This is a genomic window from Rhizobium sp. PL01, from assembly GCF_033447125.1.
In the GTDB taxonomy this organism is placed as follows: domain Bacteria; phylum Pseudomonadota; class Alphaproteobacteria; order Rhizobiales; family Rhizobiaceae; genus Pararhizobium.
Genome location: NZ_JAWQUM010000011.1, coordinates 1 through 230,686, shown reverse-complemented (window position 1 = coordinate 230,686; position 230,686 = coordinate 1). Strand labels below are relative to the sequence as shown.

The following is a 230,686-nucleotide window of genomic DNA, read 5'->3' as shown; positions in this document are numbered from 1 at the left end:
GAAACGGTCCGGATCGAAGCCTCGGCCGATTCAAAGATCGAGCCACGCGACCTTGTGGAGGTGATCGCCGGCCCTTCGAACGGCTCGAAGCTGCGGGCGACAGTGCCAAGCACCACACAGCACGATCTCGCCTCCGCCAACAATCCGAAGAACTAGAAGGACGGTCTCTCTCAGCCATCCTTTTTGCGAAAGGAATCGATACGCTGCTGCAGTTTCGGGAAAGGCAAGAGAACACCGGCCACATAGGCAAGCTGCATTACCACGAACAATCCGGCGACCGGCACGAGTGAAACGAAGGGGGAGCCGGATTGATATGTCAGCACGCAGTAGATCAGGCTGACAACGACCGCAAAAATGAAAAATGCACCGATGCGCAAAACAAACGCAGCAGCAAAGGACACAAAGCCCGCCAAGATCAGTGCAAAAATCATCCTTCAATATCCTCGTTAAGCATACCGCATGTCAGCAGACATCGTTCCGGGAGAAGACATACCATAAAACCAAAATTGAAAGAGGGAGTCCCCCCGGAAATCCCCATGCGCCTGAATATCTATACTCGACCAATTTCGCAGCATACATGCCCATTTTTCATGTCTTCCAGCAGTTGTTACATTTCATAGACCGAATGGAGGCGCATCTGATGCAACATGCCGAGAATGAACCACGAGTGTATGATTACATCATCATGGGTTGCGGAATCTCTGCCTTGACTGCAGCAAAACATCTGCTGGCTAAAAATGCGATCCTGATCCTGGAAAGCTACGGCGTGCCGGGAGGCAACCATCAGTCTTATGTGATCGACGGGATGGAGTTCGATATCGGTGCTATCTGCTTCAATACCACCGACGAACAATTCAAGCATTTTCCGGAATTGCTGGACTCGTGTTTACCCAAGGCTGTCGACGTCAGGAAAATCTGCACCAATGGTTCCGTGGGCCAATACCCCTTCGACTGGAAAACGGAAGCGTCGTCGCTGACTTTGCGCGAACGCCTATCATGCCTTGCCAGCCTGCTGGCATGCCGCTTTCGCAAGGACAGGCAAGACGACGCTCGCAGCTATGCCCGGTCGCGAATTGGCGACTTTCTGTACCAGCGCGTCGGCCTCGACCTCTATATAAAGCGTCTATTCGGGGTCGATGCGGCAAATATCGATTACGATTTCGCGTTGAAACGCATGCAATGGCTTTCCCGCGAGACCTCGCTCAGTTTTCGCATTGGCAGGTTTGTCCGCAGACAGATGAAAAAAATCCCGTCGTGGGGCGAGACCGTGGTGAGACCGCCCGGGGGATTTGGCCGCTACTATGAAAAGGCTCTTTTCCGGTTAAGGGACCAGGGCGTCGAGTTTGTTCTCGACGAAAAGGCGCTGAAGATCGAAACCACAGCCGGCATCACGGCGGTGACCACGGCGAACAGGACGTATCTCGCCAAAAAGCTGATCTCGACGATCCCTTTGGATGAAGCGTCGGGTCTATGCGGGCTGCCTGAAACAAAACTGCCGACCGTAACGCTCCTCAGCCTGTTCGTGGCGCTACGCGGATCCTGGCTGCCGGGCTGCTCAATCCTCTATAATTTTCACAAACTCGGGAATTGGAAACGCATCACCGTTCATTCCGACTTTTATCCCGGCCCTGGTTCCTACGACAAGCACTGCACCGTCGAGATAACCGTCCCACCTGGGATGATGGCACCGGCACCGGCAGACGCATTTGCTGAGGTGGAAGCCCATCTTCGTGCCATGAAAATCATCGAGGGTGAATTTGTCCTGATCGGCAGCTCCGTACTCAGAAATGCTTACCCAATTCCGGAAAAGGGCTTCAAGGCACGCCGTGATGCGGCCATCGCCCGGCTGGCAGCCAAGGATGTGACTTGCCTGGGGCGGCAAGGCAAATTTGAGTATATCCCGCATTCGAATGTCGCCGCCAAGGAAACGATCACCACCTTGAACAAGGCGCTCGAACCGGCTGAATTGCCTCAGCAACGAGAGCCTGTAGTCGTTGAGTTGCGCACCGATTTGCCCCAGCTGACCGTCCCGACGTGACGTCCGTACGCCTAAAGCCGTGGTCAGCTTGATTGCGCATGTTCGTGGTGTTGCGGTGCAATATATGCTACCGTGCTTGATGACCTTCCGAGTGTCGGGCGCGCGATTTGCCCCGGAATTTGAAACTCTTTGGCGCGCGCCTTCATCATCTTTCATGACCTGTTTTGTTGCGAGGGAAACATGCCCGTACCAAACAATTATTCCGTTGTCTTTGCTGATGAATTCGATCGGCTGAGCATTGCCAACACGGCAACGGCAACGGCCAACTGGTACACAGCGCAGCCTTGGGGTGGCGGCTTTGGCAGCGCCCAGTTCCTGCCGGCGGGGGGCGCCAATTCTCCATTTTCGATCGTGCAGCAGGGAGGCCAGACTGCGCTGCAGATCGAAATGACGCGCAACGCTGCCGGCCAGCTCCAGAGCGGGCTGATCTCGAATACCTTTCCAGACGGAACGAGCACCACGCCCCAGGATGGCAATCCGTACGGGTACTACGAAATGCGCGCGTGGCTGCCCGCAGGCCAAGGAGTTTGGCCCAGCTTCTGGGCCAGCGAAAAGGAACGCCTCTCGGCAACGAGAGATCACGTGTTTGAAGTCGATGTTCTGGAGCAGCACGGCAGTGCAGTACCGGATCGATACGCCAGCATTCTGCACGACTGGAATTGGAAAGGGACAGTGCTGGAAGGCCACACCAGCCAATACCATCACGACGTCGTCGGAACCGGCGTCATGACGACCGGATGGCATACATACGCCGTCGAAATCAAACCGGATGTGATGACATTCTCCTTCGATGGCCGTGTGCATTTTTCTGTTGCGACGCCAGCGGGCCTCGACACGGACCTGATGTTCATGATCAATCTGGCTGCGGGCGGCGGCTGGCCAATCGATCCAGCGCTCAATCATCAGAAGATGTATATCGACTATTTTCGCGCATGTGAATTGGACGATGCAGTCCCGATACCACCCGGCGTGCTCCTGGGCACGAGCGGCAACGACACGTTCCACATTTCTGCGCCCACAACGCAAATCAAGGAACAGCCCGCAGGCGGCTTCGATACCGTTTACGCCACTGTCTCCTACACATTGCCCGACAACGTCGAAAAGTTGCGATTTTCTGGTCTTGGCGCGCTCGACGCGACTGGAAACGGCGGGAGTAACCAGCTCTACGGGAATGGGGATGCCAATATCTTATCGGGTCTGGCGGGCGATGATTATCTCTACGGGGACGCCGGCAACGATGTTCTGCTCGGAGGGACCGGAAACGATAAGCTCTTTGGCGGAAACCAGAACGACCTGCTGATCGGTGGTCTTGGTATCGACCGGCTGGACGGCGAAGCGGGAGCTGACACGTTTCACTTTGATAGCGTCCCGGAAAGCCCCTATTCTGCACGGGACACCATCATCGGCTTTTCCGGCGCGGATGGAGATCGCGTTGATCTGAGTGCGATTGACGCCAACTCTCTCATCAGTGGAAATCAGGTTTTCAGCTTCATCGGCTCGAGCGCCTTTACTGCGGCAGGCCAGATCCACTTCAGCGACGGAGTGCTTTCGGCCGACGTCAATGGCGACAAGATCGCCGATTTCGGCGTCAACCTCGGCTCGTCATCTCTACAGTCCGGCTTTCTCATTCTTTGAGGATTTTCGTAGAACGTCGTCGGGGCAATATTGCGCAACAGGCTTTCGGCGGTTCGGATGGCTGCTTGCGTCCCCGCGGTCCGTCAGACGATGCGAAAGGGTCAACCTCCCGAAAAGCAGGTCGGCGATCATTACTGCTCAGAAAAGGCCCTGGACATACTGTCGGTAACCGGCTTCGCAAGATAACTGAAGAAGGTTCTCTCGCTTGTCTGGATCATGACTTCCACGGGCATGCCGGGCGTTGGTGAAAAGCCGTGGACTCTTGGGAGTTCTCCGGGTGCGATATTGATACGCGCAAGATAGACGTCATGGTCATTCGTGCTTGTCTTGCTGTTTTGCAGAGCGTCAGCCGAAATGTAAAACACCTTTCCCTTTAACACTGGTGTGGTCCGCTGGTTAAGAGCAATCAAACGTATTGTCGCGACCTGACCGAGCTTTACGCTGTCGATGTCGTTGCGCGAAATTTGTGCTTCGATGATCAGAGGCACGCCTGCCGGAAGTATTTCGAGGATTGCCTTGCCGCTCTCGATGACGCCGCCCGTGGTATGGTAGTGGGTACGCACAACAGTACCGGAGACGGGGGCATTAATCGTTGCCCGTTGGACCACATTTTCGGCTTCGCGGAGTTGTTCGCGAACTGTATCGCGTTCACTTTGAATGGCTTGCAGCCGGTCGAGAGCTTCTTCCCGGTAGGCGCCCTCCGCTCTGAGAACTTCCTGCCGTTCCTTGACGGCCTGGGCTTGTGTCTCCGCGATCTCTGCTTCCAACCGTCCGACCTGGCCATCTGCTTCGGCAATCGCTCGCTGTATGGCCTTCACGTCATTGCCGCGCACCAATCCCTTATCAAGCAGGTCTTTCTTGCTTTCAAACTCGTCCTTGAGCAATTCCAGCTGCCGCGCCGTCGCATCGCGCTGACGTGCATAACCCACCTCGCGAAATTGCAAAGCCTTGATGTTTTGCTCAATGAGCGAAAGTTGGCTCAGGAGCTTGTGCTGCTGGGCCCTGAAGTTGAGCTGCTGACTGACGAGGATTGACCAGACGTCCTGATCTCCGCGATTCTCGTTCAGCATGCTCGATATTTCGAGAATTTCCTTGCGCTCGAACTGAGCCGTCAAACGTGCTGCAGTCACATCCAACCGGATTCGCCGAAGAAAAAGCTCCCGTCTTTTTGATTCCGCCGCAGTTTCGTCGAGCCGCACGAGCGGCTGATTCTCGACCACCTGATCGCCCTCATTGACCAGAAACTGCTTGATAATGCCTCCCTCCAGATGCTGCAGTATCTTGTTCTGACCGGTGGCGACGAAACTGCCCTGAGTAATGACTGCCGCCGCCAAGGGAGCCGTGGATGCCCATATCCCGAAGCCACCAAATGATACGCCCAAAAGGATCAGTCCTACCGTCGTCTGCTTCCAGATCGATCTCGGGACATCAGCATACCATTCGATATCGTGGACCTTGGCAATGTCAGACATCGTAACCGGCTCCTATTGCAGTTGATGGCCGAAGACGCCGGTCTCGATGTTGATCCCCCGGCCCTCCAGGGCTTTCAAGACATCCGCGCGGGCGCCAAACAGCGCGACCGTTCCGTTCACAAGCAGGAGTATCTTGTCGACACTTTTGAGAAGTGAGGGACGCTGGGTGATGGTTATCACGGTAATTTTCTGTTCCTTCGCATGCTCCAGGGCCCGGGCAAGCGCGGCATCGCCTGCGTTATCGAGGTTCGAGTTGGGTTCATCCAGCACGACGAAATGCGGATCTCCAAAAAATGCGCGTGCCAGGACAATGCGTTGCTTCTGGCCGCCGGACAGTGGCGATCCGTCGGCCGAGACCACCGTCTCATAGCCGTGGGGCAGGCCAGCAATCATCTCGTGAACATCCGCCAGCATGGCCGCGCGATACACCTGCTCATCCCCGGCATCTGTCCTCATCCGGGCAATATTCGCCTTGATAGTGCCGGGGAATAGCTGAACGTCCTGTGGCAAATAACCGATATTCTCGCCGAATTGGCGCTGGTCCCAGTTGCGCAGGTCCATCAGATCCAGCCTGACGTTTCCGGACGTGGGCAGGATCGAGCCTACCAGCATTTTCCCAAGCGTGGTCTTTCCGGCACCGGAGTTGCCGATCACAGCGAGAGAGTCCCCAGGCTGAAGGGCGAAGGATATGCCGTTGAGCACAACCCGTTTCGTTCCATGCGGGACGTAGAGCAATCGCTCGACGTCAAGGCGTCCTTCCGGCTTGGGCAGATTGAGGCGCTCGAAATTGAAAGGAGAGGCCTTGAGCAGGGCCGCTATCCGTCCATAGGCAGCGCGCGACTGGCTGAACTGGTTCCATCCTTCGATTGCACCTTCAATCGGGGCCAGCGCGCGGCCTGCAATGATGGACGAAGCGATGACCATGCCCCCGGTCAATTCCCCTTCAACCGCGAGATAGGCGCCCCATCCGAGCATTGTGACTTGCGTTAAAAGCCGCGTGCCCCTTGATATTGCTGATATCGCGATGTTCCTGTCCTGCGCAATGACCTGCGCTCTCAAGGAAGCCGCAGTGTCTTTTCCCCAGATCTGGACGGCCTCTGGTATCATCGCGAGTGCGTTGATGATCTGCGAGTTCCGCGTCATCGAGTCCAGATGCAGGTTGGCTTTTACCTGCGCGGCGTTTGCATCGGCAAACGGTGTCGCTGTCATTCGCTGATTTATTTGCGTCAAAATCAGAAGCAGGATGGCCGTCGTGATGACAATAAAGCCGAGATGGGGGTGAATGAGAAAAACCGCAAGAAGAAAAACGGGGGCGATGGGCGCATCGAGAAATGAAAGCAACGTTCTCGAGACGAGAAAAGAACGAACCTGTTGAAGATCGTTAAGCACCTGGTATTCGCGGCCATTGCCTTGCAACGAGGCACGAGCTGCGGCGCTGAGGATCGGTGCGCCAAGTTGAGCGGCAACCTCCACGGCGGTGCGCATCAGGACAAAGCGGCGCAACGCATCAAACATCGATTGTAGAATGATTGCACTGACGATCACGATCGTCAGCATGATCAATGTATCGATTGATCTGCTTGTCAAAACGCGGTCGGAAATCTGGAACAGATAGACCGGGATCGCCAGGACGAGCACATTGCTCGCGATCGTGAAAAGCATCACGATCATCAAATTGTGCCGGACTGCGTTGACGCCTGCCTTGAGGCTGGCATTGAAATCGACAGGCGCAAGGCGTTTGTGGAAGGTCCCTCCGCCATTATTCGAGCCCTTGCCGCGTCCATCGTGAGGTTGCTTGCCGGTGGCGTCGGCAATTAAGGGGCCGCGGTCGCCCTCCACGATCTTCATACCCTCGACTGTTTTGGCCTCCGGCACGTCGCGCGCGGCGGGCTGCGGCTGCGTCTTGCCTAACGGTTCGATGGAGACATTGTCTTCACCTAGGGATGGAGCGGGAATGTTTCGACGCTGCGGTGGTAAGTGTATCGATTGCGCCAAGCCCATAGGGGGCTGGCTGGTTGTGCCCTCTACCACAGTGAGTGGCGCCAAATTCGCCCTCAGGCATTCTTCTACAGCGAGATCCAGCTTCGAATAGGCTACTTCGATATCGTCATGCGTGTCCGGCAGTCGACTAGGGCTCCCTATTTTGGCCTCTAGCCGTCCGGTGGGAGCAGCGTAGCGATTGCGAATATCAAACATCCATCCCCCTAATGTCCGAGCACGCTGTTCACACCGTCACCCGGGTGCGCATCGTATTCTGCTGCAATGTAATGTTCGGACGCCGCATTAGGCGCATCTAGCATGGAATCGTCGAGGAAAAGCACAGCCTCGTTGACAAGCATATCTGGGTTGGGAACACCAAAATCGGGCTGATGCGATATCAATTCGGCTTGATAGAGCGTTTCCTGAGAATATTGCTCCCCGCCGACATATGTCTTTCCGAAGGAATCGAGGTCGATAATGACGGCATTGTTCACGAGTGCATTCGAGCCTGTTGTGATCGTCCACTCCGCATCAAGATGGGGCGTTATCGCATTCATCGCCAGTGCGATCTGATCACTGTCGCCGAGGATGTTGACCTGTTGTATGGATTGGAGTTTCAGCAGATCGCCGGTGATGTAGAGAACACGCAGTCCGGAAAGGCCCGCGAATGCATCATCGGACAATATGTCATGCGAAAAATCCTTGCCTCCATTCGCAAGAGAATTGGTGGTCTCCAGGTATGCCTGCGGGAGCGTATCAAACCTGTCAGCATTGCCGATATTTAGAATATGCGCCTGATTCCACAGCAGATTGTCGGAGGACGAGAGAGTACCCTGTCCCGTCGTCTGAAACCCGGGCGCACCCCACAGGGTGTCGTTATCGAACAGGACGTTCATTTGCTGAATGATGTTTGCATCGTAAACCGATCCTCCGACCAAAACGAGGTCGTAGGAGAAACCCAGATTGAAGATGGATGTGTGGTTGATACCGAGATTGTTGCCGCTGACGACGCTCGTCGTGGCGCCGGACGAGGACAGGACACCGACGTCATTGTCGCTCATGAAGGTGAATTGCTTGAGCCAGTTCACAATCATCAGATCGCCGTCGATCTGCGTTATTGACCAGAATTTTGGATAGATTCCCGCATCTACAGAGCCAGTGTCAGGGGGATCGGAAGCATCGATCCGTTCGAACGTTGCGATATTGAACAGTTCGTTGGCGTCAACGGTCGCCGAGTTCCCAAACGCGGAGGTGATTGTGTCTATATCCCACAGCGCGTTGATCTGGGTAATGACATTTGACTCAACATGATCGCCGGCAACTGCGGTCACTGTCCCTCCGGTCCACAAACTCTTCAGGACTGCGTCGTTGACCAGCGTGTTTCCGCCGGCCTCCAGCTTGACTGCCACCTCAATGGAGATGGATCCATCTTCCATGATCGAAACATTCGAGCTTGGGCCGTCTTCGGTTTTTTCACCGTCATCCCAGGAATGGTGATCTTGAAGCTTGGGTGTGTCGATGACCTGTTGGCCGTTGACGTACACACCTTCGATGGTCTCTGCATGTGAGAAAACTTGCGTCGCGTCATTCGTCCGGGGCTCAGGGACTCCAACGTCACTCATTGTAGCCTTGACGACGGCGATGATCTCGCTGCTCGAACCTGGCTGAACCAGAGCGGCAATGGGTGACAGTGATGCGGCCAATTGCGCACCTTCGAGCAATTTGGAATTGTCGATGTGCCCTGGTGAAAAGACAAGGCTGTGCCCGCCAACTCCGAAGTCATCGTCATCAGAAAGGCCGATGGCCTGATTGATGTAGTTGACGACCGATCCGGGTGGTTCAAGCTCCGGCTGAATGAAGCGGATGGCGCCATGAGAGGTGACATGTATCCCCTCCTGCGGCCAAAGGGAGCTTACATTGCGGGGGATGGTTTCTTCACCGTTTTGGGGGTGAGGAATGGTCCTGAATTCCGGCGTCCGCGGGAAAAGGTGCCGAAGTTCGGGCCAAGGAGACCGGTAATTGAGGTCCGGGTCATAATCTAGAAGTTGAAACGGCGCTGCGAAACCTGTTTCAGGAACAGGCGGAGTATTTAAATCTGACTGGGGAGAATTGAACGAGAATTCCTGATAGGCCTCCCTCACTCGAGCGTCTTCGATGCTGATATGGAAGACGCCAATGAAGTGCGCGATCTCTTCTGTGATTTTGTCAAACATCGACACGACACAAACCTCTTGGCCAGTACAACCGCCAACGATGAACGATGTGGCGGGATGGGTAAGCTGCGCAGAAGCCCTGCGCAGCCCAGATTGTGTGTTTCACAACGGATCGAAGTCTGTTCGGGGTTAGGAGCCGTCGTGGGTATCTTCTCCAACCACGGAACTCGTCAGGTCGCCTCCGACCACGGTCATATCGACCGCGTTTTGCTGAAGGTTTGCACCCATGACGATTTCCTGGTTGAAGGCGCTGGTGTCGATGACGGCGTCAGCGTGGGCCGCACTCGTTCCGGTGACAAAGCCGTCGTCACCATTGTCAGAGCCCCACGATCCGCCGTCGCCAGCACCACCGTCGCCAGTCATGGCCATGCCGCCGTCGCCGCCAGCGCCGCCGGCCCCGCCATAGGACCAGCCGCCGTAACCGTCACCGCCAATGCCATCGGCCCAAGCACCACTCAAGGCAGCGCCCCCGTCTCCACCGCCGGCTTGAGCCCAGCCGCCATAAGCGTCGCCGCTCGTGGCACTGCCACTCATCGCTTCGCCGCCAGTGCCGGCTGCGCCGTCGCCACCGTAGCCACCGGTGCCCGTGCCGCTTCCGTCGCCTGTGCCGGTGCCTGTGCCGGAGCCAGATGCGTCGCCGCCACTGCCGCCGTCACCGGCATCTGTCGCAGCGCCACCTGTGCCGCCAGTGCCGCCTGCCGTATCCCCACCGGCTCCGCCGGTGTTCCCGGCACCAGCGCCACCGGTGTTGTCACCACCGCCATCACTGTCAACGCTGACAGGATTTATCAGGCCAAGAACGGCGCCAATTCCGGTATTCGCTGCGCCGCCAGTGGCGTCACCACCGTCGCCGGCGTCTGAGGCTGCGCCGCCGTTGGCATTGCCGCTGTCTCCGCCGTCAGCTCCGTTACCGGCTGTGTTGTCGCCCCCGTTGCTGCCGTCACCGGCAAAGGCCAGCCCTGCACCAAGCCCAAGGCCGAGGCCCAAGCCGACGCCAAGGCCTTCGGCTCCGTTCCCGCCGCGGCCGCCATCACCGTTGCCGCCGTCGGCGCTGCCGCTTGCAGCGGCACCACTGGCGCCAGAGCCACCGCTGGCGCTGCCGCCTTCACTGATACCGCCCGCTGCAAGGCTGGCGGCAAGACCGCCGGTGCCTGCGCCGGCGAACCCGAAGCCACCTATGGAGCCACCACCGCTTGCACCGCTGCCGCCGTCGGCATTTGCATGGCTACCGCCATTGCCTCCGGAACCGCCACCACTGATACCTTCAGAGGCTGATGCTGTTCCGCCATTGGCGTTGTTGTTCAGCGCAAAACTGCCGTCGTTGCTGACCTGGGCATTGTCCAGACTATCGTTGTCCTGCAAGTTGGCGACTTGGTTGATGACATTTGCGACGTTGCCATCGCCACCCATGGCGTCATTGAGAACGTCGTTAAACTGGATGTTGAACATTCCATCGATCGAGCTTCCACCGCTGACATCAATGTCGGCGAAGTCATTATCGGTTGGCAGGTAGCCCTCCAACCCAACATCGACGGTTACACCGACGTCAACGGTCGTGGTGTTGACGTTTTCGTTGAGATTATCGCTGGTGTTGGAATTGGCGTTGTCATTCAGGTTGGAGTTTTCTGACTGACTGCTCTGGCTTTGATCTTGTTCGCTGCTTTGATCCTGGTCCTGGTCCTGGTTTTGATCCTGCTGTTGTTCTTGTTCCGGGTCGTCGTAGAATTTCAGATCATGATTATTCCTGAACTTGTCCGACATTGTCGTGTCCTTCGTTTCTAGGATCCGCGACAGTTTGACCGCTATTCATCTTTTATACGGCCTTGGCCTCGCAGATGTTGACGTTGATCTCTTGGTCGAAAAGCGGACGTGCATTGCAAGACCGCTCGATGCTGCTTCTTGGTGATGGATTGATTGAACTCTCCTCCCGAAAATGTTGGTGAGAGGACGCCTACCGGCATGGTGTGCAAACCAGACGCGTCCCCGAGCGGCCTGGGAACCCAAACCGCTCTACAAGACTGTGCTCATTGGTAGGGGAAGGTAAGCCGCTACTTAGAGCTAGCCGCTTTGAATTGCGCTTCGCGATGGATATGCGAGACGCGCTGACTGTACCGCCTGATTTAGCCCAATCGATCATGGCCGGAGCGACGGCTTTTGAAGGGCGGGCGCCTGTTCCCTTTCAAAAGGTGGATTGGCAAGGTGTGGCTAAGCGAGGCTTTGAAGCCACTGTCCGGGCCATCGATATCGCGGATTGGGGTTGCCTCCAGGTGATCGTTGCTCGGTGGCCAATTTTAAAAGAGCCGTGTAGTAAGATAGGCAGCATCCCTGGCTACCACTTAGAATGTAGCTGGCACGCACTTTGATGCCTCGAATTGCTACACCGGGCTAGTTTTCACGATTATGACCTCTTTTGTTCCCACTCTGATCGGCCAGAGCGCGCTAGCGTAGCTCCTTCGATCTATTTCAAACCCGGCTCCTTTGGATTAGATTTTCCTAAATAACAAGCGGAGGTGGTTCAGCGCACTCCGCGATAATCGTTGGGGGACATCCTAAATGACGCATACAGCGGCTCATCGACCAGATGTCGGCATCGATAGGGTGGCGTCTTTAAAGGCCATTCCCTATCTGCGGACACTGTTGTTCGTCGGTCCCCCGGATATCATCTCCGCAGCAACAACGGCTGCTATCGAGCGGGAATTTCCCTGTTTGAGCGTAAAATACGCCGCCAACATGCAGTCCGTGTTGGTTGATTTCGAAGCCCCTCTACGGCTCCTGCTGGTTGACATGCCGCTTGCATATGAGCTGAGCAGTTGCGCGTCAGACGTACTCGCACGACACCCGTCGGCCACATTCGTCATCGTCACCGATGGTGACCTGAGCGGAGTGACTGAATGGCTTCCTGCGATAGATGCCCGGCTTGTTCGGGGCGTTCTGCCCCTGAACGTTAGCCTTGACGTCTTGCTCTCGATGTTGAGAATTATCATCAGGGGCGGGACATATTTTCCCACCACGGCGGCTCATGACCCATACGCCATATCGCGGGACGGAAACAGGACCCGCCCTGGCCCCGCCATAAGACCCAACGTTGAGCAAGAAATCCAGGGTAAAACAATGGATCAATTGACGAAACGCGAAAATGAGATTTTGGCGAGAATGGCGTTGGGCAATCCAAACAAGATCATCGCAGCGACATTTTCTCTGTCGGAACACACGGTAAAAATCCACATCCACAACATCATTACCAAGCTCGGTGTCCATAACCGGACAGAGGCTGTCGCGTTTTATTTCGAGCAGAAGGAAAAGGACGCCCGTAATAATTCGTCAGACGGCCACCTCCGTTCGAGCGGCAATTCGGTGCCGGGCGGCGATGCGTAAGTTCCAAGACATCCTGCTGCTCTTGGGGCAACTGAATTATACGTGGACAAATACCGAAAGCCTCCTGATTCATATGATCGCTGGGCTTGCCTTGTCCGACAAGGAGACCGCCATTGTCATTTTCCTCACGCTGAACACGCCGCGTGCGCGGATTGATCTCGTGGAGCGCCTGGCAAAGATGCAAAAAACTCCAGCCGGTTGCCGAGGCGAGATACTCAAGGCAACCGGCCGCTTGTCTGAAGAGGCAAAACTCCGAAACAAGTACAACCATTGTATCTATTCGTTTGACCCCGACAGTGGGCGGGGACTTACGCAGTCAATGCGAATTTTCGAGGGTAAGGACGACATAAAGTACGGTAAAATCGAAGAGCTCGACGATCGGGAGATGGATAAAATCAAAAAGAGCATAAAATCACTGATCGAGATAAATCAGTGCTTCTGGAGCATTACGGAAAAATACGGATTTCCGAAATAGGTGGCAAGGGACTGAATAGCCAGCGGCTGTCATCCTCTCACGGGATCGCGCAGGTCGATGCCCGGCCCGATAACGCTTCTGCTCAGGGTCGTCACTCATTCAGCTGAAATTTAGACGCACTACCGCCGGTTAGACGGGATGGTGCAGGACGCTCAGGCCGCCGTCAATGGTCAGGCAGGTGGCGTTCATGAACGGGCATTCGTCGGAGATCATGAACAGAGCTGCCAGCGCGATTTCATCTGATGTGGCGATGCGGCCACCAGGGTGCAGTTTCATTGTTGCGGCTTCGGCTGCCACCGGATCGGGGAAACTGTTCCAGTATTCGGTCGCCTTCTGCGTCAACACATAGCCCGGCGCCAGCGCGTTGACCCGCACGCCCTTCGGCGCATATTCGATACCGAGAGACTTGGTCATGCCCAGGAGCGCATGCTTGGCGACCGGGTAAGGGAACGTGTGCGGGATGATGGTAAAGGCATGGGTCGAGGCGATGTTGAGGATCACGCCGCCGCCCTGCCCGATCATGCCCGGAAGCACGGCCTTGGAGCAGTTCCACGCGCCCTTCAGATTGATGTCGAAGCAGCGCTGCCATTCCGCGTCGCTGGTTTCCAGCGGCTCGTAGAAAACATTGACACCGGCATTGTTGATCAGGGCATTGATCGGGCCAATCCCGGTTGCGGCACGTTCGACGGCCGCGGAAATTGCAGCCGTATCGGCGATACTGGCAACAGCGTAATCGATGGCGCCGCCGCCGGCCTGCAACGCCTTTGCTTCCGTCTCCAGCAAGCCGGCATCGAGGTCGACGAGAAACAGGCTCGCGCCTTCCTTGACGCAGGCCCGCGCGATTGCAAGGCCGATGCCTTGCGCCGCGCCAGTGATCATGATCCGTTTGCCCTTGAGCCGATCCGTCATCGTCCTACTCCCCTTACATCACCACTCGGCAAAGCTGCCGTCTTCATGGCGCCAGATCGGGTTGCGCCAGCGATGACCTTCCTTGGCGCGCTCGATGACATAGGCCTCGTCCACCTCGATGCCGAGACCCGGTCCCTGCGGGATCGAGACGAAACCATCGGCATACTGGAAGACGTCCTTGTTGGAGATGTAGTCGAGGATATCGTTGCTCTTGTTGTAATGAATGCCGAGGCTCTGCTCCTGGATGAAAGCGTTGTAACTGACGGCGTCGATCTGCAGGCAGGCGGCAAGGGCGATGGGGCCAAGCGGGCAGTGTGGCGCCAGCGCCACGTCATAAGCTTCCGCCATCGCCGCGATCTTGCGGCATTCGGTAATGCCGCCGGCGTGGGAGAGATCCGGCTGGATGATATCGACAAAACCGTCGGACAGCACTTGCTTGAAATCCCAGCGCGAGTAGAGCCGCTCACCGAGCGCAATCGGCGTCGAGGTATGATTGACGATATCGCGCAGGGCTTCCTTGTTTTCCGACAGAACCGGTTCTTCGATGAACATCAGCTTGTAGGGATCAAGCTCCTTGGCCAGAACCTTAGCCATCGGCTTGTGGACGCGGCCGTGGAAATCGACGCCGATGCCGATGTAAGGACCGACCGCCTCACGAATGGTCGCAATGGTCTGGACGGCTTTTTCGACCTTGTCGTAGCTGTCGACGATCTGCATCTCTTCGCAGCCATTCAGCTTGATCGCCTTGAAACCGCGGGCAACCACGTCCCTGGCATTGTTGGCAACGTCGGCCGGCCGGTCACCACCGATCCAGGAATAGACCTTGATCTTGTCGCGCACCTGTCCGCCGAGCAGCGAATGGATCGGCTGACCAAGTGCCTTGCCCTTGATATCCCAGAGCGCCTGATCGATGCCGGAAATCGCGCTCATGTGCACTGCACCGCCGCGATAGAAGCCGCCGCGATACATGATGTTCCAGTGATCCTCGATCAGGAACGGATCCTTGCCGATCAGGTAATCTTCCAGTTCGTGGACAGCGGCCTGCACCGTCAGCGCCCGTCCTTCCACCACCGGCTCACCCCAGCCGACAATGCCCTCGTCTGTTTCGACCTTGAGAAACAGCCAGCGCGGCGGAACGATATAGGTAGTCAGTTTGGTGATCTTCATCAGCGAAGGTCCTGTGTCGAAGGAAAAAGTAGGTCCAATATCGTCTCGAGGTCGCTAAGGCGCCCTTGAGGCGGACAATTAGGAGGATGGCTGCGGCACGTGTCTTTTAACGGCAACGGCAAGATCGCGCGCAGCTAGAGACAGCAGCTGGAGAGAGCAGTTCCGCGCCGCCGCCGTGTCGCGCATGCGCAGCGCTTCCACCAATTGCCGGTGTACATCCAGGGCTTCGTCGCGCTTGTCGACCACTTCGTTGGAAGCATGCAGCGAGAACTCCAGTGCCACCTGAATAATGCTGGCCAATTGCAGAAACACCTGATTGTGGCTGGCCTTCAGGAGGCTGGTATGGAAGGCGACGTCCGCTTTGGTAAAGCGCTCGATATCGCCGTCGGCATCGCGCATCTCATGCCAGGCGCGTTCGACATCGGCGATCTCCTGCACTGTCGCTCGTTCGGCAGCCAGTTCGGCCGCGGCAGGCTCGATCGCTCGGCGCGCTTCCAGGATGCAGTTCAGGAGATCGAATTCGAAAATCCTGGGGCCAATCCATTCCAGCACCTGCTGGTCGAGAATGTTCCATTCGTCCTTGCGGCAAACAACAGTGCCAACCCGCGACCGTCCGCGAACCAAACCCTTCGATTCAAGGATCTTCAGCGATTCACGGATGACTGTGCGGCTGACACCGTAGCGTTCACACAGGTCGTTTTCCGTTGGAAGGAAATCGCCCGCCGAAAATACATCGGCGCAGATATCGGCGGCGATAGCCCGTGTCACGTTCTTCTGGACGCGCGGCCGCCGAACGGATTTGTCGCCGGCGTCTTCCGCTGATCGTTCCTGTTGTCCTTCCACCGGCATCTCCATCCCGTCGCCGCATGCTCAATGAGCCTCTGGCGATGCATATCGCAGTTTGAATTCCATGGCGACCGCTGCGAACGATCCGTCACGCTCATTATCAATATCATACATAGATATTTCAATCATCATACAATGACAATTGACCAGTATGATGTTTCGTCATACATAAATAGGCACTGCAGGGAGCAGTTTGAACTAGGGAGAGAGACCATGCGCTTTTTTAAAGCAGCCATCCTGGCTGGCACCGTCGCAGTTGTCGCTGCCACGTCGGCTTTTGCCGCCGATGTGAAAATCGGCTTCATCGTCAAGCAGGCTGAAGAGCCGTGGTTCCAGGATGAATGGAAGTTCGCGGAAGTCGCCGCCAAGGAAAAAGGCTTCACGCTCGTCAAGATCGGCGCCGAAGACGGCGAAAAGGTTCAATCGGCGATCGACAATCTCGGCGCACAGGGCGCGCAGGGCTTCATTATCTGCACGCCCGACGTCAAACTCGGCCCCGGCATCATCGCCAAGGCTGCGGCCAACGACCTCAAGTTGATGACGGTCGATGACCGTCTGGTCAACGCCGATGGTAGCCCGATCGAAGACGTGCCGCATATGGGCATTTCCGCCACCAAGATCGGCGAAGCCGTCGGCCAGTCCATCGTCGACGAGATCAAGAAGCGCGGCTGGAACATGAGCGAAGTCGGCGCGATCCGCGTTTCCTACGATCAGCTTCCAACAGCGGTCGACCGTATCGAAGGTGCTCTCTCGGTGCTGAAGGCCAACGGCTTCCCGCAAGCCAACATATTCGATGCGCCGCAGGCTAAAACCGATACGGAAGCTGCGCTCAACGCATCGACGGTCGTTCTCAACAAGAACGCCAATATCAAGAAATGGATCGCGGTTGGCCTTAATGACGAAGCTGTCCTCGGTGCCGTGCGCGCCACCGAGACGGTCGGAATTCCGGCCGATAGCATGATCGGCGTCGGCATCGGTGGTGCGGATTCGGCGATCAACGAGTTCAAGAAGCCAACGGCAACCGGATTCTTTGGCACGATCATCATCTCGCCGAAGCGCCACGGTTACGAGACGGCCCTAAACATGTACGACTGGATCGCCAACGGCAAAGAGCCGGAAAAGCTGATCCTGACGGCAGGTCAGGTCGCGCTGCGCGACAACTATGAAGCTGTACGCAAGGAACTTGGTATCGAATAATCGTCGCGTAGACGAAAAATGCCCGGCGGTGACAACCGCCGGGCGCCTCGATACGGAGCGCGCCTATGCAAGATTTTCTTGAATTCAAATCCATATCCAAGGGATATCCCGGCGTTCAGGCTCTGTCGGACGTTTCCTTTTCCGTCCGCAAGGGTGCCGTTCATGGCCTTATGGGCGAAAACGGAGCCGGAAAATCCACCCTGATCCGCGTCCTGTCTGGCGATCAGGCCGCCGATGCCGGCGAAATCCGTATCGGCGGCGAACAGCAGCAGTACAAGTCCGTGCGCGACGCTTTTCAAGCCGGTGTGATCGTCATTCACCAGGAGCTGCAGCTGGTCGCCGAACTGACGGTTGCCGAGAACCTCTGGCTCGGCCGTTTCCCGGCCAGGGCCGGCGTGCTCGACAGGCGCAAGCTGATCGGTGTCGTGGCGGAAAAACTCGCCGACATGGGGATCGATGTTGATCCGACGGCGAAGGTTGCCTCCCTCTCCATCGGCGAACGCCAGATGGTCGAGATCGCCAAGGCGGTGATGGTCGATGCGCGCGTTATTGCGCTGGATGAGCCAACGTCCTCATTGTCTTCTCGCGAAAGCGAAATTCTGTTTTCGCTAATCGACCGGTTGCGTGCAAACGGCACCGTCATTCTCTATGTTTCGCATCGTCTTGATGAAATTTTTCGTCTCTGCGACAGCCTGACCGTGCTGCGCGACGGCAAGCTTGCAGCACATCATCCGGATATTTCAAAGGCCACGCGCGATCAGATCATCGCCGAGATGGTCGGCCGTGAAATCGCCAATATCTGGGGCTGGCGGGGCCGCCCGTTGGGTGTCACACGGCTGCAGGTCGATGATCTCGCCGGTCCCAAGCTCCCCCAGCCCATCAATTTCAAGGTGCGAAAAGGCGAGATTCTCGGCTTCTTCGGGTTAATCGGGGCTGGGCGCAGCGAAATGGCGCGGCTCCTCTATGGCGCCGATGCGCGGTTACAGGGCACGGTCACGGTCGACGGAACACTGGTCACAGCCGATAGCCCGGCGCACTCGATTCGTGCCGGCGTCGTTTTGTGTCCGGAAGATCGCAAGCTGGACGGCATCATTCAGGGCCGGTCCATCGAGGAAAACATGACGGTTTCCTCGCGCCGGCACTTTTCTCCCTTCGGTATCCTCAATCCGAAGAAGGAAGGCGGGCTGGCCGAGACTTTCATCGCTAAGCTGCGCGTGCGCACGCCGTCCCGCAAGCAGGACATCATCAACCTGTCCGGCGGCAACCAGCAGAAGGTGATCCTCGGCCGCTGGCTTTCCGAACAGGGCGTCAAGGTGTTGCTGATCGACGAACCGACGCGCGGCATCGACGTCGGTGCCAAATCGGAAATCTACGACATCCTCTATGAACTCGCCGCCCAAGGCATGGCCATCATCGTCATCTCCAGCGAACTGCCGGAGGTCATGGGCATTACCGACCGGATCGTCGTCATGTGCGAAGGCCGCATTGCCGCCGAGATCGAACGCTCCGATTATGACGAGCGGCGGATCCTTGCCGCCGGCCTCCCCGACGTTTCGAATGCCAACGACCTCCCCACTCAACAGGTACAGAGCCGATGACATCCTTGAAAAAACTCCTTCTTGGCGAACAGGGACTGGTCGTCATCTTTGCGCTCGCCTTCGCAATCGTCTCGCTGACGGTTCCAAACTTTCTGACAGAGCGCAACATGCTCGGCCTGCTGCAGTCGGTGGTGACCATCGGCATCGTCGCCTGCACCATGATGTTTTGCCTTGCTTCCCGTGACTTCGATCTTTCTGTTGGCTCGACAGTCGCATTTTCCGGCATGGTCGCCGTCATGGCATCGAATGCCACCGGATCGATCGTTCTCGGCCTGCTGGCGGCGCTGGTTTGCGGCGGCTTCGTCGGACTGGTCAACGGCGTCGTGATTGCCCGTTTCCGCATCAATGCGTTGATCACCACACTGGCGACCATGCAGATCGTTCGTGGACTGGCACTAATCGCGTCTGACGGCCGGGCGGTCGGTATCAACGATCCCGGCTTCTACCAGCTGGCGCTGTCAAAATTCCTCGGCGTGCCGACGCCGATCTGGGTCATGGGCGCGCTGTTCCTTGCCTTCGGATTTTTGCTGAACCGCACTGTTTTTGGCAAGAATACGCTGGCGATCGGCGGCAATCCGGAGGCTTCACGGCTGGCCGGGGTTAATGTCTCCCGCATGCGCATCTGGATCTTCATGTTGCAAGGGCTGGTCTGTGGCGTTGCAGGCGTATTGCTGGCCTCCCGGATCACTTCCGGTCAGCCGAATGCGGCGACGGGTCTTGAACTCTCGGTCATTTCAGCCTGTGTTCTCGGCGGTGTCTCGTTGGCTGGCGGCCGCGCCGCCATGGCCGGCGTCGTTGTCGGCGTCCTGATCATGGGCATTGCCGAAAATGTCATGAACCTCCTGAATATTCAGGCTTTTTATCAGTATGTCGTACGCGGATTGATCCTGCTACTTGCGGTTCTGCTTGATAACTTGCGTTCCGTGGCTGTCGGCCGGCGCGGGTAAGCTGGATATGACACAGGACATTCTGTATCTGCGGAATGGCGATCTCTCGGTAGACGTGAGCCGCTTCGGCGGCTCGCTTATCTCCGCAAGCTTTCGCGGCATACCCTTTCTGAAACCCACGCCGACGGCTGGCATCGCATCTCGCAAGTTTGGAGCAGAGGCGAGCTTCCCGCTGGTTCCGTATGGCAACAGGATCGAGGCGAATGCCTTCGATTTTGGCGGCAAGCGATTTTCGCTGCAGCCCAATACAGCCGACCCTTCTTGTCTGCACGGCGACGGTTGGCTTGCAGAATGGGAAATCGTGTCGCAAAGCAATAGCGAAACGGTGTTGCGCTATGTCCATCGAGAAAATGCATCAAGCCCCTATGCTTACGACGTCATCCAGACTGTGCGGCTTGAGGATGACGCTTTGACACTGGCGCTAACTGTTACCAACACTGCCCACAAGCCGCTGCCGTACGGCCTGGGATTCCATCCCTTCTTCCCGCGCGCACCACAAACCCGGTTGAAGGCAGAGGCATGGCGATTTTGGACCGAGCGCAGCGGCCACTTGCCGGATGCTCCCACAGACATCCCCGAATACTTGGATTTTACAGTTACGAAAACTCTTCCCCCGCACTGGATCAACAATGCTTATGACGGCTGGGATGCAACAGCGTGGATGGAGTGGCCCGAACATGGCCTTGGTCTCAGGCTGACAGCCGTCGGGCCGTTCGACTGTTTCATGATCTATTCGCCCGATGCTGGGACTGACTTCTTCTGCTTCGAGCCTATGACGCATCTGCCAAATGCCCATAACATGCCGCCAAGTGCAGGCTTGGTGACGCTGGAGCACGGACATAGCCTCTCCGTTTGCATGGTTCTGCGTCCGGTTGCGTTGCCAGTTTGAGGATTTAGCGGTCGAGGTGTGGAGCTTATCAGGACAGAAGGCGGCTGGGCTGTCCTAATGCAGACAGCAGCCTAACAGCCTTCTTGTCGAACGACACGAAAGTCTCGCCACCAAGCCAACTTCCTTCAAAGGCAATAATACCATCTGCAAAATCACCGCCGGCATCCAGAACTGCCAGCCCCGCATCGACGGCGGGTCGATTAACGACGACATTTTCAGTGTTTAGCAGAGCGCTGATCGCCGCTGAAACATCTTCCCGGGCAGTCTGATACTGGCGAACCAAGACCCATACAAATTCACACACGGATTGCAGGCTCACAGCAACGGTTTCGGCATTGGCCAGAAGGTCAACCGCAGCCCTTGCTTGCGCGACATCATCGGCAACATAAGCACGCAACAGCACATTGGTGTCTGCAGTCACCTTCATGTTTTGTTGGCTCCGGCCGCCGCGCCGGCGTCAGCAATGGCGTCGTTTAACTCCTCAATACTGAGAACCCTGCCATTCGTCTTACCTTTGAGGAAGCCATGGAGGTCCCGGAACGACCCTTTCGGCCGAACAGCGACCAATTCCGCTTTGCCATCCGGCAACAGGTTCAGTTCTATTTTTTCGCCAGGCCGGATACCCAGATGCTGCAATACTTCCTTGCGAAACGTTACCTGCCCGCGTGTCGTTACAGTGAGTGTGGTCATGGGCGTTTCCTTTCCGTGCATTAATGTAATGCAAAGTTGCATTACATTCAACGCGTCCGCCTGCACCGGCAATGGTCAGAGTAGCCTGGAACTGGAATACTCTGACGCGTGTCGAGGTTCGTGTCGATAATACGCCTCGAAACGCCGATAGTGAAAGCCGGACGCGGATGTCAGTACGCCCAACTATTTCCGCATATTGGCGGTATATGTTCCCACTTTACTAGAGGCGTGTTCTATCCGCTGACCATGAAAGCCAGGCGGGAAGTCGGGCCGGGACGCGGCCGTTCAGGGCAGCCTCGACGCAATCAGCCAAGCTGCCAAAGCGGACCACCCGATTGCTGAGGCCGGGGCCGTAATGGGCGTACTTGCCGGAGTTGGTGATGAGCGTGCGGGTGCGTGTCGGGAAAACCGGCTCGCTGATCGAACACCAGCAGAGATCGGGCACGATTTGCACACCGCTTTGTTCAAGGTTCTCCAGCGTGCCATCAGCGCGCGCCTCGGTGATCACCTGATGACCTGCCGTCACGATAACAGCAACATCAGGGTGACGGCTGCGGCCGGCGAGCGCTGTTGCCAGTGCCCGGCATTCGCTCAGCGAGGCATGCGGGCTGCCGATGGCCACGAGTTCAACCTGCTCCGGTCCCGAGTTCAGCCGCGTCCATGCATCCGTCATGTCGGCGCGGGTGATTGTTTTTCGTTCCGCGCCAGCGGTTGCTGCGCCGTCGGCTTCCGGCGTGACGCCCTCGACGTGCAGCATCGGTACAGCGGACGTGGTGCCGAAGGCGGCACACAGCGCCTTGAGGTCATCTCTCGAGGGGCGCGCTGACGCGAGACCCCGCAGCAAAGGGATGCGATCGGGCGCAGCATGACCGGCGAGATAGCCAATCAGCGGCCAGAAGGCGTCATCGACATTGTCTGGCAATTCGATATCGACGATGCACCGGGCTTGGCGATGTTCATCCAGGTAGACCCCGGAAAGCGGCGCGCGTCCGGTCATGGCGATGCAGAGGTCGAGGAAATCGGGGTGTTTTGGCGTACGGGCGCCGAGCACGGTGTTGGCGAAAATAACGGCGTTGGATTCCGCCCACGCGATCGCTTGGCCCGCCTGCGGCGCGCTGGCCAGAAGATAGGGGGAACAGGTGAAGGTCGGACGGCAGCCCATGCGGACATAGGCGTCGGCGAGCCTTGCGGCCGGATCACCAAACGAGTTCGGAACACCTTGCGCCTGCCAGTTGGCACGATCGACCGAGATCGCGTTCATGGTGGTTGGCACGCGAACTTGTGCGCCCATCTCAGCCATGCGCTCTGCAAAAACAAGGTTGGCCGGACTGGCATAAATGCAGCCGTCGATATGCCCCTGCGTCACGTCGATCAGACAGTTTGCGCCCTGCTGGGCGGCCATGGCGCAGATGATCCGCATCGCCTGCTGGATCGCTTGGCCCTGCTCGCCGTCCAGCATTGCACGATCGGTATTGGTCAGATCGAGTGTCGTGATGCGTGGCGGCGTCACGGGGATCGATAGACCGCCCGCCTCGATCGAGGTCGCAGTGATCCGCGCAGTCTTTGCGCGTGACAGTGCAGCAAAACTCTCCGGCGCAAGGCGAAGGACAGGAAGCGGCTTGCCGAACATTTCTGCGGCGATCAGTGCGCCCAGCGTGAGCACATCCTCGGCTTCGCTGAACACCAGCGCTGCGGGGGCGCGGCCGGTCAGGATAAGATCAAGAAGTACACCAGAGCCTGTGCAGGACCCCCGGCTCGACGGCATCATCAGGATGCCGCCGGTCAGACAGACCCCATGGAGGGGGTGATGCACATCAATTATCCCTCCCGTCTCAGGCGAAACTCCACCCCAAAAACTCAAGGGCTCGGCCGATGTGATGATCGGGCCTTCGGCGTTGCCGCCAAGGATGCTGGAAGCTTGCATCGGATCACTCACTTGACGACGAAACCGTGGGCGAAGGGATCGCGGTCGTCGATGAAAATCGTGTTGATTCCGGTCATACGCGCCCAGCCGGCGATCGAGGGGATGATCGCGTCGCGCCCGGCAACCTTGGTGGCCGCTTCAACCCGGCCCTTAAACAGCGAACCGATGATCGACTCGTGGATGAATTCATCACCGACGGCCAGCTTACCCTTGGCCGCGAGCTGCGCCATGCGTGCCGAGGTTCCGGTGCCGCAAGGCGATCGATCGATGGCCTTGTCGCCGTAGAACACGGCGTTGCGGGCATGCGCGGTGGCGTCGTTTGGCTTGCCGGTCCACTGGATGTGGCTGAGGCCCCGGATCTCGGGATGCTCAGGGTGAAAGAACTCGTATTTCTCGTTCAGCGCAGCCCGCAGCTTGGGGCTCCAGCCGATGAGCTCGCCTGCCGTGTGATCAGCCATATCGCGGAAATTCTTCTGCGGTTCGACAATGGCGTAAAAATTGCCGCCATAGGCGACATCGACCACGATCTCGCCCAATCCCTCGACCTCTGCCGTCAGGCCTTCGGCATAGAGAAAACCGGGTACGTTGGTGAGCCGGACTTCCTCGACGAAGCGGCCTTCCTGGCGATAGGTGATATCAACCTTGCCGGCCGGCGCGTCGATCGACAGCTTGCCGGGCTCGCGCGGCATGATCAGGCCGTTTTCAATCGCCATGGTGATAGTGCCGATTGTGCCGTGGCCGCACATCGGCAGGCAGCCGGAGGTCTCGATGAAGAGAACCGCGACGTCGCAGTCGGCGCGGGTCGGCGGATAGAGGATCGAGCCAGACATCATGTCATGGCCGCGCGGCTCGAACATCAGGCCTGTCCGGATCCAGTCGAATTCCCGCAGGAAATGGGCCCGCTTCTCCAGCATGTTGGCGCCCTCAAGGCGCGGCCCACCGCCGGAAACGAGGCGGACCGGGTTGCCGCAGGTGTGCCCGTCAAGGCAGGAGAAGGTGTAGGTGGCCATGGTGAAAGACCTTTGTCAGAAGCGTTGAGGCGAAAGGGATGCAATGTCGATCGGCGGTGTTTTATCAGTCAAGAGATCAACGACCAACCGGGCCGTTCCGGCCGATTGTGTCAAGCCGAGATGACCGTGCCCGAAGGCGTGGATGACCCGCGGCGTTGCCCTGGAGCGGCCGATGGCCGGAAGACTGTCGGGCAGCGAAGGACGGAAGCCGAACCATTGCGTGCCGCCTTCGGTCTTCAGCCCGGGAAGAAAGTTCTTGGCTTTCTTCAACATGGCCTCGGAGCGGCGGAAATTCGGCGGCAAGTCCAGTCCGCCAAGCTCCACGGCGCCGCCAACGCGGATGCCCGTCGACAGGCGTGTGACGACAAAGCCATGACCGCCGAAGGTAATCTGTGTTCGCACGTCGAACGCATCGGCCGGTAGCGTCGTGTTGTAGCCGCGCTCGGTTTCCAGCGGAATGCGCTCATCGAGGCTGCGAGCGATGCGGTGGGAAAAGGCGCCGGCCGATAGCACGACCTGCAGCCCGTGACGAGTTTCGCCGCCCTCGCTCAGAACCTCGACTCCCCCCTCGACCGGCCGCAGCGCGGTGACGTTGGTGCGCTCCAACAGGCCACCCTGGCTGCGAAAATAATCCGCCAGTGCGAGCGTGTAGAGTTTTGGGTCGGCAATCGAGAACCAGCCAGGCGTGAAGGTGCCATGGGTGAACCGTGGGTCGAGCCCCGGCTGGATATCGGCCATACGGGAGGCATCGACATGGTGGAATTCGATGCCGTGCGCTTCGCGGACCTTCCATCCGGGTAGCGAGGCATTCAGCTCCGCTTGGCTTTCGTAAACCTGCAGATTTCCATCCTTGCGCAGCATGGGCAACGTACCCGTCTGCTGCAGGAACGGCTCAAGCTCGGTTTTGGAAAGGTCCATCAACGCGGTCTGCACGGTCGTGGACCTTGCAACCTGATCGGGCGAGCAGGCGCGCCAGAAGCGGAACATCCAAGGGGCGATCTTGAACGCGTAGGCAGGCGGAACCGACAGCGGCCCGAGTGGGTCGAGCAGCCATTTCGGTGCCTTTTTCAGAATTCCCGGCGAGGCAAGCGGCAGGATATCCGTGAACGCGAACGCCCCGGCATTGCCGGCGGATGCGCCAGCTGCCGGGCCTTCGCGGTCCAGCACGGTAACCGTCATCCCCCGGGCCTGGGCAGCGATCGCCACGGACAGCCCGACGACGCCGGCACCGATGACAATGACGTCCGGATGCGCCATTAGCGAACGCTCGCGAGAAACGCCTGAGTATCGGGATGTTGCGGCGCGCCGAAGAGCTGATCCGGCGTGCCGATTTCGGTCATTACCCCATGATGGAAGAAAGCGACTCGATCGGACACGTCGCGGGCAAACGCCATTTCATGGGTGACGCAAATCATCGTCATGCCCTCTTCCGCGAGCATTTTCAGCGTGTCGAGCACTTCGCCGACCAGCATCGGATCAAGCGCCGAGGTGACTTCGTCGAACAGCATATATTCCGGCGACATTGCCAGTGCCCTGGCAATTGCCATGCGCTGTTGCTGGCCGCCCGACATGCGGTTCGGATAGACCGACAGCTTTTCGGCCAAGCCGACATGGGTCAACTGCCTGACTGCGATCTCCTCGGCTTTTTCCTTCGCAAGGCCCAGCACCTTGCGCGGTGCCAGCATGACGTTTTCCAGGACCGTCAGATGCGGGAAAGCGTTCCATTGCTGGAAGACGATGCCGACCTTGCGCCGCAGCTTGTTGAGATCGGTATCCTTGGCATGGACGACCGTGCCATCGATGGTGATCTGACCCGCATTGATCGGCTCGAGCCCGTTAATGCAGGTCAACAGCGTCGACTTGCCCGATCCGGAACCGCCGATAATGGTGACCACCTCACCCTTGTTCACGGTGAGGTTGATCCCCTTCAAAACCTCCAGCGTGCTGAAGGATTTGCGAACGTCTTTAATTTCAATCATTGGGGGACCACCGTCTTTCGAGATACCCGCCAAACCGGGCGATGGGGAAGCTGATGACGAAGTAGATTACGCCGCAGATCAGAAGGATGAACAGCGGCTCCTGCAGGCGGGTGACGAGGATTTGCGAGGCACGCAGAAGCTCGATCAGGCCTAGCCAGAGCACCAGTGCTGAATCCTTCATGACGCCGAGCGTCAGGCCGATCCACGCAGGAAGCGAAACGCGGGTCGCGAGCGGTGCTACGATGTATCGCATGTCCTGCCACCAGGTCATGCCGAGCGAGCGGGCCGCGCGGCGTGTCGTCGCTGGAACGGCACCGATGCCGCCGCGGACGATTTCCGAGCAATAGGCTGCCGTATAGAGCGACAGCACGACGCAGGATGTGGTGAAAGGTGCCCAGCCAAGTTTGGCGATGGCTTGAAGTGCATTGCCAAGCACGAGCTGGATCAACAGCGGCACTGAACGGAAGATGTCCAGCACGAATGTCAGCGGGGCGGACCAGATGGCGCCAAGCTGAACACGAAGAACACCGAAGAGAATGCCAAGCACGGTTCCGGCCGTTACAGACACAGCAGTGACCGCAAGGGTCATCGCTGCGCCCTGCGCCAGAAAGGCAAGGTCACTCCAGGAGAGGGCGGTATCAAACATTTCTCACCTCTCTCAATATCTGAACATGCGCGCGGCAACCAGACGGGCGGCCAGCGTCACGAGTTTCGCGATGATGTAGTAGATCACTGCAGCAAGGGCGAAGAATTCAAAGGTGCGGAACGATCGTGCATTGAGTTCCTGAGTGATGCCTGCAAGATCGGTGTTCATGCCAACCGTTACGCCGAGCGACGTCATCAGGATGGCCCAGACCATCTGGTTGGTGGCCGGCAGGAAGGCAACACGCAGCATCTGCGGCAGGACGATCAGCCGGAAAGCCTGGATCGGTGTCATGCCAAGCGAACGCCCGGCGCGCGCCTGGGTGTCGGGAATGGCTTTCAGCGCACCGCGGAAGTTTTCCGCCAGATAGCCTGCATTGTTGAAGGCAATCCCGATCAGAAGCGCCGTATAGGGGCTGAGATGGATGCCGAAATTGCCGAGCCCGAAATGCGCCATGTAGATCTGAAACAAAGCGGGCGTATTGCGCGCGATTTCCACCCAAGTGGTCGCAAACCCGCTGAGGATACGACTGCCGGACATGCGGAATGCCATCAGGGTCAGGGCAAGCGCCAGCCCGAGGACCATGGACAGAAGCGCGATCTGCAGCGTGACCACAGCGCCGTCGAGCATCTGCGGCAGCGCCTGTAAGGCCTGGTTCCAGTGAAATGTGTAATTCAACATCGCCGTTTCATCTCCTGAAGAAGGACAGCGGCGCGGGTATTTCCCGCGCCGCCAGCGAAACGATTTGATTAGCGATAGACGCCGTTGACCGAAAGGTTCGGTGCCTCGCCGCCGACCCACTTCTCATAGAGCTCAGCATAACGGCCGGTGCGAACCTGCTGGTTGATGAAGAGGTTGAGGAAGTTGATGAGGCCGTATTCCTCGCGGTTGGTGAACAGCGCGACATAGTCGATGTCGAGCGGTGCCTTGCCGACGACTGAGATGCCGGGGAACTTGCCGGTCTTGACGTTGGCCTGTGCCACGGTCGAGGTGGACACAGTCGCATCGAGCTGACCTTGGCTGAGTGCCAGGAACACGTCCGCCTGCGTCTGGTACGGGCGGAATTCGCCAGTGCCCCAGGCCTTGACCTGTTCTTCCAGCGCAATGGCTTCGTAAGTGCCGGCAGTGGCGCCGACGACCTTGCCCTTCATGTCTTCAAATGACTTGACGCCCGATTTCTCGTTGGCTGTCACGGCCATTTCAAAGGCGAAGTAAGGGATCGTCATGCCGACAGTCTTGGCACGCTCGAGCGTGTCGGAGGTCGAGGCAACACCGACATCAACGCGGCCCGACATCAGCGCAGGAATACGCTCAGGGAATGGGGTTTCGACGATTTCGGCGGTGACGCCGAGAGCCTTGGCCAGATCGTTGCAATAGTCGACATCGAAGCCGATGGCGTTGTTGCTTTCGTCACGCGCGCCCATCGGCGGAAAATCCAGCACAACGGCGCAACGCAGTGTTCCCGAGGCGATAATATCGTCCAGCTTGTCGGCGTGAGCCTGGCTGGTCAGAGCGGTTGCGGCCAAGAGGCTGAACGCGAGGACCGAAAATTTCATCTTAATCTCTCTCCCTAGATTGATGTGCCGATCTGCGGCTGAGGCACTATTTCGATTCCCAGTCCGCAAATCAATCACAAAATACAAGACGTATACAAAAAGTACGCAAAAATGCGTATTTTCCAATTTCCGCGCAATAAACGCCAAGGGGAGCCCAGTCTCGCCGCACTATTATTTTAGCAGATCCTTGGGTAGTAGCGCCTCCGGCAGGTTCTGATAGGAAACGGGACGCAGGAAACGGCGGATCGACATGGTGCCGACACTGGTCGCGCCGAAGTTGGTGGAGGCTGGATACGGGCCACCGTGGACCATGGAATCGACCACCTCGACACCGGTCGGGAAGCCGTTGACGAGAATGCGGCCAGCCTTCCGCTCCAGCAGTGGCAGCAGGCGTTTCGCGGCCTCGATATCGGCGTCATCCATATGCAACGTCACTGTGAGCTGGCCTTCGATCTGCCGTGCAACGCTTTCCATTTCTTCCTGCGAGTTCACCCGCACCAGAAGGCCAAGCGGACCGAAGACCTCTTCGCTCAGCGCATGATCCGACAGGAACCGCTCACCCGTCGTTTCAAACAGGTTGGGGGACGCGGCGCGGCCGGACGATTCCGTGACCAATAGCGGCTCCACGGTGTTGCGGGAGGCAAAGTTCGCCTGCCCGTCATGATAGGCCTTGGCAATTCCATCGGTCAGCATGACCTGCGGGGCAACCTTGCCCAGTGCCTCCACCGCTGCCGCTGAAAACCGGTCGGCATCGGCACCGTCGATGACAACGGCAACGCCGGGATTGGTGCAGAACTGCCCTGCGCCCATGGCAAGCGAACCTGCCCAGCCCTGGCCCAAAGCCTCGGCTTTTTCTGCTAGTGCCGAAGGCAAAAGGAACATCGGGTTGACGGAACCGAGTTCACCGAAGAACGGGATCGGTTCTGGCCGGGCAGCGCAAAGATTGAACAGTGCGCGGCCGCCGGCCTGCGAACCGGTGAAGCCGACCGCCTTGATCAGGGGATGCTGCACCAAGGCGTGACCCACGTCGCGGTTGCCGCCCTGAATGAGCGAGAAGACACCCGGATGAACGCCGGTGCTGCGAATGGCCGCGTCGATGGCCTGGGCAATGATCTCGCCAGTGCCCGGATGGGCCGAATGACCCTTGACGACGACCGGGCAACCAGCCGCGAGCGCTGCGGCCGTATCGCCACCCGCCGTGGAGAAGGCCAGCGGGAAATTCGACGCGCCGAACACAGCAACCGGGCCGACGGGCCGCTGCATCAGCCGGATTTCAGGGCGCGGCGCCGGCTGGCGATCCGGTAATGCTGCGTCGAAGCGGCGATCCAGATAGTCACCGCTCTCGATGTGGCTGGCAAACAGCCGCAACTGACCCGTCGTGCGGCCGCGCTCACCAATCAGGCGGGCCTCGGGCAGACCGGTTTCCTGGCTGCCAATTTCCGTGATCTGGTCGGCGCGCGCGTCGATCTCATCGGCAATGGCACGCAGGAAAGCCGCACGCGTGCTGCGGTCTGAGGCGCTAAAGCTCCAGAAGGCGGCCTCAGCAGCCTCGCAGGCGCGGTTGACCAACTGTGCGGTTCCGACGGCGAATTGGTGCACGGGGCCATTGGCCGGCGTGGAGGCAAAGGTACCGGCGCCGTCCAGCCATTCGCCGGCGACGAGGTGTTTTCCGGTGGGGATGAAGGGCATGGGCAGATCCTTTTCTCTCAAACAGGTGCACGCGGCAGATATGCCGGGCCGGATTATGTCTGCCGATATTGTATACTTTTTGTATGCAGGGTATCAACCCATTTGGATGTTACTGCGCCTAAAAAGGAGGGGCACACCATGAGCGATACCCACACCCTGACGATCGCCGGACTGGAGGAGCGCGTAAAAGCCATCTTCATCAAGGCTGGGCTGAGTGCTTTACAAGCCGCTGCCATTACCCGGGTGATTGTTGCCGCCGAACGGGACGCTTGCAAATCCCACGGCATCTACCGGATCGAAGGCGCGCTTCGCACCGTCAAGGCTGGCAAGGTCAACCCCGTCGCCAAGCCCGAACTGCTGCCGCAAAGCCGTTCCGCCGTCGTCAAGGTCGATGCCAAGGGCGGCTTTGCCAATGCAGCGTTCGAACTCGGTCTTCCGGTGCTGGCCGAGCGCGCCCGTTCCAGCGGCATTGCAGCCCTCGCCATCAATGACTGCACCCATTTCTCAGCACTCTGGCCGGAGGCAGAGGCGCTGACGGAGCTTGGACTTGCTGGCATCGTCATGTGCCCCAGCTACGCCACGGTCGCACCGAGCGGCGGAACGAAACCGCTACTCGGTACCAACCCTCTCGCCTTCGGCTGGCCCCGTGTTGGAAAGCCGCCCTATGTTTTCGACTTCGCAACATCGGTCGCGGCGCGTGGCGAGATCGAGCTGCATAGGCGGGCTGGGAAAGCCCTGCCGGAAGGTTGGGCGATCGATTCCGAGGGCCAGCCAACCACCGACCCGGAAGCAGCACTTTCCGGTGCGATGTTGCCGTTCGGCGAGCACAAAGGCTCGGCAATTTCGACGATGATCGAGCTTTTGGCCGGCATCATGATTGGCGATCTGACCAGCCCGGAAGTGCTGGAAGCGCTTGGCTCGACAGCACTTGCGCCCGCCCATGGCGAGCTGATCATCGCCTTCTCCCCGGAAGGTTTTGGTGCTGATCGTCCAGTAAATCCGTTTGCCCGCGCCGAAGTCCTCTTCGAGGCCATGGTCGGCCAGGGTGCCCGTCTGCCCTCGCAGCGGCGCTACGCCGCCCGCGCGAAATCTGAGGCCGGCGGTATCGTCCTGTCCGCTTCGGAGATGGAACAGCTCGACCGGCTGCACACGCTCGGGCTGGACGCGGTTTAACGCCGCCCCGGCATCGGCCTGCGCAATGGCACCGCAGGCCTCACAAATGCAAAAGGCCCTCCGATTGCTCGGAGGGCCTTTGTCAATTCAGGAGAGATTAAGCTCAGCCCTTGTACTTCTGGACCGCGCCAGCGAGCTTGCTCCATTCGGCATACCAGCCGTTGAACAGCTTGAACTGGGCTTCGACATAACCACGCTGGCTGTCGGTGAGTGCGTCCGATGCGTTGAAGTGCAGCGCGTATTCCTTGTCGCCCTTCATCACCATCATGTGCTTGAAGTAGAGAACGAGGTCCGGACCTTCGTCGAAGGAGGACAGAACGGCAAGTGCCTGTTCCAGCTCCAGGGCGCGCAGGCGCGCATCGGCGTCACCTTCGGCAGCAGCCTGCGACAGGTTGCAGAGGTGAATGACTTCCTTCGGCAGAACGTTGCCGATACCGGTGATGGCACCGGTCGCACCGCAGTTGACGAAGCCGTGGAAGACGGCGGTATCAACGCCGATCATCAGGGAGACGCCGTCCTGGCTGGTAATGTGCTCGGCTGCATAACGCATGTCGGCCGGGCCGCCGAATTCCTTGAAGCCGATCAGGTTCGGATGTTCAGCGCGCAGAGCGAAGAACAGGTCCGCGCGGGTGGCAAAACCATAATAAGGGCTGTTGTAAATCACGGCCGGAAGGTCTGGTGCTGCAGCTAGGATCGCCTTGAAGTGGGCCTTCTGTGCAACAACGGAAGAACCGCGCGACAATACCCGCGGGATAACCATGAGGCCCTGCGCGCCAACGGCCTGCGCATGGGCTGCGTGTGCGACAGCCAGTTCGCTGTTGACGGCGCCAGTGCCGACGATCACAGGCACACCGGCTTTCACCAGGCGCTCGACGCCTTCCATGCGCTGCGCATCGGTCAAGAGTGGCCAGTCACCCATCGAACCGCAATAGACAACGGCAGACATTCCCTGCGCAATCAACTCTTTTCCCTTGCGCACGAGGGCGTCGAAGTCCGGGGTACGGTCTTCTTTGCAAGGGGTCATCAGCGCGGGGATCACGCCAGAAAAGATTTTGGCCGTCATAACAAACTCCTTTTGACCTTGCCGGACAGGCAGAGAACGGCGCGCACCTTTGCAGCTCCAATCCTGTGCCTCTGGAGCCATATTGCACGTTGTATTTTATTTGTCGACAAGAATTTCTCTCATCACAGCGTCATGTCGAGCCTGTCTTGGCGGGCAAACAATTTCTGGATTTGCTGAACGATCTGCTCCGCGTGTTGTCTGGCCAAGCGGTCAGCCTCTTCGACATCGCGGTTGGCAATGACGGCAATCATGACATCGTGCTCTTCAACGAAGCGTTGCGGTAGCCGGTCGTCGTAGGACTGATAATACAACCGCAACATACGCCGTCCCTCATCCAGAAGCCGGTTGAACAGCCCGGTGAAATACGGATTGCGCCCCGCGTCGGCGATGGCTGAATGGAAGGCTGCATTGGTGGCGATCATCGCCAATGCGTCCTGCGCCTGCACGGCGGCAGCGAATTCGGCCTGATGGGCGCGGATGACTTCCAGGTCTTCCGGCCTGTGATACTGAGCTGCCTGTTTCGTCGTGACGCGGTACATCAAGACAAGCGCATCGAAGAAGGTGTGCATGTTGAGGAAGTCGATATTGGCGACCATCGTCGACCGGTTGGGCAATGTGTCGATCAGTCCCTCGCCTGCCAGCCGCACCAACGCTTCGCGGATCGGTGTGCGCGACATCTTGAAGCGTTCGGCCAGTTGCACCTCGTCAATCGGACTGCCGGGCGGCAGTACAAGGTCGAGGATCTCGTCACGCAAGAGGTCATAGACCATCTTGACGCCGGAACCGCGCTTGCGTTCGGGAAGGGGGCTGGTGTCGATATCTGTCATGTCTTCAATCCTTTGTCGACAAAAGGAATACTTTTCCCTGAAGGCGGGATCAACCGTTTCTGGCAAGTTGGGCGGAAATGACGAAATAAATCTGGCGGCGAGGCATTCCCAAATTAGGAGGAGATTGAAAATACAAATTGTATATTTGATTTAATTTTCCTATCACTCGAATTGCCATGCGGCATCGGGGCGGAAAAACAGTCTCATTTTGCCGTCATGGGGCAGTTAAAAGGTTTTCTGGAGGAGAGAGCGATGCGCAGCAGCAAGGTAATCCATATCGTTTCCTGCCACGCCGAAGGCGAGGTCGGGGATGTGATTGTCGGTGGTGTTGCGCCGCCTCCAGGAGCGACCCTGTGGGAACAGCGGCGGTTCATCGCCGAGGATCAGACACTGCGCAATTTCGTCCTGAACGAACCGCGCGGCGGCGTGTTCCGGCACATCAACCTGCTGGTCCCGCCAAAAGATCCACGCGCGACGATGGGCTTCATTATCATGGAGCCGGAAGATACACCGCCGATGTCGGGCTCCAACTCGATCTGCGTTTCAACCGTGCTGCTCGACACTGGCATTGTCCCGATGCAGGAGCCGGAAACCAGAATGGTGCTCGAAGCGCCGGGCGGCCTGGTGAATGTCGTCGCCGCCTGCCGTAACGGCAAGGCCGAGCGCATCACCGTCACCAACGTGCCGTCCTTCGCAGCCCGACTCGATGCCAAGCTCGAAGTGGAAGGCCTTGGCACCCTCACGGTCGACACCGCTTACGGTGGTGATAGCTTCGTGATCACCGACGCCCGCACGCTCGGTTTTTCGGTCACCCCTGACGAAGCACGGGAGCTGGCCGAAACCGGTATCCGGATCACCCGTGCAGCTAACGAACAACTCGGCTTTTCCCATCCGGAAAATGCAGACTGGAACCACATTTCCTTTTGTCAGCTGACCCTTCCCGTGGAAGAACGCGACGGCATCCTACATGGGCGCAACACCGTCGTGATCCAGCCGGCCAAGCTCGACCGCTCTCCAACCGGCACCGGTTGCTCGGCCCGGATGGCGGTGCTGCATGCGAAGGGGCAGATCAAGATCGGACAGATGTTCCGCGGCGAATCGATCATCGGCTCGCATTTCGACTGCCAGATTGTCGGCGAAACGACGGTGGGCGGACAAGCGGCGATCATACCCGAAATCTCAGGCCGCGCCTGGGTGACCGGTACCCATCAGGTCATGCTTGACCCCGCCGATCCATGGCCGGCCGGCTACCGGCTCGCCGACACCTGGCCACGCAAACAGTAGATTGTCGTCGCTATAAACTGAAAACTGTCCGGACGGTGGCGACGCAGAGTGCGTGCACCTGCCCGGAGCCGATATTGCGAGCCCAGTATCGTAAGGACGAAGGAAATGGCTTGTCGCAGGCATTGCGCCATGGGGTCTTAGGTATTAGCCCTGAGCGGGACCTCGATCGTCCGGGCTTTGACATGTGCCGTGCGCCCGGCACCCCAACCGGCAATGCCGGCGCACAGCCCAAGCGAAATGAAGAGAATGGCGCTCGCGCCAAAACTTCCCGTCCAGGAATGGATGAGGCCGACGATCAGAGGCCCGATCGCTGCAAGCAAATAGCCGACGCATTGCGCCATGCCTGACAAGTGGGCTGCGACATGTGCATCAGGTGATCGCAGGACGATGATCGTCATCGCAACAGCAATGAGCCCGCCCTGTCCTATCCCCTGCAAAGCCGCGCAAAACCAGACTATGGACAACGGAGCAAACAGCAGCCCGAGCAGGGCGATGACGGCTGCAGCAAGAAGGGCCACGACGACGATCCGCTGATCCCGGCAACGCACGGCGATATGGGGGATAACAAGGCAGGCCGCGGCCTGGATCATGACCGATACGGACACGACGGCGCCCGCTGTAATCCCGTCGAGCCCGCGCTCGCGCAAAATCGGGACCAACCAACCAAAGACCGAATAGGCAAGTGCCGACTGAAAGCCCATGAACAGCGTAACCTGCCACGCGAGCGGATCCCGCAAGAGACCCTGAACGCGAAATCCCGATTGCTTGGGACGGCGGCTCAGCCACAACGCCTGCGGCAGCCAAAGCAAGAAAACAAGTAAGACAGGGAGCGCCCATGCACCCAGTGCCGCCGAAGCCGAGCCATCGAGAAAATGTTCAATCGGCAAGGTGAAACCGGCCGCTGCTGCTGCACCGGCGCAGAGCGCCATCGTGTAGAAGCCGGTCATCAGGGCCGTTTTGTCGGCGAAATCGCGTTTGACAAGGCCCGGCAGAAGCACGTTTCCGACGGCGATGCAGGCACCAGCGAGCGCCGTCCCGAAAAACAGTGCAGGAATGGAATTGAAACTGCGAAGAACGGTTCCAAGCGCCAGCAGCGCAAGCACACCAAGAAGGGTGCGTTCCGCACCGATCTTCTGGGCTAGGCGTGGCGCAAGCGGAGAAAAAAGACCGAGGCAGACGACTGGCAGGGTGGTGAGGAGACTGAGACCGGTCGATGACAGACCGAACGTGCGGCCGATTTCAGGAAGCAGCGCAGACGCGCTGGAGAAGACGGGTCGAAGATTGAATGCGATGAGCACGAGGCTGGCGCCAAGCAGGAAGCGCGAAATGGCGCTCGGCGGTGCGATAACACGCGGCTGCGGTACACTATCGACCTCTGCGTCGATCAGCGGGTCATCACCATGTTGGGCGGGGTTCAACGGTTTCTGGTGGGCTGTCATGATAAGAGCATTCTATCCAACGTGGCCAATATCGGCGCCATGAAGCGGCGTGTTGCCGCATCGGCTTGATCCGGAGAGCCCGATGCAATGGCATCAATGATATCGGCATGGGCCTGCATATCGGGCTCGGGTAGCTGGTCGCCGAGTGTCGCTTCAATCGTTTCCCTGATCGACGCGGAGAAGAATTCGTAGATTTCGACCATCGCCTGGTTGCCAGAAGCAGCAATGACGGCTTTGTGGAAGGAGAGATCGCGAACGACATACTCCGCGCGGTCGCCCTCCCCACTCGGCCCACGATGGGCAAGGAGCGCGCGTAACTCGGTGATGATTTCCGGTGTATGACGGATGGCAGCCAGCCGTGCGGCTTCGACCTCGAGGCCACACCGTGCCTCCAGAAGGTCCTTTAGGCTGGCACTTCGGGCGCGCGAAAGGGTTTCATCGGGATCAATCTTGGAGCGAACGTAAGTGCCGGAACCCTGGCGGGTTTCCAGATACCCCTTGGCCACTAGGACACGCACGGCCTCGCGCACAGTGCCGCGGCTCACTGATAGCACGGAGGACAAGCTGGCTTCATTCGGCAACCGGCCGCCGACCGGCCAGCGACCCGCGTGGATTTCGGCCCGGATGGCTTCAACCGCAGTGTCGGCAAGATTGGTTCGAGAGAGAGGTCGCATCGCACTATTCATAAAGTCATCGGATGACTTTATGAATAGTGCGACGGCTGACGCGCGTCAATTGACTTGTTGTGCTTCTTCGGTATTTGGCTTGCTGATCGATGCGTTCCGCCCGATTGTCATGCGGGGCTCACAGTGTTTGTTCTGCCGGCTAACCTGTGACCGACCGCACAAAGCCGGTGTCATGCTCGCGCACAAAGTCGACCCGAGAGCCATTCCAATGGTAGCAGTAATGTCGTCCCTGAACCGGAATTGGGATGACGTCCGGCCAAAATATTCCAATGCAACGACCGCCGGCCATACGAACGCTGTCCCAAACCAAGCCATTACTTCCAGTGCTGCGGAGGCGACTTCCTTCCATCCGAGAAGGGCCATAGTCAGCGGGATGCAATAGGTTGGGTGCATCGCCGATGTCATCGAGCTCGCAGTCCACGCTGCCTTTCAGGACACGAAAGTGAGAGGTCCAGCCAGCACTTTCATTCGTCGCACGCATGAACTGTTCATGGTGATGAATGGTCTCCGCTACTGCGACATCTTCCCTGTTGCCTGCATAATAGATGCCGTAGCTTCCATCGGTGAAACGCCCCGGCCTCAACGTGGAGCAATGGACGAACGGCGCCATGAGGTAACTCGCGCCGGGGCCTGAAACGCGCCGTGCCAATGGCACCTTGCCGAGCTCGCCAATCTCAAAACGGATACGTGGGTTTGTCTTCTCCTCGACAGCAACCAGCGCTTCCCAGTCATGGGGATCGGCAATGTCCTCAAAAAGATCGATAGGGGGGTAAATCGACCGGATGACGCGAAAGGTTTGAGGCCAAGTGACGCGAACGCGGATTACAACTTCGCTTACCACGCCCCCCTCTCCGCATCGAGCCATTCACGCATTGCGGCGATATCCGACAGCTCTCCACGAAGCATGAGCGCCAATGCCGTCTCACCGGCAAAAGCGGTATTGGGTTTGCGAAGCCAATCGTATCCACGAACAGGCTCCTTGAAAAGGTAGCGGAGCCCTTTGTGAATACCCATCAAATGGGCCATTCTCATTCTGAGATCCCGATCGATCCTGCCAATCTTGCCGTCTTTCCAGCGGGCCCAGGTTCTGGACGACATGCCGCCAAGAAGAGTGCATGCCTCTACGTCCGACACATCCCAAACCTTGAAAAGGTTCATAGTGGTGCGTGCGAGCGCGCCTGCTTCTTCATCCGTGATAATGCTCGAATGCGCTGACGCGGGCGTGGCTAAGACAGGCTCAAACAACATCATATTCTCCTTTTGGCATAAATATATCATTTAAATGCCAAATGGCAACGCGTTATCGCGGCCTCGGAGTGGTGACAACTTTCCGGCGCCTCAGTCATACCTTTCCTTCACCCATCGCCATTTTCCGGGCGATTAGATGATCGATCGAGAAGGTGCCCGGTCCTTTGGCAATTAGCAGCAAAAGGCATGCGGCCCAGGTGCCGTGGGTTGGCCAGGCGCCAGGATAAACGAAAATCTCGATGACCAATGTCATGCCAAGAAGGGCGAGTGCGGCAAACCGGCTTGCAAAACCGAGCACCAGCAATAGCGGAAAAAAATGTTCGTTGAAGGCTGCCAGATGCGCGGCAAGCCACGGATCGATCAAGGGTAGCTTATATTCATTTTCGAACAGATAGATGGCACTGTCGTTGACGTGCCAGCCATCGACCTTGGTCTGCCCGGATTGCCAGAAGACGGCCCCGATCGACAGGCGGGCGATCAACGCCGTCAGGTCGTAGGGAATACGTTCGAACATCCCGATGAGATTGCGGAAGCGGTTGATGAGCGGGCGGGATGGTCCCATCGCCGTGGCGATCATGTCCTGCATGGTTCTTCTCCTTGGCTTGGTTCAGCGAATGGCGATAAAGGCACCGGCTTGCAAAACTCCGGCGAGATTGGCGGACAGATCAAAGGCCTCGGTTTGGGCGATCGCGGCCTGGAAGGCGGTCCCGAGCGATGCGCCAGTCATCAGTGCACTCATGAAGATGGCACCGCCGGGCGGCAGTGTTTGAACATTGACGGTCATCTGCGGGCGCACGATCAGTGCGTCTTCCGCGATCCAGTTTTCTATCGGCTCAAGTGGCAGATCGCCGGCATTCATCGCCCAGATCGTCACGACCGGATGAGGCGAACGGAGGATCCCGAGCGACGGATGTGGTTCGAACATCACGGATGCGAGCTCCTCCGGCGGAACGGCCGCTAAAAGGGTGGGGTCGAGCGGCACACAATCAGCCGCATGGTAGGCCCGGCCGCGCGCGGCTTCGAGCCGGATGACATCTGCCAGATAGGGCAGCTCCGATGCCGGCTCGAAGGTCTCGACGAAATCACCGAAATCGTCGCCATAGTGGAGAAGCAGCGGCGATCTCGGCGGGAAAGCCGCGACGAAAATGCGCGCCATCCCGATAAAGAAAGCCTCGCCGACTATCTGTCCCGCGACCGGAAAACGCGAGGCAAGCGCACCGGACAGGCCGACAGCAACATTGTTGCGGTAAACATCAAACCGGCGTTGTGGTACTGGCAGGTTCCAAGAAGTTAAGCCCTCTGGAACGGCCAGCGCATCATCGCGCAGCGCATCGGCAAAGCGGCTTTGGGTGGCAATGGACATGACAGTTCCTCACGCCGCTCTGCGCTTAGCTATATGATCGATGGTGCTTTGCGCGGCCACGGCCTCGCTGCGCAAGACCGGCCAGTCCGGCACATCATTGCCCCATTCGATCAGCGTCGCGACCGGTCCAATGCGGCCAAGCAATTCTCCGTAAAGCGCCCAGACCGGGTCTTTGACCGGCGTGTCGTGACTGTCGATCAGAAGTAGAGCGCCCGCATCGTCGATGGTTTCGGAATGGCCGCTCAGATGAATTTCCCTGACGGCCTGAACCGGGAAATCGGCGAGATAGGCGCGCGGATCGAGCTTGTGGTTGGTTGACGCGACGAAGACGTTGTTGACATCAAGCAGCAAGCCGCAACCGGTGCGCTTGACGATCTCGGACAGGAAAGCTGTTTCCGGGATCGTGCTTTCCTCAAACAGAAGATAAGTCGCCGGGTTTTCGAGCAGCATCTGGCGGCCGAGATGGCTCTGCACCTGGTCGATATGCTCGACGATGCGGGCGAGCGTTTCCTGTGTATAGGGCAAAGGCAGCAGGTCGTTGAGGAAGACCTCGCCATGGCTCGACCAGGCGAGATGTTCGGAAAAGCTTTCCGGCTCGTAGCGATCGCAAACCGTCTTCAATAGGGTGAGGTGCTCAAGGTTGAGTGGCTGCATGGAGCCGATCGACAGGCCGACCCCGTGAATGGAAAGGGCATAGTCCTCCCTCAGCCGGGACAATTGCGCATGCGGCGGCCCCCCTGCCCCCATATAGTTCTCGGCGTGTACTTCGAAGAAGCCGATAGGCTGGGCGTCCGCATTGATTTCGGCAAAATGTTCGGGCTTAAAGCCGACGCCGGCGCGGAGGGGAAGTTGCGAGCGTTTCATGTCACACCTCTTGGAACCTGGCATAAGAATGAGAAAAAGCGGCGGCGCGGCAGAACCGCGCCGCAAACAGGATTAGCCAAGCCGGATTAGGCTGGAGCTTTGCCCTGTTCAAGCGTGCCCATCCCGTTCGGCGTGGTCATGGTCGTGCATGTGCCGGCCGGAACGAGCTTCCAGGCATTGGTTTGAAAGTCGATCTTTGACGTGCCTGCGCAGGTGGTACCGGCGCCGGCAGCGCAATCATTCTGCCCCTTGAGAGCAACGCCGTAGCACTTTTCCTTGGAGGTATCGGCAGCCGAAGCGGGTGCGCCGATGAGCGTCAATGCCGTTGCGATGGAGGCTGCGAGAGCGAGAGTTGCAGGAATCTTGGTCATAATAAACTCCGATGTTGATAGATGTGAAACTTGGAAAAGAGGGATCCGGCCGGGATCGAGGCCGGATTCGGAAAATCAGGCGGCGTGAAGCGAACCCTTGATCGTCTTGCAGGTGCCCTTCGGAACTTCTTTGAAGGATGCCTTGTCAAAATCCATTTTCGACATGCCGGCGCAGGCATGTTTTCCGGCGGCGCAATCATTCTGACCTTTGAGGGCGATGCCGTAGCATTTTTCCTTGGCATCGGCGGCAGATGCAGGCGCTGCCAAGGAAGCCAGAGCGGAAGCCAGCGAACCGGCGAGAGCAAGAGCGATCAAACGATTGTTCATTGTGGTGTCTCCGTAAATTGGGCAAACCGGCATTGGCCTGCATCAAGGTCTACGGAGGCGGCACCGCGAATATTACAGGCCTCCGAAATTATTTTTTGGGAGGGAAATATTTGTAAAATCGCACCGCTTATGTGTAACAAAGCCCAACGCCGATCCGTAGAGGGGAGTATCGCGTGAAGCATATCGAGCGCGAGAAGGAATGGGCGTTATGGATGCGTGCCGCAATTTCCGGAGACGAGAAGGCCTATTCCCGCTTTCTGGTTGCGGTGACGCCGCATCTTCGTGCTATGGCACGCAGGCGTTGCGAGAGTTTTGGCGCGCCGGTTTCGGACGCGGAAGATGTGGTCCAGGAAGTGCTGATCACCATTCACCTGAAACGGGGAACCTGGGATACGGCGCGGCCAATTGGCCCCTGGATTTCAACGATCGTGCGCAACAAGCTGATCGACAGCCTGCGCCGGCGCGGTCATCGCGTAAACGTCCCGATCGAGGATGTGATCGATATTTTGCAGGCAGAAGATCAGCCGGATGGGCTCGATATGCTCGATGTCGATCGCATGCTGGAAGAATTGAAGGAACCCCAGCGCGATATTGTTCGCTCCATTTCGGTCAATGGAGCCAATGTGCGCGAAACGGCTGAACGGCTCCATATGACGGAGGGTTCGGTGCGGGTCGCGCTACACCGTGCACTGAAAACACTGGCCGCCCTCTATCGGAGTAAATCCGGATGAAAACCGACGATCTGATCAAAATGCTGTCGCAAGATGCCGCGGTGTCGCAGACGCTGGCGCGCGCGGTCGGCTGGGCAATCGCCGGTGGCACGCTGATCGCGGGGCTGGCATTCTTCGCCATCATCGGCTTGCGCCCGGATATCGCGCAGGCGGCAGAAACTGTTCGCTTCCTTTTCAAGTTCGTCATCACCATCTCGCTGGCCATCGCCGCAATCGGCATGGTGCTTCGACTGGCGCGTCCCGGCGTTCCCTTGAGCGGATGGGGCTGGGCACTGGCCGCAGCCCCCGTCCTGCTCGGCGCTGCCGTCCTCATTGAGCTTGCCGTCACACCGGCAGCGGACTGGGGCGTGAAGATGATCGGCACCAATGCCCGCAACTGCCTGACGATCATCCCGCTTCTGTCGATCGGTCCGCTCGCCTGTCTTCTGTTCGCGCTGAAGCAGGGAGCGCCGACGCGGCCGGGGCTTGCCGGAGCCATCGCTGGCCTGGCATCAACAGGCATTGCCGCGACGTTCTATGCGTCTAATTGCACGGACGACAGCCCGCTTTTCGTCATCACCTGGTATCCGCTCGCTGCAGGTATCGTCGTGCTGGTTGGCTACCTCGCGGGAAACCGCCTGTTGAAGTGGTGAATGTTGAAATAGAGGGAGCCCGATGCGTCGGCGGTGGGTCTGCGTTCTTCGTGAATGCCTGCGACGGTCTTTGTCCCCTCAATGCCAGGAAGCCGTACTCGACACCGTTGCGAATTCCGATAGTGGTATCGTGCATTTCGGTGTCCTCATATGATGAAGCCTTCTAAGGCCAAAGGCGCCAATTGTGTGCAGTTCGACGTGGTCCGTCTCAAGTCGAACTGCATGCACTGCGCATGCAAGCGTGTGAAGATACCCACACCGCCTGTTTGTTTCCGCCCTGGCTGGAGAGGGGTTTTTACCTTAAGGTTTGCCGACAGTTTTGGAATGGCCGAACCAACGTCTTGTCTGCCGCGCCAAACGGCGCCTTCTTCAAAACGCCACGGCTATCTTGGAGAAAATGTCGCTTTTGCGCGGTATTGACATTCGCTGCGTGCCCTCCAAGGTCCTTAGACGTCGGAAGGTCTGCCAATACGCAGGCAGCCACATAGGCAAAATCTCCAAGTGATTCTCTTGCGTTAGGTCGTTTTGGTCTCATATGCGGTCTAAGCGCTGCCACTCGGTGACGATAGCACGTCCGAAATTTGAAGATGGCTTGCAATGGCGAGAGACCGCTATTAGACGACTAACAATCTGATAATAAATGTTAATTCCGCTTTCGACGATTATCGAGTGCACTCATAACCGTGGATGTTCAGATTTCTTAGCCAAGTAGGGTTTGACCCGCGTTGGGAATCAGACAATTGTTCCTCGACGGAAAATCAACGACGATCGATTAAAAACCGTCGTGAGGTCAAATGAACACAAAAATGAGTACAAATGGCTTGGTTGAATCGTCAGCCGATAAGATCAGCAGGCAATCCCAATTGCTTTCTGCTCAGCTTCAATCGATTCGTGAGCGCATTTACGAGCCCGAGGCGGCAAAAACGCTGAAGACGTATACATCACGCGATGTTGCCAGTCTTCTAGGTATTGCCGAGTCAACGCTGCGTCAAATGTCGCTGGACGGCGAGAGTGCTATTCCCGATCGGCTGGAAAACGGCCGGCGTATTTACACGCTGCCCCAGATCAACCTGCTTCGGGAGCATTTGGCGCAAAGGCGTCCAGCAGAGGCGTTGAATTTTTTGCCGCGCCGCCGAAAGGGCGACAAGCTGCAGGTCATCACGGTTGCCAATTTCAAGGGCGGGTCGGCAAAAACAACGACGACGGTTCACTTGGCTCACTATCTCGCCATCCAGGGCCTCAGGGTGCTGGCAATCGATCTGGACCCTCAAGCTTCGCTTTCGGCGATGTTTGGGTATCAGCCGGAGTTCGATGTCGACGAGAACGAGACCGTCTACGCGGCGATCCGCTACGATGAGAAGCGACGTCCGATCCGAGAGGTTATTCGCACAACCTACTTCGATGGAATCGATCTGATTCCGGCTAATCTCGAGTTGATGGAATACGAACATGAGACCCCCCAGGCGATTGCCGGTGGGCACGGACGAGGAGATGAAATCTTCTTCAGGCGCCTGAGCGCGGTTATCGGCGATGTCGAAGCCGACTACGACGTGGTTTTGATCGACGCTCCCCCGCAGCTCGGTTATCTCACCCTTGGTGCGCTTTGCGCCGCCACAGCTCTCTTGATCACGATCCATCCAGCAATGATCGACGTGGCGAGCATGAACCAGTTCCTCGCCATGATGAGCGATTTGATGCACGTCATTGAGGAGCGGGGAGGCGTGCTCACCCATGACTTCATTCGCTATGTGCTAACTCGGCATAATCCGAACGATAGCCCGCAGATCAACGTTGTTACGCTGCTGCGCTCACTGTTCAAGGACGATGTTCTTGCACCAGCGGTCGTCGAAACAACAGCGATTGCGAGTGCAGGCCTTGAGAAGAAAAGCCTTTATGAAATGACCCGCGGCAGCGTCGGGCGCGACACCCTCAACCGTGCTCTCGAATCCGTCGATGCCGTCAATGGCGAAATCTTTCAGCACGTTAAACAAGTCTGGGGGAGAACATGACCAATCCTCGCGAACGCAATCAACGGATGAAAAGCCTCTTTGCGAATGTAACTGCCGAAGACACTGCCAAACCTGCAGTACCGCTGACGCCAGAAGCAGAACGACGGCGCGTGGGGTCTTCTGCAGTTAAATCGATGGATCGCGCCTTCGTATCGATCGAGGAGGAAAATAAACGTCTCCATGATCAGCTTGTCTCGGCAGAATCGATTATCGAGATTGATCCTGACCGCATCATCGCGTCGTTTGTGAATGATCGCTTGGACATTGAGGGCGACCGGAGTTTTCAAGCTTTCGTTGACGGCATAAGGGAGGCCGGCCAGAAGCTCCCGATTCTGGTGCGCCCCCTCCCCGGCAAGCCCGGTCACTATCAAGCGGCTTATGGCCACAGGCGTCTTCGAGCCTGCCAGATTCTCCGGCGGCCGGTCAAGGCGATCGTCCGCGAGCTTTCGGACGAAGAGCTCGTTGTGTCTCAAGGCATTGAAAATTCGGAGCGCCTCAACCTCTCCTTCATCGAGCAGGCACTGTTTGCCCTGACACTGAAGGAGCGCCGGTACTCACGCGAGACAATCTCGGATGCCTTGGGACGCAAGGAAGGGCAGCGACTCGCATATATCTCGATCCTGACCAACATCGCCGGCATGATCCCCGCCGACCTCATTCGCAAGATTGGCCCAGCTACCTCGATTGGCCGCCCGAAATGGGAGAAACTCGGGGCTTTGTTTCAAAACGGGAAATTGTCAAGCGCGCAATCTTTAGTTGTAAGTTCAGTTATTAATTCGGTTGAATGGGGTGCGAGCGACAGCGATAAACGCTTCGCGTTGATCCAGGCAGCACTGGATCCGTCCGTAAAGCGCGACACAGATGTTATCGAAGTTTCCGTCGCTGGTGGCAGCCTAATTGTTGCGAAGAAATCGGCAAGTACCACCCAGATTGCCATTCCGGATGGCCGGTTGCCCGGGCTTTCCGCTTGGCTGATCGCGCGCCTTCCTGCGCTCGTCGAAGAATTCCAGGCAATGCCGAAAGAGGACGCTGACATGAGATGATCGCACGCACGAAAAAGGGTCTGACGACGCCAATCATCAGACCCCCAATCCATTAGCCAACGGAACGAAAGCGAACCGTCAACATCAGCCTTAGCAATCTGATTCTATGACGGTTGTGGCGCTTAATCAAGCCTCTGTTACTTCTCAGAGCGCTTTTTTGTGCCCTGTTTTCCGCTGGCCTCCCGACACACGACCTATTGGGACTGTGGTTCTGCGGACCGCAGCGTGAAAGCTATGACCGAAATCACCTCCGTTGCGTCCTTCAGACGCGTAACCCCCGGGATTGTTGCCAGTGCCCGTTTGGCAATGGCAAACGATGTCCCGGATACAACCAAGGGCGAGATTTCCCTGCTCCTCAAGCGAGCCGCCCCGGTGCTGGGCATCGATGGCACAACCTATCATGTCATGGACATCTTGCTAGGGTTGTCTCGCGCTGACGACTGGAAGGGCGCGGCACGCCCCATCGTCGCGATCTCCAACGCTAAACTTGCCGAATACACGATGCGATCGGAGCGGACTGTCATTCGTTGCATTCGCCGCTTGGTTGAGGTTGGTATCGCAGCGTACCGTGATAGCTCAACCGGCCGGCGGTTTGTTTACCGTGACAACCAGGGCGATATCGCCGTTGGCTTTGGGATCGACTTTACTCCTTCACGTGTACGGGTGTCCGAGCTCAAAATGGCCGTCGAGCAGTATCACATGAAAATCAACCGGGAACTGGCGGCCAAGAGGGACGTTTCACGTCTTTCAAGGGCCATTACCGATCTCTGCAAGGCCTTCCCGGAAGCGTCCGCTGGATGGGAAGCCCAGTCGCGTGACGTACAGGCGGCGGGGGTGAGCGTCGAGGACAGAGCCGAAGCGTATCGTGTGTTGCATGCGAGCATCGTCGAGGAAAGCACAAGGCATGCAGAGTTTCACAATTTGTCACCCGAGCATGACATTGATGTCATCCCTTATATTAATACAACCCATGAATCTCATCTTGGAAGTATGAAACACCGGACCCGCTCAAGAGAGCGGGAAGATCCAACACAAAACAGCGGCACAGCCGCTGAAGAGGCTTTTGAAAAAAAGCCTGCGGCAAAACCGAGAGCGTCGCAAGCGGTAGCAGAGGCTGGCACCGATCGAAACACGGATACTGTGCAGGGCGAAGTTCTGGCGTCCGTGTCTATCGGGCTACTTCAGCTCGCCTGCCCCGAAGCCCAGGCGATGATTGGCGCTAAATTTGATTCTTGGTCTGCCCTTGGGAGATCCGGCGAGATGCTGCGCCGGATGATTGGACTTTCGGAAGCCGGCTGGGCCGATGGCTGCAACAAAGTTGGCTTGTACGCAGCGAGCGCAATCTTGACCACTGTGCTTGAGAAATCCATCCGCGACCCGGACCAAATATCCAAGCCGGCTGGATATTTCAGGGCAATGGTGGATCGTGCGATAGACGGCAAGCTTAATCTTGAGCGCTCGTTGTTCGGGTTGGCGGAAGGAGTTTATCCATCGACGGAAAAGTAACAGCTGTTACTTTTCCGGTTGCCTAGGCTATCAGCGGTATCATGCGCTGAAATTTCCAAGGTTGCTGTTGAACCAATGTAAGGCAATTATCGGGCTTTTTGGAAGTAGGCTGACCCGCCAATTGTGCGAGAATTTGGAAGATCGATGTAACGGTCCGGTAATCGACCAAAACGGACGTGAGGCAAACACATGCTGGCCCTGCTGGGAGGTTCGGTCAGCGTACACGACAGTGGTTAACCCTGCTGCCGCCAAACTCTTGAAACAAACTGCATCGACGATACCGCAAATCAGGAGCGAAGGAATCAAAAGAAAAGTAACAGCTGTTACTTTTCTGGCCGTGAGGGAAAACGAATTCAATTTGGTCGTGAGCTTCCGACGCTACCCCCCCCCCACCCTCTCATTGACATTTCTCTTTCTAGAATAACTGATGCACCAATCAGAAAGAATGAGACAGATATCGATCGTGCCGTGACAGAGTAGGCTGCACTTGGTTGGGGTCAGAACAAATCCATCTGGCTACTGGACGCTGGCCAGAGCCTGATCATGAGACGACAGATTGCTGAATTCGCTCCGCCGTTATCGAAGGCGCAGTGATAGACGCCACCAGCACAAACAAGGTTCGTTAGCAGAACTTGCCGTGTGGGACAGACGTGGCCACGATCAAGCTCAGGGACATTATCTGGAAGAGCCGAAAGCCAGGTTCCCTGCCCGCAACGGTTTTGAATTCATTTCGCACGAACGCGGCGGCTTCCATGTCAATACGACTGGGAAAGAGATCAGCTGCGAAATATGCCCGTAAACAGCGACTAACGCGCAATGCATGGACATTCTGCTCGCGCAGAGGTCAATCAGAAAGACCGCGAAAACCGTTGCCGGATTGAAGGTCGCAGTGGACGTATAGCCTTCAACGATGTTGGGGCCAAGGGCGCTAACTTGACCGCTCTTGCAGTAAGCCTCGCTCCCATTTCCTGGTGGTCGTTCTGCGGTCGTTGGGGATGTTTTTGGATGCCCCCTCGCCTCGGCCGCCAGAAATTCGAAGGCCAATAGCCAAGTAAATCGAAGGAACCAAGGAACACCAATTCACTCGAAACAACTGCGTGGTCGCGGCTGTCGGAAAACTAGGGCAATCGGCGATTGTTGGCAGAGGTGTCAGTCAATGGCCGATCGGATGTACTTCTTCACCAAGGTGTCGAAATCCTACTATCGTCGCGGAACCGAATGGGACCCGTGTTGCGGAAGACCAACGACGATATTGCTCTCCAGCCGGTCGGGCGGATGTGCCGCGCGCCCTACCCGCCATCAAGCACATGATGGCGCAGCGGACACGAGCGGCACGCAGTCCATATTGCCGCGATGGAACGAAAACCCGGCAAGAGGCTAACGATGCAAGGCGGTCTGATGTGCCTGGTGAAAGGAATGCCCTGCCGGCAGAGAATGTGCGGTTGTTTTGATGTCGGGCGCTTCAGTCTGTTCCAGTCCGCGAGAACCGCTGCGTCACTGGTTTAGTTGTCCAAAGCGCCGCCGCACATGCCCTGGCGCCTGAGGCGAAACTGTAGCATGAAGCCGGGTGTCCGCCCTCCTCCGGTTTAAGCGCCTTGCGGCCAGCAGTGATAGAGAAAGAAAGGTGATTGATCGCATATCGGATTCCGGCATCCGGATAAGGATGCAGGAACAGCCACGGCGCACGGCGAAGCGGAATGAAGCACTAGCCTATAGTAGGTCGCTGATGTTTCCAGCTGTAGTGGAGTTTGTGCGGTTCCGCCATCGCAGTCAAAGCTCCGGATGGGGTCGAGTTTAGAAGAGTGGCGGTCTTCTGGAATTCGGGATAGCGTTCCCGCCAGCCATAAGCTCCAAACCATGACACGTGAACGCGGACGTACCAGTCAAGGATCGGATCGTCGTTTCAGTTGGCTGCAGCTACCAAGCATAGGCCAGTATCAGGCATCATTTGGATTGTCGCAATCCACACTCTCGCAGCGTTCACGGGCCTACTCCAATGGAGATTCCCGACAAAAAGCACGTTTCTGACCCGGTCCGTTTCACGAGGCGGCCAGGTCAAAGAGCCGCGCGTCGAAATGGTCAACCGCCCTGCCCGGCGGCGGCGCGCAACGTGGCGACCCCGGGCAGTTGGTTGTCGCGGTTCGCTCTGTTTGGGCGTCAAGTCTAGACGTCAGTTGAACACGCCGTTCAAACTTCCGCACTGGCCAAGCACGAAAACTGGAGATTAGCGCTGACGCACAAGCCGGGCGACCGGTGGAGTAGTCGTGTTCGATCATAGGTTAGATGATGACAACGCCCGCAGCGAAAATGTCTGGAGAAACCTGTAGCACCCACCCCGGCCTCAAAGCGCTGGGGTTGCCGGGATTTACCCGATCAAACACTTTGGATTGGCGTGTCGTTCGTTCCCTTTGACGTAGCGCGAGGAGAGTTTCGCTAAGCTGGCTGCAGGACGCTGTAGCAGGCGTGGGCAGCAGTATCGCTTGCTGAACGCCCCCCTGCCCGCACCTGCAGACCTTTCCAGTTCAGATCGGCTAACTCGAGCCAGTCGCAGGAACTTTATACAAGGTGAGAGCGCACTGTTGATCTGATTTATAGGAAATTCCAGTAGGCGGGGACCAAAGAGAGCCAGATATGGGGTAGCGATGCTGTGTCACGGGTACCGTTGAAACCGAATGGATGTGAATAGCCGCGTCTCTTGCCTTGGCGGTGCCGCTTGCGGATAGACTTTGGGCGCGTGTGTGCGGGGCCGATCGGACAGGTCGGAAGGCCCCCGTTTCGGTATAATCGACAACGCCACGAAGGTCCTCAAGCCTGCGCTGGGTCACCGCATCGGCCAGGGTGTAGGACTGAGTAAGACTATAGCATCACACGCGTTCTGCACTGCTTGGCATGTCAAATCGCTGCCAGCAGCGCGTGGTTTGTATCCCTGACAAGGCGATGGAAAGCGGTTAACCGAGGAGGGAACATCGTCCTCCGAGCGTGGCGCCGAGCCAAGCTGTATTCTATCGGGTCGAAAGGGCGAATTTAATGGCAGTTAATCGCTCTCGGAGAACCGTGAATTTCCAGTTTTAGGCATGTCACTAAGCCTTTCGCGGGACGGGCATTGTGTTCTGGCGGAAAACGTCGAACTGAGGTACGCCGAGCACTTAGGAGGTGGAATTGCCATAGATCAAACCGGTAGTTTGTTGCCCGTTGCCGAACTCATACAAAGCCCAGTGAGCAGCATTCATTTGACCAACATCGACTGCTATCGTCTCTAAGATGCCCTTATGTTGTTTTGGTATTCGCCTTGCCGAGTGCGCAATTTTCTGCGGTTATGGTGAGTGAAATCGCCGGCATGAAACGCACCAGCACTTGCGCGGTCTTCTGCGCTCCTGCATTTCCGAGTCTGATCTTTTAGGCATTGAAACGATCACCGATGTGCCGTCCTATGGACTCCGTCAGGGAATTCTTTTTTCGTGTCGTCCTACGTGCGACAGCGATATCTGACGGACCTCCCCGTTGAACGCATCCACCACAGGCCTTGCCGCTTGGCCCGCCTATTGATCTTTGGTGCGCTGAAAACGAGCGCACAGGGGCTCCAGCTTCTGTTTGAAGCGTTCGCCGAAGGGAAATAGTGGGTCGACTTCCGGAAGATCCTCTGTCGTTAGGGAGAAGTTAGAAACTTCAGCGAGAGATGGAGCGGTTCTGGTAGCCCGGGCGGTGAGGTCTGATCCCACCGACAAAACGACCCTCAGTCTGTCGTCGGAGGCGCGATAGGCAGCACCATTATTATAAACTGCCGGCGGTGCCAGGAACATTGCGGTCGAAGCGACGTCAATGACGTCACTGCTGATCCCACCGTTTACGATCCTGCACGGTCGCGCGGAGCCAAGATATTGCGCGCCTCAGCCTCCTTAGATACTTCTGCAGCCGTTTGAACGTTCCAATACGAGTGTAATCTCTGCTCGTTCATGCGGCAAGCGTTACGGGGCCCCGCATCGACAGTTCGGGGTGATCTCGCTCCGTATTTCGCATGGGACGATGAAATCGCCCGTCTGGCTCAGCACATGGCTATGGCGCGAGCCTTAGCGCGAGCTGGAACGGGCATTGCGTGAGGCCTAAAGTATTCTCTTGGCCGTTGAAGAGATCGCATGAGGCCTGAGATGTTGCACCAATTTCCAGCATTCTGGGTGCTTACGGGTCCGCGGGAACGATACAAACTCGTGGAAACCGTGGATACCCTCGAAACCGTCGATGCTGCAGCGTGGTTATTGATGCACCTTTGGCCCTCAAATAAGGGGGGTGAATACATCGATGCACTGGACGCCTACCGCGATGCGCTCTTTGGTGTTGCTTTGGCTAACACAGGTCGCGAGGCGCCGATGCGGGCCGCGGATGAAGCCTGTGTTGCTAGGGGAGGGGCTTTAAGTTGCCGCTAAGCGCGGGGTATCGCTCGCAGAGCGCACTGAAAATGCCGGGCCGGTTCGGGATCATCATCCATGATGAAGCGGCTCACGCTATATTTCATACTTCCGGGCAGGAAGGTTGGCTCTTGGCAGGCCTTAATTGCTTCGCGCCTGCCTTGTTCGTCATATTGGTTGCCATAGAGAAGCGGGCGGGGTTCTATCAGATGCCAGTTACTTCGATATTTGTGTGGGAAATTCACAGCCTTTGAACAGTTGCGGTTCACGGCGAACTGGTTTGGGCAGCATAGCCTTATTCCTCTGGCTTAAAGAAAATGGAGACTGTCTTCCAGCGTACCCCGCGTTGCCAAAGTGAAGGTTTCACCGGTCTTGTCTTCTAACACTTCGCGGGGGCATTCCGCTTGATCGTTTTTACTAAGGCCTCTGCGACGGTTGCCTTGTCGGATAAGCGCCAATGCAACAGGCGGGCAACTGCCCGGTGCTCTTCAACCTTCTGTTAGTCGGCGGCAATACCGGAATTTTGGTGCGGAGTTTCGCGCTCGACGCGGGAGCAGATGATAGAACCATTTCGAATGGAGATGGAAAGCGGATCCCACCGCATCAGTGAACATGGTTGGCCAGTGTGGCCGGTCAAACTATTGAAGGCGGTTCTTTGACTGGTGGTTTGCTGCATGGGTTTGGGTATCCATGTTACAGACATCAGTTTGATTGTCAGTTGACCGTCTTTCCCGAAATCGGACATCATTTGATTTCAATGGATTAGCTGATTCAGCTGTCGTGAGCCCGCTTCGGTTTCATTGAGACTGAACTGTCACGCGATTCATATGTGGTGAGATTACCTCGATGCCAAGCGGGAGAAGGCTATGCGACGTGATCAGCTTAACGAAGAAGAATGGCGGGACGTGGTTCGGAATGCGGACGTTCTACGACGGCTGCCGCTGCGGCCCACCGCTGGGGAAATCGCCGACGCGATGGCGGAGCTTGCGATCAGCCGAGCGACGCTGTTCCGCTGCCTGTAGCGGTACAAAACAGAGGAGCGTGCCGCAGCGCTTATTAACCGGAAGCCAGGACGGCGCGGTGGCATCGACGCATTTGATCCGGCTTTTAAGGCAATTGTCGATCGCAACATTACGACGTTCTATGCCACCCCAGAACGCCCGACGTTAACCCGATTACGAAAGCGCATTTTTGCCGATTGCCGTGCAGAACGTTTGCCGCCTCGGTCGATCAGGCGCCTGAAGGGTTATCTTGCGACTTTAGATGTGAAAGCCATGAGCTCGTGGCTGGAGCGGATCGCGGACTTCTATCTAATTTCCCTGGATGAGCTGCAGGGGCATGTCGGGTGGGCTCCACCCGCGCTGGAACTGGAGCGAGAACCCGTGCTGCGCGATCTGGAGTGCTTCGCCGCGGCAACAAGCAGTTCGGTGGAACGCCTGCTCGCTATGACTTTCCACGGGCTGGCGTCACGCTATTGTAACCTTCTCCGGTGGAGAGCTGGAGAGACCTGCTTTGTTTGCTCGCGGGGCATGCGACGACCGCCGCGGCTTGGAATGTGGTCCTTCGCTTTCTCCCTCTGGTGCGCACGACACCATCAGCCGCTGTCCAGCCTCGACACCCGCGGTGTCAGTATTTTCGGTGATCATTGGGCAGGTCGCAGGGGAGGGGAGATAATCACCCGATGGGCATTGGACAACGAAGCCGCGGGATTCCCTGCAGGGCTATTTTTGTCGCTGCTGCTGTCGCCGATACGCAAAGCTCCACCCGCGGGCGGCGCCGTGGGAACTGGCCAGATTGCCGACGCCGCGTCGGCACGGGCATTTGGGTCGCTCGAAGTGCTACCGGCGTCTTGCCTTAACGATCTTGGTCTCAGAATTCAGGGTAGCAGTGCCGGTCTATGATCAGCAACTGCCTTCGCGCATCGCTGCACTTCCGGCTACACCATGGGCGGAACGGTAGGCGCTTGCCATCGGCGTTGCTCTCGTGCTGAACAATCCGGCCGATGCGATCGACCGCATCCTCGAAGCATCCGATGAGCATGGCCGGAAGAAGACGATGGCTTTAATTGATCAGTGACCGGCGGACGTGCGCAACGCTGTCAGTCCCCAGCTTATCGACCAACGGAAGAGATGAATTGACCGTTCTAAAGATGAAAAGAGGAATTTTCCGACCCTCACAAATGGCTGTACAGGGGCTTTCGTGGGTAGGGATGACCCAAAGGGTGTAAAAATTCTAAAACGCGCCCTGAGTCATCCTTGGCCGAAACTGGGCCGGTCGGATCTTGCCGCCGCCGAAGCGTCGAGGAAGGCCGCAAAAATGTAAGGAGATGCTCTATTTGGCCTCTTCAATCTGCCTGGGCACGGATTTGCTGAGACTAACCGCGCCCGAGTCAGAAATCAGTGAGACTGATTGACAGACGCCCCTCGGCGTATCAGCGTCGAAGAAAGTGAAGAAGATAAGTGCAGTATCCCCCCCAGGCAGGGCGTCTGCAGCGAATGCTGCTCACTAAAGCCGCGGCGGAATCTCATCAATTTCGGTCAACTGACAATACCATCGCTATATGATCGCGATCACATGCGCGCGTTGGAAGTGATAGGAGGCCGCCGGCTCAGCTATGCGTAACCCTATTTTTAGGGACCGGCGCGATGATATGCACATTCTTGCCCACTCTGGCTAAAGCGAGCGATAATGCAACATTATCGGTCTTTATCACGCGACGGCGGGCGGTGCGGTTTTTTTGATCAGGGCCACCTAATGCGCACACGATATACCCCTGGTCGGCTCCCTTGGCGCCGGAAATGCCTCCTGATAGGGAGTCTCCGTATCGACAGTCGGCCCGTCCAGGCCGACTTCACCGCGACTGGCATGTGAGGAAGGATATTAACTTTTGCATCAATTTAACCCAGTTTTCTAGTTCACCCTAACCCGGTCATAGGCGGGTTTAAATGTGCTGAACATGGCTGGAGAGACGCCAGTCGATGATCGCCGGAGAGCGTTGGCAGCAGCGCACGCGGGCGTTTTCTGAAGCGCGAAGCGAACGCTCACCAAGTCAAGCCGTGCTGCTGTTAGAAACAAACAAATCCATATCGCTTGGTGGACGACCAACCGTTCGTGAGATAGGTTGCAGAGAATGTCGAACACCCATCGCGTTTGGTATTTCCTCGGCGCTATCAGGATTTCAGGCAAGTTTTATGATTGAGCAGCACGTGCTTCGACAAGAAGGCGAAATATAAGTGGCCGAACAGATTCATCCAGCTGCCATCGAACACTTACCAGTGTTCATAACGCAGCCTGGGCAAACAGATTACCTCTTCAATGGGGTGGTGGTTTTTCTTCTAGTTGCGGTCCTCGTCGTTGGGAACCTGTACTTTCAGCTCCATTCCATTCCCGAGCGTCGGGCGCATCGAACGAGCAAGGTGCAGATGGAGATCGTTGCGATCCTGGCACTGATCTCGCTGTTCACCCACAATCATCTCTTCTGGATCGCTGGTCTTTTGCTTGCCTTCATTCAAATCCCTGATTTTTCGTCACCGCTCTATTCGATAGCTCAGTCTCTGGCGAAACTTTCAGGCCGTGATGCCGAAGCAACAGGGGATCCGGCGCTCGTGTCGGAAGAGTCAGTGAACGCGATCGATCCAGCGTCCAAGATGGACACGCATGGCGGGGGTATTTGAGCCATGTTTGAATTGATGCTCTGTTCGATGCTGACAGTCCTGCCCGACTTCCTTTTTCGCCGATATGTCCAGGGAAAGCGGATCGGCCGCGAAATCAACTAGCGTGTGGTACGAGCTTCGCTGGGGCATCACCGCTTGTCTGCTCCTGACCGTTTTGCTGATCACGATGATTTTCTATTTCCACCCCTCCACGAAGAGCGTCACGGCGGTATTCCGAACAGTGACGATCCTGCCTGAAACGATCGGTCGCGTCGAAGAAGTTTTCGTCGGTATGAACCAGAAGGTTGAGGCTGGGACACCGCTCTTCCGGATGGATGGTTCCGAGCAGGAAGCAGCCCTCGAAACCTCCCGGCGGCGGATCACGGAAATCGAGGCCGAGACAGCCGTGGCGCAGACCGAACTCGCTGGCGCGGATGGCCAAATCAAGGAGGCGCAGGGCGCCTATCAGATGGCTGTCGACGAATATGAGATGAAGGCACAACTCCTCAAGAGTGACGCTGTGGCCAAACGGGAAGTCGAACGTCTGGAATCGACCATCGAAAGCCGGAAGGGCGCTCTGGATGGAGCCTTGGCGAAGAAACGGACTCTGGAGACCAAGATCGCTTCGTTGCTCCCCGCACAAAAGGCGAGCGCCGAAGCGGCGGTAGCTCAAGCGCAGGTCCAGTTGGACAAAACCGTTGTCAAGGCGGGTGTTGCAGGCTCGGTCCAGCAGTTTACGTTGCGCCCCGGAGACATTGTCAATTCGATGCTGCGCCCAGCTGGTATCCTTGTGCCAAGCGAAGCGGGTCGGGTGGCCCTCATTGCGGGTTTTGGGCAGATTGAGGCGCAAGTCCTGAAGCCGGGGATGATCGCGGAGGCGACCTGCATCGGCAAGCCGTTCACCATCATTCCGATGGTAGTGACCGTCGTCCAGGATGTCATTGCTGCCGGACAGTTGCGCCCGACAGATAAGCTTCTTGATATTGCCGAAACTGGCAAGCCGGGAACGCTTACCGCTTACCTGGAGCCGCTCTACCCCGGACAACTGCAAGGTATTCCTCCAGGAAGCAGCTGTATAGCCAATGCCTATACCAACAACCACGATGCGCTGGCCGACAAGAACATTGGTACGCTGCGTTGGACTTTCCTGCACATGGTGGATGCGGTCGGGCTCGTGCATGCGATGATCTTGCGAATGCAGGCAGTCCTTTTGCCAGTACAAACACTTGTGTTTTCAGGTCATTGATGGCATCCCTGCGATAGCAAATACCCGTACGCGTCACACCCTTCCGCTACCCAACTCCGATGTTCAAGCGGCATTGTGGGTGGCTGTCAGGGAGGCCATTATTCAGCTCTGCGTGGAAATCAACAGCCGTTGCAAACACGCCCAAGAAGGTTACGCGCACCGGCCCCTATAGATATCACAACCACTCGCGTTAACGCCGGCCGCCTAGCAACGCCGGGAACAGGAGCAATGTTAATGATACTGTAGCCACGAGCATCCGTTGTGGCGACCCCAGAGCCCAGTAGCGGTATCATTTGCTGGCAGCGAAATCGGCGGACGACTGCAATGCAGAGCGGAACCGTCGAATGCGAAAGAAGCGAGGATGCGCAAAGAGAAATTCCCGTCCCCAACTTGAACGAGCGGCGCAGCGCTCGCCGCTGACAGCTTCGCTGCGACAAATGGTAAAGTCGGCACGACGCAAGGAGGAGTGTTGTGAGATGTTTTGTTATTTTTGCCCGATAGCGCGGAGCCATCATGGACACCCCAACGATTATCAGCGACTACGCAGATGCCATTCAGACCTCCCTGGCCCCGGTTTTCTTGCTTGCTGGTACCGCAGCGTTTGTGAGTATCTACTGTACTCGCCTCGGCAGGGTATCCGACCGACTTAACGAGATCGCAGACAAGAAATCATCAGGTGAAAAGTCACGACGGCAGCTCGTTTATCTGCGGCGACGAACTCTGGCCCTTGAAGTGGCGGTTATCCTTGGTTTGTTGGCTGGCATCTGCACGTGCGCGTCGATTTTGAACCTGCTCTCGGGTGCGCTCGCCATCCGCCTTCGGCCTGAAAACCTCTCCTGGTTCTTTGGTGGAGCGATAATCTCGCTCATGCTCTCTCTGCTCGCGTTCCTGTTTGAACTCCTGGCAGCGGGTCGAAGCATGCTTTTGCAAATCCGTGGAGACCGAAGCTCTCAAGAGCCGTGATCGCACAGTTGCAGGCGTGGTTACGCCTTCAGATGCCCCAACATATTGGGAATGGCAAAATCCATCGCCGCAGCCCCCCCTCAGGTCCGACGTTTATTCCAACGAGGTAACCGCTCGCTTCTCGTCTACAGGCTCGGCGGCGCGTATTTCATTTCAGACGGTGAACTTGTAGTTTCTGGTTGAGGGTTCTGATCCCTTCGAAGCGCCAAAGCGCTGAATGCAACCAGCACATATGAGGCAAGACAATACACCTGAGCAAACGTCCGCATTTCATGTAATCTTTGCTGAGTAATGTCACATTGAGGCCGGGCTACAGAGCCAACCGGCACATTGCTGAGTCCACCTCATAAGATCATCCCATTTACTACCGCTAATCGCAGGTAGTGATCGCGCCTACCTCTCGGTCAATGCTGGCCGCGGCCATGCAGAACATTCCTTGTTCAACCTGGAGGTTTTATAAATGAAACATTGGAAACTGAACGCAGGTGCCTACGATCTCAATGGGTTGGTGCAGGAAGAAGTGGCCAAGCCGGAACCCGGTCCGGGCGAAGTCCGAATCCGCCTGCATGCGGTATCGCTGAACTATCGCGACCATCTGGTCGTTACATCGCCGATCGGACGCTGATGTCGTGCTGGTCGCTGATGGTGCCGACATCATCGACTGGGCGGTCGGCGATGCAGTCATCAATCTCTATATGCGCGATTTCTTCGTCTGGCCGCCACTCGCAGATCTGGGCATGGGGCTGAGAGCAGGTGCCGAGAATGGTCTCCTCACCGAATATACCGTGTTGCCGGCAAAGCGTCTGGTACGGGCGCCAAAATCCTTGTCGATGAGCGAGGCTGCGACGATCCCTTGCGCAGCACACACTGCATGGACGGCGTTGACGAAGCTTAGCCAGGCTCGCCCCGGCGACACCGTCCTGAGCCTGGGCACCGGGGGCGTCGCGCTGTTCGCACTGGCGCTGTGCCAGAAGCTCGGCATCAAAGGCAATCGTTACGACAAGTCAGGAAGATAAGCGCCAACGTCTGATCGATATGGGTACGACTGATGTCGTCAACTATCACGACGATCTTAAGTGGGGTGAGACCGTCAATTTCGGTGCGGGGACATCGGAAAGCGACGCCGACCCACCCCATAGGAATAATCCTTGAATTGCGTCAATGAAGGTGATGGTGGTGGCAACGAGCCACTAGTCTCTGACGCCGATTTCGAAAAAAGAGGTCGCGATCCGTGCTATCATTCCGGAGGGGACAAGTGATGTCCCAGAAGGAATATCCGATGATCTTGAAAGAGATGACCAGCGAGGACTGCGTTGACGTCCTTGCGCGCGGCCATATTGCCCATCTTGCCTGCGCCAGGGACCACCGGCCCTATGTCGTTCCGATCCAGTATGCGTTTGAATCCCCTAGCCTCTATGGCTTCTCCATGCCCGGCCAGAAGATCGACTGGCTGCGAACCAACCCTCTGGTCTGCATCCAGGTAGGCGAAATCGAGAATAACGAGGTCTGGCGCAGCGTTGTCGTCGAGGGACGCTACGAGGAATTCCCGGACAACGAACAATGGCACGACGAACGGCTGCATGCCTGGTCGCTGCTGGAAAAGCGAAGCAACTGGTGGGAGCCCGGCGCCATGAAGCCCAGCCCGGCTGGAGAGACCGGCAAAACCGTGGCGCCGGTCTTCTTCGTCATCCATATCGAAGGCGTCACCGGCCGGCAGTCGGCTGCGGGCGGAAACTGATAGATTGAATGACCCGCTAAGCGGATGCGGGATCGGTGCGGGCGCGGGCTGGCACAGATGGAGATTGCGGAAGAGCTTTGGCTCTTGATGTCGATCGATCCGGCAGGCGTGACGGTGTTCTGTCTCTGCAAGGCTGCAGCGATATCCTGGGCGGATACACCAAGTGTTGCTAGCTTGGCAAACGAGAACTCGACGAAGATCGGTTTGGGGCGTTCCCCGATGATGTTGATCTTCTTGACACCCGGAACATGCAGCAGATCCTGACGGATGATCTCCGCCTGTCGCACGAGGTCGCGCATCGGCATTCCCTTTGCCTTCAGGGCATAGAGGCCAAAGCTGACGTCGGAGTATTCATCGTTCACAAATGGGCCCATTACGCCCGCAGGCAGATTCCTCGCCTCGTCACCAAGCTTCTTGCGCGCCTGGTAGAACTCCTCTTCCACGGCCGATACTGGCGTATTGTCCTTGAGGGTGGCCGACTGCATCAAACTTGGCGACGCTGAAGGCATCCGATGAGGACACTGCTGGCATGCAGCATCCCTGCCCGCCTAACGAGTTCGCCCATGGCCGCGAATAAGGGGGAATATCGCTCTAATGCAACAGCTCCCCCCGCACTTCATGTGGAGCCACAGGCTGGTAAAAAAACGGTCTTGAAGGATTTATTGGGACCGCTAAAATCTCCCGATGTTCTGGAAGAAAAAGCCCAAGGCTGTAAAAGTTCTGCGATCCAAAATTGTGACGATTTCGGAGGCGCCGGAATTGGGTTTGCTTACGATCCAGACGGATCAAGATCAAGTTCGCTTGATAATCGACCAAGCCAATGCTCGTCAGCTCATGGAAGAGTGTCTGAAGCTGCTGGGCTATCCGGCAACAATGAAGTAAGCGCCAGCGCTGCACCCTCACGAGATGTGGATGCTCGCGCCGAAGCTCTTACTCGGCAAATCTAGGGCTACTTCAAAGGTGACAACACAGGTGGAACAACTGCTATGCAGTGGCTCGACCACAACAAGCTGCTCGGTGGTCCTGCTCACATTACCGCGGTTTGTCGCAATGCGATGACGCCACCCCCCGCGGAGCAAGTGAAGGGCATCTCCTTATACCCCGTTGGGCACTCCTTCGGGGGAAAGCTTAAGGTCCAACCAATCAGCATACTTCGCCAACTGCATCGACAAGTCCCGTGCGGCGGCGGCCGAGATCGAAACTTGAATTTGATGAGGAGCTCTGTCTGTGCCGTTGTAGATTTCTTGCTCGCGCTGCGAGCGAACGTATCCCACGCGCATCACCATCTGCCCCAGCTCGGATGCGACGCCCCATTCGACCAGCCGATTTGTCTTCACGTCCCCGTTTTCTTCAAAATCCCACTTAGACATGTCGGTATCGGCCATCGCAAAACTCCTGTTAGGAGGACGTTATGCGATCACATTACGCTGAGCCCACCTAATCCCCTACCAACCATTAGAGGTAGGCTGAGTGCACGGGCAGTGCCTCCCGACCATGCGAAAAGCGAGTGTTCGGGCGACTCTGAGCAAACGAGTGCTGAGTTCGTCCTCGTTTCTCATCCCCACCTGGAACAGCTCGATGAGGCTGCTAGCAAGCATTTGACCTTCGACACTATCGGGGGAGATGCCCAAATAACGGCATCGTTTGCTCAAAACTCGCTCGAGCAAGGTGAGGTCGTCAGCAGAAAGCACACAATCGGACGTGGCACGCTCCCACATCTGAGCCTGACCAAAATGTGATTTCGGGACATCAAAAAATCAAGATGGGAAACGGCATATTTCCCCCGGCTCCTGCGGAGACTGACAGCGACCGGATAGAGGACCACAGGTCTTCATCCGCTTTGACGGTGCCTATAACAGCGTGCAGGCAATTTCCGATACGCCGATTGCTGTCGGGGGACGAACCCTGAAACTATCCGATCTGGCCGATGTTCGGCGCGGCTATCAGGATCCTGCGACCTATGTCATCCGTCATGAGGGCGAGCCGACCATCATGCTGGGTGCGGTGATGCAGGCCGGCTGGAACGGGCTTGATCTCGGCAAGGCGCATGAAGCCCGGTCGGCGGCGATTTCGCAAACATTGCCGCTGGGGATGACATTGACCAAAGTCAGCGATCAAGCCGTCAATATCCATGAGGCTGTCGGCCAATTCATGCTCAAGTTCGCCATGGCGTTGGGTAGCCGTGTTGCATCGATCAAATTTTGTCTGAGGTCGCCCTTACCCCAGACGGATTTCAGGCGGTGCGCTCGAATTTCGGACGGCCAAGTCCGGTCATGGTGTTGAGAACACGGACGCCGATCCTGGCTTCTGTCTGCTGATTTTCGAAGTTTCGTGCGCGAAGTTTCCGACCAATGACGCTCTTCCATCGGCTCATCTGGGTCTCAACCCGGCTGCGCTGATTATGACCGCTGGAGACTTGCCAGCCCATCCGCCCCTTCGCATGTATTTCGACAATATGGCGATCTCGAACAGTGGGCTCGCGTGCACAGTTGGCGCTGGCAACAGCGGTCCTGGGTGGAGGGATGATAACCGCAGTGTTCTTGCTAAGGCGTGTCTCCAGAAGATGACGGGTTAGCGCTCCGTCATAGGCACCATCAGCGATAAATCGGTTTACTGGGACATCAACCTGATCGAGAAGATCCCGCAAGGCTGTGGGATCACCGACGTCATCGGTGGTCAGATCGGAGCAGATGATCTCACCGCTGCTCAGGTCAAGGCCGAGGTGCAACTTGCGCCAGCGTTTGCGCTTCACCTTTGTCTTGTGCTTGTTTTCCAGCCACTCGCCTTCACCGAAGACTTTTAATCACGTGCTGTCCACCACCAGATGAACTGGACCGCGGCTTGCCGATTGGCACCGTGCCGGTGGCAACTCCAGCCCCTTGCCGCGACGCGACAACGTCGAGAAGTCCGGTACCAGGACATTGATTCCCATCAAACCAGCCACACTGCGCATCAGGCCTTGGGTTTGGCGCAGCGCCAGACCGTAGACGGCACGCAAAGTCAGGCACAATGTGATGGCAAGCTCAGAATATGTCCGCTGGCCGCCTCGCGATTTCCGGCGCGCAGCTGACCATTGCGCCCGCGCATCCTCGCATACCCAGATGGTCAAATCGCCACGCCGGCGCAAGCTCTCGTTATACTCCGACCAGTTCGTCACCCGATGTTTCTGCCTGGCAACCTTATCGCGTCGGGCGGAATTGAACTTATGAGGCATGCAGGCAATCCTGAAATCGATATCCCACGCTCAATATCATCTGGTCACTGATCGGTGCAACAAAGCCCCTACTACCGGGTAGCAGGTTCGTGTTGGTTCAAGGCGTGGGATCAAACGTGCAGCGCTGGCGATGTCATCGGCACCACAACGATCCCATTCCTCAAATGAACGCTCCCAGAAGGCAACGCCCTCTCTCACCCGTTTTTCATTGGCCACCCTTTCGTCGCGGCCGCCAAAGTTTTCGAAAGATCATTCCTTTCGGACAACTTCCCAGGCTTGCTTTATCGCCGATCGCAAGTCTTCGGCACCATATGGTTTCGTGACCACCACCGCGTCTGCAGGCAAAGCACCGGAGTGGCGGTCGTGTCCTGTCGCGTAGACGACCCCAAGCGCGGGCTGGCGTCTTCGCGCCTCTTCGGCAAGCTGGGCGCCCCCCATATCCGGTAAGCCGAGGTCCGTCACCAGTATGTCGATCGATCGGCTTTCGAGCAAAGCAATTGCCTCCGTTCCCGTTCCAGCTTCGACGACGGAGTGTCCGAGCTCTGTGATCATGTCGGCGGTGTTGAGCCTGATGAGGCCATCATCCTCGACGAGCAGGATCGACAGGGCGGTGGGCCCCGTCTTTTGAACCGATTGGACTGGTACGGAAGCTGATGACGAAGGTTGATATCTTTGCGCCCGGTTGGCGAGGATATGCCTGATCTTCCTGGCCAGTGCTTCGCGGGTGTATGGTTTCGATAACAGTTCGACCCCCGGATCAAGCCGTCCGCCATGAACGATGGAGTTCTCAGTATATCCCGAAGTGTAAAGGACAGCGAGATCCGGTTGACGTTCTCGCGCTTTTCTGGCCAGCTCCGGGCTCTTCAAGGTGCCTGGCATGACAACATCCGTGAACAGCATGTCGATGGCCATTCCCGCTTCAACAATGATCAATGCGGCATCAGCATTTGGAGCCTTCAGGACCTTGTAGCCAAGATCCGTCAGGGTCTCGACGACTGTCTCCCGGACTTCGTTGTCATCCTCCACCACCAGGATCGTCTCGTTTCCACCAACGACCGGACCAGAGCGCAGAACAACCTCGCGGTCTTCCTTTTCAGTAGCACGGGGAAGGTAAAGCTTGACCGTAGTTCCGTGTCCGACCTCACTGTAAAGCTTGATGTGGCCGCCAGATTGGCGGACAAAACCGTGAACCATCGACAGGCCGAGACCCGAGCCTTTTCCTTCTTCCTTCGTTGAGAAAAAGGGATCGAAAACTTTCTCCAGGATTTCGACGGGGATGCCTGAACCGTTATCGGAGACCGACAGAACGACGTACTGGCCGGGTATGACCTCCTCATGGGCTTGGGCGTAGGCGTCATCGAGATAGGCGTTCCCGACCTCAATGGTCAGTTTGCCCACTCCGTTCATCGCGTCCCGGGCATTGATAGCCAGATTGAGCAGGGCGTTCTCAACATTTGTGGGATCAATCAGGCAATTCCAAAGTCCGCCGGAGATAATGGTTTCAATTTCCACGGCCTCACCAAGTGACCGGCGTAGCATGTCATCCATTCCCTGGACGAACCTTCCGACGTTGATAACCTTCGGATCAAGGGCCTGCCGCCGACCGAACGCCAGCAACTGGCTGGCGAGCTTGGCGCCACGGCCGACACCGGCAAGGGCGTTGGTGACGCGTCGCTCCGCGCGCTCGTTTCCACTTATGTCCTTCATCAGCAGATGAAGGTTTCCCGAGACCACCTGAAGGAGATTGTTAAAGTCGTGTGCGACGCCTCCCGTCAGCTTGCCAATGGTCTCCAGCTTCTGCGCTTGAAGAAGTTTCGCCTCGGTTTTGCGGCGCTCCTCGATCTCCTCGGTGACACGGCTTTCAAGGGTTTCATTCAGCTGTCGGAGCTGCTCTTCGGCGCGTTGGCGATGGCGGACCTGTCGTTCCAGATCCTCCGACCGTTCCTTGAGTTTGCGTTCGGCAAACCTCTGCTCGGTGATGTCTGTGTGAACGCCGACCCATTCGACGATCTCGCCGCTGTCGGAAATGATAGGGTTTGCCCGGATCAGAAACGAGCGCCATTCACCGTCATGTCTTCGGACGCGATGCTCGTGGACAAAGGTCCGGCGTTCCGCGACGGCCTGGTTCCAGGCGTCGATCGTGGGCGCGCTGTCTTCCGGGTGGACGGCATTGGCCCATCCGTAGTCCTGATACTCTTCCGGTGATTGGCCTGTCAGCGCCGCCCATCCGGCTTGCTCACCTATCATCCGACCGTCGGCACTGTTCGTCCAGAGGACGCCATGGACGACGTCCATCGCCGTTCTGAACCTTTCGATGCTCTCGGCAAGACCAAGTTCGAACCGCTTCCGGTCATCGATGTCGATGATCAGGACGTAGATGCCATCGATCCCACCATTCGCTCGACGCGGGACGTACCGGACCTCTGCATGACGCCATGTGCCGTCCGGCCGCAATATCGGGGCGTCGGTGACGATCGTCTCACCCGCCAGCGCGCGCAGGATGAGCGGCCGACGCTTCTCAAAATATTGCTTTCCGATAATCTCCTCAACCGGACGCCCAACCACCTCGACCGGAGTATGACCGAACCATTCCTTGTAAGCATCGTTGGCAAACCGGTACGTCAGGCTTGCGTCGATGAAGCCGACGAGGATAGGCAGCGCGTTGGTGAGGCTGGCGAGTTCAGCGCGGCTGATGGCAAGAGCGCTGATCGCCTGATATTTTTCGGTATTCTCCAGAACAGTACAGAGAACGCCATCAACCTTGCCGCGCTCATCGTATATAGGGGTGTAGAAGAGATCGAATATTACAGTTTCCGGTGCGCCGTCTCGTTTCAGAACCAGCGGCTGGTCTCGAAACGACTGCACTTCGCCGCGCAAACCGGCGTCGAGTATTTTGCTGTTCCAATCCCAGATTTCCGGCCAGACCTCTTTGACGCGGCCACCCAGCGCGCGCGGATGGTAGCCGCCGGCGATGGCAATGTAGCCGTCATTGTAGATCATCACGTGGTCTTCTCCCCACATCAGGACCTGGGGGATGGGGGAATTTACGATCGAGTTGACCTTGATGCGCAGATGCACGGGCCAAGCCGATATCGGCCCCAGCGATGTGCTGGACCAGTCGAATGACCGTATCCGCTCGCCCATTTCTCCGCCGCCAATCGGCCAGTGAAAAGCCCTATCCACATCCTCTGTCATTGCCATCGTTCACCTGATAATGCCTGTCCGGACGATAAATAGGCGAAGAATTGTCAATTTGCCAGTCTTAACAGATGTTTCGGCCGCTTACGCTTTCACCATCTCCGATGGACGGGAACGGCAATGGTCACGCATTTAACCCTCCTAGCGCAATCCGCGACGCGCTATTCCTGAACAGCCTTATAGTGCCATGGCGACACCTGCCGTCCATGCAGATCCGTGCGGTCGTGGACAATCTCGTTGGACAGGGTGTCGTCGATACGTCCGCGTGCCGCTTCTTCACGATCAAGAATCGTTCGACGTCGAACTGGGTCATGCTCCCAAAGAAGCGCTTCCTGGCATTCAAGGACGCGGGCGCGCTCGATCAGCACCTTCGGATGCATATGCAGCCAGCGCACGAAGGCGATTGCCCCCCGCGTGTTCTGCCAAAGATCGCCGCAATGCTCCAGATAGTCGCGCGCCGTCTCAGGTTCGGCCATGTTCGTGCCGTGCCATATGGCAAGCGGCATCGGGTCTGGATTGCCGCACAACATCTCTGCGATATAGCCGTTCGCCACAAACCCTTGCCGCAAGCTGGTCGCGGCAGAGACGGCACTGCCGCTGCGAAAACGCAGCAAGGCGCGCTCATAGTGATAGGGAGGGTATTGCGTGTCCTCATCGGCGAAGATGCGTTCGGCTTTTCCGGTGTCACCTGCCCGCAAATATTCCGAACCGATCAGAAAGCGGATGCCTTGATTGTCGTTCGGGTTCCACACCAGCATCTTTTCCATGAGCGCGATTGCTTCGCGGCGCTTGCCGAGCCGCAGCTGGCAGAGGACAGCGCCGTGGTAAGAACGCAGAAACGGACGGTTCTCCAGGAAGCCCCATTCTATCGTGCCCTTAAACTTAGGTGGAATGGCGTTGTCGCCGGCTTCGATACCCCGAAGGCAGGCTTGAAGGGCGAGCTTTGGCTTGCCCTCTTCCATCAACGCGTTGCCAAGATGCGCATGCCCGTCGATGAAGTGGGGGTGGCGATCGACGATACCCTTTAAAATCTTGAGATATTTTGCGGGCTTGATCTTCCCGGCGTCGCGTTGCTCGAGCGCGTCGTCAAGTTCGTCGACGATCTCGTCATAGTGATCGCCATGGCGGAAGATGCCACCATCCTCGAATGTTTCCATTACGATAGGGCCGTCCATGCTAACTGGCTCCTTTCTGCGAGTAACTGCGGTGGATATCTCATCGCTCTGGGCTGACGAATCTAACCCGACTGAAAGCCATAATTATCACGAAGAGCCTATTTTGATAGTACCGCGAATCCAACGACAGCTTGCCCAAACGAAGAGCGGTTGGCCACAAATTCCGCTTCAATCTTTCGGATCAGCTTCGCCAAACGGTGAAGACAATACGTTGTCCAGCTTGGACATCGGGGTTTCCAAGGTGCACGTCAGACCGCGTTCGGAGTATGTGATCGTCGGTGACGCGCCAAAATCAGCATGCAGCAGACGCTCGATCAACTGAGATCCAAAACCTTTGGAATTGGGCACAGCGACGGGCGGTCCATCGACCTCGACCCAGCTGAAGCGGAATATTGGATCACCGATTTCGATTACGGTCTCCCATGTCACGACGACGTGGCCGAGTTCGACCGACAGAGCCCCATATTTTGCAGCATTCGTCGCCAGTTCGTGGACTGCCAATGCCATGGACAGGGACTGTTTTGCCCCGAGCATGATCGGCGGACCGGACACGACGAATCTCCCCACTCTGTCTTCATGGGGCCCAAGGGCGTTTTCAACCACGACACCGATGTCGGCCGTCGCCCAGGCGTTCGCGGTCAGGATATCATGGGCTTTGGCGAAGGCGCTCAGTCGTGCCTGAAAAGCCCGGAGCGCGTCATCGCGGCCGGTCCCCCGCAAGGTCTGGCTGGCGATCGCGCTCACCATTGCCAAAGTGTTCTTGACCCGGTGTTTGAGTTCGTCGTTGAGGAGGCGCAGGCGTTTTTCGGAGTTGACATGCTCGGCGACATCGGCGCCCTGGACGAAGACACCTGAAACCGTCCCGTCGAAATCGTGAATAGGCTGGTACACGAAATCCAGGAACGTCTCTTTTTCAGGCGCATGCTCGTCGAAACGCAAAACAAGCGGAACCCTCGTTCCGACATGGGCGCTGCCGGACTGATACACGCCATCGAGAAGCTCGAAGAAACCTTGGCCAGCAGCCTCCGGAACCACTTCACGCACCGGCCGTCCGATGTAGTCGCGTGGGCCGATCAATTGACGATAGGCGGAGTTTGTCATTTCGAACACGTGGTCGGGACCGCGCAGGACAGCTGTAAAGCCCGGCGTCTGCTCGAAGAGCTGCTGTAGCCTCGCTGTCTGGTTTTTTAGCGCCTCGACTGCGAGATGCTCTTTCGTCACGTCATTGCACACGACAAGCACGCCGCCGACCTCGCCGTTAAATCGATCGGATTATACCCGTATGTCCACCAGACGTCCTCGCGCCGGCCATTACGTGTCACGGGCACCAACCGATCTTCATCCCAGGTGGAGCCCGCCCCCGATAGAACATAGTCGATCTGCGGCCCGATGATGTCCCAGATTTCCATCCAGCATGCCCGGCCGAACGCACCGAGCGCACTGGGGTGACGTTCGGGTCCCATCGTTTTCGAATAAGCATCGTTGTAAAACTGGATGAGGTCGGGTCCCCACCAGATGAACATGGGTTGCTGCGAACCTAGAAGAAGCCGGACTGTGAGACGCAGGCTTTGTGGCCAGGTCTCGGGTGGCCCAAGAGATGTTTTCGACCAATCGAAGGACCGGGTGAGGGCTCCCATTTCGCCACCGCCGTCCAGGAAGTCGACGCCCGAGGTGGTGGTAAGCATAATCGGCTCCTGATCTTTCTTTCGTTAGATCAGCTACTGCCGAAGCGGTCCAGACAAAAAGGTCCCAGGACCATGTAACAAGTGGGCATTGCTATGGTCCAGCCAAGGTGCCTGCCCTCCGTGAGGAAGGTGGCTGTGATCATGCCGGGGAACAAATGAGCGCCTTACGTGTTCCATATCGCCCCCATGTTCCTCGAATTGCGTTGAATGTCCCGGCGTGAGGAATTTTTAAGTATGATCAGAATTGCAATCATCGGATCTGGTCCGACAGGTATCTATACTCTGAAAGGTCTCGTTGGCTCTGCTGTGCCGATATCAATCACGGTTTTCGAGGCCGAGAGCGATCCGGGAAAGGGGACACCCTACCATCCCGACATCAACGATCGCGCGATGCTCTCCAACATTGCAAGCATCGAGTTGCCCGTGATCTGTGAAACGCTTGTTCAATGGCTCCGTCGGCAAACGAATGCTGACCTTCAGCGGCTGCTCGTCAATCGGGACGCGATCAACGAGCGGGAATTCTATCCACGGGTTGTTCTTGGCGAGTTTCTACAGGCGCAGTTTATTCGGCTTGTCGCCACTGGACAGCACAATGGCCACGTCATCGATGTCAGGGCGCGCCAGCGCGTGGTCGATATTGCACTCCAGACGGATGATATTCGGGTGACAGTCCAGCATCCGGATGGATCGCGCGCCGAATTCGCATTCGACCATGTGGTGATGGCAACCGGTCACGACTGGCCCGAAAACATCGAGGTGAAGCCCGGATATTTCGTGTCTCCATGGCCGGCACACGCGCTCAAGCAGATCGGCAATTGCCCTGTCGGAATTCTCGGGACATCGCTGAGTGGGATCGACGCGCTGATCACGGTGGCAACGGCTCATGGCGCATTTTATCTCGACGCTGCCGGACAACTGCAATTTCATGCGAGTGCGCACAACGAGAACTTCCATGTGACGATGATGTCGCGCAAGGGACTTCTACCAGAGGCGGATTTCTATTGTGAAATTCCTTACGTTCCGCCTCTGTTTTGCACGAACGAAGCCATCGACGCGCTTCTGGCCACCGGCCGGCACGACCTTCTCGACGAAATCTTCGAGCTGTTCAAACAGGAACTGATGGCTGCGGATCCGGACTATGCGGCCAAGATTGGACTGTCGATGCTGACCGTGGAGACGGTCGCATCCGCCTATTTCGCAGCGCGCGAACGCATAGATCCCTTCGTCTGGGCCGCGCAGAATCTGGCCGAAGCCGAGCAGAACAAGGCCAACCGGTACACTGTGCAATGGCGCTACGCGATCATCAGAATGCACGAGGTTATAGCCAGAGCCATTCCGCAACTGGATGAAACCGATCTCGGTCGATTTCACAAGCATTTCAAGACCGTGTTCGTGGACGATTATGCCACTGTTCCCCACGCCTCGATCGCCAGATTGTTGGCACTGCACCGAGCCGGTATTTTGGACATCGTCGCATTGGGCGCGGACTATACCATCAGCGCAGACGGTGTGGAGAGAGGTGTCGTGTTGACGCATCAGGGCGAGACCGCCCGATACGAAGCCTTTATCGACGCGACAGGCCAACATGCGATGTCTGCCGTCGATATTCCATTCCCGACGCTGATCGAGCAAGGCGTCGTGCGCAAGGCGACCACACCGCAGGCCCAATCGGTGATAGGGTCCGAAATCGCTGAACGTACCGTGCGAACCGGCGGTATCGATCTTGATGCAGCTTTTCGGCCGAAGTTCGAAGACAACCTGTGCAATCACCTCTACTGCGCAGCAATCTCGTTCCTGCTGCACAAGTTGCCGTTCGTCCAAGGGATTACCAGCGCCCACGACATTGGCGTGGTCGTTTCCGCGGCAATCCTGAGCGACATTGAACAGGCAAATGCTGGCCGGTTTCAGATGTCCGCATAAACCGGATCACCGACGCTAACTGGTCCAGCCTGTTTTACATCGCAATAAACGCCAAGATTTCTTCGGTTGTGTCTTAAGATGTTTCGCAGAATTTCGGGATCCTCTTTGAGCCCAAGGCTGTGCGATCAGTGTCATGCCACATCGTTTCGTTCCCTCAACCACGTTGCATCGCATGTCGCCGATCTGCAGTGCATTGCCGATCCAGTTGTTTTCCAGAAACACGTTTTGCTCCTCACTCTCGATGAGTATCGACGGGCGAAAACGTCGTCGGTCGGTGTCGCTGAAACCGCCCAGCTCAGACAGTTTCTCCAGCGATGCGGTCTTTAGAACGTGAAGAGCACTTGGAATGCAACGGTTCGCTACGATCGGAAACCTGCTTTCATCAGCGAGCGCCGATTGCGCATACACGCCTATGGCGACTGAAAACCCGAAGTGTTGCTCGAGCGTGGCAGGCAGGCTGGTGTCGTCAAGATGCATCCAACGCCCATCCGGAAATCCGATCTGCGGTAGGCCTCCTCCACTTCCGTCACACGTCATAAACAATGCCGGTCGCCACCGAGGCTCTTTTTCAGGCGGGTAAGCCGTTTTCAAGATCAAACAACGCAAATTCGCGGTCGCCAATAACGTCACTTGGAGACGTTTTGATGCTGTCCATCAACTCGCCGCTAATTCGCCAAGGGCGCTCTCATTCAGATTTTGTCCAGCTGAAGACGAGCCACTTATATCGAGAACTCCCTTCCTGCTCCGCCGTGTAGGTCATCTGCATGTCGCCGCCCTTCGCATAGATGTCGAGCCTGGGTGCGGTATCCAAGGCGAGCCACAAAGAGTCGTTAGTGAATGACCAGGTTCCACACCAGACGCACGGGCTTGAAGCAGGATCACCGGGCTGATGAAAATTGTAACGTCCGTCCGCTGTGATCTCCAGGTAGTCGAATGCACCGTAAAATGCAGTTACTGTCTGCTGAAATTCCGTCGCGGCCGCTTCCTGCTCCTGAGTAGCCGTCCCTGCCAGATCCCGTGGCGGCCGAATAGCAGACCCGGCGAGCTTCCATTTGCCTATAAAGTCCTGGTTAGCCGGTAGATATTCCGTTTGAGCGTGTGCTCCGGGAACTGGGACCACCGCCAGCGCATAAGGAAAAACAACCGCACCCAACATCAACAACACCGCGAGACTTGCTGCTTTACATCGATTCCACATGGATTCCCTTTCAGACGCGAAACTTTCAGTAATGCCAAAAAAAGGACCTTAGGACAATCCGTTTCCAGCGCGGAATCAGTCTTAGAAGCGCTTGCACTCCCTCAACAGATTCTCGTGCCAAACTGAACGTCACTGCCAACGGGGGGGAATGGTGGCGGAAGCCTGAGGCTGCTCTGCTACGTCCGAAACTTTGTGCCGTGCAGCCAAGATCGCCGGCCTCTAGGCGCCGCCCCAAAGCCGGAAAGGGATATCTCGTTGCCGGCAACGCGGACTTACCGATCGAGCGGACGACAACTCAAAGGCAGCTTAGCGCCGAACCTGGGTTAAACTATTTTCACCGGCAATCTTTGTCGGCCGCATCGGTTGCCCTGAACCCTACCCCTCACATGAGAATTTTTGACAGGCGTTGCAGCTGCTGTCATCGCGATGACGGCGAATTCGGTTTGGACATGCTCAATTTCCACAAATTATGCACGGCACCTGGCGACAGCACCTTTCATTGTTGCACAAGAGATAAGCAAACACCTCTGCAGCGAGAGCGCGATCCACAGACGTTCAGCCGAAGAGCTCGGCTCGGCCCTTTTTCGTACGGGATGCCCATTTTCATCGCCTACAAACGAAGTGATGGGGCAGGCTTGGTGACAAAAAGCGAAGGTGCCCATTAACGAAACCCACTATATCATCCGTCTGACTGCGCATTGCCACCGACGACGATGCTCACCTCATTTGGAACAGCTTAGGGCAACGCCTTGAAGTGGGAAGTCATGATTGCAGCCTATATAGATGAATTCATCATGTTTTGTGCCGGCCTGTGGATGGCGTCGGTGGGCTTTGGTTATATTCCGCCATCAGAAAATCTGACAAACCGGCTGCCGGTGGTTCGTCACTTCAAGTGGCTGGGGCCTTGCTGCTCGCTATCGCGATCATTCTGGCGGGCGCCTCATAGTGGCCATAAAAAAGGGTGCAATTGCCGCAATGAATAGTGTTTTGACCTGCACCTCCTGTGGATTGAATAAAACGGAATCTGTCGTCCATTTCGGTTCGTATATTCTCCGATGCGCCGCTTGCGGTGAAACAATCGTCTCGACATCATTCATCGCAATGCTGAACTCAGAGTATGAGTGTTCAGCCTTTGTCGATCCAGGGCCCGGGCAACGCCCTACGCCAGAGACGTTTGTCGCGCGCGGGCCACTGCGGCTGATCGCAACGGTAATCAGCGCCGCGGCGAGTGACGGTACTTTGATACGTCTGATTTCCGAACCATCGAATTAAAGCGGCGTTGTTTGCGAAAATGCCCGGAACGCATCGAGTATGTGGATACGGCGAAGGCCATCTTTGTGGTAATATCCGAGAGCGTATTGAACGGCTCGTATGATTGGCGGCAAGTCCCCGCCTGTCTGAAAGGATGCCGGATCCGGAACGGCGGCCCGAACCGTTGCTGCAAATAGTACGGTCTACGCCGGGAACCCTGGCAGCCAACGAAAGCAAGCCGTCTCGGGAGAAACTGACACTGACCGGATTTACCGACAGCTTCGAGCGCTGGGTTGCAACGGCAGCTAAGATGCTATCCAACCATAGGCTTTGTCGCAAACTTTTCGGGTCGTTTGCAACGTGACGGCGGATGTCATAGATCCGGTGGAAGATGAGCAGGTAGTTTGAGTTCCGCGAACATGGTCGATTTCAAAGGCAGTCACTACCCGAAAGGCGTGATTTTATACGCGGTGTTTTTCTACGTCAGATATGCAGTCTGCTATCGCGATCTGGAAGAGATTATGGCCGAGCGCGGCGTTCCCGTTGACCACGCGACGCTGAACAGATGGGTTGTGAAATATTCGCCGCTTATTGCCTGCCGTGCTCACCGCCGGAAATCCGAAACCAACAGCTCTTGGCGAATGGACGAGACTTATAATCAACCGTTCGGCTTCAACGCCGTCCTCGGCTTGATCGGACTGGCAGGTATCCTGATGGGTAACACGTTGATCCTGATCGAGCAGATCAAGGAGAACCAAGCGGCGGGACTCGATGACTATCACGCCGTCGTCGAGGCGACGGTGCAGCGGACACGACCTGTCATCCTGACGGCGCTTGCGGCGATCCTGGCGTTCATACCTTTGACCCACTCGGTGTTCTGGGGATCGATGGCTTATACGCTGATCGGCGGAACTGCGGCAGGCACCGTGATGATCCTGCTCTTCCTCCCGACGCTTTATGCTGTGTGGTTCCGGATAAAGCTGCCGAAAGCTGGAATTCATCCGCAAGCGGATGACGAAGGGGTACCGGAACACGCGCGAGCCATGGCTGCCGAATAGGGTATGCCATGGTCCCTTCAATCCTGCGTAAAGTTTTTCGAACCGCTTTACCTGATTGAATTCGAACCGACGACATGACGCCCGGCACGAACGACGGCGTCGGTGGTAATATCGAACTTTTTGTAGACATCGTCGATCTTGCCGGACGCGCCGAACCTGTGCATGCCGACGAATAGACCGTCCAATCCGATATAGCGGTCCCAACTGTCCTGGACGCCAGCTTCTACTGCGACCCGCGCGCGCGTGTCGCCGAGCACCGATTGTCTGTAGGCGGCGTCCTGTTTCTCGAAAAGAGACCTGCAGGGCATCGAGACGACCGCCGTCCGAATGCCTTCGCTCTGGAGAACCGTCCGCGCCTCAACGGCCAGATGCAATTCCGATCCCGCTGAAAGGATCGTCAGTTGCCGCACACCACCTTCCGCTTCCAGGAGGACGTAGCCTCCCATTGCTGAAAGGTTCTTGGCTGACAGATCTTTGCGAAGCATGGGCATTGGCTGGCGCGACAAGGCTATCAAGGCCGCCTGGCGCGGCGTGTCCATGATAGCCTCCCAGCATTCCGCCGTCTCGATCGGATCGCCTGGGCGATACACGGCAAGTTGTGGGATCGCAAGGCGCTCAGGTGTTCGATCGGCTGATGCGTCGGGCCATCCTCACCAAGTCCGATCGAATCATGGGTCATGACGAAGATCGAGCGCACTTCCATCATCGCCGCCAGCCTGATCGAGGGACGGCAGTAGTCCGAGAATGTCATGAACGTACCGCCATAAGGGATGAGACCGCCATGAAGCGCCAAACCGTTCATCGCTGCCGCCATGCCGTGTTCGCGAACACCGTAGTGGATATACGAGCCCAAAAATTCGCCGGGTTTGATCTCGACCTGGTTTTTGGTCTTGGTATTATTCGACGGGGTCAAATCGGCCGAGCCGCCGAGCAGCTCCGGGATCGCATTAAACAGGTGGTCCAGCACGATGCCGCTCGCCTGACGCGAGGCCAGCTCCTTTTCCGAGCCAAGTAACTCTTGCTTTGCTGCTTGGATTGTTGAGCGCCAGTTGGACGGAAGCTCGCCGTTCATCCTGCGCTTGAATTCGCTGTTGTTAGACGCGTCGACCCGGTTCGCCCATTCCGCGCGGTCTGAGGCATGCTTGGCTCCTATCTGACGCCATTCGCTCAGTAGGTCCTGGGGAATTTCGAATGGCGGCGCTGCCCATTGCAGAGTTTCGCGTGCTCCGGCGATCTCCTCTTCCCCGGGGGCATCGCTGTGGGCCTTCTGGGTGCCCGCCTTGGTCGGAAATCCGAATCCGATGATTGTCTTGCACGCGATCAGGGAAGGCCGGTCATCTACCTGCCGCGCCTTGATGATGGCGCCCCGGATAGCATCAGTGTCATGGCCGTCGATTTCCTGCACATGCCAATTCGCCGCCTCGAAACGTGCCGGCTGGTTGTCAGATTCTGCAAGGCTGATCGCGCCGTCGATCGAGATCGAATTGTCGTCCCAGAAAGCAATAAGCTTTCCGAGTTTGAGATGTCCCGCAAGCGAAATGGCCTCGTGGCTGATACCTTCCATGAGGCAACCGTCGCCGAGGAACACGTAGGTGTGGTGGTCAACCAGATCGTCGCCGAACGATGCATTCATGATGCGTTCGCCGAGCGCAAGTCCAACGGAATTGGCAAGTCCCTGGCCGAGCGGCCCTATCGTCGTTTCGATCCCGGTGGCGTGATGGTACTCAGGATGCCCCGCGGTTCGGCTATCGATCTGTCGGAAATTCTTGATCTCCTTGATCGTCATGTTCTCATAGCCCGTCAGGTAGAGCAGGCTGTAGAGGAGCATCGAGCCGTGGCCGTTGGAAATCAGGAAACGGTCGCGATCAAACCAGTAAGGGTCTGCCGCATCGAATTTGAGGAACTCGGAGGACAGGACGGCGGCGATGTCGGCCATTCCCATCGGCATGCCGGGATGACCACTCTTTGCCTTCTGTACCGCGTCCATAGAAAGGAAGCGGATGCAATTGGCCAGCTCCCGCAGGCGCTTGTCTTTGGGGGCCGGAACGGTCTTGCGAGGTTGCTGGGAAACATCTGACATGTCCTAATCCTCTTTCGTTGAAACGCGGATCGCACGGCAAACCACCCGGCGCGACCAGTAGGCACATGTGCAACATAGGGCGCGACGGAATAGAAGACACGTCATCGACATTTATTTTGCGGCGCCAAATTCGCGGTCGCCCACTGCCAGGTCATAATGGCCGACCAAAGCATCAATATCGGCATCTGGTAGGCACAGATCCGCACAGTATCGTCACTTATTCCTAATGAATTTTTCGGCCGCAAAGGCACTTCAAGAGTTCAGTGAACATGGCCGCACCAAACAGCGACAATTGTCGGAAACCACCTAAATCAGCCGCGCTCCGCATAACGTGCCAAGCGAGTGCGTCAGATTCCCGCGAGTGTGCGAAGTGCTTCATTAATTCGCAATTGCCATCCTTCTCCAGTCGCCTGGTAGAAATCGGCAACGTCGGCATCGAGACGGATTGTGTGCCAGCGTTGTGGCAATTCAACTGAGCGCTGATTGGTGTTGTGTGCCCTCATGGCGCGGTGGTCCAACACCTGTTGGACCAGATCGTCGGGCTTTTCGTCATCGTTTGGTAAGGTCGGTTTTGCCATGGTCGCCATCACATCCTTCATTGCAACTGTGCAAACGCCATTGAAGGTAGGCCGGCTTTCAGTTTGCTGTCAGTAAGGCTGAATATCGGTCGGGCATTCTCAATGGAAAGGTAGACCAATATGATTCATTTCCGCAATGCAATTGCCGCCGTTGCCCTCGTTTGTCTTGCAACGCCTGCCTTCGCTGGGACAACCGTCAAGGTTGTAGAAGGCGGAGAAGGTGGTGGTCCCATGTCCCTCACGTTGGATCAGCTAACCATCAAAGCTGGCGAGACAACATTCCTGGTTCACAACGACGCTGTCTCAGAGGAGCATGAAATGGTGCTCGTGAAACTAAAGTCTGCCGACCAGGCAATTGCCATCGTTGCGGCCAAGCACCGTGTTGACGAGAAGAAGCTTAAAAGCATGGGCGAAGTCTCAGAGTTGAAGCCAGGCGAAGACGGCGAGTTGAAGGCGAACCTCGTGCCGGGCTCTTACGTGCTCCTATGCAACATCAAGAGCCATTACGAGGCTGGTATGCACGCCTTGCTGACCGTCACGAAATAGTAGGAAATTCGACGATAGGAATAACGGGCCGACCTCGCGGATTGCGTCGATGACAGACTGTGAGGTCCGCAAATTCTAGAAGGAAATGCCTCCGTTGAAGACGCCAGCTTCGTTCTCCCTGCCGCAGCGTGCCGTTCACTGGCTCACGGCAGCACTTGTTTTCTTTAATCTTCTTCTTCCAGATGGCATGAACGCGTGGAACCGCAGCATCAAAAAAGCAGGTGTGGCAACTGCCGATCAGGTGGCGAGCGCCAACATCCACGCCTATGTGGGGAGCGCCATCCTGGTTCTCGTCTGTCTTCGTCTTGTTTTCCGATTGGTGCACGGAGTGCCGTCCTCACCATCTCAAGAACCTGTGTTTTTCGTATTGGTATCCAAGATCGCCCATGGCCTCCTCTACGTCCTTCTGCTCGCGATGCCTTTGACCGGCATGGCGGCCTATTATCTCGGCTACAGCGCAGCAGGCGAAGTGCACGCCGATATCCTCAAGGTCGCCCTTTGGACGCTGATTAGCGGCCATGTCCTTGGTGTGCTGGTCCACCAATTGTACTGGAAGACAAACGTTCTTCGCCGAATGACGATAGGCTAACCGTTCACGCGGCTACCATCGCTCTTCCGGCGCAACGCGTCGTGCAAGCGGCAAACACAACATTGCGCAGGCCGTGAGGACCGCAATGACCATCCTGCTTCTCGCAAAGTCAGCCGATATGGGCCGTGAGCCGATCATGTCATCGGTTAGTATCTCATCAAGGCGGCCACCTCTAATGATCAAACCTTAGGCTTTCTACCGGATCTCATTGCGGGTGGACGCGAAGCGTCGCCGCTACCTCGGCAAATAATTCTGCGAACGGACCACAAGAACGTCAGCAAGGGCTTCCAGGGCGGACCCGGTAAGCCACCGCCGCATTCCAATACCCACGCGTGGCAACCCCGCGTCACCGGGTTAGCACGTCCAGCGCTGGCCTTGCCTTAGTCTTTTCCGCGCGTGCAAGATGTGCGGATAGAACTCGATCCTTCAGAATGTGGGAGGCCTTAAAAGTGATCACGCGGCGTTGGGAAATGGCAGCCTCTTCCCCGGTCTGGGGATTACGGCCAATCCGTCCGTTCTTTTGCCGCACCTGGAAGGTGCCGAAGGAAGAGAGCCTCACGCTTCCATGTTGTTCAATGGCCCGGCAAATTTCGTCCAGCACCATCTTGACCAGTTCCGCCGCTTCAGTTCGGGATAGTCCAACTTTGTTGAAAACCGTTTCCGCCAGATCGGACCGGGTCAGTGTCTTCCGTTCCATGCTGCACTGCGTCCCCAGACTTGTTCCAATTCAACACTTAGGCATTTGAGTACGTGGCGAGATCCCGGTCAAGTGGCTTTGCGTCGAAGCCGTCCAAGTCCATGGGAACGGGCCAATTGCGACCGTTTCGCTGCATACGCGGGCGCCACCATCGGATAGTCATCCGGCAGTCCCCATTTCGCCCGGTACTCATCGGGTGTCATCCCGAATTTGGAGCTTAGGTGCCGCCTTAATGATTTGTAGGGTTTGCCGTCTTCCAGGCAGATAAGGAACTCATCAGTGATCGACTTTCTGATCGATATCGCTGGTTTTGGTTTTTCCTCAAGCCGTTGAACGGTGATCGAACCTGCGTTCTTCGTGTTATTGAGGGCCGCATGCACGGACGATATCAACTCTCCAACGCCCTTGGCAGGCACAACGTGATTTTGCACGTAGGAGGCGACAATGGCCGCCGTGAGAGCCACTAAGCGGGTTTGGGTAGGATCGTCTAACTGCATTGTCACAATTCCATTTCTTATGACCGTTCGATGGTGACAGGTAGGCATTTTGACACAGCAAACAACCCGCCAGATTTTAGGGTATTTGTTAATTCATTGTTTGGAGCAGGACCGTTCTCTCGCGGCGAGCGGTCCTGGTTTGACAAGCCTAGAATTACCAATTCTTCCCCAGCAATTCCGGTACGAGGTGGATCTTTTGCTCGCTGTGAAATTTGCCTAAACGGAACCATAGCCAGAGAAACAGAGCGCTCGGCTGTCCGGGAACCTGGCCACCCAACAAGCCGCGTCACGATGCGATATCCTCGCTCATCGCGGGAGACCATTAAAAATTGTGCCGAGCGGACGTAATCCCAGTTATTGAAGTTTTGAGAAAGACAAATATAACATGCCAGCGGCTCTTCCCCGGACGATGCGCGCCATCGAATTCAATGTGCGCCAAGCACTGTAGTGGAAGACCAACATGCCCAAACAAAAAAAGCCAGCTGTTGTCAGCACGGGGATTACCGGCCTTGATGAGATCCTGCGCGGCGGCTTGCCGGCATCGAACCTGTATATGCTGCAGGGCGCACCGGGATCTGGCAAGACGACCGCGGCGCTGCAGTTTTTGCGCGCCGGCGTCGAGGCCGGTGAAAGCTGCATCTACGTCACGCTTTCGCAGACAGCAGCAGAACTGGAGGCCATTGCCGCATCGCACGGCTGGACCCTTGAGGGAATCCGTGTCGAAGAGCTCTCGACGTCGGGGAACGTCAGTGAAGCAGACGACCAGAGCATCTTCCTGACGGCGGATCTGCGGCTGGACGAAACCAGAAAAGCCATCGAGGCGGCGATCGAGGAACACAAGCCCCGCCGTCTCGTCTACGACTCCCTTCTCGAGATCCGGCTGATCACCGGTGATAGTCCGCGGTTTAGGAGGGAGTTGATCGGGTTTAAGTCGTTTCTTGCGAAAAGGAACGTGGTGGCGCTGCTGCTGGATACCCAGACGCCGGGCTCCGATCGCAGCGGCGAGGAGGTCGAGGGTCTCGCCCACGGCGTCATCCGTTTCGACAAGTCTTTGGAGGAATACGGTGGCGTGCGCCGCCGCATCGAGGTCTCCAAGATGCGCGGTGTGCCGATTGCCGATGGGTATCACGACATGGCAATCCGTGAAGGTGAAGGCGTCGTGGTGTTCCCCCGCATCATGCCAAGCGCGGCCTCGGAGAATCCGAAGCCGCAACTGATCAAGTCCGGGGTCGCCGAGCTTGACGAAATGTTTGGCGGCGGCCAAGAGCCTGGGACCACAACATTGGTGATCGGGCAGTCTGGCACCGGCAAATCGACGATGTCATCCCTTTATGCGACGGCTGCGCTCGAGCGCGGTGAGAGTGTCGCGCTGTTCCTCTTCGAGGAGCGGCTGGAAACATTCTTCCGCCGGTCCGAAGGCCTGGGCATGGAACTCCGGCAGTTCCACAAAGACGGCAAGCTGATCCTGCGCGATTTCAATCCCAACGAAATCTCGCCCGGAGAATTTGGGCAAATCGTTCAAGACGCGGTCACGCAAAACAAGTCGCGCGTGGTCGTGATCGACAGCTTGACTGGATATCTGAACTCTCTGCCGCACCGCGAGAAAGCGGTTCGCGACATCCAGTCGCTGCTGAAGTATCTTGCCCGCTCTGGCGTCCTGACCATGCTGATTGTTGCTCAGCACGGCTTGATCGGACAAAATGTCGGCATCGATGTGGACGTCAGTTTCCTCGGCGATACCGTTTTGCTTCTGCGGATCATGGAGCATGAAGGACGGCTGCGCCGGAACATCACCGTTGTCAAAAAGCGCCACGGTCCGCATGATCTCAATGTCCGTGAACTGCTGATCGAAAGCGGCAGCGTCAGCGTTGTCGCCTATAATCCCCTTCCAGATCCGAAATGAATGGAGTTCCCAAAGACAGCGAGCTGGACTGGGTGCTCGTCCTTGCTCCCTTTCGCAAGGATGCTGATTACATTGCTGCCTTTCTTCAGGAACAAAAGATCGAGGTCCAGGGCGCCAAGGTCGACGACGATTTGGTGGAGCACCTCGCCCTGTCTCCCGGCATTATCGTTATTACGCATGAGGCGCTCAACCCGCAGGTTGTCGCCAGTGTTGCGGCCCATCTTGCTGAGCAGCCCGACTGGTCGGAAGTGCCGATCATCGTTCTTTTGGAGCGCACTGCGCCGGTTGCACGAATTCGCATTCAATTGCAGACGTCATGGCCTGGTTCGCGCCTCTTGTTCTATACCCGTCCGATTGCACCGCTGGAACTTGTAAATGGCATCCAGTCAAATCTTTTGGTGCGACTGCGCCAGCGCCAGGTCCGTGATTCCATCGAGCGGGAAAGAGAACTGCGTCTGGAGCTCAATCACCGGGTGAAGAACATTCTGGCCAGCGTCACGTCGATTTTTCAGATGACAAGGCGGGGAGCAACAACCGTCGAGGACCTGGCCAGCGATTTTACCGGTCGCCTTCAGGCCCTTTCGAACGTGCATACTGCCGTGTTTCAAGCCGGCGGCGAGGAGGTGTCACTTTCAGCCATCATTGACCTAACGGTTTCTCCATACAACAGCGACGGCGTCAGCCGTATCAATGTCACTGGGTCGGATCTTGTTGTCAGCCGGGACGCCGGCACTACGATAGCGCTGTGCCTGCATGAGCTGATCACCAACGCGATAAAATACGGCGCACTTTCACACCCCGACGGGCATGTGGAGCTCGCGTGGACGGTTGCTAAAAGTGCCGGTTCCAACTTCACTATGAACTGGACCGAAGTCGGGGGACCGCAGGTGCGCGAGCCGACGCGGCAGGGATATGGGACCCGATATGTGCGATCCGCGCTCGGATCGCTGTTTGGCACGGCTCCCGAGATTGTTTTTGCTCCCGCCGGGTTCCGGTGCAACGTCAGCGGTCCTGCGGCGAGGATTTCACCGGAGAGTGCAGATTTATGACCTTTCTATCAATTGGAAGTTGATGCTGGATTTTGCCCTAGCACCCTGACAGATAATTCGTTCCCTCACGGATCAATTGCGCTGTCCGCGCGTTTATAGCTCTCGCTTATTAAAAAAAGACATACCCGCAGCGTCAACGATGGAGAGTGGGACGGATGGGGCACAAGAGGATCACGGTTATTGTTGTCGAGGACGAACCGCTCGTCCGGTTGGATATCGTGATATCACTTGAAAACGAAGGCTTTATCGTACTGGAAGCCTCGAATGCAGACGAAGCCATCGATCTTCTCGACACACATTCCGAAATCCGGTTGATGTTCACCGATATCGACATGCCAGGAAGCATGGACGGATTGAAACTGGCGCAATCCGTGCGAGACAGATGGCCACCCGTCAAAATCATCATTGCCTCCGGCCACCGTCAACTCAGCGACGAACTTCTGCCGGTCGAGGGACGGTTTTTCAGCAAGCCATACGATCACGCGCGTGTCATAACCGCAATGCGGGAAATGTCGGCGGCAGCCTAGACATTGGCGCCCACCGACCGAGAAGCTCGCATTCCCAAGCTAGCCCCTGTTCATCAACACCCTGGAATTCCATGCCTGAGACGATGGATGTTTCGCCGCCTACACTTTCGGCGGTCCTCTTCAATTACGACACGCCGCTGTCCTTGATCAGTCTCCAACCTTAGGAGACCAATCAAAGGGTCTTTCGACAACTGAGTGAGTTGCGTTTTCACCAGCTTCAGATTGTTAACATCGATGATCAAAATAATGGGTCCGTTGAAGAAGATTCTAAACAACTGGCGATATGTAAGCGTAATCTAATTAATGTCGCATATCTTGGAATTATTGCAATTGAGAAAGCGTTCACGTGCGATCGGAATGAATACCGTATTCACAGTGGATGTTTTTGGTCGGATCTTTCTCGATTTGCAAAGTGGGATGTCAAGCGCAGAATTGCCGCCGTGTTGCAGCGGGCTGGGTGGGTCGGCGATATGCCGATCCCATTGTCTCAAACGGACCTTGGCATCATGACGAATGCGTCACGGCAGCAGGTCAATATCGCAATGCGGCGTTTCGTTGCGGCTGGTTGGGTGAACTACACTTACCGATCCATCACGTATCAAATATTTCCACGAATTCGCCGTCGAAAACAGAGCGGAGGGTGACGCGGTGATCCTGGCGATCTCGACGCAATAGGCAATTACTGCACCCATCAACGTGGCGGCGCAATAGGCTCTAATGAGGTGTCCCGTTCATCCTGGTGTTCGCTTTAGCGTGGAGTCGATATAGGCCCGCCACTCGATGGCAGTTGGTAACGAGGGAAGCCGCAAATAACAGCTGATCGAATTGCACTGCGGCTCCCTCATCGACCGTGCGATTTTGTGCGAAGAAAACCCACGTCGGTGTTACCAAGTGAATTCCGGAGCGCAATCTTGCAGTCTCCGGGCTTATTTGAACTGGACCCACCTTGAATATATCCATTTGGTCGACACGCACCGACGACGGCGCGATCGGCGGAGGCTTTCCCATGGCTTCGCGTAAGGTCTCGGCAGTTGAGATCGCACTCGGTGTCGGAGAATGATCGGCTACCTGATCCTCGTCCATCGGTTTCCAGAGCAGTTCAAACGGCTCTTCAAAGCGATCTATGATCCCCTTAACAGCTATGTTGTGCACGTTGACAAGAACTCGGGTGCCAAGCTCGATGCCGACCTGCGCGACTTCCTTGAGCCCTATTCCAATGCAGAGGTCATGGAGGGACGCGCAGCATTGTGGGGCGGCTACAGCCTCGTTGATGCCGAGCTTCGGGGCATGGAACACCTGTTAGCGATGGACCGGAACTGGAGTCATTTCATCAACCTGAGCGGCCAGGACTTTCCACTGAAAACTCAGCACCAAATTATGGCCCAACTGAGCGCATATCCAAACCGCGAATACATCAAAGTTTTTGATCAGAAGAACATCCGTCCCGATACAATGCGCCGCGTTGGAGAGTTCGTCATTGAAAGAGGCGGCCACATCGAGCAAACGCTGACGATGCGGCCATTCCTCGACGGCGCCACACCCTATATTGGCAACCAGTGGATGATCGTCAGCCGCGCATTCTGTGATTTCGTTTGCAACGATGTTCGCGCGGACCGCTACAAGGCATTCTATCGCAACACCTTCATTGCCGACGAGGGATTTTTTCAAACTGTCATGATGAACACGCAGGTCCATGGGGAGATCGTCAACGATGACCTGCGTATGATCGACTGGGTCCCGGATGGTGATATCAAGTTGCGTCCTAGAACATATCTGCGCCAGGATGCGGCGGAATTGAAGGCCAGCCATAACTTCTTTGCCCGGAAATTCGATCAGGACGTCGATGGCGATATTTTGTCGATACTGGAGGGGCATCTGGCCAGGCAGACGCTCGTCACGGACGCAGAGCCTGACATGCTGTCCGTGACTGCGGCCTAAAGGAAAGTCGCGCAGTGCCGTGCTGGTACTGCGCGCATTCTTCGCGGAATGCCACGTGTCCCTAATTCAATCCTTTGAGATTATGAGCAGCCCTGTTCGAAGAATCGTGGTCGCCCTTGTGCAACGCTAAAATACGTTGCGCATCTTCCAGGCGGATTCCATGTCTTTTCGCAAACGCTGGGGGCTCGTACGAAACATTCATATTCGGTTTCTTCTCAACTGGTTTTGAATGCATCGCGCTTCCCCGTTGCCACCCCGCATCAGTTCGGTGATGGGCGTTAGCGGTAGCACTACCATACGTTTAGGCAAAAAGCTGGAAATGGTACCAGCGAGACCTCTACCAGATTAGACCACCCCTCGAGGAGCAGGGATAATGCCTCTTCTAAACGAACGAGCGTGTCGGCTACAACCAGCCGCCCCACTGCAAAGGACCTTAAACTTGATCAGTTCTCGACGAATGTTTCTGCGTGACCGGAGTGCCGATGCCCATGCATCGCGTGATAGACTTGTCGGACCGCTTGACACGCGTGGCGCGTACCGACGCTATGTCGCTGGGATTGCCGCGTTCCGTCTACCCCTGGAAGCGAAGCTTGCGCCTGTCGTTTGGTCGCAGGTGTTTGCCGGCTACGCGTTCCAGCCGCTGGGTAATCTTCTGGCGGAGGATATGATCGACCTCGATCTGACCGCTATTCGCACTGAGTCTTCTGACGCTGGCCCGATGGCCTTGGAGGAACTCGTCGGAACGCTTTATGTCGTCGAAGGCTCCGCCTTGGGGTCGATACTTCTTTTTAGGCGCGCCGAGGCTCTCGGAATGGCCGCGACCTTTGGCGCCCGGCATCTTGCGGCACAGTCAATGCCCGGTGATCAGTGGCGATCATATCTGACGCTGCTTGAGGCAAGGCCCCTGGACATGGAACTGGTGCTCGAATTTGTCACCGCAACTTTTCAATCTGCCGAGACTGCGTTTGCCAGCTTGGAAGCAAACTGAGAGGCAATGGAACGCGATAAACCTTGCGTGAAATGTGCCTGCGATTACACATTTCGACTTGTGCGTTCGCGAACCTCGTCACGATGATGTCGCTGTAGTTCAGGCGGGATGGCGTTGGGATTGCTGCCTTATCGGCAATACCAGGGCTAGCTTTTCTGAAAGTGAGTCTCGCGAAATCGGCTTGTGCACGACCGGGATGCTGGCAAACCGTGCTGGTACCCCAGTGCCGTCGCGGTAACCCGTGGCAAAAATGAATGGGATGGACCGCAGGGCAAGTTGGTCAGCGACTGCCTCAGACGTTTCGTCGCCCAGGTTAAAGTCGAGGATGGCTAGATCGGGGATGTTTTCGTCAATCAGGCGGACGGCGTGAGACACGCAGGACGCTGTCATCACCTCCTCGCATAAGAGCTCCTTAAGCATCTCTTCTACGTCCATCGCAATCAGAGACTGATCCTCGACGAGAAGTATCGTCAACCCGATGAGGACTGTCGGTAGCGGAGCTGATCGAAGCTCGACGGGAAGCAACAATGGCGCGACAGCGTGCAAATGTGCAGCTGGGATCACAAAACGTGCGCATAAACCGGTGGGTAAGAAATCAAGCTGCGCGGTGCCACCAAGATCGGCCGAGACTGTGCGATCGATGAGACTGGTTCCAAATCCCTTCCGGGGGCACCGTAAAGTTAAAGGGCTGCGGCCCAGATTGGCATGCGCTGCTTCCTCTCACGCCGCTTGCAGGCGCGCGACCTCACTCCACATTTGCATGGCTGTGGTTCTCAGTTCACGGTGATGGCGGGACGGGATATCGTGGCGTGGAATGTGGAAGAGATTGGCGACCGGGTCATGGATGGAGACGAAACGCTGGAGATGTCGAGCTGACTTGAAGCCCTTCATGATGCGCTCTCGCCGTCGTGTCGGCTGATGTGAATTCTCCGCCCGGTTATTCAACCCTTTGTGCGAACGGTGTTCGACGCCGGGCATGATGTCGCGTTTGGCCGCGCCGTAGGATCGGAGTTTGTCGGTGATCATCACACGGGGTGCTTGACCCTGTCCTTTGAGAAGCTTTCGCATCAGACGTTTGGCTGCCTTGGTATTACGGCGACGCTGCACCAGCACATCGAGAACAAAGCCATCCTGATCAACGGCCCGCCACAGCCAGTGCTTCTTGCCGCCGATGGAGATGACGACTTCATCGAGATACCATTTATCGCCAAGCTTTCCGGCTGACCGGCGCCGGATTTCATTGGCAAAGTGGCGACCGAATTTATCGACCCAAAGGCGGACTGTCTGGTGCGAGACAATGATCCCGCGCGCCGCCAGTAAGTCTTCGACCATCCGCAGACTGAGCGGAAAACGAAGATAGAGCCAGACGGCCTGGGCAATCACTTCAGCCGGGAACCGGTGGCCGCGATAAAGGGGATCACGAATGGTTTGGGTCATGCCGCAAAATCGCACAGGCAAATCGCCGCGCGGTTAACGTTACGATGCCGGACGATTGGTGTCTGTCTTGGCCCGGTTATCATATCTATTACCCAAGCCGCAGGCAGGCTTCGCCTGCATTCGCGGTGGTGCTCGAGGCGTTGCGCGAGCGCAGGTGAGGGGTCGCTAACGGGCGTCGTTTTCTGAGCGAGGATTCTGGTGGCGAGGCATCATCGCTCTCCTCAATTTTTTTTGCGGGCCCGCTCTTGAAACCCTGTCGGACACCACCAAAATCGATTGTCACGGCCGCTCATCGAGGGCCGGAAATAACCGAAGGCGACCCCTTTGGCGCCTTCATGTCCATGTTGCTTTACGGAGGATGTGGTTATGGCAACAGCTTACGATTATGCACCCCTGTTTCGGTCCAGCGTCGGCTTCGACCGGGTCTTCAACCTGCTCGAAAACGCCCAGCGCGCCCGTTCCATCAGCGACTGGCCGCCCTACGATATCGTCAAGACGGCCGATGACAGCTACCGTATTTCGGTGGCCGTGGCTGGGTTTTCGCAGGACGATCTTGACCTCACCTTCCAGTCGAACCTTTTGACGATCACAGGAAAGAGAGGCGAGGCTCAGGCTGAGGGATATCTGCACCGCGGCATCGCAGGCCGCCCGTTCGAGCACCGCTTCGAGCTGGCCGACCATGTGCGGGTGACGGGTGCCGACCTTCAAAATGGCCTGCTTTCAATCGATCTTGTCCGGGAAATCCCTGAAGCGATGAAGCCACGCAGGATCGAGATCGGCACGGCCAAGTCTTTGGGCGATCCGGTTCAGATCGAAGCCTCAAGGGCAGCATAAACCCTGACGTCCGGGGCGCCGAAGGGTCGGCGCCCCTCCTTTTCAACAATCGGGCTTGAAACGGAGAGACATCATGAAACCCGATACGTTCAAAACACCCGTGACCATTCTGACCGGCCTTGGAATTCCGACGCCGGTTAAATCGGTATTACACGCTTATCAGCTCCTCATGGACTGGCCGGCTGCCAGTCGTGACCGGGCGCACACCATTGCCACGAACGCCTGTCTGGCCGCACTGAACGGCCATCTCGAAGCCGAGACCGCGCGCGGCCTGTTTGTCACCTTTGCAGAACGGCAGGACGTTCTCGCCCCCGATCTCGATATGCTGGTGGCGGGCAAGCGCAGATTCAGCAGCGATCCGCACATCCACTGACAGTTTTGAAGGAAATTGTTGAACGCGGACGTCAAGGCGAACAAAAGGGGTCGCTGGAGTGTTTGTCTTGATGCCAATAAGGGTGTGGGAGATATGCCGTTGAATGAACATGAGAATGAGTGGAGCAGGAAGGGCGCCGAGGAGCATGTTGCCGATCTCCTCGACGCCGCAAAGAACGGAGCAGTTCAGACGATTGTCGACTTCGATGGGAACTTCGAGGTCCGTTTCATCGCTCCAGTCGTGAGACCGGTTGAGTCTGAGCTCAGCCCACCGGCTGAGCAGAAGGCGGAACTGGAACAACCGGATCAACCACAAATCCCGGCGATACCCGCGGTTCTTCCAAACAGCTGAAGCCCAGCGCCTGTCTTCCTGCCTTCACGGCACACTTGCCGATGGGTTTCTTCATACTTCTGGCCGGGAAACCGGCTCAGTCCGCGTGAAAACTAAAATCGCTGTTCTTGCCAGATCAAGACGCATAGGTTGGGATGCGGTGTCTCGAGAGTTCGAAATCAATTCGTGTCGGGGCAGATGACGGCGATGAGAGATTCGGTCGTTATCCTCCTATGTTTCGCCCATCCACGCTCTCTCCGTTTGTGTACTTGTCTCTGGCTCTTCATCAGGATGAACTGGTAGCGAGCCCACTTGCCGCCAATGGCATGAAGCTTCTCCGCTATGCCGAGCAAAACGGAGGCATTCCGCTGACGCAATCCATGGGCGCTTTTCATAGGAAATGTGTCGAATGGGCCTCGCATGAATTCCAGTGGCCCGGGTATGAGCCGGAAATTCTTGACGCTGTCGAAGAGCCGGCAAATGACTGGCCGGCCGCAAGTGCCTGAGCAGGGAACCTGCGGCCTGCCGTGCTTGGGAACGCAGTCGCTTAAGCAAACACGTTCTCGATTTCCCCACGCTGCAGCGCGTGCTTATCTGGGTTCTGCTGCTTCAGCTTTGCAAGATTGAGCAACTTCCACCGAACTGCCGGTAGGGCCGCCGCCTGCGGCAGGCCAATGGCGTCGAAATCCGGCTCCGCGTCGTGGAGAGTGAGCAGGAACCGCATTGCATTATCATCGAGTCGAGTTCGAAGGTCATCAATGAGGCGCGCTCTCGCATCTTTTAGTTCAACCAGGCTGACGGGCGCGATAGTCATGCCTTCGAATTCTTTCACGAAGGCGTCTTCGAGTTGGGACAGCGACGGCCTGATCAGCTCATGCGGGGGGCGGCCGGAGCTTGCTACGTAGATGAGGAAGGTCCGAAACAGCGCATCGGTAAGCCCCTCGTTGTCGTAGAGCAGCTTCACGTCGAAGAGATCGCGCGGGTGCTGACGGTCCACGGCCGCATGAAGCTTGCCACCAAAAAGATCCTCGAATGACACGACCTGCATTTCGGCAAAGCCGAACGCCTCGGCCACTCCCTCCGTTACCGCCCGCAGTTCCGGAGGATGCACCGTTCCACGCGCGACCGGCGAGGTCTCGATCTTGATTTCGGTTGTACCCTGCCGGACGAGCACCCGCGTGTCATTGTTGCCGCCGCCGGCGATACGCTGCACGTCGATCCCGCGCAGGTTTTTCAGCAGGTCGTCGCGAACGCGGTCAAGCGCGGTGTCGATACCTCTGAGCGTCGTGTCGCGATCCTCGATGGGAAGGTAGGTGAGGTCGATATCGACCGATAAGCGCGGCATATCCCGGTAGAACAGGTTGATGGCCGTCCCACCCTTGAGGGCGAAGACATCCTGCCGAGCGATGTAGGGCAACGTCCGGACCAGCAGTTCGACCTGCCGCATATAGCGATCACGCGCCATCGATATTCTCCTTTGGCAGCAGGTCGGCAGGGACCGTTACGCGATAAATCGGGTGGAGCTTCCCGCCTGGGACAAGTGCTCGATCGCCGCGTCCCATATTGATTTGCGATCTGTCGATATGCTTGAGCCACGTATGCGCGTGTTTGTCGGCGTAGACGAAGAAAAGGCGTTTTACTTTTACGCTGCGACATTGGGTCAACAGCGTCGTCAACATTTTCGGGCGCAGATTGACCATTCCCTCAAACACCATGTCGATGTTGTGAAAGCTCTCGTTTTTCGGAAGTTCATCGAGAATCTCCAGTATTGCCCGCTCTGCAGTCGACATCTTGATAGGCCAGCGCCACGGGCTCATGGCCAGTTCCTCATCTGGATTATCGGAGAGGCTGAATTCGTTGTTCTCTACGCCTTCGTTCGCGTCGGGGAAGAGTCCATGACCTCGCCGAGCGAACCTCGCATCGGTTGCCAACGTCATGAGCCAGTCAGGGATATCGGTGCCATAGAGGTACACGCGTGTATCACCGCCAAGCTGCAGGTAGTGAGAATGGCCGCGCAATCCAAGAGCGGTCAAACCTCCGACGTGGAACGCATGTCCCATGATCCATTGCGCGGATAACAAAGGAATTTTCCAGCCCGTGACGGGTTCCGACGTTTCTCCTGCCGAAAATGGGCGCCGGTAGACGCCTGTCGCGATCCGCTCGAGCCAACCCTGTTTGATATACGCCGATACAGATTGCCGTGAGATCGCATGGCGTGCCGTCCAGGCCGCATCGACGAGGAATCCCGGCGGGACTGATTGGATCAGGTACTTTAGCTTTGCCGTGTTTTGTCCATTCATAGTAGACGGCATAACATAAGTTCAAAGTAAAGATCAAGATCACTTTAATGCATGCTCTTTTTGTCAATCTGTAATTGACAAAAAATATTATAGTCAAAGTATGCTCCTGGAGGGCGGGCAAGATCGTGTCCCAGCGCGTGGTGTAGCTGGGTTTCATAGCCATCGGTGCTTTCCGGTAGGGTCGGGTTGCTTATGACCAACCTGAAGGACACCACCGATGACCGACGAGATGATGAACCTGCGCTCGCTTGTTGAGAAGAGCGCTAATGCCGATTTGCTGCGCGAAATGATTGGCTTTGCCGCCGAGAAGTTGATGGCACTGGAAGTGGGAGCAGCGACGGGTGCGGGCTATGGCGAGAAGACCGCGCTTCGTCTCGCCCAGCGGAATGGCTATCGCGATCGAGATTGGGAAACGCGAGCTGGAACGGTGGAGCTGCGTATTCCCAAGCTGCGGACAGGGAGTTACTTCCCGAGCTTGCTGGAACCACGCCGCATGGCCGAGAAGGCCCTGACGGCGGTCATACAGGCGGCCTATATCCAGGGCATCTCGACACGCTCCGTCGATGACCTGGTGAAGGCCATGGGCATGTCAGGCATCTCAAAGAGTCAAGTCTCAAGGCTTTGCGAGGAAATCGACGTCAAGGTAAAGGCCTTTCTCGACCGCCCCATCGAGGGCGAATGGCCATACGTCTGGATCGATGCCACCTATCTCAAGGTGAGACGTGGTGGGCGCATTGTGTCCGTTGCTGCCATCATCGCAGTCGGGGCCAACACGGATGGACGCCGGGAGGTGCTTGGGCTGGAGATCGGCACGTCCGAGGCCGAGCCGATCTGGACGGAGTTCCTACGAAAGCTGACGCGTCGAGGCTTGAGAGGTGTGAAGCTCGTAGTCTCCGATGCCCATGAGAGCATCAAGACGGCCGTCAGCAAGGTGCTGAATGCGACTTGGCAACGTTGCCGGGTTCACTTCATGCGCGGCGCGATCGTTCAAAATATCATGCGGGGCGCGTGGTTTGGAGGCATGGGCATATTGCTCGTCATCCAGTTCTTCTTCTTCTATTTCGACAAGAAAAAGTTCTACATAATTCTCGCGCTGGACATCTTCGCCGTGAGTTCGACATACTTTGGCAGCCTTGGCCTGGCGCGGCTGTTGTTTTTTGAGCACGGCGGCCTAGGCAATGACTATTTGACCAGTGCCTCGTCGTGGTTGGGTCTGACTGCCGGCGCGCTCTCGATCGCGGGAATTCTGGAGCTCCGGCGCCGCTACCCGCTTGTGGCGCTTTACTTTTGGTTCGCGGCCGTTGCTGGGGCCATCGGCGTCATGTGTGTGTTCGCGGGTGTCAACCGCTACTTTGTGCTTTTGGCTGGCCCTGTCATTCTCGTGCTGACGACCTTGGCAATGGGCGTGGCGGTACTGGACTTCGGCCGCTCGCGCAACGCGCAACATGGCCTAAACCTAGCAGCATTCGGCTTGCTTTGGGCCGGTTTGATTGCGACCAATGGCCAACGTTACGGTATTATGGCACTCCCGAGTTGGGTTGCGGGCTCGTATGCTGCAACGAGTATTATCCATTTTACTCTTCTAACCGGATCCCTAGCCGTGCGGCTACGCAATGCGGAGGCCGCAGCTAGGGATGCCGATCGTCGCGCCCTCGTTGCGGCGACGGTTTCCGAGGAACATGCCAACCATCTGGTGCGGGAAAAGACACGCGAACTCGAAGCGGCAAAACGGGTCGCGGAGAACGCTTTGTCAGTTCAGTTGCAGGCGCAGGAAAGGCAGGTGCGCTTTATGGAAGTGATTTCGCACCAATACCGGACCCCTCTCGGCGTTATTCGCACCAATCTGGAGAGCATCGGGCTGACATTGCCAAAGGCTGACGATCCCAATCGACAGCGGTTGGATAGAGCACATAGAGGCGTCGCGCGATTGGTCGAGGTGCTCGAAGTGAACCTGACACGTAGCAAGCTACAAGGGGTAGCATATCAGCCGGTCTTTTCGGATGTCGGCTTGGCGGAGATCGTCGAAACGACGGTTCGCAGCGCACGCGATCTCCTCCACGGAGCAAACCTAAACCTTTCCATGACAACAGAGGCGAGGGTTGGAAGAGTTCAAGCGGATGCTGAAATGATCCGTCTCGCGGTCATCAATCTGCTCGAGAATGCGTTCAAGTTCTCGGCGCCGGTCGGTTCGACGACGATCTGGCTTGATGTATTCTGCGATGCCGACGAGGCTCATCTGCGCATCAGGGACGAGGGTATAGGCCTGGTCGACGAGCCGGCGAAATTTCTCGCCGGGAACGCTGTGCGTGGCGCCAACGCCGCTCATATCGCGGGAAGCGGCGTAGGTCTGTCACTCGTCAAACGGGCCACCGATGTACATGGAGGCCGCCTCCTTCTTTCAGCCAGGGAAGGGGTCGGAACCGAAGCGACAATCTCTCTGCCGCTCATCACCTAGATCGACGGTGGGATGGCCTTAGCCTTAGGATCATTCTGACGGCAAGCCTCCGGAATGCCGCATCCCGGAAATGATTGATCGCCTTACGAACTTTGGCTGATTGCGATCGGCCGCGCGGCAGGCTAGGTATCTGAAAAAGGCCGCGCAAGCGCCCGGCACGACTGCATTCAAGACGACGATAGCGAAGCCATGACAACGAATAATGCGCATCGGTTGAACGGAAATGATCCCGTCAGACTGATACTTGTCGAAGATGATTTCGACCTGCGCCAGGGCCTGACGGATTTTCTCCGCCTTAACGCGTTTGCGGTGACGGCAGTGGCAAATGGCAGAGAATTCGATCAGGCATTCGCTACGGAAATGTTCGATGTCGCCATCGTTGACGTAAACTTGCCCGATACCAATGGGTTCGACCTCACACGGTTGATTTCTGGTAAGACGAATATTGGCATTATAATGTTGACTGCGCGCACGATGCGGGAGGACAGGCTTAAAGGCTATGCCGAGGGAGCCAATCTATATTTGACTAAGCCGGTTGACGGCGATGAGCTCGTTTTTGCAATCAGGAATCTTGCCGGTCGGATTAAGCAGGCTGGTGGCACATCATCAGCACGAAGCGAATCTGGTCCGAACTGGTACTACGATGGCACCGCCCAGCGACTTGTGTCGCCGCAGGGAACGGCAATCATCCTATCCGGGCGCGAAGCCAAGTTGCTCGTAAAACTCGCCGAAGAGAAGGGGCGGGTCGTTTCGCGCGCGGTGCTGTCCCGCGCTATGGGCTATCCGGAGACCAGCTTGGAGACCCGAAGCATCGACGCTGTCTTGCGGCGACTACGCTCAAAGGCGCGGGATGCGGGCATCGCATTGCCAATTCACGTAACGCATGCATTGGGCTTTCATTTTGCTGGAGCGATCGATCTATCTCCATCGACAGGACGCCTTTAGAATTTGTGCACACTTTCGACACAACAGCTTGGGTAAATGGGGATCGGATTGCGGCTGGCGAGCGCTGTTTTCTATATGTCGCGCGTAACAAGCGAGGAGCGTGTCAGGCACTGTAAATTTAACCAGCCGTCGAGGAAAATGTGGGATCAGGCGGTATGACCAGATCGTTTCGTGATCCCCTATATCGTCGCCACCGTTTTCCCGCTGAGGTGATTGCCCGCGCCGTCTGGCTATACTTCCGGTTTCCGCTGAGCCTGCGGATGGTCGAAGATCTGCTGGCGGGACGAAGCATTTCCTCTCCGCCTTTGGTATGGAAACGCTGCGTGATCTGCCCGACATCGAGGCGCTTGAGGATGCGGGGCTGCTCAGTCGGCAGGTTGTTCAGAATGAACTTCTATCAGCCGAGGCGGACCCTGATGGGGAGTAAAGTCGCCGATCGCCGTGTTAGGAGTTTCACTAACCCTCGCTTCATCTGGACCTCGTCGGATCTAGTTCAGCGCGGTGATGTTCCGGTTCAACGCGTCTGAAAACTTCTTTAACCCGCCTCGCTGAAGTGCGTCCACGAAGGCCTCAGCCGATGGCGTTGTCGTGCGAAGATTGCGCCGAGCACTTTTAACGCTTGAGATGAGCGCGTCTGGAAACGCAGCATGGAGAGCGATCAGAAAATCATCCGGCGACTGGCTGGTCACACCGGAGGAGAGCATGTCTCGTGCTGGAAAATCCTTGAGGTTCCATGTGACGATAACGGAGGCTTTCCCTGCGATGGCGGCTGCGAGAACATGCTGATCGTCAGGGTCAGGTAATTTGAGGTTCGTGATCAACGGGAGATAGTCCGCCACGTCTGCGTCCGGCAGGACGGCCTTCATCCGATCACGCGTGGCTGCCAGACGTTCTATGGGCAAACCTGGTGTGTTGGCGACAAGATTGCGCATCCACTCATCGTGGATGTCGTCAGTCCAGCGCGCCTCGACAAGGCCATCGAAGGCGCACTGGATCAGGACATTGCGCAGATGAAACGGATAGAGGACGCAGGCATCATAGACCGCGATGGGCGGTTTAGAGGCCATGGGTCTGAATCAGGTCCTCGGTGTCTTCGGCAAGCGCGTCCATCGCAACCTGCCGGGTGTCAAGCCGGGCTTTCAGGACGAGCACATCCTTCAACAGAGCGCGGCGGTGTTTGCCGACGTAACGGAATGGCAGATCACCCCGGTCCATGCGAAGCACGACGAGCGGCCGTGAGACGCCGAGAATAGCCGACACCTCGGTCGGGCTCAGTTCCTGGTCTTCAGCGAGCACTGCTACACGCTCGCCGCGAAGCATATGCGCCAAAAGCGTTTCCACTGCCGCGGCCGCTGAGGGCGGTATCGAGTGTGTCTGCTTCTCACCACCTTCGTGTCTAACATGCAGCTCCAGCCTGTCTCCCTCGGCCAATTTCGGCAGGGGCAGCGCTACCTTACGGTCGCGATCCGACAATCCGGCGAAATGGATGAGTTGGCTGGCCATGACGATTTCTCCTTGATCGCCAATATAATACGCGAGGGCTCTAAGTGCAATAACTGAAAGGGCGTAGACGAGCCGTTTGGCTGTGATGGTCGTGGGAAATATTGCCTCCATGCACGCGGCCAGTCTGTTCGTGGTCGCGCAAAATTAACGCAAGTATTCAATTCGCGCTAGCGAGGTTCAATACGATTAATATTTACGAGATGACTCCGATAAGGGATACTTATCGGAGGTTAGCAGTCAATCATGTTAAGTGAGGAACCAAAATATTCGGATAGAGTTACTTTAGTAAATCGTTTTTCATGAATCAATGGCTTACGATCACACGAAAATCGGCATGACAGCGGCGTTGGTGCGGGGATCAAATTTGAACGTTTTCCAACTATGGGGCTACGATAGAACATAGCAAGATTGATCCAGCATGCCGCATAAGCATAACGCCGCCCGCCGTCATCACATCGGTAAAATGAAGTTCAGGGTGACGAACTGGGCGGAGTATGAGGCGGGCCTTCGCCGCCGTGGCAGTTTGACCCTTTGGATAACGCCGCAAGCGTTGGCAGGTTGGACAGCCCCACGTCGCAAGACGCGTGGTGGCCAGCCTCTTTATTCGGATCTTGCGATCGAAGCCACTCTGATGCTGGGCATGGTATTCGGATTGCGTTTGCGCCAGAGTGAAGGGCTTGTGAGTTCGGTGCTTGACATGATGGGATTGGATTTGGCTGTGCCCGATCACTCCACGCTGAGCCGAAGGGCCAGAACCTGGAAGCTATCGGCAAGGAGCAACGACCGGCAGCATGTGGCGGGCGGACCCATTCACGTTCTGGTCGACAGTACCGGGTTGAAGATCTATGGCGCGGGACAACGGCTCGAGGAGAAGCATAGCGTAAAGTCCCGCCGTGGCTGGCGAAAGCTGCATCTGGCTGTCGATGCCGACAGTGGCGAGATCATTGCACATAGTCTGACAGATCAGGACACCGGCGATGCCTCGCAGCTGGAGCCTTTACTGGATCAGATCGATGATGAGATCGACCAGCTCACTGCCGATGGCGCCTATGACGGCACTCCCACCTATGAAGCAGTGCTGCGTCACAGCCCAGGCGCCAAGATCGTGATTCCACCGCGCTCGAATGCAGTTGAACGGCCCTGCGCCCAAGCATCCTGTCAGAGAGACGACCACATTGCCGCCATGCAGGCAGATGGTCGGCTGAAATGGCAGGCATCTACCGGCTATGGCAAACGAGCTTTGGTTGAAACCGCGATGGGTCGATACAAGGGCGTCATCGGTCCGCGGCTCCGTGCTCGTTCATTCCGCGCGCAGCAGACTGAAGCTGTGATCGGCGTCGCCATCCTTAACCGAATGCTCGCCTGCGGACGCCCGAAATCCGTTCGTTGCCAAGCATCGACGGGAGCAGCCAAATAATCGGCCCATCAAAGACCGACTTCCGCACATTTGCTAATCCCCGCACCAACGCCCAAATTTTGGTCACTAGCAACCGGTGCTGCCATACTGACCAAATTTTATATCGAAATATTGGACAGTATGGTGGCAGCATGCAGAATTCGACGTAACTGTGATGTTCCCAACCGTTGCACACCGGAGACAACGAGGCCTCCACAGAAGGGGGTGACGTCGCCCTGTCGGGGCGGGCTGTGGCTACGCACAAGCCTCGGGACGCGAGTCTTCTCCCTTCGGGCTTTCATCCCTGACGCGTTCAATGACCACGTGGTCTGGCGCATCGAGCGTTGCTGCACAGTTCCCCTTTTCGGAAAGCCAAAAGCAGCAACTGCCCAACACCTTCCTTGTATCGGAACCTGCAGGTCGCCTGATCAGCAAGCGGCAGGCATTCAGGCCGAACGCAATGGATCTCCACCCATTGGCGTTTCCAATTCCCGCTCTTGTGTCTGGCAATCCCTAATCCGGTCTCGTCCTTGGACGGTCAACCCGCATATGTGGAACGGCCCGCGGTGCAAGGTGCATCTTTCCGATTTCATCACCCGGGAACGGTGCGGTCATACGTCAGCTTGGCCGCGATCGAGCAGACAAGACCGGACACGCTCTATGTCAGCACCGGTGGCGGCTGGTCGCCGTTGACCGCGCAGGCGTTGGAGACCTTGGCTTCCGGGGAGGGCGCGTGGCTCGTGGCCGCGACCGACAACAATGTTCGGGGTGAGGTCTTTGCCGATCGTCTGCGCCAGATGGCGGAATGCGCCGGTTGTGATTTCTCGCGGCTGAGGCCGGAAGCTGGGGACTGGAATGAGGAATTGAAGGTGAGGAGGGAAAGAGGAGAGCTGCCGCATACGCGGCCCAACGCATCAAGGGTGAAGCTGCCGCCCGCCCGACGGCGGCCCTTGACCCGCTGCCCGCGAGGCGCCGGCTGAGGAGGGGTAATCAAAGGACTGAACAGTGGGGTCGATCAGGCTTCGCTTCAGCCGCAACCCCTAAGGAGCCGCAGATGTTCGTTTCCCCCCGGCTATCCGTAAAGTGTTCGAAGGCGTCGCCAGCCGCCATTTAGATGTACGCCGTGTTCAACCGCCACGCCCAGGCGCCATGGCATTGCCAAGTTCTTTGAGACGTTGACTTCGATTATCGATGCGGCATGAAAATGCCTGGCTCATTTCCTCGGCTGAAGGGGGTTCGTTTTCCGCGTGAGATCGTCGCCTATGCGGTTTGGGCCTATCACCGGTTTGCCCTGAGCACAGCCGATGTGGAAGACCTGCTTGCCGAGCGCGGCGTGATTTTCAGCCGGGAAACTGTTCGGCTCTGGGTCGACCGCTTTGGCCGCCATTTTGCGAATTGCATCCGCAGGGACCGGCCAAAGCCGAACGACAAGTGGCATCTGGATGAGGCCGTCATAACGATTGGCGGCAAGAAATTCTGGCTGTGGCGCGCCATCGACGCGGACGGTGATGTTCTCGACATCCTGGTTCAAGCTCGCCGCAACACCAGGGCTGCCAAGCGTTTCTTCTCCAGGCTGGTCAGACAATTTGGTCGACCACGCGTCGTCGTGACGGACAAACTTGGCAGCTACGTCAAGCCGATCCAGACCATCGCGCCAAATGCCGATCATCGGGCTCACAAGGGCCTGAACAACAGAATTGAAAACTCCCACTGATTGACCAGAAAACGCGAGAAGATCATGGGGCGGTTCAAATCGCAGCGTCAGGCACAGCGCTTCCTGTCAGCCCACGATCAAATCAACACGATCTTTCGTCCCCGCCGCTACAATCTTACCTCCATCTCATACCGCTGCGCTCGGGCTGATGCGTTCAGCCTGTGGGCCGAGTACACCGCTGAAATGAAGGCCTGATTTGTAAACGCCCACGTCAAGCTCAAACAGAGTCAAACAACTTGGCAATGCCGAGCGCGGAATGGAAGTGATGACCTGCAGGATTTTCCGGTCGGTGTTGCGCAGGAATTTCGCCTCGGAGCGGCTATGTCAATTCTCCATGCTATAGGCTGTGGAGGTCGGTGACATCGTCCCGTCTTTCAAAATCCTCCCCGATCGGATCTCAAGCCGCAGCAGGGGCATGGAGGCACGGTCGTGCTCCGGCGACAGAATATAGATCAGCCGTTGGGGACGATCGTCTTCATCCCCCTGGCTCCTGGCGTCGGCCTGTCGCAGGCGGTTGAGCCAGTCGGCAACGGGGCTGGTCAATGACAGTGGAGCTGGGTCCGTGGTGCCCGGTGCATCGTCGAGGTGCCCATTGTCGTCGATGGCTTTGCAACCAGTCCATGCAGCAGGCCTGCCGCGACGTGTTTGCAATTGAAGGCAACGAGGCAGGAGCAATCCCCCTCGATGAGCACCCGTCCCCTATGAATTGTTTCGATGGAAATGCTCTGACGATACGGTTTGCGGTCCGATCCCTGCACATGAGCGGTAATGCCACTATCGCCATCCCACTGAAATGCAATGACGCGCCCTTGGCGCTGATAGGCCTTACCGGCCGAAAATGCGTTGGCGTCCACGGCGCGCATAATATCGCTGTCAGAATAGTTCACATAGCCGTCGTCGCTTGAGCCGTGAATAGAGGGTTAAGATGAAACAGGGGGCTGATCAGTCCGCCCATGGGTCGATGATATCTATTCCGAATCCTCCGAAATCCTTGGTGTTACGTGTCGCAAGCGTCAACTGATGAGCGACGGCAGTGGCTGCAATCAGCCCGTCCATCGAGGCGAGCCCACGACCGCTTAGCTTGGCAAGCGCCATGAGATCGCCCCAGGCCAGGGCGACAGGCCCCTCCACCGGAATAGTCCTGTTTTCGAAGCGCTGAGACAGGTCATGCGTGAGCCATTCTCCCAGGGCATCGCGTTTTCGCCCGCTGTCCATCAAAGCGATGCCGCGGCGAATTTCAGCAATCGATATGATGCTGATGAACGTACGGTCTTCGTCCAGCCCGTGAAGCCACTTCAAAACACCTTCATCGGGACGAGGTTTTGTAACTTCCGACAGGACGTTCGTATCCAAGAGAAGTCTCATAGTGACAGGTCACGCGGCTCGTCGTGTTGTCTCTCAAAATCCAGATCGGCGCCGCGCAGAGGCGATGCCAACAGAAATTCCGCGAGAGATCCCCTGCGCGCAGTCTTCTTCTGCCACTCTTCTGCAGAAACGACGACCACGCTCGGCTTTCCATTGCGGGTAATCGTCTGAGGCGCCAACTGCGCGCGCTCCATGACTTCCGAAAGCTTTGCCTTCGCGCCAGCGACCGTCCAACTCATATCATCGTGCGTTGATGTTTGCATCGTTTCACCTATAACCAGAATGACCATAGTGACTATAATGCGCGAACGGTCTTTCTGCAAGCACTTGGCCGGCAGGGGAGGGGCTAGCTAAAGCCCTGAAGCTTTCGTTAGATTCACGCGAAAGCGATCCCGTCGCCGCTGATATCTGCGGGTCATCTCCGCAGAAGCATGACTAAGCTGTTTCTAGACGTAGCGTTCGTCGACCTCGGCAGAGGAGGCAAGACCAGCACGAAGGGAATGACCGGAGAACTTGAAGGCGCGCTCGATCTCGCTGAGATCGCCGCGAACGCCTGCGGCCATTGCAGCGGGGTTCACAAGCCGCGCCACCTCCTTGTCGTTCAATCGCTCTGACCCAACAGATTTGCCCTGTCCCGTGACCCGACGGAAGAGGGGACCGTGCGCAAGTTTGGCGAACTTGACCCAGGTCTCGACTGCCGCGATCGGGCAGGTGGAGTGTGAAGAACCGCGGCCAATTTCGATTTCCCGCCATCCAGTTTTGCCGCGCAGGGTGACAAGCATTCCCTTATCGAGGATTTCGATCCAGCCGCGCCCATCTTCGGTCTTGTCCGGCTTCAGATCAAAGCCAACGATCTCAGAACGGCGAAGACCACCGATAAAGCCGTTGAGCAACATGGCACGGTCGCGCAGGCCGCGCAGCGAACCGCGGTCGAGCCTCTCGACCATGGCGATTATATCCTCTGCCATGACCGCCTCCTTCTGCACCGGCGGCCTAGCATGGCTGTTGCGAATCCCGACCATATCGGTTGCGATGTGCCGGTCCCTACGATCGAGGGCGAGCCCGCGCTGCGCAAAATTCCAGGATAGCGAGGACAGGCGGCGCTCGATCGTGGAAACAGAGTTCGCCTTGGCTCCTTTCTCGGCCGTGCCGGAAGCGCCGGCGGTGATATAGAGCCCGACGATTTGCGGGTGTGGCGGGAGCGCAGCCAGATTGGACCGCCGACACCAAGCGGCAAAGTGCTTCCAGTCCGAAGCGTAAGCCTTGCGGGTATTCGCAGAACTCGCCGCGTCGACGTAACCCCTGGCGCGATCGGCGAGGCTGGCAAGATGCGCTGGGGTCTGATCCCCAACGACGAGAGAGGGGAAGGGGTGTCGTGCGACACCTCCGGCGCGGAAACATCACCGCTAGAAGCCATGTTGAGAGAAGGCGCTGAGGTCTCTTCGACGTGAATCTCACTGTTCTGGTCGATGATTTGGGTCATTTCTCTATAAAGGCGTGTCGCAAAGATTTTCGGGGACCGCAATTATCCCGTGAATGGCCAGCTTTTCATGCTTTGTTAACTTTTTGAAGTCCGAACAGGCGGGCAAGCAGATCATTCTGATCGTTGACAGTCCAGCCACCGGAAAAGCCGAATCCCTTTCGCAACCACAGCATGGCTTCGAAGCCCGCGATTGTTCGTCGGGCCGTGTTGAATGACCGGAACCCGCCGACTTTCCGCATCTTCTTCTTGACCCGGAAATGGTCGCTTTCGATGCCTTGCTGGAGATGCTTGGTGACATAATGCACGGGGTCGGGATGGAGCAGTCCCTCTTCGACCGATGTTTTGATCGTGGAAGGAAAGATATTAGCGCCGTCGGTGCCGATCTTGCCTGGCGAAAGCAAAGGCTCATCCTTCAGCATCTTGCGGAAGAAGCGCTTGGCAGCGTCGAGGTCACGCTTCGCAGTCAGCAGGAAATCCACCGGATTGCCGTGCTTATCGATAGCCCGGTACACATAGCGCCATTGACCCCGAATTTTGACATAGGTTTCATCGACGCGGATCGAACCACAATGTGGCTTCCGGAACCGGCGCAACCGCTTCTCGATCATCGGGGCATAGGCCAAAACCCAACGATTGCTGCTGCTGTGATCCACCTCGAAGCCGCGTTTCGTGAACATTTTTTCCAGATTACGGTAGCTCAGCGGATAGCGCAAATACCAGGAAACCGCCTGAATGATCAGCCCCGCTTCAAACTGACGTCCCTTGAAATCGTCTTTCGACTGGCGCTTCAGCTTTTCGGCAATGGTATTGAGGATCATGATCCGGCACTCCAACAAATCGGAACACCGTTTCACCATCCAAATCTCAAATCTGCGTAAACTGCAAAACTTTGCGACACGACCAGATTGCGCGATGATTGCTATTCAGGCGTGCGAAGTGTCGTTAACGTGGTGACGAATACACGCCCTGAAAGCGGCCACTAGGTAATGAAACGAGCGATCTATCCGGTCGCCAAAAACGTATGACAGCCCTCGTCTCCAACGAGGCGTCTGCCGGTACTTTACCGTGATTGTAACTGTTACGTACTTGCTCAAGCTGGTGGAACTGTCACCGTGTCGGTGCGGCGATCAGTCACTGCAACAGTTCTCAACCGCAAACCAATCGCCTCGCAAATTTAACAGGTTTTAACTGCCGATCCCATCAAGGACGAACAGGAGAACGTTAGAATGAACAGAGACGATCAAGACGACCCATCCGAAGCCAAAGGCCGTGCGCGGCTGAGCCGGCGCGATCTCCTGCTGGCGGGCAGCGCGCTGACGGCCGCAGCCATTGCTGTTCCGGCAGTACGCCCCTTACAGGCGGAGACACCAAAAGCTGCTGCGGGCGGCCAGCCAAACATTCTGGTTATGTTCGGTGATGATGTCGGTGTCGCCAATATCAGCGCCTATTCCAACGGCCTGATGGGATACGAGACACCGCACCTCGACAGCATCGCCCGCGATGGGGTCAAGTTCCAGCACTATTACGCGGAGCAGTCGTGCACCGCTGGCCGTTCGGCATTCCTCACCGGGCAGCACATCATACGGACCGGTCTCAGCAAGGTGGGCTTCCCCGGCGCGCCGATGGGCATGAGCCAGCTTGATCCATCGATCGGCGGGCTCCTCAAGAACCTCGGATACGCCACCGGCCAATTCGGCAAGAACCATGTTGGAGACCGGAATCCGTCACTGCCGACAGTGAATGGCTTCGACGAGTTCTTCGGCAACCTCTACCACCTCAATGCCGAGGAAGAGCCAGAGCTTCCCGATTACCCGAAAGACCCGGCTTACGCCGCCAAATTTGGCCCTCGTGGGGTTCTCCACTGCAAGGCAACCGACATCGACGACCCGACGGAAGACCCCCGCTTCGGCCGGATCGGCAAGCAAACCATCGAGGACACCGGCGCGCTGACAAAGAAGCGCATGGAGACGATCGACGACGAGACGTCCGCCGCCGCCATCGACTTCATGAAGCGGCAACAGACCGCAGGCAAGCCGTTCTTCACGTGGTTCAATGCAACACGGATGCACCTCAGGACCCACGTTCGGGAAAGCCATCGCGGCCGCTATACACACGGCGACAGCGAATACATCGATGGCATGATGGAGCATGACGATACAATCGGCACGATCCTCAAGGCCCTCGATGACATGGGCATCGCGGACAATACCATCGTCCTCTACACGAGTGATAACGGACCGCACATGAACACGTGGCCGGATGCCGCGATGACGTATTTCCGGTCGGAGAAGAACACCAATTGGGAAGGCGCCTTCCGTGTACCGTGCTTCATTCGCTGGCCGGGCGTTATCGCGCCGGGCACAGTCACCAACGAGTTGATGAGCCACAACGACTGGGTTCCGACACTGTGCGCGATTGCCGGCGAACCGGATATCATTGCCAAGCTGAAAGCCGGTTACACCGCCAACGGGAACGAATACAAGGTTCATCTCGACGGCTACGATCAGTCCACGTTCCTGAAGACGGTCACAGGGAGTGCCGCCAACAACAACGGCGCAAAGAGTGCCCGAAAGACGTTCTTTTACTCGGATGACGACGGCCTCCTGGTGGCGATGCGCCAGGGCGATTACAAATACGTCTTCTCCGAGCAGCGGATGGAGGGAACAATGGGGCTGTGGGCGGAGCCGTTCACGACGCTGCGCCTTCAGAAGATATTCAATCTGTTCCAGGACCCATTCGAGCGGGCTGATATCACATCCAATACGTTCTGGGATTGGCAGCTCAATCACGTCGGCAGCGCGTACGGCATGATGGATGAGGTGTTCCAGTTCGTGGCCACATTCAAGGAGTTCCCGCCACGCTCCTTCCCGCCGTCCTTCAATCCGGCCAATGTCATGGAGTCCACGCTCGACGACATCAAGCGGCGTGAGGAATTCAAGAAGAACCTCGACCTCGATAGAATACGGGGTGGGCTCAACAGAATGATAGACGACGCGATCCAGAACAAGGCAACGCCTCAATAGGCTCGATCCTCAGCCCGGCTCGCCAAACGGTGAGCCGGGCTCACAAGCTTGATAGGTCAGCTATCGGCGCGAAGCGGAAGACAGCTTCCGGCCCAAAGCGGCGGTTGGATGCTTGCTATCTCCGCGCTATTCCTATCGCGTTAGCTAGTATTGTTGGCTAGAGCGGGGTGTTTGCGCCGATGCAGGTCGCATATGATATCCAATATAGCGCCCCGGCGGCGAACAACAGCACCTCCGCGTTCAAGCAACGAAATCTTGGTGTGTTAAGTCCGGAAACGCGCGAGAGAGCCGAAAAGGCTGTCGCCCCATGGCATTCGTCAGGAAATTTCTGAATGGCCGTGGCGTGTAAGTACAACTTCTGCAATCAGTGATTTCCTGCCATGGCGGAAGTCGGCCCTAACCTGTCAGTGGCAGCCACGCGCAGATGGGCAGCTTAGCGCCCGGTAACGTGACAACTCCGCGCTAGGCGCTCAAACCGGAGAGAAGCGAGCCGCCGAAGCGATCCGGTCTCCTCTCCTGTTCGGCGGGCGGCCGAAACTCCGCTCAGCATGATTCTCGATACAACTTGACGGCCGGCAGAGCGCCGGTCGGCACTACAGAGCGAACGCATCCACATCCCGTAAAATCGCTCGCTGGTCCATCAGCCAGGTGCAGGCGACCGATGTGCTCTTCCGTTGACGGAGCTGGCTGTCTTCTCACGGGAATAAATCATGCATCTCTTGCGCAGATTTGGCCGGTTGGACAGAAAGCCGCAGCTGCCTGTTGGCCCTTGGGTGACGCAGTCACAGTCACTATATGAGCTGGGCTGGCAGTTTGGCAGACGAGGGTCGGGGATGAACAACGAGTTTCAGGGCCGCTCTGCACATGGAGTGGCGATCCGCGAACATGCTGAGGCCGAGATGAAAGCAATCGGCATCGATGAGGCGTTCGTCGGTATCCTGGTCGATACTTTTTATGGCCGTGTGCTGGCGCATCCGGACCTTGGGCCGGTCTTCGACGCACGATTGAAAGGCCGTTGGCCGGAGCACATCGAAAAAATGAAGAGCTTCTGGTCCGCAGTTGCTTTCAGAAGCGGCGCATACGGCGGAAAGCCGGTCCAGGCGCATCTGGGCGTCGCCAATATGGCGCCAGATCTTTTTTCGAAGTGGCTGGAGCTATTTGGCGAAACACTTGATGAAATTGCCCCGAATGCGGAAGCCAAGGCGTGGTTCATGGCGACAGCAGAGCGCATCGCGCGAAGCCTGACGCTCGCACTTTTCTACAACCCGGCACTCGACGACCCGGCCTTGAAGCGCTCCTGAGTTCAGGGCTTAGAAATTACGGTTGGCACATAATCTCTCTTCGGCTTCTGCTGGCGACATCTCGAAAACTGTTTTGCCAATATCGAAGCTAAAGCCCGCCCTGGCAAAGGCGGAGAGCTCTTTTGCCTTCCGATTTTCGTCGAGCACAGCCTTACGAAATGGGCCAAAGGCCCGTTTTCGGGCAAAGACAAGGGCGGCGTTTAAGTCGCTGACATCAGCGACCGCAGCTTCGACGATATCGGCCGCTACGCCCGTCATCGACAGTTTCCGGGCTATTGCCCGCTTAGACTTTCCGCTGCGGATACCGGAATGAGTACTGATTTCTGCATAAGCTGTATCGTTCAGACCGTTGTTGTCATACGCAAACTTTACAGCGGCGTCGGCCAGTGCCTTGACCTGCGGACCACTGATTCCATCAAATTTTTCCCGTGCCTTCTCCGAAATGGCGTCGAAGAGCTGCTTTTCGGTGTGCATTCTTCGGCCAAGTCGATAGGTGGCCGAATTGCGTGCCCATGAGAGCATGCGCGGCGTGGGTATGCCGGATTGCTGCATTCCGTCGTCCAGATCCAGTTTCAGATCCCTCCTTCAAAAGTTTATGTCGTCGGATTGGCTCTTTGTTGCCGACCGAAAATAGCCGTCATCTTCTCGAAGAAAGCGATTTCCGTAGACTGTAAGCCAAATCTTTCGGTCCGTGCAGCCCAACAATGCGGCAAGCCTCTTCCCAGTTAGAGGAAAGTTTTGCAATACAGTCTGTGTGGGAGATTCGCTTCTGAGGGGCTGCTCGCTACCGGCTGGATAGGCCGAACTCAAAGTATTGCGGTGGGGCAATGGCTATTTTCTTTCGAACCTCAATCGACGAGAATTCTGCCTTCGAGCGGATCGATGATGCGTTATCGAGTGGCCAGAGTTTCGACGGTTACTTCAGTATTCACGGGGATCTTACGTTTTTGCGGCCTAGCGACATGCGCGCTGACGAATTCAGACAGCAGATTACCGACGCGCTGCGATCCGTCTGGGAGACGTCGCAGTTTTGGACAATCTACGTATGCGACGGGCAGAACGGCCTGACGGTCAACGAGATCACAGCCGCCGCTGTCCGGCTCAGCGCAAACTATTGTGGCGCGGTGATCGTTACGCTGAGTATTCTCGGACGGGCTTCTAGCTCTTCGGATCTTGAGCTAATCTTCCTGTGCTTCAGTCAGGAATCTGAGCGCCGAAACTTTCGCGCGCGCTACGAAGGCAAGTTCGTTTCGAAGTAGAGGAGCGGGCGGGCGGCCACGTGGAAAGCCTATGCTTGATCAAGCTCTGCCTGGCAATGGGGTGTTTCCCAGAATCGTTGTTCGGCTGATTTTCTATCGTGCTCCACTCGCACCGCGCCGTTCGCACTCTTGCTCGAACTAAATCTGGCCGCGCCTCGGAAACGAATTTAGCGCACAATTTCGTGTCGATGATAACTTGGTGAAAGAAGTCATCGCACCGCTGTTGGCAGGTGAGGTCGTGATCGATGGATCGACCCGGGGCTGGATGTTTCACTACAGCACTTTGAGCAAGAAACAGCTCGCGCGATTGAAGGAAAAGACAGGTTACGAATGGACCTTCCCTTCCTGTGGCCAACCTCATTGGGCTGCGGCATCCTAAACTTATTGGGCTGTCGAGGAAAATATCCGATCTGGTGGCATGACAAAATCTGCCCGAGATCCTCTTTAGCGTCGCCATCGTTTTCCCGCCGAGGTGATTGCGCATGCGGTTTGGCGGGCTTGTCGCAAATTTTCGGGCTTAATCGTATGTTGACCATAGGCATGGAATTTGCTGCTCCCAAAGTTGCGGAGCGAACCCATGATTCTGAATGCTATTGCCGAGAAGCTGAAGCGCCAGTCGAAGGATGACTTCAAAGACAGGCATTTCGAGGCATGGCTGATTGTACAGGCGGTTGCCTGGCACTTGCGCTACCCGCTCAGCTATCGGGGCCTGGAGGAGATGTTTCGCGAGCGGGGTTTCGAGGTCGATCATAGCACATTCAACCGCTGGGTATTGAGCTATGCGCCGATGATCGAGAAACGGCTGCGGCAGTTTCGGCGACCCCATTGCGGCTCGGTCCGGATCGATGAGACCTACGTCAAGATCCGCGGCAAATGGCGCTATCTGTACCGAGCCATCGATAAACACGGCAATCCGGTGGATTTCCTGCTGACCGCTAAGCGCGATCTCGACGCAGCCAAGCGGTTCTTCCGCAAGATGCTCAAAGGCGAGCCCTTGTTGTCGCCGAACAGGATCGGGACGGACGGGGCTAACACCTTCCCGTCAACGATCAAAACGTCGGTTGATGACGGGCTTCTCCATCCGGACCCCCTCCACTATGTCACCAAGCACCTCCAGCAAGGCATCGAAAGTGACCATTTCCGGGTAAAGAAGAACATGCCAAAGATCGGTGGCTTCCAATCCTTCAACACGGCGCGGCGAACCATCGCGGGCTTCGAGGCGATGCTGTGGTTGAGGAAAGGCTTTGGCTTTTCCGGCGGCTGGACCGTCAACGATCAAAACGATTTGCTTGCGCGCCTCTTTGGACTGCAAAAGGTCAACAAAGCATGAAAATGAGGATGCTCAGGGGGTAATCGCGCGCTCCGAATGTATTTGCGACAAGCCTTGCTTCCTAAGCCATTAGGATATCGCATACATCGGTCTCAAAGCACATGCTGTGATCTGTGACCGTTCAAACGGTTCCGGTATGCCTTTCGCTACATCCTCATGGTGAGGCGCGAAAATCACCTGCCGCATACCGGTTTTTAGTATTTCAATTTAACGGTTTGGCAGTTGACGGAGGCGTGCGTGAGTGCAGACACATTCTCTTTAAAAGGTGTGGGTGTCAGAAAATGTTATGACACTGTCATACGCCGTGCTATAAGGGGGGAGAGAAGGACAACCTCCATGCGCAGCAGCAAACCCATTACCGTCAGCCTCGGCAAGCAGCAGGCCGGCATTGAAACCCGCGTCGCCTCCGGCGCGTATGAGTCCGCCAGCGAAGTCGTGCGCGCAGCCTTGCGCGCCCTCGACCGGGAGGAAGCAGCCCTTGATGAGGTGCTGCGTGCCAAGGTTCAGGAAGCCATCGACGATCCCCGGCCAAGTATTCCAGCCGAGGACGTCTTCGGCGAAATGCGCGCTTTTCATGCCGACAGGGTGAAAGCGAGCAAGCGTGGCGCATAAGGTCGTTTTCCGGCCAACCGCACGCGCCGATCTCAAGAGCCTGTATCTCTATATTGCCGACGAAGCCGGCGACGAACGGGCGGGCGCCTATCTGGGGCGGCTTGAGGTTGCCTGCATGTCGCTGCAGACGTTCCCTGAACGCGGCAGCGTGCGTGACCGTGTCCTGCCGGGACTGCGGATAATCGGCTTTGAGCGGAGTGCGTCAATAGCGTTCCACGTGACCGGCGATACGGTTGAAATCCTCCGCATCCTTCAACGCGGCCGCGATATTCCTGCGGAGTGGTCGGACGATTAGACACCACGTCTTCCAGGGGGCCCTGGCACGGTGTTCGGTTGAGTCCGGACCCGCCTGCCTCGAGATAAGGGGCAAACAAAGTGGGAAGTGAAATGTTAAAGCACGTCGGACCTTTGGCAAAGGATATCTGGTCTTGGTTCCGCCGCCGTTCGCTGTTCGTCCAGCTCCTGCTGGTGTTCCCGGTGACGTGTGCGGTTGTCCTCACTGTGCTGGCGGGCAACATGGGTCTAGCTTTGATGGGCACGGCAGTCGCATTGTCAGCGCCGTTAGTCGGCTGGTTGTGCGGCCTTATCGCGCTGGTTCTTGCCAAAACCGGTCTCGTCATCGCCAAGGATAAGAAAACCACGCGAGAGCCGAAACGGACCCTTCCCTGAAACGATCGCTAACAGGTGCGTTGCAATTACGATTTTGTGCTTTTCCGTAATGACTAGGGGGCCGCCGGCGTTGTCACGTTGTCGTTGGCTTAACGATTGGCGGGTAGTGGCGGTTGGATGAGCACGCCCACGATCAGCTATAAGAACCACCGCTTTCCACCGCAGATCATCGCCCGTGCGGTCTGGCTGTATTTTCGGTTCCCTCTAAGCCTGCGGCTGGTGGAGGAAATGCTGCTGGAACGCGGCATTGTCGTATCTTATGAAACGATCCGGCGATGGGGCCGCAAATTTGGCCCGGCCTACGCAAAGCAATTGCGCAGAAAGAAGCCCTCGCGAAAGGATATCTGGCACCTGGACGAGGTGGTGATTTCCATCGCCGGTCGAAAGCATTGGCTGTGGCGTGCCGTCGACCAGGACGGCTACGTTCTCGACGAAATCGTCCAGACCCGTCGCGATACCAAGGCTGCCAAGCGACTGCTGCTCAGGCTGCTGAAGAAGCAAGGCCTGACGCCGAAGCGCATCATCACCGACAAACTGCGCTCATACGGCGCCGCGAAACGGGATGCCATGCCCAGCGTCGAACATCGATCGCACAAGGGTCTGAACAATCGGGCAGAGAGTTCTCACCTACCCCTTCGAAAGCGAGAACGGATGATACAGGGATTTCGATCGGTCGGCGGTTTGCAACGCTTCGTCGCGGTCTTTTCGGCCGTTCGAAATCTCTTCGTCGCACCACACCAGAAACGCTCAGCTCTGGCCACCCACATTCACCGTATCCGCGCCATGGCGCAGTGGAAAGCTGTGATAGCCGCACGTGCCTGATCTATGCGCGGATAGTCCCTCTGCATTGGCGAAACAACGTGACAACGCCGTCGCAACTGTGCCGCGTCGAACCGCCCTGTCCTCGTGGCGTCGTTTGGCGCCAGGGCTGGGCGACCATCACCGTCTCAAGGTTCGGTCGCGAGCCGTAACCACGCCGGCGGCACGGCACCGGCGCAGGTCCGATTGGCTGTTGCTGCCGTCCGGGCCCGAACTCTTTGATCCGGCCTGTCGTTCTATCCGTCGCTGCGCCGGGAGCAAGAGGCCTTGGCGCGGCGGAAATCAAGTTCCCAACGGCCGGCGACATGCACTAAGAGGATAAGGCATATTGGAGGGCGAACGGTGGAACCGAGTCTTGATCACAACAGGCTGCCGCCGTTGCAGACACTCCAGACGTTTTCCGTTGTTGCCGAAACCGGCAGCGGCATCGGAACTGAACCTCAGCCAGAGCGCCATCAGCCGGCAGATCCAGCAGCTGGAGCACTACTTCGGTTGCAGCCTCTTTGAGCGCCACACACGAAAAGTCGCGCTTACAGAGCAGGGGATGGCCCTCATTCCGATCGTTGACGGACTGCTGGCCTCGCTGAAGAATTCATTTGAAGCAACGCGCACGAAGGTTAGGTCCCTGACGATCCGCATGCCTCCGACATTCGCGCGAAAATGGTTTTTGCCGCGACTGCCAGACCTGCACGAGCGCCACGAAGACCTGAACATCAACATCGATACGTCCTGGTTCGTCCGACCGACATTTTCGGTCGGCGACATCGATATGCTGATCACCTATGGCAATGGCCATTGGCCAGGCATGGAAGTCCTCCCGCTCTTGCAAGAAAGGCTGACCCCGATGTGTTCACCGCTGCTTTTGCCGAAACTGGGCGACGCGCCGAAGGTGAAAAATCTCGCGTCTACAGTGCTTTTACATTCCAACCCGCGCCATAGCGACTGGATACTTTGGTTGCAGGCAGAGGGCGCCTATGCTTTTCAGGCTCAGCGCAACCAGGTTTTCGACACCCAGGATTTCGCGATGACGGCAGCAGCAAGCGGCTACGGAGTGACAATGGGGGATCTCGGTTTTGCCAAGCAAGATCTGGACAACGGCGACCTTGTGCGGCCGTTCGATCGCGTCATAGACAGCGGTTATGGGTACTTCGCTCTCTATCCCGACCGTGCGGATGCCAAGCGAAAAGTAGCAGATTTCGCTCAGTGGCTCGAATCGTGGCAAACGTCATCCGCGTGACGAGGCGGATGGCCTTCACCGATTCGCACAAGGCCGTCAGATTTTGGTCGTCGAGGACGAGACAACGATCGTGCTGGTGATCGAAGGAGCCCTGCTTGGCATCGGTGCGCAGGTAACAATCGGATCATTATGTGAGACGCTTGACGATATTACGCGAGAACAGAACCCCAGTCGTGACTGTCATCGTCCCTCGGTATGCTTCACTTCCGATTCCAACAACGTTCGTGCTATTTCTGCTGCCTCGGAAATATGGGCGCGACAGGCGGTGTCGGCGGCGTCGGGATCGTTTCGTTCGATCGCATTGAAGATTTCCCGCATGCGGGCAGGGCCTGACACGGTGCGGTTTGTCGTGGCCAGCGTCATGACGCGCAGACGGGAAATCCGGCTGTTCAAGCGCTTCACAATATCCCAGGCGATTTCGTGCCCGCCCGATAGGAAGATCGTCTCGTAGAATTGCGTGGTTGCGGCGAGGATCGTCATCGGATCGTTCTTACGGGAGTTGCGGTCGAGGTCCTTCAGGACCGCTTTCAGCTTTTCCTTTGTGGCGGACGTCGCGTTGCGGGCGCAGTCGGCGACGGCGGTCGTCTCTAAAGCAATACGGACATCATAGATCTGCCGGGCCTGATGCCAGTCGATCAGGGCAACGATGGGCCCCTGTTTCGGTGCAGTCTCTATCAGACCCTCCGTTTCGAGATGGCGCAGCACTTCGCGGATGACCGAGCGCGATACGCCGAGCTGATCGCACAAGGTGCGTTCAACCAGACGCTGTCCGGGGCTGAAAAGGCCGGCGATGATGGCGTTGCGCAGCCTATCAAGCGCCATTTCCCGCAGGGTGAGCGGCGGTGTGTCGATCCGCAGCGATTCAAGATTCTGGGCAGGGGCGGCTTGTGCAAGGGGGTTCTGGCTCATGTTGACCTTCATAGCCGCACAAATGATTCCAAACAAGGCTTGACACGTCGTCTTATGGTATACCATCATACAACATATCGACGCTATGAAGGAAACCGGCCTTGACCATCGAAATTCGCAAGACGCTGCTACAGGTGGAAACTGTGCTGATCGAGGGCGGCAAGGCTGCCCCAACGCCGCTCAAGCTTTACGCCGCCATCGCCGTGGTTAAGAACCCGTGGGCAGGCAAGGGATTTGTGAATGACCTGAAGCCAGAGATCCACGCGGCAGCGCCGGTGCTCGGCGAGCTCCTGACGCGGATGATCATCGACGCCGTCGGGTGCGGAGAAGACGTTGAAGCCTATGGCAAGGCCGCAGTCGTCGGGCTTGATGGCGAACTCGAACATGCATCCGCCCTCATCCATACATTGCGTTTCGGCAATCACTACCGCAGTGCGGTCGGCGCCAAGTCCTATCTCGCCTTTTGCAACACGCGCGGCCCAGCCAATGCGCCGGTGATGATCCCGCTGATGGACAAGAACGACGAAGGCCGCCGCTCTCACTATCTCACCATCCAGACGTCGATCGGCGATGCGCCGGCGGCAAATGAAATCCTCGTTGCTCTCGGCGCTTCTGTGGGTGGTCGTCCGCATCATCGTATCGGGGACCGCTACCAGGACCTGAAGGATCTCGGCAACGACGCCACAAATCCGGCAGCCGTCTGATATGGACACCGTCCGGCGATCCCACACGAGAAACGGCGCGGCCTACTTGGAGCAAGGCTCCGGCGAGCCCCTGGTGCTGATCCACGGCGTCGGGATGCGCCTGGAGGCCTGGGCGCCGCAAATGACCGTTTTGAGCAGGTCGCATCGGGTGATCGCCGTCGATATGCCGGGCCATGGAGAAAGCCGGGCCTTGCCGGAGGGAGCGCGGCTCGATGGGTTCGTCGACTGGCTTGGCTTTTTCTTCGACGACCTCAAGCTTGATCACGCCAATGTCGCGGGACATTCAATGGGTGCCCTGATTGCCGGCGGCGCTGCGGCCACCTTCGGCAGCAGAGTGTCCCGGGTTGCTCTTTTGAATGCGGTCTATCGCCGGGATCCGGCGGCGCGCGCCGCAGTCATGGAGAGAGCCCGCAAAATCCAGGACGGAGAGGTCGATATTGATGGGCCGCTGCTGCGGTGGTTCGGCGCAGACGCCCAAGGGAGCGAGACCTACCGATTGACCCGCCGTTGGTTATCCTGGGTCGATCGCGCCGCCTATGCCACGGCCTATGCCGCCTTTGCCGGTGGAGATGACACCTATGCTGATGGATGGCAGAAGGTTCGCTGCCCGGCGCTGTTTCTCACCGGCGCAGACGATCCCAACTCCACGCCGGCAATGGCGCATTCGATGGCGCAAGCCGCGCCACATGGTTATGCCGTGCTGATTGCGGGCCACAGGCATATGGTCAATCTGACAGCGCCCGAAGAGGTCAATACAATCCTTGCGAACTGGCTGGCGAAACCGGAGGAAACACGATGAGCGAAACGAGTTTCGATGCGCGCGCGCTGCGCGACGCTTTTGGCGCTTTTCCGACCGGTGTCACTGTTGTCACCGCGCATGACGGGTCCGGCCGGCCGGTCGGCTTTACCGCAAATTCATTTACGTCCGTTTCGCTCGATCCGCCGCTTTTGCTGGTGTGTCTCGCCAAGACGTCGCGGAATTTCGAAACCATGACGAAGGCCGGAAAATTCGCGGTGAACATCCTTTCGGAAACCCAGAAGGACATTTCCAACACATTTGCACGTCCAGTCGAAGATCGCTTTTCCGCCGTCCAATGGAAAACCGGGCCACAGGGGTCGCCGATCTTTGCTGATGTCGCGGCCTGGTTTGATTGTTCTACCGAACAGGTTCTGGATGCTGGCGATCATGTGATCATGACCGGCCGGGTCGGGGCCTTCGACAACAGCGGTAAGAACGGTCTTGGCTACGCCCGCGGCAGTTATTTTTCACCCGCATTGGCCGGAAAGGCTGTATCCGCAGCAGCGGAAGGGGAGGCACAGCTGAGCGCGGTGATCGAACGCGACGGCGATCTGCTTTTCCTGGGCGCCGACATACTCAGCCTTCCGGCCTGCGCGATGGAAAGCGGTGAGCCCGTCCAGACATTACGCGCCCACCTCGAGCGGCTGACGGGACTAAGCATTTCGATTGGATTTCTTTATTCCGTCTACGAAAGCCGCACCGACAACCGTCAGCATATTGTCTATCGTGCGACGGCAGGCGCCGGGGACCCCGCTGCCGGCCGGTTCCTGGCGCCGGCCGCCGCGCTCCAGGAAAAATTCGACAGTGCCGCGACAGCCGATATCGTCCGGCGGTTTGATCTGGAAAACTCGATCGGAAATTTCGGTGTCTATTTCGGCAATGAGATAGCCGGCAAAGTTCACCCGGTTTCAAGGAAGGCCTGAGCGCGATGAAATTCTCCCTCTTCGTTCATATGGAACGGCTTGACGCCGAGCAGGATCACAAGACCCTCTATGAGGAGTTCGTGGCGCTTTGCGAGATCGCCGACAAGGGCGGCATGCATGCGATCTGGACGGGCGAGCATCACGGCATGGATTTCACAATCGCCCCCAACCCTTTTATCACGATCGCCGATCTCGCGCGTCGCACCAGCAAGGTCAGGCTCGGCACCGGCACGGTGATCGCGCCCTTCTGGCACCCGATCAAACTGGCCGGCGAAGCGGCGATGACAGACCTCATCTGCGATGGCCGGCTGGATATCGGCATCGCGAGGGGCGCTTATTCTTTCGAATACGAGCGCCTGCTGCCTGGGCTCGACGCCTGGGGCGCCGGCCAGCGCATGCGCGAACTCATTCCTGCCGTCAAGAAGCTGTGGGAAGGCAACTATGCCCATGACGGCGAGTTCTATCAGTTTCCGTCCACCACATCAGCGCCGAAGCCAGTTCAGCAACACCCGCCGATCTGGGTTGCCGCGCGCGATCCGAACTCCCACGAATTCGCGGTCTCCAATGGCTGCAACGTACAGGTGACCCCGCTCTGGCAGGGAGATGACGAAGTCGAGACGCTGATGGGGCGTTTCAACGAGGCTTGCGGCAAGAACGCTTCAGCCGAGCGGCCGAAGATCATGCTGCTGCGGCACACCTATGTTGGCTCTGACGAGACCGACATCGCGCAGGCCGCCCATGAAATGAGTGTCTATTACAATTATTTCTTTGCTTGGTTTAAGAATGAGAAGCCGATCCATCAGGGCCTGATCGAGCGTATTTCGGCTGAGGACATTGCCGCAAATGCCATGCTTTCTGGCGACGTCATGCGGCGCAACAATGTGGTCGGCAATGCCGATGATGTCGTTGCAAGGCTTAAGGCCTATGAGGCCATGGGCTATGATGAGTATTCCTTCTGGATCGATACGGGCATGAGCTTCGCGCGCAAGAAGGCATCGCTGGAACGGTTCATCGCCAATGTCATGCCGGCATTTGCGGAGTAGGATGATGCAGCAGTTCCAATGTTACATCGATGGACGGTTCGGCAATGGCGAGGCGCGCTTTGAAAGCATCGATCCGGCAACGGGCGCTGCCTGGGCAGAGATGCCCGAAAGCAGGCAGGCCGATGTCGATCAGGCCGTCGAGGCGGCGCATGAGGCTCTCTATGGCGGCGGACGCTGGGCGCGCATGACGGCGACACAGCGCGGCAAGCTCCTCTACAGGCTTGCCGATCTGATTGCCGCGAGCGTGCCGAGACTGGCGGAACTCGAAACCCGCGATACCGGAAAGATCATTCGCGAAACCTCCTCGCAGATTGCTTATGTCGCCGACTATTACCGCTATTATGCCGGGCTTGCCGACAAGATCGAAGGTTCCTCGCTGCCGATCGACAAGGCCGACATGGATGTCTGGCTGCGGCGAGAGCCGGTTGGAGTCGTGGCTGCCATCGTACCTTGGAACAGCCAGCTGTTTCTGGCTGCGGTCAAGATCGGTCCCGCCCTTGCGGCTGGATGCACAATTGTCGTCAAGGCGTCCGAAGATGGCCCCGCGCCTCTGCTGGAATTTGCCCGGCTCGTGGACGAAGCAGGGTTCCCGCCCGGTGTCGTCAATGTGATCACCGGTTTTGGCGCCACCTGCGGCGCGGCGCTGACAGCTCATCCGAAAGTCGCCCATATCGCCTTCACCGGTGGCGCCGAGACCGCGCGCCATATCGTGCGCAGTTCGGCGGAGAACCTTGCATCGACGTCCCTGGAACTGGGCGGCAAGTCTCCGCTGTTGGTTTTCGCTGACGCCGATCTGGAAAGTGCTGCGAACGCGCAGGTCGCAGGTATTTTCGCGGCAACCGGTCAAAGCTGCGTTGCGGCTTCCCGGCTTATCGTCGAGCGCAGCGTAAAGGACAGGTTTCTCGACATATTGAAGACGAAAGCGGAAACCATCCGCATCGGCTCGCCGCTGTCGATGGATACCGAGGTTGGCCCACTTGCCACCGGGCGGCAGCGCCGTCACATCGAAACGTTGGTCGCAGCGTCCTTAGAGAGCGGAGCAAGGCTCGTCACCGGCGGGTCGGCGCCTGAAGGGGACGGCTATTTCTACCTGCCGACCATTCTCGATTGCGATGGGACGCGTTCGCCGTCCCTGGAAAAGGAATTCTTTGGTCCGGTCCTCTCTGTCATGTCCTTTGGGACGGAGGCAGAGGCTATTGAGTTGGCCAACAGCACGCCCTACGGATTGGCTTGCGGCATTTTCACGCAAAATCTGACGCGGGCACATCGGCTCATGAAATCGATCCGTGCCGGCATCGTCTGGGTCAACACCTACCGCGCGGTATCGCCGATCGCCCCATTCGGCGGCTCCGGGCTTTCCGGCGACGGACGCGAAGGCGGAATGGCGGCGGCACTCGGTTATACCCGCACCAAGACCGTTTGGTTGCGCACGTCCGATGATCCGATCCCCGACCCCTTTGTGATGCGGTGATGGCCATGGTCTACGAGATGCGAACCTACCGGCTGAAGAACGGAGCCATCCCCGCCTATCTCAAGGTGGTGGAGGACGAGGGTATCGCGATCCAGAAGCGACACCTGGGCGATCTCGTTGGCTATTTTTTCTCGGAAATTGGCGTGATCAACGAGATCGTTCACATATGGGGCTTCTCCAGCCTCGATGACCGGGAAGCCCGCCGCAGCACCCTGATGGCGGATCCGGCCTGGCAGGAATTTTTGCCAAAAATCCGCGATCTGATCGAAATCGCTGAAAACAAGATTCTGAAACCTGCACCCTTTTCACCATTGGGGGGAACACGGCCGGTCTGACACCCGGCGGAGAGCCATAGGCTCGATAGACGCGAAATTTTGGGATTTGCCACCTTCCAGGAGAACCCGGACGGGCAGCTGTCGGCTGTCCTGAAGCCAAGAAAAACAGTCCAAACAAACGGAGCAAGGGAACATGAAGAACAGACTGATCATCGCGGCGATCGCTGCAACACTCAGCCTTTCCACGCAGGTGCGGGCCGAAGACATGGTCTTCACCAGTTGGGGCGGCACGACACAGGACGTGCAAAAGGCTGCGTGGGCCGACAAGTTCACGGAAAAATCCGGCGTTACCGTCCTGCAAGACGGCCCCACGGACTATGGCAAGATCAAAGCCATGGTCGAGGCGGCCGGCGTGACCTGGGATGTCGTCGATGTCGAGGGAGACTATGCCGTCCAAGCCGGCAAGGCCGGGCTATTGGAGAAACTCGATTTTGCTGTCATCGACAAAAGCAAACTCGATCCCCGCTTCGTCACCGATTATTCGGTCGGCAGCTTCTATTATTCCTTCGTCATCGGCTGCAACAAGGACGCGGTTTCGGCTTGCCCGAAAAGCTGGGCCGATGTGTTCGACACTGCGAAATTCCCCGGCAAGCGTGCTTTTTACAAATGGTCCGCGCCGGGTGTCGTCGAGGCAGCACTTCTGGCCGATGGCGTGGCACCGGATAAGCTCTATCCGCTCGACCTTGACCGCGCCTTTAAGAAGCTCGACACCATCAAGGCCGATATCATCTGGTGGACGGGTGGTGCGCAGTCGCAACAGCTTCTCGCATCTGCCGAGGCACCCTTCGGCTCGTTCTGGAACGGTCGCCTGACCGCGCTTGCCGCAACCGGTGTGACCGTTGAAACCTCCTGGGATCAGAATATCACGGCCGCCGACGCCCTCGTGGTTCCCAAAGGCGCAAAGAACACGGATGCGGCGATGAAGTTCATCGCGCTCGCGACATCTGCGCAAGCACAGGCTGACATGGCAAAAGGCACCGGCTACGCGCCCGTCAATCTGGATTCTCCCAAGCTGATGGATCCGGAGGTTGCCAAGACCCTGCCGGACCAGCAGACAGCGGGCCAGGTCAATGCCGACATGGGCTACTGGGCCGAGAACCGTGATGCGATCGGCGAGCGCTGGTACGCCTGGCAGGCGAAGTAACATCGTCGCGGGTACGGCGCCGCCGTGCCCGCATCGTCTCAACGGACCGGCATCGTTCCGGAAGGGTTTTTGGCATGGCCTTGCTGACTGCGCAAGACAATCTACCATTGGCGGCAAAGCCCCGGGGTCTGCGACCTATGAACTTTGCCCTGACCCTGCCGGCGCTGTTGTTGCTGGTGGTCTTTTTCATTCTACCGGTGCTGTCACTGTTGTTGCGCAGCGTGCTGGAACCAGAGCCGGGGCTCGGCAACTATGCGGCTCTGCTCGGCTCCACGACCTATCTGAAGATCTTCCTCAACACGTTCGTCGTGTCTGCGCTGGTCACGGCGGTGACGCTGGCGATCGGTTTTCCCGTTGCCTGGGCGTTGGCCATCATGCCGTCCCGGCTGTCGTCGATCGTTTTTGCGATCCTGCTTTTGTCGATGTGGACCAATCTGTTGACGCGGACCTATGCGTGGTTGGTGCTGTTGCAACGCACCGGTGTGATCAACAAGGCACTGATGGGAATGGGGCTGATCAGCGAACCGTTGCCGCTGGTCAACAACCTGACAGGCGTGACGATCGGCATGACCTATATCATGCTGCCCTTTATCATCCTTCCGCTCTATGGCGTCATCCGCAAGATCGACCCGGCCATCCTGCAGGCCGCAGCCCTTTGCGGCGCGACACGCTGGCAGGCCCTGACCCGCATTCTCATTCCGCTCGCCACGCCCGGCATGGTGTCCGGCGCCTTGATGGTCTTCGTGATGTCGCTCGGCTATTTCGTTACCCCGTCGCTGCTCGGCGGCACGGCCAACATGATGCTGGCCGAACTGATCGCGCAGTTCGTGCAGTCGCTGGTAAACTGGGGCATGGGGGGTGCCGCAGCGCTGGTTCTCCTGGTTGTGACGCTGACACTCTACGCCATCCAGCTGAAGCTGTTCGGCACGGCCCGGATGGAGGGACGCTGAGATGCTGTTGAATTTCGATCGTCTCGGCGGATGGAAATGGGTGCTTCTCGGCATCACGGGCTTGACGTCCGCCTTCCTCATCCTGCCGATCTTCTTCATCGCGGCCCTGTCCTTCGGCTCATCGCAATGGCTGATCTTTCCGCCGCCGGGTTGGACGCTGAAATGGTATGCCATGTTCTTTGCCGATCCGCGCTGGTTGGAGGCCGCCGTCACCAGCTTTTACATTGCTGTTATCGTCACAGTGCTGTCGGTCCTGATCGGCCTTGTCGCCTCGTTCGGACTGGTGCGCGGCCGCTTCATCGGCAAGGAGGGGCTTCGCGCGCTGTTTTTGACGCCGATGATCCTACCGGTGGTGGTGCTGGCCGTGGCCCTCTACGCCTTCTTCCTGCGCGTGGGGCTGAACGGCACGGTGACCGGCTTCGTCATCGCACATCTGGTCGTGGCCTTGCCATTTTCGATCCTGTCGATCACCAATGCCCTGGAAGGGTTCGATAAATCGATCGAGGATGCAGCGGTGCTGTGCGGCGCCTCTCCGCTGGAGGCCAAGATCCGTGTCACCTTGCCATCGATCAGCCACGGGCTTTTTTCGGCTGCGGTCTTTTCGTTTCTGACCTCCTGGGACGAGGTTGTTCTGGCCATCTTCATGGCAAGCCCGACGTTGCAGACCCTGCCGGTCAAGATCTGGGCGACGCTGCGCCAGGATCTGACGCCTGTTATCGCCGCTGCCTCCACTCTTCTCATCGTCGTCACCATCGCCCTGATGCTGCTGGTTGCATTGCTGCGCAAAGGACTGAAATCATGAGCCAACCCTTCCTGCAGATCCAGGCCTTGCGAAAGGACTATGGCATCGTCACCGCTGTTCAGGAGGTCAATATCACCGTCGAGCGCGGTGAATTCATGACATTCCTTGGGCCGTCCGGATCCGGCAAGAGCACGACGCTCTACATTCTCGCCGGTTTTGAGAACCCGACGGCTGGCGATATCCTGCTGGACGGCCAAAGCCTGATCTCAACGCCCTCGCACAAGCGCAATATCGGCATGGTCTTCCAGCGCTATACACTGTTTCCACATCTGTCGGTCGGCGAGAACATCGCCTTTCCGCTGAAGGTCCGCAGGCTTGGCAAGGCTGAGATCGATGCGAAGGTCGCAAGAATGCTGAAGCTCGTCCGGCTTGAAGGGTTTGAGGATCGCAAGCCGGCACAGATGTCCGGTGGCCAGCAGCAACGCGTGGCGCTTGCCAGGGCGCTGGCGTACGATCCGCCGGTGCTTTTGATGGACGAGCCGTTGTCGGCACTGGACAAGAAACTGCGTGAGGAGATCCAGCACGAGATCCGCCGCATTCACCAGGAAACCGAGGTCACCATCCTCTATGTGACGCACGACCAGGAGGAGGCGCTGCGGCTGTCTGACCGGATCGCGGTTTTCTCCAGGGGCGTGATCGACCAGATCGGAACCGGGCCGGAACTCTACGCAAATCCGGCCACCCGCTTTGTCGCCGAGTTCGTCGGCGATAGCGATTTTGTTGGTTGCCGGATTGTTGCCGCGCAGGGCGGGCGCGCCGATATTGCCATCGGCTCCAGCGCCATCCGTGGCGTGCCGTTGCATGGGCCGGGGGCTGCCGGCGGAATGGCGGCACTGATGCTGCGGCCGGAGCGGCTTTCCCTGACGCGTGGACCGGGCGCGCAGGGTGGCGCCAATCTGGTGGCCACTGTCACCGACATTACCTTTCTCGGCAGCAATATCCGTGTATCAGCCGCGGCCGAGACTGGCGAGGCACTGTCCGTGCGCTTGCCCTTCGGCCACGAGGCCGCATCCGACATCAGCCGCGGCGATGCCATCACACTCGGTTTCGACCCCGCCAGCGCGCATGTCTTCGTTGCATCGTGATTGGGGCTATTTCCGCCCGCTTACATCGACGGGCAGGACGATGGCATCGGCCGGCGGGGAGACGTATAGCCCGACGACGTCGTGAAGCCTCTCGGCGAAAGCCTTGTCGTTCGATGGCTTGAAGCTGCGCCACCGATGGGGTGCGAGGCCATGCTCATGCCAGATCTTGACGACTGAGGATGCCGCAATCCCCACAGCCTTTGCCATCGCACGAACCGTCCAGTGTGGCTTCATGCGTCAGAGCAACAACCCGGTCGACAAGATCAACCTTAAGCGGCGCAGTGCCGGGCGGCCGGCTCTTTTTGCGCAAAAGGCCGTCTACGCCTTCCGTCATGAAGCGCTCCTGCCAACGCCAGACCGACGTCGGCTAGAGGATTGGCCAGACGCGCACCGTCCATCTTGCCAGCGAGCATCATCTGCAGACGGATATTTTCGCAAACGGTCAGATGCTGGACGAGGTTTCCAGATTGAAGCAGGATGCCGAAGCTCCGTGCGCGAATAGAGGCTCTTGTCGGCTCTGATCGACGGCTGACGCGCTGCCCTGCGACAGTGACGACGCCCCCGTCGGGCTCGTCCAGCCCACTTAGACAATGCAACAGCGTCGATTTCCCGCTGCCGGAAGGGCCCATAAGGGCGACGAGTTCGCCTGCGGCAAGATCCAGGCTGACGCCACGCAATGCCGCCGTCTCGCCGTCCCCGATATGAAAAAAACGATAGATTTCGCGTGCTTCAAGAAGCATCCGCTCACTTCCACCTGAAGGATTGCGACATCAGTTGCCACTGGTCGACATTGTCCGCCCCCTTGGGCGCATAAAGCTCGACAGAGACAAGCTTGCCATCCTTGAAATAAAGGTAGCGCTCGTTTTCAAGGCGAACCTGCTTGTTGGTCACGGCGTTCGGCTCCGAGTTGGATGTATAGACGATCCGGATCGCTTTTCCGGCGGGCAGGTCGGCAGCCTTGACCGCGCTGACCTTGACGGCGCGTTGCGACAGCAGGATTTTCGGGATGTAGACGGCCTTCACGGTCTCGACGCTCGGTTCTTGATCCGCCGCCATCTCGGTGACCACGACGCCGTCAAGCTTGTCGATGAAGCTTGCTCCGTCTGACCTGTCCGTGCGCGCCCATCCTTCAGGGACCTGCATGGTGAAGCCGAGTTTCGAGGCGTAGTCGATGAATACCTGTGAATCCGGAATGTCTCCCGGTGGGTTTTTCTCGGCCGCGACCGGCTTCTCTGCAGCATATGCAGCAGAGACACTTGTTCGCCCCATTGCAGTCATGCCGAGGACTACAATTCCGAGAGTAAGCACCGTTGTGACGCGCAATGGAAGTGTGGATAAGGCCCTCATGAAAGCTCCTTTTCGTTGGCGAACCCGCGCAGCTGATACTGAGGGGGTATCGGTTCGAAACGGAGCCTATTAGTAGCGGTATACGCAGGCCTGTCGGTAAACGTACGGATTTGTAAGCCAATAGAGGCCTTACAATTTTGTAAGGCGCTCCGGCCTCGTTTTTTATAGTCGGATAACCGGCTACGCCAAAAGCCACCGATGGCAGGGCATTGTTTTACTTAAAAAGTTTTGACGACGACCGATCCCGCAGACAATCCAGACTATAATGCTGGAAATGAGCAAAGTGCCTGCTGTGGTTCGTATCCTCGTTTTGATTGTCTTTTCGGTATATTGGCAAACAACTTCCTGACAATTTCCGGTCTGCTTCTATCACCGACCCGTGAAAGCTGCGGGCAAAGCAAGGAGAAAAAAATATGAAGACTATGGCAACGCTAACCACTGTCGCGGCCTTGGCTCTAATGACCGCCCCGGTGTTTGCCGCCTCGGCGTCAGGAGTCGTCAAGAGCGTGGACCCAAGCCATGACTCTATTCGTCTTACCGACGGCAGCGCCTTCACGCTGGCGGAGGGTTCGGAGGCCGAAGACTTCAAGCCTGGCACCAAGGTGGCAATTACCTATGTCAAGAAACACGGGGAGAGCATTGCGTCCGCCGTCAAGATTATGAAATGACTGCTATCTAAAATGAGGTGTGCCGCATGCGCAGTTGTGCGGCACTGGGCCCAGAATCGACACCCATAAATGTCCGCCAGACGGTTGAACAGGCAGATCGCAACACGAAGGTCGAACGGCATATGTTGCACAGTCCGCATGCAAGCGTTCGTGGCTCTGGGATAATCCCGTACTGTGCAGTCCTTGGGCAAGAAAAGTCCTTGAACGCAAATAAGCCTATTCAGGCCCCTGTCAGTCTTTTCGAAGACGAATACTCTCAGCGGAAATTTGAGGCGACAGTCTGCATGTATCCCGGGTGTGCAGGCAAACGACGCGGTTTTCCTTAGAGGGTTTTCGAGAATGGTCGATATCTCCAGCGCCCGACCGCCAATTTGGCGAGAAATCCCCAAGGGGATTTGGGCGCTCGGCTTTGTGTCTTTGCTGATGGATGTCTCATCCGAGATGATCCATGCCCTGTTGCCAGTTTACATGGTTACGGTGCTTGGAGTCTCGGCGCTGACGGTGGGTATCATCGAAGGCATTGCCGAAGCGACAGCTGCCATAACAAAAGTTTTTTCGGGTGTGCTCAGCGACTGGCTTGGAAAACGAAAACTGCTTGTGGCTCTGGGCTATGGCATGGCGGCGTTGACCAAGCCGGTATTTCCGCTCGCACCCTCGATCGGTTGGCTGATATCCGCGCGGTTCATCGACAGAGTTGGGAAGGGTATCAGGGGAGCGCCTCGCGACGCGCTCATCGCCGACATCAGTCCTGTCCATCTTCGAGGTGCCAGTTTCGGCCTTCGCCAGTCCCTCGATACAGTCGGCGCATTCGTTGGGCCTTTGCTGGCGCTTGGGTTGATGTGGTGGACTTCCGATCAGTTCGCCATCGTTTTCTGGATTGCCGTCATCCCGGCAGTCTTGTCATTTCTGTTGGTGGTTTTAGCAGTTAAAGAGCCGGAGCGGCAGCCTGGGATGCGAGGGGTTCGTTTGCCGTTCAGCCGCTCCGACCTTGTCCGCTTGCCTCTAAACTACTGGGTCGTCGTCGGTTTATCGGCCGTCTTCACCCTTGCCCGCTTCAGCGAAGCTTTTTTGATCCTGGATGCACAGGTCGTAGGGTTGTCGCTCATGTTCGTGCCCCTCGTCCTCATCGTCATGAACATTTCCTATGCGCTGTCGGCATATCCGGTCGGGGTTTTGGCTGATCGGGTTGATAGGGCAAGCTTGCTGATGATGGGACTGGCGCTGCTTGTCGCTGCCGACCTGTTCCTGGCTTTCATCCCCGGACTGCTCGGCTTGGGAGTTGGCGTTGTGTTGTGGGGGCTCCACATGGGGTTCAGCCAGGGCGTGCTGGCGGCTTTCGTTGCCGATGCCGCCCCCGCTGAACTTCGAGGCACTGCTTTTGGTATCTTTAATCTCACTGCAGGGGTGGCACTGCTGATCGCAAGCGTAGTGGCAGGCGCACTGTGGGATACAGCCGGACCGCAGGGAACGTTCCTGGCGGGTGCGAGCTTCGCGGCATTGGCGGCGGCCGGTTTATTTCTGAGTAGACGGTGGTTGCGGACGAGGAAGATGGAAGAGGAAACAGCTGATGTATGAACTCGATGTCTGGATGACACAGGCGATCAATGGCCTGTCAGGGCAGAACGGCCTGGCCGATCAGGTCATGGTTCTCGTCTCGTCTGTCGGCGTTCCGTTGCTCGTCCTTTCGGTCGCTGCGCAATGGTGGCGGAAGCCCGAGCAGCTGTATACTCGGCATGTCCTTGTCGCGGCAGGGCTGTCCTTTCTGCTGGGCTTGGGCGTCAATCAGATCATTCTGCTGTTTCTCAGTCGCGTGCGCCCCTACGACGGCGGTATCACTCATCTTCTTGTTGAGCGAAGTGCCGATCCGTCTTTTCCATCAGATCACGCAACGGCGGCATTCGCTATTGCAGCGGCGTTTCTCTTTCATGGAATGGAGAGGCGAGGGCTGGCGTTCCTGTCAGCCGCAATTTTGGTGGCTTTCTCACGGATCTACATTGGCACGCATTATGTAAGCGATGTCCTGGGTGGTGTGCTCATCGGAATTCTGGCGGCCGGAACGATCTTTGTCCTCTACAAGCCGGGAACGCGCGTTGACCGCATGGTCACTGGAATACTTTAAGAGCACTTATCGAGGCCAACAAAAAGCAGCGCCGCTCAAATCCCGTCTCCCATTGGTCTCATGAGGAATGCATTTGTCGTACGTCAGCGCATTCACAAGCTTTGTAGAAATGTATCCGCATCTCGCATACGGTCTTGTCCTGCTGCTGGCATTCTCTGAATCACTTCCTGTATTGGGTGCCGTGGTTCCGGGAACCGCCATCATCGTCGGCCTGGCCGCACTTGTGCCGTCGGGCGTGTTGAAACTGTCTCCATTGCTCGTTGCGGCTCTGATCGGCGCAATGATCGGCGACGGCCTGTCATTTTGGCTGGGGCACCGCTATCACGAGCAGATCCTGACGAGATGGCCATTCCGACGATATCCTCAGCTCATCGAAAGAAGCGAAGCGTTCTTCAAAAAGTACGGTGGCAAGAGCGTCTTTCTGGCGCGTTTCACACCGGGTGTCCGCGCCTTTGTTCCCTTGGTGGCGGGGATGTTGAAAATGCCCGTCGGCCGTTTTTATATTTCCAATATTCTGTCAGCGTTTATCTGGGCACCATTGCATATTTTGCCTGGCGTAGCGCTGGGTGCCTATGTCCATTCGGCCGGAGAAGCTGCCGTCAGGCTGGCGATCCTGGTCGCTGTGCTTTGTTTTCTCGTTTGGCTGACAATACGGTTGGTGATGCTGGGAATTCGGCGAGGCGTTCCCATCCTTCAGTCAGGTTTAGGTGAGTTTCGATTATGGGCGGGTTCCCATGACAGTTGGCTTGGTAACCAGATCGCCTCACTGATCGATCCGGGGAGGCGCGAAACCGCGCTTCTTGCCGGGCTCTTCCTTTTGCTGATTGCTTCAGGATGGCTGTTTTTCGGAATCCTGGAAGATGTCGTGACCGGCGATCCGCTGGTCAGTTTCGACACCGCTATTTTCCAGCTACTCCAAGGTCTGCGAACGTCGTGGGGCGACGCGTTGATGATCGGTTTAACAGAACTGGGTGACACGACCGTCGTCGTTCCTGTCACGATCGCTGTTCTGCTGTGGCTGGCCTGGAGGCGTGCATGGGGCACATCCGCCTATTTTCTGGCGGCGGTTGCTGGTGGCTCGCTATTCAATACCGCAATTAAAGTGGCGGTTCATCGTGCCCGTCCAATTTCGGAGCTATACGACGGCTGGAGCAACTTTTCCTTTCCGAGCGGGCATAGCACCACAAATGCTGTCCTCTATGGTTTTATCGCATTTCTCATTGGCCGAAATCTGTCGCTGGCCGGGCGGGCGGGCGTTGCATTTGCAGCGGCCTTGCTCGTCACACTGATTGCGCTCTCACGCGTCTATCTTGGTGCCCATTGGTTCTCCGATGCCGTAGGTGGCTTGGCTTTCGCCATAACGTGGCTGACGGTCTTGGGCATCGCTTATCAGTATCACCGGTCCTCCGAAGACAGGACGAATGGCATTCTGGTCGTCACCATTATCGCTCTTGTCACGGCCGGTGGCCTCAACATCACCCGCCACTATCAGCGGGATGTTCATCGCTATGCCGTTAAAGACACGGCTCCGATGGCAGAAGTCGTCGATTGGTGGAATACAGGATGGCAGCAACTGCCCGCTCGCCGCGTCGATATCACGGGGGAAAGCGAAGAACCTTTTACCCTGCAATGGGCAGGCTCCTTGGATAAACTTCGAAGCACCCTTAACGGCGCTGAATGGCACATGCCACCGAACTCGACCCTAATCAACTCACTGCAATGGTTCACGCCGTCGCCAAAATTGATGTCACTTCCTGTCGTGGCACATCCCGAGCGCGGACGGTTGCCGTCAATGACCCTTGTTCGCGCGAGTGGAACTGAGCACGGTGAAAGCCGATATGTTCTTCGCCTCTGGCGGGCAAACAAGCGCTTGAGTGGAACTTCTCAAGCCGAACTTTGGCTGGGCTCGGTTGTCGAGGAAACGGTAACATCTGTTCTCGGGGTCGCTGCTTACGCGACAGAAAACAGTGACGTCAATGATCCACGAAATGCCCTAAGCCAGGCTCTTCCAGCTGCCAAGGTAGTAGGGCGAGACACCAACACTGACCATCACAATTGGGACGGTAAAACATTGCTTGCCGGCGACAGGGACCTGACAGGCAGATGAAAGCTCCTACGTCGTCGTTGGTTCGGCACCACGAATGTACGTCGCTCGCTGAGCGACACGTATTCCCAGGCTCCCACAGAAACCGGCAGAGCAGAGGAAGGCGACTGAGGGGGCGCCAGCTCACCTCAGGTTGAACAGGAAACTGACTTCAGGACCGCCGTTCGACATGCGGCAAACACGTCCAGCGGCGGGTCATAGACTTTGGTGACAACGGTCATCAGGTGAGATGGCCGCTCACCTGATGTCACTCTTGTCGGCAAAATATTCCAGATCTCTCATCCATTGGAGCAGTCTTCCACTATCTGCGTCATTCCAGCCAAGTCTGAAGAGTCACGTGCGCCACATGGGTTTCGTCGCCACGGCCCGCGTCTCGGCCCATCCTCAACGTTCAGCTGCCCGTCAGCAGGGCCGCTTAGTGATCCAGGCCTTTCAGCTAAAAAAGGTGATGAAAGATGTGTTCCTTCCAGCATACACGTGCTGCCCTCGCAATTGTCTGCATCACAAAGCCGGTATTCGCCGCCGCCGCCGTCAAGGTTGTCGAAGGCGGCCGTCCGATGACATTCGGACGCTGGATCAGCCAACGATCAAGGCCGGCGAAACAACATTCCTCGTCCACAACGACGCGATGAACGAAAAACACGAAATGGTTCTCTTGAAGCTGAAATCCACGACCCCGAAGATCGTCGTCACTGCCGCCATGGGGGCGCGAAAAAGAGAAAAAGCTGAACGGAACAGGCGAAGTATCCGAACTGAAGCCCGGCGCGGATGGGGAGCTGAAAGCTAGACTCGTGCCGAGGCCCGAGAGCAACTTACTCGAAATGGAAGGGTATGTATTCCGTGCAAACGCCAAGTTCATTTTCCGTGCCGCAGCGCCTCCTGCACTGGTTGACGGCGGCACTCGTCTTCTTCAACCTGCTTCTTCCTGACGGCATGAACGAGTGGAATCGCAGCATCAAACGAACGGGTACGGCAACCGCAGACCAGGTCGCGAGCGCCAACATTCACGCCTATGTCGGGGTGGCAATCCTGATCCTCGTCGCGCTGCGTGTTGTCCTTCGGGTCGTTCAAGGCGTACCGGCGTCATCGTCGCAGGAGCCAATGGTCTTCAGGCTGGTATCCCAGGCTGTCCACGTGCTCCTGTACGGTCTTCTGATTGCAACGCCAGTGACGGGCATGGCCGCATATTATTTGAGCTATAACGCAGCCGGTAATGTACATGCCGAAATCCTCAAGGTCATCCTCTGGGTGCTCATCGTCGGCCATGTGCTAGGCACTCTGGCTCATCAATTCTACTGGAAGACTAATGTTCTCCGGCGGATGACGGTTGGCTGATACCCCCGCTGGGCCGATCCGTCGGCTGGAGCAACCCATTTTACAAATGGTAGAACCAGTATAGCCTGAAGTTAGACTGTCCATAAATTGCCAACACGCACCTTCGGTGCAGGCTAGGATCAGATTGTGCGCATCTTACTCGTAGAAGACGACAAAATTCTCGGCTCATCGCTCCAAAAAGCTCTTGAGAAACATGCGTATGGCGTGGATTGGTTTCGTGATGGCGTATCCGGTCTCGAGGCCGCCGGAAGTGCAGTTTTCGTCGCCGTCATCCTTGACATTAATTTGCCGGAACTCGGCGGTATTGGAGTTTTGAGGGGGCTCAGGCAAAAAGGAAACCCGGTGCCAGTGCTGCTTCTGACGGCTCTTGATTCAATACCGCAGAAAGTGGAGGGTCTTGACGAAGGCGCGGACGATTATCTGGTCAAACCTTTCGACCTGGATGAACTGCTTGCCCGGTTGCGCGCGCTGATACGTCGGAGGGATGGACGCACGGAAAGCGTTATCCGCTGTGGAGATCTTGAGATCGATCCATCGGCCATGGTCATCCGCCGGAGCGGGGCCCAGATTCTTGTCACCGCCAAGGAGTTTCATCTGCTGAAGCTCCTGATGGAGCGTTCAGGACGTTACGTAACCAAGAACGATATTGAATATGCGCTTTACGATGCGTCCAGTCTGGTCGAAAGCAACGCGATTGAAGTCAATATCTACAATCTGCGCAAGAAGCTCGGGGCCGACGTCATCAAGTCTATTCGTGGCGTCGGCTATATGATCGAGCAATGAAAAATTCGACACTCGCGCGCAAACTTTTTCTCAGAATAGCACCGGTCGTTGCAGTGACCATCATCGTGATCGGCGTTTTTGCGTTTAACAGCGCGACCCGAGAGATCGATAATATCTACGACGCCCAGCTGATTAACGACGCCAATGTGCTTTGGGGCTTGTTGCGTCACAGGCTAGAAGATCCCTCTCGCCAAAGCCCACACCGGATCGATGATATCGATCTCAATATGGACAATCAGCTCGCGCTCAACGAGGACGCCGACGATTACGCCGACGCTCATATGTTCCGCGGCTGGGTGGACGGCCGGATCGCCATTTACAGCAGCACCGCGTTCTTATCCGACGTGCCGCGACGCGCGGTTGGCTTCAGCAATCTTTCGTATAAGGGCGAGGGTTGGCGCGTCTATTCGCTCGCCATTCCAAACACGTCCATTATCATCGAAGTTGGTGAAAAGGATGCGCTCAGGGCGACGCTTGTTGCCAATATCCTTCTGAACCTTTTTTTCCCACTGCTTGTTCTCCTGCCGATCATCGGCTTTCTAATCTGGGTCGGGATCAACAGTGGCCTGAGCACGATTCATGACATGGTCCGTCAGATTCGTTCGCGCTCACCCGACGACCTATCTGTCATTCCCATCGAGCGCCTTCCCCGTGACCTGCTGCCGCTTGGCCGGTCTATCAACCAGCTTCTCGGCAAACTCGGGCATTCCTTGACGCTCGAACGGCGTTTCTCCGATCTGGCCGCCCATCAGTTGCGCACGCCGCAGGCCTCCGTGAAACTGCTGCTGCAAATGCTGCGCACGGCCGATGGCGAAGCGGAACGCCAGCAACTCGTCGGCGCTCTGGTAGAAAGCAACGACCGGGCGTCGCATCTCATTGAGCAGCTCTTGCGTCTCGCGCGGGTCAGCCATCATCCGCTTCGGGTGGAACGGGTTCCCGTGTTCCATATGACGGCGTCCGTGCTGGCTGAATTCGGCACTCTCATCCATAACCGAAGACTGGACGTGTCCTTAAGCGGCGAAGAAAATCTTGAGGTTGAAACTGACGGATCATTGTTGCGAACCATGATCAGCAATCTGATCGACAACGCCGTAAAATACTCTTCCGACGGCGGGCGGGTCGCGGTTTCCATCACGATGGGAGAGGGGGTCTGCCGACTTTCGATCAGCGATACCGGTCCCGGTATTCCTCCTGAAGAGCAGGCCACGGTGTTCCAGCGTTTCTACAGAATAGACACGCTGCACACCGAAGGCGCGGGCCTTGGCCTTGCCATCGTGGCCGACATCGCAGAACGCCTCGCGGTTCAGATCAAGATGGCAACACCGGACTGGGGCGGGGGCTTGAAGATGGATCTGCACATTCCCCAAAAGGTTTGACGATTTCAGTTTCGCCTCATCTTGCCCTCATGTTCAACTCATCGCGCCTTGATAAGACCTCTTCCAGACGACGGCAGGGATTGGTTCATGCAGGTGTTTTGCGATTTTGACGGGACGATATCCATCGGCGACGCGACGGATCAGGTTTTATCCCGCTTCGCAGATCCGGACTGGGAAACTATCGAGCAGGAATGGTCTCGCGGCTCGATCGGATCGGCAGAATGCATGCGCCGGCAAATTGCGCTTGTGCGTACCACGCCGCACGATCTGGACGCATTCCTCGACACCGTGCCGATCGACCCGGGTTTTCCTGCTTTTCTGACCGTCTGCAAGGCGCGGGGCATTCCCGTCACCGTCGTCAGCGACGGCGTCGGCTATTTCATCCGTCGCATTCTCGCCCGCCACAACATCTTTGATTTGCCCATCATCGCCAATGTGCTGGCCCGGCGCCAGGAGCCTGAAGGCGTGGTCTATTCCCTCGATCAGCCATTCGCGGACCGGACCTGCAACGCGGGATCGGGTGTCTGCAAATGCGCCGTGGTCGAAGATGCCGGCTGGACCGTCTACATCGGAGACGGGCGCTCTGACTTCTGCGTCTCTGACAAGGCTGACATCGTGTTCGCAAAAGACAAGCTCGCGGAGCACTGCAGCCGGCAGGCCATTCCCTTCATAAAATTCGACACCTTCACCGATCTACTCCCCCGCATGACGTCGATCCTATCCAACGAAACGCGATCCTACCGCGCCTGGACACAATCCCGGATCGCGTGAACCAGCCTGAGAGGCATTTCTATGCGCACCAATGTTGTAACCGTTCCGAAAGCCGCAAGCCGAGCTATCGAGGCGACCGAAGAACACCTACGTTTTCTGGAGGACACCTATTGTTCGCACGGCGATACGGTTCATTATTCGCCGAAGCCGAAATTCTTCAGCGAGTGCAATGGTTCGTACCTTTATGACGAAGGTGGTACGCCGTTTCTCGATCTTCAGATGTGGTATTCCGCCGTCAATTTCGGCTATCGAAACGAACGCCTGAACGCGACTGTGCATCGCCAGCTCGATCGCCTGCCGCAGGTGGCCTCCCAGTATCTACACCGTGAGAAGGTCGAGCTTGCGGCAATGATCGCGCAGGATGCTGAGCGCAAGTTCGGTCACAAGGGCAGGGTGCATTTCAACGTCGGCGGGTCGCAGGCCATCGAGGATTCGCTGAAGCTCGTCCGAAATTACACCGGCGGAAAAAGCCTGATGTTTGCTTTCGAAGGGGGCTATCACGGCCGTACGCTCGGCGCATCAGCCATCACCTCGAGCTATCGCTATCGCCGCCGGTATGGCCATTTCGGCGATCGTGCGCAGTTTGTCGAGTTCCCCTACCATTTCCGTGGGCCGAAAGGCATGTCCAAGGAAGAATATGGCGAACAATGCATCGCCAAATTCGCCCGCCTCTTCGAGAGCGAATACAATGGCGTCTGGGATCCGAAGGCTGGCAAGAGCGAATATGCCGCCTTTTACATCGAGCCGATCCAGGGGACGGGCGGCTATGTCATCCCGCCGATGAATTTCTTTAAGGGGCTGAAGTCGGTTCTGGATCAGCATGGGATCCTGCTGGTGGTCGATGAAATCCAGATGGGTGTCTACCGTACCGGCAAACTCTGGTCGGTGGAGCATTTCGGGGTGTCGCCGGACATTCTCGTATTCGGCAAGGCGATCACCAACGGGCTCAATCCTCTTTCAGGCGTCTGGGCCAAGGAGGAGCTGATCAATCCGACGGTGTTCCCGCCGGGCTCGACGCACTCGACATTCGCCAGCAATCCGATGGGAACCGCCGTGGCCCTTGAAACCATGAAAATGCTTCAGGAAGAGGATTTCGGCGCCTCGATCATGGCCAAGGGTGCGTATTTCCTCGATGGCTTGAAGCAGTTGCAGCGCACGCATGCCATCGTTGGCGATGTGGACGGGCTGGGTCTCGCCCTGCGCATGGAGATCTGCCAGGCCGACAGCTATACGCCTGACAAGGCAACGATGGACTGGCTGTGTGACGAAGGCATGAAGGGCGACCTGCAGGTAGGCGTGAAGACCTACGGTCTCGTTCTCGACGTGGGCGGTTACCACAAGAACGTCATCACCTTCGCCCCGAGCCTGCTGATCACCTATGAGGAAATCGATCAGGCGCTTGCCTTGCTTGATCAACTGCTGATCCGCGCTGTGCGGAGATAGCCCGGTGCAACTCCTTCTCCTTCATCTTGATGATGCTTTGGAGTTGCAGCCCGGCTTCGTGCGCGCCTGCGTTTCCGCAGGCGCGTCGCAATATGCCGACAAGGATGCAGGCAGGAATGTACGGCTATGGAGCAAGCAGCAGCAACTGGGTGAACTGGGACGCAGCATCGCCAAAAACGGATCGACGGGCAATGGACAGCCCCAGCTCTGCTTCATGGGGTCCGGTGACTTTCATCATGTGACGGCCTTGCTGCTTGATGCCGCTCTGGAGCAGCAACCCGTCCCAACGACGCTTATCCACTTCGACAACCATCCCGACTGGGTGACATTCGACGGCGGATTGCACTGCGGATCCTGGATCAACAGCGCACTGGGAAATCGGAATATTCAAAAGGCCATCACTATAGGCGTGTGCAGTCGCGATTTGCGCAATCCGGAGCGGAAGGGGGCCAATTTGCGATGGCTCGCCCAAGGCAGGCTAGAACTGTATCCCTATTTCCATCCGCCGAGCCTGGTGTCGGCCGACTATGGCAGCGGTGCAAGTTTCCACCAAGATGCAGGTGCGCTTCACTGGCGATCGATCCACGAGATTGGAGAGGAAAATTTCTTCGAGGAAATTTTGAGCCGCATCCAGACGCCATCGGTCTATCTGTCGATCGACAAGGATGTTCTCAGCGCAGACGATGCTGTTACAAATTGGGATCAAGGCAGCATGCGGCTGCCCTATCTGCTTGCGCTGGTCAGCGAAATCGGCCGGCGTCACCGCATCATCGGGGCGGATGTCATCGGCGACTACTCCGCGCCCAGTTATTCCGGAACGCTCTGGACGCAGATTGCCAAGACGGCGGAGAGCCTGATCGATCAGCCGCGTTTGCGCCATGGGAAATCGGCGATTGAGGACGTCAACAGCGCTGCGAACCACGCGCTTCTCGACGTCCTGGCGGAGCATATGCAATGAACGGCAGCCTGACCCTGCCCATGATCGGCCTGATCTGTTTTTGCATTCTTGCGGAAACGGCACGGGAGGTCTGTTTCAAACACGCAGCAAGCGACAGCAGGTTGGGCGCGGCGTTGATTAAACCGGTCACCTGGGCCGGTATTATCTTCTGGGCGGTCGAACTGGCGAGCTGGACGGCTGTTCTGCAGAAAGTGCCGCTCTCGATCGCCTTTCCGCTGATGGCCCTGAGTTACGCCACCATCGTGATGGCCGGGGCCATTCTTTTCAAGGAACACATCAACTTCAACCACGCCACGGGGGTGTTTCTCATCACCGCCGGCGTGGTCTGTGTGGGAGTGACGGGATTATGAAAACCTTCGCGCATACCAGATGGGACGCGGTCCCGGTTGCGGCGGCGCTGGCGCATCTGGCCTTCGACATTTTTCTGATCGCCGGTTTCGAAGGCCGGCCACTCTGGGTGTCTGCCGTTCTCGGTTGTCTGTATGCCGTCTCTATTTCCTGGAATATCAACAGCATATCCCACAATTTCATCCACACGCCCTATTTCAAGCCACGATGGATGAACTACGCCTTCAGTCTGCTCGAATCGATCGCGATCGGCTTTTCGCAGACCTATTACAACTGGGTCCACATGCGGCATCATTCTGGAAACAGCGACCGGCCGGATGGAAAAGGCGACACGATCGACCTTCTGTCGATCTATCGCCACGGTCGCAACGGTGCGCCGGAAAACGTCTGGTCCTACACGTTTCTCAGTTTTTTTCGCGACGATATCGGAGACATCCACAGGGCTATCGGTAAGAACCGCCCGTTCGATGCCAAGTGGGGGCGTTTCGAACTGCTCGCTTTTTTTGCCGTTACGGGGGTCGCGATGCTCTATGACTGGAGAGCAGTGCTGTTTTTCGTGCCCTTTTATTATCTCGGCAACTGCCTCTCTTCCCTGAATGGCTATTACGAGCATCTTCACGGCGATCCCGACGTGCCGATCGCCTGGGGTGTGAGCAGTCATAAGCCGTTCTACAACTGGCTTTGGTTCGGCAATGGTTACCACGCGGAGCACCATTACCGCCCGAAAACGCATTGGACGAAACTGAGCACACTGCACGAGCAGATCAGCGTCGAACAGGAAAAAGCCGGCGTGCACGTCATCAGCACCTGCCATGCCCTGGGTTTCATGGCCAGGGAAAACCGCCAGCTGGAGCCGCATCGTGACATCTGAGGATCTGAGTTTCTATCTCGAGGGAACCAATGGCAACGGCGTGCTTCTCGTCCATGGCCTGACCGGCGCACCAGCGGAAATGAAGCTGGTCGCCCGGCAGCTCAATCGAAGGGGGTACAGCATTTACGCACCGCTTCTGGCAGGACACGGTACCGATGTCGGCGCGCTGCGCCGCTCGCGCTGGCAAAACTGGCTGGACAGTGTGATCGAGGCCGCGGCGCTGTTGGCGACACGTACAGAGGATATCTTTGCTGCCGGCATCTGCGTCGGCGGGAAGCTCTCGATCCTGGCGGCGGATGCGCAACCGGAAACCATAAGAGCTGCCGCGATCTACTCGCCATGCTTCGGTTACGACGGCTGGAACGTACCGTTTTATTATCCGCTTCTTTCGCACAATATCGATTGGCTCGCGCACATCCCTTTTCTCGATCGGCTCAGCTTCAGTGAAACCGCGTCGATGGGCATCAAGGACCCCCGCATGCGCCGAATGATCGAGGGTATCGCGGGGGAAGGTATCCTCGAAAAGTTCCCGGGAAAGGGGCTGGTTGAGATGCATCGGCTCGGCAAGGCCCTGAAAAAGAGACTGCCGGGCATCCATACGCCGACGCTAATCGTGCATTCGGTGGAAGACGATCTGAGCCACGCCCGGCACGCCCGCTATATCAGCGACCATATCGGCGGATCGCATGAGCTGAGATGGATCGAGGACAGCTACCACATGATCCATGTCGACCGGCACCATCGCCAGGTTGCGGACTTCACAGCCGATTTTTTCGAGGCCGATCATGCTTCATCTTGTGCGTAATCCCATTGCCGTTGGTGCCAAAGGCCTGGCCGCCTGCATCAGCAAGACAATCCTCGACATTGAGCCGGCGGCCTGGAACATATGCTTCCCCGTGCAGGTCGAAGACTACGATTGCCTGCTGGCCATTGAGGAAGCGAGCCTCGCGGGCTTCGAATGGCGCTACATTACGCTTGTCGAGGATGACAGGGTCCTGGCCGCCATGCCGTTTTTCGTCTGCCTCTACGCATTGGATACCACGCTCGAAGATGGCCCGGTTCGCCGGATCGTGCGGCGTATACGACAAGGGTTCCCACGGTTGCTTACCTTGCGGCTTGCCTGCCTCGGTTCGCCCTGCACGGAGAGCGCTGCGGTCGGATTTCATCCCGATGTTGCTATCACCCGGCATGCGGCACTGTTCTCCGAGCTGTTAGGCGCGTTCGAAAGATGTGCGGCGGATGAGAAATGCGCGCTCATGGCGCTCAAGGATGTGCCTGAGACCACCCCGGCGGCTCTTGTCGATGTTCTTGCCAAAAGGCGGTACTTCCCGATCGGTAGCTTACCGACCGCCTGGCTCGACATCGATTTCGAAACGATCGAAGCCTATCTCGAAGGCCTGTCTTCTGGCACGCGCAAGAATATGCGCCGCAAACTAAAATCACTGGAAAAGGTGCGCATCGAGACGCGAAGCGATTTTGCCGACCTGTTGCCGCAGGTGATGGCGCTTTACCACGATACGCGTAACCGCAGCGAATGGCAGTTTGAGGAGCTGACCGAGGCCTATTTCTCCGGCGTTCTCGCGCGGATGCAGGGGCGGGCCTTCTGCACGTTCTATTTCATCGGCGACACGCTGATGGCGGCCAACCTGCTCGTTCACGACGATAACACGCTGATTGACAAGTTCTTCTGCATGGATGGGGAGCTGGGGCGTCCTTACAACCTCTATTTCCTCAGCTGGTTCACCAATCTACGCCATTGCCTTGAAAACGGTCTAACCCGCTATCAAAGCGGGCAAGCCTATTACGAAAACAAGGTGCGGCTGGGCAGCACGCTGACGGCCAACACCATGTTCTTTCGCCATCGCAATCCTGTGATGCAAGCGGTGCTGAGGCTTGTTTCACCGCATTTTTCCACTGGAGAGGCCAGATGATGACGCCGGTCCGTCTCTCGTGGCTCGCTGTGCCCGTGCTAAACACGCTGTTCCAGATTTTCATCAAACGCGGTGCCGAAAATCTTGGCGAGACCGGCGATCCGCCGCATTGGATAGCCGGTGCACTTCAGTCTCCCTGGATACTCGCAGCCCTTGCCGTGGAAATAATCTGCTTTTTCCTCTGGATGAGGATCCTCTCGGAACTCAATCTCAGCAAGGCCTTTCCTCTATCGGCCATCAGCTACGTTCTGGTCATCGCAAGCGGCTGGCTAGTTTTCGGCGAGCCTGTCGTCGCACTTCAGGTCATCGGAAGCATACTGATCCTCGCTGGCGTCTGGTTGATTGCCGTTGCGAAAACAGTGACCGGAAACACGCATGACGCCCGGTCGACATCCCACAGTTGATTGAACAGGAAAGATCGGCATGCCGCATCTGGATCACCGTGACGCAGCACGATATTCGGTCGTAGACCGCATTCTGAAACATGCACTCGCGCGCATCGTCACGAGCGGGTCCTTGAGGGTTACGACAGCGCAGGGGCGCGTCATGACGTTCGGAGACGGCACGGGCACACTCGTCTCCGTCCGCTTCACGGACAATCGAGCGCAATGGGCGCTTCTGATCGATGCCGATCTGCGGCTCGGCGAACTTTACATGGACGGAAGGTTTCTTGTCGAAACCGGGACGATCTACGATTTCGTCGGCCTGATGTTGCGGGAAGCAGGCAACCGGAAACATCCGCTTGTCGGCCGGCTGATCGATAGCATGCGTGCACGGTTGCGCATTTTTAGACTGCGAAATTTGCCGGCCCGCTCGAAGCACAATGTCGCCCATCACTACGATCTGGACGCGCGCCTCTACGAACTTTTTCTGGACAAGGACAGACAATATTCCTGCGCCTATTTCGAGCATGAAGAGCAAACACTCGAGGACGCACAGGCTGCAAAAAAGCAGCATCTTGCCGCAAAGCTCAGGATCGAGCCGGGCAACACCATTCTAGACATCGGGTCCGGCTGGGGCGGTCTTGGGCTTTATCTCGCACAGCAGGAACCTGGCTGCCGTGTCCTCGGCGTGACACTATCCGAGGAGCAACTGGTCTATGCGCTCAGACGGAAGCTACTCGCTCCAACCACCCTTGAGTTTGCCCTGCGAGACTATCGCACTTTGACTGGCCGCTTCGACAGGATCGTATCGGTTGGCATGTTCGAACATGTCGGTGTCGCCTCCTATCCGGCCTTTTTCAAAACATGCTATGCGTTGCTCGAAGACGATGGTGTCATGGTTCTGCATACGATCGGATGTTCCGGGCCGCCGGGATTTACCACGCCCTGGCTCGACAAATACATATTCCCGGGTGGTTACGTTCCAGCGTTGTCAGAGATCGTGCCGGTCATAGAGGCCGCCGGTTTCATCGTCACGGATATTGAAGTCCTGCGTCTGCATTACGCCTTGACGCTCCAACATTGGCGCGCGCGGTTCATGGCGCACTGGAGCGAGGTCGAACGCCTCTATGACGCGCGCTTTTGCCGTATGTGGGAATACTATCTGGCGACGGCGGAAGCCGCCTTCCGCTACGAGGATCTCGTCGTGTTCCAAATCCAGATCAGCAAACGCAATGACATTCTTCCCATCACACGCGATTACCTGGCTCATCCGGCCTGATGGATCAAAAACCGATTTCAAATGACCGGCTGAGTGAAAACCCGATTACATTCTGGTGCCGTGAGCCGAGAACGCTCGTGATCGGGCTTGTGGCGGCATCATTCAACAGCCGATCGTATTTATAATAGACCTGCGCGCTCCATTTCGGAGACAGTGTATAGGTACCCGCAACGGCCAGGCCGACGGACTTCAAGCCCCCTTTTGCGTCAAAAGCATCAAGGCGTCCGTTCGCAACCGCCTCACTGGGGGAGACGCCGAAGTTGGTGCTCATATAGGCCGAATTTGCCAGCGAAGCGCGGGCACCGGCAGACAGGACAAGCTTCTCGTCAACGGGCAAAAACCAGTCACCGGAGAGATCCGCCACAAGGCCTTGTCCGTCCCAGAGTGCCTGGCGGGTTTCGACGCGCAGCCGCAATCTATCGCTAACCGGCCAATATTGCACAAAAGCACCCGCATCGATCGTCCAGTCTATCGTGCGCAGGCCCTCAAGGCGCTGGTCGTCCGAAGTGGAACGCCCGGACCGAAAGCCGGCAACGGGACCAAACTCCACGCCCGCGATCTCGAACAATGTGGTGTCAAGGTTGTCGTCCGGCGCACTATACCCTGCGGCCTCACCCATGCGACGGATATCGAAGGAAGGAGCGACGCTGAACGAGCTGCGGCTGGCCCCCTCATAAGAGGGGCCATATTCCGTAGATCCGCCAATGGTCACGATCCAGTCCGCTGATTTTTGTTTCTCCGCATCCTGTGCAACTGCGCGATGGGCCGGCGTCAGCATGAGCAGAAAAATACAGCCCGTCAAATATCTTGCGCACCAGCGCCCGGAAGAAGCCATACCACCGACCAATCGTCAAAGTACAAGTTGTAACCCTCTACTTTTTCATGTGGCGCGGCAAGGGCAGGAGCCAGCGCTGAGGCATATCATTGAAGATGTCGCTGGAATCGTTGGCAACGCACTGTAGTCTTTCCGTTGGCGCACGGCTCGTCCGTCCTCGTGTTGGGCTGTATTTTCTCGTTTATCGTTTATCGTTTATCGTTTATCGGTTGCGCGTGGCTAGGGCATGGGCACGCCATAAATCCGAATTTCGACCATGAGGAAGGCGGACAGTTAATTCTAACTGTTGGTCTTTTCTTCTTCTATAGCTGCCCATTATAGTTGTCGTGGCTTTGTTTTGGCGACGAAAATTATGGTTGTTGGTTCAATGAGGCCACAGCGCTTTACTCCTTGCTTTCGTCACGCCCGTTGTAGGCTTTCGGAGACCAATTTGGCGGATGGCATCAGACTCATTCTTTACGCAATGACCATATTCGTAATCGTCGTTTTTTGCCAATGCTGCTGAAAGACGTCCTCGGCAGACGTGTTCATGCCTTGATTATTCCGCCTTCGGCAATGACAGCTTCCTGCGTATCGACATCCAAACCCGCAGCGGCACCGAGCTCTATGCCTACCATCGGCTAGCCAGACTTTTCGATAATATGACGTGCCCCGACATCTCCCTCCAGACGCGTCACCGCGCCGTACAATGAACGTGGAAGGATAACCGGATTGTCGGGTTTTCCTTGGGACACGGCACGAACGAGATGCCGTTTTCTCTCCCTATCTGCCAACGGACGGATGCGAAACGCCTGGACGATGTCTGCGAGAATGGCAGCAGACAATGTCTGCGCCGAACCCTTTTACGAGGGAACGTTGTTCAGTTCCTCCAATATCGCGGCGATCTCTTCCTTACGCACACTGTCACCGACGTACCAACTGACAGTATCGTAAAATCCGAGGAAAGAACCATGGACCTTGTCGAGGAGGGCACCTGCCTCCATGTCCGAGATCGATAGTTTCGCGGCGAAGAAACGTTTCAGCATCACATCCGCCAGCGGATGGGAAAGGACCAGTGCCGGCGACGAGTCTGGAGTGAGTGTTGGTAGCGGGAATGTCTGCCGCTGGCAGGGCAGGGTATGGCTGATACGAATATCACGCGACGAGGCAGCGGCCTCGATCACGAAAGCCTCGGCATCCAAGACCCATGCGGCACGCGCGGTGTCGAAATACTGGAAATCACGCGCACCAAGCACAAGTGTTACGGTCTTGACCTCACCGGGATCCACTTGCACCTTGGCAAAGGCTTTGAGTTCCCTGACTGGCCGCTTCAAGCCGGGTTTGACCGGGCGGATATAAATCTGGACGATTTCCTTGCCCGCGACAGACCCGGTATTTCGGATGGTGACATGCGCAGTGCAGCCGCCGCCCGGCGCAATCGCGTCCGCATCGAGCGTCATGTTTTCATAGGCAAACGTCGTGTAGCTTAGGCCGTGACCGAAGGGAAAGAGCGGCTCGATTACCTTCAGATCGTAAAAGCGGTAACCGACGAAAACACCTTCGCTATACAGATGGCGGCCGCGTTCGCCCGGATAGGTGTGCCAGCCCGGGATATCCTCGATGCGCACCGGCATAGTGGCCGATAACTTGCCGCAAGGGCTCCGTTCGCCAAACAATAACAGGGCGATGGCTTCGCCGCCGCCCTGTCCCGGATAAAAACAGGCGAGCACCGCATCGGCATCATCGATCCATCGCGCCTCGACGGTATCGGGCATTGAAAGGATGACGATGACTTTTCGTCCGGCAGCGGTCAGGGCTTCGATGACAGCATCATGGCCTACGCCCAGCCGCAGGGAATCGCGATCATTGCCTTCGCCGTGGCGGCTTTTTTCATTTTCCGCAAAGACGATCGTGACATCGGCATCCCGTGCCGCCTCGACAATCGCATTAAGGCCGCGTTCGAGCCCGCCTGCGTCGCCTGAGATCGACGGCAGATGCTGGATGGCGAAGCTCGCGCCTGCACGCTCGGTGATCTGCGTCAGCGGGCAATCGACGCGGTAGGGATTGGTTGTCGCCGATCCCGACCCCTGGATGATCGGTTCGATGGCTCCGTCGCCGACGACCAGAAGCCGGCGCAATACTTTGGGATCGAGCGGCAGGACGCCATCTTGGTTTTTCAACAGCACGATCGATTCCGCCGCTAGCTGGCGCGACAGCGTATGATGATCGTCGAGATCGGCCGTCGTCTCCCGCCGTTCGTTGGTTTTGCAAAGCCGCACGAATTCGAGAAGCCTCCCGCAGGCTGCATCCACCACTGCCAGATCGACGTCTCCTGCTTCGATCGCCTCGAGAAATTGCCGCTTGCGCGGTTTGCTCTCCGGCATGTCCAGTATCGTTCCGGCACGTAGCGAAGCGGCGCGGTCCTTGATCGCGTGCCAGTCGGAAAGCACCAGCCCGTCATATCCCCACTCGTCGCGCAGCACTTCAGTCAGCAGCCAATGGTTCTCTGCCGCCTGAACGCCGTTCAGCAGATTGTAGGAGCTCATCACCGTCCAGGGCGTGCTCTTCTCGATCGCCCGCTCGAAACCTGCCAGATAGATTTCCCGCAACGCCCGCTCATCGACATCGGAGCTTGTCGTTGTGCGATCGATCTCGGAATTGTTGCAGGCGAAATGTTTGAGCGAGGCTCCGACGCCGTTGTCCTGCAGTCCGCAAATCAGCCCAGCCGCGAGGTCGCCGTTGATGACCGGATCTTCCGAATAGTACTCGTAGGCCCGGCCGGCAAGCGGCGTGCGGCGCGTATTGATGCCCGGGCCGAGCAAGAGATGAACGCCAAAATTCTGGCACTCGGCTGCAAGTGCCGCGCCCATGCGATAGGCAAGATCGACATCCCAGGAACAGCCAAGTAGATTGCCGTTTGGAAAGCATGTCGCAGGGCGTGTCGTACCGAACATGCCGCGTGCATCGCCGGCCTGCTGATTGACGAGGCCCAGAAATGCTTGAAGGCTGTTTTCGTCGCTGTCGCCGGCATCGATCTGGGTGGTCGAATATCGCACGCCATAGGCCCCATCGGTCATGACGATCGACGGAATACCGAGCCGCTCGATGCTCGCGGTTTTCCACAGCCCGTGGCCGCTGAGAAAATCGACCTTCTCGACCACTGTCATCTGATCGACAAGCGCTTTGATTTCGTCATTCGTCGGCTGGAACATGGGGAGAGCTTTCAAGTCTTGCGGGTCAAACCGAAGCGGCTCAACAAATTTTCTGGAGCAGTTCCATCAACATCATGCGCTCGGCCGGGGTAAGCGTGCCCAAGGTCTCCTGCGAAATCTGCAGGGCGATTGCCAGATTGCGGTCAACAGTCGCGTTTCCCTCGGCAGTCAGCGTCAGGACTAGACGGCGCGCGTCGGCGGGGTCCGGCGCGGTGTGAACGAGCCCGCGCTTGACGAGACGATCCACAACGCCCTTGATCGTCGCCATATCCATCGCGGTTTCACGGCCGAGATTGCCTTGGGAACAGGGCTGAAGATCCTTGAGCTTGACCAGCGCCGCCCATTGGGTGGTCGTCAGCTTCTCTGAGATCAGGCTGGCAAAAATAGCAACGTGCCGTTGGTTCGCCTGGCGCAGATAGAAGCCGATCTGCTCGCCAAGCGTATATTGCGCGTGTTGAGCGTCGGTGGCGGAGCGCGAGGACGGAGCACCGTCAGGTGCACTGGTATCGTGTTTGAACGGAACGTCCATCGGATCTCTCAAATCTTGCTTTTTGCCAACGGCTTGAATCCCGTCATACTGCTTCATGCTGCCACAAATTGAGAATGGCCTGAGTGGATAAAGTTTCGACCTGTTCGGAAAGCCTCGGCACCAGATGGGTCATGACAGCGTCATGCGCCGCCTGATCGCTGCTTGTCAGCGCGTCGGTAGCAAGAATGACCCTGTAGCCGGCATCGACGGCATCGAGAACGCTCGCATAGACACAGACATCGGTCTCCACGCCGGAAAAGATCAAGGTATCGATACCCAATGTCTTCAGCCGTTCGGCAAAGCCCGGCGAACCGAAAATGGAGTAGGTCGCCTTGTCGATGACTGCGCTCCCATCGGCAATGGCGGCCAGCGGCGCCATCAAATCCAACATCGCCGGATCGAGCGTATCGAGCGTGACGGCCGACCAGCGGTTATAATAGGTCTTCCAACGGCCTGTCGCGGCTGCTGCATTCTGCGGAACGACGAAGCGGGCGAACAGGGTTTCCTTCGGCCGCGCCGTGCTAAGCATCAACACGTTAGGAAGAATATCCGCTATCGCAGGCGTGTACCACACCGTTCCTTCGGCAAAGAGGCGTTGCATATCGATAACGAGATGCAGCGTGTTTTTCGAGAACGCTTCAGTTTCCATGATCAATCGGCCACTGCGACTGTGTGATCCGCCGACCAGTTAAGCGTAATTTCGTCGCGCTCTTTCAGGACGGTGCCGTCACGGTTCTGCGCAAACAGCTTGAGCGGCAGGCCGTCCGCCGTTTCCAGATGATAGGACAGCACGGGTCCCGCATAGATGACGGTCTTGATGCGTGCCTTGATGCTGTTTTCGGCGGCATCGCTTGATGCGATCGCCATTTTTTCGGGCCGTATGGCAAGCGTTACCTTGGTACCTGCGGCGGGCAGGGTGCTCGTGCTTTTAATCAGCGAACCATCGGCCAGGCGGACGGCGCCGTTTTCAGCCGTACCGGTGAGAAAGTTGGAATCACCAAGGAACTCGGCGGCAAACCGCGTCAGCGGCTTTTCGTACACCGTTTCAGGTTCGCCGATCTGAACGATGCGGCCCTTGTCGAGAATGGCCACCTTGTCTGAAAGGGTCAGGGCTTCTTCCTGATCGTGCGTTACGAAAATCGTCGTCAGGCCGCTCTCGCGCTGAATGCGCAAAAGCTCGACCTGCATTTCTTGGCGCAGCCTGCGGTCGAGCGCCGACAGCGGTTCATCAAGAAGCAGCACGCTTGGCTTGATGACGATGGCACGCGCCAGCGCCACACGCTGCTGCTGGCCTCCGGAAAGCTGCTTGGGGGTGCGTTCGCCGAAACCGGGAAGGCGTACCATTTCCAGCGCGCGATCGACTTCCTTGCGGGCTGCAGCCCCCTTGATACCACGCCGTTCGAGACCGAAAGCGACATTCTGGGCAATCGTCATATGCGGAAAGAGCGCATAGGACTGGAACATCATGCCGATGTTGCGACCCCAGACGGGAACATCCGTGACATCGGTGTTGCCGATCATCACAACGCCATTGTCTGGCTTGATGAAGCCCGCAACGATGCGCAGCAATGTCGTCTTGCCCGAACCGGAGGGGCCGAGAAGGCTGGTGAAGGAGCCTTCCGGAAACTCGGTGGTGATGTCGGCGAGAACCGGAGTGGTGCCGTAGGTCTTGGCGACGGAATTGACTTTAACGTTTGTCACTGGTGTCTCCGGGCTTGGCGAAGCGCGCAAAAATCAGGATCACGGTCATCGAGCCGAGCAAAAGCACGGTCGAGATCGCATTGATTTCAGGGGTGAAGCCCTTGCGGATCGAGGAGTAAATCTGCACCGGCAGCGTCGTGTAGCCGGGCGTTGCGAGGAAGTAGGAAATCACGAACTGGTCAAGCGATACTGCGAAGGCGAACAGCGCTGCTCCCAGTATGCTCGGATAGAGCAGCGGAAGCGTGACTGAGAAGAAAGCGTGGACTGGTGTCGAGCCGAGGCTCATTGCCGCTTCCTCAAGGTCGGCACGGATGGTCCTGAAACCGGTGCCAACAACCATAACCACATAAGGGACGGCGAGCGCCACGTGACCAATCAGCAGCGCATGCATGCCCCGGCCGATGCCAGTCCAGTAGAAGAAGATCAGCATTGCGGTGCCGGTGATTAGCCAGGGAATGGCGATCGGCGGTAAGAGCATCAGTTGCAACAGGCTCTTGCCGCGAAACGTTCGCCTTGACAGCGCGACCGACGCCATCGTTCCGAGTGTCGTTGCAACCACCGCGGTGATCAGGGCGATGATGATGCTATTCATGCCAGCTGTCAGTAGGATCTTGTTGCCCCAGAGAGCGTCGTACCACCGCATCGAGAAGGTGAACGGCAGTTCGTAAAGCGGCGAGGCATTGAAGCCCATGGCCATCATCACGAGGATGGGCGTGTAGAGGAAGACCAGGATGGCGATGAGATAGAAACGTCCAAGTGATGTCATGATCTTCTCCTCACGCTGCCGTGCCACGGCGAAGGACGCCGGAGAAGGTTGCAAAAATCGCGAGCACGACGGCGAGAAGCGTGAAGGAGAGAGAGGCACCCAGCGGCCAGTTAAAGGCCTGCGTGAATTGGTCCTCGATCACCGTTCCCATCGTCACGCCGACGCGTCCACCGAGAATACGGGGTTCCATGAACGACCCGATCACCGGAACGAAGGTCAGGACCGCGCCTGAAATTAGGCCGGGGGCCGCGAGCGGCAGAAGAATCTTGAACAGGATGGTCCACCAGCGCGCGCCGAGGCTTACAGCAGCTTCGATGATCGCATCGTCGATCGTCACGAGCGCGATGTAACAGGTGAGGATCATGTATGGCAGGTAGCCGTGAACGAGGCCGACCACGATGGCGTAGCGGGTGTAGAGGAACCCGATCGATCCGGCATCCGGGGCCACCATGTGAAGCAGACTGTCCAGGAAGCCATTTTCCCGCAACACCATTGTCCATGAAAAGACGCGGACCAGGCCGTTCGTCCAGAACGGCAAAAGAATAAGGATGAGCAGCATTTCGCGCGTCTTGCCGAACGTCGAGCGCACGAGGGCGACGGCGGCCAGAAAGCCCAGAACCGCGCAAATGAGCGTCGTCCAGAAGCCAATCAAAAGCGAGGTGATGCCGATGCCGACCAGATAGGGCTGATCGAAGAAGGCACGGTACTGTTTCAGCGTGAATACGATCGGCGCCTTGCCCATCGGCGTCGCCGAAAGAAAGCTGAATGCGAGCATGGTCAGGAGCGGCAGGAACACCGCTATTGTCAGCCAGCCGTATGTCGGCATCAAAAGGGCTGTTGTCGAGACCCACGGCGGGAGCGCGCGCCTACTGCGCGGACCCGAAGGTCCACGCGCTGACGCCAATGTCAGCTGGTCATTCTGCATAGAAGGCTTTCACTTCCTGCCAGAGGTTGTTGAAGGCTTCGCGGCGGTCATCCGGAATTCCCGAAACGATAGCCATCGTCTTCAGATATTCAGGCTTGTGCACTTGGCGGCTGAGATCGTTGGCAGGGAGAGCGTCGATGGCCGCAGTGTTTGCTGATGCCGGAGCGCCGACCTTGGTTGCCCATTCGACGTAAAAGGCCGGGTCGATCATCCAGTTGGCGAATTCAAGCGCGCCTTCGGGATTCGGCGCGGATGCCGGGATGCCGAGACCGTCAACCCAGCCAACGGCCCCTTCCTTGGGAACGACGAATGTCACAGGCAGTTTGGAATTGCGCTTGGAGCGCACCGAGCCACCCGACCAGAATACGGAAAGATCGAATTCCTTGGCCGCGAAGGACTTGTTCCACTGGTCCTCGGTTGACCAAAGAAGCTTGACGTTGGGCTTGATCGACTTCAGCGCCGTCGTGATGGCAGCGAGATCCTTTGGATCGTTCATGTCCTGACCGGTCATCAGGGCACCAAGGCCGACATTGATGATGGCATCATCGTCAAAGGCAACGCGGCCCTTGTAGGCCGGATCAGCCAGAGCGGCATAGCTGTCAGGAACCGGCATGCCTTCGCGGATCGCCAGCGAAGTCATACCCCAGACCCACGGAACCGCGTAGCCCTTGCCATCCTTGCTGAAGTTCGGATTGGTCAGGAGCGCGCTGTCGACGGTCTTGGTGTTTGGGACCTTGGTGAAATCGATCGGCTGGAGAAGGTCCTCGGCGACGGCCTGGGCGCAGCGCGCGGCGTTGAGAACAACCAGATCATACGTGCCCGGATTGGTGCGCAGCTTGGTGAGCATTTCCGATTCCGAGCTGTAATAATCGTGGACGACTTCAATGCCGGTCTTTTCGGTGAAGGCCTTGATCGACCAGGCTTCGTCGGTGCCGTAGCCCTGCCAGTTCAGGACCGTGATGGTGCCGGCCGCAGCGGCCATGCCGGGCAGCGCGGAGAAGCTGACGCCGGCAACAAGTGCTGCGGACATAAGTTTCAATATATTGCGTTTTGTGATCTCAGTCATGTTGGCACCCCTCTTGAAAATACACAGTTGTGGCTGATCGTGAACTCGGTCAGCGATCGCAATGGGATCGGCAAAGCCGAAAACAAAGGCACGCTGTAAACGCGCCGTTATGCTTTGTGTACAAATTAAAAATCGAGCGAATGACAATAATTGCAAGCTATATTTCAGGGCGAGCGAAGGCGTGTTCCGCAGCATGGCGAAACATCATCTTCAATCGACAATACAACATAAGTTGCGATACAGGACCTGACCGGCGACATTTAACGTCCAGCGTAATCCTCAGTTCAAACCCTCTGATTTTTTATCAGTCTTTTCATTTTTTATTTGTGTACAAACTATTATGCAGGTTTTCCTATCTGTCAAGGTGTTGTTGATGCCGGGCGCGCTTCCGTCGGTGAAAAATAGACCTGCAAATGCTGCTCCTGCGCGCTTTCGGCGATATCCACGCGAATGCCATCATGACTTGTGGTGTAGGCAGCGCCGGCTCCATTGAGCCGGACGGCGGCCACGGTGCCTGTCGCGATGCCCGGCAGGTCGATGGTCCCGCCTCCCGTGACTGGCGCGATGACGCAGGCCAAAGCCGTGCCGCCAATATGGATTTGCGAAAAGGTTGTCTGCAGATCTGTTGTCATCACCGTGCGGTCATTGAGCGTCATGGTGAGGGCGCCGCCTTCGACGGCGATATTCAATGTTCCGGCAGGCGACAGCATAGGTCCGATGGACAGGTCGCGGCCATCGTTGCGGACGGTCCATCCGGTCCATGGATCGAAATCGACGATTTCGCCCGTCGCCATCAGCGGCAGCAGCGCAGCCCAGATATAGAACGGGTCGGTATCGCCCTGATCCATCGCGTCGCCGGTGACTGCATTATAGTTTTCCGATGCGATGCGGTCCTTGCACCAGGATTTCATGAAGAGCTCGTAGCACTGGCTGGCCAGTTTGCTTGCCTGCGCGTTGAACCCGTATCGGCGCAGGCCGAGCCAGACCATGTAGTTGACGTTCGGCCAGATGCGTCCGCGCCAGTAGACGTTGTCGGCAAACGCCGGGTCGTCGCGCGTTGCGTTCGGCAGGACGAAATCACCGCCGAATGTTGCCTTGTCGCTCAAATGTTCAAGCAGACGGGATGCCTGTTGCGGTGTGGCGGCGCCGCTGAGCAACGGATAGAAGCTGGTGGGCGACAGCGAGCGGACGAAGCCGCCGTTGCGCTGGCGGTTGGCGAAGATGCCGCGGCTTTCGTCCCATAGTGTTTCCGAGATCAGCTTGCGACTGCGCTCGGCGATCGCGGCGAATTTTCGTGCCGCGTCGTGCTTGCCGAGAACCGCCGCTATCTTCGACAGCATTTCGGCGTCGAGGGCGGCTGCGCAGTTCAGGCCGAGGTCAAATGTGGACAGCGTCCGGGTGGCAGGATCGTAGACAGCTTCGTCATGGGTCGCAGAATTGTCCATGCCGGTTTCGTTGCGTGCGCCGAAGGCTGTTCCCTTGTAGAGGCCTTCGCCGACATCCGAGGTTCCGCAGGACAACAAGCCGAAAGCATCCGGATCACGGTTTTCCCACCACCAGCGTTGATTGCGGGCAAGGGCCTCGTAACTTGCCGCAAGCATCGAGCGTTCGCCGGTCCGCTGGTAGAGCTGCCAGGCAACAAGGGCACCGTTCGGGTGCTGGCTGCGATCGACCCAGGCATCATTGGAGGTGACGATGCAGGCGATGTTGCCTTGCGGCGTGGCGCTGGCCATCGCTGTTGCCATGTTTTCGCGGGCCAGATCCGCGTCGAAAACGCCGGCGAGAAGCGCTGCGAAAAGCTGGTCGTTGTACCAGACGGCGAATTTCCCGAGGTTCCAGATCCGCGTCACGGCCGTATAAGGCCGCGCATTGGTATCGTCCCAGATGGTGTTCCAGGCAACCACATCACGGACCGCATCAAGAGATCCGGCAAACACCCCGGTCTGGGCATCGGACATTGCAGCCGGGGCATCCCCGGCAAGGCAAGCCTCGGCTTTTGCGATGGCAAGTTCGGCGCTGTCAGCGACAGCCGCCGCATAGGCGCTCTTGCGCATCATTTCGAGATTGAACCGCAGGGCAACGACCGGCGCCTCGTTGCGGCGGGTGGCTGTGTAGAAATACCCGTTTTCCTCAAAATCGGCGCGCAGTGCATCGATCGTCTCGTGGCCGGTGACATGGACAGGCGCCTCTGCCGTGACGACCGCGACGAAGCGGGTGCCGACCTTTAGGAGCGTGGTGTTACGCCCAGCATCATAGACCCCGATCTCGCCGCCATCGGATGAAATTGCCAGCGTCAGCCAGAACCGCAGACCCCATTCGGCAGATACCGCGCCATCCCAGCTTCCCCGCACAGCGAACGGGTCGGTTTTCGTTGCCGAAAAGGCGACCGTCGTGCCGGTATGGTCGGTTTCCAGCTCGATCAGCGAGCCGTCGATGGTGTGCCGCCCCAGACGGACCGGGTTGTGGCGCGGCTCGATGGCCGAGGTTGTCTTGCTGCGGGTCGAATAAAGCACCGGGGTGATGCGCACGCCGAGCGGCAGGAAAACCATCTCGGCCGGGCGTTCTGACCAGCTGTTCCAGGCGCGCATCAGGGGAATGGTCGTATGTTTCGGCATGGCTGTGATATCCGGTCAGTTGGAAAGCGGGATCAGTTTTGGTGTGGCGGCCAGTCCGCTTTTATCCGGCGTGTCGCCGAGGTAGGGCGTGTTCCGGTAATAGCGGTTTGCCGCTGTGTTGGCGATGTGGAGCTCCAGCAGATAGGTGCCGGGACTCAAATGTCCGAGCGCGAACCAGTAGGGCCGCCAACCCCGACGGCCGATCTGTTTGCCATCGAGGAACGCTGTTACGGCAGTATCGACAGTCGGCAACTCCAGGGCCCAGTCGGCCTCGGTTTCGATTTTGACCGTGGCGCGATAGATGCCGATGCCGGAGAAATCGGCAAAGCCCTGATTTTCCCAGCCGGTATCGACGGAAATCGGCGAAAATTTGGCCTCGATACCCGGCGCGAAGCTCCAGCCATCGACGAGCGATATTGCGGTGGCGGCGACGGCCGCGCGCGGGGATGGAGTGGGACCATCGCTCGCGGGGGCCTTAAGCGCTGCCCGTATCCGGAAACACCGAACCTCCTGCGGCCCGAGGATCACAGTCAAACGGTCGAACGCTCCGGCCTGATGGATGGAACCATCGGTCACCAACCAATCCTCACAATCGAAACCGTCACAATGGGAAATCCCGACGTCAAGTTCGTCCGGTCCATCGTTGAACAGGACGATCCGCCACCAATCGTCCGCCTCGTATCCGACCCATTGCCACGGCCTACCGCCCTGCCGGACTTCGAGCCGCGGACCGGAAGATTGAAGAGAGGACACAAGCGTCGCGATGTCATTTTCGTCAGGGAGCGTATCAATATGAACGCAAAAGGCGGAGGCATCTATCGCTACATCGGCGTCGCAGGCGATGGACACCCGTTCGCCCGATGACCAGATTACGCCACCGGATGCTGCGAAGGCTCGGAGCTTTTGAAGTGTTTCTGCTGTTTTCAGGACTGTGACGGATGGCAGGACGACAGCACCGAAAACAAGACCGGATACACGAAGCCGGCCCTCCCTGATCTCAGCCTTTGCCAGATCAGCCTCGCTGAGGATCATGAAGTCGCAGCCGTGCGCAAGAAGACGTTCGCACCAGGCGCCGAAGTGCGTGGCGTGACTGTGGCGCGGTCCTTCCGCAAACGCTGTGTAGAGCGGGTAAAGGATGGCAACGGGCGTATGGGCGCTGGCCGCTTCGATGAAGGCGGAAATACGGGCAGTCTCGTCGGCGAAAAGATCGTGATAGGGCCACCAGGGCTCGAAATTGATGCCGGGCGCGAAATCGAACCGGGGATTGACGAAGGGCGTCGGGTCGTTGTCAACGCCGTCGGTCTGGTAGACGCCGTGCCAAATGAATTGCCGCATGCCGAGGCAATGGAGCCGGATCGCTTGCGCGCGCGCCGTCTCCAGCGTCAGTTCCCATTGGCCTGCTGCGCGCACTGTCGTTCGCTCGGCGCTGGCATAGGTTTCGACCGCGCATCGGCTGCGTCCGTTCGAGCGGGCGACGGAATCGCCGAGTTTTGGCGCAAGCTGTGCTGCGAAATTGTTGGAATCCACTGCCGTCTCATGCCGGTAGGCATCGATGCCGAAGAAGTCCACGGCTGGTGCCACGCGCGGGTCGATGCTGGTGAAGCCACCATTCAGTGCCCAAGAAGCGATATGCGGCAGGATTTCGTGTCCCGTCAGGGCAATGCCCTTTATCTCGGACCAGCGGCGCAGGGTGCCGAAGAATGCCTCATTCATCAAATCCGAATAAGCGGCGTAAAACTGAGCCCGCAGGCGTGGTGTCTCGCGTCCGATGTTGCGAACCAGCGCTAAAAGGATTTTTGCGATGGGCGCATCGATCCGGTCTGTGGCGGCCTTCCGCAATGGCGGCGCAAAAAGCAGGCTGTTGCCGAGATTGCCGGACATCTGGTCCCAGCGATAAAATCCCGCAGCCGGCTGGTCGTAAAACACGAAGTCGACTGGGTCCGGGAGCAGGCCGGCCAACGCCCCTACCAAGGGATCGAGTCCGACTTCGATGAAACGCTCGGCCGCTTCTGGAAGAAGATAGTTGATAAGGCGCGATGTCGAGGAGCGGGCGCTGACGAAGACAGTGAGGGCGTGACCATCAGCGATTTTGCCGTCGAATGCATATGCGCACGAAACGGCGTCGCTATTTGTGATGACGATCCGCGCGGTCACGTCGAAAATTTCGCCCAAGCCTTCGATGCCGGAGGACGGATAAAGCAGCGCTGCCTCTACCGTCCAGTCGCACCACTCGACCAAGCCACCGTCGTATTGCCAGCCGATGATGTCCGGTCCCATCGTCTGTACGAAAGGCGGACGGATGCCGGTGATGGCCCCATGCGACGAGAATGCGGATGACCAGAAGAGGTGGCGCTCGCGCAGATGTTCGCGCCCCGCAACTGTCCGCCCGCCAGCGTGGCCGCTGATCCAGTTATAGTCGTCGTAAATACCGAGTTTCAGGTTCAGTTCAGCCGCAATCTCCGCCGAAACGCGATAGGCTTCGAGGTAAGGAGCGGAAAGGTAGTCTTCGCGCGGCATGGCGAGACGGGCTTGAATGAGGATCGTGCTGATCCCTTTGGCCTTGAAATCGGCCAGTTGCGTCCGGCAAACGGCTTCCGTGGGGATGGAATGCCAGAACCAGTAGGCGGCAGGTCGGAACGCAGCCGTCGGGCTTTGAAAAAGCGCGCAATTTTCTGTCTGCATATCCGCGAGGGATGCCCACTCGCTCGCCCCTTTAGGAGGCTCATTGCCGGGACCGATGATTGGAAATTGCCCAGTCACACGTCACCATCGAAGTTTACAGACGAGCGAGCAGCGGCGATATCCGCGAGAACGGACAGAGCTAGAAAGTTTGCGTCGCGTGCCGGCCCGAACATGCCGATCGGGGCCTTGATCCTATCGATATCCAGTTTTGCGTATCCATGCGCATGCAGCGCTTCACGGCGCCTTTCATGCGTACGCCTGCTGCCGAGTGCGCCGATGTAGAAGGGGCTTTTTTGAAGTGCAGCCTTGAGGAAGGGAAGCTCCAGGTCGAGGTCGTGAAACAGCAGCGCGATCGCCGTGTCGGCGTCGATTATGGCGTCATCGAATTTCGCCGGTGATCGGTCCTCGAATGCAAGCGTTTCGAAGCCCGAATGATGGGCGATCCTTGCGGCACAATCCAGTTCGATGCCGCGCCCGGCGATCACAAGCCGCAGGCGCGGTCTATAGTGGCGGATGTAGAAGGTTTTGTTTTCCGGGGCCTCCGCATCTGTGATCGTTTGCCTGGCGGCATCGTAGCTGAGAAAGGCCACTTTCCGGGATCTCAGTTTCGCCAGGACGCGGCGGATAGGGCGGACGTCTTTCAGCACGTGGATTGCGAGCGTGATGCCACCGCCGCAGGGGAGATTGATGTCAAAGAAGATCGATCCCTCTCCGAGAAGGAGAAACCGGTCGTCTCCCGCATGGATAGCGTTGATCGCTTCGGTCGCAATGGCTGCCTCGGTGCAGCCGCCGGAGACATAGCCGCAATAGCCGCCATCGATACTCACAGCCATCTGAGCCCCAAGCGCGCGTGCCGAGCCACCGCGGATGTCGACCAGAGTGATCAGCGCGCTTTTGCCGTCTTTCTCAAACCATTCGGCGGCATAGTTCAGGATCCTTTCCGGCTCGTCGGTCATGATGGCACAGAATGGTACAGCCAGGTCCGCATCAGACAGGGATTGTGCATTCGACGGGGTGGATTTTGTCGGGCTGCCACTGACAGAAATTCCCGGCAGGTCGAAGAACCTTCGCGTTGCAAAGCCAGTGCCGAATTCAAATTGTTGCACGTCGTTGGCTCCCTTAATGCGCTGTCGAAACGACGCGTTGCATTGCGCCCAGTGTGTCGGCCCATGCAGGTTTGTCCGGCGCGAAACGTGCCCGCAGGTAGGCGGCAAGATCCGCGATCTGGGTCTCGTTCAGCGTTTCGTGAAACGCCGGCATCGACATGACTTCCGGTGCCTCGCGCCCGGTGGTTTCGGCAAGGATCGCCGGTGCCTCGACCCCGTTCAGGATCACTTGCAGAATGTTGTCGGGCGTCTCGGCATGCAGGTTGCTGTTCAGCGCCAGCGGCGACAGGATCGTATTGCCTTGGTGGCAGGTGGCGCAAGCGCCGTTGAAAATGCGCTCGCCCTTCGGCGAAATGCGCGCAGCTATCGCCTTCGCGGTCTCGCTGGCGGCAATCGCGGCCTCGCTCTGCGCTGCCACCTTGGCCGGCTCGGTTCCATCGTTCAGGCTGGCGAGATAGGTGGCCATCGCGCGGATATCCGCGTCGGGAAGCGGCTGCATGACTTCGACCACATGCGCCATCGGTCCGGCGGCGCTGCCGTGATCACGCGAATGGCCGGTGCGCAGGTAGTCGTAGAATGCATCCGCCGTCCAGCCGACGGGACCCTTGGCGAAGGCGTTGAGAGCGGGTGCTTCCCATCCGTCGGCAAATCCGCCGGAAAGGCGGGCGTTCCCACTCTTCTCCGCGCCCAGCACATTACGCTCGGTATGGCAGGCCGAACAGTGGCCGAGCGTTTCGACGAGGTAGGCCCCACGGTTCCATTGGGCGTCCCGCGTTTCGACATAGCGGAAAGGCTCATTCTTTAGAAACAGCGCGTTCCAGCCGGCCATCATAGAGCGGATATTGTAGGGGAACTTGAGCGCCGTTTCCGGCGCCTTCGCGGCAACCGGCGCCTGCGTCATCATATAGGCGAACAGCGCCTGCAGATCGGCATCCTCGGCGCCGGCAAACGATGTGTAGGGATGGGCAGGGTAGAGATGATGGCCGTTGCGGCTGACGCCTTCGCGCATCGCCCGCTCAAAGGCCGGATAGGACCATGAGCCGATACCGTTTTGAGCATCGGGGGTGATGTTGGTGGCGTAGACCGCCCCAAACGGCGTGTCGAACCGCCGCCCGCCGGCAAAGGGCCTTCCGTCCGGGCCGACGTGACAGACATTGCACGCACCAGCCGCCGCGGCCATACGCCCCCGCTCGATAGTGGCAGCGCTGTAGACGTTGGCATCCGGGCGAGGGATCGTGCCGATCGCTGGGCGCCATGGCGACGACATCGTCACGATGCCGGAAACGGCGGCGGCGACACCGGCCGCTGACAATCCGATATTCCACCATCTACGTTTTTTCGTCGGAGCCGCGGGTTTTGGTTCGTCCATCTTGCCGTTCAAGGCGGCTAGCACCAGTTCCGGCGTCAGGGGCAATTCCCGGAAACGGATGCCGGTCGCGTCATAGACGGCATTGGCGATGGCCGAGGCGCTCGGCACCGAAGCAGATTCGCCAACGCCGAGCGGCGGTTCATCCTGCCGTGGGATCATCAGCACGTCGATGTCGGGGACTTCAGGGAAAGTGATGAGCGAATAGCCGCCCCATTCCTTCGAAGTGACAGCGGTGGAGGAGAATTCCACCTTTTCTTTCAGGACGCGGCTGGTGGACTGGATGACATTGCCGTGGATCTGGTGACGGACGCCATCGGGATTGATCATCATCCCGGAATCCTGCGCGCAGGTCACTTTCGTGACCGCGACCTCGCCCGTCTTGGTGTTGACGGCGACATCGGCCACCCATGCGGCCCAGGCGGCGGCCTTGCCAGGGAAGGGGCCGTGGACATAAACGGCATAGGCAAAGCCGCGCCCGTAAAGCAGGTCACCCTCGCCGCCAAGCGTGCCCCATTTCGTGTGTGGAACCCATTTCGCCCGTTCTGCCAATGCCTTAACCAGATCGACCGCGCGCGGATCGGGGAGGTAGCGCAGCCGGTATTCAATGGGATCGACGCCGGCGGCGGCGGCCAGTTCATCCACGTAACATTCGTGGGCAAAGGTGTTCGGCATGGCGGACACGCCGCGAAACCAGGAGGCACGGGCGATCGGCGGCATGTCGTGCACCGTCACGCGGAGATTGCCATAGGCGTAGGGTGGGATCGCTGTGCGGTCGCCCATCTGCACCACGTCGGAAACCGGCGGCACCTTGCCAGTCAGAATGAGGGGCAATGTCGGTGCGAGGTTGGAAGGGTAGCGCGTCTCGAAATCGTAAGCCGATGGGCCACCTTCCAGATCGAGGCCGCCGCGCACATCCATCACCTGTGCGGCCCCCTTCGGCTCCCAGACATGTTCCTGTTCACGGGTCAATTGTACCCGGACTGGAGCCCTGACCGCGCGCGACAGAAGCGCGGCATCGGCGGTGACGTCGTCGGCACAGTTGCGGCCGTAGCATCCGGCCGCCTCCAGCCGCTCCACCAGGATCATGTCTTCCGGCATGTCCAGAAGCAGCGCGAGGTCGCGGCGCATCGGAAATGGGTTCTGGGTGCCGGACCAGACAGTCAGGCCGTCGTCTCGATAATCAGCCACTGCGCAGGATGGCCCGATCGAGCCGTGCATCTGGTAGGGCCAGACATAGGTGCGGTTCATCGGTTGAGCGATGCCGGCGATCGCCATATCGACATTGCCGCGGTCGGCGAGCTTGCGCGGAGTTGCCGGATTGGCGCGCAGAGCCATTTCCGGCGCGTTCAGATCCGGGCGTTCCGGCGGAACGCGCCAGACGACCTTAAGGCTTTTGGCCGCCTCGATGGCGATTTCCTCGCGCGTCGCAACGATGCCGACAAAATCGCCGATGGCGACCACGCCGACCAGCCCGTCAATGTCGGATACGGATGAGTCATCGACGGAGATCAGGCTATTGCCGACATGCTCGCCATGATCGAAGCCAGCATAGGGTGGCCGCACGACACGGCCATGCAGCATGCCCGGTATCCGGACATCATGAACATAGGTCCATTGCCCCGTCGCCTTGGCCGGAATATCGACCCTTGGCCGTGACGAACCGACGACCGTATAGGTCGATGCCGGTTTGAGCGCGGCATCCACATCAATCGATAGGCGCACATGCTCGCCGACGACGAGATCGGCAAAGGTCAGGCTCCAGTTCTCGCCGGAGTCAGCACGAATGATGCCCTCGTTCACGGTCAGCCGGTCAAATGCGAAGCCGGTTTGGAGGGCTGCCTTGGCCAGCAGATGATGGCGCGCGGTCGCGGCGGCCAGGCGCAGGGGAACGGCGGTGATCTGGATGGTTTCGCTGGCGATGGTGGCGCCCTGATTGGGTGCGACCGAGGTTGCCCCAAGTACCATGTCGACCTGCTCGAACGGAATACAAAGCTCCTCCGCCACGATCTGTGCCAGCGATGTGCGGATGCCGGTTCCAAGGTCGACATGGCCGTTGAAGGCAGTCACGCGTCCATCCGTGCCGATGGCGATATACAGTTCAGCGTCATCGCCGCGTGTGACATCGGACACGATGAGCAGCGTTTCGGCGGCGGCCATATAGGCCGATTTGGGTGTCTCGCGGTGAGCGGTCATGGCGAAACCTCCATCGTATCTGCTGGTATCAGACCGGCATCCCGCGCTGCCCCGGCATAGGTCACAGCCCGCCGCGCGGCGGCCAGAATTTCCATATGGGTTCCGCAGCGGCACAGATGATGGCGCAATGCCTCGCGAATATCGTTCTCGTCAGGATCGGGATTGCGCTGGAGCAGGCCGACGACGGCTATGATCATGCCATTGAGGCAATAGCCGCATTGCGCCGCCGCTTCCTCGATAAAGGCACGCTGTACGGGATGAAGGGTCCCGCTCACAGCCAGTCCCTCAAGCGTCGTCACCCGCCGGGTGCCAACGGCGGCGAGCGGCACCGTACAGGAGCGCACGGGACGGTCATCGACTAGAACGGCGCATGCACCGCATTCACCAAGGCCGCAGCCGTATTTCGGGCCGTTAAGGGAGAGGTCGTTCCGCAGGATGTAGAGAAGCGGTGTTTCCGGCTTTGCGTCAACGTGCCAGATGGCGTCGTTCACATTCAATGAAACGGAAACGGGCCGCGTCAAGGTCGGTGCTCCGGCCTTGCGGCGACGATAAAGCCCACGCCTTTTGCTATCGGACGAATCGCCACGGCACAGGCATCCCGCAGATGCCCGCATTCCATAACGATGCGACTGTCACCGACATCACGCATCAACTGCCCCTTATTTTTATATTAAAAGCGTATACGCTTCATATCGTTCACTGGCAAGCCGAAATTTGCCGTTGCAAACAACCAAAAACGCGGTAGGATTTGATTTGAAAACCGCAGGCTTGGCAAGAAATCGCATAACGCACTTGCTATTTATAGCGTACACGCTACAAATTATGCTACGCTTCCAATTCTGAGAACAACACGTCGAAAGACGGATAGAGGGGTCGCCATGTCCAACGGAAATGAAAAGATTGCGATTATCGGCGCGGGCCTCGGCGGCGCCGTCGCGGGTGCGTTGCTCCAGCATGCCGGCTTCGACGTGAATGTCTATGAACAGGCGCCGAGCTTTGCCCGCCTGGGTGCGGGCATTCATATGGGGCCGAATGTGCTGAAGATTTTCGAGCGTATCGGAGTCGACCAGAAGGTCATCGACATCAGCAGCACCCCGACCCACTGGTTCAGCCGTGACGGCATCACCGGCGACTACCGCTCGCGCATTCCGCTCGAAGGCTATGGCGCGACTTATTGCACCGTGCATCGCGGCGACCTGCAGGCAATCCAGTGCGATGCGCTTCAGCCCGGCACGCTGCATTTCGGTAAGAAGCTCGCCCGCGTCGAGGATAATGGCGCCGACGTGCTGGTGGAATTCGAAGACGGAACGTCGGTTCGCGCCGATATCGTCATTGGCGCCGACGGTATCAACTCGCGAGTTCGCGAGACGTTGCTTGGTGAGGAAAAGCCCAACTATAGCGGCTGGGTCGGCCATCGCGCGCTGATCTCCTCCGACAAGCTGAAGAAGTTCGATCTCACCTTCGAGGATTGCGTCAAGTGGTGGGGTCCTGACCGGCATATGATGGTCTACTACACAACGGCACGGCGCGACGAATATTATTACGTCACCGGCGTTCCGCATCCGGCATGGGAGTTTGATTCCGCCTTTGTCGAAAGCAGCCGAGAAGAGATGGCGTCCGCTTTCGAAGACTATCATCCGATCATCCAGGCGCTGATCGAGAGCACCGATACAGTCACCAAGTGGCCGTTGTTCAACCGCAATCCGTTGCCGTTGTGGAGCAAGGGGCGTCTGGTTCTGCTCGGCGATGCCTGTCATCCGATGAAGCCGCATATGGCGCAAGGGGCGGCCATGGCCATCGAAGATGCGGCCATGCTAACCCGCTGCCTGCAGGAAACCGGCGTCAACGATTTCCGTACGGCCTTTCAGCTTTATGAAACCAACCGCCGCGATCGCGCGACCCGCGTGCAGACTGTTTCCAATGCCAATACCTTCCTGCTCGACCAGGAAGATCCGTCCTGGGTCTATGGTTACGACATCTACGCCGAACCGCTGAAGAGCGAGAACGCGGCATGAGCGGGCAGGCGCTCTACGGGGCGAATGTTTCCGCCAACGGCATTCGCCAGCACTATCTGCGCTACGGTGGCAAAGGCCCTTGCGTCATCCTGATCCCGGGCATCACCAGTCCGGCGATCACCTGGGGTTTCGTCGCCGAACGGCTCGCCAAGCGCTACGATGTCTACGTACTCGACGTGCGCGGCCGCGGCTTGTCCTCGACCGGCCCCGATCTCGATTACGGGCTCGATGCGATGGCGGCCGATGTTGCCGGGTTTGCTTCAGCGCTCGGATTGTCAAAGCCGGCGCTTCTCGGTCATTCGATGGGCGCGCGCATCGCGATCCGCGCGGCGGTCTTAGCGCCGGCGGCGTTTTCGCGTCTGGCTTTGATCGATCCGCCGGTTTCCGGACCCGGACGCCGGGCCTATCCGAGCAAGCTGCCATGGTATGTCGACAGCATTCGCCTGGCGCTGAGCGGCATCGATGCCGATGGCATGAAGGCGTTTTGCCCGACCTGGACCGACGAACAGTTGAAGCTGCGCGCCGAATGGCTGCACACTTGCTACGAACCCGCCATCGTCACGGCGTTTGAAGACTTCCACAACGACGACATTTTTCCGGACCTGCCGAAACTGACGCAGCCCGCCATGCTGATGGTGGCCGGCCGGGGCGGTGTGATCGAGACAGTGGATGAGGACGAAGCGCGCTCGCGTTATCCGTCGCTAGAGATCGTTCGTGTGCCGAACGCCGGTCACATGATCCCCTGGGATGATTTCGATGGCTTCTTTACAGCCCTTGGAGACTTCCTCTCCCGTTGAACGACAGCGGCGGATCAAACGGTTTGCCGCTGTTTTTATAGTTTTTTGCGAAGCAGAGGATGTCATCCGTGCAGACATTATACCGTATTGGTCAGATCGTACCCAGTTCCAATACCACCATGGAAACGGAAATTCCGGCCATGCTGACGGCTCGGCAATCCATCCGTCCGGAACGTTTCACCTTCCATTCCAGTCGCATGCGCATGAAGAAGGTCGTCAAGGAAGAACTGGCGGCAATGGACGCGGAGTCAGACCGTTGCGCTGTCGAACTGTCCGATGCCCGTGTCGATGTGCTGGGCTACGCCTGCCTCGTGGCGATCATGGCGATGGGCCTCGGCTATCATCGCCAGTCCGAAAAGCGCTTGACCGGCCGCACGATCGACGAAGGCACGAATATTCCGGTCGTCACCAGCGCCGGCGCCTTGATCGAGGGGTTGAAGGTGATGAAGGCAAAGAAGATCGCCGTCGTCGCGCCCTATATGAAGCCGCTTACCGAACTCGTGGTCGATTACATCCGGGAGGAGGGTTTCGAGGTCGTTGATTGGCGGGCACTGGAAATTCCCGATAATCTGGATGTGGCCCGTCATGATCCTGAAAACCTGCCGGCGATCGTCAAGACGCTTGATCTGACCGATGTCGACGTGATCGTGCTGTCGGCCTGCGTGCAGATGCCGTCCTTGCCGGTGATCGCAAAGGTGGAGGCCATGACCGGCAAGCCAGTCCTGACGGCCGCCGTCGCCACGACATACTGCATGCTGAAATCGCTCGGTCTGGAAGCGGTTGTGCCGGGTGCTGGCGCGCTGCTGTCCGGGGCCTACTAAAGCAATCCAGGAGAAGTGTGAAGCGGTTTTCCCTCCGGGAATGCCTGGAACAAAACAGACCATGGAGACGATCATGCAAAGCGCTGAAGCAAATTATCAGGGCGTCTGGGGAAACCGCATCGGCTTCGGCAAGAGCCCGGCGCTTCTCGTCATCGATTTCCTGAAAGCCTACACGATCGAGGGGGCTCCTCTCTATGCCTCCGGCGTGGTCGAGGCCGTGGCGCAGACGCCGGAACTGATCGGGGCCGCCCGCGCCGCCGGCATTCCGGTCATCCACACCCGCATTCTCTATCTGGCGGAAAACTGCGCCGATGGCGGCATGTGGGTGAGGAAATCGCCTGTCATGAAAGCGATGGTCGAGGGCAATGTGCTGGCCGAGTTCTGCGACGAGGTGGTGCCTGCCAAGGGCGACCTCGTTATCGTCAAGCAATATGCCAGCGCCTTCTTCGGCACCAGCCTCGCCTCGCAACTGCACACACAGGGCATCGACACGGTCATCATGGCCGGCTGCTCGACCAGCGGCTGCATTAGGGCGAGTGCCGTCGATGCGGTTCAATACGGTTTCAGGGCTATCGTCGTGCGCGACTGTGTCGGCGACCGGCACCTGGACCCGCACAATGCGAACCTCTTCGACATTGACAGCAAATATGGCGATGTCGTTTCGAGGCAGGAGGCGATCGCCGAAATTGCCAAGCTCAAGTCCGGCTGTCGGTAACGATACGAAGCACTGAAGCCTTCAATCAATAAAAGGGAACGAACATGGATCAATTCAGCTTCACGGAAATTTGCCTGCATCAGTTGAAGATGTCGGGCGTCCACGAGGGCGAAAAACTCATCGTCCTTACCCAGGGCAACGAGCGCCTCGACTACGCCGATGCCTTCATGGCGGCGGGCATGCGTCTTGGTGCCAAGATGTATCACATGCGTTTGCCGCCGGCGCCGCCGGCAGGTGCATGGGCGGTCGGCCAGACCGGACTGGCGGCCATGCCTGAAGCGGTCGAGGCCCTGAAGGCCGCCGATATGCTAATCGATTGCATCTTCCTGCTCTTCAGCCCTGAGCAGATGGCAATCCAGGCATCCGGAACGCGTATTCTGACCGCCGTGGAACCGCCGGAGCTTCTCGGCCGCATGTTGCCGACAAAAGAACTGCGCGAGCGCGTCGAGTTTGCGGGTGACCTTTTGTCCAAGGCGAAGGTGATGCGGATCACCTCTCAACACGGCACGGATGTCACCTACAAGCTCAACACCTATCCCGCCATCACGGAATATGCGTGCACGGACGAGCCGGGCCGCTGGGACCACTGGCCGTCTGGCTTCGTGTTCACCGGTGGTGACGATGACGGCGTTGACGGTACGATCGTCGTTGCTCCCGGCGATATTCTGCTGCCGCAGAACATCTACGTGCGCGACCCGATTGTCTATACGATCGAAAACGGTTGGATCACCGACATTCGCGGCGGCCTCGACGCCGAACTGGTCAAATCCTATATGGCCGGTTTCAACGACCCGCGCGGCATGGGCATGAGCCATGTCGGCTGGGGGCTCAATCAGAACGCCAAGTGGCATCGCATGCTGCCGGGAGAATTCCCGGGCGGCATGGGCATGGAGGCCCGATCGTTCTACGGAAACGTCATGTTCTCCACCGGCCCGAACAACGAGCTGGGCGGCCCGAATGATACTGCCTGCCATCTGGATATTCCAATGCGCAATTGCTCGCTGTTCCTCGATGACGAACCGATGGTCCTCGACGGCGATATCGCCGTGAAGGAAATGCAGCACAAGTTCGGCTAATCCATCGGCTTTCAGCCGGATCAGCTTGAGATCAAGGGAGAAGTTCAGTTGCTCCGGCCGCCTCGCAACGCGGCCGGAGCATGTCAAACCCGTGCGCTCGCTGTCGAAAGTGACAAAGGTGGCAAAGACCACCGCTTTCGAGCAGCAGCGATCGTCACATTATAAAATGAGGGGTACCATGCAGAAACCAATTACAGTTGAAGACGGTATCAGAGCGGCCGGCGTCGGGCGCTTTCAGAGGCAGTTATTCGTTATTTTCGGGCTGGTCTGGGCAGCCGATGCCATGCAGGTTCTAGCAATCGGCTTCAGCGCACCGTCGATCGCCAAGAGTTTTGGCATCACCGTTCCGCAGGCGTTGCAGACGGGTACGATGTTCTTCTTCGGAATGTTGATCGGTGCCTTTGTCTTCGGACGGCTGGCCGATCGTATCGGCCGCCGGCCGGTTCTGTTCATCGCCATCATCCTGGATGCGATCTGCGGCGTGGCATCCGCCTTCGCTCCCGATCTTCAATGGCTGCTTGTTGCGCGGTTCCTGACCGGCCTTGGCGTCGGCGGAACGCTTCCAGTCGATTATGCCATGATGGCTGAGTTCCTTCCCTCCGACCGGCGTGGTCGCTGGCTCGTTCTGCTCGAAGGTTTCTGGGCGGTCGGCACGGTGGCGCTCGCGCTTCTGGCGCTCGTTGCCGTGACACAGGGCGGAGAAGCGTGGAGAACGATCTTCTTCGTGACCGGTCTCCCAGCCCTGATCGGCGTCGTCTTGCGCTTCTACGTGCCGGAATCTCCGCTCTATCTCAATCAGCAAGGACGTTCCGACCAGGCGCGGCAGGTCCTGCAAAGGGTCGCCAAGGCGAACGGCACCAACGTCGAAATTCCGCCGCTCAAGCCGCAAACGCCACAGAAAACGTCTGTCGGCGCGCTGTTCTCGGGTGATCTCCGCCGACGCACCGTTTTCCTGATGCTGGCTTGGATGCTGATCTCCGTCTCCTATTACGGGGTCTTCGTCTACCTGCCGGTCAAACTCGCAGCCGATGGTTTCGGTTTCGTCCGCGGTCAGGTCTTCCTCGTCATTCTAGCGATTGCCCAGCTGCCCGGTTATGCGCTCGCGGCCTACGGCGTCGAAAAATGGGGCAGAAAACCCACGTTGATCGGTTTCCTGCTGCTCAGCGCTTTAGGTACGCTTGCCTACGGGCTTGGGCAGACGGCAGAAGTCGTGGTGGCAGCAACACTGCTCCTTAGCTTTGCGCTGCTGGGAACCTGGGGCGCGATCTATGCTTTCACTCCCGAGATTTACCCCACGACGCTTCGTGCCAGCGGTATGGGGATGGCTGGATCGGTTGCCCGGTTCGGCGGCCTCCTGGCACCCTCGATCGTGGCGCCTCTGATGACCTCGAACTTCGGCCTCGCGCTGGGGGTCATTTCCGGGTTGCTGGTCGTCGCCGCCGTCAGCGTCTGGCTGATCAACGCGGAATCGAAAGACCAGGTACTCGAATAGACGCCCGATATCTCGCCGCGTACTATCATCTTGCGCGGCGAGACACAGCATTCGCTGTGGAAGCGGCCCGGAGTGACCGACATTGCAGAATGAGCCGGTTGCGATTTGCCGCATTCTGGATGAATACAGGCATGACATTCAAGCGAGCGCCACCATCATGGCTGATAATAGCGACGTAGCAGAGCAGAAGGGGCGGGGCCGTTATCAGGTCACCGAGCAGGTAGGACATCTGCTGCGCAAGGCCTATCAACGGCATCTTTCCATCTTTCAAAGCAACGCGAGCGATCCTGACCTGACATCGGTGCAGTTCGTAACCCTGTGCGCTTTGCATGATCTCGGTCCAAGCTCACAGGTAGAACTGGTGAAGGCCACGTCGGTCGATCAGGCGACTATCCGCGGCATCGTCGAACGGCTAAAGGCCCGCGGCCTGATCGATCTCTCCAGAGATGAGGTCGACGGGCGTAAAGTGATCATCTCCCTGTTACCAAAGGGTGAATTGGTCCTTCAGCAAATGTATCCAAAAGGCCATATTATCAGCGAACAGACCATGCGGCGGCTTAACCCTGCAGAAAGGGTCGCGCTGTTGTATCTTCTGCGAAAGATTGCAGACGAAGACGATCCATAGGGTTGATTGCCGGGATATATTTGCGCGCGGCTATTGGATGATGATGGCTCTATGCCTCGACCATCAGCAACCGTAAAAATCTCGAACGGCAGCGTGTGCTGAGAAACGGCGGGTGTGCGCTTGATCTGAACAGTCTCCGCCAGGGCGCGAACGAGCGTATTGCCCAGCAAGCGCGCTGGATGAGAGAGAACAACCTTGATGATGCCCTCGACCAGCCCCGCGCGGGTCTCATGGGTGAGTTCGTGCCCGACAACGATTATCTGCTTAGCGATTGGACCGTCGTCCTCGCGCAGCGCGCGCATGACGCCGGTAATGCCTCCGCCGTAGAAGTCCATAGCGGCGGCGAGGCGAACCACCCAACCGGCAACGCCGTTCGCAGCGCCCTTGAAGCTATTGTGCGCTTTTGCCATCCCGACAAGTCGGAGTCTTTGTCAGGCGTTATCACGTTCCTCGCCGGTGAGGAGAATTTCACCATCGAGAGTGTCCTCATAAACAAGACTGAGCTGGCGATCATTATCTGGGTCGGCGTCTATAAATAGACCGCGACAGGAGGCCCCCATCACATCTTCCCTTTTTAATCCCGAGGCCTTTTCGGGCAAGGTTGCTTTTGTTTCGGGCGCCGCTTCTGGTATCGGCGCCGCGACTGCCCTCAGGCTTGCTGATCTCGGTGCTAGACTCGTTCTTGCTGACTGGGACAAAACGCGGCTTGACGCGTTTGTCGAAACGATAGGATCGGACGATGTGCTGGCGCTTCATGTCGACGTCACAACGACGGCAAGCGTGGAAGAGGCGATTGCGAGCGCGATCGGCCATTTCGGCGGCCTCGATCTCGCTGTCAATTCCGCGGGCATCGACATGCCACGCTGCGAGACCGCTTCTTATCCGTCTGAACAATGGGACAGAATAATCGCGGTCAATATGACTGGCGTGTTCAATGCGGTCCGGCACCAGATTCCGGCTATGTTAGCGCGCGGCGGCGGTTCTATCGTCAATGTATCCTCCGTCATGGGGTTTCGCGGGTTTGCAGGCCAGCCGGCCTATACGGCGGCCAAACATGGCGTGATCGGCCTCACCAAAACAGCCGCACTCGATCATGCAGCTCAAGGCATCCGCATCAATGCCGTCGCGCCGGGTTTCATCGATACGCCGTTGCTCAGTCATCTGAGCGAAGAGAACCGGCAAGCCGCGGCCGCGCTTCACCCGATGCAGCGAGTCGGCCAACCGGGTGAGATTACGAATGTCATACTCTTTCTGCTCTCGGACGCGGGATCATTCGTAACCGGAGCATGCTTTGATGCAGATGGCGGCTACTTGGCCAAATGAGATGCAAGCGGCGGCCAGTCTCTCAAAGGGGTGCAGCGGTTCAAGTCTCTGACGGGTGACGGTGCATCGTGTTGGTTATCGCCAGAATTTGAGCCACTTTTTCACCTCACGGTGATCCGCCTAGATACTCGAAAGACGTTTTCTGTCAGCACGGTAAATCAAATCAGGTGGGGCTGTGCGAAACGAAAAATGTGGAGCAAATCCTGCTGAAACTCAACAATAGAGGAACGGAAGATGCCCAAGGGCTTGAAAGCCGTCTCAAGCGACCTGTTGAAACCAGTGTTGCCGTCGGCGGAACTCCGCACAAGCGAAATTTGCCGTCAGGCGAGGGAAGCGCTATATTGCGAGCAAGGAGATCGACGATGCTTTTGAACAAGTACGACGAAAACAAAGAAGCCCTGAAACAGATCGGCCGGGAAGCAATTGCCGAGCGCCGCCGTCTGGGCTTGCCGATCTCCGCTCAGGATCTCGAAAACGAGGCGAAGGATCGCGCCGAACACGAGGAAATCCGTGTTCATGCTGCCATGGGGCGGTAATTGTCGCAGCCATCCTGCATCATTCTGGGCGGTCCCAATGGGTCCGGCAAGTCCTCCGCTTATGCCAAGCTGAAGCTCGACGGCGTTTGGATCAATGCCGACGAGATCGCGAAAAAGCTAACCGGAGCCAGCGATGGTCGGGCTGCTGCGATGGCAGCGGGCAGGGCGGCTATCCGGCAGCTCGCAGAGATGATCACCACAAAGACATCGTTCATCTACGAAACCACCCTGAGCAGCCAGCAGTCCATCAACTTGATGCGCGATGCCAAGGCGGCCGGGTTTTCAGTAGACCTCTATTACACTGCTCTGGACTCCGTTGAGAAGAACATCGAGCGCGTCAGGCAGCGTGTCGAGGCTGGCGGCCATGATATTCCAGAAGACGACATCCGCAGGCGATGCAAGGGATCCCTGGATAAACTTACCGCCGCCCTGAAACTGGCCGATGAAGCTCTGCTGATTGACAACAGCGGGATCGAGCCTCAAGAAGTCATCCGTATCAGCGCCGGGGTGGTCACGGCCACCGACATCGATGACAAGAAAGAACTGCACAAGCTGTATATTGCCAAGGTCTGCGAAGCCCTTGGACTGGTGAAGACGTACGGCAGCTTCAGGACGCAGGAACCCTCGACGCAGGAAGTCGATGATCTGACTGGGCGGATACTCAGGGGTGTGCCGGGACACAAACCCGAACCACCAGATGCGAAGTGAGAGCCGCATGCTCGAATTGATTAAGCTGTTCGATACCGTGTACCGGACTATATCGACCGATCTCGAGACATGGTTTGACGAAGGTTCGCGCAGCCCTGGTCGGCGAACAGGGAACCGTCTTTGCCCAAGCCGACGATCGGACCGATGCGGCGGCCGGCCCTGAGCGTGTCCTCGACCAGATACTCCATCTGGCCGAACAGGTCCTGGCGGCCCCGGCGCAGTTGTCTGTCATGGGCGTCGGCGTGTCGACGCCTGGACCGGTCGATACGATCGCGGGGGTCGCAAGTGATGTGCCGACTCTGGCCGGCTTTGCCGGCTTTCCGCTCAAGGCAGAATTGCAGAAGCGCTTTGCCTATCCCGTCAGCCTGGAAAACGACGGTATCGCCGCAGCAATCGGGGAGTGGCAGTTCGGCGCTGGCAGGGGGTACGACAACCTGATCTTTGTGACCGTCAGCACCGGGATTGGCGGCGGCATCATCACGGACGGTCGAGTGCTGCGCGGCCGCAAGGGCATGGCTGGTCACATCGGCCACATGTCTATCATGCCGAATGGCGAACTTTGCCCTTGCGGCAACAGGGGATGCTTTGAAGCGTACGGACCTGGAACCGCCTTTGCTCTGCGGGCCTGCACGAGGGCGTTGTCGTGTACTGAAACGGCGCTCGGAAGGAACGGCGTCGAGATTCACAGCCGTGACGTCTTCGCTGCAGCCAGGAAGGGCGATGCTTTCGCCAACAAACTGATCGAAGAGGAAGCCGAAGTCCTGGGACGCGGGTTCACGAGCCTCATCCACATATTCAGTCCTGATATTGTTGTCATGGGGGGCGGGCTCTCCCATGAGTTCGACCGGCTTTACCCGGGCATTCAGGACTATATTGCGCGTTGGGCCATGCCGGCCTTCAACAACGTGCAAGTCATTCGGGCGGCGCTTGGCCAGAACTCGGGCCTTGTGGGTGCGGCGGCTCTTGCATTCCTCGCAGAAATGCGGCCCGAGACCAGACCGGCTTTTTCGCAAACTTCTAAGTCGAGGACTTAAAAAATCGTGCTGACAATCAAGAGACTGAGCCTGGAAGATGCTCGCAATCTCATCGCTGGTGGGCGCGCAAAGGCAGAAGACATCGGTGTTCCGATGTGTATCGCCATCACGGATGAATCCGGCCAGCTGATCGCCTTCGAGCGGATGGACGGAGGCAAGGTCACGAGCACGATCATAGCGCAGGACAAGGCCTATACGGCAGCCGGGGCAAAGCGCACGACGCAAAGCTATAGCGAAGCAAGTCAGCCAGGCAAACCGGCCTACGGGATCCATTCTGCTATCGGTGGCCGATTGCTGGTGGTTGCAGGAGGCATACCAGTGTTGATTGATGGCGAAGTCGTGGGTGCGGTTGGCTTTAGCTCTGGATCGCCAGCTCAGGACGCCGAATGCGCCCAGGCCGGCATTGACGCGCTGCTCTCGCAGATACCTGGCCGGTGAAGTTTTATCGAATCAACGAGGTTGTAATGTGATAGGGATACGTAACCCGATGTTCTCGAAAACAGTCTCTCCTGTTCAGGGTATTATGCCGTCGCGCTCCGGTGGTGACACAGAGGGGACCTTCGAGTTACAAAGTAACGCAATACACCGAAAAGTGGTAGACCAAGCTGGAGGCGCTTGGCGATCTCGAATGACCTGACGGTGGTTCGAATCGGTTCAAGGCGAGCGGCATCTACCGATTGAATGCTTGAGCCTAGCCATGGATGCCGAAGCTCCGCTCATACAAATCGCTCTGAATCTTTCTGCGCGCACGATACCAGTCTGCTACCAAAGGATGGGTGAGCCATCGTACGCGATGAAGGTACCGCTCTCATCAGCGTTTACAGCATTCAGCGTATTCAACATCCTCGATGCTGCGTCTTGGGGGCTCATCCGGTCATGCCCACGCGAGAATGGTTCGGAAAGGCCGGTCTCGACGGTCCCAGGGTGAATGCCGACAAGAATCGCGCCGGGGTGCGTCCGCTGCAGCTCAATGGACGCGGTGCGGATGATTTGGTTGAGAGCCGCCTTCGACGAACGGTAGGAAATCCATCCCCCAAGACGATTGTCACCGATCGATCCAACCCTTGCAGAGAGAAATGCAGAGATCGTGCGGGTGCTGCGATCGAGAAGCGGCAGGAAGTGCTTCATCACGAGAGCAGGCCCGATTGCATTCAACCGGAACTGCGCCGCCATTACGTCCGGATCGAGCTGCCGGAGAGCTTTCTCCGGGCCGATGCCATCGATGGTCAATGCACCCGTCGCGCAGATCATCAAGTGGAATCTTTTGGCCGCAAGTCTTTCCCTAGACCGTACTACTGCGGCCTCATCGGTAATGTCCAAACCGTCATTTTTGCGTGAAAGCGCGACCAGCTCGCCGCAGCGCCGGTCGTTGGCGAGGATTTGGCGCAAGGCTGAACCAATCCCTCCGCTCGCGCCGATCAACAGAACGGAGTATCGGTCGGGTAGCGAAGACATGTCAGGCATCATAGGATCCAGTTCCCATGGACGACAGGAGGTCGTTGGCAGCTAGCAGTATACCCCAAACCATTGTCGGCGCAGGCGCGGTCATTTGGGTGCTGACTTGGTGCGACGGCATCGCTCCGAACAGAATTTGACCTCACGCCAGTTCTTTTCCCACTTCCGTCGCCACGTGAAGGGTAGGCCGCAGGCGGCGCAAGTCTTGGCTGGAAGATCGGCTTTCTTGATATGTTTCGGCATGAAAGCTCTTTACTCCCCGTTACGCCCTGCAAAGTCGTAGGTTCTTATTTCAAATCTGCCAGAAACCCTGCCGCCTGACGGCGTATCGCACGTTGAGTGCCCTCGTCCATCCTGTCCCAGGTAGCGTAGGGCTGGGCAAGGCGGCGGTTCGCTCTCAGCTTGTTTCTGTTGCGGGCAAGGAAATCCCAATAGAGAGCGTTGAAGGGACAAGCATTGTCGCCCACCCGTTTCTTTGGGTCGAAGCGGCAGGTGCCGCAGTAGTCGGACATCCGGTTGATGTAGTTGCCACTTGCCGCGTAAGGCTTGGTGCCGAGAAAGCCGCCGTCAGCGAATTGGCTCATGCCAACCACATTGGGTAACTCCACCCACTCATAGGCGTCGGCATAAACTTCGAGATACCAGACATGCACGGCCTTGGGATCGATGCCGACCAGCAGCGCAAAATTGCCGGTGATCATCAGCCGCTGAATGTGGTGGGCATAGGCATGCTCGATCGTTTCATTGATCACAACGGATAAGCAATTCATGTCCGTCTTGCCCGACCAGTAAAACGCGGGCAGGGGGCGCGTGTTCTCGAAGAAGTTGCTGTCAGCATAAACTGGACCTGCATGCCAGTAGATACCGCGCATATATTCACGCCAACCGATGATCTGGCGGATGAAGCCTTCGACAGCGTTGATCGGCGCACGCTCATCAAGATAAGCGCGTTCCGCGGCGCGACATACAGCGAGCGCATCGAGCAGCCCGGCATTGATGTAGAACGACAGGAGGGAATGGTTGAGGAACGGGTCGTCCCGGAGCATCGCATCCTGTGTCTCGCCAAAGCTCGCCAGGAAATCCGCGATGAACCTCTCCAAAACACTCTCCGCATCAGTTCGGGTAACTGCAAAACCGAAGCCGGCGAGCATGCCAAAATTCTCTGGAAACAGCTTCTCGACGATCTGAAGGACATCTGTGGTGATCTTGTCTGGCGCAAAGCGGAGATGTCGCGGTCGCAGCAAGTCCGGCTCGGCGGGCTTGCGGTTGTCGGTGTCGAAATTCCATCGGCCACCGACAGGCTCATCACCCTGCATCAACAGCCCGGTCCTTCGCCGCATGTCGCGATAGAAGAACTCCATCGTCAGTGATTTCCGACCGTCAGCCCAGCGCGCGAATTCTTCATGAGAACACAGGAAACGCCTGTCGGGACGAATGTCGACAGGAAGTCTCAGGGTTTCGGACCAGAGCTTCATTTCTTCCAGCACCCGCCACTCGCCGGGCTCGGTGACACACACCGATTTGAGCTTCAGGTCGTTGACGGCGCGCTTCACCTCACCGGTGAAGGAGCCGGCGTTATCTTTGTCGGTGATCTTCGTATAGCGGACCTGATATCCGGCTTCCTGCAGCTCCTCGGCAAAATGGCGCATGGCGGAGAAGATGAAGGCGAGCTTCTTCTTGTGGTGGCCGACATAGGTTGCCTCACTCATCACCTCGCACATGAGGACGACGTCATGCTCCCGGTCTGCGCCGTCCAGCGAGGAAATCTGCGGACAGAGCTGGTCGCCGAGTATCAGTATCAAATTTGTCAAAAGCGAACTCCTGGCTGCGACCCATCGCCGGGATGTATTGGGCGCCGTCGTGATGGTACGACACCTCGGCTGTGCCATCCTATAAGAGATCTAGGGCCTCGGACGCTGCCTTGTCGGTGGAAACAGCGTCCGTTGTTCACCCCGGCAACTCCGGGGATCAGCAGGTTGTCTATGAAGATCTTCAATCGCCGAACTCGATCTACCCGAAGGGAGATGCGATGGCCATTTCCGCGGCGTGACGACCAACGACGATCCGCACCAGCTCGTCCGGATTGCCAAGCCGTTTAGAGCCTGGGATGACCTGAGCGGCCTCTCTCAAGCTAGAGGTTGACGTTCGACGGACCTGGCTATTCTTCCACGCTACTGAAATATGGCATCAGTGCAACACCATTGGGCGGCTGACAGCGATCGGATCAACAGCTTGCATTGGGCGCATGTCTCGACCACCTCTTTCCAAGATATGCCAATAGACCAAAAGATAAGCCGCCAGCATTGTTACTGCCGACGGCTCAGCCCAATCAACTAAACGCATTAGTTGTGAATATGGTCCAAAGTTTCGGTCCGGAGCGCGGCATTTATCGTTCCAGCCGCTCCACCGAACCAAGCTGAGATAGCGCTGAATAAGAGGGCGAAAAATGCGAGTATCGCGCCGGTTGATACGACCTTGGAGGTGGCCTGCGCCGCATCAATAGCCTTCTGCTTGGCTGCCTCCATCGACTGTTTGTATTGCGCTTCATACTGGATGACCTGCGTCTTGGCCTGATCGACGGGGATACCCTGTGCTCGCGCCAGTGCCTCAGCGGCGCGGTTACGGGCATCTTCTGCCTGTGCCTGGTCGCCAGAGATCGCAGCCTGCACCGCTGCTACAGCAGCATCACGAAGTGCTTGCGGATCGTTGCCGCCCGTAACCGACCTGATCTGCTGCTCAATGCCTGAAAAGGGATTGTTCGCGTTAGTGACCACCGGTGCAGCTGCCGTTACAGCCGTCGTCGCTGTCTGGCCGACGCCGCCAATGAGGCTGCCGATCCCGCTGAATGCACCACCTACGATCGCACTCAGGGACGTCGTCAACAGGTAAAGAATGATGAGTGTTGTCGCAGCCCAGGATGCTAAGCCATGATAACTACCCGTCGATTTGCTCGGGCGACCAGAGAGACGGCTGGCGATGTAACCTCCAGAGAATGCTGCAATCATGCCGGCGGCAACGAACCAGATGGCGCTGACGATCGAGAAGGTGCTTGCCGCCGGATTGTCCGAGGTTGCGGGATCGATAACAGCAGAACCTATGCCAACGCCAAGGAGGCTCAGCATAAACTGGATACAGAGAGCCAGGGCGACGCCGGCAAAGACGGCCCCCCACGACACTTTGTTGAGGAATGCAGTGTCAGATAGATGGGCAGAATATGCAACATCTGCGCGGCGGGAAACACCAACGGATTCAGTCATGAGATTTTCCTGGATTTTGAGAAAGCGTCCCAAGCGGTGGGCGCAGCGAGCACGGGGCGTACCGCCCCGTGCTGCGACAATTTGCAGAAGGTCAGAGCTTCTTGTTGATGTAGTCCGAGGCGGCGTCCGCGCCCTTCTTGGTGGCATCCTTGGCGTCGCCAAGAGCCTGCTGACCTTCGCCCTTGATTTCCTGAAGCTTACCTTCGGCTTGCAGTTTCTCGCTACCGACAAGCTTGCCGACGCCCTGCTTGATGTTGCCGATTGCTTCGTTAGCGAGGCCGGAAGCCTTGTCACTCGTGCTGCTCATAACCGATTCCTTTCGTTGATGTGTTCGCGAGCGCTTAAATGCGCCATTTTAGTTTTTGTTCCACAGCGGCACTTTGCTGTTGTGAAATGCGTTTCGATATAGAGATCACCCGCGCTGCGTTGGTCTTGCGCTGGATGGTCGAAAGAGATCAACGCATCGTGACTGTTTGGTGATTCAGCTTGCTCTACGTAGCTGCAGGCGCGAAACGCCGGCCGCCACATTCAGACCCGTGCCCGCCTCCGCACTCAGCGGCTGGAGGCCGAAATTCTCAGAATTGCCGCCGATCAGTGCGTTGGCGCCAAGGCCGACACCCAGCGACGCGCCAGCGGATGCACCGACATAGGTGCCGGCAAGGCTGCCTTGGCCGACCTTTGTGGGTGCGGTGTTGACGACAATCCAGCTAAGATAGGATTTGCCCGTCACGCCAACGTCGATGCCGAGCTTGCCGATCGTGCCTGTGTAGCGCTCGACCTTGCCGGTGCGCTGCCTGAACTGGCAATCGACCGCCTTGCTCGATCCGATCAAAAGGCCGATGCCGCCGGCCACTTCGCATGTCAGCGTTCCCAGCCGTTCCTTCGGCTGCGAGGCAACCTGCTGCGCATGCTGCTTCTTGGTGTGATGCATGTTTGCTGCTGAAGCGACGGAGACCAGAGCAAGCGTGCTTGCCACTGCGAGAATGAGTGTTTTCTTCATCGATATGTCCTTTTCCAAATAAAGCGGGGGCGGCCGCTCTGGCCATGGCACTTCAGGGCTCCGGTGAGGCGGTGGGTGACGTGGCCTTAACCTGAATGTGGTTTAGCACCGGCTTTGACGTGAGGTCCGTCGCGATCCCTACTGCCTTGCGCACAGCTGCATCACACGGCGCACTGCCTGTCAGGATGATGACGCCGTCAGCAACCTCGACCTCAATCTGACTGTCTTCCAGCTCACGGCTATAGGCAAACAGGCATCTGAGCGCGGCACTGGTGGCACAATGGTTTGGGAACGGTGCCAACTGGGCGGAGAACGGGAGTAAGAGCATCGTGACTGCCTCCACTGGGAAACGCCCGGCTTGCCTGTTGTCGCAAGCCGGGCTGCTGACCAGATGCCTATTTCACGGCGTTCTTGACGGCGTCTTTTCCCTTGCCGACAGCGCTCTGTACTTCACCGGCAGCCTTGTCCACCTTGCCTTCGGCTTCCAGTTTAGAGTTCCCGGTCAGCTTGCCTGCGGCTTCCTTGATCGTGCCCTTCAATTCTTTTGCGGCACCTTCGATACGGTTCTTGTCCATAATTTAGCCTTTCCACGCAGAGCGTTTCGAACATCTGACGCCGGTCGTGCCGGTGTCATGACGTTGGAGATAGCGGCGCCTGGGAGAGATTTTCAGATTGGAAAGTACTATTGCACCTAGTAGGAAATGACCTTTTTTGAGGAATAAGTGCTATTTTCCCGATTATTTTTTGCCGGGCCGGATTGGCGGCTTCGCTTCCGGACCGCCCGTAAAACCGCGTTCACGCGCCCAGATCACCGCTGCAGCCCTTCGGTTGACGCCGATCTTTCCATAAAGCGAGGCGATGTGGTTGCGAATCGTATTCTTCGACAGATGAAGGGTTTCTCCCATCTGCTCATCGCTCTGGCCGGTACAGATCAGCCCGAGGATTTCGCGTTCCCGGTCGCTGAGTTCCATCAGTTGTGCGGTTGGTGCGGCAGTGGATCCGTGTTTGAGTGTCGCCAGACGATCAACAATCGAGCGGCTGAACCAGGACGTATCGGCCATGACGCTTTCGATGGCCTCGACCAGTTGCGCTTCGCTGCGCCTGCGTTCGGTGACATCCTGAAGAGCCCAGATCACGCATTGCTCGTCATTGATCTCAACCCTCTCGGCAGAAACGAGGCAGTCGGCCATACCGCCGTCCTTCTGCTTCATGCGCAGCGGCTCATTGCGCACAAATGTGTTATCGCGCAATTTCTGCTCCAGCGCGCGCCGCGCTGTTATGTCTTCCCAAAGGTGAAGTTCGCCCGCCGTCCGGCTGACGACCTCTGTCAGGCTGTAGCCTGAAATCTGCAGGAACGCGTCGTTGGCCTCCGTGAACACAAAGTCGTCAAGCCGGGATATGGCGGCTGGAGCTGGCGAAAGCCGGAACGACTTGGAGAACCGTTCTTCGCTCTGCCGTAGCGCGTTCTGGGCCTTTCGGCGGGCATCGAGGTCCGCAAAGGTGAAAAGCATGCAGGGTTCTTCGATCACGGAAATCGGCTCGCCGGCGACGATTACCAGCCTGTCTCCACCCTCGGGGAGCGAAACTAGCGCTTCGCGGTGGCGGATCACCCGCCCTTCCCCCAGCTTCAGCAGTGCGTCCTCGCCCGTCTCGCAGTTGGAAAACAGGCCGACGGCTTCCACGGTCTTTCCGACGACATCTTCCTTGGCGAAACCCGTCATCTCCAGAAAGCCTTGGTTCACGCGGATGAAGCGATGATCTTCGAGGCGGCAGATAAGCCCTGGCGCGGGATTGGCATTGAACGAACGTTCGAACCGCTCCTCGGCTTCGAAGCGGGGCGTTTCATCGCGCAGGATCAGCGCCAGCACATCCGGCTTGTCGCCGGCATCGGCAATGACCATGCTGCGGATAGTGTGGACCCAGACCAGATCAAGATCGCCTGAAGGAGAAATCTCGACCGTGACATCGTCGATCGTCTCGCCGGACAAGAGGCGCTCGATCGGGTATTGGCCTTCCTCCAGCGGATGGTTGTTGCGATACCGCAGCGTGAAATTCCGGCGATAGCCAGTTGCGTCGCCGCCAAGGTCATCGATCCCGTCCACGCGGTGCATTTCGATCGCGGCAATATTCGCCCAAACGATGCGTCCCTCCGGTTCGACAAGTATGATGCCGTCGCTCAAGCCCCCTATGAGTTCTTGAAGGCTGCCACGGTTGATCCTGGGGGGCTGGGAAATGTCGCTCATGTCACTTCTCTAAGCGGGACGGTTGGCAGATAAGTCGCATCCTTTCGGCCGCAGCAAAAGAGGAAATTCCATTAAGGCTCCCGTCAAGGTGAGGGTGGTGATGGAGACACCGTACTCGACAACGATCTGCGCCATGGTCGCGGCAGGCACCGGCGTCGGACTTGTCGATCCACTGACAGCCGAACCCTATATCGGTCGCGGTCTAACACTGATTCCGTTTGAGACTGGGGTGACATGGCTGTAACCTGGATGCGGCTGAGCACCGGCTTTGACGTGAGGTCCGTCACGATCCCCTACTGCCTTGCGCTCAGCTGAGGTCCCTGACGCGCCCGTGGCACGGCGGCAAGCGACATCATGAGCGGTTTGGCAGGCGGTGATACGCTATATGGGGGGATGGAGCCGACGCCTAAAGCATTGAACGCATTGAGAGGCGGTACGCATCTTCGTTGCGGCTCCAATCTACCCTTTGATCAGTACCAGAGGCAGGAAAGCGGAACAGCCGAGAGACGATCACTGAAAGGGATGACGACCTCACCGTCGTAGAGCACGATACCGCACGAAAACCTGTCCTTGCAGGTTTCCGCCAGGGTCCGGAGACCCCCGAAGTCGTTTGATCGAACCGTGGCACTTGCTTTGATCTCTATACCCGCGATTGTCCCATCGTCGCGTTCGAGCACAATATCGACTTCCTTCATCTGCTGGTCGCGGAAATGATAGGCATTAAGTCGGAGGTCTGAGCCGGTCATAAGTTTGACCACCTCTCCATAGACGAAGCTCTCCAGCAAGGCGGCGAATTCACCTTTGTTTTGCAGGACCCGATCAAAGGTCAGCCCGCGGCTCGTTGCCAGGACACCGGAATCGACGAAATGAACTTTGGGAGTTTTAACGATGCGCTTGAGGGCGTTCGTGAACCACGGCTGCAGATTATCGACCAAAAATACTTGCTCGAGCAGGCCGACATAGCGTTGACCGGTCTTGTGGCTGACGCCGATGCCTCCCCCAAGCTGAGAATAGTTGACCAACTGACCTGAATGCTCGGCCAGTAGACGCGCAAACTTTGGAAGCTCACTTAGCCTCGCCACGTCAGCAATGTCGCGGAGATCCCGCGTCAAAACGGATGAGAGATAGGCTCTAGCCCAGTCCTGTCGTCTGCGCTCTGTCGAACGACTGATAGCTTCGGGAAATCCACCGGCAAGAACAAGGCTGATCAGTTCTTTGCCGACGACCGGTTCATGATCTACTTTCAGGCTCGACTCGAAAAGTCTCGTTAGGAAAGTCGGGTGCCGTCCAAGGATTTCCGCTTGGGCGAGTGGTAACATCTTGATCGTTTCAATCCGGCCCGCCAGGCTATCTGCAACCTGGGGGAGGGTTAGTACGTTCGCTGAACCGGTGAGCAAAAACCGGCCGGGCCGGTAATCCTCGTCAATTGACTTTTTTATAGCGAGCAGTAGCTCTGGCGCTCTTTGTATCTCATCGATGATCGCTCTATCCAAGCCGCGAATAAATCCGACCGGATCGGCTTGGGCGGCACCAAGCGCAGTCTGGTCATCGAGCGTGATGTAGGTGGCACCTGTGTCACTAATGTTGCGGGCCAGAGTCGTCTTTCCCGACCGGCGGGGGCCAATGATCAGCACGACTGGAGTGTCGGAGAGAGCTTGCTTTACACGGGGTTCGATGAGGCGCTGATACACGCTAATTCTCCTGTCGTTTGGAGGTATCATGTATGATAATTGGAAGTCAACAGGAAGACAATTGGGAGTCATCCCGCCGATAGCTGGAGCCTTCGAGTGGTCGTGTTGAACGGGGTGGGATGGCAATTTGGATCCGCGTGAAGATAATCCGGGACGGTCAGGTCAACAATCCTAAGTAGCATTTTTTGAATTCAATTACAGTGGTCCGTGCGCGTGCTTATGCGGCGCGACCTGAAAGATTTCAGGCGCCTGGAGAAATCAAATCAAGGGAGGTGTCAAAGGTTCGTATTCCGTCAAGGCGATTGATTTGGTCAACATGTCAGATGACATTTTCAGCGCCGGTTGAGGCATTATCCGTGAACAGCTGAAAAGAAGTCTCGTTGACAGGGCAGAGGTGCGATTGTATGTATGTTTACACACATGGGGCATTTTATGGAAGATCGCAGGCAATCGATTCTGGACGCGGGCTTGGCCATTCTCAGGGAGGACGGCCTCGCGGGGTTCACTCAGCCAAAAGTGGCGGCGCGTGCCGGACTGCGGCAAGGCAACCTCACATATTACTTTCCGACGCGCACGGACATGCTGGCTGCGGTCGCGCGAAATGCGATCGATATCCAACTTGCCGTGGCTAAGAAGATGGTCGACGGCGTTTCGTCTGTTACCCAAGCCATTGCTGTGATCGCTGCAAACATCGTTCGCCACGAGAACACCAGAGTACTCGTGGCACTGAACCAGGCCGCCGATAAAGAACCTGCATTGAGTTTGCTTTTCAATGAACTGACCGAGGGCTTCATCGCCGAGCTTGGCAACCTGATGTCCAAGCTTGGGCTGCCGGCGGATCGGTCACACATCGATTTGATCCACGCACTTTTCGTTGGCCTCTCGGTCATCGATCTCGCAACGACAAGGCCGCAGGGCGAGGCCCGGGCCACGGACGCCCTCGCTAACGCATTCGAGATGCTTTCCACAACGCAACGCAGATTCGAGGAGAAATGACATGTCTACGACGGTCCTGATCGTTGGAGCTGGCCCTGTTGGCCTGACGATGGCAATCGAATTGACCCGCTACAAAATCCCTGTCCGCATCATCGACGCCGCTCCTAAGCGCACGGAGAAGTCCAAGGCCCTTGCCGTCTGGAGCAGGACGCTTGAATTGCTGGACCGCAGTGGCTGCGCCGAAAAACTTGTTCCTGCCGGGCTGAAGACGCGCGCTGCCCGTATCATGGACGGCAAGGATACGCTCGCCCGTCTCCCGTTCGATGCGATCCCATCCCAGTTCCAATACGTCCTGATGATCCCGCAATCGGAAACTGAGCGTGTTCTCGAGGAACATCTCGCTTCGCTAGGGGTGACCGTCGACCGAAATGTGGCTTTCGTCGGTTTGAACGACAGCGGTTCTGAAGTCACTGCAAACCTGAGACATGCAGACGGACGCATAGAGGAAGAACGCGCCAGTTGGCTCCTCGGATGTGACGGGGCTCATTCCGCGGTGCGGCATCAACTCGGCCTGCAGTTCGACGGTGAGACGATATCGAGCAATTTCGTGCTGGCGGACATTCATGTATCGGGCCTCGAAGTCCCCAACAACGAATTTCCGATCTTCTGGCATCGGCATGGCATCGTCGCCTTCTTTCCGATCTCTAGAGGCCGCTACCGCGTCATCGCCGATATCGGCCAAACGCCGAGGCATGATCCGACGATCGAGGAAGTGCAAGCAATCGTCGATGAGCGCGCGGCGCCTGGAATCAAGCTCTCCGACGCGAACTGGCTTGCGGGCTTCGGGGTGAACGAACGCATGGTCAAGGATTTCCGCAAAGGACGCGTCTTTCTGGCGGGAGACGCCGCACACATCCATAGTCCGGCGGGCGGGCAGGGTATGAACACTGGAATTCAGGATGCGGTGAACCTTGCGTGGAAACTTGCCTTCGTCGAGAAAGACGGCGGAAACAGCGAGCGTCTTTTGGACAGCTACAGTGCTGAACGCAGTGCCAATGCCGCACAGGTTTTGAAGGACTCTGGCTACATGCTCAGGATTGGTCTGGTGGCCAATCCCATTGCCCAGTCGGCACGGAATTTCGTACTTCACCATCTTTTCGGCCTGACTGCCGTCCAGCACACGGCCGCTGAGCGTCTGTCCGAACTGTTGGTGGGATATCCGGACAGCCCCTTGAACGGTGAGATGAACAAGGAGTTGAAGCTGCCACGTCCCGGTCAACGTATCGAGCACGACTTCCCGTACGGCGCGGGCAACTCCCCCCGGTTTGCGATCCATGCTCACGAGGACGGTGAAGCAAAAGCGCTCGTGCAGCGGCACGCAGAGATAGTGGAGACTGAAGTGCGCGCCCCGTTGGCAGGCGGCGGTATATGTGTCGTACGCCCGGATGGCTATGTAGCGACGACGGCTCGGGCAGGAGACTGGAAGACAATCGGCGATTATCTGGCTGGCGTCCAGCATGGGTGAGGGTCTATTCGAATTTAAGGTTGATTGCCAAACCCCTCCGTAGGATTTGGCGAAGATGCGTCGAAAGTTCAGGCCCCTTCAAGGCGTAAGGGTTGACTCCGTTTGGAACGGATACGGGCCGAACTATTGCCGGCCGAAACCGGCTGCAATTGAGGGCGTTATGGTTTTCGGGCTGAACGACGTATCCATACTGGCGCGCCTTGTAGGATGGCGTTTCTTAATCGCCCAATGCGATGACACGGTTCATTTCGGGGAAGTACCCGGCTACAGACCCGGCTGGGACGTTACAGGCGATTTTGCAAGGTTATTGGGCAGAATATAAAGGCATAGGTCGCGTGATGGCTGCTTGCGGCAGGCAGCTTGGTGCATCGGCACTCTCATTACCGGCCGGATGCCCTCACAGAACTCAATCGATCCGCCAGCATTCATCTGCGGATCTTTTGAGTTTGGGAAAACGGTGAATGGGTTACCTCGGTACGCGGGAGAAGCTCAGCGCCGCGTGGATTTGCGAGACGACGGCGGCACCCTCGCCGACGGCAGCAGCGACCCGCTTGGTTGATCCAGCCCTTACGTCGCCGATGGCAAACACGTTGGGCAGGCTGGTTTCCAGCGGTAATGGATTGCGGATGAAACTGCAGCGTTTGTCGAAGGATTGACCAGTAACAATGAAGCCTTTGTCGTCGGTGTGGACGCGGTCGCTGACCCAGCCCGCATTGGGATCGGCTCCTATGAACAGGAACAGATGGTGAAGTGGCAGTTGCCGTTCGCTCCCATCCAGCAGATTGCGAACGACGGCAGAGGTCAGGCCGGTTGCGGCGTCGCCTGCGATAGCGTTCACTTCGCAGTTCATATGAAGTTCCACATTTGGCAGAGCTTTGATCCGGTCGATCAGGTATTGCGACATCGTCGCCTCCAGAGCGCGTCGGACCACGAGATGCAGTTTCCGGACCTGTGGTGCGAGAAAGGCTATTGCTTGGCCAGCCGAATTGCCACCGCCAACCAGCGCGACCTCTTCTCCGGCACAGAGCTTGGCCTCGATCGGCGAAGCCCAGTAAGAAACGCCGTTGCCCTCGAAGGTTTCGATTTGGGCCACATTGGGCCGCCTGTAGCGGGCGCCAGATGCGATCACCACGCTACGGGCCCGCACCGCCTTGCCGCCGGAAAGTTCGAGCCTTAGCGCACCGCGCTCGTCTTCGTGTGGGACCAGACTGCTGACTTCTACCGGCAACACCATCTCCGCGCCGAATTTCAGCGCCTGATTATAGGCGCGACCGGCCAGCGCTTGGCCGGAAATGCCTGTGGGGAAACCCAGATAGTTCTCGATGCGTGAGGAGGCGCCGGCCTGTCCGCCCACGGAACGCTCGTCGATAACGACGACGTCGAGGCCCTCGGATGCTGCATAGACGGCAGTGGCTAATCCCGCAGGTCCCGCGCCGACGACAGCGACATCGTAAACTTTACCGGCTTTAAGCTCTGGGGTCATGCCCAGGCATGTTGCGGCTTCCGCGTCGGTCGGCTTCTTCAGTACCGTGCCGTTTGGGCAAACCATAAGGGGAAGTTCGGAAGCGAGGATGCCCAAACGCTCGATCAGCGCACGGCCCTCACCCTCAGCGGCGGCATCAAGCACGATGTAGGGAAAAGCACTGCGGGCAAGAAATCCCTGGAGACGCGCCAGCGCCGCGTTGCCCGCGGTTCCGATTAACACGGAACCTGCCCCCGCATCGATCAGGCCGACACGGCGCAAAATGAAAGCGCGCATAATGATCTCGCCGACATCCGCCGAGCCGATGACCAGCGCGCGCAGATGAGCGGCATCGAACGCGATAGCCATACAGCCCGCACCGGCGGCGCGGGCGCCGGCAAGCGTTGGTCGGCCGGAAAGCTGGTTGACCTCGCCTGATAACTGGCCGACACCATGCGTGGTAATCGGTGCCTCATGCGAAAGGCCCTCGTGGCGAAACACATCCATAGAGCCTTCGAGCACCAGCCAGGCGGGTGCTGCGTAATCGCCAACCCGATAGACGAAGTCACCTGGTTCGAAACGTTTGGGTTCGCCGCTGGCAAAGCGTTTGGCGGTCTCGACCTGATGATGGTTGAGCACTGGAAACATCTGGTGCTGTCGTGCGCTGAGATCCGCCATCGATTCCCCTCACGTCCCCATTCACATGTGTGGTGACCGCTTCTGCCTCGCGTGATGTCTGTAACATCGCGGTATCGGTCCGCGCTGCAGTGGCTGGTCAGAATGTCGATACCATCTTCTTTGGTCAGTGTACGCAGCACGATGCTTTATGTCGTTGGCGCTCTTTGAAATGTCCAGTCCGATTTCCCTCTTGCTCACGATTGTCATCTACTTTGCCAAAAGTAGTCATCGGTCACTGGAGGCTTTACCGTTGATCGAACGGAATGTGGGCCGCTGGAGATTTGCCGAGCGTCGGGACTATCGGAGCGGATCAGTCCTATCAATAATCAATGACATCAACAACCGCCTGAGCGAAGGCATCGGGTGCCTCCTGAGGTAAATTGTGGCCGATACCACCTGTGGTGACCCTGTGCGCATACCTATTGGAAAATTTCTTAGCATAGACGCGGGCTTCCGGATGGGGGGCTCCATTTGCATCGCCTTCAAGGGTTATCGTCGGGACGTTGATTAGAGGCGCTAGCGCGAGCCGCATTTCCAGATCGTCATATTTCGTTTCACCTTCCGCGAGGCCCAGCCGCCAGCGATAGTTGTGTATGACGATATCGACGTGGTCTGGATTTTCCAGGGACGCTGTGGTCCGGTTGAATGTTGTGTCGTCGAAGTGCCAGCCCGGAGACGCGATTTGCCAGATGAGTTTTGCGAAGTCTTTGCGGTTCGCAGCATAGCCATTTCGACCCCGCTCCGTCGCGAAATAGTATTGGTACCACCACTGTAGCTCGGCCTTTGGCGGCAATGGCATTTTGCTCGCTTGCTGGCTGCCGATCAGGTATCCGCTCACAGAAACAAGTGCCTTGACGCGTTCTGGCCAAACATTTCACCTCCTGTACGGTAAGCGCAATCCCTCTCGGTTCGTCATGGAAGTTCAAGAACGGCTTGCAAATTCGTGGACTGACAACCAAGCCAAGCTTGAGTGTAGAATGCAAAACCCGCACGGAGTAATGCGGTGACGCCCAAGTACGACAGCGGCACGATACGTCCGCTTTCGCGAGCAACCCTCCTCAAATCAGTCGTTCCGCAAGGCTAATTTCGTGTCTTGCCCAGATAATCTGTGACACAGCGAATAAAAAACGGCGTCTTCGGCTCAGATCTCTTCAAGGCGCCTGGGTTCTGTCGTGTAATGCGATGATAACGCGGCTGATTAATATATTAGTCAGCGCATTCCATCGTCAGCCCATGCGCTTGGAGGCATAGCTTCCCGGACTTGCCGGAAACACCAGGGTGCGATTGCCGTTGATGAAGGTGCGGTGGTGGATATGGGCATGTACGGCCCGCGCCAGCACCTGGCTTTCGACATCGCGGCCGATCGAGACATAATCCTCGGCCGACTGCGCGTGAGTGATGCGGGCAATGTCCTGCTCGATGATCGGGCCTTCGTCGAGATCGGCGGTGACATAATGCGCCGTTGCACCGATCAGCTTCACCCCACGCTCATAGGCCTGCTTGTACGGGTTGGCACCCTTGAACGATGGCAGGAACGAGTGGTGGATGTTGATGATCTTGCCCGACATTTTCTGGCACATCTGGTCCGACAGGATCTGCATGTAGCGGGCCAGCACGATCAGCTCGGTGCCGGTCTGCTCGACCACGTCCATGATCCGGGCTTCGGCTTGAGGCTTGTTGGCCTTGGTCACCGGGATATGGTGGAACGGGATGTCGTGATTGACGACCACCTTCTGGTATTCGAAATGGTTGGAAACGACGCCGACGATCTCGATCGGCAGCGCGCCGATCTTCCAGCGGTAGAGCAGGTCGTTGAGGCAATGGCCAAAGCGCGACACCATCAAGAGCACCTTCATGCGGTGCTCTGAATCGAGGATATCGGCGACCATGCCGAAGCGGGTCTTGACCGGCTCGAAACCGGCCGTCAGCTTGTCGAGCGAGGCCCCTTCCTGGCTGATGAACGTCAGCCGCATGAAGAACAGACCGGTCTCCATGTCGTCGAACTGCGAGCTGTCGGTGATATAACACCCCTCGTCCGCCAGATAACCGGTGATCGCCGCAACAATGCCGCGGGTGGATTTGCAGGAAACAGTCAGCACATAGCTCTTCATCGGTATCGGTCTCATTGGTGGCGGGAATTGGCGAAGGCTCAGGCTGCGCGCGCCGAACGAGCAAGCGTCCGGAATACCATTTCGCGAGATAGGATGCCGACCGCCAGGCCGCCACGCGTGACGATGATGGCGTCATTCGCCTGCAGATGCGGAAAACTCTGGCCAATCAACGTATCCGCTTCGACTGAGACTGTCCGGATGGGTTTCCCGAGCGAGGCGGCAGTGACAACGCGCTGGCCGCCGTCGCCATCAACGACGATCAACCCAGGCGCATCCAGCAACAAGGCGGCGCATCGTTCCTCCGTCGCTTCGATTGACCGCAAAACAGGAACCGTCGTGAACGCACCATGTGTATGGACTGCGCGAGAAATATCGACCTTGCGCACGAAACGCTCGACATAATCGTCCGCAGGCCTGAACAGTACGTCTGCGCCGGTGCCGACCTGCCGCAGCTCTCCGTCCTTCAGAATGGCAATGCGGTCGCCAAGATGAAGCGCTTCGTCAAGATCGTGGGTGATGAAAACGATGGTTTTCTTCAGCCGTGCCTGGATATCCTTCAACTGCTCCTGCATGTCGCTCTTGATCAGAGGATCGAGCGCGCTGAAGGCTTCGTCCATCAGGAGAATATCAGCCTCGGTCGCCAGCGCTCGCGCAAGCCCTACACGCTGCTGCATGCCGCCGGAAAGCTGTTTCGGGAATCTGTTCTCGAACCCTTTCAGTCCGACCTGCTCAATCTGTTCCATGCCGCGCCGCAGTGCTTCACGCCGGTCCACGCCTTGCAAGGTCAGTCCGCAGATGACGTTTTCCAAAACGGTCTGGTGAGGCAGCAGCCCGAAACGCTGAAAGACCATCGAAATCCCCTTGCGGCGAAAGGCGAGCAGCTGGGCGGCGGTCATCTCCAGGATGTTCTCGCCATCAACGCGAATGCTGCCAGCGGTCGGTTCGATCAGACGGTTGAAGTGGCGGATCAGAGTGGATTTCCCCGAGCCGGACAAACCCATGATGACGAAGGTCTCGCCGGTTTCGATCTTGAAATCGATGTTGCTGAGCCCGACCACACAACCGGTCTTTTCCAGGACTTCTGACTTTCCCGCACCAGCCTGGACAAGCGACATGGCCTTGCCAGCGTTGCCTCCGTAGATCTTGAAGACGTTGTCGACCTGAATTTTAGTGTCCGCTGAGATCACTGCTTTACTCCCCGGCAGCAAGATGTTTCTGGGCGCGCCGTCCATAGGACTGGGCGATACGATCGAAGATCACGGCGAGGAAAACGATTCCGGTGCCGGCCAGCAGGCCACGGCTCACCTCCAACCTCTGGATGCCTTGGAGAACCTGATAGCCAAGTCCGCCGGCGCCGATCATCGAGGCGATGACCACCATCGAGAGTGCCATCATCGTCGTCTGGTTGATTCCAGCCATGATGGTTGGCAAGGCGAGCGGGATCTGCACCTTCAGCAGTTTTTGGCGCGGCGTCGCACCAAAGGCGACGATCGCTTCAACCACTTCACCATCCACCTGCCGGATGCCGAGATCCGTCAAGCGGATGACCGGCGGTATGGCAAAGAACACGGTTGCAAGGATGGCCGGGATTTTTCCAGGTCCGAACAGCATGACGAAAGGGATGAGGTAGACGAAAATCGGTAGCGTCTGCATGATGTCGAGAAGCGGCAGCATCATAGCCCGGAGCCGGTCCGAACTTGCCATGCAGATACCGAGCGGGATGCCGATCACGACAGCGACGACAGTTGCTGCAAGCATCAGAGCAACAGTCGACATGGCGTCATTCCACAGGCCGAGACAGCCGATGGCCAGCAGCATGATGGCGGCACTGATGGTCGCTTTCAGATCACGTGCCGCGGAGTAAGTGAGGGCCGCGACCAGAGCAATTGTGACGTACCAGGGCAACCACTGCAAGAAGGCCTCGAGTGTGCTCAGCAACTTGAGCAGGGGCATGAGAATCTTTTCCAGCAGGTCGCCGTAGTTTGCCACGATCCAGTTAAAGCCATCGTCGATGGCGAAGCGAAGACCGCGCGTATCGAAGATTTCGGGAAAATTGTCCGTCACGATGGCACCCTTTCGAAAGTTGGCGACCGATCCGCCCTTGTGAGACGCGGCCTGTCCATCAAGGACGGCCGCGCCAATCGCGATTGCTGGCGTTTAGAACGATGCCTTCAGTTTTTCGGCGACATCGGCCGGAACCCATTTCGTCCAGATCGGCTCATAGTTTTCGAGGAAGTGCTGCGCAACCTCTTCCGGAGACGCCTTGTTGTCGTCACCCCAGGCAAGCACGTTGCTGATGTCGGCGTTCGGAACCTGCATCTTCGAGAGGAATTCAGCCACCTCCGGTGCCTTGTCCTTCAGGCTCTTGGTTGCGGCAACCGCAACTTCGCCGACGGCCCAGCCGGTCACTTCTGGTTTTTCGCATTTGATGTCCGTCAAGCAGGTGAATTTGGCCTGGTCGAATGCGGGCATCTCCAGCGTCTTCAGCTTGTACTTGCCGATGACTTCGGTCGGCCCCCAATACCAGCCAACGAACGGCTTCTTACGGGAGACCTGACGGGCAATCGTCGCCTTGAGATTTGCACCGGAGCCAGTCGGATAGATTTCGAACGTTTCCTCAAGCCCGAGCGCCTTCACCAGGTTATTGGTGATGATCTCGCAACCCCAGCCCGGAGGGCAGGCGAAGAAGCGCCCCTTGCCAGGGTTAGATGCATCCTCGAAGACTTTCCAGTTGGCCTTGAGGTCACTGACTGAGCGGATTTCCGGATGTTCCGCTGCGAGATAGTCGGGGATCCACCAGCCTTCCTGGCCGCCATCGCCAAAGATATCGCCTGCCTTGTAGACCGTACCTTTGGCCAGCATGTCGTCCCAGGTGGACTTGACCGTCGAAACCCAAAGTTCGGGGGCGATGTCGGGTTCACCCTTGGTCAGCATCGAGGTGGCTGTGGGCACCGTATCGCCGGGAACGATCTGGACGTTGCAGCCGTAACCGTCTGCCAGGATGGTCTTGGTGACGTAGGCGAGGGTGCCCGCCGAGAGCCAGGTCATCTCGGCAATCGTAATAGGATCGGCAGTGCCGCATTCGGTTGCCTGTGCGGCGGTAGTACCGCCGGCCAGAACGGCGCAGGAGAGAAAAGCTCCCGCCAGAATCGACGTTTTCAACTTCATGTCAGTTCCCTCTTTGCTTTTTTGAATTTTTCGATGCGGCAGTTCCACCAGCACCTTTCAAACAGGATGTCGAAACCGATGACTTTTATCAAACCGAAATAACTGATCCGGATTTCAGAAAAACTTTAGCGAATGAAGGCCTCAATACGTCCGATCAACGCGCCGTCCACCCGAATGCCCTCGATTTCGGTTATGGCTCGCGCATGCCGGCGGCCCGTTCCGGGTAGCCTTGCGCCTTCCTGTTCGGCAATCGCGGCAACGAGGGTTTCGATCTGTTGCGAGAAGCCCGAGGAGAAGGCCGCCGGGTCGAATGCGATAAAGCATTGTCCGGTTTTGGGCGGCCCGCCCGCTGTCCCGGAAAACGGGCTAGCGTCCTTGCTTAACACCGCGCCGGAAAGACAGGATGCGAGAATCTCGACGAGAAGACCGGCGCCGAAGCCCTTGTGACCGCCGGCCGGCAACATCGACCCCTTCAACGCCTCGGCCGCGTCGAGCGTTGGCTTTCCCTGTGGATTGATCGCCCAACCGGGTTCGATCTGCCGGCCTTCCCTCGACCGCAGTAGAATTTCAGATTTTGCAATGACGCTCGCGGATTGATCGAGGATGATCGCCGCCCCGCCTGCGCCGTCTGGAACGCCAAGGGCGAATGGGTTGGTTCCGATGACCGGTGATCGGCCATTTGGAGGTGCAATCGACGCAGGTGCGTGGGTTGTGCAAAGACCAAGCAGCCCGGCTTCGGCGATTCGCTCGGCATGGTGGCCGAGCACACCGCAATTATAGGAGTTGAAGACCGTCATAGCGGCGATGCCGTTCGTTCGCGCGGCATCGATCAAGACCGGCCAGCCCTGGTCGATGGCCGGATGGGCAAAGCCGGTGGCGGCATCGACAGTGACAGCACCTGGCCGTGGGCGATTGACAGCGGGCACGGCCTTCCCATCCACCTTGCCGCACCGCAGGTGGTCGGCATAGATCGGCACATAGAGCAAACCATGGCTGCGGATGCCGTCACGTTCTGCAAGCATGGTGGAGCGGGCAACGGATCGCGCATTGTCCATGCTTGCGCCGGCTGCCACGAGCGTTTTCAGGCATAGGTCTTCGACCGCTGAAAGCGTCATCGTCAATTCTGTCATGATGGGATCCTCAGTCGTTGTCAGTTTTTGAGGTGCCGGCACCCCGATTGCGGGACGCTTCCGAAGCCGGCACATGGGTGCGGGCCGCTAGTCGCATGGCCTTTCGATAGGCAATTTCGTCGCAGGCGTGCGGTCTTGCCGGAAGGCTCTGATCTGCTGGATTGTTTCCGATTTCACCCAGACACATCAGGGAGATGTCAATTTCCAAGGCACCGTCGAGTGCGGCCGCGATGTCCCTGGCGTGCGGCAGCAGCAGATTTTGACCGTTTGGAAATGTCAGCTGAATGGCAAGCCCGAGATTTGCCGCAGCGACGCCCGCAAGTCCAGCGAGCAGAGCAGGCGCATCGACGCGGTCAAGGACGATGCTATCACCCGTTTTCCCAGCACAGAGGGTATCGATAGCAGCCAGTCCCTCGATCGCTACTCGCGTTGCGGACGCCGGCGCGATGTCCTTGCGGCGATCGGGAGAAACGGTTTCCACTGCCCGGATGGTTGCGGCAATGCCGTCGATACCGCGTGCGGAAAGCCAGGCGGCGGCAATGCCGATGTCTTCGGCGACGCCATAGGCCAGACCCGCGCCGGCGGCCGCCTTGCGAGCGCTGGATTGGACTTCGTTGAAGGAAAGCGAAATCTGCATCATGTCAGCACCGGAAGCCAGCAATTGTCGGTTTCGCCCGCAGCAATTTCATTCGCGGTGGGCGCCCCTTGAAACAAGGTGATGCGCGTCCATCGATCCGATCGCGGATCGAATTTCGAGGCACCGAAGAAGGCGAGCTTGCATCGCAGCATGTCGATCGGCAGGCAGGTGGCCGAAAGCAGATTGTCGCGGATCTCGGCATAGGGCGCGTTCGCGGCTGCCTGCACCCGGCGCATGGCGTGACGATGAACCGGATAGAGTGCCAGGAAGGCGGCGACGGAAAGTGCTGGAGACACCGCCTTGATGTCACGCAGGAGCTGTTGCACCTGCCGCGCAATGTCGAGCGGCAGTTCGAGGTCGGCGCCAGCTTCCCGCATACGCTCGCCCAGCCGGGGTTCAAGCTTTTCCTCGGAAACATACCAGAATTGCGCAGTCTCGGTGGGATCGGAAAACGCGAAATCCAAGGCCCAGCGGTAGTGCGTGTGGATCAACTCCTCCAGCGTGGACAGTTTCATCGCCACCTGCAGATGCCCCTCGCGAGCCGTTGCCATGGTCTCGGCAAGGTCGTCATTTTCAGCGCCAGCCATCTCGATCAGCAGCGCGGCCAACAATTCCTGAAAATCCAGGGATTTCTCTTCGGAATAGGTAAGTAGCCTCGAAGCAGATATGGGCTCGGCCAGCAGGTGGGAGGGGGCGATCATCCGTCCCACCTCTTCCCATTCCCGGCGCAGGCGCTCAATCCGGCCCGTCAGGAGCGCGTCTTCCACGGTCCACTGCGCGAGATGCCGTTTTGCCTGCAACCACAAGGCCGCGATGCGCTCGACGTCCGCCTGATTCAGCGAAGCCGAGGCGCGGATTCGGGCGGTGGCGGTTTCCCGCGCCATGATCCAGTTGTTGAGAAGCACGGGATGGTTGGCGAGGAATGGCGCCATGCCAAGCCCGGTAGAGTTTCCAACGCCGAGATGGCGCTTGAGCTCCGGCGCAAGCTGCACGGAGGTTTCCGGCGCCCGAACCTTGGCAGCATGTTCGGCAAGATCGTGTGAGAACTCGCGGATCAGCCACACCGTTAGCATTTCCGCCTGGAAGGGACCACCAAAGCCCTCTCGTTTCTCGATGAGCGCCCGGTCCGCAATGCCGAACTTGCCGTTGCCATAGACAGCCGTCGTGCGTACGAGATAACCGACCTCGCTGAGGCGTTGACGATCCGGCTGCTTTCCTTTGCTCAGGCTGTCTACCACGTGCTCGAAGAAGCGCACGGATTTGTTGGCGCGGCTGAGAACCAGATCATGCGGGCCGAAGCGGCCGGCTTCCTGTAGCGGTGCATTCTGCCGCAACCGCTCGATGTCGGCCCGGCCGGGGATGCCATCATAGAGCACGTAGCTGGTATCCCAGGCCTCGGCGATGACGCGGTCTGAACGCTGATCGTCCGGTAGCGGGCAGGAGAATGCCACCAGACTATAATCATGACAGCCAAGATGGACGGTGTAGACGGCGTCGCCGTAGCCTTGGTGATCGATATTCCAGACCGTTTTGCGCACGACCGCGCCATCGCTGGCAAGACGGCGGATCAGGCTGCGCAGGAAACTCAGCCGTGTGGGGAAGGACGCACCCATTCGCTTCAGCCGCATGACCATATCAGGCGAACGCAGTGCCAGGGCCGGCCCTTCCACCAGACTTGCGGTCTCCTGTGTCATTTCATCGGTCCAAACGACGCGTGATAGAACCGCAGCCAGTTACCGCCCATGATGTCGCCAACCTCTTCTGGCGAGAAGCCGGCAGCACGTAGGCCCGAAGGCAGATTGACGAGATCGGAATTGGTCTTGAACCACTCTGGCTGCGCTGGAAAACCGGCCGCCGAAGCCGAGCCTTCGCCGTAGTCCGTTGTTTTCGACCAGCGGCCGTTGCGCATCCAGGATACGACCGAATCCGGTTGATCCTGGCAGAGATCACTCCCGATGCCGATATTCTTGACGCCGTAGCGCGCTGCCGTCTCCGCAACCATTGCGCAGAAATCCGTGAGCGTGCAGGCGGAGCCACCCTTCAGATGGTGCGGATAGAGCGATAGGCCAAGCATACCGCCTGATTGCGTCAGCGCCTTCAAAACCGTGTCCGACTTGTTACGCAGGGCCTTAAACCACCAGTGCGGATTGGCATGGGTGATCGCGATCGGCCGGTTGGAGATTTCGATCGCTTCCAGCGTTGAGCGTTCCGCTGAGTGGCTCATGTCGACCACCATGCCGACGCGGTTCATCTCGGCGATGACCTGGCGGCCGAAACGGGTGATGCCGGGATCCTCCGCTTCATAACAACCGGTCGCCAGCAGCGACTGGTTGTTATAGCTGAGCTGCATGAATCGGACGCCGAGCGTATGGCAAACCTCGATCAGGCCGATATCGTCTTCTATAGGCGACGGATTCTGCAGGCCAAAGAAGATGGCCGTTCGCTTTTCCCGCATCGCCTGTTCGATATCGTCACCGGTGCGCCCTGGAAAGACGAACTCTGGATGGAGCTCGAAAAGACGGTTCCAGGAGGCGATGTTGGCGACCATTTCCCGGAATGTCTCGTGGTACGCGATCGTCGCGTGCACAGCGTGTACGCCGCCCTGCCGCATCTGGGAAAAGACGTCGCGGCTCCAGTTGGCATATTGCAGGCAATCGATCAGCGGGCTGGCAGAATGAACGTTCATGGCTTACTCCGGCTCCCCGGCCCGAATATAGGCGGTTTTGACCTGCGTGTAGAATTCTGCCGCAGCACGTCCCTGCTCGCGTGAGCCAAAACTTGAATTTTTTCGGCCGCCAAACGGCACGTGATAATCGGTTCCCGCCGTCGGAAGATTGACGGTGACGCAGCCGGTTTCGACATTGCGCCGGAAATGCGTGGCGCGGCCGAGCGAACGGGTGAAGATCCCGGCGACCAGCCCGTAGTCGGTGTCGTTGACCATGGAAAGTCCTTCCTCGTAGGAAGCTACGCGCTGTACGGCTGCAATCGGCGCAAACATTTCCTCACGATTGAAATCCATGGCATTGCTCGTTTCCGTCAGCAAGGCTGGAGCCATGTAAAAGCCGTCATGGGCAAGCTGCAACCGCTCGCCGCCAACAGCCCGATGGGCACCGGCCGCCAGCGCCCGCTCGACCCAAGAAAGGTTGGCGGCCAACTGGCGAGCGCTGACCACCGGTCCGATTTGCGTACCGTTTTCAAGCGCATGCCCGACCTTGAGGGCGGCAATCGCGGAGGTCAGCTTGTCGACGAAGACATCATGGACAGCCTGGTGCACGACGAGCCGCGAGGATGCAGTGCATTTCTGCCCGGTGCCGGAATAGCCACCGCTCACCGCGGCAGCGACGGCGAGATCAATGTCGGCATCGTCCATGACCAGGAGGGCGTTTTTTGAGCCGAGTTCCAATTGGAACTTCGTCAGGTTTTTGGCGGCTGAGACGGCACCTGGCAACCGACTTCATAGGAGCCGGTGAAGGTGACGGCATCAACGCCTCGATGTCCAGAAAGCCGGTTGCCGACGACAACGCCTGAGCCCATCAGCAGCTGGAATGTTCCTTCCGGTATTCCAGCGCGATGGATGATATCAGCCAGCATCCAGGCCGATGCCGGGGTCTCGTTTGCCGGCTTCCAGATCACCGCGTTTCCATAGGCCAGCGCAGGAGCGATCTTCCAACTTGCCGTTGCCGTCGGGAAATTCCAGGGGGAGATCACCGCAACCACGCCCATCGGCTCGCGGCGCATGTCGATCTCGATACCGGGCCGGACGGAATCCGCATTCTCGCCGAGTTGGCGCAGCGTTTCCGCTGCGTAATACGTAAAGAACTGCCCGGCGCGATAGATTTCTCCGCGGCCTTCCGCCAACGGCTTTCCCTCTTCGCGCGACAACAATTCGCCGAGCTCGGCGGAGCGCTCCATCAGTTCATTGCCGATCTGCATCAGGATTGTCTGGCGCTGTTCAAGGCCCGTCGCGCGCCATCTCGGCATCGCTGCTCGTCCCGCTGCCACCGCTTCATCGACGTCAGCGGCATCGGCCTGTGCGTACAAGCCGATCAGATCGGTCAGGTCGGAAGGATTCCTGTTTTCAACCGGCGTTCCGCTTTTCCGCCAAGTGCCGCCGATCAGGTTGCCGTAGGTCGTTGCCATTGTCACTCTCCGTGTTACCGGGCGAAAATCCAGCAATACATCGCTTCAATCAAGCAGATATTTCTGTTACTAATTTCAGAAAAATTGAAGGTAATAGAGATGATCAAATTGGAAGCACTGCGCGTTTTTGTGACCGTTGCCGAAAGCGGCAACATCAAGGATGCCGCTGATGCCGTCGGCCGGACTGCTTCGGCCGTTTCCATGACACTGAAACAGCTGGAGGAGGAAATCGGCGGCCCGCTGTTCCAGACGGATCGCAAAAACAGCTTAACTGCGCTTGGCAATCTCATGCTGCAGCTTGGCCTTCAGCAAATCAAGAGCTTTGACAAATCGGTGGGGATCATGCGGGCCTTTGCGCATAGCCGTGTCGGAAGCTTGTCCATTGCCTCAGTTCCCTCCGTGGCCGCCAATGTCCTGCCGCCGATCTTGCAGAGGTTTCTCTCGACACGGCCGCAGGTGGAAGTGGAGTTATTCGACATCGATAGCGTCCAGGTACGCCGCATGGTGGAAGCGGGAACGGCCGATATCGGCTTTGCGGGTGAAAGCCGTACCGGCGGTGCCGTTGAGTTTACTCCGCTGTTCAGCGACCGTTTCAAACTTCTCTGCAGCGCCGGCAGCGAACTCTGCAGTCTGAAAAGCCCGCTAACTTGGAGCGACCTCAGCCAATCGAACCTGATCCGCAACGGCGCCTCGGACCGGATAGAAGCGGAGGAGTACAAGGCGCTTGCGGAGCGATCTTTGATCACGGTCTACAACGTTACCTCGCTGATGGCGTTGGTAAAGGCGGGACTTGGTGTGACCATACTGCCTTCGCTCACCATGCTTGGCCCGCCCGAGGGCGTCACGGTCATCGATCTCCTCGACGCGAAACTGAGGCGGTCTGTTGGTTTGGTCGAACGACGGGATATCTCGCCGTCACCCATCGCAAAGGCGTTCCGTGAGTTCGTCTTGCGGGAACTTCCCGGCGTGATGGACGAATTATCGATAGCCTAGCCTCAAACCAGATCCGTTAAACCGGGCGATTCTTGGCGATTTTGTTTCGCTCGTCTCGGGAGGATCCTTCCACGTGCGATGTTTTTCTGCTGACGCAAGCGCAACTCGGTCGTTTCATGCGATGTTGCCCTTTCCCGCGGGGGATGTTTATTCCATAAACATGCTTACGGTAGAAAGGCTGGATTTCAACGGCTTAGACTGGCCAATTGCCGAGACTGCAAGCCCAATGTCCATATCCGCGCAAGGCGTACCGAGATTTTGACAAACTTTGCCAAAATTAATTATTATGGCCCTCAGATAGAGATTTCAGATGGCCACGATGAATGTATCGCTTCCAGATCCAATGAAAGACTGGGTTGAGGCCCAGGCTAAGACCGGGCGATATTCCAACGCCAGCGACTATGTGAGAGACCTGATCCGTCGTGACCAAATACGCAACGATAAGATCGCCATCACGCAGAGCTTCGTCGACGACGGTCTCAAAAGTGGTGTTGGCCTTCGGTCGAAGGACGAACTCTTTGCGGTTGCTGTGTCTCGTGCCAGTAGGTCATGAGGTTTAGCCTTTCTGGAGAAGCGGAAGAAGACATCATTGCAATTGCCGAGCAAGGTGTCCGCCTGTTCGGTTCAGGGCAAGCAAAGCGATACCATGATGAACTTTTCGCCATACTCGATGTGATCGCCACCAATCCACGCATCGCGCGCGAACGGGATGAGATCTATCCGCCGGTCAGAATCCATCCATTCAAAGCTCAGGTCGTCTATCGAATTGAAGACAACGAGGCCATTTTCGTAATACGAGTTCGCCACGGGAATGAAGACTGGGTGAACAATACAGTTTAATGCTCTGCGAACCCAAACCTGTAAAGTTTTCAATCGAGACGCTTAAACTGTCTCGGCATCAAAGAGGCGAGGACTTTTACGCCGCAGGTTCGGATTGGTTCAAGGCGTGGGCGGTAACCGCCGGACTTCAGGTAGTGTCCGGTCGCATTCAAATGCGTTCATATGAGCTTGGCAAACGAGCCCTGCTGACATTGCGCAAGTAAAGTCGCAATCGTAGTCGCCACGTCGTGGAGGACGAGGTCCACGTCTTGGACGAAGTTGCCAACTGTCGGAGCAGCCCTGCGGGTCGACCATCACAAGCCAGGCTATACCTCAAATCGCACGTGTCACGCATGTGTCACGCGACCACTCTCAATAAGTGTGAATTAGTCCAATTGATACTTCGTTTCGCTATTAGCCTGGCGGAAGCGCTGACACGGTAGAGGGGTTGCATATGTTTCAGGGGGGAACCCTTCAAGAGGCCGATCAGGAACGCTCATCATCGGGGGAAATCTCTGGCCTTCTTAAGGTCTTTCTCGCCTTCGCTTTTGTGGTGGCGCTTTCGTCGCTTGCATTTTCTCTTTTAGGAGTTCCATCCACTCAACAGTGGTGATGCTCAAAGTCCAAGGCTTGGACAGCCGGAAGCTGGTGTTCTTCCGGCTCTTGCGGAGGGGCGACTAAGGGGAGTGAGCCGCATCCGGGTAAGTGTTGCATTGCCGCAACTAACCCCTCGATATGTCTACAAGTCGAAATTGTGTACTTGCTGATCAACGACCCTCATGTGTTTTGGCATTTCTGGCAATTTAAAGCAGAGGAGGCGTAGTATGGGTACTATTCGAGTAGTACGCCTCTTTGGCAAAACGGGTCTCCCGGGTTCGATGCGTCGCGCATCTACCTCAAGCCGATCTTGCTCCCGAGGCCTTTGAGCCACGGATTTTTGCCACTTGGCATTTTCCCCACAGACCCGACGTGAACGGCTGACGGAGCGATTGTTCGTATTTCTGCGTCCGCGTCTGCGCGTCTTTTTGATCCTTCGAGAGGACCTGGTTGCGTAGTTGCGCCGGGTAGGAAATAATGCGCGAAGCACAATATATAATGGCGATGTCACGTTGTTTGAAACCGTCGGCATAGGGTTGCGGGCTGGGAATTCCGGCCAGCATTCCAGTCACGGCTTTCCATTCCGCCATGGTCTTTAGACGGTGGATGTGGGTGGCGACTGCCGAGTGTTTGGAACGTGGTGGGACGAACATATTTCTGAATGCCGAGAAGATATTGGTGAAGCGCTGCAGGCTGCCCGCCGATCGGAAGCCTTGCATCATTCGCTCGCGTTTTTGTAGTGGAACATGAGAGCCTTGCACGGTTGCTCAATCCCTTATGGGATCGATGCTCGACCTGCGGCATGGTCTGGCGTTTTGCCGCGCCGTATGATCGCAGTTTATCGGTGATGATCCGCTTGGGTGCAGACCTCTGTTTCTTGAGAAGTCGGACAAGCAACCGCTTGGCGGCCTTGGTGTCGCGGCGGGTCTGGACGATCTCATCAAGAACATATCCGTCCTGATCAACGGCGTGCCAAAGCCAATGTTTTCGGCCGCCGATGGAAATCACGACCTCGTCCAGATGCCAGATATCATGATGCGACGGTTTCTTGCTGCGTAATTGCCGGGCATAGCCGGGGCCGAACTTCCGGCCCCATCTGCGGATCGTTTCATAGGAAACAACGATGCCGCGCTCCAGCAGCATCTCCTCGACCAATCGCAAGCTCAGCGGAAAGCGGAAATACAGCCAAACCGCCCGAGCGATGATCTGTGGCGGAAAACGGTGGTTCTTGCAGCTGACAGCACGGGTACTCATACCCGCCGATTACGCTCGATCCGTTAAGTCAAAAATAACGTGACATCGCCCGGTGAAGAGGTCCGTTCGCTCGCCGAAATGATTGCTCTTGCCAGCCAACATGTGCTCGACTGGTTCCACATCACCATGCGGATCACTGTGCTTCGCCAGTTCGCACAGGGGCTGGAAAACCGCGATGAAAAGGCAGGCTTGGACATGGTGGACGCTCTCAAAAGGATCAAATGGTATCTCTGGCATGGCAACAAGCACCGGGCGCGCGAGGAGATTAGCAACCTGTACTGCGACGCCGAGTGCGTAGACACTGACTGCCCGAACATGCGGAAACTCCTGACGACGATCGGCGAATTTCAGTCCTACATCGCTGCCCACAACACCAGCTTGATCAATTACGGCGAGCGCTACCGTTCCGGAGAGCGGATATCCTCCGCTGTCGTCGAGGCCACCGTCAACGCCGTCGTCAGCAAGCGCCTCGCTAAAAAGCAGGAGATGCAATGGAGCAAGACTGGGGCGCATCTGCTGTTGTAGACCCGAACACAGACCCTCGACAGCTCGTTGCGATCGACATTCGAGAAATGGTATCCGGGGATGGCAAACGACAATCAGGTTTCCGCCGACAAGCGGGCGGCAGCATGAATGCCACACAAATCCTCATGCTCCCCTGCGTTATCGCATCAACAATCCGTTGGCGAAGGTCCGATAAATAGGCGCGAGACAAGGCCAGTCCTCCTGCCATGTTGAATCATGAAATCGAAGCCAAAGGAACCGCCGGCTTCACAAAAGCCGCCCGGCATTCTAACCGATCGATCCATGCAATCCGGACCACGTCTCAGCCGAAAACGACACCCTGCGGCCGATCAAAGGGACGCCGGTCGTCGCCAAGTTGGCGTATATAAAGGTGCCGGAAATTCGGATTGGTATTCACGAAAATCGGCAGACTGGCCGCACCGATGACCGGCGCGTCATCGGTCAGCTGGCCGACGACCAGCCGGGGCCAGCGGCGGTCCTTGCGCTCGCTGAGCGACCGGTGCAGCGGATAGGCGCGCTCGACAAGTGCCGCGATGATCGATGGCGGCAACGAGCCGCCGACGGTGATGAATTCGGGGTCGATCGTGCTTTCGAGGATGGCAGTAAGGAAGCGCAGGCAAAGCCCGGCCTCTTCCATCCACGTCGAAAGTTGGGTTTCTCGGCGGGCGTAAATATCGGCAAGAATCGACAGGTCGGCGACAGCAGCGTCGGCATCCTCGATGCCCCATTCGAGTGCTGTCGCAATCCCGTTGAGTGAAAGCACGGCATCGATGATCGGCGGTTCGCCATTGTCGCGCATGCGTTTCGGCTGAAACGGTAGCAGCCCCAGTTCGCCAGCGTTGCCCCACGCGCCTTTCATGGGCATACCATCGACGATCATACCTGCACCGACGCCGTAGCCAATATAGAGATGCGCGAAATTGCGCTTGTCCTTGTCGCTACGAGCGAAATGCTCGCCGATAGCCGCCGCTGTCGCGTCATTCTCGACAAGCACCGTCAGCTTACAAAGATCTTTCAGGCGCTGCGCCACCGGAACGTTGGCCCAGGCATCCCATCCGGGCTGCTTAGTGGCAAAATCGTAGATATCGTCGTCGAGCGTCGGCAGCACCAGACCAATGCTCCAGATCTTTTCACGCGGGACTGATGCTTCGGCGATCAGGCTCTCGGTCAGGCTGGCAATGTGCTTCAACGTCGATTCGGGCTCGCGCGTATCGCCCGTCCAGGTTTTGCGGCCGATGACTGCCAGCAGCAGATTGCACACGACCAGGACGACGCGGTTGCGGTCGAGATGGATGCCGATCGAGAAGCCGGCGACGGGGTTGGCGCCGAGATAGATCTGCGGCTGGCCGCGCTGCCCCTGCGAGCGCCCGGTCTCGATGATGAACTGCTGGTCCAGCAACTCCCTCGTGATTCCGGATACCGTTTGCGGCGTCAGCCCGACACGCTTGGCGATGTCGATCCGGCTCAGCGGTCCGGACTGATGCAGCGCCTCGAAGATGAGCCGCCGGTTGAAAATACGGGAATGCTCAAGATTGGTGCCGGTGACATCGGGCAGCCTTTGCCGCCCTTCGGCGAGCTTGGTTAGCTTGGTCGCTCGTGTCTTTGGCGTATCGGTCATTCCGTTTCCATTCAGCGTGCCCGGAATTCCTGGCCGAGGATGCCGTAGGCTGGGCCTGAGCGCCGCCCGAGCATGGCCTGTCCGGCTGTGTCGAAAAGATGAACCGCGGCGACCGGGGCGTCAGCCACGAAGCGGTCGCCGGCCGTGCAGAAAATATCACCTGGATAGCGGACCGTGATCATTTGCCCGTCGGTGAGTCGCAGATAGACAATGCTGGTTTCGCCGAGATGTTCGACGAGGTCAACAGTGCCCTCGATCTTAACAGATGGGCCGTCACCCGGGATCCAGTGTTCCGGCCGGATACCCATGGTAACCGTTGCGCCGGGGGTGACAGCGGCCCCTGAGTAAGGCAGGCTAACCTGCTGCTCACCGACAGAAAGCTGCAGATTACCGTCCTTAAGAGCGTTGACCTGTGCCTCCATCAGGTTCATCGCAGGAGAGCCGATGAAACCGGCAACAAACAGATTGGCCGGAGCGTGATAGAGGTCGAGCGGCGTGCCGATCTGTTCGATGCGGCCCGCATTGAGCACGACGATCTTATCGGCCAAGGTCATCGCTTCGACCTGGTCGTGCGTCACGTAGATCATCGTCGCGCCGAGCTCGCGATGCAATTTGGCGATCTCGATACGGGTGTTCACGCGCAGTGCTGCGTCAAGGTTCGATAACGGCTCGTCGAACAGGAAGACTTTGGGCTGGCGCACGATGGCGCGGCCGATAGCGACACGCTGGCGCTGGCCTCCCGAAAGGGCACCCGGCTTGCGGTCGAGAACTGCGTCGAGCTTCAGGATGGAGGCCGCCTTGCGGACGCGCCGGTCGATCTCGTCCTTGGGGATCTTTGCGAATTTCAGGCCAAAGGCCATGTTGGTGTAAACATCCATATGCGGGTAGAGGGCATAGGACTGGAACACCATCGCAATCTGGCGTTCGGCCGGCGGCACATGATTGACGAGTTCGCCGCCGATGCGGATATCGCCGCCACTGATGTCTTCAAGACCGGCGATGGCGCGCAGCAGGGTGGACTTGCCGCAGCCGGAGGGGCCAACGAAGACGACGAACTCGCCATCCTCGATCTTGAGGTCGATCCCGTGCAGCACCGTGAAGGCACCGAAGGCTTTGCGCACATTGGATAGGGAGAGGTCAGCCATCGGTGTTTCTTTCTTTGGTAGCAAAGGTCATCATTTGACGGCGCCTGCAGTAAGGCCGGAGACGATGCGGCGCTGGAAGATCAGCACGAGCAGGATCAACGGTACGGTGACGATGACGGAGGCCGCCATGATTGTGCCGAACGGCAACTCAAATCGGCTCGAGCCGGAAATCAGCGCCAGTCCGACCGGAACTGTGCGGACCGTATCGCTGAGTGTGAAGGTAAGGGCGAAGAGGAATTCATTCCATGAGGCGATGAACGCAAGAAGGCCGGTACTGGCCAATGCCGGAGCCAGAAGCGGAAAGTAGATCTGCCAGATCATCGCCCAGGTGGTGCAGCCGTCCATGCGCGCAGCATCTTCGAGCTCGCTGGGGATCTGCCGGATGAAACTGGTCATCACCCAGACCGTGAAGGGCAGGCTGAAGATCATGTAGGACAGGACAAGGCTGCCGAGGCTGTTATAGAGCCCGAGCCAGCGGATGGTGCCGAACAGGCCGGAAAGCACGACGATCTGCGGAAACATCGAGGCGCCGAGAATGCCGGCTAGTACAATGCCACGGCCGCGGAACTTCATTTTTCCAAGCGCATAGGCCGACGTGATGGCGAAGATCAGCGACAGCGTCACGACGCTGACCGCGACAATCGCCGAGTTCAGGATATTGCGCAGGAAATTGCCGTTGGAGAGCAGGTCGCGGTAGTTGGTGAGGTCGATAGGCGGAAAGAAATCGACGGAGAACAGCGCTGAGCCGGATTTGAACGACGAGACGATCGCCCAGTAGAACGGGAAGATCGTGTAGAACACCACGACGATCTTGAGCAGGGTCAGCGCGATGGTTTTGGCAAGGCGTTTCATCGGCATGTTCACTCTCCGATCAGTCTGATCTTGGTCACCTGCACGTAGACGGCAGCGACCAGAGAAATCATCAGGAAGACCAGCATCGCCACCGCCGAGCCGTAGCCGACATCCTGGAAGTCGACCAATTGTTGACGGGCATAGATCGAGATCGTCGCGGTCTCACGGCTCTTCGAACTGAGAACATAGGCGAGGTCGAACATGCGAACGGCATCCAGCAGGCGGAAGAGGATCGCAACGGCAAGCGTCGGCCAGAGCAGCGGCAGGGTAATGTAAAAGAACTGTGCCCAGCTCGGTGCGCCATCAACCTTGGCCGCTTCATAAAGGTCGCGTGGTATTATCTGCAGGCCAGCGAGGATGAGCAGAACCATGAAGGGCGTCGTCTGCCAAACATCGACGGCGATGATTGCAGCCATCGCGGTGCCGGCCCCGGCTGTCCAGGCGATGCCATGGCTGATAAAGCCGAGCTTGATCAAAAGCGCGTTCACAACACCATACTGGTCATGCAGCATCCATTGCCACATCTGCGCCGACACGACGGTCGGGATGGCCCATGGGATTAGCATGACGGCACGCAGCGCCCCGCGTCCCTTGATCTGGCTGTCGATTAGGAGAGCGATGGCGACGCCGGCCAATGTTTCGAGGGTGACCGAAATGACGGCGAAGAATGCTGTGTTGCGCACGGCATGCCACCAGTCACCATCTTTCATCAGTGCCAGGTAATTGCCGAAACCGATGAAACGCGGCAGATCGTCGGCTTCAAGCGACGCGTGCATGAAGGAGAGATAGGCTGTGCGCGCGAGCGGCCAAGCGGTGACCGTTGCCAGCACGATCAGCATCGGTGCCAGTAGCAGCCACGGTTCGATACGTTTTACCCAGCTGGATTGAGGTGCCGTCTGCGCCATCATGCCCCGACCTTGATTGTTTGCCGGCGATTGCCGGGTGGTTTTGCGAGAGCGGCGCCAACGACACCTGCACCTTCGCCAAGTGCTGCAAGCTTGAGCGGAATCGATTGGCAGTGTTTCGCCCAGATGTTCTCGCGCATGTGTTGTTCTAGCTTTTCCCGATAGCGCCCGGTCGAGCAGCCGAGCCCGCCGCCGAGAACCACCGCCTCGGGGTCGATCATGTTGATCATCTGCGCCAGCAACCGCCCGGTCACTTCTGCAGCCTCATCGAGAATGCGTGTGCTGAGAGGATCACCTTTGCTGCTCATAACTTCGAGCGTGCGCACGCCGTCCTCCAGAGGCTCCCCCGCACGGCGGGCAAAGCAGCGTTGCATGCCTTTGCCCGACGCAAAATCCTCGGCATTGGCAATCGTCAGCCCGGTATCGTCTTCCTTTGGAAGCGCAAGCTCGGAGCTGGCGAAGTGAATGGCAAAACCATTGGCGCCGGACCATGGCCGGCCGTTGATGACGAGCGAATAGCTGATACCTGTGCCGAGCGACACGTAGACGAAACTCTGATGAGAACGGCCGGTTCCGAAACGGGCTTCGGCATGGGCGGCGGCGCGCACATCGCTGTCGGCCATCGTGGGAATGCCAAGCAGTTTTTCAACATCCGCGCCGATGGTCTCGATCGAGAAATTCCAGTCACTGCAGACGCGGCCTTCGAGATCGACCAGTTCGGGCACGGCAATTCCGACCGAAAGGGGAAACCGGCCCTCTGCCTTGGCGAGCGCGATGATCTCCGCAGCGATCTCCGCAACATCGCGGATGATTGCCGCAGGGCCCTCGGAAACGAGTGTTGGCCGCCGCCGGAAATGGGTCATCGCGCCCGACTGGATATCGACCAGACCGGCGGCAATCTTGGTGCCACCGAGATCGATGCCGACGCGATAATCGCCGCTTTCCATCACTGCCGCTGCCGGTTGTGTTTTGCCGGCGCCTGTCATGCCTCAGCCGCCGCCGCAGTATCAAGCAGGATACGAACCCGCTTGCAGTGATGAATGATGGTGGCTGGCCATTCCGGATCGAAGCCATCGCTCTGCGTCAGGCGATTGGCAGCACCCTGCTTGTGGGCACCGTGGATGACCATGGCAACGGCTTTGGACAGATTGGCGATCGTGCCGAGACCGACAGTCAGTCCGTGATGCGGCACCGCGTCCAGCGACGGAAAATCGGGGAAAGTGCCGAGATTGTCGCGGCGCGTTTCTTCTGCGAGTTTGACGATGCAGCTTGGCCCATCGGCCGGGCTTCCCGGCGGGTTGAAGGCGACGTGGCCATCTGTCGCGCCGGACGCGAGAATGAACAGGTCGACACCACCTGCCGCCTTGATACGGTCATCATAAGCACCGGGATTTTCCGCATCCGGAAACCAGACATGCTCCTTCGCCACCTGATGTGCGGGCTCGATACCGGCGTTCAGCCGCTGGCGAATATCGTGTTCGGCGAACCGGCGGCAGCTGTTATGCGCCTCGGGCGGGCAAAGGCCCAAACCGTCCTCGCCGCCGCCGAGATATTCGTCCATCATCACCAGAACGAGATTGGAAAGGTCGAAATTGCCGGCAGCGGCCTTGTCCGCCATCGCATCATAGACCGGCTTCGGCGATCGTCCGCTCGGGCAGCCCAGCAAATATTGTTTGCCATCGGTGCGCGCGGCAGCAATAGCGGCCAGGATATCGACGGCAAGCACGTCGCCGATATCGGCCGGTGTGTTCAGGATTTCAGCGGAATGCGCGGGCAAGTCAATTCTCCAGTCGGATCGAGTGCGGCCAGCAGTCACAACCGCTGGCCATGCGGCTCGGCCTTAAAGGCCGAGCGTCTTCAGGTAGTCACGATTGTGCTTGGCGATCGGATAGGGCTTTTCCGGCGGGCAGGGATACATGTCCTGCTCGACTACGGCGAAACCATCATAGTTGCGGGCTTCGAGGAACTTCACCACCTCGGCGAAATCGATGGCGCCCTTGTCCAGTTCGCACATGACGCCCATCTGGAACGCGTCCATGAACGAGATGTTCTCGTCGGTGATGCGCTGGCGCAGTGCGCCGTCCATGTTCTTGAAATGATAATAGGGAATGCGGTCGGCATGCCGGGCCATGAAGGCGAGGGGATCGGCGCCGGTATAAATATGGTGTCCAAGGTCGAAGCAGAGCCCGACATGGTCCGGGCGTGTATCGGCCAGCAACCGTTCGATCTCGGCTTCGGTTTCAATGCAGGTGCCGACATGCGGATGGAAGACGAATTTCATCCCGTAGTCTTCGACGACATGCTTGGCGGTCGTGCTGACAATGGCGATCATCTGTCCCCACGCCTTGTCGTCGAGCAAACGATCACCCGGTGCTGCATAGGATTCAGATTCGTCCATCAGCACGAACCATTCGGCACCGGCAGCCTTCAGTAAGCCGCAGATCGGCCCGACGCGGGCGGCAAGGGTTTCAGCGGAGTCAGCAAGCGACAGGGGATGCACGACGCCCGTGCCGCAGAGCTTGATGTCGCGGCGGCCAAGTTCTGACAAAAGCGTTGCTGGATCTGTCGGAAGGTAACCCCAGGGGCCAAGCTCGGTGTAGCCATAGCCGGCCTTCTGCACTTCATCGAGATAGCGTTCCCATCCGACCTGCTTTTCGTCTTTCGGATACCAGACGCCCCAGGAATCCGGTGCTGTCGCAACTTTGATCGTCATTGTCTTGTTACCTTGCATTTGGGATAGGCGGTTCGCACCGCCCTCCGGCAGTGCGAACCTTGTTTTCGAGGGGAGTTACCAGCCGCCGCGCGACTTCAGCCCGTCAAGCTTGGAGGCCAGATCGTCGATAGCCGCATCGGCTGCCGAAGGGTTGGCGAGGCCAGAGTGGAGATTGTTGGAAATTTCTGTCGATACGCGCGGGTAATCGCTGCCGGTAACGCTGGTCGGCCGGGTTACGACGTTCTCGAAAGCTGCTTTCGCGGTTGTCAGGAACGGAATGGCCTTCAGGATATCCGCGTCAGAAAACAGCGACGATACACTCGGAATGTAAGAGCCGGCCAAAGCCCGGCGCTTTTCTTCCTTTTCACCGGCGAGATAGGCAACCAGTGCTGCGGCTTCCTTCGGATGGGCCGAATATTTCGACACGCCGAGATAGGCGGCACCGTCGATGCCAACATGCTGGCCGCTTGCGCCCTTCGGCAGCGGCGCCACGCCGACCTTGTCCTTGATGGCGCTGTCGGCGCCGTTGGCCAGCGACCAGGCGTAGGCCCAGTTGCGCATGAACACCGCATCACCGTTCTGGAAGACGCCGCGCGAGCCTTCCTCGTCATAGTTTAGAACGCCTTCCGGAGAGATAGTGCCGATCCAACCGGCTGCCGTCTTCAGCATATCCTTGGCTTCGGGCGAAGCAATGGTGATCTTGCCTTCCGCATCGATGAAGGTGCCAGCACCGCTGCTTGCAAACCATTCTGTGGCGTTGCAGACGAGGCCCTCATAGGCCCGGCCCTGCCAGACATAACCCCACATCTTTTCGTTGCCGGCTTTACGCTCACCATCCTGCACAAGCTGCGCTGTGGTCGTGAGATCGGCCCAGGTTTCCGGAACCTTGGCGCCGTACTTGTCGAGCAGGTCCTTGCGGTAGAACAGCAGTCCGGTATCCATGTACCAGGGCATGGCAACGAATTTGCCGCCGACCGTACCGGCGGCCACTGCCGACGGGAAATACTTGTCGACGGTGCCTGCAGGCATGGCTTCCGCCAGATCGAGAAGGTGGCTTTTCAGCGGACCGACCCAGACGCCATCGAGGATCATCACGTCCACATCGGTCGACTGCGCTGACAGGAGCTGCTGATAGAGCGACAGGACGTCGTCCCAGTTTGCCGGCATGGTGGTGATCTTCACCTCGTTGCCGCTTTCCTTGCCCCAGGCCTCGGAGCCTTCCTTGCACAATTGCAGTTCGATGCCCGAGGAAGAGCAGAAGATGTTGATGGTTTCGGCCTGCGAGACGGCCGGATAGGCGGCCGATAGCCCGAGGGCGGCGATACTGAATGCGACGGCTTTGCGGATGGACATGCTTTACTCCCCTTTTATTAAATCCAAATTATGGATCATAATATCGAGAAGTTTCCGTCTGTAAATGGAAAATTTCGGTTTACGACATGAAAAATCGAATGTTCATTCCATTTTCACGCTTGAGCAAGGGATCGGCTTCCGGTATTTAAATTCACGACCAGAATTTAATTCGCGCAGAAAGCGCTATACAGGAGTGGATTATGCGATTGAGAGTTGGCCTGGTTGGGCTCGGAGAAGTGGCTCAGCTGATGCACATTCCAACGCTGCACAAATTGCAGCAGCAATTCGAGTTGGCCGCGGTGCATGATGTTTCGCCTTCGGTTCTGGCTGAAGTCGCCGATCACTGGAAGATCGCCAAGCGCTACGACACGGCAGCCGCGTTGTTTGCCGATCCGGATATTGATGCCGTCCTGATCCTCAGCCCCGACCAGCACCATGGCGAGCAGGCAAGGGCAGCGATCGCAGCCGGGAAACATGTCTTCATCGAAAAGCCGGCCTGCCTGACAGCGGCTGATCTGGAAACGCTAGTAGCAGCCGAGGCCGCTTCCGACCGCGTCGTCATGGTCGGCTATATGCGCCGCTTTGCACCGGCCTTCATTGCGGCGAAGCAGGAACTGGAAAACTTCGGCCCCATCTCTTACGTCCGCGTCCGCGACGTGATCTGCGAGGGTCCATGGTTCTTCAACCAGACGGACAAGGTCGTCACGCCCAAGGGGGATATTCCGGCTGCACTGATCGACGAGAGCCGGGCGCTGCGCAAGGAGATGATGGATGCGATGTGCGGTGCCGACGCACCTGCGATCGTCAAGCGTGGCTATGAAGTCATGACCGGGCTTTGCTCGCATTCGCTGTCGGCCATGCGCGATCTTCTGGGTGGCTCGCCCAAGCGGGTAATCGGAGCGCAGTTGTCGCAGAATGGCGAACAGCTCACTGCCATGTTCGACTATGGTAGCTTCACCGCCATCTACGAATGCCTGATTGACGATATCGCCCGTTTTGATGCCGGCATCGAGGTCCTGTCGAAGACCAAACGCTTGCAGTTCCGCTACAACACGCCCTATCTGCGCAATCTGCCGATGACGCTGGAAGTGCAGGAAAGCACCGCCGACAGCAATGTCGTCCGGACGCTCGGGCCGTTCCATAGCGACGCGTTCCGGATCGAACTCGAAGCCTTCCACGACACGATCTTCAATGGTGCGGCGAACCGCACACCACCGTCTGACTCAAGAGAAGACATCGAGCTTTTCTCCAAGATCCTGACCGTTGCCAAAACGACGCTTGCTTTGTAAGGCGCTGAAGTATCTTCCGCCGCTGACAGCTCAAAATACGGCCAGCGGCGGACATGGAGATTGGTAAGTTCGTCGCAAGCGAGCGGGCGTACCGTTTCAATGAGACGAGCTGGCCGATCCCGTCGAACTCGCGTGGCTCGTCGGGATATCAATGTTCCCCAACGACGATCGCTCCTCGGTTATTTCGAAAGCGCATTGCGCGCTGCGCGATTTCAGTCGGTGGACATATCAGACTTTACGATTTGGCTGGATGTCAGTTCTTGCATTCGAGGTCGGCCGGAATACTTCAAGTGTTTCTGGTGCTACGATTTGTCGAAGATCGCACCTACCATGGAAGGAAAGCCGGCACGTTCTCGACGAATGCTTCGCGTTTACGCCGCTGTGATCGGCGAGTTCACGCGAGATCGCATCGCCATTGGGTTCGAGACAAAGCTGGAAGCTTTCGATATCATGGCTTCGTATCTAGCCAGGGAGAGCTCTCGTAGCGAGATAAACCAAGACAATCGCCTGACACCCTTTTGCCCACTGCGGCCTCTTTGCGATCCGCGTATCACGCCAGGAAATCGGCTCGCTGTGGGGTGAAATTGTCTATCAGGCGCCCGGCTTCGAGCGCTTTGACTCCGTGGACTAGACCTGACGGCACGATGAAAGCATCGCCGGTGGAAAGCACCTCCGTAATGCCATTGATGGTCACCTCGAAATGCCCCTCGGCTATGAAGCTTGACTACACATGCGGGTGCGAATGCAGAGCACCCTGTGCGCCCTTCTCAAACTTAAACTCCACCAGCATCAGCTCATCCGTATGGACAAGTACACGGCGAAGATTACCGTCAGCAGTCTGCACCCAGTTTTCGCCACCGGCGAACGTGAAGCATTTCGTCGTCATTGCGTATCCCGTTTTTGTGTCGTGGTTTCCCGCGTCAACGTGCGAGCCAGCCGCCGTCGACCGGTATCGTTGCCGCATGCAGGTAACGCGAGGCATCCGCCAGCAGGAAAACTGCGGTACCACCGATATCATCCGGTTCGCCCCAGCGCCCCGCGGGAATACGGGCGAGGATCGCGGCATTGCGCTCTTCGTCGGAGTGAAGTTCGGTCGTGTTGTTGGAAAGGATATAGCCCGGCGCAATTGCGTTGACGTTGATCCTCTTACCAGGGCGTTGGTGCACGGATCATTCAGCGATCGCGGTGTAGGCGGGCTGCAATCTCAATAGCCGGTTGCCGCAGCCATGCCTTTCAAACACAATTCTTCCCGCCGCCATCGTATCGGCAAGATGACATTCAAGGTGACGAACTGGCCTGAATATGAGGCGGGGCTACGCGAACGCGGCAGCCTGACCCTATGGCTTACGCCGGAAGCGCTTGTTGGTTGGGCTGCGCCACGACGCAAGACGCGCGGCGGTCAGCCGCGCTATTCCGATCTCGCGATTGAGACCGCCTTGACGCTGGGCCTGGTGTTCGGTCTACGACTGCGCCAGGCCGAAGGCCTGCTGGGATCGCTGCTGCAATTGATGGGGCTGACGCTCGCCGTCCCGGATCATACCACGCTCAGCCGACGGGCGCAGACGTGGCGATCACCCAACAGCCGGTTTGATCGGCAGGGACCACCGCGCGGGCCGGTGCATGTTCTTGTCGATAGCAGCGCTCTTAAGATCTATGGCGCGGGTCAGTGGCTGGAGGAAAAACATGGCGCCAAAACCCGTAGCGGTTGGCGCAGGTTGCATCTGGCGCTGGATGCCGATAGTGGCGAGATCATCGCCCACACGATGACCGACCAGGATACGGGGGATGCCTCGCAGGTGGGCCCACTTCTCGATCAGATCGACGGTCCAGTCGGACGGTTCACCGCCGATGGCGCCTATGATGGAAGCCCACCTACGACGCGATCATCGGCCACAGCGCCGATGCTGCCATCGTCATTCCGCCACGCGTCAACGCGATCGAACTGAACGAAGATCAACCGCCCGGCCAAAGGGATCAGCATATTGCGGCAAATCATCAGAGACGGCCGGATGAAATGGCAAGCCTCCACCGGTTACGGCCGGCGCGCGTTGGTAGAGACCGCCATCGGCCGATACAAGTCCACCATCGGGCAGCGTCTGCGGGCTCGGTCGTCTCACGCTCAGCAGACGGAAGTCGCCGTCGGCTGCGCCATCCTCAACCGCATGCTTGCCTCCGCACGCCCAAAATCCGTTCGCCGCAAGCCAAAGGTAGCATAGCTTACGTCATCAAAGATCGACATCCGCGATCCTTCCGATCCGTGCACCAACGCCCTTAGCTAGTGCTTTAAGACAGACCACCAACTATTTTGACCAGATCAGCGACTGATGTCGCCTTCATCTTCCGCATCATATGACCCCTGTGAAGTTTCACGGTCGGCTCCGCGAGTTGCAGTTCAGCGGCAATCTGTTTGTTTAGCTTGCCGGCGACGACCAGGGTCAGGATCTGGCGTTCACGTTCGGTAAGCGATGTATATCTTAACTGGGCCGCAGTCTTCGAGGTCCTTTCCTCTCGGCGAGCTGCATCATTGGCAATTGCGCGGTTTACGGCTTCCAGTAGATCCTGTTCACGGACTGGTTTAGTCAGGACATCAATGGCACCAGCCTTCATTGCCCGCACGGCCATGGGCACATCGACGTGAGCGCTTATTAGGACGACAGACCTGGGCAGGTCGCTTTGAGCCAACGCTTCCTGAAACTCAAGCCCGCTTTGTCCAGGAAGGCGGATGTCGAGGACGATGCATCCCGCTTTTTCGGGATCGTCTGCGGCGATAAACTCCTTCACGGAGCCGTGTGTCTCCGCGCTAAGTCCCACAGACTCAAATAGTCCCTTTAGAGCTTCGCGGACACTGTGATCATCATCGATGACGATAACCGTGGGGCGCCTGTTCTTTCTGTCATCAATCAACGGCTGTCTCCTCGAAGCTGGACAGCGTGAAGGTGAATGACGCGCCCCTGGGGTGGTTGTTCGTAGCCCAGATTCGGCCGCCATGCGCTTCGACGATAGATCGGCAGATCGAAAGCCCCATCCCTATTCCATCCACTTTCGTCGTGTAGAACGCCTCGAAAATATGGTCGAGCTGATCTGACGCTATTCCTTGTCCCGTGTCGGACACGCTGATTTCGATATTGCGATCCTTATTGCGCGCACACCTGACAGTAACGACTGCCGCTTCATCAGGATGCATGGCTTCAGTGCTGTTCATTATGAGATTGAGAAGCACCTGCTGCAGCTGGGTACGATCACCCAGAACGAAGAGGGCATCGGGAGGCGTATGCGTGGCGACCTGCATCCCTCGTGAGTGCAACTCTTTCCGCAATAGGAACAAGACATCATGTAGCACCGTGTTGATGTCGGTTCTCTCCATCCGCACTGGAGATCGTTGAGCCATGGCGCGAATACTGGCGACAATCTCGCCTGCACGGTGCCCGTCGTGCACAACTCGCTCTGCGGCTGATCGGGCCAGTTCAAGGTCTTTATGCCCGTCCTGCAGCCAGCGAAGGCAGGTTCCCGCATTGGTCACGATTGCCATAAGTGGCTGATTGATCTCATGAGCTATCGAAACAGCCAATTCGCCGATTGTGGTTAACCGGGTAACATGAGCGAGGTCGCTTTGACTCCGGTGAAGGGATTCTTCAGCTCGTTTTCGATCTTCGATGTCTACCACAACGCCATACCACCGCACGACATTCCCATCCGCATCCAGAAGGGGATTTTGCCGCAAGTTGAACCACCGATATTCGCCATTGGAACTTCTGATCCGTGCGTCTACTGGCCGAGGTTGTTTGGTAACGATGATCTCGTCCCAAGTCTCCCGCATTCTTTCCGTGTCCTCCTCGTGGAACATCTTATAGAAGCCAAATCCAACGAGGTCTTTAAAAGGCAGGCCGACGTAATCGGTGAGGTTGCGATTGAAGTAGTCAAGACGCCCGTCCGGAGTGCAAGACCAAGCCATGGCCGGGATCGTGTTAAGGACAAGGCTGAGCCGTCTTTCGCTTTCCTTCAACGCAGCTTCACCTTCTCGAAGCGAGTTCTCTGCTGATTGAAGATCCTCAATGTCAATATTTACCCCAAACCAGCGCTCTTCGCCTTTGGCGTCAGTGAGCTTCCGACCCGAGAAATAAAACCACCGGTAATTGCCATCTGCGCCGCGAATGCGCCCTTTCAGCTGGGTATTGTCCGAATGCTGAAGATCTCTCTTCCAGATCTCAACCATCTCTGGGATGTCATCCGGGTGATAGAGGTCCAAGAAGCCCCAATCTAGGATCCGCTCAGCTGGTAGCCCGGCATAATCCAGCCAGCTTTTGTTGACAAAGTCCGCGCTGCCATCGGGTCGCGCCGACCAGACGAGGACCGGAAGCGAGTCGATGATGAGCCGGAGATTGTGCTCGCTCGCTGCAAGCGCGGCCTCAGTCTCCTTGAGCGCATTTTCAGCTTGCTTTCGATCCTCGATATCAAGAACAACGCCGTACCATCTGATGACGATTCCTTCCGGATCGTGCCGGGGCTTTTGCCGAAGACTACACCACCGAAACTCGCCGTCCGCGCGTCTTAGCCGCCCCTCGACTTCCTTGGCGGTCTTGGAAGTCATGATGTTCCGCCACTCAGTGCCGAGATTATCAAGATCGTCAGGGTGGAAGAGACGGTAAAAATTTTCGCCAGCAATATCAGCAAGTGGGAGGCCGACGTATTCGAGGAAATGCTGATTGGCGAAATCCAGCATTCCGTCCGATGTTGTAGACCAAGCCATTGCCGGGATCATGTCAATGATCTCGTCAGTGTGTGTTTGGTATTCCAATTCGATCCCCCGGCTGCTCGTAACGCTGGCGCGAGGCTGAGAATACGCTGTTCCGTGAATTCAGGTTAGCTGAGATTTATATACGAAGGTCTACTGTTGCAGTCCCTTCGTCTAGTCCGCAGAGATCATGATCTCAATTGAGAACTGGCCTCGTCAGCCCTACAAATGTCCGCCAAGGAAGTGGGGCGAGCCTGTCTTAGCAGTGCATCATCACACTCATCGACAGCGATGCATATCCGCCAAAAACTCAGCGTTGTTGAGCTATCGCGGGCAGATCAGTCAAAAATGGTGTCACCCGGGAACTCGTGCAATGACCCTAGATACTTCTCGTCCTCTATCCGAATCCATTTCAGTTGTGCTCGTGCATGGGGCCTTTGTCGACGCCACGGGCTGGCGGAAGGTTTACGAGATCTTGTCGCAAGACGGTTATGAAGTCCTTGTCGTGCAGAATTCCGCAGTCACGTTTTCCCAAGATGTGGAGCGCACGAAGGGCGTGATCGCAGAGGCTTCACACCCGGTTGTGCTCGTTGGGCATTCTTACGGTGGCGCCGTTATTACGGAGGCAGGAATCGAAGAAAAGGTCCTGAGTCTTGTTTATCTGGCCGCCTTCGTTCCGGACGCCGGGGAATCCGTGTTCGATTTGGCCTCGCAAGAGGTCCCTGGTGTGGAGAAAGCCCCACTCCTTCCGCCGAAGAACGGCTTCATCAAAATCGATCCACAGAAGTTTACGGCCGCATTCTCGGCCGACATAGATCCCGCCGAGGCGCAGTTCATGGCTGCCGCCCAGAGGCCGTGGGGCCTTGAAGCCGTCCAGGGCAAGATCACCTCTGCGGCATGGAAAACCAAGCCATCCTTTTACCTGCTTGCAACGGAAGATCGAATGATACCCGCTCAAGCACAGGCAGCGATGGCCGCGCGCGCAGGAGCCGCGGTCGTAGAGGTCAGCAGCAGCCATGCGGTAATGCTGTCCCAGCCTGACGAAGTCGCAGCGCTCATTAGAACAGCAGCTGAGCCGAACCCGCAAAACTGATGCTGAGCGTCAGCTGCTGTCCACATCAACCACCGACTGGGGGAATACCATGCGCAACTTTCTTATGCCGACACGTTCACAGGCACCACAAATATCACCCACTAAACCAGAGGAGAACGGCATGCCTCAGCTTTCACGCCGCGCTTTCGCGAGAGCTCTGCCTCTTGGTCTCGTTGGAGGAACCCTTTTCGGAGGAAGTCTGCTCGGCGACTTGACTGTCCAGGCTGCAACATCCAAGGCTGCCGGAACACCGGTCGCAACAACGCCGTTTGCACAGATTCATATCGGCCGTTTTACGGTAACGGCGCTGACCGATGGGTATGCTGATATGCCCTACAACTACTTCCCGGGACGCTCAGCCACCGAAGTGGAAAAGGCCGCAAACGGACAGTTTACGGCCAGACCCAGCGGGGTTCGTTTTCTGTTCAATCAATACCTTGTTGAAGACGGTAAGCAACGCATCCTGATCGATGCCGGGGCTGCAGGTTCTATCGGGGAAACCGGGCATCTCCCGCAAGCGCTAGCCACGCTTGGTCTAAAGCCGAGCCAGATCGATGCCGTTATCGTGACCCATATGCACCAGGACCACATGGGCGGTTTGGTTTTCGGCGGTAAGAACAATTACCCAGATGCCGAGGTCTATGTAGACCGTCGCGACGTCAAGCACTGGACCGACCGGGCTAAGCGCAATGGCGCGCCTGATTTCCTGCAGCCCAGCTTCAAGATGGCAGAAGAGGTGGTGCGTCTCTATCCGAAGATGCAAGCGATCGACGGAGAGCGTGAAATCGTTCCCGGCGTCTCGATTGTCGACCTAACCGGCCACACGCCTGGCCATATCGGCGTCCGCATCGAGGACGGCGGCAAGAGCCTGATCATGGTTTCCGACATGCTTTTCCCGGTCGTCCATCCGGCTGCAACGGACGTCTTCTTTCTGTTCGAACAGGATCAGGCTGCTGCGAAAGCCATGCGCAATCGCTTCTTCCCACAAGCTGCCTCGGAAGGTGCCCTGATCGCTGCGACACACATGCCGTTCCCGGGTCTTGGTCGCGTGGTCTCCGATCGTGGTCAGATGCGCTGGGAAGTCGCCGACTGGGCCTTGCAAGACTGATGCTTTAGCGGAAGTATTTAGCCGCCTGAAGATAGGTTAAGGCCCGCATTGTCCGCTGATGCGGGCCTGTTCAAGTATGGAGACGAGGTATGCCGTACCGCTTTCTAGAAGTCGCCGTGACGCCAAGCGTCCGAGCTGCGCAGGCGAATATGGGGGTGGAGCAGATAGGGCTGGGCAAGCACGATCGCCCTTCGGATACTTTGACGGAGAACGAGATCGCTTTCATCGCAACGCGCGACAGCTTCTATATCGCGTCCGCGTCAGAAACGCGTTGGCCGTACGTTCAACATCGCGGTGGGAAAACCGGTTTCCTCAAGGTTGTTGATCCGCAAACGATGGCATTCGCCGACTATCGCGGAAACCGCCAGTACGTCAGCGCAGGAAATTTCGCAGCCAACGACCGCGCCTGTCTGTTCCTAATGGACTATGTCCGACGGACCCGGCTCAAAGTCTATGCCCACGTCGAGCGGCTGACGCTCGACGCCGACCAATCGCTCACGGACCTCGTATCCGATCCGACATATAAGGGCCGTGCAGAGCGGATATTCAAGCTCCGGCTCGAAGCATACGACTGGAACTGTCCCCAGCACATCATCCCCCGCTACACCGAACAGCAGGTTGAGCAAGCAGTCGCACCGCTTCGTGAGAAGCTGCAACAGCTGGAAGGTGAAAATGCAGCGTTGCGAGCAAAATTAGAAGGAAGATCCGAATGACCGACGCTCAAAGGCCGCCTCTGCCGCCGTTTACATCAGAGACTGCTGCCGAAAAGGTGCGGCTTGCTGAAGATGGCTGGAATAGCCGGAATCCGGGCAAGGTCGCGTTGGCGTACACCGTTGATAGTCAGTGGCGTAACCGCGCCGAGTTCGTCAACGGCCGGGAAGCTATTGTCGCTTTTCTCACCAGAAAATGGCAGCGGGAGCTCGACTACCGTCTGATCAAGGAGCTGTGGGCGTTCGACAACGACAGGATTGCCGTCAGGTTTGCATATGAGTGGCATGACGACAGCGGCAACTGGTTCCGATCTTTCGGCAACGAGAACTGGGAGTTCAATGATAGTGGCCTGATGTGCAAGCGATACGCCTGCATCAACGACCTGCCGATCGGCGGGGAAGACCGTCGCTTTCACTGGCCGCTCGGTCGTCGGCCCGACGGCCACCCGGGGCTCAGCGCGCTTGGTTACTGATCGACCTCGTTTCCATTTCGAATTCGCACTTTTCACAACGTTCATCTCCGGCAGAAGAGGAGGCTATCGAGGTCAAAGCCTTCATCGATCTGTACAATGCCTCACCGGCAACGCTCAAGGCCGAAGAGCATTTTGAATACCTGCCCATCAACCGCGGATGCGCAATCTCGCTGCCAAGCGCCGGCCATCGGCCTGAACCGTGTATTGGGACTGAACTCCGTGAAGGATCTTGAGGAAGCCTATGGGTGGATGAATGGGAAGACCGGACAGCGGTTTTTGCAGGTAAATATAAGGTTTCGGCGGAGATTAAAGACTGGATCCTCGCCAAGGGTCTGCTTGAGTATGGTGTCGGCTGGGCGAAGCCTGTCTACGACGGCTCATCAGTGAACCTTTCGGAACCCAACTCTTTCCGAACGCGTCCCGTTCATGTTGAGGAAGCCACGCTTTTCGGATCGATGGTATGCAAAGGCTTTAACTTTCCAGCGACCCTGACGAGGTTGTGGTCTGCAATCGTTGGAAAAGTGGGCTGGTCGTGTTTTTTCGCTTTGGATGGTGACTATCCAGTCGGGACGGCCGCCATGTATCAATCTGGCACCTACGCATGGTTAGGCGGCGGCACTACAGTTCCGGAGTAACGAATCGCGGCGTTCAAAGACAATGGTTGCCAGGCTCGACGACGAAACGAAAGCGATGATTGCGGCCAGGATTATCGCGACAGGCAAAGCATTGCCAAGCAATTGAATGAATGCTGAGAGTGCCGGTGTTGGTTAAACGCTCAAACGCAACGGTTCACAAACCAACAAAAGTTCCATAAATATGCATACGCCAAAAACCGCGCTAAAAATATGAAATATGTGGATTTTTCTTCGTAGCGGCGGCAGTGGTTCCCTTCCGTACGAAGACACTGGACTATGGCGCGTATCGAAAATTTGGGGCGCGGCCTGATGTATATCCCATTGACATATCCCAGACGGAAGGTTATGTAAATCTTATACTCGGTGATGCAATCCGGAGGGACTTAGGTGGAGCAGGGTGCAGTATTCCAGAATAATCGAAGCCAAGCTATCCGTCTTCCAAAGGCAGTCGCTTTGCCCGATGATGTAAAGCGCGTCGATATTGTCGCCGTCGGACGCACTCGCATTATCGCACCTGCTGGCGAGGTCTGGGACAGCTGGTTTGAAGGAGCAGCGGCCACGTCCGACTTCATGAGTGAGCGTGATCAGGCCGCCTCGCAGGAGCGCGAGGCGTTTTGATGCTGAAGTACATGTTAGACACCAACATTTGCATTTTCACGATCAAAAATCGACCACACCACGTGCGCGAGGCGTTCAATCGTTTCCATGATCAATTGTGCATCAGTTCGGTTAGCTTGATGGAACTGATTTACGGAGCGGAAAAGTCAGCCAGTCCTGAAAAGAACCTTCCCGTTGTTGAGGGCTTCGCGGCGCGCCTTGAAGTTTTAGCGTACGACGAACCGGCAGCAAGCCATACGGGTCAACTGCGGGCCGAACTGGCGCGCAGCGGTACTCCAATCGGTCCATATGATCAATTGATTGCAGGACACGCTCGCTCGCGAGGCTTGATTGTGGTTACGAATAATCGCAGGGAATTTGATCGCGTTCCCGGGTTACGGGTGGAAGACTGGACGGGCTAGTCTCAAACGTTTCACTATAGCCATCGATAGCCCTGGATAACGCCTCTCCGTCGGCACCCGCTGCCGGGTCGCAGGTTCCTATTGTTTCAAGGCGATCGATTTCCAACCCTCGTATAGCTACCTTCTTACTGATTGATATTTGGGGGGGTACCTTGAAGCTGCAATTGCGAAACTCAAGGCTGGCTATGGCGTGCTTATCTTAAGCCGCACGCCGATTCCTCCTTGGACCATTTCGCTTTCGTCCACGAAAATAACCCCAGCTGCGTCACACGTGAAGCGAATGAGTTTCAGGTTGCTTTCACGCATTTCACCGCCTCTTTCGAAAGCACGGATGGATACCGTGCTGATGGCTGTCCGACTGGCCAAATCGCTTTGTGTCCAATCCCAAAGAGCGCGCGCTGCGCGGCATTGAGCAGACATTGCGAGATGTTTCGTTTGATGGCTGCTTTTGAAACCTGCCCGTACTCGGCCGCTGCAACGCAGTGGCATATTGCTGGATGCTGAAAGACATAAGCGCCCTACCTTCGTTACAAAAGTTTTTTGAGGCAGCGCGAAAGCACATATTGGACGGCTCCTTCCACCGCATGCGATGTGCACCACAGCCCCTCGACTTGCATAGGCCGCCAGGCTTAGGGTTTCGCCGCAGCCGCCTCTTCCTTGGCGTCTTCTTTTTCGATCTCGTCCCAAGTCTCGCGGAGGTTGGCGAGTGTCTGAACCGGCACCCAATCGATGTCGGCCAGACGAAAGTTAAATGGCCGGATGATCATCTTGTAGAATCCCTTCGTGTTCAAAATCACGACACGGCGAATGCTGAGACCTGCGGGGTTGCCCCACAGTTTCGGAAGGCTCTTTACCAGCTCCTCGTGAGGGATCTTTGTGAAGTCCGAGTTGACTACGATGGTGGAACCCTGACTCCCTTTGCCCGCGATCTCGTTGAACATCGTCTTCAAATTATTGCCCTTAGGGACATAGATGTCGGCGAGCGAGCCCTCGAGGAGGAGGTCTGGGGTCTTGATGCCCTGGGTCAGCGTCAGAACAGGCTTGCCGGTAACGGGATTGATCTTTTGCACGCCCTGCGTCACCTTCACGAAATCTTCGGGCGTCAAGCCCGGCAAGGACACAATCTCGGCGTCGGGCAGGTTTTTGCCGAGAACTTCAATAGCCTCCTTTTCTCCAGGTGCATGTAGTACGTGGAGCAGGATGGTCGTTTTGCCCGCCTTGGATCCCACGTTGGCCGAATTCCTCGCGATTTTCGCCCACTGTGCCGCCGTCGCCACCTGATTGAGTGCGTGGAAAAACGACCAAAACAGTTGGCTTTGCTCGGAAGTCAGTTGTCCGCCCTTCCGCACGATGTCGACGATTTCCAGAATGCGCGTGGCGTTCTTCGCGGACAGCTTCGAAACCGACACCGCGAGGGCCCGGAAAGTGTCCAGCCTGCCGAGGGTGGTTCGTAAGGCGTTCGTACTCTTTCCCACCTGCATAATCTTTAGCGTCCGCGCTGTAATGCGTCCGCCCTTGACCGCAAGCGACAGGACCGCGCCGACACCCACGAAGACGACGCGGAGCACCCGCTCCGTGTTCGTGAGCTTTTGTGCATCCGGCAGGCGGTATCCGGCGATGCCCGTCGCGATGTCGTAGATCGGACCAATGACAGGAAGTAGAGAAATGACAATGTCGACAGAGTGCGCGGTGAAGGCGTTGATGTCCCCATTGAAGTTCTTGGTAATCGCAGATAGCGGCGAACCGTTCCACGCGAGCTCAAGGCTGAGCACGTAGAGCGCATCGCGGCTCCCGGTGACGCGCGTGTCGTATGTGATCAGCAGGGAAATATGGATCGGCTCGATATCGCGGGAGGGGGGTCGTTCGAGGCGGTTTGACAGGACGCGTCTTACTCCCTCGGCGCCGTCGACCGCAATGCCGTAGAGGATGTCGGATAACAGACCGCCCCATCCCATTTGCTTCAGAGGCTCCACCCGTGGTGCCCACGATTTGATCAGGTCGGCGACCTGTTCAGCGATCGCCAGCGCATCCTCCATGTCGGCGCGCGGCACGACCATCGGCTGGGGCTCGTCACGCAAAAGCACACCAGCGGCCAGCTTACGGATCCTCGCCATCGACAGGATTATCCCGTCGACGATTGGACGCATCTCGGCCTCGTCTGACATCGCTGTTTCTCCGCTCCCTCATTCTTACGCCGAGGGAAAGGCCGGAAGCGTGCCATCTGGCTGAAGCCAAACCAGGGTGGTCGGAAGCGTGAACTCCCAAGGATCGCCTTCGGGCGTCGCGCCCGCGAGGTCGTCGGTCTGGTTGCGCAACTCTTCGGCGATCGACTCGTACAGGGGATCCTTGAGGAGCGGTGCGTCACCCCCTCGCCAGACCTTCTTGCGGAGCTCGGTCTCTTTCAAAGGGTTCTGGAGGAGGAACCGGACACTATCGACATAGGCCAGCGGCACGGGCACGAGGACTCTCGCGGAGCCGGCGGTCAGGAACTGTTGGAACAGTGGATCGGGGTCGGACAGGTTTGTTACCTTGGCCCAGTTTGATTTCCGGCCCCAGAAGTACGGGTAGTAGATGTACGTCATTTGTTCCCACTCGAACGCCTGTTCGAAGAACTGCACGATAGGTCCTTCGTAGAGCGCCGCTAGAACGTCCACCTCCGGCGGGTGGAGCGGGTCGCTGAACGGCTCGGTCACGGCGCCGAACTGCTTGAAGTGTTGGCCCGTCATCATCGTAACGCAGAGCTTCTTCAGCTCGTTCTTCTCCACGATGCGGTTGATGGCCGGATTTTGGCCCTCAATCACGATGCCCGCTGCCGATTCCGCTTGGGTTACCTTTTGATCATAGGCCGCCTGCAACGCCTGATACGCGGTCTGGATTTGCCCGAACGTATCAAGGCGCCACTTGATCATAGCCTCGTCGGTCCGAACACATACACCCTGGATGTTGATCGCATACGAATAAACGTCGTAGCAGGCGAGGCTTACGGGGACAGATCCCGCGACGTGCGTGTTGTCGACCGAAGGAGCCCCGATCTGCCTCTTCATCATCGGCGCGCCTCCCGCGCTGTCGGGCGAGTGGATAATCTCCCACACGTCTCCCCGAACCTGAAGGTTGAACTGGGGAGCGTTCAGCGACCAGAGGATCGATGCGGCGACGCTATACGAGCCCAGCAAATAGCCGGCAGGAACGACGAAGTCTTTCGACGCGGCGGCCCCCCTGCCGCCCTCGCCGAGCCCGAGCTCCTTGGTCTGGGCAAGGGCGAGGCCGATGTAGGTGAACATCGCCGGGGGGCCCGACACTCCGGCTGCCCCGTATCTTGCGGCGTACCGCCGGTAGTTGATCTCGGTGATGTCCTCGGCGGTCAGCGGCCTTGGCGTACCGGCTTTTCCCAGACCTACCGCTCCCGGGGCCACATTGAAGCTCGACACGGTGACGAAGGGCGGTGGCGGAGTAGCGTTCACCTTCGGCCCGTTCGCCAAGTGCGTCGCGCGATAGAAGGCAGCCGGCTCCGGAACGATGAACTCCAGCAGGAGGCGGGCACCGTAGTTGAAGACTTGGGCTCTGTATCGCTTGTCCACCCACCGATATACGCCGGTGACGTTGGCCTCGGAGGGAGGACCATTGTCGAGGACGTGCTTGTTGATCTCCTCGACCTCATTTAACGTCTTGGTGGTTCGCTCCGAGCGGGTTTTCGTCTGCACCTTGGTGACTGATTTATCAACGACGTCCCGCGCGAAGTTACTGCTGTTTTTCTGCGAGTCCTGCTTGGAGGTTGAGTAGGCGAAGTCCCCCGTCGCTGTCGCCACGATCGGACCATAGCTTGCCGTAACCGTCAGGCCCGCCTTGATACTCATGTCCTCTTTTACTGTCTGCTCTGCCTCGCGCTTGAGTTCGAACCGGTCCGTCGTCTGGGTGTCCCGCTCTGTGTCCTTCGTTTCTTCCTCGGACGTGAAGATCGTGATCTCGGTTCGGTCAAGCTTGCGGTGGGTCCTCTCCTTAGACTCGCCCTGCAGCACGTTCTCGATGTGCGCGACCTCGCCAGCGACATACGACAGGAGCGTCTGCTTGACTACCTTCAGATCGCCGATGCCCAGGGGAGTAATGCGGCCGCTTACATCGACGTCCGGGGCGGTGACAGGCGCGGGGCTGATGTTCTTGGCAACGATGGGAGCGATTTCGAGCGGCAACGCCAAGGTCGCCTTATTTAGGGCGGCTTCGAACTCCGCGTCCCCTTCAAGAAGGGTGGCGCGGTCGACGAGCGCCTGGAGATGAAGCTGGAGGGTCTGCGCTGCCTGGGGGGCGGACGTCGTCTTTGATAGGCTCAGACGGTCGAGGATCGCCGACTGCTCGCGTGGAACGTCGTCCCGAAGAACGTCGCCGAGGTGTGTGACGGTTGAGACGTGGAATCGTGCGGACCACTCGCCGGGATCGAGCGTCTCCTGCCGCGCGACAGAACCGACGGCCAACGCCGATGCGAGTAGACCTTGAGTGGCGCCGAGGTCGGCGACCAAAGCCTGGATCTGGTCGCTGCGGCGAGCGTCTTCGGGAGACGCTTGCCTCGGTACCGGAGCGGACGGAGTCGGAGGCTTTGACACCTGAGGGTGGAACCCTGAATCGAATGCGGTTGGGACGACGACTGTTGCCCGCAGGATAGAAAGGGCAGCCGACCGCGACGGCTTGGGGAGGTCGTCCACCAACGCCGCGAAGTGGAGCAGGCGCAGCACCGCCATCGGTGTCTCAAGAATCCTTCCTGCGTCAGGGCCGGTCGCGTGAGCCGTATAGAGCGCTTCCCAAGCAAGCGAGAGGGCCTTGGGCTCTGCTCCATCGGTCATCCGGTCGAGTTTGGCGTCCTGCAGCATTGACTTCGCCGCGGGCGGGTCGCCTTCAGGCGTGAGTTCCTGGTAGCTTCGTACCAACGCGCGGTAGCCCTCTTCGAGGGGTGCCAGCGACGAAAGGTCGAGCTCTTTCCAACGCGCTTGCGCGGCGCCGGGGGGCGACAGCTTGCGCGCGAGAACCTCTATTTGATGCGCTCCATCGGAGTTCGCCGCCTTTTGGTCGCGAACGAAGGACTGAGCGGTCTCCTTTTCGCTGAACAGTTGTGCGGGCCGGGTGGCAAGAAACTTGAAAACGTCCGTCACTACTGGAGTGTTCATACGACCTCTCCTGCTGTCCGGTTGATATCAAAACAGATTCAATTGGTTGTCTGATTGTTCCGGCTCTGAACCGTAGCGATGCACAAGAAACGCTTGCTGTATGAGCATTTTTCTCGAACGGTTTGATCGAGAAATCCGTAGCAATGTTCAAAACCACGGATTGCTGTGGAGCCGACTGGCGATGTGGAACATAAGCATAAGATAATAAGCGCGCAAGCGGTCATGGTCAACGTGTGTCGACGGCGACCACCTTCGAGTCAGGTTATCCTGACAATATTCCCTACAAAATCGAACATCGCCTTCAATTAGGTTCGTCCTAAATGCCGAGATGGGCTACCATGAAGCGATCTTCAGCATGCCTGCTCTTAGCATTATGGCATCAGCGTAGGACGGGAGATCTCGTCTCAGTTGGCTCGAAGGATGGCTGCGATTCTGGTTGCCGATGTTGTCGGGTACTCACGGCTCGTTGAGGCTGATGAAGCCGGGACCCTGAAGGCGGTAAATGACCTGCAGCATGCACTCTTTGGTCCACTGGTCGCCACCCATCGCGGCCGAATATTCAAATTGATGGGAGACGGACTTATATCGGAATTCAGCTCCGTCGTCGATGCAGTCAACTGTGCGGTGGACGTTCAGAACGGCGTAGCACAAAGACCAGATAAGGCCAGGCGCCAGATTATGCTCTGGATAGGAATTAACCTTGGAGATGTCGTGGTCGAGGGCGACGATCTGATGGCAGACTGCGTCAATATCGCCGCCCGCTTGGAGCAATTGTGTCCGCCGGGAGACGTCCTCATTTCCGGGTTCGCCTATGATCATCTCGTTGGAAAAGTTGATTTTCAGTTCCAGGATGCCGGGGCGCAGCACCTCAAGAATATCGCACGCCCTATCAAGTCCTACCATCTGGCACTGAACGGATCTGCGCCGATGCAGCGCGCGAACCTGAGCTCGGACAAGCCCGTTATCGCAGTTCTTCCTTTCGATAACATGTGCGCAGAGGCTGAACAGATCTATTTCAGCGATGGCATGACGGAAGACATCATTGCCGAGTTGTCGCACTTCAGTGAACTTATGGTGATCGCTCGCAACTCTTCGTTCGCCTTTCGCAGTCAATCGACTGACCTGCGAGAGATTGGCCAAAAACTGGCTGCAGGGTAGGTTGTCGAAGGGAGCGTCCGCCGGACCAGCAATCGAATTCGCATAACAGCGCAGCTCGTCGAAACTGCCGGTGGGACCCATCTTTGGGCCGAGCGTTACAACCTTGAATTGGAAGATGTGTTCGCAATACAGGAAGAGATTGCTCAGAATATCGTTTCAAGAGTTGTTCAACGCGTGAGAGATGATGTTGAGATGGCAGCCCGCCGGCGCCGGCCGGAGGATATGCGAACCTACGATCTTTTTCTTCAGGGCAATCGCCTGGCGGATGTGATCTCAGCGGAACTCCAAGACCGTTCTCAATCCCTGTTAGAGCGGGCTATCGTTGTAGATCCTACGTTCGCCCGCGCGTATTCGGGCCTGGCCTATGTTTACCTGGATCGGTCGGTGGACAGCGGCGTCGGGGTGCTGCGGGAGGTTGATGACAATCGAACACAAGCGCTGCGTCTTACAAATTCGAGCTTTTGGTCAATACCGTAACGATATTCACGCCTCTACTCAGCTGCTGTCTCTTGCCTGAGCCGACCGGCCGTGTCTGTGTTGTGGCTGCCGCAACGACGATGTCCGGCGTCGTCCTCATGTCATGCGGCGGGATTTGCGTGTTCAATTGGAGAGACGGAAAGTGCCTCGTAACTTGGGTGTAATATGCACTCTGGATGGTCCTGCTGGGCAGGCATGCGAAACGGTTTGGATCACCGTTTGGCTTGAATTGGCCGCGCTTGCCTTACTCTCCACAGCTGCCGCATTCTGCCTGCAAACTGTTGCGCAGAAGTTCACCACGGCGTCGCGTGCAGCGTTGCGGATCTCGGGCAAATTGGTGTTCGGCGCACTTGGAGCGTTTGGGTGGCTGGTTGAGCGGTCGTCGCCGATCGCCTTGGTAGCGCTGCTTTCATCTTCCTTGCTGTCGTCACGGTGGCAGTCTCTCCACCATAGTCCCGCCACAAGCGCTCAACCCCGGAGGCTATTCATGAAAATTCGTTTGATCACAGCGATCTGCCTGTTGCTGACTGTTACATCCACGACATTGCTCTACGGCCAAGATGCTGCGAGATCGGTCGGGAAGCCCTTGTCAGCGCAATACGAAGCCATGGACGCGGCGCTAGCGGAAATTGCAGCACCTCTGCATTCAGTATTGGTCGCTAAGGGCGAAGCGATCGTGTTCGAAAGATACTGGACTGGAGAGGATCAGCCGTGGGGGAAGGCAAGGGGTACTTACGTTTATGGCGCTGAAAAACTTCATGATATGCGATCGATCAGCAAATCGGTCGTGTCTTTGCTCGTCGGAATTGCCGTCGATCGAGGCCAGATCGACATCGAAAAGTCTCCATTCGACTATCTTCCCGAGTATGCCGATCTGATCACTCCTCAGAAGGCGAAAATCAAGATGCGCAATCTTCTCTCAATGGATGCAGGGTTCGTTTCAAACGAAATGGTCGCCTATGACGACCCCAACAATACCGAACGTCTGATGAATATTGCAGAAGACCCGGCACGCTATGCGCTTGCAAGGAATGCGCTGCATGAGCCAGGGGCGAATTGGGTTTACGACGGCGGCAGTACGATGGTTCTAGCGCGAATCCTGCAGAAGCTCAGCGGGAAAGACTTGTTGACACTCGCACGCATTGAACTGTTCGAACCACTTGGGATCAAAAACGTAGATTGGATCCGTCTGCGGAAAAGTGGTGAATTCGCGGCGCAGGGTGGTCTGCGCTTGCTGCCGCGCGATCTTGTCAAGATCGGCGAACTGGTTCTCAACGACGGGCGATGGGGCAAGCGAACGCTTGTGTCCGCGGGTTGGCTTCGCCGTTCCGCCACTCCAGTGCACGACGCCTGGTATACCGAGCGTTATGGCTTGCATTGGTGGTCGGGGTCGACAGTGCTACCCGACGAGCGATCAGTTTCGTGGACTGAGGGTCTTGGGGTAGGCGGACAACGGCTCTACATTGTGCCCGACCTCGATATGGTCGTCGTCATTACGGCCGGGCTATATGGCCGCGCCGATCAGGGAGCGATCGTTCGCAGGGTATTCGAAAATGCCATCGCTTTGTATGGAACGCATTGACGGTGCTCAGCAATTGGTACAGCGTCCGCTGCACGACCCATCGCAAATCTTCGCAACAACCCCTGCTCAACAATGGCGCGAGAAAACGAACGGCTGACATTCAATGCAGGCGTCTATCGTTAACTGGCAGGCCCGCAAGGCGAAGTCCCTCGCGCAGGAGCGCCTCGTCAGCTGGAAGTTTGAGATAGCTGGTATTGATCAACCACTCGGCGTAGTCAGCTGGGCCCGCGTTTGGATTACCGCGCCATACTTTTCGAATTCCCTCAATGAACCATGTTGCGCACTGTAACGCTTCTTCCCTACGTCCCATGTGCCCAAAGGCTGCAGCCAAAATCGACATGTCCCGAATGTGATATGTTGGGTCACCAGACATACGGTACGCAAGGTGTTTGATAGCCTCGTCGTATTGTCGCAATAGAAAATGAACGCGCGAACAGTAACTGCTATACCAGTGAGGATGGCGCGGATTGAGCCGAAAGGCCATCTGTGTCGCGGGTATGCCGAGTTCCGGTCTCCCAAGGCACGCCTGTGCCCACGCCCAGAAAATCTGTATGGTGGCATCGTTCGGGTTCATGGACGATGCTAGGTCAAAATGACGGCTCGCTCGGTCGAACTCTCGCCAGGTCAAGAAAATGTAGCCTGCCGTAGACTGTACGCGAGGTTCAGTGGGATCAACGGTAAGGGCCAGTTCTGCCAATCTTCGCGCTTCTTTCCGGTTCGTGTCTTCCTCGTGGGGCACTCCAACTCCAAAGTCTAACGAACGGTTGAGATAGTTGAATGCCAGGCCCGTATACGCCCGGGCGAAAGTAGGATCGAGAGTCCGCGCACGTTCGAAAAAATCTCGCGACCTTTCCTGCCCGTTATCAACAAAGACATCTGAAAGCCGCTGTCCCTGTAGGAAGAGGTCATAGGCCATAATGTCTTGGGGAGGGCGACGACGCGCCACGACCTCCGTTTCCTCTTGGATGCGCTGTGCGACTGTCGCAACGACCCCCCTTGCAACGTCGTCTTGGATGGCGAACACCTCCTCGAACGAGCGGTCGTAACGCTCCGCCCACAGATGTGTTCCTGTTTCAGCCTTAATGAGTTGAGCTGTGACACGGACCCGATCGCCCGACCGGCGGATGCTACCCTCCACCACGTAGTCAGCGCCCAAGGCCTTACCGATAGCGCTGATTTCTACGGCTTTATCCTGGAAAGCGAAGGAGGAGTTACGTGCGATGACAAGAAGCTCCCGGAACCGAGCTAGCTCCGTGATGATGTCCTCCGTGATCCCATCACTGAAATACTCTTGCTCAGGCCCACCCATGTTTTTGAAAGGCAGCACGGCTACCGAAGGGCGATCGGCGCGGAGACGGTCCTGCCAGTTCGGATTGAAACTAGATCGTTGTGACGGCGCAGAACCGTGCTTGATCGCAAAAACTCTGATGGGTAGCTTTATGCCTTTTAGAGATTGTGGGCCGAGGTCGTTAACTGCGACCAGAATAGCGCTTCGCACGTAGTCTTGCACCATTGCCGACAAACAGATGCCACCTGGCTCAGCAATAGCCTGCAAGCGCGCCGCAATGTTTACGCCGTCGCCGAACAGGTCGCCACCCCTCACCATCACATCTCCGACATGCACGCCAATCCTAAACCACAGACAGCGCTCTATCGGAAGTTCTTTGTTGGCGGCAGCCATGGCGGTTTGAGCTTCGAGCGCGCACTTCACCGCATTAACGGCTGAGGGGAACTCGGCCAGGACACTGTCTCCGGCTGTATTTGCAATGCGCCCCCTGTGCTCTGCGACGCACTCGTCCAGAATGGCGCGCTGCGATGCGAGCGCTTCGAGCGTGCCGACCTCGTCTTGGCTCATAAGCCTTGAGTATCCCTCAACGTCCGCTGCGAAAATAGCAGCCAGTCGGCGCTCGATCACGGGACCCCCTGGGTTTACCTCGTTAGATTGGTTGGCAAACGACCTGATCTTGCCTCTCTAGGCTTGCCAAGTATGATCCTGCGAAAGAAAACGTGCAACCGGTCCGCACGTGTAATTTGGACAAGCTATCAAGGCAGTCGTCGGCGACGTCAGATTCGACGAAAAGGGCTACTTGAAAAACGTCAGCTGCGACGTCAACAGTTGGAGCAAGGAAAGCTACGCACCGATTGGAAAGTAAGCGCGAAAATCGGACCGCAGCCCGCCGGGTTCGGTCAAACACGGGGCCTGTACAATCGGTCTCGAATCTCACTTTGACGGCTTGCCCGACCGCCAGCCTGTGCAGAACTCCTAAGGGGCGCTCGTCATAGCAATACGACGGCATGGTACTAGCTCGTCTGAAGCCGAACAACCGACGAGAATAATTCCATAAATATGCATACGCCTCAAATCGAAGCTAAGTTATTGACTCTAATGAAAACCAGATTGTTTCGCGGTGTTCCGTTAGTGCAATTGCAGCTTTGATGCTGCTGGAGTCTTGCCCAGGAGACACACCGCTTTTACAGCGTTTTCGGCCACTTCTGAGAGGCGTGCATCACCGTAATGATCTCGATGTCGTGGCGACAGAAGCTACGAGCCGGGCAACCACCCGTGCAGCGGCATCCGGGTCGTCTTTTTCAATGTAGTCACCGATTTCATCAAGCCGCCGCAACGCTCGCACGGTCAGAGGTGGCTCGGTTTGTCTGAACAGTTCCGGGCGTTTCGCTAAGTGGATTTCCGCCTCGATTATGCCGCCACCATCATTGGTGCCAGCGCGTTGAAGTAGGCCTGATCCGGTGTCTGCCGGTCAAGGGATGAATGTGGGCGTCGGCTATTGTAAAAGGTCAGATATCGGCCGATGCCAGCGCGAGCCTCGGACACTGTTTTGTAGGCGTGGAGATAGACCTCTTCGTATTTGATCGACCGCCAGAGCCGCTCGACGAAGACATTGTCCCGCCACGCGCCCTTGCCGTCCATCGATATGGCAATCTCAGCCTTCTTCAGCACGGCGGTGAAGTCGATGGAGGTGAACTGCGATCCCTGGTCGGTGTTGAAGATGTTGGGCTTGCCGTAACGCGCAAGTGCCTCCTCGACCGCTTCGATACAGAAGTCCGCCTCCATCGTGATTGACAATCGCCACGACAGAACCCGCCGACTGAACCAGTCCACGACGGCGCAGAGGTAGACAAAGCCACGCGCCATGGGGATGTAAGTCAGGTCCATCGCCCAGACCTGGTTGGGTCGGGTGACCGCCAACTTTCGCAGGAGATAGGGATAAATTTTGTGACCTGGCGCTGGTTTGGAGGTGTTCGGGCGACGGTATATCGCCTCAATGCCCATCTTCCTCATCAGCGTGGCAACGTGCCGCCGCCCGGCATTCAGCCCTTCTCCCTTCAAAAGCCATTGCAACATCCGACTCCCCGCAAACGGGTATTCGAGATGCAGTTGGTCTATCCGGCGCATCAGTGCAAGATCGCCGTCAGGCACGGGACGAGGCAGATAATAGACACTGCCACGGCTGAAGCCGAGAAGCTTGGCCTGGCGCACGACGGATAGCTTATGCTGGCGGTCGATCATTTTTTTCCGCCCAGCAATCCCGCCTTGCCGAGCGCTCCGGCTAAAAAATCGTTTTCCAGCGTCAGCTCCCCGATTTTGGCATGTAGCGTTTTGACGTCCACAGTTGGGCCTGCCGGTTCCGTCTTCGCTTCATCACCGAAAACGCCGGTCGCCCCCTCAAGGAGCTGCTCTTTCCACTGCTTGATCTGGTTGGCGTGCACGTCAAACTGCTGGGACAATTCCACCAACGTCTGTTCGCCCCGG

Annotated in this window: 207 protein-coding genes and 23 pseudogenes (1 of these 230 cut by a window edge); 121 read left to right on the top strand and 109 right to left on the bottom strand. The window is 57.6% G+C overall.

What is annotated here, in order from left to right; genetic code table 11:
• Window positions 1–156, top strand: the final stretch of a protein-coding gene (locus tag R6X40_RS24555) for a polysaccharide biosynthesis/export family protein (protein ID WP_318416950.1). It extends 1,167 nt beyond the left edge of the window; 156 of the gene's 1,323 nt are visible here — the last part of the coding sequence; its start codon lies beyond the left edge, outside the window; its stop codon occupies window positions 154–156.
• A gap of 14 nt (window positions 157–170) precedes the next feature.
• Here R6X40_RS24555 and R6X40_RS24550 read toward each other — a convergent pair whose 3' ends face one another.
• Window positions 171–431: a hypothetical protein gene (locus R6X40_RS24550; protein ID WP_318416948.1), complete on the bottom strand. Its 261-nt coding sequence runs from the start codon at window positions 429–431 to the stop codon at window positions 171–173.
• A 209-nt stretch (window positions 432–640) separates the two neighbouring features.
• Here R6X40_RS24550 and R6X40_RS24545 point away from each other — a divergent pair, with 209 nt between their 5' ends.
• A complete protein-coding gene (locus tag R6X40_RS24545; RefSeq protein ID WP_318416946.1) occupies window positions 641–2,038 on the top strand; it encodes an NAD(P)-binding protein in 1,398 nt (465 codons plus the stop codon).
• Between the two features lie 180 nt (window positions 2,039–2,218).
• Window positions 2,219–3,673, top strand: coding sequence for a family 16 glycosylhydrolase (locus R6X40_RS24540; RefSeq protein ID WP_318416944.1), 1,455 nt, complete (start codon window positions 2,219–2,221; stop codon window positions 3,671–3,673).
• A 131-nt stretch (window positions 3,674–3,804) separates the two neighbouring features.
• Here R6X40_RS24540 and R6X40_RS24535 read toward each other — a convergent pair whose 3' ends face one another.
• The 4 genes from R6X40_RS24535 to R6X40_RS24520 all read right to left on the bottom strand — a co-directional run bounded on the left by R6X40_RS24535 (window position 3,805) and on the right by R6X40_RS24520 (window position 11,099).
• Window positions 3,805–5,145 carry an HlyD family type I secretion periplasmic adaptor subunit gene (locus R6X40_RS24535; protein ID WP_318416943.1) on the bottom strand — a complete coding sequence of 447 codons (1,341 nt, stop codon included), beginning with the start codon at window positions 5,143–5,145 and terminating at the stop codon, window positions 3,805–3,807.
• 12 nt (window positions 5,146–5,157) lie between these two features.
• Window positions 5,158–7,341, bottom strand: coding sequence for a type I secretion system permease/ATPase (locus R6X40_RS24530; RefSeq protein WP_318416941.1), 2,184 nt, complete (start codon window positions 7,339–7,341; stop codon window positions 5,158–5,160).
• An 8-nt stretch (window positions 7,342–7,349) separates the two neighbouring features.
• Window positions 7,350–9,338: a hypothetical protein gene (locus R6X40_RS24525; protein ID WP_318416939.1), complete on the bottom strand. Its 1,989-nt coding sequence runs from the start codon at window positions 9,336–9,338 to the stop codon at window positions 7,350–7,352.
• A gap of 129 nt (window positions 9,339–9,467) precedes the next feature.
• The gene (locus R6X40_RS24520) at window positions 9,468–11,099 is read right to left on the bottom strand and encodes a hypothetical protein (RefSeq protein WP_318416937.1); all 1,632 of its coding nucleotides are present in this window, start codon (window positions 11,097–11,099) and stop codon (window positions 9,468–9,470) included.
• Window positions 11,100–11,891: 792 nt separating this feature from the next.
• Here R6X40_RS24520 and R6X40_RS24515 point away from each other — a divergent pair.
• Both R6X40_RS24515 and R6X40_RS24510 read left to right on the top strand, forming a co-directional pair.
• A complete protein-coding gene (locus R6X40_RS24515) occupies window positions 11,892–12,713 on the top strand; it encodes a response regulator transcription factor (RefSeq protein WP_318416935.1) in 822 nt (273 codons plus the stop codon).
• Window positions 12,706–13,188, top strand: a complete 483-nt coding sequence (locus tag R6X40_RS24510; RefSeq protein WP_318416934.1) for a hypothetical protein — start codon at window positions 12,706–12,708, stop codon at window positions 13,186–13,188. Before R6X40_RS24515 ends, R6X40_RS24510 begins: the two co-directional genes overlap by 8 nt.
• Window positions 13,189–13,317: 129 nt before the next feature.
• Here R6X40_RS24510 and R6X40_RS24505 read toward each other — a convergent pair whose 3' ends face one another.
• The 3 genes from R6X40_RS24505 to R6X40_RS24495 form a co-directional block, all read right to left on the bottom strand.
• Window positions 13,318–14,097 (bottom strand): SDR family oxidoreductase, encoded by a 780-nt coding sequence (locus R6X40_RS24505; RefSeq protein WP_318416932.1) that lies wholly within the window; start codon window positions 14,095–14,097, stop codon window positions 13,318–13,320.
• 18 nt (window positions 14,098–14,115) lie between these two features.
• Window positions 14,116–15,264 carry a galactonate dehydratase gene (gene dgoD, locus R6X40_RS24500; protein ID WP_318416930.1) on the bottom strand — a complete coding sequence of 383 codons (1,149 nt, stop codon included), beginning with the start codon at window positions 15,262–15,264 and terminating at the stop codon, window positions 14,116–14,118.
• Window positions 15,265–15,342: 78 nt separating this feature from the next.
• The gene (locus R6X40_RS24495) at window positions 15,343–16,119 is read right to left on the bottom strand and encodes a FadR/GntR family transcriptional regulator (RefSeq protein WP_318416928.1); all 777 of its coding nucleotides are present in this window, start codon (window positions 16,117–16,119) and stop codon (window positions 15,343–15,345) included.
• Between the two features lie 204 nt (window positions 16,120–16,323).
• On the opposite strand from R6X40_RS24495, the gene R6X40_RS24490 reads away from it, so the two are divergent.
• From R6X40_RS24490 to R6X40_RS24475, 4 genes are all read left to right on the top strand, one after another.
• Window positions 16,324–17,307, top strand: coding sequence for an arabinose ABC transporter substrate-binding protein (locus tag R6X40_RS24490; RefSeq protein WP_318416926.1), 984 nt, complete (start codon window positions 16,324–16,326; stop codon window positions 17,305–17,307).
• Window positions 17,308–17,372: 65 nt separating this feature from the next.
• Window positions 17,373–18,905: an L-arabinose ABC transporter ATP-binding protein AraG gene (gene araG / locus R6X40_RS24485; protein ID WP_318416924.1), complete on the top strand. Its 1,533-nt coding sequence runs from the start codon at window positions 17,373–17,375 to the stop codon at window positions 18,903–18,905.
• Window positions 18,902–19,852 (top strand): L-arabinose ABC transporter permease AraH, encoded by a 951-nt coding sequence (gene araH, locus R6X40_RS24480; RefSeq protein WP_318416923.1) that lies wholly within the window; start codon window positions 18,902–18,904, stop codon window positions 19,850–19,852. Before araG ends, araH begins: the two co-directional genes overlap by 4 nt.
• A gap of 7 nt (window positions 19,853–19,859) precedes the next feature.
• Complete coding sequence (locus R6X40_RS24475) at window positions 19,860–20,741, top strand: aldose 1-epimerase (RefSeq protein WP_318416921.1); 882 nt, start codon at window positions 19,860–19,862, stop codon at window positions 20,739–20,741.
• Between the two features lie 28 nt (window positions 20,742–20,769).
• Here R6X40_RS24475 and R6X40_RS24470 read toward each other — a convergent pair whose 3' ends face one another.
• From R6X40_RS24470 to R6X40_RS24425, 10 genes are all read right to left on the bottom strand, one after another.
• A complete protein-coding gene (locus R6X40_RS24470; RefSeq protein ID WP_318416920.1) occupies window positions 20,770–21,168 on the bottom strand; it encodes a type II toxin-antitoxin system VapC family toxin in 399 nt (132 codons plus the stop codon).
• Entirely contained in the window at window positions 21,165–21,431 is a 267-nt protein-coding gene (locus R6X40_RS24465; protein ID WP_318416918.1) for an AbrB/MazE/SpoVT family DNA-binding domain-containing protein, read from the bottom strand. Before R6X40_RS24465 ends, R6X40_RS24470 begins: the two co-directional genes overlap by 4 nt.
• A gap of 220 nt (window positions 21,432–21,651) precedes the next feature.
• On the bottom strand, window positions 21,652–23,355 hold the full coding sequence (locus R6X40_RS24460; RefSeq protein WP_318416916.1) for an aconitase X: 1,704 nt from the start codon (window positions 23,353–23,355) through the stop codon (window positions 21,652–21,654).
• Between the two features lie 8 nt (window positions 23,356–23,363).
• A complete protein-coding gene (locus R6X40_RS24455) occupies window positions 23,364–24,365 on the bottom strand; it encodes a 4-hydroxyproline epimerase (RefSeq protein WP_318416914.1) in 1,002 nt (333 codons plus the stop codon).
• A gap of 15 nt (window positions 24,366–24,380) precedes the next feature.
• Complete coding sequence (locus R6X40_RS24450; protein WP_318416912.1) at window positions 24,381–25,622, bottom strand: FAD-binding oxidoreductase; 1,242 nt, start codon at window positions 25,620–25,622, stop codon at window positions 24,381–24,383.
• Window positions 25,622–26,344: an amino acid ABC transporter ATP-binding protein gene (locus R6X40_RS24445; RefSeq protein ID WP_318416910.1), complete on the bottom strand. Its 723-nt coding sequence runs from the start codon at window positions 26,342–26,344 to the stop codon at window positions 25,622–25,624. The genes R6X40_RS24450 and R6X40_RS24445 overlap by 1 nt, the downstream gene beginning before the upstream one ends.
• On the bottom strand, window positions 26,337–26,990 hold the full coding sequence (locus R6X40_RS24440; RefSeq protein ID WP_318416908.1) for an amino acid ABC transporter permease: 654 nt from the start codon (window positions 26,988–26,990) through the stop codon (window positions 26,337–26,339). Before R6X40_RS24440 ends, R6X40_RS24445 begins: the two co-directional genes overlap by 8 nt.
• A gap of 12 nt (window positions 26,991–27,002) precedes the next feature.
• Window positions 27,003–27,668: an amino acid ABC transporter permease gene (locus tag R6X40_RS24435; RefSeq protein ID WP_318416905.1), complete on the bottom strand. Its 666-nt coding sequence runs from the start codon at window positions 27,666–27,668 to the stop codon at window positions 27,003–27,005.
• 68 nt (window positions 27,669–27,736) lie between these two features.
• Entirely contained in the window at window positions 27,737–28,543 is an 807-nt protein-coding gene (locus tag R6X40_RS24430; protein ID WP_318416903.1) for a transporter substrate-binding domain-containing protein, read from the bottom strand.
• A 171-nt stretch (window positions 28,544–28,714) separates the two neighbouring features.
• Window positions 28,715–30,232 carry an aldehyde dehydrogenase (NADP(+)) gene (locus R6X40_RS24425; RefSeq protein WP_318416900.1) on the bottom strand — a complete coding sequence of 506 codons (1,518 nt, stop codon included), beginning with the start codon at window positions 30,230–30,232 and terminating at the stop codon, window positions 28,715–28,717.
• Between the two features lie 138 nt (window positions 30,233–30,370).
• Here R6X40_RS24425 and R6X40_RS24420 point away from each other — a divergent pair, with 138 nt between their 5' ends.
• Window positions 30,371–31,405, top strand: coding sequence for an Ldh family oxidoreductase (locus R6X40_RS24420; protein ID WP_318416897.1), 1,035 nt, complete (start codon window positions 30,371–30,373; stop codon window positions 31,403–31,405).
• 103 nt (window positions 31,406–31,508) lie between these two features.
• On the opposite strand, the gene R6X40_RS24415 is transcribed toward R6X40_RS24420, so the two are convergent.
• Together R6X40_RS24415 and R6X40_RS24410 are read right to left on the bottom strand one after the other, a co-directional pair.
• Entirely contained in the window at window positions 31,509–32,468 is a 960-nt protein-coding gene (locus tag R6X40_RS24415) for a dihydrodipicolinate synthase family protein (RefSeq protein WP_318416895.1), read from the bottom strand.
• Between the two features lie 122 nt (window positions 32,469–32,590).
• A complete protein-coding gene (locus R6X40_RS24410; RefSeq protein WP_318416892.1) occupies window positions 32,591–33,295 on the bottom strand; it encodes a GntR family transcriptional regulator in 705 nt (234 codons plus the stop codon).
• Between the two features lie 252 nt (window positions 33,296–33,547).
• Here R6X40_RS24410 and R6X40_RS24405 point away from each other — a divergent pair, with 252 nt between their 5' ends.
• Window positions 33,548–34,579 (top strand): trans-3-hydroxy-L-proline dehydratase, encoded by a 1,032-nt coding sequence (locus R6X40_RS24405; RefSeq protein WP_318416889.1) that lies wholly within the window; start codon window positions 33,548–33,550, stop codon window positions 34,577–34,579.
• Between the two features lie 137 nt (window positions 34,580–34,716).
• Here R6X40_RS24405 and R6X40_RS24400 read toward each other — a convergent pair whose 3' ends face one another.
• From R6X40_RS24400 to R6X40_RS24360, 9 genes are all read right to left on the bottom strand, one after another.
• The gene (locus R6X40_RS24400; RefSeq protein ID WP_318416887.1) at window positions 34,717–36,018 is read right to left on the bottom strand and encodes an MFS transporter; all 1,302 of its coding nucleotides are present in this window, start codon (window positions 36,016–36,018) and stop codon (window positions 34,717–34,719) included.
• Entirely contained in the window at window positions 36,015–36,692 is a 678-nt protein-coding gene (locus R6X40_RS24395; protein WP_318416884.1) for a FadR/GntR family transcriptional regulator, read from the bottom strand. Before R6X40_RS24395 ends, R6X40_RS24400 begins: the two co-directional genes overlap by 4 nt.
• Window positions 36,693–36,843: 151 nt before the next feature.
• On the bottom strand, window positions 36,844–37,569 hold the full coding sequence (locus R6X40_RS24390) for an RES family NAD+ phosphorylase (protein ID WP_412178452.1): 726 nt from the start codon (window positions 37,567–37,569) through the stop codon (window positions 36,844–36,846).
• Window positions 37,539–37,952 (bottom strand): MbcA/ParS/Xre antitoxin family protein, encoded by a 414-nt coding sequence (locus tag R6X40_RS24385; protein ID WP_318417003.1) that lies wholly within the window; start codon window positions 37,950–37,952, stop codon window positions 37,539–37,541. The genes R6X40_RS24390 and R6X40_RS24385 overlap by 31 nt, the downstream gene beginning before the upstream one ends.
• A 94-nt stretch (window positions 37,953–38,046) precedes the next feature.
• Window positions 38,047–38,514, bottom strand: a complete 468-nt coding sequence (locus tag R6X40_RS24380; protein WP_318417002.1) for a DoxX family protein — start codon at window positions 38,512–38,514, stop codon at window positions 38,047–38,049.
• Between the two features lie 45 nt (window positions 38,515–38,559).
• A complete protein-coding gene (locus tag R6X40_RS24375) occupies window positions 38,560–39,315 on the bottom strand; it encodes a DNA-binding domain-containing protein (RefSeq protein ID WP_318416879.1) in 756 nt (251 codons plus the stop codon).
• Between the two features lie 9 nt (window positions 39,316–39,324).
• Window positions 39,325–40,179, bottom strand: a complete 855-nt coding sequence (locus R6X40_RS24370; protein WP_318416877.1) for a DUF692 domain-containing protein — start codon at window positions 40,177–40,179, stop codon at window positions 39,325–39,327.
• A gap of 86 nt (window positions 40,180–40,265) precedes the next feature.
• A complete protein-coding gene (locus R6X40_RS24365) occupies window positions 40,266–40,550 on the bottom strand; it encodes a DUF2282 domain-containing protein (RefSeq protein WP_318416875.1) in 285 nt (94 codons plus the stop codon).
• A 75-nt stretch (window positions 40,551–40,625) separates the two neighbouring features.
• Entirely contained in the window at window positions 40,626–40,877 is a 252-nt protein-coding gene (locus tag R6X40_RS24360) for a DUF2282 domain-containing protein (protein WP_318416872.1), read from the bottom strand.
• A 173-nt stretch (window positions 40,878–41,050) separates the two neighbouring features.
• Between R6X40_RS24360 and R6X40_RS24355 the strand changes: the two genes are divergently transcribed.
• The 14 genes and pseudogenes from R6X40_RS24355 to R6X40_RS24290 all read left to right on the top strand — a co-directional run bounded on the left by R6X40_RS24355 (window position 41,051) and on the right by R6X40_RS24290 (window position 58,801).
• Window positions 41,051–41,608, top strand: a complete 558-nt coding sequence (locus R6X40_RS24355; protein ID WP_318416869.1) for a sigma-70 family RNA polymerase sigma factor — start codon at window positions 41,051–41,053, stop codon at window positions 41,606–41,608.
• The gene (locus R6X40_RS24350; protein WP_318416867.1) at window positions 41,605–42,240 is read left to right on the top strand and encodes an NrsF family protein; all 636 of its coding nucleotides are present in this window, start codon (window positions 41,605–41,607) and stop codon (window positions 42,238–42,240) included. The genes R6X40_RS24355 and R6X40_RS24350 overlap by 4 nt, the downstream gene beginning before the upstream one ends.
• Window positions 42,241–43,034: 794 nt before the next feature.
• On the top strand, window positions 43,035–44,249 hold the full coding sequence (repA, locus tag R6X40_RS24345; protein WP_318416866.1) for a plasmid partitioning protein RepA: 1,215 nt from the start codon (window positions 43,035–43,037) through the stop codon (window positions 44,247–44,249).
• Window positions 44,246–45,292 carry a plasmid partitioning protein RepB gene (gene repB / locus R6X40_RS24340; RefSeq protein WP_318416863.1) on the top strand — a complete coding sequence of 349 codons (1,047 nt, stop codon included), beginning with the start codon at window positions 44,246–44,248 and terminating at the stop codon, window positions 45,290–45,292. Before repA ends, repB begins: the two co-directional genes overlap by 4 nt.
• A 234-nt stretch (window positions 45,293–45,526) precedes the next feature.
• Window positions 45,527–46,798 carry a plasmid replication protein RepC gene (repC, locus tag R6X40_RS24335; protein ID WP_318416861.1) on the top strand — a complete coding sequence of 424 codons (1,272 nt, stop codon included), beginning with the start codon at window positions 45,527–45,529 and terminating at the stop codon, window positions 46,796–46,798.
• A 4,133-nt stretch (window positions 46,799–50,931) separates the two neighbouring features.
• Window positions 50,932–51,219 carry a DUF982 domain-containing protein gene (locus R6X40_RS24330; protein WP_318416858.1) on the top strand — a complete coding sequence of 96 codons (288 nt, stop codon included), beginning with the start codon at window positions 50,932–50,934 and terminating at the stop codon, window positions 51,217–51,219.
• 848 nt (window positions 51,220–52,067) lie between these two features.
• Entirely contained in the window at window positions 52,068–52,223 is a 156-nt protein-coding gene (locus R6X40_RS24325; RefSeq protein WP_318416855.1) for a hypothetical protein, read from the top strand.
• Window positions 52,224–54,179: 1,956 nt separating this feature from the next.
• Window positions 54,180–54,434 (top strand): hypothetical protein, encoded by a 255-nt coding sequence (locus R6X40_RS24320; RefSeq protein ID WP_318416853.1) that lies wholly within the window; start codon window positions 54,180–54,182, stop codon window positions 54,432–54,434.
• Window positions 54,435–54,875, top strand: coding sequence for a hypothetical protein (locus tag R6X40_RS24315; protein ID WP_318416850.1), 441 nt, complete (start codon window positions 54,435–54,437; stop codon window positions 54,873–54,875).
• Window positions 54,876–54,878: 3 nt separating this feature from the next.
• Window positions 54,879–56,100 (top strand): annotated as a pseudogene (locus R6X40_RS24310) (HlyD family secretion protein).
• Window positions 56,101–56,613: 513 nt separating this feature from the next.
• On the top strand, window positions 56,614–57,063 hold the full coding sequence (locus R6X40_RS24305; protein ID WP_318416847.1) for a DUF2721 domain-containing protein: 450 nt from the start codon (window positions 56,614–56,616) through the stop codon (window positions 57,061–57,063).
• A 460-nt stretch (window positions 57,064–57,523) separates the two neighbouring features.
• The gene (locus R6X40_RS24300) at window positions 57,524–57,688 is read left to right on the top strand and encodes a hypothetical protein (RefSeq protein ID WP_318416844.1); all 165 of its coding nucleotides are present in this window, start codon (window positions 57,524–57,526) and stop codon (window positions 57,686–57,688) included.
• A gap of 4 nt (window positions 57,689–57,692) precedes the next feature.
• Window positions 57,693–58,079 (top strand): hypothetical protein, encoded by a 387-nt coding sequence (locus tag R6X40_RS24295; protein WP_318416841.1) that lies wholly within the window; start codon window positions 57,693–57,695, stop codon window positions 58,077–58,079.
• A gap of 263 nt (window positions 58,080–58,342) precedes the next feature.
• Window positions 58,343–58,801, top strand: coding sequence for a pyridoxamine 5'-phosphate oxidase family protein (locus R6X40_RS24290; protein WP_318417000.1), 459 nt, complete (start codon window positions 58,343–58,345; stop codon window positions 58,799–58,801).
• 80 nt (window positions 58,802–58,881) lie between these two features.
• Here R6X40_RS24290 and R6X40_RS24285 read toward each other — a convergent pair.
• Window positions 58,882–59,280, bottom strand: a pseudogene (locus tag R6X40_RS24285) (efflux RND transporter permease subunit); the annotation flags it as partial.
• Window positions 59,281–59,485: 205 nt separating this feature from the next.
• Here R6X40_RS24285 and R6X40_RS24280 point away from each other — a divergent pair.
• The gene (locus R6X40_RS24280) at window positions 59,486–59,683 is read left to right on the top strand and encodes a hypothetical protein (protein ID WP_318416840.1); all 198 of its coding nucleotides are present in this window, start codon (window positions 59,486–59,488) and stop codon (window positions 59,681–59,683) included.
• Window positions 59,684–59,895: 212 nt separating this feature from the next.
• Here the strand turns inward: R6X40_RS24280 and R6X40_RS24275 are convergent, their stop codons facing one another.
• The gene (locus R6X40_RS24275; RefSeq protein ID WP_318416837.1) at window positions 59,896–60,186 is read right to left on the bottom strand and encodes a hypothetical protein; all 291 of its coding nucleotides are present in this window, start codon (window positions 60,184–60,186) and stop codon (window positions 59,896–59,898) included.
• Between the two features lie 430 nt (window positions 60,187–60,616).
• On the opposite strand from R6X40_RS24275, the pseudogene R6X40_RS24270 reads away from it, so the two are divergent.
• Window positions 60,617–60,979: pseudogene (locus R6X40_RS24270) on the top strand (efflux RND transporter permease subunit); the annotation flags it as partial.
• 55 nt (window positions 60,980–61,034) lie between these two features.
• Here the strand turns inward: R6X40_RS24270 and R6X40_RS24265 are convergent.
• The 5 genes and pseudogenes from R6X40_RS24265 to R6X40_RS24245 all read right to left on the bottom strand — a co-directional run bounded on the left by R6X40_RS24265 (window position 61,035) and on the right by R6X40_RS24245 (window position 68,073).
• Window positions 61,035–62,015: pseudogene (locus tag R6X40_RS24265) on the bottom strand (IS5 family transposase).
• A 249-nt stretch (window positions 62,016–62,264) separates the two neighbouring features.
• Complete coding sequence (locus tag R6X40_RS24260) at window positions 62,265–65,210, bottom strand: PAS domain-containing protein (protein ID WP_318416835.1); 2,946 nt, start codon at window positions 65,208–65,210, stop codon at window positions 62,265–62,267.
• Window positions 65,211–65,374: 164 nt separating this feature from the next.
• Entirely contained in the window at window positions 65,375–66,388 is a 1,014-nt protein-coding gene (locus R6X40_RS24255; protein ID WP_318416832.1) for a hypothetical protein, read from the bottom strand.
• A gap of 168 nt (window positions 66,389–66,556) precedes the next feature.
• On the bottom strand, window positions 66,557–67,630 hold the full coding sequence (locus tag R6X40_RS24250; protein WP_318416829.1) for a sensor histidine kinase: 1,074 nt from the start codon (window positions 67,628–67,630) through the stop codon (window positions 66,557–66,559).
• Window positions 67,606–68,073 carry a hypothetical protein gene (locus R6X40_RS24245; protein ID WP_318416826.1) on the bottom strand — a complete coding sequence of 156 codons (468 nt, stop codon included), beginning with the start codon at window positions 68,071–68,073 and terminating at the stop codon, window positions 67,606–67,608. Before R6X40_RS24245 ends, R6X40_RS24250 begins: the two co-directional genes overlap by 25 nt.
• 234 nt (window positions 68,074–68,307) lie before the next feature.
• Here R6X40_RS24245 and R6X40_RS24240 point away from each other — a divergent pair, with 234 nt between their 5' ends.
• Window positions 68,308–69,993 carry an FAD/NAD(P)-binding protein gene (locus R6X40_RS24240; protein WP_318416824.1) on the top strand — a complete coding sequence of 562 codons (1,686 nt, stop codon included), beginning with the start codon at window positions 68,308–68,310 and terminating at the stop codon, window positions 69,991–69,993.
• A gap of 15 nt (window positions 69,994–70,008) precedes the next feature.
• Here the strand turns inward: R6X40_RS24240 and R6X40_RS24235 are convergent, their stop codons facing one another.
• Complete coding sequence (locus R6X40_RS24235) at window positions 70,009–70,470, bottom strand: MOSC domain-containing protein (RefSeq protein ID WP_318416821.1); 462 nt, start codon at window positions 70,468–70,470, stop codon at window positions 70,009–70,011.
• Between the two features lie 208 nt (window positions 70,471–70,678).
• Entirely contained in the window at window positions 70,679–71,149 is a 471-nt protein-coding gene (locus R6X40_RS24230; protein WP_318416818.1) for a hypothetical protein, read from the bottom strand.
• 806 nt (window positions 71,150–71,955) lie between these two features.
• Here R6X40_RS24230 and R6X40_RS24225 point away from each other — a divergent pair.
• The 4 genes and pseudogenes from R6X40_RS24225 to R6X40_RS24210 form a co-directional block, all read left to right on the top strand.
• Window positions 71,956–72,137 (top strand): annotated as a pseudogene (locus tag R6X40_RS24225) (hypothetical protein).
• Window positions 72,138–72,166: 29 nt separating this feature from the next.
• Window positions 72,167–72,463 carry a hypothetical protein gene (locus tag R6X40_RS24220; RefSeq protein WP_318416998.1) on the top strand — a complete coding sequence of 99 codons (297 nt, stop codon included), beginning with the start codon at window positions 72,167–72,169 and terminating at the stop codon, window positions 72,461–72,463.
• A gap of 398 nt (window positions 72,464–72,861) precedes the next feature.
• Window positions 72,862–73,098, top strand: a pseudogene (locus R6X40_RS24215) (IS6 family transposase); the annotation flags it as partial.
• A pseudogene (locus R6X40_RS24210) lies at window positions 73,096–73,500 on the top strand (efflux RND transporter permease subunit); the annotation flags it as partial. The pseudogenes R6X40_RS24215 and R6X40_RS24210, both read left to right, overlap by 3 nt.
• A 47-nt stretch (window positions 73,501–73,547) precedes the next feature.
• On the opposite strand, the pseudogene tkt reads toward R6X40_RS24210, so the two are convergent.
• Both tkt and R6X40_RS24200 read right to left on the bottom strand, forming a co-directional pair.
• Window positions 73,548–75,580: pseudogene (tkt, locus tag R6X40_RS24205) on the bottom strand (transketolase).
• 347 nt (window positions 75,581–75,927) lie between these two features.
• Window positions 75,928–76,179, bottom strand: coding sequence for a BrnA antitoxin family protein (locus tag R6X40_RS24200; protein WP_318416814.1), 252 nt, complete (start codon window positions 76,177–76,179; stop codon window positions 75,928–75,930).
• 99 nt (window positions 76,180–76,278) lie between these two features.
• On the opposite strand from R6X40_RS24200, the gene R6X40_RS24195 reads away from it, so the two are divergent.
• Window positions 76,279–76,704 (top strand): plastocyanin/azurin family copper-binding protein, encoded by a 426-nt coding sequence (locus tag R6X40_RS24195; protein ID WP_318416811.1) that lies wholly within the window; start codon window positions 76,279–76,281, stop codon window positions 76,702–76,704.
• Window positions 76,705–76,789: 85 nt separating this feature from the next.
• A complete protein-coding gene (locus R6X40_RS24190; protein ID WP_318416808.1) occupies window positions 76,790–77,293 on the top strand; it encodes a cytochrome b in 504 nt (167 codons plus the stop codon).
• A gap of 346 nt (window positions 77,294–77,639) precedes the next feature.
• Here the strand turns inward: R6X40_RS24190 and R6X40_RS24185 are convergent, their stop codons facing one another.
• Together R6X40_RS24185 and R6X40_RS24180 are read right to left on the bottom strand one after the other, a co-directional pair.
• Window positions 77,640–77,990, bottom strand: coding sequence for an integration host factor subunit alpha (locus tag R6X40_RS24185; protein ID WP_318416806.1), 351 nt, complete (start codon window positions 77,988–77,990; stop codon window positions 77,640–77,642).
• A gap of 68 nt (window positions 77,991–78,058) precedes the next feature.
• Window positions 78,059–78,487, bottom strand: coding sequence for a MucR family transcriptional regulator (locus R6X40_RS24180; RefSeq protein ID WP_318416803.1), 429 nt, complete (start codon window positions 78,485–78,487; stop codon window positions 78,059–78,061).
• 460 nt (window positions 78,488–78,947) lie between these two features.
• Here R6X40_RS24180 and R6X40_RS24175 point away from each other — a divergent pair, with 460 nt between their 5' ends.
• From R6X40_RS24175 to R6X40_RS24150, 6 genes are all read left to right on the top strand, one after another.
• Complete coding sequence (locus R6X40_RS24175; protein ID WP_318416800.1) at window positions 78,948–80,390, top strand: ATPase domain-containing protein; 1,443 nt, start codon at window positions 78,948–78,950, stop codon at window positions 80,388–80,390.
• Window positions 80,387–81,439 carry a sensor histidine kinase gene (locus R6X40_RS24170; RefSeq protein ID WP_318416797.1) on the top strand — a complete coding sequence of 351 codons (1,053 nt, stop codon included), beginning with the start codon at window positions 80,387–80,389 and terminating at the stop codon, window positions 81,437–81,439. The genes R6X40_RS24175 and R6X40_RS24170 overlap by 4 nt, the downstream gene beginning before the upstream one ends.
• A gap of 155 nt (window positions 81,440–81,594) precedes the next feature.
• Window positions 81,595–81,966, top strand: coding sequence for a response regulator (locus tag R6X40_RS24165; protein ID WP_318416794.1), 372 nt, complete (start codon window positions 81,595–81,597; stop codon window positions 81,964–81,966).
• Window positions 81,967–82,436: 470 nt separating this feature from the next.
• The gene (locus tag R6X40_RS24160) at window positions 82,437–82,610 is read left to right on the top strand and encodes a helix-turn-helix domain-containing protein (protein ID WP_318416996.1); all 174 of its coding nucleotides are present in this window, start codon (window positions 82,437–82,439) and stop codon (window positions 82,608–82,610) included.
• A gap of 412 nt (window positions 82,611–83,022) precedes the next feature.
• Window positions 83,023–83,904 (top strand): beta-1,6-N-acetylglucosaminyltransferase, encoded by an 882-nt coding sequence (locus R6X40_RS24155; protein WP_318416791.1) that lies wholly within the window; start codon window positions 83,023–83,025, stop codon window positions 83,902–83,904.
• A 439-nt stretch (window positions 83,905–84,343) separates the two neighbouring features.
• Window positions 84,344–84,892 (top strand): biliverdin-producing heme oxygenase, encoded by a 549-nt coding sequence (locus R6X40_RS24150; protein ID WP_318416789.1) that lies wholly within the window; start codon window positions 84,344–84,346, stop codon window positions 84,890–84,892.
• 99 nt (window positions 84,893–84,991) lie between these two features.
• Here the strand turns inward: R6X40_RS24150 and R6X40_RS24145 are convergent, their stop codons facing one another.
• Together R6X40_RS24145 and R6X40_RS24140 are read right to left on the bottom strand one after the other, a co-directional pair.
• A complete protein-coding gene (locus tag R6X40_RS24145; protein WP_318416786.1) occupies window positions 84,992–85,456 on the bottom strand; it encodes a response regulator in 465 nt (154 codons plus the stop codon).
• A 156-nt stretch (window positions 85,457–85,612) separates the two neighbouring features.
• Window positions 85,613–86,329 (bottom strand): IS6 family transposase, encoded by a 717-nt coding sequence (locus R6X40_RS24140; protein WP_318416783.1) that lies wholly within the window; start codon window positions 86,327–86,329, stop codon window positions 85,613–85,615.
• Between the two features lie 38 nt (window positions 86,330–86,367).
• Here R6X40_RS24140 and R6X40_RS24135 point away from each other — a divergent pair.
• The 4 genes and pseudogenes from R6X40_RS24135 to R6X40_RS24120 all read left to right on the top strand — a co-directional run.
• Window positions 86,368–86,487: pseudogene (locus R6X40_RS24135) on the top strand (LysR family transcriptional regulator); the annotation flags it as partial.
• 208 nt (window positions 86,488–86,695) lie between these two features.
• On the top strand, window positions 86,696–87,163 hold the full coding sequence (locus R6X40_RS24130) for an Hsp20 family protein (protein ID WP_318416780.1): 468 nt from the start codon (window positions 86,696–86,698) through the stop codon (window positions 87,161–87,163).
• A 73-nt stretch (window positions 87,164–87,236) separates the two neighbouring features.
• Entirely contained in the window at window positions 87,237–87,536 is a 300-nt protein-coding gene (locus tag R6X40_RS24125) for a DUF982 domain-containing protein (protein ID WP_318416777.1), read from the top strand.
• 18 nt (window positions 87,537–87,554) lie between these two features.
• On the top strand, window positions 87,555–87,887 hold the full coding sequence (locus R6X40_RS24120) for a hypothetical protein (protein ID WP_318416775.1): 333 nt from the start codon (window positions 87,555–87,557) through the stop codon (window positions 87,885–87,887).
• Window positions 87,888–88,413: 526 nt separating this feature from the next.
• Here the strand turns inward: R6X40_RS24120 and R6X40_RS24115 are convergent.
• Together R6X40_RS24115 and R6X40_RS24110 are read right to left on the bottom strand one after the other, a co-directional pair.
• Window positions 88,414–89,331, bottom strand: a complete 918-nt coding sequence (locus R6X40_RS24115; protein ID WP_318416773.1) for a nucleotidyl transferase AbiEii/AbiGii toxin family protein — start codon at window positions 89,329–89,331, stop codon at window positions 88,414–88,416.
• The gene (locus R6X40_RS24110) at window positions 89,321–90,166 is read right to left on the bottom strand and encodes a type IV toxin-antitoxin system AbiEi family antitoxin domain-containing protein (RefSeq protein ID WP_318416770.1); all 846 of its coding nucleotides are present in this window, start codon (window positions 90,164–90,166) and stop codon (window positions 89,321–89,323) included. Before R6X40_RS24110 ends, R6X40_RS24115 begins: the two co-directional genes overlap by 11 nt.
• Window positions 90,167–90,383: 217 nt before the next feature.
• Between R6X40_RS24110 and R6X40_RS24105 the strand changes: the two are divergent.
• The 5 genes and pseudogenes from R6X40_RS24105 to R6X40_RS24085 all read left to right on the top strand — a co-directional run.
• Window positions 90,384–91,151: pseudogene (locus tag R6X40_RS24105) on the top strand (IS256 family transposase); the annotation flags it as partial.
• Window positions 91,137–92,621, top strand: a complete 1,485-nt coding sequence (locus R6X40_RS24100) for a HAMP domain-containing sensor histidine kinase (RefSeq protein WP_318416995.1) — start codon at window positions 91,137–91,139, stop codon at window positions 92,619–92,621. The pseudogene R6X40_RS24105 and the gene R6X40_RS24100, both read left to right, overlap by 15 nt.
• Before the next feature lie 189 nt (window positions 92,622–92,810).
• Window positions 92,811–93,566 (top strand): response regulator transcription factor, encoded by a 756-nt coding sequence (locus tag R6X40_RS24095; RefSeq protein ID WP_318416767.1) that lies wholly within the window; start codon window positions 92,811–92,813, stop codon window positions 93,564–93,566.
• 155 nt (window positions 93,567–93,721) lie between these two features.
• Window positions 93,722–93,862 (top strand): annotated as a pseudogene (locus R6X40_RS24090) (IS6 family transposase); the annotation flags it as partial.
• A pseudogene (locus tag R6X40_RS24085) lies at window positions 93,850–93,993 on the top strand (segregation and condensation protein B); the annotation flags it as partial. The pseudogenes R6X40_RS24090 and R6X40_RS24085, both read left to right, overlap by 13 nt.
• Before the next feature lie 61 nt (window positions 93,994–94,054).
• Here the strand turns inward: R6X40_RS24085 and R6X40_RS24080 are convergent.
• Entirely contained in the window at window positions 94,055–94,633 is a 579-nt protein-coding gene (locus R6X40_RS24080) for a PIN domain-containing protein (protein ID WP_318416765.1), read from the bottom strand.
• Window positions 94,623–95,069, bottom strand: coding sequence for a DNA-binding protein (locus R6X40_RS24075; RefSeq protein ID WP_318416762.1), 447 nt, complete (start codon window positions 95,067–95,069; stop codon window positions 94,623–94,625). The genes R6X40_RS24080 and R6X40_RS24075 overlap by 11 nt, the downstream gene beginning before the upstream one ends.
• Window positions 95,070–95,487: 418 nt before the next feature.
• On the opposite strand from R6X40_RS24075, the gene R6X40_RS24070 reads away from it, so the two are divergent.
• The 3 genes and pseudogenes from R6X40_RS24070 to R6X40_RS24060 all read left to right on the top strand — a co-directional run bounded on the left by R6X40_RS24070 (window position 95,488) and on the right by R6X40_RS24060 (window position 98,374).
• Window positions 95,488–96,486 carry an IS5 family transposase gene (locus R6X40_RS24070; RefSeq protein ID WP_318416761.1) on the top strand — a complete coding sequence of 333 codons (999 nt, stop codon included), beginning with the start codon at window positions 95,488–95,490 and terminating at the stop codon, window positions 96,484–96,486.
• 602 nt (window positions 96,487–97,088) lie between these two features.
• Window positions 97,089–97,445: a toprim domain-containing protein gene (locus R6X40_RS24065; protein ID WP_412178451.1), complete on the top strand. Its 357-nt coding sequence runs from the start codon at window positions 97,089–97,091 to the stop codon at window positions 97,443–97,445.
• A 218-nt stretch (window positions 97,446–97,663) separates the two neighbouring features.
• Window positions 97,664–98,374 (top strand): annotated as a pseudogene (locus R6X40_RS24060) (IS6 family transposase).
• A gap of 344 nt (window positions 98,375–98,718) precedes the next feature.
• Here the strand turns inward: R6X40_RS24060 and R6X40_RS24055 are convergent.
• The 5 genes and pseudogenes from R6X40_RS24055 to R6X40_RS24035 all read right to left on the bottom strand — a co-directional run bounded on the left by R6X40_RS24055 (window position 98,719) and on the right by R6X40_RS24035 (window position 101,845).
• Entirely contained in the window at window positions 98,719–99,066 is a 348-nt protein-coding gene (locus R6X40_RS24055; protein WP_318416760.1) for a hypothetical protein, read from the bottom strand.
• Between the two features lie 55 nt (window positions 99,067–99,121).
• Entirely contained in the window at window positions 99,122–99,544 is a 423-nt protein-coding gene (locus R6X40_RS24050; RefSeq protein WP_318416758.1) for a type II toxin-antitoxin system VapC family toxin, read from the bottom strand.
• Window positions 99,541–99,807, bottom strand: coding sequence for a type II toxin-antitoxin system Phd/YefM family antitoxin (locus R6X40_RS24045; protein WP_318416755.1), 267 nt, complete (start codon window positions 99,805–99,807; stop codon window positions 99,541–99,543). The genes R6X40_RS24050 and R6X40_RS24045 overlap by 4 nt, the downstream gene beginning before the upstream one ends.
• Before the next feature lie 87 nt (window positions 99,808–99,894).
• Window positions 99,895–101,027, bottom strand: a pseudogene (locus R6X40_RS24040) (tyrosine-type recombinase/integrase).
• Window positions 101,028–101,092: 65 nt separating this feature from the next.
• The gene (locus R6X40_RS24035; protein ID WP_318416752.1) at window positions 101,093–101,845 is read right to left on the bottom strand and encodes an IS6 family transposase; all 753 of its coding nucleotides are present in this window, start codon (window positions 101,843–101,845) and stop codon (window positions 101,093–101,095) included.
• Window positions 101,846–102,253: 408 nt separating this feature from the next.
• On the opposite strand from R6X40_RS24035, the gene R6X40_RS24030 reads away from it, so the two are divergent.
• Together R6X40_RS24030 and R6X40_RS24025 are read left to right on the top strand one after the other, a co-directional pair.
• Entirely contained in the window at window positions 102,254–104,050 is a 1,797-nt protein-coding gene (locus tag R6X40_RS24030) for an arylsulfatase (protein WP_318416750.1), read from the top strand.
• An 833-nt stretch (window positions 104,051–104,883) separates the two neighbouring features.
• Entirely contained in the window at window positions 104,884–105,351 is a 468-nt protein-coding gene (locus tag R6X40_RS24025) for a truncated hemoglobin (RefSeq protein ID WP_318416748.1), read from the top strand.
• A gap of 9 nt (window positions 105,352–105,360) precedes the next feature.
• Here the strand turns inward: R6X40_RS24025 and recX are convergent, their stop codons facing one another.
• Entirely contained in the window at window positions 105,361–105,915 is a 555-nt protein-coding gene (recX, locus tag R6X40_RS24020) for a recombination regulator RecX (protein WP_412178455.1), read from the bottom strand.
• A gap of 263 nt (window positions 105,916–106,178) precedes the next feature.
• Between recX and R6X40_RS24015 the strand changes: the two genes are divergently transcribed.
• From R6X40_RS24015 to R6X40_RS23975, 8 genes and pseudogenes are all read left to right on the top strand, one after another.
• The gene (locus R6X40_RS24015) at window positions 106,179–106,610 is read left to right on the top strand and encodes a hypothetical protein (protein WP_318416743.1); all 432 of its coding nucleotides are present in this window, start codon (window positions 106,179–106,181) and stop codon (window positions 106,608–106,610) included.
• 199 nt (window positions 106,611–106,809) lie between these two features.
• On the top strand, window positions 106,810–106,989 hold the full coding sequence (locus tag R6X40_RS24010) for a hypothetical protein (RefSeq protein WP_318416741.1): 180 nt from the start codon (window positions 106,810–106,812) through the stop codon (window positions 106,987–106,989).
• 198 nt (window positions 106,990–107,187) lie between these two features.
• Window positions 107,188–107,940 (top strand): IS6 family transposase, encoded by a 753-nt coding sequence (locus R6X40_RS24000; RefSeq protein WP_318416738.1) that lies wholly within the window; start codon window positions 107,188–107,190, stop codon window positions 107,938–107,940.
• A gap of 336 nt (window positions 107,941–108,276) precedes the next feature.
• Complete coding sequence (locus R6X40_RS23995) at window positions 108,277–108,552, top strand: type II toxin-antitoxin system ParD family antitoxin (protein WP_318416735.1); 276 nt, start codon at window positions 108,277–108,279, stop codon at window positions 108,550–108,552.
• Window positions 108,542–108,847, top strand: a complete 306-nt coding sequence (locus tag R6X40_RS23990) for a type II toxin-antitoxin system RelE/ParE family toxin (RefSeq protein ID WP_318416733.1) — start codon at window positions 108,542–108,544, stop codon at window positions 108,845–108,847. The genes R6X40_RS23995 and R6X40_RS23990 overlap by 11 nt, the downstream gene beginning before the upstream one ends.
• A 92-nt stretch (window positions 108,848–108,939) precedes the next feature.
• The gene (locus R6X40_RS23985; protein ID WP_318416731.1) at window positions 108,940–109,221 is read left to right on the top strand and encodes a hypothetical protein; all 282 of its coding nucleotides are present in this window, start codon (window positions 108,940–108,942) and stop codon (window positions 109,219–109,221) included.
• 70 nt (window positions 109,222–109,291) lie between these two features.
• Window positions 109,292–110,043, top strand: a pseudogene (locus R6X40_RS23980) (IS6 family transposase).
• A gap of 400 nt (window positions 110,044–110,443) precedes the next feature.
• Window positions 110,444–111,277 carry a LysR substrate-binding domain-containing protein gene (locus R6X40_RS23975; protein ID WP_318416729.1) on the top strand — a complete coding sequence of 278 codons (834 nt, stop codon included), beginning with the start codon at window positions 110,444–110,446 and terminating at the stop codon, window positions 111,275–111,277.
• 180 nt (window positions 111,278–111,457) lie between these two features.
• Here the strand turns inward: R6X40_RS23975 and R6X40_RS23970 are convergent, their stop codons facing one another.
• A complete protein-coding gene (locus R6X40_RS23970) occupies window positions 111,458–112,186 on the bottom strand; it encodes a GntR family transcriptional regulator (RefSeq protein WP_318416728.1) in 729 nt (242 codons plus the stop codon).
• 101 nt (window positions 112,187–112,287) lie between these two features.
• On the opposite strand from R6X40_RS23970, the gene R6X40_RS23965 reads away from it, so the two are divergent.
• The 10 genes from R6X40_RS23965 to R6X40_RS23920 all read left to right on the top strand — a co-directional run bounded on the left by R6X40_RS23965 (window position 112,288) and on the right by R6X40_RS23920 (window position 121,442).
• Window positions 112,288–112,890: an amino acid synthesis family protein gene (locus R6X40_RS23965; RefSeq protein WP_318416725.1), complete on the top strand. Its 603-nt coding sequence runs from the start codon at window positions 112,288–112,290 to the stop codon at window positions 112,888–112,890.
• A gap of 1 nt (window position 112,891) precedes the next feature.
• Complete coding sequence (locus R6X40_RS23960; protein ID WP_318416722.1) at window positions 112,892–113,689, top strand: alpha/beta hydrolase; 798 nt, start codon at window positions 112,892–112,894, stop codon at window positions 113,687–113,689.
• Entirely contained in the window at window positions 113,686–114,612 is a 927-nt protein-coding gene (locus tag R6X40_RS23955) for a flavin reductase family protein (RefSeq protein WP_318416721.1), read from the top strand. The genes R6X40_RS23960 and R6X40_RS23955 overlap by 4 nt, the downstream gene beginning before the upstream one ends.
• A gap of 5 nt (window positions 114,613–114,617) precedes the next feature.
• On the top strand, window positions 114,618–115,655 hold the full coding sequence (locus R6X40_RS23950; RefSeq protein ID WP_318416718.1) for an LLM class flavin-dependent oxidoreductase: 1,038 nt from the start codon (window positions 114,618–114,620) through the stop codon (window positions 115,653–115,655).
• 4 nt (window positions 115,656–115,659) lie between these two features.
• Window positions 115,660–117,126, top strand: coding sequence for an aldehyde dehydrogenase (locus R6X40_RS23945; RefSeq protein ID WP_318416994.1), 1,467 nt, complete (start codon window positions 115,660–115,662; stop codon window positions 117,124–117,126).
• Between the two features lie 5 nt (window positions 117,127–117,131).
• Window positions 117,132–117,461, top strand: a complete 330-nt coding sequence (locus R6X40_RS23940; RefSeq protein WP_318416716.1) for an NIPSNAP family protein — start codon at window positions 117,132–117,134, stop codon at window positions 117,459–117,461.
• 133 nt (window positions 117,462–117,594) lie between these two features.
• On the top strand, window positions 117,595–118,605 hold the full coding sequence (locus R6X40_RS23935; protein ID WP_318416713.1) for a polyamine ABC transporter substrate-binding protein: 1,011 nt from the start codon (window positions 117,595–117,597) through the stop codon (window positions 118,603–118,605).
• A gap of 137 nt (window positions 118,606–118,742) precedes the next feature.
• Window positions 118,743–119,555 carry an ABC transporter permease gene (locus R6X40_RS23930; RefSeq protein ID WP_318416993.1) on the top strand — a complete coding sequence of 271 codons (813 nt, stop codon included), beginning with the start codon at window positions 118,743–118,745 and terminating at the stop codon, window positions 119,553–119,555.
• 1 nt (window position 119,556) lies between these two features.
• A complete protein-coding gene (locus R6X40_RS23925) occupies window positions 119,557–120,357 on the top strand; it encodes an ABC transporter permease (protein WP_318416710.1) in 801 nt (266 codons plus the stop codon).
• Complete coding sequence (locus R6X40_RS23920) at window positions 120,354–121,442, top strand: ABC transporter ATP-binding protein (protein WP_318416707.1); 1,089 nt, start codon at window positions 120,354–120,356, stop codon at window positions 121,440–121,442. Before R6X40_RS23925 ends, R6X40_RS23920 begins: the two co-directional genes overlap by 4 nt.
• Before the next feature lie 24 nt (window positions 121,443–121,466).
• On the opposite strand, the pseudogene R6X40_RS23915 reads toward R6X40_RS23920, so the two are convergent.
• From R6X40_RS23915 to R6X40_RS23905, 3 genes and pseudogenes are all read right to left on the bottom strand, one after another.
• A pseudogene (locus tag R6X40_RS23915) lies at window positions 121,467–121,806 on the bottom strand (helix-turn-helix domain-containing protein); the annotation flags it as partial.
• Window positions 121,712–122,071, bottom strand: coding sequence for an ATP-binding cassette domain-containing protein (locus R6X40_RS23910; RefSeq protein ID WP_318416992.1), 360 nt, complete (start codon window positions 122,069–122,071; stop codon window positions 121,712–121,714). The gene R6X40_RS23910 and the pseudogene R6X40_RS23915, both read right to left, overlap by 95 nt.
• Window positions 122,072–122,186: 115 nt before the next feature.
• On the bottom strand, window positions 122,187–122,789 hold the full coding sequence (locus R6X40_RS23905) for a hypothetical protein (protein WP_318416705.1): 603 nt from the start codon (window positions 122,787–122,789) through the stop codon (window positions 122,187–122,189).
• A 413-nt stretch (window positions 122,790–123,202) separates the two neighbouring features.
• Between R6X40_RS23905 and R6X40_RS23900 the strand changes: the two genes are divergently transcribed.
• The 17 genes from R6X40_RS23900 to R6X40_RS23820 all read left to right on the top strand — a co-directional run bounded on the left by R6X40_RS23900 (window position 123,203) and on the right by R6X40_RS23820 (window position 139,158).
• Window positions 123,203–123,457 carry a DUF1344 domain-containing protein gene (locus R6X40_RS23900; RefSeq protein ID WP_318416701.1) on the top strand — a complete coding sequence of 85 codons (255 nt, stop codon included), beginning with the start codon at window positions 123,203–123,205 and terminating at the stop codon, window positions 123,455–123,457.
• 339 nt (window positions 123,458–123,796) lie between these two features.
• On the top strand, window positions 123,797–125,032 hold the full coding sequence (locus R6X40_RS23895; RefSeq protein ID WP_318416700.1) for an MFS transporter: 1,236 nt from the start codon (window positions 123,797–123,799) through the stop codon (window positions 125,030–125,032).
• The gene (locus R6X40_RS23890) at window positions 125,025–125,576 is read left to right on the top strand and encodes a phosphatase PAP2 family protein (protein ID WP_318416698.1); all 552 of its coding nucleotides are present in this window, start codon (window positions 125,025–125,027) and stop codon (window positions 125,574–125,576) included. The genes R6X40_RS23895 and R6X40_RS23890 overlap by 8 nt, the downstream gene beginning before the upstream one ends.
• Window positions 125,577–125,643: 67 nt before the next feature.
• Window positions 125,644–127,683: a VTT domain-containing protein gene (locus R6X40_RS23885; protein WP_412178450.1), complete on the top strand. Its 2,040-nt coding sequence runs from the start codon at window positions 125,644–125,646 to the stop codon at window positions 127,681–127,683.
• Window positions 127,684–128,026: 343 nt separating this feature from the next.
• Window positions 128,027–128,467 carry a hypothetical protein gene (locus R6X40_RS23880; RefSeq protein ID WP_318416693.1) on the top strand — a complete coding sequence of 147 codons (441 nt, stop codon included), beginning with the start codon at window positions 128,027–128,029 and terminating at the stop codon, window positions 128,465–128,467.
• Between the two features lie 53 nt (window positions 128,468–128,520).
• Entirely contained in the window at window positions 128,521–129,015 is a 495-nt protein-coding gene (locus R6X40_RS23875) for a cytochrome b (RefSeq protein WP_318416691.1), read from the top strand.
• A gap of 126 nt (window positions 129,016–129,141) precedes the next feature.
• On the top strand, window positions 129,142–129,798 hold the full coding sequence (locus R6X40_RS23870; RefSeq protein ID WP_318416688.1) for a response regulator: 657 nt from the start codon (window positions 129,142–129,144) through the stop codon (window positions 129,796–129,798).
• Window positions 129,795–131,174 (top strand): sensor histidine kinase, encoded by a 1,380-nt coding sequence (locus R6X40_RS23865; protein WP_318416685.1) that lies wholly within the window; start codon window positions 129,795–129,797, stop codon window positions 131,172–131,174. Before R6X40_RS23870 ends, R6X40_RS23865 begins: the two co-directional genes overlap by 4 nt.
• 87 nt (window positions 131,175–131,261) lie before the next feature.
• A complete protein-coding gene (locus R6X40_RS23860) occupies window positions 131,262–131,945 on the top strand; it encodes an MtnX-like HAD-IB family phosphatase (protein WP_318416682.1) in 684 nt (227 codons plus the stop codon).
• Between the two features lie 21 nt (window positions 131,946–131,966).
• Window positions 131,967–133,388: an aspartate aminotransferase family protein gene (locus R6X40_RS23855; RefSeq protein WP_318416679.1), complete on the top strand. Its 1,422-nt coding sequence runs from the start codon at window positions 131,967–131,969 to the stop codon at window positions 133,386–133,388.
• Window positions 133,389–133,392: 4 nt separating this feature from the next.
• Complete coding sequence (locus R6X40_RS23850) at window positions 133,393–134,346, top strand: arginase (protein ID WP_318416676.1); 954 nt, start codon at window positions 133,393–133,395, stop codon at window positions 134,344–134,346.
• Window positions 134,343–134,696, top strand: a complete 354-nt coding sequence (locus R6X40_RS23845; RefSeq protein ID WP_318416673.1) for an EamA family transporter — start codon at window positions 134,343–134,345, stop codon at window positions 134,694–134,696. The genes R6X40_RS23850 and R6X40_RS23845 overlap by 4 nt, the downstream gene beginning before the upstream one ends.
• Complete coding sequence (locus tag R6X40_RS23840) at window positions 134,693–135,565, top strand: fatty acid desaturase (RefSeq protein ID WP_318416669.1); 873 nt, start codon at window positions 134,693–134,695, stop codon at window positions 135,563–135,565. Before R6X40_RS23845 ends, R6X40_RS23840 begins: the two co-directional genes overlap by 4 nt.
• Window positions 135,555–136,370 carry an alpha/beta hydrolase gene (locus R6X40_RS23835; RefSeq protein ID WP_318416666.1) on the top strand — a complete coding sequence of 272 codons (816 nt, stop codon included), beginning with the start codon at window positions 135,555–135,557 and terminating at the stop codon, window positions 136,368–136,370. The genes R6X40_RS23840 and R6X40_RS23835 overlap by 11 nt, the downstream gene beginning before the upstream one ends.
• Window positions 136,351–137,496, top strand: coding sequence for a GNAT family N-acetyltransferase (locus R6X40_RS23830; RefSeq protein WP_318416664.1), 1,146 nt, complete (start codon window positions 136,351–136,353; stop codon window positions 137,494–137,496). The genes R6X40_RS23835 and R6X40_RS23830 overlap by 20 nt, the downstream gene beginning before the upstream one ends.
• Entirely contained in the window at window positions 137,496–137,900 is a 405-nt protein-coding gene (locus tag R6X40_RS23825; protein WP_318416990.1) for an EamA family transporter, read from the top strand. Before R6X40_RS23830 ends, R6X40_RS23825 begins: the two co-directional genes overlap by 1 nt.
• A 19-nt stretch (window positions 137,901–137,919) precedes the next feature.
• On the top strand, window positions 137,920–139,158 hold the full coding sequence (locus tag R6X40_RS23820; RefSeq protein WP_318416662.1) for a cyclopropane-fatty-acyl-phospholipid synthase family protein: 1,239 nt from the start codon (window positions 137,920–137,922) through the stop codon (window positions 139,156–139,158).
• A gap of 4 nt (window positions 139,159–139,162) precedes the next feature.
• On the opposite strand, the gene R6X40_RS23815 is transcribed toward R6X40_RS23820, so the two are convergent.
• The 13 genes from R6X40_RS23815 to R6X40_RS23755 all read right to left on the bottom strand — a co-directional run bounded on the left by R6X40_RS23815 (window position 139,163) and on the right by R6X40_RS23755 (window position 158,657).
• Window positions 139,163–139,870: a MipA/OmpV family protein gene (locus tag R6X40_RS23815; RefSeq protein ID WP_318416660.1), complete on the bottom strand. Its 708-nt coding sequence runs from the start codon at window positions 139,868–139,870 to the stop codon at window positions 139,163–139,165.
• Between the two features lie 965 nt (window positions 139,871–140,835).
• Window positions 140,836–143,184 carry a beta-glucosidase family protein gene (locus tag R6X40_RS23810; RefSeq protein WP_318416659.1) on the bottom strand — a complete coding sequence of 783 codons (2,349 nt, stop codon included), beginning with the start codon at window positions 143,182–143,184 and terminating at the stop codon, window positions 140,836–140,838.
• 40 nt (window positions 143,185–143,224) lie between these two features.
• Window positions 143,225–143,713 carry a MarR family winged helix-turn-helix transcriptional regulator gene (locus tag R6X40_RS23805; RefSeq protein WP_318416989.1) on the bottom strand — a complete coding sequence of 163 codons (489 nt, stop codon included), beginning with the start codon at window positions 143,711–143,713 and terminating at the stop codon, window positions 143,225–143,227.
• 43 nt (window positions 143,714–143,756) lie between these two features.
• The gene (locus R6X40_RS23800; protein WP_318416657.1) at window positions 143,757–144,362 is read right to left on the bottom strand and encodes a cysteine hydrolase; all 606 of its coding nucleotides are present in this window, start codon (window positions 144,360–144,362) and stop codon (window positions 143,757–143,759) included.
• A gap of 2 nt (window positions 144,363–144,364) precedes the next feature.
• On the bottom strand, window positions 144,365–145,414 hold the full coding sequence (locus R6X40_RS23795; RefSeq protein WP_318416655.1) for an ABC transporter ATP-binding protein: 1,050 nt from the start codon (window positions 145,412–145,414) through the stop codon (window positions 144,365–144,367).
• Window positions 145,401–146,180, bottom strand: a complete 780-nt coding sequence (locus tag R6X40_RS23790) for an ABC transporter permease (protein WP_318416653.1) — start codon at window positions 146,178–146,180, stop codon at window positions 145,401–145,403. The genes R6X40_RS23795 and R6X40_RS23790 overlap by 14 nt, the downstream gene beginning before the upstream one ends.
• 10 nt (window positions 146,181–146,190) lie before the next feature.
• Entirely contained in the window at window positions 146,191–147,105 is a 915-nt protein-coding gene (locus tag R6X40_RS23785) for an ABC transporter permease (RefSeq protein ID WP_318416651.1), read from the bottom strand.
• Window positions 147,095–148,171: an ABC transporter substrate-binding protein gene (locus tag R6X40_RS23780; protein WP_318416649.1), complete on the bottom strand. Its 1,077-nt coding sequence runs from the start codon at window positions 148,169–148,171 to the stop codon at window positions 147,095–147,097. The genes R6X40_RS23785 and R6X40_RS23780 overlap by 11 nt, the downstream gene beginning before the upstream one ends.
• A gap of 359 nt (window positions 148,172–148,530) precedes the next feature.
• A complete protein-coding gene (locus R6X40_RS23775) occupies window positions 148,531–150,786 on the bottom strand; it encodes an MGH1-like glycoside hydrolase domain-containing protein (protein WP_318416647.1) in 2,256 nt (751 codons plus the stop codon).
• A gap of 15 nt (window positions 150,787–150,801) precedes the next feature.
• Window positions 150,802–153,468 (bottom strand): carbohydrate-binding protein, encoded by a 2,667-nt coding sequence (locus tag R6X40_RS23770; protein ID WP_318416645.1) that lies wholly within the window; start codon window positions 153,466–153,468, stop codon window positions 150,802–150,804.
• Window positions 153,469–153,542: 74 nt separating this feature from the next.
• Window positions 153,543–154,424, bottom strand: a complete 882-nt coding sequence (locus tag R6X40_RS23765; RefSeq protein WP_318416987.1) for an XdhC family protein — start codon at window positions 154,422–154,424, stop codon at window positions 153,543–153,545.
• Between the two features lie 163 nt (window positions 154,425–154,587).
• Window positions 154,588–158,136: a molybdopterin cofactor-binding domain-containing protein gene (locus tag R6X40_RS23760; RefSeq protein WP_318416642.1), complete on the bottom strand. Its 3,549-nt coding sequence runs from the start codon at window positions 158,134–158,136 to the stop codon at window positions 154,588–154,590.
• Window positions 158,133–158,657 (bottom strand): (2Fe-2S)-binding protein, encoded by a 525-nt coding sequence (locus R6X40_RS23755; protein ID WP_318416639.1) that lies wholly within the window; start codon window positions 158,655–158,657, stop codon window positions 158,133–158,135. Before R6X40_RS23755 ends, R6X40_RS23760 begins: the two co-directional genes overlap by 4 nt.
• A gap of 357 nt (window positions 158,658–159,014) precedes the next feature.
• Here R6X40_RS23755 and R6X40_RS23750 point away from each other — a divergent pair, with 357 nt between their 5' ends.
• The 13 genes from R6X40_RS23750 (at window position 159,015) to R6X40_RS23690 (ending at window position 169,716) form a co-directional block, all read left to right on the top strand.
• Window positions 159,015–160,151 (top strand): FAD-dependent monooxygenase, encoded by a 1,137-nt coding sequence (locus R6X40_RS23750; RefSeq protein WP_318416636.1) that lies wholly within the window; start codon window positions 159,015–159,017, stop codon window positions 160,149–160,151.
• Window positions 160,148–160,948: an alpha/beta hydrolase gene (locus tag R6X40_RS23745; RefSeq protein ID WP_318416635.1), complete on the top strand. Its 801-nt coding sequence runs from the start codon at window positions 160,148–160,150 to the stop codon at window positions 160,946–160,948. The genes R6X40_RS23750 and R6X40_RS23745 overlap by 4 nt, the downstream gene beginning before the upstream one ends.
• A 68-nt stretch (window positions 160,949–161,016) precedes the next feature.
• Window positions 161,017–161,769, top strand: a complete 753-nt coding sequence (locus tag R6X40_RS23740; protein WP_318416632.1) for an Asp/Glu racemase — start codon at window positions 161,017–161,019, stop codon at window positions 161,767–161,769.
• Between the two features lie 73 nt (window positions 161,770–161,842).
• Window positions 161,843–162,484, top strand: coding sequence for an N-carbamoylsarcosine amidohydrolase (locus tag R6X40_RS23735; protein ID WP_318416630.1), 642 nt, complete (start codon window positions 161,843–161,845; stop codon window positions 162,482–162,484).
• A 44-nt stretch (window positions 162,485–162,528) separates the two neighbouring features.
• The gene (locus tag R6X40_RS23730) at window positions 162,529–163,560 is read left to right on the top strand and encodes a leucyl aminopeptidase (RefSeq protein ID WP_318416628.1); all 1,032 of its coding nucleotides are present in this window, start codon (window positions 162,529–162,531) and stop codon (window positions 163,558–163,560) included.
• A gap of 178 nt (window positions 163,561–163,738) precedes the next feature.
• Complete coding sequence (locus R6X40_RS23725; protein ID WP_318416625.1) at window positions 163,739–165,052, top strand: MFS transporter; 1,314 nt, start codon at window positions 163,739–163,741, stop codon at window positions 165,050–165,052.
• Between the two features lie 157 nt (window positions 165,053–165,209).
• Window positions 165,210–165,677, top strand: coding sequence for a MarR family winged helix-turn-helix transcriptional regulator (locus R6X40_RS23720; protein ID WP_318416986.1), 468 nt, complete (start codon window positions 165,210–165,212; stop codon window positions 165,675–165,677).
• 179 nt (window positions 165,678–165,856) lie between these two features.
• Complete coding sequence (locus R6X40_RS23715) at window positions 165,857–166,216, top strand: hypothetical protein (RefSeq protein WP_318416622.1); 360 nt, start codon at window positions 165,857–165,859, stop codon at window positions 166,214–166,216.
• Window positions 166,176–167,000: an SDR family NAD(P)-dependent oxidoreductase gene (locus R6X40_RS23710; RefSeq protein ID WP_318416984.1), complete on the top strand. Its 825-nt coding sequence runs from the start codon at window positions 166,176–166,178 to the stop codon at window positions 166,998–167,000. The genes R6X40_RS23715 and R6X40_RS23710 overlap by 41 nt, the downstream gene beginning before the upstream one ends.
• Window positions 167,001–167,362: 362 nt before the next feature.
• The gene (locus tag R6X40_RS23705; RefSeq protein ID WP_318416620.1) at window positions 167,363–167,536 is read left to right on the top strand and encodes a hypothetical protein; all 174 of its coding nucleotides are present in this window, start codon (window positions 167,363–167,365) and stop codon (window positions 167,534–167,536) included.
• Window positions 167,537–168,244, top strand: coding sequence for a zeta toxin family protein (locus R6X40_RS23700; RefSeq protein ID WP_318416618.1), 708 nt, complete (start codon window positions 167,537–167,539; stop codon window positions 168,242–168,244).
• Between the two features lie 74 nt (window positions 168,245–168,318).
• Window positions 168,319–169,278: an ROK family protein gene (locus R6X40_RS23695; protein WP_318416617.1), complete on the top strand. Its 960-nt coding sequence runs from the start codon at window positions 168,319–168,321 to the stop codon at window positions 169,276–169,278.
• A 6-nt stretch (window positions 169,279–169,284) separates the two neighbouring features.
• The gene (locus R6X40_RS23690; RefSeq protein ID WP_318416615.1) at window positions 169,285–169,716 is read left to right on the top strand and encodes a heme-binding protein; all 432 of its coding nucleotides are present in this window, start codon (window positions 169,285–169,287) and stop codon (window positions 169,714–169,716) included.
• A gap of 324 nt (window positions 169,717–170,040) precedes the next feature.
• On the opposite strand, the gene R6X40_RS23685 is transcribed toward R6X40_RS23690, so the two are convergent.
• From R6X40_RS23685 to R6X40_RS23645, 9 genes are all read right to left on the bottom strand, one after another.
• On the bottom strand, window positions 170,041–170,745 hold the full coding sequence (locus tag R6X40_RS23685; RefSeq protein ID WP_412178449.1) for an SDR family NAD(P)-dependent oxidoreductase: 705 nt from the start codon (window positions 170,743–170,745) through the stop codon (window positions 170,041–170,043).
• A 78-nt stretch (window positions 170,746–170,823) separates the two neighbouring features.
• Complete coding sequence (locus tag R6X40_RS23680) at window positions 170,824–170,976, bottom strand: DUF2256 domain-containing protein (protein WP_318416614.1); 153 nt, start codon at window positions 170,974–170,976, stop codon at window positions 170,824–170,826.
• Window positions 170,977–171,020: 44 nt separating this feature from the next.
• Complete coding sequence (locus R6X40_RS23675; protein WP_318416611.1) at window positions 171,021–172,544, bottom strand: cryptochrome/photolyase family protein; 1,524 nt, start codon at window positions 172,542–172,544, stop codon at window positions 171,021–171,023.
• Window positions 172,545–173,075: 531 nt separating this feature from the next.
• On the bottom strand, window positions 173,076–173,990 hold the full coding sequence (locus tag R6X40_RS23670) for a PhnA-like protein (RefSeq protein WP_412178454.1): 915 nt from the start codon (window positions 173,988–173,990) through the stop codon (window positions 173,076–173,078).
• Between the two features lie 91 nt (window positions 173,991–174,081).
• The gene (locus R6X40_RS23665) at window positions 174,082–174,297 is read right to left on the bottom strand and encodes a CsbD family protein (RefSeq protein WP_318416607.1); all 216 of its coding nucleotides are present in this window, start codon (window positions 174,295–174,297) and stop codon (window positions 174,082–174,084) included.
• Between the two features lie 174 nt (window positions 174,298–174,471).
• The gene (locus R6X40_RS23660) at window positions 174,472–174,990 is read right to left on the bottom strand and encodes a DUF992 domain-containing protein (RefSeq protein WP_318416605.1); all 519 of its coding nucleotides are present in this window, start codon (window positions 174,988–174,990) and stop codon (window positions 174,472–174,474) included.
• A gap of 52 nt (window positions 174,991–175,042) precedes the next feature.
• Window positions 175,043–175,318 carry a BON domain-containing protein gene (locus R6X40_RS23655; protein ID WP_318416602.1) on the bottom strand — a complete coding sequence of 92 codons (276 nt, stop codon included), beginning with the start codon at window positions 175,316–175,318 and terminating at the stop codon, window positions 175,043–175,045.
• A gap of 67 nt (window positions 175,319–175,385) precedes the next feature.
• Window positions 175,386–175,565, bottom strand: a complete 180-nt coding sequence (locus R6X40_RS23650) for a CsbD family protein (protein ID WP_318416600.1) — start codon at window positions 175,563–175,565, stop codon at window positions 175,386–175,388.
• Between the two features lie 162 nt (window positions 175,566–175,727).
• Window positions 175,728–177,233: a helix-turn-helix transcriptional regulator gene (locus tag R6X40_RS23645; protein WP_318416598.1), complete on the bottom strand. Its 1,506-nt coding sequence runs from the start codon at window positions 177,231–177,233 to the stop codon at window positions 175,728–175,730.
• Between the two features lie 97 nt (window positions 177,234–177,330).
• Between R6X40_RS23645 and R6X40_RS23640 the strand changes: the two genes are divergently transcribed.
• Window positions 177,331–177,477: a hypothetical protein gene (locus R6X40_RS23640; RefSeq protein ID WP_318416595.1), complete on the top strand. Its 147-nt coding sequence runs from the start codon at window positions 177,331–177,333 to the stop codon at window positions 177,475–177,477.
• 226 nt (window positions 177,478–177,703) lie between these two features.
• Here R6X40_RS23640 and R6X40_RS23635 read toward each other — a convergent pair whose 3' ends face one another.
• A complete protein-coding gene (locus R6X40_RS23635; protein ID WP_412178448.1) occupies window positions 177,704–178,954 on the bottom strand; it encodes an ATP-binding protein in 1,251 nt (416 codons plus the stop codon).
• A 378-nt stretch (window positions 178,955–179,332) separates the two neighbouring features.
• Between R6X40_RS23635 and R6X40_RS23630 the strand changes: the two genes are divergently transcribed.
• Window positions 179,333–179,920 carry a TetR/AcrR family transcriptional regulator gene (locus tag R6X40_RS23630; protein ID WP_318416590.1) on the top strand — a complete coding sequence of 196 codons (588 nt, stop codon included), beginning with the start codon at window positions 179,333–179,335 and terminating at the stop codon, window positions 179,918–179,920.
• Window position 179,921: 1 nt separating this feature from the next.
• Window positions 179,922–181,385, top strand: coding sequence for an FAD-dependent monooxygenase (locus R6X40_RS23625; protein WP_318416588.1), 1,464 nt, complete (start codon window positions 179,922–179,924; stop codon window positions 181,383–181,385).
• Window positions 181,386–181,851: 466 nt separating this feature from the next.
• Here R6X40_RS23625 and R6X40_RS23620 read toward each other — a convergent pair whose 3' ends face one another.
• The 11 genes and pseudogenes from R6X40_RS23620 to R6X40_RS23570 form a co-directional block, all read right to left on the bottom strand.
• The gene (locus R6X40_RS23620; protein ID WP_318416587.1) at window positions 181,852–183,525 is read right to left on the bottom strand and encodes an FAD-dependent oxidoreductase; all 1,674 of its coding nucleotides are present in this window, start codon (window positions 183,523–183,525) and stop codon (window positions 181,852–181,854) included.
• Between the two features lie 319 nt (window positions 183,526–183,844).
• A pseudogene (locus R6X40_RS23615) lies at window positions 183,845–184,396 on the bottom strand (alpha/beta fold hydrolase); the annotation flags it as partial.
• Between the two features lie 355 nt (window positions 184,397–184,751).
• On the bottom strand, window positions 184,752–185,636 hold the full coding sequence (gene purU, locus R6X40_RS23610) for a formyltetrahydrofolate deformylase (RefSeq protein ID WP_318416586.1): 885 nt from the start codon (window positions 185,634–185,636) through the stop codon (window positions 184,752–184,754).
• Window positions 185,637–185,674: 38 nt separating this feature from the next.
• Window positions 185,675–186,823, bottom strand: coding sequence for a betaine/proline/choline family ABC transporter ATP-binding protein (locus R6X40_RS23605; protein WP_318416584.1), 1,149 nt, complete (start codon window positions 186,821–186,823; stop codon window positions 185,675–185,677).
• 4 nt (window positions 186,824–186,827) lie between these two features.
• Entirely contained in the window at window positions 186,828–187,700 is an 873-nt protein-coding gene (locus R6X40_RS23600; protein WP_412178447.1) for an ABC transporter permease, read from the bottom strand.
• A 93-nt stretch (window positions 187,701–187,793) separates the two neighbouring features.
• A complete protein-coding gene (locus R6X40_RS23595; RefSeq protein WP_318416582.1) occupies window positions 187,794–188,804 on the bottom strand; it encodes an ABC transporter substrate-binding protein in 1,011 nt (336 codons plus the stop codon).
• Window positions 188,805–188,929: 125 nt separating this feature from the next.
• Entirely contained in the window at window positions 188,930–189,934 is a 1,005-nt protein-coding gene (locus tag R6X40_RS23590; protein WP_318416581.1) for an Ldh family oxidoreductase, read from the bottom strand.
• Window positions 189,935–189,944: 10 nt separating this feature from the next.
• Window positions 189,945–190,574: a DUF3726 domain-containing protein gene (locus R6X40_RS23585; RefSeq protein ID WP_318416580.1), complete on the bottom strand. Its 630-nt coding sequence runs from the start codon at window positions 190,572–190,574 to the stop codon at window positions 189,945–189,947.
• Window positions 190,571–192,265, bottom strand: coding sequence for a hypothetical protein (locus tag R6X40_RS23580; RefSeq protein WP_318416578.1), 1,695 nt, complete (start codon window positions 192,263–192,265; stop codon window positions 190,571–190,573). Before R6X40_RS23580 ends, R6X40_RS23585 begins: the two co-directional genes overlap by 4 nt.
• The gene (locus tag R6X40_RS23575) at window positions 192,262–193,257 is read right to left on the bottom strand and encodes a membrane dipeptidase (protein ID WP_318416576.1); all 996 of its coding nucleotides are present in this window, start codon (window positions 193,255–193,257) and stop codon (window positions 192,262–192,264) included. Before R6X40_RS23575 ends, R6X40_RS23580 begins: the two co-directional genes overlap by 4 nt.
• A gap of 3 nt (window positions 193,258–193,260) precedes the next feature.
• A pseudogene (locus R6X40_RS23570) lies at window positions 193,261–194,711 on the bottom strand (aldehyde dehydrogenase family protein).
• Window positions 194,712–194,810: 99 nt separating this feature from the next.
• Between R6X40_RS23570 and R6X40_RS23565 the strand changes: the two are divergent.
• The 3 genes from R6X40_RS23565 (at window position 194,811) to R6X40_RS23555 (ending at window position 196,544) form a co-directional block, all read left to right on the top strand.
• Entirely contained in the window at window positions 194,811–195,704 is an 894-nt protein-coding gene (locus tag R6X40_RS23565) for a LysR family transcriptional regulator (RefSeq protein ID WP_318416573.1), read from the top strand.
• A 310-nt stretch (window positions 195,705–196,014) separates the two neighbouring features.
• Window positions 196,015–196,257: a type II toxin-antitoxin system ParD family antitoxin gene (locus R6X40_RS23560; protein WP_318416570.1), complete on the top strand. Its 243-nt coding sequence runs from the start codon at window positions 196,015–196,017 to the stop codon at window positions 196,255–196,257.
• The gene (locus tag R6X40_RS23555) at window positions 196,254–196,544 is read left to right on the top strand and encodes a type II toxin-antitoxin system RelE/ParE family toxin (RefSeq protein ID WP_318416567.1); all 291 of its coding nucleotides are present in this window, start codon (window positions 196,254–196,256) and stop codon (window positions 196,542–196,544) included. Before R6X40_RS23560 ends, R6X40_RS23555 begins: the two co-directional genes overlap by 4 nt.
• A 1,130-nt stretch (window positions 196,545–197,674) precedes the next feature.
• Here R6X40_RS23555 and R6X40_RS23550 read toward each other — a convergent pair.
• Window positions 197,675–198,374, bottom strand: a pseudogene (locus tag R6X40_RS23550) (IS6 family transposase); the annotation flags it as partial.
• Between the two features lie 39 nt (window positions 198,375–198,413).
• Here R6X40_RS23550 and R6X40_RS23545 point away from each other — a divergent pair.
• A pseudogene (locus tag R6X40_RS23545) lies at window positions 198,414–199,007 on the top strand (ISKra4 family transposase); the annotation flags it as partial.
• A 193-nt stretch (window positions 199,008–199,200) separates the two neighbouring features.
• Here the strand turns inward: R6X40_RS23545 and R6X40_RS23540 are convergent.
• From R6X40_RS23540 to R6X40_RS23505, 8 genes are all read right to left on the bottom strand, one after another.
• Window positions 199,201–200,517, bottom strand: a complete 1,317-nt coding sequence (locus R6X40_RS23540) for an ROK family transcriptional regulator (protein ID WP_318416566.1) — start codon at window positions 200,515–200,517, stop codon at window positions 199,201–199,203.
• Window positions 200,518–200,528: 11 nt separating this feature from the next.
• Window positions 200,529–201,662 carry a sn-glycerol-3-phosphate ABC transporter ATP-binding protein UgpC gene (locus R6X40_RS23535; RefSeq protein ID WP_318416564.1) on the bottom strand — a complete coding sequence of 378 codons (1,134 nt, stop codon included), beginning with the start codon at window positions 201,660–201,662 and terminating at the stop codon, window positions 200,529–200,531.
• Window positions 201,663–201,692: 30 nt separating this feature from the next.
• Window positions 201,693–202,514 (bottom strand): carbohydrate ABC transporter permease, encoded by an 822-nt coding sequence (locus tag R6X40_RS23530; RefSeq protein WP_412178453.1) that lies wholly within the window; start codon window positions 202,512–202,514, stop codon window positions 201,693–201,695.
• An 8-nt stretch (window positions 202,515–202,522) separates the two neighbouring features.
• Window positions 202,523–203,422: a sugar ABC transporter permease gene (locus tag R6X40_RS23525; RefSeq protein WP_318416561.1), complete on the bottom strand. Its 900-nt coding sequence runs from the start codon at window positions 203,420–203,422 to the stop codon at window positions 202,523–202,525.
• Window positions 203,419–204,405: an ROK family protein gene (locus R6X40_RS23520; protein ID WP_318416559.1), complete on the bottom strand. Its 987-nt coding sequence runs from the start codon at window positions 204,403–204,405 to the stop codon at window positions 203,419–203,421. The genes R6X40_RS23525 and R6X40_RS23520 overlap by 4 nt, the downstream gene beginning before the upstream one ends.
• Entirely contained in the window at window positions 204,402–205,196 is a 795-nt protein-coding gene (locus R6X40_RS23515) for a 6-phosphogluconolactonase (RefSeq protein WP_318416557.1), read from the bottom strand. The genes R6X40_RS23520 and R6X40_RS23515 overlap by 4 nt, the downstream gene beginning before the upstream one ends.
• Before the next feature lie 63 nt (window positions 205,197–205,259).
• Complete coding sequence (locus R6X40_RS23510) at window positions 205,260–206,132, bottom strand: sugar phosphate isomerase/epimerase (protein WP_318416556.1); 873 nt, start codon at window positions 206,130–206,132, stop codon at window positions 205,260–205,262.
• Window positions 206,133–206,207: 75 nt separating this feature from the next.
• A complete protein-coding gene (locus tag R6X40_RS23505) occupies window positions 206,208–207,485 on the bottom strand; it encodes an ABC transporter substrate-binding protein (RefSeq protein ID WP_318416554.1) in 1,278 nt (425 codons plus the stop codon).
• A gap of 200 nt (window positions 207,486–207,685) precedes the next feature.
• Here R6X40_RS23505 and R6X40_RS23500 point away from each other — a divergent pair, with 200 nt between their 5' ends.
• Complete coding sequence (locus tag R6X40_RS23500; protein ID WP_318416552.1) at window positions 207,686–208,774, top strand: Gfo/Idh/MocA family oxidoreductase; 1,089 nt, start codon at window positions 207,686–207,688, stop codon at window positions 208,772–208,774.
• 550 nt (window positions 208,775–209,324) lie between these two features.
• On the opposite strand, the pseudogene R6X40_RS23495 reads toward R6X40_RS23500, so the two are convergent.
• Window positions 209,325–209,660: pseudogene (locus R6X40_RS23495) on the bottom strand (cupin domain-containing protein).
• Window positions 209,661–209,694: 34 nt separating this feature from the next.
• Window positions 209,695–209,925 (bottom strand): annotated as a pseudogene (locus R6X40_RS23490) (SDR family oxidoreductase); the annotation flags it as partial.
• A 75-nt stretch (window positions 209,926–210,000) separates the two neighbouring features.
• Here R6X40_RS23490 and R6X40_RS23485 point away from each other — a divergent pair.
• Window positions 210,001–210,990 (top strand): annotated as a pseudogene (locus tag R6X40_RS23485) (IS5 family transposase).
• Between the two features lie 67 nt (window positions 210,991–211,057).
• Here R6X40_RS23485 and R6X40_RS23480 read toward each other — a convergent pair.
• Together R6X40_RS23480 and R6X40_RS23475 are read right to left on the bottom strand one after the other, a co-directional pair.
• A complete protein-coding gene (locus R6X40_RS23480; protein WP_318416551.1) occupies window positions 211,058–211,678 on the bottom strand; it encodes a response regulator transcription factor in 621 nt (206 codons plus the stop codon).
• Window positions 211,671–213,569, bottom strand: a complete 1,899-nt coding sequence (locus R6X40_RS23475) for a PAS domain S-box protein (protein WP_318416550.1) — start codon at window positions 213,567–213,569, stop codon at window positions 211,671–211,673. Before R6X40_RS23475 ends, R6X40_RS23480 begins: the two co-directional genes overlap by 8 nt.
• A gap of 310 nt (window positions 213,570–213,879) precedes the next feature.
• Between R6X40_RS23475 and R6X40_RS23470 the strand changes: the two genes are divergently transcribed.
• From R6X40_RS23470 to vapC, 7 genes are all read left to right on the top strand, one after another.
• Window positions 213,880–214,599: an alpha/beta hydrolase gene (locus R6X40_RS23470; protein ID WP_318416547.1), complete on the top strand. Its 720-nt coding sequence runs from the start codon at window positions 213,880–213,882 to the stop codon at window positions 214,597–214,599.
• Window positions 214,600–214,720: 121 nt separating this feature from the next.
• Window positions 214,721–215,707: an MBL fold metallo-hydrolase gene (locus R6X40_RS23465; protein ID WP_318416544.1), complete on the top strand. Its 987-nt coding sequence runs from the start codon at window positions 214,721–214,723 to the stop codon at window positions 215,705–215,707.
• Window positions 215,708–215,796: 89 nt separating this feature from the next.
• A complete protein-coding gene (locus R6X40_RS23460) occupies window positions 215,797–216,420 on the top strand; it encodes a pyridoxamine 5'-phosphate oxidase family protein (protein ID WP_318416541.1) in 624 nt (207 codons plus the stop codon).
• Window positions 216,417–216,890, top strand: coding sequence for a nuclear transport factor 2 family protein (locus tag R6X40_RS23455; RefSeq protein ID WP_318416538.1), 474 nt, complete (start codon window positions 216,417–216,419; stop codon window positions 216,888–216,890). Before R6X40_RS23460 ends, R6X40_RS23455 begins: the two co-directional genes overlap by 4 nt.
• Window positions 216,891–217,135: 245 nt before the next feature.
• A complete protein-coding gene (locus R6X40_RS23450) occupies window positions 217,136–217,525 on the top strand; it encodes a hypothetical protein (protein ID WP_318416537.1) in 390 nt (129 codons plus the stop codon).
• A 387-nt stretch (window positions 217,526–217,912) separates the two neighbouring features.
• A complete protein-coding gene (vapB, locus tag R6X40_RS23445) occupies window positions 217,913–218,143 on the top strand; it encodes a type II toxin-antitoxin system VapB family antitoxin (protein WP_276121979.1) in 231 nt (76 codons plus the stop codon).
• Entirely contained in the window at window positions 218,143–218,544 is a 402-nt protein-coding gene (vapC, locus tag R6X40_RS23440; protein ID WP_318416535.1) for a type II toxin-antitoxin system tRNA(fMet)-specific endonuclease VapC, read from the top strand. Before vapB ends, vapC begins: the two co-directional genes overlap by 1 nt.
• Before the next feature lie 629 nt (window positions 218,545–219,173).
• On the opposite strand, the gene R6X40_RS23435 is transcribed toward vapC, so the two are convergent.
• Window positions 219,174–220,709 carry a hypothetical protein gene (locus R6X40_RS23435; protein ID WP_318416532.1) on the bottom strand — a complete coding sequence of 512 codons (1,536 nt, stop codon included), beginning with the start codon at window positions 220,707–220,709 and terminating at the stop codon, window positions 219,174–219,176.
• 24 nt (window positions 220,710–220,733) lie between these two features.
• The gene (locus R6X40_RS23430) at window positions 220,734–223,697 is read right to left on the bottom strand and encodes a hypothetical protein (RefSeq protein ID WP_318416530.1); all 2,964 of its coding nucleotides are present in this window, start codon (window positions 223,695–223,697) and stop codon (window positions 220,734–220,736) included.
• 420 nt (window positions 223,698–224,117) lie between these two features.
• Here R6X40_RS23430 and R6X40_RS23425 point away from each other — a divergent pair, with 420 nt between their 5' ends.
• The 3 genes from R6X40_RS23425 to R6X40_RS23415 all read left to right on the top strand — a co-directional run bounded on the left by R6X40_RS23425 (window position 224,118) and on the right by R6X40_RS23415 (window position 226,914).
• Entirely contained in the window at window positions 224,118–224,855 is a 738-nt protein-coding gene (locus R6X40_RS23425) for an adenylate/guanylate cyclase domain-containing protein (RefSeq protein ID WP_318416527.1), read from the top strand.
• 108 nt (window positions 224,856–224,963) lie between these two features.
• On the top strand, window positions 224,964–225,332 hold the full coding sequence (locus tag R6X40_RS23420; RefSeq protein ID WP_318416526.1) for a hypothetical protein: 369 nt from the start codon (window positions 224,964–224,966) through the stop codon (window positions 225,330–225,332).
• Window positions 225,333–225,819: 487 nt separating this feature from the next.
• Entirely contained in the window at window positions 225,820–226,914 is a 1,095-nt protein-coding gene (locus R6X40_RS23415) for a serine hydrolase (protein ID WP_318416522.1), read from the top strand.
• 100 nt (window positions 226,915–227,014) lie between these two features.
• On the opposite strand, the gene R6X40_RS23410 is transcribed toward R6X40_RS23415, so the two are convergent.
• Window positions 227,015–228,829, bottom strand: coding sequence for an adenylate/guanylate cyclase domain-containing protein (locus R6X40_RS23410; protein ID WP_318416519.1), 1,815 nt, complete (start codon window positions 228,827–228,829; stop codon window positions 227,015–227,017).
• Window positions 228,830–229,612: 783 nt separating this feature from the next.
• Window positions 229,613–230,686 (bottom strand): IS3 family transposase gene (locus R6X40_RS23405; RefSeq protein ID WP_318416517.1). Its coding sequence is split into 2 segments (ribosomal slippage), with 1,075 coding nucleotides annotated over them: window positions 229,613–230,493 and window positions 230,493–230,686; the frame shifts between segments, so codons are not numbered across the junction. This gene is flagged as partial in the annotation.

Excerpts from the sequence above, each read along its gene's own strand:
- R6X40_RS23555 (WP_318416567.1), top strand. The coding sequence starts at position 196,254 with ATGAGGTTTAGCCTTTCTGGAGAAGCGGAAGAAGACATCATTGCAATT.
- R6X40_RS24420 (WP_318416897.1), top strand. The coding sequence starts at position 30,371 with ATGAGCGATACCCACACCCTGACGATCGCCGGACTGGAGGAGCGCGTA.
- R6X40_RS24405 (WP_318416889.1), top strand. The coding sequence starts at position 33,548 with ATGCGCAGCAGCAAGGTAATCCATATCGTTTCCTGCCACGCCGAAGGC.
- R6X40_RS23945 (WP_318416994.1), top strand. The coding sequence starts at position 115,660 with ATGCAGCAGTTCCAATGTTACATCGATGGACGGTTCGGCAATGGCGAG.
- R6X40_RS23855 (WP_318416679.1), top strand. The coding sequence starts at position 131,967 with ATGCGCACCAATGTTGTAACCGTTCCGAAAGCCGCAAGCCGAGCTATC.
- R6X40_RS24370 (WP_318416877.1), bottom strand. The coding sequence starts at position 40,179 with ATGAAACGCTCGCAACTTCCCCTCCGCGCCGGCGTCGGCTTTAAGCCC.
- R6X40_RS24550 (WP_318416948.1), bottom strand. The coding sequence starts at position 431 with ATGATTTTTGCACTGATCTTGGCGGGCTTTGTGTCCTTTGCTGCTGCG.
- R6X40_RS24535 (WP_318416943.1), bottom strand. The coding sequence starts at position 5,145 with ATGTCTGACATTGCCAAGGTCCACGATATCGAATGGTATGCTGATGTC.
- R6X40_RS24415 (WP_318416895.1), bottom strand. The coding sequence starts at position 32,468 with ATGACGGCCAAAATCTTTTCTGGCGTGATCCCCGCGCTGATGACCCCT.
- R6X40_RS23530 (WP_412178453.1), bottom strand. The coding sequence starts at position 202,514 with ATGAAACGCCTTGCCAAAACCATCGCGCTGACCCTGCTCAAGATCGTC.
- R6X40_RS23960 (WP_318416722.1), top strand. The coding sequence starts at position 112,892 with ATGGACACCGTCCGGCGATCCCACACGAGAAACGGCGCGGCCTACTTG.
- R6X40_RS23800 (WP_318416657.1), bottom strand. The coding sequence starts at position 144,362 with ATGGAAACTGAAGCGTTCTCGAAAAACACGCTGCATCTCGTTATCGAT.
- R6X40_RS23505 (WP_318416554.1), bottom strand. The coding sequence starts at position 207,485 with ATGTCCATCCGCAAAGCCGTCGCATTCAGTATCGCCGCCCTCGGGCTA.
- R6X40_RS24545 (WP_318416946.1), top strand. The coding sequence starts at position 641 with ATGCAACATGCCGAGAATGAACCACGAGTGTATGATTACATCATCATG.
- R6X40_RS23630 (WP_318416590.1), top strand. The coding sequence starts at position 179,333 with ATGTTTACACACATGGGGCATTTTATGGAAGATCGCAGGCAATCGATT.
- R6X40_RS23660 (WP_318416605.1), bottom strand. The coding sequence starts at position 174,990 with ATGAAGAAAACACTCATTCTCGCAGTGGCAAGCACGCTTGCTCTGGTC.
- R6X40_RS24245 (WP_318416826.1), bottom strand. The coding sequence starts at position 68,073 with ATGCTTACCACCACCTCGGGCGTCGACTTCCTGGACGGCGGTGGCGAA.
- R6X40_RS23910 (WP_318416992.1), bottom strand. The coding sequence starts at position 122,071 with ATGGGCCCTTCCGGCAGCGGGAAATCGACGCTGTTGCATTGTCTAAGT.
- R6X40_RS23735 (WP_318416630.1), top strand. The coding sequence starts at position 161,843 with ATGCAAAGCGCTGAAGCAAATTATCAGGGCGTCTGGGGAAACCGCATC.
- R6X40_RS24450 (WP_318416912.1), bottom strand. The coding sequence starts at position 25,622 with ATGGCGCATCCGGACGTCATTGTCATCGGTGCCGGCGTCGTCGGGCTG.
- R6X40_RS23780 (WP_318416649.1), bottom strand. The coding sequence starts at position 148,171 with ATGACTGAGATCACAAAACGCAATATATTGAAACTTATGTCCGCAGCA.
- R6X40_RS24260 (WP_318416835.1), bottom strand. The coding sequence starts at position 65,210 with ATGACAGAGGATGTGGATAGGGCTTTTCACTGGCCGATTGGCGGCGGA.
- R6X40_RS23720 (WP_318416986.1), top strand. The coding sequence starts at position 165,210 with ATGGCTGATAATAGCGACGTAGCAGAGCAGAAGGGGCGGGGCCGTTAT.
- R6X40_RS24025 (WP_318416748.1), top strand. The coding sequence starts at position 104,884 with ATGAACAACGAGTTTCAGGGCCGCTCTGCACATGGAGTGGCGATCCGC.
- R6X40_RS24115 (WP_318416773.1), bottom strand. The coding sequence starts at position 89,331 with ATGGCGCGTGATCGCTATATGCGGCAGGTCGAACTGCTGGTCCGGACG.
- R6X40_RS23590 (WP_318416581.1), bottom strand. The coding sequence starts at position 189,934 with ATGACAGAATTGACGATGACGCTTTCAGCGGTCGAAGACCTATGCCTG.
- R6X40_RS24460 (WP_318416916.1), bottom strand. The coding sequence starts at position 23,355 with ATGCAAGCTTCCAGCATCCTTGGCGGCAACGCCGAAGGCCCGATCATC.
- R6X40_RS23565 (WP_318416573.1), top strand. The coding sequence starts at position 194,811 with ATGATCAAATTGGAAGCACTGCGCGTTTTTGTGACCGTTGCCGAAAGC.
- R6X40_RS23770 (WP_318416645.1), bottom strand. The coding sequence starts at position 153,468 with ATGCAGACAGAAAATTGCGCGCTTTTTCAAAGCCCGACGGCTGCGTTC.
- araH (WP_318416923.1), top strand. The coding sequence starts at position 18,902 with ATGACATCCTTGAAAAAACTCCTTCTTGGCGAACAGGGACTGGTCGTC.
- R6X40_RS24220 (WP_318416998.1), top strand. The coding sequence starts at position 72,167 with ATGAATAGTGTTTTGACCTGCACCTCCTGTGGATTGAATAAAACGGAA.
- R6X40_RS23425 (WP_318416527.1), top strand. The coding sequence starts at position 224,118 with ATGGCTGCGATTCTGGTTGCCGATGTTGTCGGGTACTCACGGCTCGTT.
- R6X40_RS23620 (WP_318416587.1), bottom strand. The coding sequence starts at position 183,525 with ATGGCGGATCTCAGCGCACGACAGCACCAGATGTTTCCAGTGCTCAAC.
- R6X40_RS23525 (WP_318416561.1), bottom strand. The coding sequence starts at position 203,422 with ATGATGGCGCAGACGGCACCTCAATCCAGCTGGGTAAAACGTATCGAA.
- R6X40_RS24495 (WP_318416928.1), bottom strand. The coding sequence starts at position 16,119 with ATGGAGATGCCGGTGGAAGGACAACAGGAACGATCAGCGGAAGACGCC.
- R6X40_RS23830 (WP_318416664.1), top strand. The coding sequence starts at position 136,351 with ATGCTTCATCTTGTGCGTAATCCCATTGCCGTTGGTGCCAAAGGCCTG.
- R6X40_RS24440 (WP_318416908.1), bottom strand. The coding sequence starts at position 26,990 with ATGTTTGATACCGCCCTCTCCTGGAGTGACCTTGCCTTTCTGGCGCAG.
- R6X40_RS24095 (WP_318416767.1), top strand. The coding sequence starts at position 92,811 with ATGACAACGAATAATGCGCATCGGTTGAACGGAAATGATCCCGTCAGA.
- R6X40_RS24520 (WP_318416937.1), bottom strand. The coding sequence starts at position 11,099 with ATGTCGGACAAGTTCAGGAATAATCATGATCTGAAATTCTACGACGAC.
- R6X40_RS23995 (WP_318416735.1), top strand. The coding sequence starts at position 108,277 with ATGCGCAGCAGCAAACCCATTACCGTCAGCCTCGGCAAGCAGCAGGCC.
- R6X40_RS23885 (WP_412178450.1), top strand. The coding sequence starts at position 125,644 with ATGCATTTGTCGTACGTCAGCGCATTCACAAGCTTTGTAGAAATGTAT.
- R6X40_RS24200 (WP_318416814.1), bottom strand. The coding sequence starts at position 76,179 with ATGAAGGATGTGATGGCGACCATGGCAAAACCGACCTTACCAAACGAT.
- R6X40_RS23460 (WP_318416541.1), top strand. The coding sequence starts at position 215,797 with ATGCCGTACCGCTTTCTAGAAGTCGCCGTGACGCCAAGCGTCCGAGCT.
- R6X40_RS23435 (WP_318416532.1), bottom strand. The coding sequence starts at position 220,709 with ATGTCAGACGAGGCCGAGATGCGTCCAATCGTCGACGGGATAATCCTG.
- repB (WP_318416863.1), top strand. The coding sequence starts at position 44,246 with ATGACCAATCCTCGCGAACGCAATCAACGGATGAAAAGCCTCTTTGCG.
- R6X40_RS24470 (WP_318416920.1), bottom strand. The coding sequence starts at position 21,168 with ATGAAGGTGACTGCAGACACCAATGTGCTGTTGCGTGCTTATGTTGCC.
- R6X40_RS23670 (WP_412178454.1), bottom strand. The coding sequence starts at position 173,990 with ATGACTGAATCCGTTGGTGTTTCCCGCCGCGCAGATGTTGCATATTCT.
- R6X40_RS24510 (WP_318416934.1), top strand. The coding sequence starts at position 12,706 with ATGCGTAAGTTCCAAGACATCCTGCTGCTCTTGGGGCAACTGAATTAT.
- R6X40_RS23415 (WP_318416522.1), top strand. The coding sequence starts at position 225,820 with ATGAAAATTCGTTTGATCACAGCGATCTGCCTGTTGCTGACTGTTACA.
- R6X40_RS24000 (WP_318416738.1), top strand. The coding sequence starts at position 107,188 with ATGATTCTGAATGCTATTGCCGAGAAGCTGAAGCGCCAGTCGAAGGAT.
- R6X40_RS24350 (WP_318416867.1), top strand. The coding sequence starts at position 41,605 with ATGAAAACCGACGATCTGATCAAAATGCTGTCGCAAGATGCCGCGGTG.
- R6X40_RS24155 (WP_318416791.1), top strand. The coding sequence starts at position 83,023 with ATGATCGGCTACCTGATCCTCGTCCATCGGTTTCCAGAGCAGTTCAAA.
- R6X40_RS23760 (WP_318416642.1), bottom strand. The coding sequence starts at position 158,136 with ATGACCGCTCACCGCGAGACACCCAAATCGGCCTATATGGCCGCCGCC.
- R6X40_RS23680 (WP_318416614.1), bottom strand. The coding sequence starts at position 170,976 with ATGCCGAAACATATCAAGAAAGCCGATCTTCCAGCCAAGACTTGCGCC.
- R6X40_RS24430 (WP_318416903.1), bottom strand. The coding sequence starts at position 28,543 with ATGAAATTTTCGGTCCTCGCGTTCAGCCTCTTGGCCGCAACCGCTCTG.
- R6X40_RS24410 (WP_318416892.1), bottom strand. The coding sequence starts at position 33,295 with ATGACAGATATCGACACCAGCCCCCTTCCCGAACGCAAGCGCGGTTCC.
- R6X40_RS23880 (WP_318416693.1), top strand. The coding sequence starts at position 128,027 with ATGGGTTTCGTCGCCACGGCCCGCGTCTCGGCCCATCCTCAACGTTCA.
- R6X40_RS23750 (WP_318416636.1), top strand. The coding sequence starts at position 159,015 with ATGTCCAACGGAAATGAAAAGATTGCGATTATCGGCGCGGGCCTCGGC.
- R6X40_RS24230 (WP_318416818.1), bottom strand. The coding sequence starts at position 71,149 with ATGTTGGGTGCGGTTGTTTTTCCTTATGCGCTGGCGGTGGTCCCAGTT.
- R6X40_RS24530 (WP_318416941.1), bottom strand. The coding sequence starts at position 7,341 with ATGTTTGATATTCGCAATCGCTACGCTGCTCCCACCGGACGGCTAGAG.
- R6X40_RS23730 (WP_318416628.1), top strand. The coding sequence starts at position 162,529 with ATGGATCAATTCAGCTTCACGGAAATTTGCCTGCATCAGTTGAAGATG.
- R6X40_RS24320 (WP_318416853.1), top strand. The coding sequence starts at position 54,180 with ATGATCGCCGGAGAGCGTTGGCAGCAGCGCACGCGGGCGTTTTCTGAA.
- R6X40_RS23865 (WP_318416685.1), top strand. The coding sequence starts at position 129,795 with ATGAAAAATTCGACACTCGCGCGCAAACTTTTTCTCAGAATAGCACCG.
- R6X40_RS23685 (WP_412178449.1), bottom strand. The coding sequence starts at position 170,745 with ATGATGCCTGACATGTCTTCGCTACCCGACCGATACTCCGTTCTGTTG.
- R6X40_RS24170 (WP_318416797.1), top strand. The coding sequence starts at position 80,387 with ATGAATGGAGTTCCCAAAGACAGCGAGCTGGACTGGGTGCTCGTCCTT.
- R6X40_RS24505 (WP_318416932.1), bottom strand. The coding sequence starts at position 14,097 with ATGACGGATCGGCTCAAGGGCAAACGGATCATGATCACTGGCGCGGCG.
- R6X40_RS24290 (WP_318417000.1), top strand. The coding sequence starts at position 58,343 with ATGATCTTGAAAGAGATGACCAGCGAGGACTGCGTTGACGTCCTTGCG.
- R6X40_RS24035 (WP_318416752.1), bottom strand. The coding sequence starts at position 101,845 with ATGATCCTCAATACCATTGCCGAAAAGCTGAAGCGCCAGTCGAAAGAC.
- R6X40_RS24325 (WP_318416855.1), top strand. The coding sequence starts at position 52,068 with ATGCGACGTGATCAGCTTAACGAAGAAGAATGGCGGGACGTGGTTCGG.
- R6X40_RS23625 (WP_318416588.1), top strand. The coding sequence starts at position 179,922 with ATGTCTACGACGGTCCTGATCGTTGGAGCTGGCCCTGTTGGCCTGACG.
- R6X40_RS24365 (WP_318416875.1), bottom strand. The coding sequence starts at position 40,550 with ATGACCAAGATTCCTGCAACTCTCGCTCTCGCAGCCTCCATCGCAACG.
- repA (WP_318416866.1), top strand. The coding sequence starts at position 43,035 with ATGAACACAAAAATGAGTACAAATGGCTTGGTTGAATCGTCAGCCGAT.
- R6X40_RS24380 (WP_318417002.1), bottom strand. The coding sequence starts at position 38,514 with ATGGGACCATCCCGCCCGCTCATCAACCGCTTCCGCAATCTCATCGGG.
- R6X40_RS23510 (WP_318416556.1), bottom strand. The coding sequence starts at position 206,132 with ATGACGATCAAAGTTGCGACAGCACCGGATTCCTGGGGCGTCTGGTAT.
- R6X40_RS23845 (WP_318416673.1), top strand. The coding sequence starts at position 134,343 with ATGAACGGCAGCCTGACCCTGCCCATGATCGGCCTGATCTGTTTTTGC.
- R6X40_RS23715 (WP_318416622.1), top strand. The coding sequence starts at position 165,857 with ATGAGAGAGAACAACCTTGATGATGCCCTCGACCAGCCCCGCGCGGGT.
- R6X40_RS24100 (WP_318416995.1), top strand. The coding sequence starts at position 91,137 with ATGCGCGGCGCGATCGTTCAAAATATCATGCGGGGCGCGTGGTTTGGA.
- R6X40_RS23775 (WP_318416647.1), bottom strand. The coding sequence starts at position 150,786 with ATGCCGAAACATACGACCATTCCCCTGATGCGCGCCTGGAACAGCTGG.
- R6X40_RS23540 (WP_318416566.1), bottom strand. The coding sequence starts at position 200,517 with ATGACCGATACGCCAAAGACACGAGCGACCAAGCTAACCAAGCTCGCC.
- R6X40_RS24400 (WP_318416887.1), bottom strand. The coding sequence starts at position 36,018 with ATGACAGCCCACCAGAAACCGTTGAACCCCGCCCAACATGGTGATGAC.
- R6X40_RS23560 (WP_318416570.1), top strand. The coding sequence starts at position 196,015 with ATGGCCACGATGAATGTATCGCTTCCAGATCCAATGAAAGACTGGGTT.
- purU (WP_318416586.1), bottom strand. The coding sequence starts at position 185,636 with ATGAAGAGCTATGTGCTGACTGTTTCCTGCAAATCCACCCGCGGCATT.
- R6X40_RS23925 (WP_318416710.1), top strand. The coding sequence starts at position 119,557 with ATGCTGTTGAATTTCGATCGTCTCGGCGGATGGAAATGGGTGCTTCTC.
- R6X40_RS23930 (WP_318416993.1), top strand. The coding sequence starts at position 118,743 with ATGAACTTTGCCCTGACCCTGCCGGCGCTGTTGTTGCTGGTGGTCTTT.
- R6X40_RS23650 (WP_318416600.1), bottom strand. The coding sequence starts at position 175,565 with ATGGACAAGAACCGTATCGAAGGTGCCGCAAAAGAATTGAAGGGCACG.
- R6X40_RS24255 (WP_318416832.1), bottom strand. The coding sequence starts at position 66,388 with ATGGACGGCCCTATCGTAATGGAAACATTCGAGGATGGTGGCATCTTC.
- R6X40_RS23890 (WP_318416698.1), top strand. The coding sequence starts at position 125,025 with ATGTATGAACTCGATGTCTGGATGACACAGGCGATCAATGGCCTGTCA.
- R6X40_RS24190 (WP_318416808.1), top strand. The coding sequence starts at position 76,790 with ATGCCTCCGTTGAAGACGCCAGCTTCGTTCTCCCTGCCGCAGCGTGCC.
- R6X40_RS24375 (WP_318416879.1), bottom strand. The coding sequence starts at position 39,315 with ATGTCCATTGCCACCCAAAGCCGCTTTGCCGATGCGCTGCGCGATGAT.
- R6X40_RS24275 (WP_318416837.1), bottom strand. The coding sequence starts at position 60,186 with ATGGCCGATACCGACATGTCTAAGTGGGATTTTGAAGAAAACGGGGAC.
- R6X40_RS24395 (WP_318416884.1), bottom strand. The coding sequence starts at position 36,692 with ATGCGACCTCTCTCTCGAACCAATCTTGCCGACACTGCGGTTGAAGCC.
- R6X40_RS24175 (WP_318416800.1), top strand. The coding sequence starts at position 78,948 with ATGCCCAAACAAAAAAAGCCAGCTGTTGTCAGCACGGGGATTACCGGC.
- R6X40_RS23535 (WP_318416564.1), bottom strand. The coding sequence starts at position 201,662 with ATGGCTGACCTCTCCCTATCCAATGTGCGCAAAGCCTTCGGTGCCTTC.
- R6X40_RS23985 (WP_318416731.1), top strand. The coding sequence starts at position 108,940 with ATGTTAAAGCACGTCGGACCTTTGGCAAAGGATATCTGGTCTTGGTTC.
- R6X40_RS23820 (WP_318416662.1), top strand. The coding sequence starts at position 137,920 with ATGCCGCATCTGGATCACCGTGACGCAGCACGATATTCGGTCGTAGAC.
- R6X40_RS23520 (WP_318416559.1), bottom strand. The coding sequence starts at position 204,405 with ATGACAGGCGCCGGCAAAACACAACCGGCAGCGGCAGTGATGGAAAGC.
- R6X40_RS24240 (WP_318416824.1), top strand. The coding sequence starts at position 68,308 with ATGATCAGAATTGCAATCATCGGATCTGGTCCGACAGGTATCTATACT.
- R6X40_RS23645 (WP_318416598.1), bottom strand. The coding sequence starts at position 177,233 with ATGAGCGACATTTCCCAGCCCCCCAGGATCAACCGTGGCAGCCTTCAA.
- R6X40_RS23665 (WP_318416607.1), bottom strand. The coding sequence starts at position 174,297 with ATGAGCAGCACGAGTGACAAGGCTTCCGGCCTCGCTAACGAAGCAATC.
- R6X40_RS24195 (WP_318416811.1), top strand. The coding sequence starts at position 76,279 with ATGATTCATTTCCGCAATGCAATTGCCGCCGTTGCCCTCGTTTGTCTT.
- R6X40_RS24360 (WP_318416872.1), bottom strand. The coding sequence starts at position 40,877 with ATGAACAATCGTTTGATCGCTCTTGCTCTCGCCGGTTCGCTGGCTTCC.
- R6X40_RS23810 (WP_318416659.1), bottom strand. The coding sequence starts at position 143,184 with ATGTTCCAGCCGACGAATGACGAAATCAAAGCGCTTGTCGATCAGATG.
- repC (WP_318416861.1), top strand. The coding sequence starts at position 45,527 with ATGACCGAAATCACCTCCGTTGCGTCCTTCAGACGCGTAACCCCCGGG.
- R6X40_RS23635 (WP_412178448.1), bottom strand. The coding sequence starts at position 178,954 with ATGATACCTCCAAACGACAGGAGAATTAGCGTGTATCAGCGCCTCATC.
- R6X40_RS23765 (WP_318416987.1), bottom strand. The coding sequence starts at position 154,424 with ATGACCGACGAGCCGGAAAGGATCCTGAACTATGCCGCCGAATGGTTT.
- R6X40_RS24050 (WP_318416758.1), bottom strand. The coding sequence starts at position 99,544 with ATGAGACTTCTCTTGGATACGAACGTCCTGTCGGAAGTTACAAAACCT.
- R6X40_RS24300 (WP_318416844.1), top strand. The coding sequence starts at position 57,524 with ATGAAACATTGGAAACTGAACGCAGGTGCCTACGATCTCAATGGGTTG.
- R6X40_RS24525 (WP_318416939.1), bottom strand. The coding sequence starts at position 9,338 with ATGTTTGACAAAATCACAGAAGAGATCGCGCACTTCATTGGCGTCTTC.
- R6X40_RS24140 (WP_318416783.1), bottom strand. The coding sequence starts at position 86,329 with ATGACCCAAACCATTCGTGATCCCCTTTATCGCGGCCACCGGTTCCCG.
- R6X40_RS23805 (WP_318416989.1), bottom strand. The coding sequence starts at position 143,713 with ATGGACGTTCCGTTCAAACACGATACCAGTGCACCTGACGGTGCTCCG.
- R6X40_RS23575 (WP_318416576.1), bottom strand. The coding sequence starts at position 193,257 with ATGAACGTTCATTCTGCCAGCCCGCTGATCGATTGCCTGCAATATGCC.
- R6X40_RS24030 (WP_318416750.1), top strand. The coding sequence starts at position 102,254 with ATGAACAGAGACGATCAAGACGACCCATCCGAAGCCAAAGGCCGTGCG.
- R6X40_RS24455 (WP_318416914.1), bottom strand. The coding sequence starts at position 24,365 with ATGGCCACCTACACCTTCTCCTGCCTTGACGGGCACACCTGCGGCAAC.
- R6X40_RS23840 (WP_318416669.1), top strand. The coding sequence starts at position 134,693 with ATGAAAACCTTCGCGCATACCAGATGGGACGCGGTCCCGGTTGCGGCG.
- R6X40_RS24515 (WP_318416935.1), top strand. The coding sequence starts at position 11,892 with ATGACGCATACAGCGGCTCATCGACCAGATGTCGGCATCGATAGGGTG.
- R6X40_RS23580 (WP_318416578.1), bottom strand. The coding sequence starts at position 192,265 with ATGACACAGGAGACCGCAAGTCTGGTGGAAGGGCCGGCCCTGGCACTG.
- vapC (WP_318416535.1), top strand. The coding sequence starts at position 218,143 with ATGCTGAAGTACATGTTAGACACCAACATTTGCATTTTCACGATCAAA.
- R6X40_RS24045 (WP_318416755.1), bottom strand. The coding sequence starts at position 99,807 with ATGCAAACATCAACGCACGATGATATGAGTTGGACGGTCGCTGGCGCG.
- R6X40_RS23455 (WP_318416538.1), top strand. The coding sequence starts at position 216,417 with ATGACCGACGCTCAAAGGCCGCCTCTGCCGCCGTTTACATCAGAGACT.
- R6X40_RS23935 (WP_318416713.1), top strand. The coding sequence starts at position 117,595 with ATGAAGAACAGACTGATCATCGCGGCGATCGCTGCAACACTCAGCCTT.
- R6X40_RS23920 (WP_318416707.1), top strand. The coding sequence starts at position 120,354 with ATGAGCCAACCCTTCCTGCAGATCCAGGCCTTGCGAAAGGACTATGGC.
- dgoD (WP_318416930.1), bottom strand. The coding sequence starts at position 15,264 with ATGAAGATCACCAAACTGACTACCTATATCGTTCCGCCGCGCTGGCTG.
- R6X40_RS24130 (WP_318416780.1), top strand. The coding sequence starts at position 86,696 with ATGGCAACAGCTTACGATTATGCACCCCTGTTTCGGTCCAGCGTCGGC.
- R6X40_RS23595 (WP_318416582.1), bottom strand. The coding sequence starts at position 188,804 with ATGAAGTTGAAAACGTCGATTCTGGCGGGAGCTTTTCTCTCCTGCGCC.
- R6X40_RS23900 (WP_318416701.1), top strand. The coding sequence starts at position 123,203 with ATGAAGACTATGGCAACGCTAACCACTGTCGCGGCCTTGGCTCTAATG.
- R6X40_RS23705 (WP_318416620.1), top strand. The coding sequence starts at position 167,363 with ATGCTTTTGAACAAGTACGACGAAAACAAAGAAGCCCTGAAACAGATC.
- R6X40_RS23430 (WP_318416530.1), bottom strand. The coding sequence starts at position 223,697 with ATGAACACTCCAGTAGTGACGGACGTTTTCAAGTTTCTTGCCACCCGG.
- R6X40_RS23745 (WP_318416635.1), top strand. The coding sequence starts at position 160,148 with ATGAGCGGGCAGGCGCTCTACGGGGCGAATGTTTCCGCCAACGGCATT.
- R6X40_RS24390 (WP_412178452.1), bottom strand. The coding sequence starts at position 37,569 with ATGGCTCGATGCGGAGAGGGGGGCGTGGTAAGCGAAGTTGTAATCCGC.
- R6X40_RS23500 (WP_318416552.1), top strand. The coding sequence starts at position 207,686 with ATGCGATTGAGAGTTGGCCTGGTTGGGCTCGGAGAAGTGGCTCAGCTG.
- R6X40_RS24435 (WP_318416905.1), bottom strand. The coding sequence starts at position 27,668 with ATGTTGAATTACACATTTCACTGGAACCAGGCCTTACAGGCGCTGCCG.
- R6X40_RS24110 (WP_318416770.1), bottom strand. The coding sequence starts at position 90,166 with ATGAATGGACAAAACACGGCAAAGCTAAAGTACCTGATCCAATCAGTC.
- R6X40_RS24425 (WP_318416900.1), bottom strand. The coding sequence starts at position 30,232 with ATGCCCTTCATCCCCACCGGAAAACACCTCGTCGCCGGCGAATGGCTG.
- araG (WP_318416924.1), top strand. The coding sequence starts at position 17,373 with ATGCAAGATTTTCTTGAATTCAAATCCATATCCAAGGGATATCCCGGC.
- R6X40_RS24160 (WP_318416996.1), top strand. The coding sequence starts at position 82,437 with ATGCCGATCCCATTGTCTCAAACGGACCTTGGCATCATGACGAATGCG.
- R6X40_RS23585 (WP_318416580.1), bottom strand. The coding sequence starts at position 190,574 with ATGATGCAGATTTCGCTTTCCTTCAACGAAGTCCAATCCAGCGCTCGC.
- R6X40_RS24490 (WP_318416926.1), top strand. The coding sequence starts at position 16,324 with ATGCGCTTTTTTAAAGCAGCCATCCTGGCTGGCACCGTCGCAGTTGTC.
- R6X40_RS24080 (WP_318416765.1), bottom strand. The coding sequence starts at position 94,633 with ATGGCCTCTAAACCGCCCATCGCGGTCTATGATGCCTGCGTCCTCTAT.
- R6X40_RS24385 (WP_318417003.1), bottom strand. The coding sequence starts at position 37,952 with ATGTTGTTTGAGCCTGTCTTAGCCACGCCCGCGTCAGCGCATTCGAGC.
- R6X40_RS24235 (WP_318416821.1), bottom strand. The coding sequence starts at position 70,470 with ATGCATCTTGACGACACCAGCCTGCCTGCCACGCTCGAGCAACACTTC.
- R6X40_RS23905 (WP_318416705.1), bottom strand. The coding sequence starts at position 122,789 with ATGAGGGCCTTATCCACACTTCCATTGCGCGTCACAACGGTGCTTACT.
- R6X40_RS24445 (WP_318416910.1), bottom strand. The coding sequence starts at position 26,344 with ATGATTGAAATTAAAGACGTTCGCAAATCCTTCAGCACGCTGGAGGTT.
- R6X40_RS24330 (WP_318416858.1), top strand. The coding sequence starts at position 50,932 with ATGAGGCCTGAGATGTTGCACCAATTTCCAGCATTCTGGGTGCTTACG.
- R6X40_RS24015 (WP_318416743.1), top strand. The coding sequence starts at position 106,179 with ATGGCTATTTTCTTTCGAACCTCAATCGACGAGAATTCTGCCTTCGAG.
- R6X40_RS23785 (WP_318416651.1), bottom strand. The coding sequence starts at position 147,105 with ATGCAGAATGACCAGCTGACATTGGCGTCAGCGCGTGGACCTTCGGGT.
- R6X40_RS24125 (WP_318416777.1), top strand. The coding sequence starts at position 87,237 with ATGAAACCCGATACGTTCAAAACACCCGTGACCATTCTGACCGGCCTT.
- R6X40_RS24165 (WP_318416794.1), top strand. The coding sequence starts at position 81,595 with ATGGGGCACAAGAGGATCACGGTTATTGTTGTCGAGGACGAACCGCTC.
- R6X40_RS23950 (WP_318416718.1), top strand. The coding sequence starts at position 114,618 with ATGAAATTCTCCCTCTTCGTTCATATGGAACGGCTTGACGCCGAGCAG.
- R6X40_RS24465 (WP_318416918.1), bottom strand. The coding sequence starts at position 21,431 with ATGACCACACTCACTGTAACGACACGCGGGCAGGTAACGTTTCGCAAG.
- R6X40_RS24070 (WP_318416761.1), top strand. The coding sequence starts at position 95,488 with ATGCCGCATAAGCATAACGCCGCCCGCCGTCATCACATCGGTAAAATG.
- R6X40_RS23825 (WP_318416990.1), top strand. The coding sequence starts at position 137,496 with ATGACGCCGGTCCGTCTCTCGTGGCTCGCTGTGCCCGTGCTAAACACG.
- R6X40_RS23790 (WP_318416653.1), bottom strand. The coding sequence starts at position 146,180 with ATGACATCACTTGGACGTTTCTATCTCATCGCCATCCTGGTCTTCCTC.
- R6X40_RS23955 (WP_318416721.1), top strand. The coding sequence starts at position 113,686 with ATGAGCGAAACGAGTTTCGATGCGCGCGCGCTGCGCGACGCTTTTGGC.
- R6X40_RS24185 (WP_318416806.1), bottom strand. The coding sequence starts at position 77,990 with ATGGAACGGAAGACACTGACCCGGTCCGATCTGGCGGAAACGGTTTTC.
- R6X40_RS24280 (WP_318416840.1), top strand. The coding sequence starts at position 59,486 with ATGTTCTGGAAGAAAAAGCCCAAGGCTGTAAAAGTTCTGCGATCCAAA.
- R6X40_RS24475 (WP_318416921.1), top strand. The coding sequence starts at position 19,860 with ATGACACAGGACATTCTGTATCTGCGGAATGGCGATCTCTCGGTAGAC.
- R6X40_RS23940 (WP_318416716.1), top strand. The coding sequence starts at position 117,132 with ATGGTCTACGAGATGCGAACCTACCGGCTGAAGAACGGAGCCATCCCC.
- R6X40_RS23895 (WP_318416700.1), top strand. The coding sequence starts at position 123,797 with ATGGTCGATATCTCCAGCGCCCGACCGCCAATTTGGCGAGAAATCCCC.
- R6X40_RS23470 (WP_318416547.1), top strand. The coding sequence starts at position 213,880 with ATGACCCTAGATACTTCTCGTCCTCTATCCGAATCCATTTCAGTTGTG.
- R6X40_RS23860 (WP_318416682.1), top strand. The coding sequence starts at position 131,262 with ATGCAGGTGTTTTGCGATTTTGACGGGACGATATCCATCGGCGACGCG.
- R6X40_RS24180 (WP_318416803.1), bottom strand. The coding sequence starts at position 78,487 with ATGCAGTTAGACGATCCTACCCAAACCCGCTTAGTGGCTCTCACGGCG.
- R6X40_RS24305 (WP_318416847.1), top strand. The coding sequence starts at position 56,614 with ATGGACACCCCAACGATTATCAGCGACTACGCAGATGCCATTCAGACC.
- R6X40_RS24540 (WP_318416944.1), top strand. The coding sequence starts at position 2,219 with ATGCCCGTACCAAACAATTATTCCGTTGTCTTTGCTGATGAATTCGAT.
- R6X40_RS23655 (WP_318416602.1), bottom strand. The coding sequence starts at position 175,318 with ATGCTCTTACTCCCGTTCTCCGCCCAGTTGGCACCGTTCCCAAACCAT.
- R6X40_RS23970 (WP_318416728.1), bottom strand. The coding sequence starts at position 112,186 with ATGAGCCAGAACCCCCTTGCACAAGCCGCCCCTGCCCAGAATCTTGAA.
- R6X40_RS23725 (WP_318416625.1), top strand. The coding sequence starts at position 163,739 with ATGCAGAAACCAATTACAGTTGAAGACGGTATCAGAGCGGCCGGCGTC.
- R6X40_RS23465 (WP_318416544.1), top strand. The coding sequence starts at position 214,721 with ATGCCTCAGCTTTCACGCCGCGCTTTCGCGAGAGCTCTGCCTCTTGGT.
- R6X40_RS24075 (WP_318416762.1), bottom strand. The coding sequence starts at position 95,069 with ATGGCCAGCCAACTCATCCATTTCGCCGGATTGTCGGATCGCGACCGT.